This window comes from Enterobacter sp. kpr-6 (genome assembly GCF_900116015.1).
GTDB lineage: Bacteria > Pseudomonadota > Gammaproteobacteria > Enterobacterales > Enterobacteriaceae > Enterobacter_D.
In genome coordinates this window covers 171,484-402,169 of the sequence record NZ_FOYH01000003.1, presented here as the reverse complement: position 1 = coordinate 402,169, position 230,686 = coordinate 171,484, and the positions used below count along the sequence as shown (strand labels likewise).

At 55.2% G+C, this 230,686-nt stretch carries 205 protein-coding genes, 2 tRNA genes, 2 other RNA genes and 2 pseudogenes (2 of these 211 running past the window's edge); 101 read left to right on the top strand and 110 right to left on the bottom strand.

Features of this window, described 5'->3' with window-relative positions; translation table 11 throughout:
• The 3 genes in view from pgaB to pgaD are tightly spaced (each overlapping or abutting the next) and all read left to right on the top strand, a layout consistent with a single transcriptional unit that may run on beyond the window.
• Window positions 1-296: the end of a poly-beta-1,6-N-acetyl-D-glucosamine N-deacetylase PgaB gene (pgaB, locus tag BM373_RS10835; RefSeq protein WP_090461445.1), read on the top strand. Its footprint begins 1,720 nt before the window's first position; the window shows 296 of its 2,016 coding nt (coding positions 1,721-2,016); its start codon lies beyond the left edge, outside the window; its stop codon occupies window positions 294-296.
• Window positions 293-1,624 carry a poly-beta-1,6-N-acetyl-D-glucosamine synthase gene (gene pgaC / locus BM373_RS10830; protein ID WP_090461444.1) on the top strand — a complete coding sequence of 444 codons (1,332 nt, stop codon included), beginning with the start codon at window positions 293-295 and terminating at the stop codon, window positions 1,622-1,624. Before pgaB ends, pgaC begins: the two co-directional genes overlap by 4 nt.
• Window positions 1,624-2,052 (top strand): poly-beta-1,6-N-acetyl-D-glucosamine biosynthesis protein PgaD, encoded by a 429-nt coding sequence (gene pgaD / locus BM373_RS10825; protein ID WP_090461443.1) that lies wholly within the window; start codon window positions 1,624-1,626, stop codon window positions 2,050-2,052. The genes pgaC and pgaD overlap by 1 nt, the downstream gene beginning before the upstream one ends.
• Before the next feature lie 37 nt (window positions 2,053-2,089).
• On the opposite strand, the gene BM373_RS10820 is transcribed toward pgaD, so the two are convergent.
• Window positions 2,090-2,986 (bottom strand): helix-turn-helix transcriptional regulator, encoded by an 897-nt coding sequence (locus BM373_RS10820; RefSeq protein WP_177220141.1) that lies wholly within the window; start codon window positions 2,984-2,986, stop codon window positions 2,090-2,092.
• 70 nt (window positions 2,987-3,056) lie between these two features.
• Complete coding sequence (locus tag BM373_RS10815; protein ID WP_090461441.1) at window positions 3,057-4,811, bottom strand: sigma-54-dependent Fis family transcriptional regulator; 1,755 nt, start codon at window positions 4,809-4,811, stop codon at window positions 3,057-3,059.
• A gap of 271 nt (window positions 4,812-5,082) precedes the next feature.
• Here BM373_RS10815 and BM373_RS10810 point away from each other — a divergent pair, with 271 nt between their 5' ends.
• The 4 genes and pseudogenes from BM373_RS10810 (at window position 5,083) to BM373_RS21830 (ending at window position 16,929) form a co-directional block, all read left to right on the top strand.
• A complete protein-coding gene (locus BM373_RS10810) occupies window positions 5,083-6,603 on the top strand; it encodes an acetaldehyde dehydrogenase ExaC (protein WP_090461440.1) in 1,521 nt (506 codons plus the stop codon).
• Window positions 6,604-6,875: 272 nt separating this feature from the next.
• On the top strand, window positions 6,876-7,697 hold the full coding sequence (locus BM373_RS10805) for a hypothetical protein (protein WP_090461439.1): 822 nt from the start codon (window positions 6,876-6,878) through the stop codon (window positions 7,695-7,697).
• Window positions 7,698-7,713: 16 nt separating this feature from the next.
• Window positions 7,714-9,033: pseudogene (locus tag BM373_RS21965) on the top strand (calcium-binding protein); the annotation flags it as partial.
• Between the two features lie 48 nt (window positions 9,034-9,081).
• Window positions 9,082-16,929: a calcium-binding protein gene (locus BM373_RS21830; protein ID WP_256214623.1), complete on the top strand. Its 7,848-nt coding sequence runs from the start codon at window positions 9,082-9,084 to the stop codon at window positions 16,927-16,929.
• A gap of 49 nt (window positions 16,930-16,978) precedes the next feature.
• Here BM373_RS21830 and gap read toward each other — a convergent pair whose 3' ends face one another.
• Window positions 16,979-17,989 (bottom strand): type I glyceraldehyde-3-phosphate dehydrogenase, encoded by a 1,011-nt coding sequence (gene gap / locus BM373_RS10795; RefSeq protein WP_090461437.1) that lies wholly within the window; start codon window positions 17,987-17,989, stop codon window positions 16,979-16,981.
• 78 nt (window positions 17,990-18,067) lie between these two features.
• A complete protein-coding gene (locus BM373_RS10790) occupies window positions 18,068-19,048 on the bottom strand; it encodes a GlxA family transcriptional regulator (RefSeq protein WP_090461436.1) in 981 nt (326 codons plus the stop codon).
• A 167-nt stretch (window positions 19,049-19,215) separates the two neighbouring features.
• On the opposite strand from BM373_RS10790, the gene BM373_RS10785 reads away from it, so the two are divergent.
• The 3 genes from BM373_RS10785 to BM373_RS10775 all read left to right on the top strand — a co-directional run bounded on the left by BM373_RS10785 (window position 19,216) and on the right by BM373_RS10775 (window position 23,391).
• Window positions 19,216-20,442 carry an MFS transporter gene (locus BM373_RS10785; RefSeq protein ID WP_090461435.1) on the top strand — a complete coding sequence of 409 codons (1,227 nt, stop codon included), beginning with the start codon at window positions 19,216-19,218 and terminating at the stop codon, window positions 20,440-20,442.
• 142 nt (window positions 20,443-20,584) lie between these two features.
• Window positions 20,585-21,796 (top strand): YaaW family protein, encoded by a 1,212-nt coding sequence (locus BM373_RS10780; protein WP_090461434.1) that lies wholly within the window; start codon window positions 20,585-20,587, stop codon window positions 21,794-21,796.
• 11 nt (window positions 21,797-21,807) lie between these two features.
• Window positions 21,808-23,391: an MATE family efflux transporter gene (locus BM373_RS10775; protein WP_090461433.1), complete on the top strand. Its 1,584-nt coding sequence runs from the start codon at window positions 21,808-21,810 to the stop codon at window positions 23,389-23,391.
• 169 nt (window positions 23,392-23,560) lie between these two features.
• Here the strand turns inward: BM373_RS10775 and BM373_RS10770 are convergent, their stop codons facing one another.
• The 3 genes from BM373_RS10770 to BM373_RS10760 form a co-directional block, all read right to left on the bottom strand.
• Window positions 23,561-24,064, bottom strand: a complete 504-nt coding sequence (locus tag BM373_RS10770) for a YciE/YciF ferroxidase family protein (protein WP_090461432.1) — start codon at window positions 24,062-24,064, stop codon at window positions 23,561-23,563.
• Window positions 24,065-24,168: 104 nt separating this feature from the next.
• Window positions 24,169-24,351: a con-10 family general stress protein gene (locus tag BM373_RS10765; protein ID WP_090461431.1), complete on the bottom strand. Its 183-nt coding sequence runs from the start codon at window positions 24,349-24,351 to the stop codon at window positions 24,169-24,171.
• Window positions 24,352-24,686: 335 nt separating this feature from the next.
• Window positions 24,687-25,211 carry a VOC family protein gene (locus BM373_RS10760; RefSeq protein WP_090461430.1) on the bottom strand — a complete coding sequence of 175 codons (525 nt, stop codon included), beginning with the start codon at window positions 25,209-25,211 and terminating at the stop codon, window positions 24,687-24,689.
• Window positions 25,212-25,407: 196 nt separating this feature from the next.
• Here BM373_RS10760 and BM373_RS10755 point away from each other — a divergent pair, with 196 nt between their 5' ends.
• A complete protein-coding gene (locus BM373_RS10755) occupies window positions 25,408-26,154 on the top strand; it encodes a phage antirepressor KilAC domain-containing protein (RefSeq protein WP_090461429.1) in 747 nt (248 codons plus the stop codon).
• A gap of 70 nt (window positions 26,155-26,224) precedes the next feature.
• On the opposite strand, the gene ychF is transcribed toward BM373_RS10755, so the two are convergent.
• Both ychF and pth read right to left on the bottom strand, forming a co-directional pair.
• Window positions 26,225-27,316, bottom strand: coding sequence for a redox-regulated ATPase YchF (gene ychF, locus BM373_RS10750; protein WP_090461428.1), 1,092 nt, complete (start codon window positions 27,314-27,316; stop codon window positions 26,225-26,227).
• A gap of 127 nt (window positions 27,317-27,443) precedes the next feature.
• Window positions 27,444-28,028 carry an aminoacyl-tRNA hydrolase gene (gene pth, locus BM373_RS10745; protein WP_090461427.1) on the bottom strand — a complete coding sequence of 195 codons (585 nt, stop codon included), beginning with the start codon at window positions 28,026-28,028 and terminating at the stop codon, window positions 27,444-27,446.
• A 269-nt stretch (window positions 28,029-28,297) separates the two neighbouring features.
• Here pth and ychH point away from each other — a divergent pair, with 269 nt between their 5' ends.
• Complete coding sequence (gene ychH, locus BM373_RS10740) at window positions 28,298-28,576, top strand: stress-induced protein YchH (RefSeq protein WP_090461426.1); 279 nt, start codon at window positions 28,298-28,300, stop codon at window positions 28,574-28,576.
• Window positions 28,577-28,646: 70 nt separating this feature from the next.
• On the opposite strand, the gene dauA is transcribed toward ychH, so the two are convergent.
• The 4 genes from dauA to lolB all read right to left on the bottom strand — a co-directional run bounded on the left by dauA (window position 28,647) and on the right by lolB (window position 33,011).
• On the bottom strand, window positions 28,647-30,326 hold the full coding sequence (dauA, locus tag BM373_RS10735) for a C4-dicarboxylic acid transporter DauA (RefSeq protein WP_090461425.1): 1,680 nt from the start codon (window positions 30,324-30,326) through the stop codon (window positions 28,647-28,649).
• A gap of 124 nt (window positions 30,327-30,450) precedes the next feature.
• On the bottom strand, window positions 30,451-31,398 hold the full coding sequence (prs, locus tag BM373_RS10730) for a ribose-phosphate diphosphokinase (protein WP_088218684.1): 948 nt from the start codon (window positions 31,396-31,398) through the stop codon (window positions 30,451-30,453).
• 123 nt (window positions 31,399-31,521) lie between these two features.
• Complete coding sequence (ispE, locus tag BM373_RS10720) at window positions 31,522-32,388, bottom strand: 4-(cytidine 5'-diphospho)-2-C-methyl-D-erythritol kinase (protein ID WP_177220147.1); 867 nt, start codon at window positions 32,386-32,388, stop codon at window positions 31,522-31,524.
• Window positions 32,388-33,011 (bottom strand): lipoprotein insertase outer membrane protein LolB, encoded by a 624-nt coding sequence (gene lolB / locus BM373_RS10715; protein ID WP_090461423.1) that lies wholly within the window; start codon window positions 33,009-33,011, stop codon window positions 32,388-32,390. The genes ispE and lolB overlap by 1 nt, the downstream gene beginning before the upstream one ends.
• Before the next feature lie 201 nt (window positions 33,012-33,212).
• On the opposite strand from lolB, the gene hemA reads away from it, so the two are divergent.
• The 8 genes from hemA (at window position 33,213) to BM373_RS10675 (ending at window position 39,405) form a co-directional block, all read left to right on the top strand.
• Window positions 33,213-34,469, top strand: a complete 1,257-nt coding sequence (hemA, locus tag BM373_RS10710; RefSeq protein WP_090461422.1) for a glutamyl-tRNA reductase — start codon at window positions 33,213-33,215, stop codon at window positions 34,467-34,469.
• Between the two features lie 41 nt (window positions 34,470-34,510).
• The gene (gene prfA / locus BM373_RS10705) at window positions 34,511-35,593 is read left to right on the top strand and encodes a peptide chain release factor 1 (protein ID WP_090461421.1); all 1,083 of its coding nucleotides are present in this window, start codon (window positions 34,511-34,513) and stop codon (window positions 35,591-35,593) included.
• Entirely contained in the window at window positions 35,593-36,432 is an 840-nt protein-coding gene (gene prmC, locus BM373_RS10700; RefSeq protein WP_090461420.1) for a peptide chain release factor N(5)-glutamine methyltransferase, read from the top strand. The genes prfA and prmC overlap by 1 nt, the downstream gene beginning before the upstream one ends.
• A gap of 5 nt (window positions 36,433-36,437) precedes the next feature.
• Complete coding sequence (gene sirB2, locus BM373_RS10695) at window positions 36,438-36,830, top strand: invasion regulator SirB2 (RefSeq protein ID WP_090461419.1); 393 nt, start codon at window positions 36,438-36,440, stop codon at window positions 36,828-36,830.
• A gap of 3 nt (window positions 36,831-36,833) precedes the next feature.
• A complete protein-coding gene (sirB1, locus tag BM373_RS10690) occupies window positions 36,834-37,643 on the top strand; it encodes an invasion regulator SirB1 (protein ID WP_090461418.1) in 810 nt (269 codons plus the stop codon).
• 36 nt (window positions 37,644-37,679) lie between these two features.
• Window positions 37,680-38,534 (top strand): 3-deoxy-8-phosphooctulonate synthase, encoded by an 855-nt coding sequence (gene kdsA / locus BM373_RS10685; RefSeq protein ID WP_090461417.1) that lies wholly within the window; start codon window positions 37,680-37,682, stop codon window positions 38,532-38,534.
• Window positions 38,535-38,698: 164 nt separating this feature from the next.
• Window positions 38,699-39,001, top strand: a complete 303-nt coding sequence (locus BM373_RS10680; RefSeq protein ID WP_090461416.1) for a type II toxin-antitoxin system MqsR family toxin — start codon at window positions 38,699-38,701, stop codon at window positions 38,999-39,001.
• 2 nt (window positions 39,002-39,003) lie between these two features.
• Window positions 39,004-39,405 carry a type II TA system antitoxin MqsA family protein gene (locus BM373_RS10675; protein ID WP_090461415.1) on the top strand — a complete coding sequence of 134 codons (402 nt, stop codon included), beginning with the start codon at window positions 39,004-39,006 and terminating at the stop codon, window positions 39,403-39,405.
• A gap of 35 nt (window positions 39,406-39,440) precedes the next feature.
• On the opposite strand, the gene chaA is transcribed toward BM373_RS10675, so the two are convergent.
• Window positions 39,441-40,541, bottom strand: a complete 1,101-nt coding sequence (gene chaA, locus BM373_RS10670; protein WP_090461414.1) for a sodium-potassium/proton antiporter ChaA — start codon at window positions 40,539-40,541, stop codon at window positions 39,441-39,443.
• Window positions 40,542-40,814: 273 nt separating this feature from the next.
• On the opposite strand from chaA, the gene chaB reads away from it, so the two are divergent.
• Window positions 40,815-41,045 (top strand): putative cation transport regulator ChaB, encoded by a 231-nt coding sequence (gene chaB, locus BM373_RS10665; protein ID WP_090461413.1) that lies wholly within the window; start codon window positions 40,815-40,817, stop codon window positions 41,043-41,045.
• Between the two features lie 200 nt (window positions 41,046-41,245).
• The gene (locus BM373_RS10660) at window positions 41,246-41,941 is read left to right on the top strand and encodes a gamma-glutamylcyclotransferase (protein WP_090461412.1); all 696 of its coding nucleotides are present in this window, start codon (window positions 41,246-41,248) and stop codon (window positions 41,939-41,941) included.
• A gap of 2 nt (window positions 41,942-41,943) precedes the next feature.
• Here BM373_RS10660 and BM373_RS10655 read toward each other — a convergent pair whose 3' ends face one another.
• The 3 genes from BM373_RS10655 to BM373_RS10645 form a co-directional block, all read right to left on the bottom strand.
• A complete protein-coding gene (locus tag BM373_RS10655) occupies window positions 41,944-42,189 on the bottom strand; it encodes a DUF1883 domain-containing protein (RefSeq protein ID WP_090461411.1) in 246 nt (81 codons plus the stop codon).
• 212 nt (window positions 42,190-42,401) lie between these two features.
• Window positions 42,402-44,186: a methyl-accepting chemotaxis protein gene (locus BM373_RS10650; RefSeq protein WP_090461410.1), complete on the bottom strand. Its 1,785-nt coding sequence runs from the start codon at window positions 44,184-44,186 to the stop codon at window positions 42,402-42,404.
• Window positions 44,187-44,293: 107 nt separating this feature from the next.
• Window positions 44,294-44,644 carry a DsrE/DsrF/TusD sulfur relay family protein gene (locus BM373_RS10645; protein ID WP_090461409.1) on the bottom strand — a complete coding sequence of 117 codons (351 nt, stop codon included), beginning with the start codon at window positions 44,642-44,644 and terminating at the stop codon, window positions 44,294-44,296.
• A gap of 67 nt (window positions 44,645-44,711) precedes the next feature.
• Here BM373_RS10645 and nasR point away from each other — a divergent pair.
• The 6 genes and pseudogenes from nasR (at window position 44,712) to BM373_RS10615 (ending at window position 55,820) form a co-directional block, all read left to right on the top strand.
• Window positions 44,712-45,892: pseudogene (gene nasR, locus BM373_RS10640) on the top strand (nitrate regulatory protein NasR).
• 327 nt (window positions 45,893-46,219) lie between these two features.
• A complete protein-coding gene (locus BM373_RS10635; protein ID WP_090461407.1) occupies window positions 46,220-47,479 on the top strand; it encodes a CmpA/NrtA family ABC transporter substrate-binding protein in 1,260 nt (419 codons plus the stop codon).
• Window position 47,480: 1 nt separating this feature from the next.
• Window positions 47,481-48,362 carry a nitrate ABC transporter permease gene (ntrB, locus tag BM373_RS10630; protein WP_090461406.1) on the top strand — a complete coding sequence of 294 codons (882 nt, stop codon included), beginning with the start codon at window positions 47,481-47,483 and terminating at the stop codon, window positions 48,360-48,362.
• 10 nt (window positions 48,363-48,372) lie between these two features.
• On the top strand, window positions 48,373-49,161 hold the full coding sequence (locus BM373_RS10625) for an ABC transporter ATP-binding protein (RefSeq protein ID WP_090461405.1): 789 nt from the start codon (window positions 48,373-48,375) through the stop codon (window positions 49,159-49,161).
• A 9-nt stretch (window positions 49,162-49,170) separates the two neighbouring features.
• Window positions 49,171-53,235: a nitrite reductase large subunit NirB gene (gene nirB / locus BM373_RS10620; RefSeq protein ID WP_090461404.1), complete on the top strand. Its 4,065-nt coding sequence runs from the start codon at window positions 49,171-49,173 to the stop codon at window positions 53,233-53,235.
• Window positions 53,232-55,820 (top strand): nitrate reductase, encoded by a 2,589-nt coding sequence (locus BM373_RS10615; protein ID WP_090461403.1) that lies wholly within the window; start codon window positions 53,232-53,234, stop codon window positions 55,818-55,820. The genes nirB and BM373_RS10615 overlap by 4 nt, the downstream gene beginning before the upstream one ends.
• On the opposite strand, the gene BM373_RS10610 is transcribed toward BM373_RS10615, so the two are convergent.
• Window positions 55,797-56,348 carry a YbhB/YbcL family Raf kinase inhibitor-like protein gene (locus tag BM373_RS10610; protein ID WP_090461402.1) on the bottom strand — a complete coding sequence of 184 codons (552 nt, stop codon included), beginning with the start codon at window positions 56,346-56,348 and terminating at the stop codon, window positions 55,797-55,799. The two genes, BM373_RS10615 and BM373_RS10610, sit on opposite strands and share 24 nt — an antisense overlap.
• Before the next feature lie 172 nt (window positions 56,349-56,520).
• Here BM373_RS10610 and BM373_RS10605 point away from each other — a divergent pair, with 172 nt between their 5' ends.
• Window positions 56,521-57,927 carry a YchO/YchP family invasin gene (locus tag BM373_RS10605; RefSeq protein ID WP_090461401.1) on the top strand — a complete coding sequence of 469 codons (1,407 nt, stop codon included), beginning with the start codon at window positions 56,521-56,523 and terminating at the stop codon, window positions 57,925-57,927.
• Here the strand turns inward: BM373_RS10605 and narL are convergent, their stop codons facing one another.
• Together narL and narX are read right to left on the bottom strand one after the other, a co-directional pair.
• Window positions 57,928-58,578 carry a two-component system response regulator NarL gene (gene narL, locus BM373_RS10600; RefSeq protein WP_090461400.1) on the bottom strand — a complete coding sequence of 217 codons (651 nt, stop codon included), beginning with the start codon at window positions 58,576-58,578 and terminating at the stop codon, window positions 57,928-57,930. It abuts the gene before it with no gap.
• Window positions 58,571-60,367, bottom strand: a complete 1,797-nt coding sequence (gene narX / locus BM373_RS10595; protein ID WP_090461399.1) for a nitrate/nitrite two-component system sensor histidine kinase NarX — start codon at window positions 60,365-60,367, stop codon at window positions 58,571-58,573. The genes narL and narX overlap by 8 nt, the downstream gene beginning before the upstream one ends.
• Window positions 60,368-60,675: 308 nt before the next feature.
• On the opposite strand from narX, the gene BM373_RS10590 reads away from it, so the two are divergent.
• The 5 genes from BM373_RS10590 (at window position 60,676) to narI (ending at window position 69,115) form a co-directional block, all read left to right on the top strand.
• Complete coding sequence (locus BM373_RS10590; protein ID WP_090461614.1) at window positions 60,676-62,070, top strand: NarK family nitrate/nitrite MFS transporter; 1,395 nt, start codon at window positions 60,676-60,678, stop codon at window positions 62,068-62,070.
• A 385-nt stretch (window positions 62,071-62,455) separates the two neighbouring features.
• A complete protein-coding gene (locus tag BM373_RS10585; protein ID WP_090461398.1) occupies window positions 62,456-66,199 on the top strand; it encodes a nitrate reductase subunit alpha in 3,744 nt (1,247 codons plus the stop codon).
• Window positions 66,196-67,731, top strand: a complete 1,536-nt coding sequence (gene narH / locus BM373_RS10580) for a nitrate reductase subunit beta (protein WP_090461397.1) — start codon at window positions 66,196-66,198, stop codon at window positions 67,729-67,731. The genes BM373_RS10585 and narH overlap by 4 nt, the downstream gene beginning before the upstream one ends.
• A complete protein-coding gene (gene narJ, locus BM373_RS10575; RefSeq protein WP_090461396.1) occupies window positions 67,728-68,438 on the top strand; it encodes a nitrate reductase molybdenum cofactor assembly chaperone in 711 nt (236 codons plus the stop codon). The genes narH and narJ overlap by 4 nt, the downstream gene beginning before the upstream one ends.
• A complete protein-coding gene (gene narI / locus BM373_RS10570; protein ID WP_090461395.1) occupies window positions 68,438-69,115 on the top strand; it encodes a respiratory nitrate reductase subunit gamma in 678 nt (225 codons plus the stop codon). The genes narJ and narI overlap by 1 nt, the downstream gene beginning before the upstream one ends.
• A 217-nt stretch (window positions 69,116-69,332) precedes the next feature.
• Here narI and BM373_RS10565 read toward each other — a convergent pair.
• The 6 genes from BM373_RS10565 to BM373_RS10540 all read right to left on the bottom strand — a co-directional run bounded on the left by BM373_RS10565 (window position 69,333) and on the right by BM373_RS10540 (window position 71,363).
• Window positions 69,333-69,459: non-coding RNA, RtT sRNA (locus BM373_RS10565), on the bottom strand.
• A gap of 45 nt (window positions 69,460-69,504) precedes the next feature.
• Window positions 69,505-69,631: non-coding RNA, RtT sRNA (locus BM373_RS10560), on the bottom strand.
• Between the two features lie 45 nt (window positions 69,632-69,676).
• A tRNA-Tyr gene (locus tag BM373_RS10555) sits at window positions 69,677-69,761 on the bottom strand.
• A gap of 27 nt (window positions 69,762-69,788) precedes the next feature.
• Window positions 69,789-69,873 (bottom strand) — tRNA-Tyr (locus tag BM373_RS10550).
• 140 nt (window positions 69,874-70,013) lie between these two features.
• The gene (purU, locus tag BM373_RS10545; protein WP_090461394.1) at window positions 70,014-70,856 is read right to left on the bottom strand and encodes a formyltetrahydrofolate deformylase; all 843 of its coding nucleotides are present in this window, start codon (window positions 70,854-70,856) and stop codon (window positions 70,014-70,016) included.
• Between the two features lie 48 nt (window positions 70,857-70,904).
• Entirely contained in the window at window positions 70,905-71,363 is a 459-nt protein-coding gene (locus BM373_RS10540) for a YchJ family protein (RefSeq protein WP_090461393.1), read from the bottom strand.
• 540 nt (window positions 71,364-71,903) lie between these two features.
• On the opposite strand from BM373_RS10540, the gene rssB reads away from it, so the two are divergent.
• The gene (rssB, locus tag BM373_RS10535) at window positions 71,904-72,917 is read left to right on the top strand and encodes a two-component system response regulator RssB (RefSeq protein ID WP_090461392.1); all 1,014 of its coding nucleotides are present in this window, start codon (window positions 71,904-71,906) and stop codon (window positions 72,915-72,917) included.
• 199 nt (window positions 72,918-73,116) lie between these two features.
• Window positions 73,117-74,025: a UTP--glucose-1-phosphate uridylyltransferase GalU gene (galU, locus tag BM373_RS10530; RefSeq protein ID WP_090461391.1), complete on the top strand. Its 909-nt coding sequence runs from the start codon at window positions 73,117-73,119 to the stop codon at window positions 74,023-74,025.
• 269 nt (window positions 74,026-74,294) lie between these two features.
• On the opposite strand, the gene hns is transcribed toward galU, so the two are convergent.
• Window positions 74,295-74,708 (bottom strand): histone-like nucleoid-structuring protein H-NS, encoded by a 414-nt coding sequence (gene hns, locus BM373_RS10525; protein WP_090461390.1) that lies wholly within the window; start codon window positions 74,706-74,708, stop codon window positions 74,295-74,297.
• A 547-nt stretch (window positions 74,709-75,255) separates the two neighbouring features.
• Between hns and tdk the strand changes: the two genes are divergently transcribed.
• Window positions 75,256-75,870 carry a thymidine kinase gene (tdk, locus tag BM373_RS10520; protein WP_090461389.1) on the top strand — a complete coding sequence of 205 codons (615 nt, stop codon included), beginning with the start codon at window positions 75,256-75,258 and terminating at the stop codon, window positions 75,868-75,870.
• 86 nt (window positions 75,871-75,956) lie between these two features.
• Here tdk and adhE read toward each other — a convergent pair whose 3' ends face one another.
• The gene (gene adhE, locus BM373_RS10515) at window positions 75,957-78,635 is read right to left on the bottom strand and encodes a bifunctional acetaldehyde-CoA/alcohol dehydrogenase (RefSeq protein WP_090461388.1); all 2,679 of its coding nucleotides are present in this window, start codon (window positions 78,633-78,635) and stop codon (window positions 75,957-75,959) included.
• Between the two features lie 470 nt (window positions 78,636-79,105).
• On the opposite strand from adhE, the gene BM373_RS10510 reads away from it, so the two are divergent.
• The 6 genes from BM373_RS10510 (at window position 79,106) to oppF (ending at window position 86,130) form a co-directional block, all read left to right on the top strand.
• Window positions 79,106-79,753, top strand: a complete 648-nt coding sequence (locus BM373_RS10510) for a YchE family NAAT transporter (RefSeq protein WP_090461387.1) — start codon at window positions 79,106-79,108, stop codon at window positions 79,751-79,753.
• Between the two features lie 766 nt (window positions 79,754-80,519).
• Window positions 80,520-82,154: an oligopeptide ABC transporter substrate-binding protein OppA gene (gene oppA, locus BM373_RS10505; protein WP_090461386.1), complete on the top strand. Its 1,635-nt coding sequence runs from the start codon at window positions 80,520-80,522 to the stop codon at window positions 82,152-82,154.
• 106 nt (window positions 82,155-82,260) lie between these two features.
• Window positions 82,261-83,181: an oligopeptide ABC transporter permease OppB gene (gene oppB / locus BM373_RS10500; protein WP_090461385.1), complete on the top strand. Its 921-nt coding sequence runs from the start codon at window positions 82,261-82,263 to the stop codon at window positions 83,179-83,181.
• 14 nt (window positions 83,182-83,195) lie between these two features.
• The gene (gene oppC, locus BM373_RS10495; RefSeq protein ID WP_090461384.1) at window positions 83,196-84,104 is read left to right on the top strand and encodes an oligopeptide ABC transporter permease OppC; all 909 of its coding nucleotides are present in this window, start codon (window positions 83,196-83,198) and stop codon (window positions 84,102-84,104) included.
• An 11-nt stretch (window positions 84,105-84,115) separates the two neighbouring features.
• Complete coding sequence (locus tag BM373_RS10490; RefSeq protein WP_090461383.1) at window positions 84,116-85,129, top strand: ABC transporter ATP-binding protein; 1,014 nt, start codon at window positions 84,116-84,118, stop codon at window positions 85,127-85,129.
• On the top strand, window positions 85,126-86,130 hold the full coding sequence (oppF, locus tag BM373_RS10485) for a murein tripeptide/oligopeptide ABC transporter ATP-binding protein OppF (RefSeq protein ID WP_090461382.1): 1,005 nt from the start codon (window positions 85,126-85,128) through the stop codon (window positions 86,128-86,130). Before BM373_RS10490 ends, oppF begins: the two co-directional genes overlap by 4 nt.
• A 71-nt stretch (window positions 86,131-86,201) precedes the next feature.
• On the opposite strand, the gene BM373_RS10480 is transcribed toward oppF, so the two are convergent.
• Together BM373_RS10480 and cls are read right to left on the bottom strand one after the other, a co-directional pair.
• A complete protein-coding gene (locus BM373_RS10480) occupies window positions 86,202-86,531 on the bottom strand; it encodes an HI1450 family dsDNA-mimic protein (protein WP_090461381.1) in 330 nt (109 codons plus the stop codon).
• 33 nt (window positions 86,532-86,564) lie between these two features.
• A complete protein-coding gene (gene cls, locus BM373_RS10475; protein ID WP_090461380.1) occupies window positions 86,565-88,025 on the bottom strand; it encodes a cardiolipin synthase in 1,461 nt (486 codons plus the stop codon).
• Between the two features lie 141 nt (window positions 88,026-88,166).
• Between cls and BM373_RS10470 the strand changes: the two genes are divergently transcribed.
• Window positions 88,167-88,340, top strand: coding sequence for a YciY family protein (locus BM373_RS10470; RefSeq protein ID WP_090461379.1), 174 nt, complete (start codon window positions 88,167-88,169; stop codon window positions 88,338-88,340).
• A 41-nt stretch (window positions 88,341-88,381) separates the two neighbouring features.
• On the opposite strand, the gene BM373_RS10465 is transcribed toward BM373_RS10470, so the two are convergent.
• Entirely contained in the window at window positions 88,382-88,678 is a 297-nt protein-coding gene (locus BM373_RS10465; RefSeq protein WP_090461378.1) for a YciI family protein, read from the bottom strand.
• A 221-nt stretch (window positions 88,679-88,899) separates the two neighbouring features.
• Between BM373_RS10465 and tonB the strand changes: the two genes are divergently transcribed.
• The 4 genes from tonB to arsC all read left to right on the top strand — a co-directional run bounded on the left by tonB (window position 88,900) and on the right by arsC (window position 91,933).
• Window positions 88,900-89,628 (top strand): TonB system transport protein TonB, encoded by a 729-nt coding sequence (tonB, locus tag BM373_RS10460; RefSeq protein WP_177220146.1) that lies wholly within the window; start codon window positions 88,900-88,902, stop codon window positions 89,626-89,628.
• A 203-nt stretch (window positions 89,629-89,831) separates the two neighbouring features.
• A complete protein-coding gene (locus tag BM373_RS10455) occupies window positions 89,832-90,152 on the top strand; it encodes a transcriptional regulator (protein ID WP_090461376.1) in 321 nt (106 codons plus the stop codon).
• 44 nt (window positions 90,153-90,196) lie between these two features.
• The gene (locus BM373_RS10450) at window positions 90,197-91,486 is read left to right on the top strand and encodes an arsenic transporter (RefSeq protein ID WP_090461375.1); all 1,290 of its coding nucleotides are present in this window, start codon (window positions 90,197-90,199) and stop codon (window positions 91,484-91,486) included.
• 12 nt (window positions 91,487-91,498) lie between these two features.
• On the top strand, window positions 91,499-91,933 hold the full coding sequence (gene arsC, locus BM373_RS10445) for a glutaredoxin-dependent arsenate reductase (protein WP_090461374.1): 435 nt from the start codon (window positions 91,499-91,501) through the stop codon (window positions 91,931-91,933).
• A 75-nt stretch (window positions 91,934-92,008) separates the two neighbouring features.
• Here arsC and yciA read toward each other — a convergent pair whose 3' ends face one another.
• The 5 genes from yciA to BM373_RS10420 all read right to left on the bottom strand — a co-directional run bounded on the left by yciA (window position 92,009) and on the right by BM373_RS10420 (window position 95,478).
• On the bottom strand, window positions 92,009-92,407 hold the full coding sequence (gene yciA, locus BM373_RS10440) for an acyl-CoA thioester hydrolase YciA (protein ID WP_090461373.1): 399 nt from the start codon (window positions 92,405-92,407) through the stop codon (window positions 92,009-92,011).
• A 71-nt stretch (window positions 92,408-92,478) separates the two neighbouring features.
• Window positions 92,479-93,135, bottom strand: coding sequence for a ribonuclease T (gene rnt / locus BM373_RS10435; RefSeq protein WP_090461372.1), 657 nt, complete (start codon window positions 93,133-93,135; stop codon window positions 92,479-92,481).
• Window positions 93,136-93,234: 99 nt separating this feature from the next.
• Window positions 93,235-93,642, bottom strand: coding sequence for a lactoylglutathione lyase (gloA, locus tag BM373_RS10430; RefSeq protein ID WP_090461371.1), 408 nt, complete (start codon window positions 93,640-93,642; stop codon window positions 93,235-93,237).
• An 88-nt stretch (window positions 93,643-93,730) separates the two neighbouring features.
• On the bottom strand, window positions 93,731-94,825 hold the full coding sequence (locus BM373_RS10425) for an alkene reductase (RefSeq protein ID WP_090461370.1): 1,095 nt from the start codon (window positions 94,823-94,825) through the stop codon (window positions 93,731-93,733).
• A gap of 56 nt (window positions 94,826-94,881) precedes the next feature.
• A complete protein-coding gene (locus BM373_RS10420) occupies window positions 94,882-95,478 on the bottom strand; it encodes a TetR/AcrR family transcriptional regulator (RefSeq protein ID WP_090461369.1) in 597 nt (198 codons plus the stop codon).
• A 101-nt stretch (window positions 95,479-95,579) separates the two neighbouring features.
• Here BM373_RS10420 and BM373_RS10415 point away from each other — a divergent pair, with 101 nt between their 5' ends.
• The 3 genes from BM373_RS10415 to sodC all read left to right on the top strand — a co-directional run bounded on the left by BM373_RS10415 (window position 95,580) and on the right by sodC (window position 97,366).
• A complete protein-coding gene (locus BM373_RS10415; protein WP_090461368.1) occupies window positions 95,580-95,819 on the top strand; it encodes a DUF1289 domain-containing protein in 240 nt (79 codons plus the stop codon).
• A 49-nt stretch (window positions 95,820-95,868) separates the two neighbouring features.
• Complete coding sequence (locus BM373_RS10410) at window positions 95,869-96,765, top strand: aldo/keto reductase (RefSeq protein WP_090461367.1); 897 nt, start codon at window positions 95,869-95,871, stop codon at window positions 96,763-96,765.
• A 79-nt stretch (window positions 96,766-96,844) separates the two neighbouring features.
• Window positions 96,845-97,366 (top strand): superoxide dismutase [Cu-Zn] SodC, encoded by a 522-nt coding sequence (gene sodC / locus BM373_RS10405; protein ID WP_090461366.1) that lies wholly within the window; start codon window positions 96,845-96,847, stop codon window positions 97,364-97,366.
• Here sodC and BM373_RS10400 read toward each other — a convergent pair.
• Genes BM373_RS10400 through BM373_RS10390 form a run of 3 tightly spaced genes read right to left on the bottom strand, consistent with a single transcriptional unit; the run spans window position 97,359 to window position 100,461 of the window.
• Window positions 97,359-99,362 (bottom strand): FUSC family protein, encoded by a 2,004-nt coding sequence (locus tag BM373_RS10400; RefSeq protein ID WP_090461365.1) that lies wholly within the window; start codon window positions 99,360-99,362, stop codon window positions 97,359-97,361. The two genes, sodC and BM373_RS10400, sit on opposite strands and share 8 nt — an antisense overlap.
• A 2-nt stretch (window positions 99,363-99,364) precedes the next feature.
• Entirely contained in the window at window positions 99,365-100,222 is an 858-nt protein-coding gene (locus BM373_RS10395; RefSeq protein WP_090461364.1) for an efflux RND transporter periplasmic adaptor subunit, read from the bottom strand.
• A 5-nt stretch (window positions 100,223-100,227) separates the two neighbouring features.
• A complete protein-coding gene (locus BM373_RS10390) occupies window positions 100,228-100,461 on the bottom strand; it encodes a DUF1656 domain-containing protein (RefSeq protein ID WP_090461363.1) in 234 nt (77 codons plus the stop codon).
• Window positions 100,462-100,644: 183 nt separating this feature from the next.
• On the opposite strand from BM373_RS10390, the gene slyA reads away from it, so the two are divergent.
• Window positions 100,645-101,085, top strand: a complete 441-nt coding sequence (gene slyA / locus BM373_RS10385; RefSeq protein ID WP_090461362.1) for a transcriptional regulator SlyA — start codon at window positions 100,645-100,647, stop codon at window positions 101,083-101,085.
• A gap of 89 nt (window positions 101,086-101,174) precedes the next feature.
• Here the strand turns inward: slyA and slyB are convergent, their stop codons facing one another.
• Window positions 101,175-101,642 carry an outer membrane lipoprotein SlyB gene (gene slyB, locus BM373_RS10380; RefSeq protein ID WP_090461361.1) on the bottom strand — a complete coding sequence of 156 codons (468 nt, stop codon included), beginning with the start codon at window positions 101,640-101,642 and terminating at the stop codon, window positions 101,175-101,177.
• Between the two features lie 172 nt (window positions 101,643-101,814).
• On the opposite strand from slyB, the gene anmK reads away from it, so the two are divergent.
• From anmK to tyrS, 4 genes are all read left to right on the top strand, one after another.
• Complete coding sequence (gene anmK, locus BM373_RS10375; RefSeq protein ID WP_090461360.1) at window positions 101,815-102,939, top strand: anhydro-N-acetylmuramic acid kinase; 1,125 nt, start codon at window positions 101,815-101,817, stop codon at window positions 102,937-102,939.
• Window positions 102,940-103,031: 92 nt separating this feature from the next.
• Window positions 103,032-103,355 carry a C-type lysozyme inhibitor gene (gene mliC, locus BM373_RS10370; RefSeq protein WP_090461359.1) on the top strand — a complete coding sequence of 108 codons (324 nt, stop codon included), beginning with the start codon at window positions 103,032-103,034 and terminating at the stop codon, window positions 103,353-103,355.
• 57 nt (window positions 103,356-103,412) lie between these two features.
• Window positions 103,413-104,069: a pyridoxamine 5'-phosphate oxidase gene (gene pdxH / locus BM373_RS10365; RefSeq protein ID WP_090461358.1), complete on the top strand. Its 657-nt coding sequence runs from the start codon at window positions 103,413-103,415 to the stop codon at window positions 104,067-104,069.
• Window positions 104,070-104,193: 124 nt separating this feature from the next.
• Entirely contained in the window at window positions 104,194-105,468 is a 1,275-nt protein-coding gene (gene tyrS / locus BM373_RS10360) for a tyrosine--tRNA ligase (RefSeq protein WP_090461357.1), read from the top strand.
• 86 nt (window positions 105,469-105,554) lie between these two features.
• On the opposite strand, the gene gstA is transcribed toward tyrS, so the two are convergent.
• The 11 genes from gstA to blr form a co-directional block, all read right to left on the bottom strand.
• Window positions 105,555-106,157 (bottom strand): glutathione transferase GstA, encoded by a 603-nt coding sequence (gene gstA / locus BM373_RS10355; RefSeq protein WP_090461356.1) that lies wholly within the window; start codon window positions 106,155-106,157, stop codon window positions 105,555-105,557.
• Between the two features lie 117 nt (window positions 106,158-106,274).
• Complete coding sequence (gene dtpA, locus BM373_RS10350) at window positions 106,275-107,780, bottom strand: dipeptide/tripeptide permease DtpA (RefSeq protein ID WP_090461355.1); 1,506 nt, start codon at window positions 107,778-107,780, stop codon at window positions 106,275-106,277.
• A 586-nt stretch (window positions 107,781-108,366) separates the two neighbouring features.
• Complete coding sequence (gene nth / locus BM373_RS10345) at window positions 108,367-109,002, bottom strand: endonuclease III (RefSeq protein WP_090461354.1); 636 nt, start codon at window positions 109,000-109,002, stop codon at window positions 108,367-108,369.
• Window positions 109,002-109,700, bottom strand: coding sequence for an electron transport complex subunit E (locus BM373_RS10340; protein WP_090461353.1), 699 nt, complete (start codon window positions 109,698-109,700; stop codon window positions 109,002-109,004). Before BM373_RS10340 ends, nth begins: the two co-directional genes overlap by 1 nt.
• A 2-nt stretch (window positions 109,701-109,702) precedes the next feature.
• Window positions 109,703-110,323, bottom strand: coding sequence for an electron transport complex subunit RsxG (gene rsxG, locus BM373_RS10335; RefSeq protein WP_090461352.1), 621 nt, complete (start codon window positions 110,321-110,323; stop codon window positions 109,703-109,705).
• A 9-nt stretch (window positions 110,324-110,332) separates the two neighbouring features.
• Window positions 110,333-111,385, bottom strand: coding sequence for an electron transport complex subunit RsxD (rsxD, locus tag BM373_RS10330; RefSeq protein ID WP_090461351.1), 1,053 nt, complete (start codon window positions 111,383-111,385; stop codon window positions 110,333-110,335).
• A complete protein-coding gene (rsxC, locus tag BM373_RS10325) occupies window positions 111,386-113,659 on the bottom strand; it encodes an electron transport complex subunit RsxC (RefSeq protein WP_090461350.1) in 2,274 nt (757 codons plus the stop codon).
• Complete coding sequence (gene rsxB, locus BM373_RS10320; protein ID WP_090461349.1) at window positions 113,652-114,230, bottom strand: electron transport complex subunit RsxB; 579 nt, start codon at window positions 114,228-114,230, stop codon at window positions 113,652-113,654. Before rsxB ends, rsxC begins: the two co-directional genes overlap by 8 nt.
• Window positions 114,230-114,811 (bottom strand): electron transport complex subunit RsxA, encoded by a 582-nt coding sequence (gene rsxA / locus BM373_RS10315; protein WP_090461348.1) that lies wholly within the window; start codon window positions 114,809-114,811, stop codon window positions 114,230-114,232. The genes rsxB and rsxA overlap by 1 nt, the downstream gene beginning before the upstream one ends.
• Before the next feature lie 75 nt (window positions 114,812-114,886).
• Window positions 114,887-115,327: a DUF2569 domain-containing protein gene (locus BM373_RS10310; RefSeq protein WP_090461347.1), complete on the bottom strand. Its 441-nt coding sequence runs from the start codon at window positions 115,325-115,327 to the stop codon at window positions 114,887-114,889.
• Between the two features lie 151 nt (window positions 115,328-115,478).
• Window positions 115,479-115,616: a division septum protein Blr gene (gene blr, locus BM373_RS10305; protein ID WP_090461346.1), complete on the bottom strand. Its 138-nt coding sequence runs from the start codon at window positions 115,614-115,616 to the stop codon at window positions 115,479-115,481.
• Window positions 115,617-115,844: 228 nt separating this feature from the next.
• On the opposite strand from blr, the gene BM373_RS10300 reads away from it, so the two are divergent.
• Window positions 115,845-116,885 carry an oxidoreductase gene (locus tag BM373_RS10300; RefSeq protein ID WP_090461345.1) on the top strand — a complete coding sequence of 347 codons (1,041 nt, stop codon included), beginning with the start codon at window positions 115,845-115,847 and terminating at the stop codon, window positions 116,883-116,885.
• Between the two features lie 43 nt (window positions 116,886-116,928).
• Here the strand turns inward: BM373_RS10300 and add are convergent, their stop codons facing one another.
• From add to manA, 5 genes are all read right to left on the bottom strand, one after another.
• On the bottom strand, window positions 116,929-117,933 hold the full coding sequence (gene add / locus BM373_RS10295) for an adenosine deaminase (protein ID WP_090461344.1): 1,005 nt from the start codon (window positions 117,931-117,933) through the stop codon (window positions 116,929-116,931).
• 106 nt (window positions 117,934-118,039) lie between these two features.
• Window positions 118,040-119,209 carry a MalY/PatB family protein gene (locus tag BM373_RS10290; protein WP_090461343.1) on the bottom strand — a complete coding sequence of 390 codons (1,170 nt, stop codon included), beginning with the start codon at window positions 119,207-119,209 and terminating at the stop codon, window positions 118,040-118,042.
• A 325-nt stretch (window positions 119,210-119,534) separates the two neighbouring features.
• Window positions 119,535-123,239: an NAD(P)-binding protein gene (locus tag BM373_RS10285; RefSeq protein WP_090461342.1), complete on the bottom strand. Its 3,705-nt coding sequence runs from the start codon at window positions 123,237-123,239 to the stop codon at window positions 119,535-119,537.
• 440 nt (window positions 123,240-123,679) lie between these two features.
• A complete protein-coding gene (locus BM373_RS10280; RefSeq protein WP_090461613.1) occupies window positions 123,680-125,212 on the bottom strand; it encodes a YdgA family protein in 1,533 nt (510 codons plus the stop codon).
• Window positions 125,213-125,308: 96 nt separating this feature from the next.
• Window positions 125,309-126,487: a mannose-6-phosphate isomerase gene (manA, locus tag BM373_RS10275; RefSeq protein ID WP_090461341.1), complete on the bottom strand. Its 1,179-nt coding sequence runs from the start codon at window positions 126,485-126,487 to the stop codon at window positions 125,309-125,311.
• Between the two features lie 194 nt (window positions 126,488-126,681).
• Here manA and fumA point away from each other — a divergent pair, with 194 nt between their 5' ends.
• Together fumA and fumC are read left to right on the top strand one after the other, a co-directional pair.
• Window positions 126,682-128,328: a class I fumarate hydratase FumA gene (gene fumA / locus BM373_RS10270; RefSeq protein ID WP_090461340.1), complete on the top strand. Its 1,647-nt coding sequence runs from the start codon at window positions 126,682-126,684 to the stop codon at window positions 128,326-128,328.
• Between the two features lie 131 nt (window positions 128,329-128,459).
• A complete protein-coding gene (gene fumC, locus BM373_RS10265) occupies window positions 128,460-129,863 on the top strand; it encodes a class II fumarate hydratase (RefSeq protein WP_090461339.1) in 1,404 nt (467 codons plus the stop codon).
• Here fumC and tus read toward each other — a convergent pair.
• From tus to rstA, 3 genes are all read right to left on the bottom strand, one after another.
• Window positions 129,860-130,789: a DNA replication terminus site-binding protein gene (gene tus / locus BM373_RS10260; protein WP_090461338.1), complete on the bottom strand. Its 930-nt coding sequence runs from the start codon at window positions 130,787-130,789 to the stop codon at window positions 129,860-129,862. The two genes, fumC and tus, sit on opposite strands and share 4 nt — an antisense overlap.
• Before the next feature lie 115 nt (window positions 130,790-130,904).
• On the bottom strand, window positions 130,905-132,200 hold the full coding sequence (gene rstB / locus BM373_RS10255; protein ID WP_090461337.1) for a two-component system sensor histidine kinase RstB: 1,296 nt from the start codon (window positions 132,198-132,200) through the stop codon (window positions 130,905-130,907).
• Window positions 132,197-132,922 carry a two-component system response regulator RstA gene (gene rstA, locus BM373_RS10250; RefSeq protein ID WP_090461612.1) on the bottom strand — a complete coding sequence of 242 codons (726 nt, stop codon included), beginning with the start codon at window positions 132,920-132,922 and terminating at the stop codon, window positions 132,197-132,199. The genes rstB and rstA overlap by 4 nt, the downstream gene beginning before the upstream one ends.
• A gap of 127 nt (window positions 132,923-133,049) precedes the next feature.
• Here rstA and BM373_RS10245 point away from each other — a divergent pair, with 127 nt between their 5' ends.
• Window positions 133,050-133,385: a GlpM family protein gene (locus BM373_RS10245; protein WP_090461336.1), complete on the top strand. Its 336-nt coding sequence runs from the start codon at window positions 133,050-133,052 to the stop codon at window positions 133,383-133,385.
• Here BM373_RS10245 and folM read toward each other — a convergent pair.
• The 3 genes from folM to ydgH form a co-directional block, all read right to left on the bottom strand.
• On the bottom strand, window positions 133,382-134,104 hold the full coding sequence (gene folM, locus BM373_RS10240) for a dihydromonapterin reductase (protein WP_090461335.1): 723 nt from the start codon (window positions 134,102-134,104) through the stop codon (window positions 133,382-133,384). The two genes, BM373_RS10245 and folM, sit on opposite strands and share 4 nt — an antisense overlap.
• A 38-nt stretch (window positions 134,105-134,142) precedes the next feature.
• Window positions 134,143-135,525, bottom strand: a complete 1,383-nt coding sequence (locus tag BM373_RS10235) for an amino acid permease (RefSeq protein ID WP_090461334.1) — start codon at window positions 135,523-135,525, stop codon at window positions 134,143-134,145.
• Between the two features lie 178 nt (window positions 135,526-135,703).
• On the bottom strand, window positions 135,704-136,648 hold the full coding sequence (gene ydgH / locus BM373_RS10225; protein ID WP_090461332.1) for a DUF1471 family protein YdgH: 945 nt from the start codon (window positions 136,646-136,648) through the stop codon (window positions 135,704-135,706).
• 524 nt (window positions 136,649-137,172) lie between these two features.
• Between ydgH and pntA the strand changes: the two genes are divergently transcribed.
• Complete coding sequence (pntA, locus tag BM373_RS10220) at window positions 137,173-138,702, top strand: Re/Si-specific NAD(P)(+) transhydrogenase subunit alpha (RefSeq protein ID WP_090461331.1); 1,530 nt, start codon at window positions 137,173-137,175, stop codon at window positions 138,700-138,702.
• A 10-nt stretch (window positions 138,703-138,712) separates the two neighbouring features.
• Window positions 138,713-140,101, top strand: a complete 1,389-nt coding sequence (gene pntB / locus BM373_RS10215; RefSeq protein ID WP_090461330.1) for a Re/Si-specific NAD(P)(+) transhydrogenase subunit beta — start codon at window positions 138,713-138,715, stop codon at window positions 140,099-140,101.
• Between the two features lie 55 nt (window positions 140,102-140,156).
• Here the strand turns inward: pntB and uspE are convergent, their stop codons facing one another.
• From uspE to ogt, 3 genes are all read right to left on the bottom strand, one after another.
• Window positions 140,157-141,104, bottom strand: a complete 948-nt coding sequence (gene uspE / locus BM373_RS10210) for a universal stress protein UspE (RefSeq protein ID WP_090461329.1) — start codon at window positions 141,102-141,104, stop codon at window positions 140,157-140,159.
• 144 nt (window positions 141,105-141,248) lie between these two features.
• Window positions 141,249-142,001 carry a fumarate/nitrate reduction transcriptional regulator Fnr gene (gene fnr, locus BM373_RS10205; protein WP_143102652.1) on the bottom strand — a complete coding sequence of 251 codons (753 nt, stop codon included), beginning with the start codon at window positions 141,999-142,001 and terminating at the stop codon, window positions 141,249-141,251.
• Between the two features lie 194 nt (window positions 142,002-142,195).
• Window positions 142,196-142,711, bottom strand: coding sequence for a methylated-DNA--[protein]-cysteine S-methyltransferase (gene ogt, locus BM373_RS10200; protein WP_090461327.1), 516 nt, complete (start codon window positions 142,709-142,711; stop codon window positions 142,196-142,198).
• A gap of 609 nt (window positions 142,712-143,320) precedes the next feature.
• Between ogt and smrA the strand changes: the two genes are divergently transcribed.
• On the top strand, window positions 143,321-143,884 hold the full coding sequence (gene smrA, locus BM373_RS10195; RefSeq protein WP_090461326.1) for a DNA endonuclease SmrA: 564 nt from the start codon (window positions 143,321-143,323) through the stop codon (window positions 143,882-143,884).
• A gap of 275 nt (window positions 143,885-144,159) precedes the next feature.
• Here the strand turns inward: smrA and map are convergent, their stop codons facing one another.
• Together map and BM373_RS10185 are read right to left on the bottom strand one after the other, a co-directional pair.
• Window positions 144,160-144,945 (bottom strand): type I methionyl aminopeptidase, encoded by a 786-nt coding sequence (gene map, locus BM373_RS10190; RefSeq protein WP_090461325.1) that lies wholly within the window; start codon window positions 144,943-144,945, stop codon window positions 144,160-144,162.
• Window positions 144,942-145,175, bottom strand: coding sequence for a ParD-like family protein (locus tag BM373_RS10185; protein WP_090461611.1), 234 nt, complete (start codon window positions 145,173-145,175; stop codon window positions 144,942-144,944). The genes map and BM373_RS10185 overlap by 4 nt, the downstream gene beginning before the upstream one ends.
• Window positions 145,176-145,353: 178 nt before the next feature.
• Between BM373_RS10185 and BM373_RS10180 the strand changes: the two genes are divergently transcribed.
• Window positions 145,354-145,539 (top strand): DUF1272 domain-containing protein, encoded by a 186-nt coding sequence (locus tag BM373_RS10180; RefSeq protein ID WP_090461324.1) that lies wholly within the window; start codon window positions 145,354-145,356, stop codon window positions 145,537-145,539.
• 50 nt (window positions 145,540-145,589) lie between these two features.
• Here the strand turns inward: BM373_RS10180 and BM373_RS10175 are convergent, their stop codons facing one another.
• Window positions 145,590-147,428, bottom strand: coding sequence for a glycoside hydrolase family 15 protein (locus BM373_RS10175; RefSeq protein WP_090461323.1), 1,839 nt, complete (start codon window positions 147,426-147,428; stop codon window positions 145,590-145,592).
• A gap of 45 nt (window positions 147,429-147,473) precedes the next feature.
• Window positions 147,474-148,358, bottom strand: a complete 885-nt coding sequence (locus tag BM373_RS10170) for an SDR family oxidoreductase (RefSeq protein WP_090461322.1) — start codon at window positions 148,356-148,358, stop codon at window positions 147,474-147,476.
• A 460-nt stretch (window positions 148,359-148,818) separates the two neighbouring features.
• Here BM373_RS10170 and BM373_RS10165 point away from each other — a divergent pair, with 460 nt between their 5' ends.
• From BM373_RS10165 to BM373_RS21610, 3 genes are all read left to right on the top strand, one after another.
• Complete coding sequence (locus BM373_RS10165; protein WP_090461321.1) at window positions 148,819-149,058, top strand: hypothetical protein; 240 nt, start codon at window positions 148,819-148,821, stop codon at window positions 149,056-149,058.
• Between the two features lie 201 nt (window positions 149,059-149,259).
• Window positions 149,260-149,685, top strand: a complete 426-nt coding sequence (locus tag BM373_RS10160; RefSeq protein WP_090461320.1) for a hypothetical protein — start codon at window positions 149,260-149,262, stop codon at window positions 149,683-149,685.
• A 38-nt stretch (window positions 149,686-149,723) separates the two neighbouring features.
• A complete protein-coding gene (locus BM373_RS21610; protein ID WP_177220137.1) occupies window positions 149,724-149,867 on the top strand; it encodes a hypothetical protein in 144 nt (47 codons plus the stop codon).
• Between the two features lie 42 nt (window positions 149,868-149,909).
• Here the strand turns inward: BM373_RS21610 and BM373_RS10155 are convergent, their stop codons facing one another.
• From BM373_RS10155 to BM373_RS10140, 3 genes are all read right to left on the bottom strand, one after another.
• Entirely contained in the window at window positions 149,910-150,731 is an 822-nt protein-coding gene (locus tag BM373_RS10155) for a trypsin-like serine peptidase (protein ID WP_090461319.1), read from the bottom strand.
• A 261-nt stretch (window positions 150,732-150,992) separates the two neighbouring features.
• Complete coding sequence (gene asr / locus BM373_RS10145) at window positions 150,993-151,313, bottom strand: acid resistance repetitive basic protein Asr (protein WP_090461317.1); 321 nt, start codon at window positions 151,311-151,313, stop codon at window positions 150,993-150,995.
• Between the two features lie 283 nt (window positions 151,314-151,596).
• Window positions 151,597-153,081: a carboxypeptidase M32 gene (locus BM373_RS10140; protein ID WP_090461316.1), complete on the bottom strand. Its 1,485-nt coding sequence runs from the start codon at window positions 153,079-153,081 to the stop codon at window positions 151,597-151,599.
• Window positions 153,082-153,204: 123 nt separating this feature from the next.
• Between BM373_RS10140 and BM373_RS21960 the strand changes: the two genes are divergently transcribed.
• The gene (locus tag BM373_RS21960) at window positions 153,205-153,345 is read left to right on the top strand and encodes a KPN_01571 family protein (protein ID WP_371261102.1); all 141 of its coding nucleotides are present in this window, start codon (window positions 153,205-153,207) and stop codon (window positions 153,343-153,345) included.
• Between the two features lie 45 nt (window positions 153,346-153,390).
• On the opposite strand, the gene BM373_RS10135 is transcribed toward BM373_RS21960, so the two are convergent.
• Window positions 153,391-154,650 (bottom strand): MFS transporter, encoded by a 1,260-nt coding sequence (locus BM373_RS10135; protein WP_090461315.1) that lies wholly within the window; start codon window positions 154,648-154,650, stop codon window positions 153,391-153,393.
• Between the two features lie 119 nt (window positions 154,651-154,769).
• On the opposite strand from BM373_RS10135, the gene BM373_RS10130 reads away from it, so the two are divergent.
• The 3 genes from BM373_RS10130 to bioD all read left to right on the top strand — a co-directional run bounded on the left by BM373_RS10130 (window position 154,770) and on the right by bioD (window position 157,849).
• On the top strand, window positions 154,770-155,660 hold the full coding sequence (locus BM373_RS10130) for a LysR family transcriptional regulator (protein ID WP_090461314.1): 891 nt from the start codon (window positions 154,770-154,772) through the stop codon (window positions 155,658-155,660).
• A gap of 147 nt (window positions 155,661-155,807) precedes the next feature.
• Complete coding sequence (gene mlc / locus BM373_RS10125) at window positions 155,808-157,028, top strand: sugar metabolism global transcriptional regulator Mlc (protein ID WP_090461313.1); 1,221 nt, start codon at window positions 155,808-155,810, stop codon at window positions 157,026-157,028.
• 125 nt (window positions 157,029-157,153) lie between these two features.
• Window positions 157,154-157,849: a dethiobiotin synthase gene (gene bioD / locus BM373_RS10120; protein ID WP_090461312.1), complete on the top strand. Its 696-nt coding sequence runs from the start codon at window positions 157,154-157,156 to the stop codon at window positions 157,847-157,849.
• A gap of 145 nt (window positions 157,850-157,994) precedes the next feature.
• On the opposite strand, the gene osmV is transcribed toward bioD, so the two are convergent.
• The 19 genes from osmV to atzF all read right to left on the bottom strand — a co-directional run bounded on the left by osmV (window position 157,995) and on the right by atzF (window position 179,237).
• Window positions 157,995-159,143, bottom strand: a complete 1,149-nt coding sequence (gene osmV, locus BM373_RS10115; protein ID WP_090461311.1) for an osmoprotectant ABC transporter ATP-binding protein OsmV — start codon at window positions 159,141-159,143, stop codon at window positions 157,995-157,997.
• Complete coding sequence (osmW, locus tag BM373_RS10110) at window positions 159,143-159,790, bottom strand: osmoprotectant ABC transporter permease OsmW (RefSeq protein ID WP_090461310.1); 648 nt, start codon at window positions 159,788-159,790, stop codon at window positions 159,143-159,145. The genes osmV and osmW overlap by 1 nt, the downstream gene beginning before the upstream one ends.
• A 9-nt stretch (window positions 159,791-159,799) precedes the next feature.
• Entirely contained in the window at window positions 159,800-160,702 is a 903-nt protein-coding gene (osmX, locus tag BM373_RS10105; RefSeq protein WP_090461309.1) for an osmoprotectant ABC transporter substrate-binding protein OsmX, read from the bottom strand.
• A gap of 18 nt (window positions 160,703-160,720) precedes the next feature.
• On the bottom strand, window positions 160,721-161,428 hold the full coding sequence (gene osmY / locus BM373_RS10100; RefSeq protein WP_090461308.1) for an osmoprotectant ABC transporter permease OsmY: 708 nt from the start codon (window positions 161,426-161,428) through the stop codon (window positions 160,721-160,723).
• Between the two features lie 309 nt (window positions 161,429-161,737).
• Window positions 161,738-162,349, bottom strand: a complete 612-nt coding sequence (gene dmsD / locus BM373_RS10095; RefSeq protein ID WP_090461307.1) for a Tat proofreading chaperone DmsD — start codon at window positions 162,347-162,349, stop codon at window positions 161,738-161,740.
• Between the two features lie 12 nt (window positions 162,350-162,361).
• On the bottom strand, window positions 162,362-163,219 hold the full coding sequence (locus tag BM373_RS10090; RefSeq protein WP_090461306.1) for a DmsC/YnfH family molybdoenzyme membrane anchor subunit: 858 nt from the start codon (window positions 163,217-163,219) through the stop codon (window positions 162,362-162,364).
• A gap of 1 nt (window position 163,220) precedes the next feature.
• A complete protein-coding gene (locus tag BM373_RS10085; RefSeq protein WP_090458946.1) occupies window positions 163,221-163,838 on the bottom strand; it encodes a DMSO/selenate family reductase complex B subunit in 618 nt (205 codons plus the stop codon).
• A gap of 10 nt (window positions 163,839-163,848) precedes the next feature.
• Window positions 163,849-166,287 (bottom strand): selenate/tellurate reductase subunit YnfE, encoded by a 2,439-nt coding sequence (gene ynfE, locus BM373_RS10080; protein WP_090461305.1) that lies wholly within the window; start codon window positions 166,285-166,287, stop codon window positions 163,849-163,851.
• Between the two features lie 279 nt (window positions 166,288-166,566).
• Window positions 166,567-166,866 carry a DUF1161 domain-containing protein gene (locus BM373_RS10075; protein WP_090461304.1) on the bottom strand — a complete coding sequence of 100 codons (300 nt, stop codon included), beginning with the start codon at window positions 166,864-166,866 and terminating at the stop codon, window positions 166,567-166,569.
• A 64-nt stretch (window positions 166,867-166,930) separates the two neighbouring features.
• Window positions 166,931-167,263, bottom strand: coding sequence for an endoribonuclease MazF (gene mazF / locus BM373_RS10070; protein WP_090461303.1), 333 nt, complete (start codon window positions 167,261-167,263; stop codon window positions 166,931-166,933).
• Window positions 167,263-167,508, bottom strand: a complete 246-nt coding sequence (locus tag BM373_RS10065) for an AbrB/MazE/SpoVT family DNA-binding domain-containing protein (protein ID WP_090461302.1) — start codon at window positions 167,506-167,508, stop codon at window positions 167,263-167,265. The genes mazF and BM373_RS10065 overlap by 1 nt, the downstream gene beginning before the upstream one ends.
• 87 nt (window positions 167,509-167,595) lie before the next feature.
• Window positions 167,596-168,294, bottom strand: coding sequence for an urea ABC transporter ATP-binding subunit UrtE (gene urtE / locus BM373_RS10060; protein ID WP_090461301.1), 699 nt, complete (start codon window positions 168,292-168,294; stop codon window positions 167,596-167,598).
• A 1-nt stretch (window position 168,295) separates the two neighbouring features.
• Window positions 168,296-169,087: an urea ABC transporter ATP-binding protein UrtD gene (gene urtD / locus BM373_RS10055; RefSeq protein ID WP_090461300.1), complete on the bottom strand. Its 792-nt coding sequence runs from the start codon at window positions 169,085-169,087 to the stop codon at window positions 168,296-168,298.
• A complete protein-coding gene (gene urtC, locus BM373_RS10050) occupies window positions 169,080-170,156 on the bottom strand; it encodes an urea ABC transporter permease subunit UrtC (RefSeq protein ID WP_090461299.1) in 1,077 nt (358 codons plus the stop codon). Before urtC ends, urtD begins: the two co-directional genes overlap by 8 nt.
• Entirely contained in the window at window positions 170,156-171,730 is a 1,575-nt protein-coding gene (gene urtB / locus BM373_RS10045; protein WP_090461298.1) for an urea ABC transporter permease subunit UrtB, read from the bottom strand. The genes urtC and urtB overlap by 1 nt, the downstream gene beginning before the upstream one ends.
• A 60-nt stretch (window positions 171,731-171,790) precedes the next feature.
• On the bottom strand, window positions 171,791-173,062 hold the full coding sequence (gene urtA / locus BM373_RS10040) for an urea ABC transporter substrate-binding protein (protein WP_090461297.1): 1,272 nt from the start codon (window positions 173,060-173,062) through the stop codon (window positions 171,791-171,793).
• Between the two features lie 65 nt (window positions 173,063-173,127).
• Window positions 173,128-173,817, bottom strand: coding sequence for a GntR family transcriptional regulator (locus BM373_RS10035; RefSeq protein ID WP_090461610.1), 690 nt, complete (start codon window positions 173,815-173,817; stop codon window positions 173,128-173,130).
• A 10-nt stretch (window positions 173,818-173,827) separates the two neighbouring features.
• Complete coding sequence (uca, locus tag BM373_RS10030) at window positions 173,828-177,442, bottom strand: urea carboxylase (protein ID WP_090461296.1); 3,615 nt, start codon at window positions 177,440-177,442, stop codon at window positions 173,828-173,830.
• Entirely contained in the window at window positions 177,435-179,237 is a 1,803-nt protein-coding gene (gene atzF, locus BM373_RS10025) for an allophanate hydrolase (protein WP_090461609.1), read from the bottom strand. The genes uca and atzF overlap by 8 nt, the downstream gene beginning before the upstream one ends.
• Window positions 179,238-179,498: 261 nt before the next feature.
• Between atzF and BM373_RS10020 the strand changes: the two genes are divergently transcribed.
• A complete protein-coding gene (locus tag BM373_RS10020; RefSeq protein WP_090461295.1) occupies window positions 179,499-180,209 on the top strand; it encodes a YnfC family lipoprotein in 711 nt (236 codons plus the stop codon).
• A gap of 6 nt (window positions 180,210-180,215) precedes the next feature.
• On the opposite strand, the gene BM373_RS10015 is transcribed toward BM373_RS10020, so the two are convergent.
• Window positions 180,216-180,557, bottom strand: coding sequence for a DUF1283 family protein (locus BM373_RS10015; protein WP_090461294.1), 342 nt, complete (start codon window positions 180,555-180,557; stop codon window positions 180,216-180,218).
• 116 nt (window positions 180,558-180,673) lie between these two features.
• Here BM373_RS10015 and BM373_RS10010 point away from each other — a divergent pair, with 116 nt between their 5' ends.
• From BM373_RS10010 to BM373_RS09980, 7 genes are all read left to right on the top strand, one after another.
• The gene (locus BM373_RS10010) at window positions 180,674-181,792 is read left to right on the top strand and encodes a mechanosensitive ion channel family protein (RefSeq protein WP_090461293.1); all 1,119 of its coding nucleotides are present in this window, start codon (window positions 180,674-180,676) and stop codon (window positions 181,790-181,792) included.
• A gap of 216 nt (window positions 181,793-182,008) precedes the next feature.
• Window positions 182,009-183,196 (top strand): MFS transporter, encoded by a 1,188-nt coding sequence (locus BM373_RS10005; protein WP_090461292.1) that lies wholly within the window; start codon window positions 182,009-182,011, stop codon window positions 183,194-183,196.
• 78 nt (window positions 183,197-183,274) lie between these two features.
• Entirely contained in the window at window positions 183,275-183,604 is a 330-nt protein-coding gene (locus BM373_RS10000) for a YnfA family protein (RefSeq protein ID WP_090461291.1), read from the top strand.
• A gap of 202 nt (window positions 183,605-183,806) precedes the next feature.
• Window positions 183,807-185,021 (top strand): starvation-sensing protein RspA, encoded by a 1,215-nt coding sequence (gene rspA / locus BM373_RS09995; RefSeq protein WP_090461290.1) that lies wholly within the window; start codon window positions 183,807-183,809, stop codon window positions 185,019-185,021.
• Window positions 185,022-185,071: 50 nt separating this feature from the next.
• The gene (gene uxaC, locus BM373_RS09990; RefSeq protein WP_090461289.1) at window positions 185,072-186,481 is read left to right on the top strand and encodes a glucuronate isomerase; all 1,410 of its coding nucleotides are present in this window, start codon (window positions 185,072-185,074) and stop codon (window positions 186,479-186,481) included.
• A gap of 21 nt (window positions 186,482-186,502) precedes the next feature.
• Window positions 186,503-188,047 carry an MFS transporter gene (locus tag BM373_RS09985; RefSeq protein ID WP_090461288.1) on the top strand — a complete coding sequence of 515 codons (1,545 nt, stop codon included), beginning with the start codon at window positions 186,503-186,505 and terminating at the stop codon, window positions 188,045-188,047.
• A gap of 171 nt (window positions 188,048-188,218) precedes the next feature.
• Window positions 188,219-189,682 carry a mannitol dehydrogenase family protein gene (locus BM373_RS09980; RefSeq protein ID WP_090461287.1) on the top strand — a complete coding sequence of 488 codons (1,464 nt, stop codon included), beginning with the start codon at window positions 188,219-188,221 and terminating at the stop codon, window positions 189,680-189,682.
• A gap of 506 nt (window positions 189,683-190,188) precedes the next feature.
• Here BM373_RS09980 and BM373_RS09970 read toward each other — a convergent pair.
• Together BM373_RS09970 and BM373_RS21955 are read right to left on the bottom strand one after the other, a co-directional pair.
• A complete protein-coding gene (locus BM373_RS09970; protein ID WP_090461285.1) occupies window positions 190,189-190,887 on the bottom strand; it encodes a hypothetical protein in 699 nt (232 codons plus the stop codon).
• Window positions 190,830-190,988 (bottom strand): hypothetical protein, encoded by a 159-nt coding sequence (locus BM373_RS21955; RefSeq protein WP_371261101.1) that lies wholly within the window; start codon window positions 190,986-190,988, stop codon window positions 190,830-190,832. The genes BM373_RS09970 and BM373_RS21955 overlap by 58 nt, the downstream gene beginning before the upstream one ends.
• 287 nt (window positions 190,989-191,275) lie before the next feature.
• Between BM373_RS21955 and rspA (BM373_RS09960) the strand changes: the two genes are divergently transcribed.
• Complete coding sequence (rspA, locus tag BM373_RS09960) at window positions 191,276-192,490, top strand: starvation-sensing protein RspA (RefSeq protein ID WP_090461284.1); 1,215 nt, start codon at window positions 191,276-191,278, stop codon at window positions 192,488-192,490.
• A 74-nt stretch (window positions 192,491-192,564) separates the two neighbouring features.
• Window positions 192,565-193,848 carry an MFS transporter gene (locus tag BM373_RS09955; protein WP_090461283.1) on the top strand — a complete coding sequence of 428 codons (1,284 nt, stop codon included), beginning with the start codon at window positions 192,565-192,567 and terminating at the stop codon, window positions 193,846-193,848.
• Window positions 193,849-193,900: 52 nt separating this feature from the next.
• On the opposite strand, the gene BM373_RS09950 is transcribed toward BM373_RS09955, so the two are convergent.
• On the bottom strand, window positions 193,901-194,587 hold the full coding sequence (locus BM373_RS09950; protein ID WP_090461282.1) for a GntR family transcriptional regulator: 687 nt from the start codon (window positions 194,585-194,587) through the stop codon (window positions 193,901-193,903).
• An 89-nt stretch (window positions 194,588-194,676) separates the two neighbouring features.
• Window positions 194,677-195,423, bottom strand: coding sequence for a bifunctional NADP-dependent 3-hydroxy acid dehydrogenase/3-hydroxypropionate dehydrogenase YdfG (gene ydfG / locus BM373_RS09945; protein WP_090461281.1), 747 nt, complete (start codon window positions 195,421-195,423; stop codon window positions 194,677-194,679).
• 194 nt (window positions 195,424-195,617) lie between these two features.
• On the opposite strand from ydfG, the gene dcp reads away from it, so the two are divergent.
• Window positions 195,618-197,660 carry a peptidyl-dipeptidase Dcp gene (dcp, locus tag BM373_RS09940; protein ID WP_090461280.1) on the top strand — a complete coding sequence of 681 codons (2,043 nt, stop codon included), beginning with the start codon at window positions 195,618-195,620 and terminating at the stop codon, window positions 197,658-197,660.
• 17 nt (window positions 197,661-197,677) lie between these two features.
• Here the strand turns inward: dcp and BM373_RS21605 are convergent, their stop codons facing one another.
• On the bottom strand, window positions 197,678-197,833 hold the full coding sequence (locus tag BM373_RS21605; protein WP_177220139.1) for a hypothetical protein: 156 nt from the start codon (window positions 197,831-197,833) through the stop codon (window positions 197,678-197,680).
• Window positions 197,834-198,581: 748 nt separating this feature from the next.
• Entirely contained in the window at window positions 198,582-199,589 is a 1,008-nt protein-coding gene (gene ftrA, locus BM373_RS09935) for a transcriptional regulator FtrA (RefSeq protein WP_090461279.1), read from the bottom strand.
• Window positions 199,590-199,656: 67 nt separating this feature from the next.
• On the opposite strand from ftrA, the gene BM373_RS09930 reads away from it, so the two are divergent.
• Both BM373_RS09930 and BM373_RS09925 read left to right on the top strand, forming a co-directional pair.
• Window positions 199,657-200,073 (top strand): rhodanese-like domain-containing protein, encoded by a 417-nt coding sequence (locus tag BM373_RS09930; protein WP_090461278.1) that lies wholly within the window; start codon window positions 199,657-199,659, stop codon window positions 200,071-200,073.
• Window positions 200,074-200,224: 151 nt separating this feature from the next.
• Window positions 200,225-201,325, top strand: coding sequence for a cobalamin-independent methionine synthase II family protein (locus BM373_RS09925; protein ID WP_090461277.1), 1,101 nt, complete (start codon window positions 200,225-200,227; stop codon window positions 201,323-201,325).
• Window positions 201,326-201,475: 150 nt separating this feature from the next.
• Here the strand turns inward: BM373_RS09925 and ydeE are convergent, their stop codons facing one another.
• Window positions 201,476-202,669: an efflux MFS transporter YdeE gene (gene ydeE / locus BM373_RS09920; RefSeq protein ID WP_090461276.1), complete on the bottom strand. Its 1,194-nt coding sequence runs from the start codon at window positions 202,667-202,669 to the stop codon at window positions 201,476-201,478.
• Window positions 202,670-202,859: 190 nt separating this feature from the next.
• On the opposite strand from ydeE, the gene eamA reads away from it, so the two are divergent.
• Window positions 202,860-203,756: an O-acetylserine/cysteine exporter gene (eamA, locus tag BM373_RS09915; RefSeq protein ID WP_090461275.1), complete on the top strand. Its 897-nt coding sequence runs from the start codon at window positions 202,860-202,862 to the stop codon at window positions 203,754-203,756.
• A 31-nt stretch (window positions 203,757-203,787) separates the two neighbouring features.
• Here the strand turns inward: eamA and marB are convergent, their stop codons facing one another.
• The 3 genes from marB to marR all read right to left on the bottom strand — a co-directional run bounded on the left by marB (window position 203,788) and on the right by marR (window position 204,991).
• Window positions 203,788-204,003, bottom strand: coding sequence for a multiple antibiotic resistance protein MarB (gene marB / locus BM373_RS09910; protein WP_090461274.1), 216 nt, complete (start codon window positions 204,001-204,003; stop codon window positions 203,788-203,790).
• A 159-nt stretch (window positions 204,004-204,162) separates the two neighbouring features.
• A complete protein-coding gene (gene marA, locus BM373_RS09900) occupies window positions 204,163-204,537 on the bottom strand; it encodes an MDR efflux pump AcrAB transcriptional activator MarA (RefSeq protein WP_143102644.1) in 375 nt (124 codons plus the stop codon).
• 19 nt (window positions 204,538-204,556) lie between these two features.
• The gene (marR, locus tag BM373_RS09895) at window positions 204,557-204,991 is read right to left on the bottom strand and encodes a multiple antibiotic resistance transcriptional regulator MarR (protein ID WP_090461271.1); all 435 of its coding nucleotides are present in this window, start codon (window positions 204,989-204,991) and stop codon (window positions 204,557-204,559) included.
• 228 nt (window positions 204,992-205,219) lie between these two features.
• Between marR and BM373_RS09890 the strand changes: the two genes are divergently transcribed.
• A complete protein-coding gene (locus BM373_RS09890) occupies window positions 205,220-205,891 on the top strand; it encodes a MarC family NAAT transporter (protein WP_090461270.1) in 672 nt (223 codons plus the stop codon).
• A 139-nt stretch (window positions 205,892-206,030) separates the two neighbouring features.
• On the opposite strand, the gene BM373_RS09885 is transcribed toward BM373_RS09890, so the two are convergent.
• Window positions 206,031-207,224, bottom strand: a complete 1,194-nt coding sequence (locus BM373_RS09885) for a sugar transporter (protein WP_090461269.1) — start codon at window positions 207,222-207,224, stop codon at window positions 206,031-206,033.
• A gap of 196 nt (window positions 207,225-207,420) precedes the next feature.
• Between BM373_RS09885 and BM373_RS09880 the strand changes: the two genes are divergently transcribed.
• Complete coding sequence (locus tag BM373_RS09880) at window positions 207,421-208,218, top strand: PhzF family phenazine biosynthesis protein (RefSeq protein ID WP_090461608.1); 798 nt, start codon at window positions 207,421-207,423, stop codon at window positions 208,216-208,218.
• Between the two features lie 43 nt (window positions 208,219-208,261).
• On the opposite strand, the gene BM373_RS09875 is transcribed toward BM373_RS09880, so the two are convergent.
• Both BM373_RS09875 and BM373_RS09870 read right to left on the bottom strand, forming a co-directional pair.
• Complete coding sequence (locus BM373_RS09875) at window positions 208,262-209,206, bottom strand: L-lactate dehydrogenase (RefSeq protein WP_090461268.1); 945 nt, start codon at window positions 209,204-209,206, stop codon at window positions 208,262-208,264.
• Window positions 209,207-209,295: 89 nt separating this feature from the next.
• Window positions 209,296-210,165, bottom strand: coding sequence for a putrescine utilization regulator PtrR (locus tag BM373_RS09870; protein WP_090461267.1), 870 nt, complete (start codon window positions 210,163-210,165; stop codon window positions 209,296-209,298).
• 104 nt (window positions 210,166-210,269) lie between these two features.
• On the opposite strand from BM373_RS09870, the gene sad reads away from it, so the two are divergent.
• The 9 genes from sad to BM373_RS09825 all read left to right on the top strand — a co-directional run bounded on the left by sad (window position 210,270) and on the right by BM373_RS09825 (window position 221,400).
• On the top strand, window positions 210,270-211,652 hold the full coding sequence (gene sad / locus BM373_RS09865; protein ID WP_090461266.1) for a succinate-semialdehyde dehydrogenase: 1,383 nt from the start codon (window positions 210,270-210,272) through the stop codon (window positions 211,650-211,652).
• A gap of 99 nt (window positions 211,653-211,751) precedes the next feature.
• On the top strand, window positions 211,752-213,341 hold the full coding sequence (locus tag BM373_RS09860; RefSeq protein ID WP_090461265.1) for a methyl-accepting chemotaxis protein: 1,590 nt from the start codon (window positions 211,752-211,754) through the stop codon (window positions 213,339-213,341).
• A gap of 42 nt (window positions 213,342-213,383) precedes the next feature.
• A complete protein-coding gene (gene glsB, locus BM373_RS09855; RefSeq protein WP_090461264.1) occupies window positions 213,384-214,316 on the top strand; it encodes a glutaminase B in 933 nt (310 codons plus the stop codon).
• A gap of 134 nt (window positions 214,317-214,450) precedes the next feature.
• Window positions 214,451-215,911 carry a GGDEF domain-containing protein gene (locus BM373_RS09850; RefSeq protein WP_090461263.1) on the top strand — a complete coding sequence of 487 codons (1,461 nt, stop codon included), beginning with the start codon at window positions 214,451-214,453 and terminating at the stop codon, window positions 215,909-215,911.
• Between the two features lie 145 nt (window positions 215,912-216,056).
• A complete protein-coding gene (locus BM373_RS09845) occupies window positions 216,057-217,049 on the top strand; it encodes a diguanylate cyclase (protein ID WP_090461607.1) in 993 nt (330 codons plus the stop codon).
• A gap of 53 nt (window positions 217,050-217,102) precedes the next feature.
• On the top strand, window positions 217,103-218,080 hold the full coding sequence (locus BM373_RS09840) for a sensor domain-containing diguanylate cyclase (protein ID WP_090461262.1): 978 nt from the start codon (window positions 217,103-217,105) through the stop codon (window positions 218,078-218,080).
• Between the two features lie 74 nt (window positions 218,081-218,154).
• The gene (locus tag BM373_RS09835; RefSeq protein ID WP_090461261.1) at window positions 218,155-218,682 is read left to right on the top strand and encodes a GNAT family N-acetyltransferase; all 528 of its coding nucleotides are present in this window, start codon (window positions 218,155-218,157) and stop codon (window positions 218,680-218,682) included.
• 116 nt (window positions 218,683-218,798) lie between these two features.
• Entirely contained in the window at window positions 218,799-220,250 is a 1,452-nt protein-coding gene (locus BM373_RS09830) for a tagaturonate reductase (RefSeq protein WP_090461260.1), read from the top strand.
• Between the two features lie 235 nt (window positions 220,251-220,485).
• Window positions 220,486-221,400 (top strand): bestrophin family protein, encoded by a 915-nt coding sequence (locus BM373_RS09825; protein ID WP_090461259.1) that lies wholly within the window; start codon window positions 220,486-220,488, stop codon window positions 221,398-221,400.
• Between the two features lie 184 nt (window positions 221,401-221,584).
• Here BM373_RS09825 and BM373_RS09820 read toward each other — a convergent pair whose 3' ends face one another.
• The gene (locus BM373_RS09820) at window positions 221,585-222,973 is read right to left on the bottom strand and encodes a MocR-like pyridoxine biosynthesis transcription factor PdxR (RefSeq protein ID WP_090461258.1); all 1,389 of its coding nucleotides are present in this window, start codon (window positions 222,971-222,973) and stop codon (window positions 221,585-221,587) included.
• A 91-nt stretch (window positions 222,974-223,064) separates the two neighbouring features.
• Between BM373_RS09820 and BM373_RS09815 the strand changes: the two genes are divergently transcribed.
• A complete protein-coding gene (locus BM373_RS09815) occupies window positions 223,065-223,544 on the top strand; it encodes a carboxymuconolactone decarboxylase family protein (RefSeq protein ID WP_090461257.1) in 480 nt (159 codons plus the stop codon).
• 124 nt (window positions 223,545-223,668) lie between these two features.
• Here BM373_RS09815 and BM373_RS09810 read toward each other — a convergent pair whose 3' ends face one another.
• The gene (locus tag BM373_RS09810; protein ID WP_090461606.1) at window positions 223,669-225,237 is read right to left on the bottom strand and encodes a methyl-accepting chemotaxis protein; all 1,569 of its coding nucleotides are present in this window, start codon (window positions 225,235-225,237) and stop codon (window positions 223,669-223,671) included.
• Window positions 225,238-225,609: 372 nt separating this feature from the next.
• Between BM373_RS09810 and BM373_RS09805 the strand changes: the two genes are divergently transcribed.
• From BM373_RS09805 to BM373_RS09795, 3 genes are all read left to right on the top strand, one after another.
• Window positions 225,610-227,169 (top strand): GGDEF domain-containing protein, encoded by a 1,560-nt coding sequence (locus BM373_RS09805; protein WP_256214620.1) that lies wholly within the window; start codon window positions 225,610-225,612, stop codon window positions 227,167-227,169.
• Window positions 227,170-227,503: 334 nt separating this feature from the next.
• Window positions 227,504-228,781, top strand: coding sequence for a PTS ascorbate transporter subunit IIC (locus BM373_RS09800; RefSeq protein ID WP_090461256.1), 1,278 nt, complete (start codon window positions 227,504-227,506; stop codon window positions 228,779-228,781).
• Between the two features lie 103 nt (window positions 228,782-228,884).
• Complete coding sequence (locus tag BM373_RS09795) at window positions 228,885-229,160, top strand: VF530 family protein (RefSeq protein ID WP_090461255.1); 276 nt, start codon at window positions 228,885-228,887, stop codon at window positions 229,158-229,160.
• A 44-nt stretch (window positions 229,161-229,204) separates the two neighbouring features.
• Here the strand turns inward: BM373_RS09795 and BM373_RS09790 are convergent, their stop codons facing one another.
• A complete protein-coding gene (locus BM373_RS09790; protein ID WP_090461254.1) occupies window positions 229,205-229,732 on the bottom strand; it encodes a DUF2058 domain-containing protein in 528 nt (175 codons plus the stop codon).
• A gap of 282 nt (window positions 229,733-230,014) precedes the next feature.
• Window positions 230,015-230,416 carry a RidA family protein gene (locus BM373_RS09785; protein WP_090461253.1) on the bottom strand — a complete coding sequence of 134 codons (402 nt, stop codon included), beginning with the start codon at window positions 230,414-230,416 and terminating at the stop codon, window positions 230,015-230,017.
• A 139-nt stretch (window positions 230,417-230,555) separates the two neighbouring features.
• Between BM373_RS09785 and BM373_RS09780 the strand changes: the two genes are divergently transcribed.
• On the top strand, window positions 230,556-230,686 hold the start of the coding sequence (locus BM373_RS09780) for a TetR/AcrR family transcriptional regulator (protein ID WP_090461252.1). The gene runs 472 nt beyond the window's last position; 131 of the gene's 603 nt are visible here — the first part of the coding sequence; it begins with the start codon at window positions 230,556-230,558; the stop codon falls past the right edge of the window.

Here is a 230,686-nt window from a genome sequence, read left to right as displayed (position 1 = left end):
TGATGGAAAAAGTGTCCACTGACGAAGCCAATGCCTGGCTGGATAAGCTCGTCGAAAGCGTCGCCAGACGCCCCGGTGCGCTTGAGAAAACTGTTTTTGAATTGCAGGCCCGGGACTGGCGGCAGCAGGAAGGGGACGACGAGATCAGCGGCGATCAGCTGGCTGAGTGGATGCGTCAGCTTAAGTTAAGCGGCGCAAAAAACTTCGGCTACTACCCGGATGATTTCCTCAACGATCAACCGAAGATGACGGAAGTTCGCTCTGTCTTCTCATCATACTGGTACCCACAAAAATGACCGATCGTATCGTCGCGTTCCTGATCCTTTGCCTGATGTTCAGCTTCCCGCTGGGGATGGCTGTGATTTTCACAGGCGAGGTGATCTTAAACTTCGTCTTTTTCTGGCCGCTGTTTATGGCCGCGCTGTGGATGAGCGGAGGGCTCTATTTCTGGTACTACCGCGAGCGCCGCTGGCCCTGGGGCGAAGGCACGCCTGCGCCGCAACTGGAGGGAAATCCGCTGATTTCGATTCTTGTCCCTTGCTATAACGAAGGGGTGAATGCGCGGGAAACCATCGAGGCGGCGCTGGCCCAGCGCTATGAAAATATTGAAGTTATCGCCATCAACGATGGTTCGAAAGATAACACCCAGCAAGTGCTCGACCAGTTATCAGAAGAGTACCCGCGTCTGCGCGTGATTCATCTGGCGGAGAACCAGGGTAAAGCGGTGGCGTTGCAGGCGGGTGCGGCGGCGGCGCGCAGTGATTTTCTGGTCTGTATTGATGGCGATGCGCTGCTCGACAAAGACGCTGCCGCCTATCTCGTCGCGCCGCTGTTAAATCATCCCCGCGTCGGGGCGGTCACCGGCAACCCGCGCATTCGTACCCGTTCGACGCTGATTGGCCGCGTACAGGTGGGGGAGTTCTCTTCCATCATCGGCCTTATCAAGCGCACCCAGCGCGTGTACGGCCAGGTGTTTACCGTTTCCGGGGTGATCGCCGCCTTCCGTCGTCGCGCACTGGCGGAAGTGGGCTACTGGAGCCCGGATATGATCACCGAAGACATTGATATCAGCTGGAAGCTGCAACTACGCCACTGGTCCGTTTTCTTCGAACCGCGGGCGCTGTGCTGGATCCTGATGCCTGAAACCGTAAAAGGGCTATGGAAACAGCGGCTGCGATGGGCACAGGGCGGGGCTGAAGTGTTCATCGTCAATATGCGACGCCTCTGGGCCTGGGAATATCGTCGTATGTGGCCGTTATTCTTAGAGTTTTGCTTATCAACCGTCTGGGCCTTCGCCTACGCCATCAGCGTGATCCTTTACCTGATCGGCCTTATCGTGCCTGTGCCCGATTCTTTATATATCCAGCACCTTCTGCCACCCGCTTTTACCGGGCTGATGCTCGGCGTGGTCTGTCTGCTGCAATTTATGGTCAGTCTGTTGATAGAGCGACGCTATGAAAAAGGCATTGGCGCGTCGCTGTTCTGGGTGATCTGGTTCCCGGTGGTTTACTGGATGTTAAGTCTGTTCACAACCCTCGTTGCTTTCCCGAAGGTCATGCTGCGCCGCAAGCGTAGTCGTGCCCGCTGGGTTAGCCCTGACCGTGGTATTGGGAGAATTGAGTAATGAATCAACCGTTAATTTTTACTGAACAACGCGTGTTCCCGCGCGTGATGGACGTGGTGTTGACGCTGATGGCATGGGCCGGGTTTTCATACCTGATCTATGCCGGGTTGATAACCGCGCTCTCGCACACGCCGTTTGTGGAAGATCGCCCGTTCTTTAGCACCCTGGATACGCTGTCGTTCTATCTGATGGTGGCGTTAATCAATGGCGCGGTGCTGATTGGCTGGGCGAAGTACAACCAGCTCCGTTTCCGCATCGAGCGGCGCAAACGCAAACCTGGCCTTGAAAAAGAGGAGGTTGCCGCCAGCCTGCACATCACCCCGGAGCTGGCGCTGGCGCTGAGCAAAGGGCAGGTGCTGACGCTGGCGCACTACGACACCGGGGCGATTGACCGGGTGTTAATGGCGAAACTGCTGGCTGAAGAGTAACGCTGTCACTGCCCGGCACGCACAGCGTCGCCGGGCATTAATCGGCAAGCCAGGCTTTCACTTCCTCTTCCAGTTCCGTTTGCAGCGCAGCGGGTTTGAGGATTTTGAGGTGTGGGATCCAGTACTGCACTATCGGCAGGATCTCTTTTTTATGCGACACCCTGGTCGAGAGGATCAGCCCGCCATCGGGCAACTGCTCCTGTACCACCTGATCAATCAGCAACTGGCGGCGCAAAAAGTATTCGGCAACGCTGGCGGATACCTTCAGCACTACCTCGAATTTTTCCGCTTTTCCCCAGACGCTCTCTTCTTCCTGTAACTGATTAAGTCGATCCTTATCAGGAATAAACGTTTCAAACGTACAATCGAGATCGGCAATTTTGCTCAGGGTGAAATTTTTCATTCGCCCGTCATGCATCGCCGAGAGATACCAGACGCCGTTATAGTTGATCAGTTTATAAGGCGCGGCGTGGTAATGACGCGTCTCATCATGTCGCTGATAGCTGAAATTAATCTTGCGGAACTGATCGATTGCCACCTGCAGACGGGAGAAATTCTCCGACTGATCGCCGCTGCTGAGATATTTATGCCCGTGCACCAGAAAGTTGTGCTGGCCTGTGGGTGAGGCGATGGCATTAAGCAGGGATTTATTAAACGTCGGGAACAGGCCTTTTACGCCCGCCAGTTGAGAGAAGATTTCAATGCTGTTGCTGTCAAAACGGCCTAACATCGCCGGGGCTAACCGATAGCCACCGCTGCGCTCATCCCGCTCCAGCGGCAAGTCGGTAAGCCGCTCGTCAATATCACGCCGGATAGTGCGGGGATCGACGCCATAATCTTCGGCGAGCTGATTCAGATAAAGCGTTTGTCCGTTATTTAACCGTAAAAGAATATCTGCAATGCGCGATGCCAGCAGTACATTCCGCTTACCCATGAGTGCGTCCTTATTTTTCCTTTTAATTATTAACGGCATCCTGCGTAAAACCTTAAGTGAAAAATGGACATTAGCCGGTTAACTGGCGCTTCTCCAGGCGGCGATAGAGTGTGCTGCGGGAAATGCCGAGTTTTTTCGCCGCCTCGCTCATATTTCCTTGTGCGTCGGCAATGGCAGATTCTTCACAGGCGGGAGCGGGGGCGGAATTGCGGTTCGGGCGGGTGTCGGCGGGTAAATCAAAACGGGTGATCAGCGCGCCGTCGTCTGCCAGCGCCATCACCACCCGAAGCTGGCTCATAAGCTGGCGCACATTGCCGGGCCAGGGGCGCTGCGCCAGTGCGTTTACGGCGTCGTCACTGAGCGTCAGATGGCGCGCCGATGCGCCCAGTTCATTCCACAACGTGCGAATAAAATCCGCCAGATGCGGCCAGTCGCGCAGCGGCGGAAGGTGGAAGTGAAATTCCTGAATGCGGTAGAGCAAATCTTCGCGAAACGCGCCAGCTTCAACGCGGGCGGCCAGATCCTGATGGGTGGCGCAAATCAGCGCAAAATTGACCTCCCAGGTGGTGTTCGATCCCAGCGGGGTGACTTTTTTCTCCTGTAACACGCGCAGCAGGCGGGTTTGCAGCGCGGGGGGCATGTCGCCGATCTCATCCAGGAACAGCACTCCGCCGTTGGCCTCACGCAGCTTACCGATATGCCCTTTCGGACTGGACCCGGTAAATGCGCCAGGCACGTAGCCAAACAGTTCCGATTCGATCAACTGTTCCGGCAGCGCCGCGCAGTTAATCGCCACGAACGGGCCGTTACGCCACGTGCTGCGGGCGTGCAGTTCCCGGCTCACATGCTCTTTGCCGCTGCCGGTTTCCCCGGTCACGCACAGCGCGATCCCGGCGTTAAGAATGCGCAGCGCTTTCTCTTTTTGCGGATCGTGGGGGATCGCAGGGGGAACGGCTCCCGCACGGTAGATGCGGCGGGCAGGGGCGGTCTGGCGCATCAGATAGCGGCGCTGGTTTTGCGCCAACAGCGTGTCGGCCTGCCCACGCAGGGCGATGTGCGGGAACAGGGTCGCCACAGAGGTGGCCCCAAAATGCGCCGGCGTCAGGCCGAACTCTTCCATCGCCAGCCGGTTCGCGCCAAGCAGGACGTCATCCTCGACGATAAACAACAGTTCCGGTGCGGAAGGCTCCGCGTCATGTCGCAGGCTCAACAGCCAGCGCTGGTCGCCCACGGCGCGGCTGACCCACGCGTGTTCGATTTGAATCACCGCCTGGCGGATCAGCGCGGCGGCATCGGGATGCGGGGAAGCCGCAGGGGTGGAGAGATCCAGCACCCCGGCAATCTGCCCATCCGGACGAAACACCGGCATGGCCGAGCAGGTCAGTCCGGCGTTGCGGTTAAGGTAGTGCTGGCTGCCGGCGATTTCACAGGATCGCCCGAGGGCCAGCGCCGTACCGATGGCGTTGGTGCCCCGCGCATGTTCGCCCCACAGATTGCCCGGCGAGAGCGCATAGCGCTGCGCCTTGTGCAAAAAATCGCTGTTACCGTGGGTTTCCAGCACCAGTCCCGTGGCGTCGGAGAGCACGATGATTGACGGATGGGCGTTCAGTCCGGGGGCGAGGCGTGACAGCTGCGGGGCAACAAGCTGCCCGATCCAGCTATTTTCCGCGCGGGCGTCTTTGAGCTGCGCGCGCGCAACCCACGGCTGCGAGTCATCATCGCGATGCAGGCCATAGCTCAGGCTGCGTTGCCAGGAGTCCTCCAGCAAACCGGGCCGGGGACAGGTTGACAGGGCGGGGGCTGATGACGGTACGCGTGGCGACATGTCGGACTCCTGATGTTTAGATGTTACAAATGTGTAGCATAAAGGTGTTTCACTTGTAGCGACGCGCGACACATTTCCTCGATTCCCTGCAACCATTCCTGTAACGGCGTGTGTCTTTATCCGACGTTGAGAGATTTATATCCTTGATAAGTCACAATAAATTATTTATGCGCTTTTGCGACGCGTAACTGGCATAAGACGTGCTTATAGATCCCTGTCCGCCTCAGGCGGGACACCTCCCTGTGACCCTATAAGAAAAGAGGAACATCTTATGCAATACGTTCACCCAGGCCTTAACGGATCAAAAGTCTCTTTTAAAAAGCGCTACGGCAACTTTATTGGCGGTGAGTTTGTGGATCCGGTTGACGGGCAGTGGTTTGAAAATACCAGCCCGGTGACGGGGGAGGTCATCGCTGAGTTCCCGCGCTCTAATGCGCAGGATATCGAAAAAGCGCTGGATGCGGCGCACGCGGCGGCGGAAGCCTGGGGGCAAACCAGCGCGCAGGAGCGCTCGAACGTGCTGCTGGCCATCGCCGATCGCATTAACGACAATCTCGAACTGCTGGCGCTGACCGAAACCTGGGATAACGGCAAGCCGATCCGTGAAACGCTCAACGCCGATCTGCCGCTGGCGGTGGATCACTTCCGTTATTTTGCGGGCTGTATTCGCGCCCAGGAAGGCACGGCGGCGGAGATCGACAGCACCACCGTGGCCTATCACATTTATGAACCGCTGGGCGTGGTCGGACAGATTATTCCGTGGAACTTCCCGCTGCTGATGGCCGCCTGGAAACTGGCTCCGGCGCTGGCGGCAGGCAACTGCGTGGTGCTCAAACCGGCCGAGCAGACGCCGCTTGGCATCTGCGTGCTGATGGAACTGATTGGCGATCTGCTGCCGAAAGGGGTGCTGAACGTGGTGCATGGCTACGGCACCGAAGCGGGTGAACCGCTGGCGCGCAGCAAGCGCATCGAAAAAATCGCCTTCACCGGATCAACCTCTATCGGGCGACATATTCTCTCCTGCGCGGCGGAAAATATTATCCCGAGCACGGTGGAACTGGGCGGCAAATCGCCGAATATCTATTTCGAAGATGTGATGAACGGCGACGAAGATTTTATCAATAAAGCCATCGAAGGCGTGGTGCTCGGCTTCTTTAACCAGGGCGAAGTCTGTACCTGTCCGTCGCGCGTGCTGGTGCAGGAGTCGATGTATCCGCAGTTTGTGGAGAAAGTGATCGCCAGAATGGAAACCATCCGTAAAGGCGACCCGTTTGACTCCGACACCATGATCGGCGCGCAGGCCTCCCGCGAGCAGTACGACAAAATCCTTTCTTATATTGATATTGCCCGCGAAGAGGGCGGCGAGATCATTACCGGCGGGGCGCATATCGATCATGGCGATACGCTTACCAACGGCTTCTATATTCAGCCGACGCTGATTAAGGGCAGCAACAACATGCGCTGCTTCCAGGAGGAGATTTTCGGACCGGTCATCGGCATCACTACCTTTAAAGATGAAGCCGAGGCGCTGCGCATCGCCAACGATACCGAATACGGCCTGGGGGCGGGGCTATGGACGCTGGATATTAACCGCGCGTACCGCATGGGGCGGGCGATCAAAGCCGGACGCGTCTGGACTAACTGCTACCACCTCTACCCGGCACATGCGGCATTTGGCGGCTATAAAAACTCCGGGGTCGGACGTGAAACCCACAAAATGGCGCTGAGCCAGTATCAACAGATTAAAAACCTGCTGGTGAGCTACAGCGGTAAACCGATGGGATTGTATTAGAATTGTAGTAATTCGACAGACAAACAAAACCCGGCTTTGGCCGGGTTTTTTGTTTTTAGGAGTCATTATTTAGAAACTAAAAATATACTTCAGAATGGATGCATTCGCACTATGAATTATTAATAACAAAGATAAATTATATTTACCATTACTCTGGAAATTGCTGTATTAATAGAGAGCGGTGAGTGGGTGGATCTCACAAAATATACATGTGATTTATGAAGTGCTTATATATATAAACCAACTAAATATAAGTGATATGGAGGTCTTGAATGTTATTAAGGAAGAAATTATTTCGCTCTGGACTATGCCTGGCGCTACTGCTCGCCTTTCCGGTGCAGGCGGGTAAGGTGAAATGGAAGCAGTATGAGGGGAAAGGTTACCTAGTTTGTGATGCTGTACTAAATGAGCTTAATCGCTATGACTTCACTCATGTAGTTTTTTCCCCGACAACATGTGCTAAGCAAATAATACGTCATCAATTTAAAGCGTTGAGGCAACCAGAATGGGAAAGGATAGAGGCGAGGGAATATAAACCTTTATTGCGTTATATGTTGTCCCAGAACACTTCACCACTTCCTAAAGGACAAGCTCGCAATCTCGATGATGAGGTGGAAAAATTCATTGATGAAGGAGGGTATATACAATCGTGGACAACCCCTCTTCCTGAGTGGTTGATGTCTGATATAAAGCGTTTTGGTCTGCGTCACTACGAGGTTAATAAAGGTCCTTTAATATTCGCACGGGCTGTTTCACCTAAGCTTTCGTTAAATCACAAGAAATCCAATGATTTCCTAATAAAAAACTGCAAAGGACTTCCGATAGTCCCTGATGATAAATGGGTGGGGAAAATCCATTTAGCGAATAAGCAATTAAATGGTCCGGATGAAAGGCTAGCAGTATATTTTCCAGGAGCGAATGAACAAGTGTCTTTTTCAAGATATCTAAATTCAATGATTGAGATGAAGGATGTGTATATTTATAAAAAGAAAATTTATTTTTTAGATAAAATGGGTATTTCTATTTACAATATGGATAATCTTACATCATTTGGCAAGAGTTTCTGTAGTATTTATCAGGAAGTAAAATTCTAACTCAAGGAGATAATCTATGTCCCTAAACTGGCATGATTCTGAAAATTTTGAAAGCGATCTGTATGATTTTATTTGTGCTCTTGAAGCACCACGTGAACATGATAGGCTTGAACTCTCTGCAGTAGGAGGTAATCCTACTATTGGTGTAGGATTCGATCTGACAGCCGGGGGGGAACCCGTTCAGAAAGAGGTTTTAATTGCAATGGGGTTCCTGATTAATGAGAATAATGGTGGGCCAGGCCAGAGTATAGAAAATGGGTATGCAGACGAAATTTATAATTTGATGCGCTCTCGTGTTACAAACATCGCAAGTTATAATGCTATACTTACAACAAGATATAATAATACTGACCCAGATTATGCTCTGCTCGTACCAGTAGAAAATCGGCGGACCACTTTTCATTTTGAAAGTGATGCAGAAGTTGCAGAGGTTTTTAATGTATTATGGGAAAATATCTACAAAGATCGTGTTCTCAGAAAGTTACCTGGAGAAAGGAGTGAAGGTTCATCACTGCCTAATTCAAAAGAAATGCTTGTTCTTGCCAGCCTGGCCTGGAACAATGCCAATTTAATTGGTAGTAATTTAAAAAACGCAATTGAAAATGGAAATCGCGCGGCGGCATGGTATGAAATTCGGTATGGTTCTAATAGTTCATCTCAGAGCGAGAGTATAAGAGATGGTATTGCAAAACGTCGTCTTTTTGAGTCGCAGGTCTTTGGTTTATATGACGATCCACAAAACGTTAGTGACCAGGAAGTTAAAAATATATTTAAAATGCTTCAGTCAAATCGCGAAAAAATCATGGCCTACGAGGAAAAATTTGGCCATGCGCCAAATGTAGATAATCCAGGAAATGATGAAATTACCAATGCTAATCATGATTATTCGAGCATAATAAGATATGCACAGAATGTCTCCGGGCAAGAGGTGAGCGATCTGGAAGAAATTCTCATTCCTGCGCGTGACGCTTTATTAGCATCGCCGGATATGATGGCTTATCCTGAAGTTGCTGAGTGGTTTAATGGGTCTGAATTAGTTTCAACAAATATATATATGATGCCAAATGATTCACACTCATCTTTAGAGGATATTCCCGGTGTGTTAGATAGTGGTAATTATCAAACTAATGATAGTGGGAGTGGCGTTTCAGATTTGATGATTGGCGGTAGTAAAAATGACATCATCTCAAGTTACGGTGGAAATGATGTTCTGATAGGTGGTTTAGGAGACGATACATTACTTGCTGGTGGTGGTGATGATTATGCCTATGGTGGTGAAGGAAACGATACAATATCAGGTAGTGATGGGGAAGATATTCTTTTTGGGGACAAGGGAGACGATATTCTGCTCGGCGCAGATGAGTTTTATCTGTCCGATAATAGTATGGATATTATTTATGGTGGTGAAGGATTTAATAAATATTTAGTTGACGGGTATGACAACATCATCCTTACAGGTAAAGAAGATATCAACGGCGCTGTATTTTTAACGAAGGACGATGAACAACTGGAGCTGACGGAAGCCATCCATGCTGAAGGCGACCCGGCAGGGGTATATAAAGACACCAGTGATAATGAATACGTTTTTGATGGTGACGCGCTAGTTATTAATGATGGGTTACGGATTGAAGGTTTCAAAAAATGGGCACGTACCACCACAGCCTCTGACGGCAGCACCATCTGGTCTGCGCTGGGGATCACTATATATGAGGAAAATGAGGATGACGAGGACGAGGACGACGAGGATGGCGATGGCAATGGCGATGCCGGCAGACAGGGAGATGGCAGCCCGGATAAAAAAGCGGCTGAGTCTACGCTAGGAGATCCCATAATCATCGACCTCAATGGTAACGGTGTGGAAACTCTCTCGGGAAAAGGAGTGTACTTTGACCATGGCGGGGATGGTGTTAAAGAGCGCACGGGCTGGGTGGCTGGCACGGACGGTTTTCTGGTCCGCGATCTGAATGGTGATGGCCTCATTACAACCGGCCTGGAATTATTTGGCAATAAAACTCATCTGCGCGATGGCAGTACAGCCGGTAACGGCTACCAGGCTCTTACTGAACTGGACGATAACCTCGACGGCAGCATTGACAGCCGTGACAAAGCCTGGTCCACGCTCCAAATCTGGCAGGATAAAAACAGCGACGGCAGAACAGATGCAGGCGAGCTTTATACTCTGGCTGATGCAGGTATTGCTGCCATCAGCACCCGCTTTTCGTCATCAACTTACCAGGATGAAAACGGTGAGCATCACAGGCAAACCGGAAGTGTCACGCTGACCGACGGCACAACTGTCGCCAGTGCCGACGTCTGGTTTGAGATTAATCAATCTGACCGCTCACTTATCAATGATGTTCCCCTGACGCCGGACATTATTCGTCTGCCCAATGCGCGCGGTTTTGGTGAAGTGCCGGATTTACGCCAGGCTATGGCGAACAATAAAATATTGCAGCAAAGGGTCAATGATTATCTGGCAGAAACCGACAGCAATAAAAAATATGCCTTACTCGATGAACTGATTTATCAGTGGACAGGGGTGCAGGATGTCAGTAAGGCACAACAATATAGTGTCACTCTGCAACAGGTCGCAGCACTTGAACGATTAACCGGCTCAAAATATAACAATTTCGTTTCCGGAAACCGGGTCGGCAAAATGGATTCAGTCATGCTGGCAAAAGAATATCAGCAGTTTAAGGATTACACCGAAGCCCAGTTACTGGCGCAGACCACGCTTTATGAAGAATTAAAAGAGGTGGTACTGACCGGGTTTAATTCCGGTGTGCTCGGCGTTGTGCTTAATCTGAATGCGGCTGAATCCCTTTATAATGAACTGTATCAGTCCGGGCAATATGACAGACTGCGCGAAATGAGCGCCGCACTTATTCATCTCTCCGTTTATTCAGAATACAACCGTCAGCAACTGGCAAATCTGCGGCATAATTTAATTCTTCGTGAACCAGAGATAGCTGACTATCTGGCTCTCGACCCGGACTACTCTTTTGCAGTCGATGATATTCCTCCCGAGACGGGAACATCCGAACCAGCCAGTGATGACGATATTCCTCCCGATACGGAAACATCCGAACCAGCCAGTGATGACGAGATTCTCCGTGCGGACGAATATAAAAATCTCTGGGGTGGCGCAGGCAATGATACCTATCTGGTGAATGCCGGAGAGGGACAAGTCACAATCGCCGATTATGTATTAAGGGACGAAATAAGAGAGAAATTTGCTGATACAGATAAAGAGCGCGAGCGGGCCGTGCAGGCAGGTCAGGACACGCTGCGTTTTGGTGAAGGACTGACCTCAGAGAACGCTATTTTCAGCCGTGAGAGGGATGACCTTGTTATCACCTTTAAGGACGGCAGCGACAGCGTGACGGTGGAGGATTATTTTTATTCAGAACAATACAAAATCGAGAAGATTGTTTTCGGTGATGGCGTGGTCCTGGATATGGCAGGTGTCAGCGCGCTTGTGCTGGCTGGAACGGACGCTGACCAGACGCTGACTGCGGAGATGGCAGGCAGCGAAATCCATGCCGGCGGTGGCGACGATAAAGTGACGGGATTATGGGGTGACGATTTACTTTATGGTGACAGCGGGGACGACAAACTTTTCGGTGATGCGGGTAATGACAGACTGTCAGGCGGGACCGGCGATGACGGGTTATCAGGCGGTGATGGCGATGATGTGCTCCATGGCGGAGCGGGTATCGATGAGCTTGTCGGTGGCGCGGGGGCGGATACCTTTATATTCAATGTCGGCGATGGCATTGACATCATCGGTGCCGGCGGCTCTTACGGGAGTGAAACGGCGCAGGACACACTGCGCTTCGGAGCAGGTATCCGCCCGGAGCAGTTAGTGCTCAGTCGGATGGAAGACCACCTGGTTATCCGTCTCGACGGGAGCGAAGACCTTGTCGGTGTCGTGGACTATTTCAGTCAGAATACGTACCGCCTGGCGCAAATCGTGTTCGCTGACGGTACCGTCTGGGATGCAGACACTATTGATTCCAGAATAGTCAGAACGCTGGATGAGGCGGTGACTTACACGGCCAGTGAGGAAGGCGGCGAGTTTGAGGGCGGCAACAATAACGACACCCTGACAGGGATGGCCGGGGAGGATGCTCTCCAGGGCGGGAAAGGCGACGACTGGCTGACCGGTGGTGCAGGAGAGGATTATCTTGAAGGCGGCGAGGGCAGTGACACCTATGTATTTAATGCCGGTGACGGCCAGGATTCTGTCCGTGAATTTGCTGACGGGAGCATTAACATCCTTCGGTTTGGCGAGGGGCTGCTGGCAGAAAATGCACTGGCAGAGAACGATTATGGCAGTCTGACCATCCGCTTCCGGGACAGCGATGACAGCATCACCCTGTATGATTATTTTGACAGTGAAACGCCGCCTCTCGCACAGATCATTTTTGCCGATGGCACCGTCTGGACCAGAGACGCAATCAGGGTAATGGCACTGGAAGGTACTGATGAAGCTCAGGATTTAAGCGCATTCAGTGAGGGCAGTGAAATTCATGCCGGTGGTGGCGATGACCAGGTCCAGGGTGGCGAAGGTAATGACATTCTTTATGGCGATGGCGGCGACGATGTGCTCAGTGACTACGCCGGCCGCAATATCCTGGCGGGAGGCATGGGTAATGACATTCTCCGCGGGGGCGATGATAGCGATACCTATCTGTTTAACGCCGGCAATGGTCAGGATGTTATCCGTGAATCTTTCTGGGATAACGAAAAAGCCGATATCCTGCGCTTTGGTGACGGTCTGCTGCCTGCAAATGCCCGGCTGTCGCAAAGCGGCAATGACCTGATCGTAAGCTTTGCCGGCAGCGCAGACCGGGTGACGATGGAAGAATATTTTTTCCGTGAAGAAGGACTTATTGAGCAGATAGTCTTTGCGGACGGTACGGTGTGGGATTTGTCAGACATCAAAACGATGGTGCTGGCGGGCACGGACGAAGCGCAGACCCTGACGGCGTTTGATGAGGGCAGTGAAATTCATGCCGGAGGCGGGGATGACACGCTGAAAGGGAGCTACGGCAACGACACCCTTTTCGGTGATGCCGGTGATGATGTCCTCAGTGACTACGCTGGCAGCAATATCCTGGCCGGTGGCACAGGTAATGACATCCTTAACGGTGGTTACGAAGGCGATATCTATCTGTTTAACGCGGGCGATGGTCATGACGTTATCACTGAGCGCTCTGGCAAGGACGATGACCTGCTGCGTTTTGGCGAAGGACTGCGTGCAGGGGATGCGCTGGTTGAGCGAAACGCCGATGATCTGGTCATTCGTTTTCAGGGCACTGCCGACAGCGTGACGGTCAGGGACTATTTTTCTGACAAAGGCTACCAGGTGGAACAGTTTGCCTTCTCCGATGGCACCGTCTGGGACCAGACCGGGGTGCTGCAACAGCTCATGAACCGGGCTGGCACGGATGAGGCGCAGACGATAACCGCGCACAGCGAGGGCAGTGAAATCCATGCCGCAGGTGGCGATGATTATCTGTATGGTGCAGAAGGTAACGACATTCTGTACGGCGATGCGGGTAATGACACGCTGTACGGCGGGCCGGGCAGCAATATCCTGGCAGGCGGCACCGGAAACGATCACCTTTATGGCGGTTACGAGGATGACACCTATCTGTTTAACGCCGGTGATGGTCAGGACGTTATTGATGAATATAGCTGGGGCGCCACTGAAAGTAACACTGATATCCTGCGTTTTGGTGACGGCCTGCTGGCAGACAACGCAGTTGTCGTGCGTAGCGGCAATAATCTGATGATTCGCTTTGCCGGCAGTACCGACCAGGTCACCGTGGAAAACTATTTTACAACTGAGGAAGGAATAGTTGAGCGGATTGTCTTTGCGGACGGCACGGAGTGGAATCTGTCGGCAGTAAAACAGCGGCTGCTGACGGGAACAGATGAAGCGCAAACCCTGACGGCGTTCAGCGAGGGCAGTGAAATTCATGCTGCCGGTGGCGATGACACTGTGAACGGTAATGAGGGCGATGACGCCCTGTATGGCGATGCCGGCAACGACAGGATGTCAGGTAATAAAGGCGAAGACACCCTGTATGGTGGCGCTGGCGATGACCAGCTTTTCGGCGGTGATGCCGACGATTTACTGGCAGGCGGAGAAGATAATGACACGCTTAATGGCGATAACGGCAACGATATTCTCTACGGTGACGATGGCATAGACACCCTGAACGGTGGCTCAGGCAATGACTGGCTGAGCGGAGGGGAGGGAAGTGACACCCTCGACAGTGGTTCTGGCAGCGACACGCTCACGGGCGGCACCGACAACGACACGCTGATAGGCGGGTACGGCAGCGACAGCTATCTGTTTAATGCCGGCGACGGTCAGGATACGATCACTGAGGGCTATACCAGCACCGGGGACACGGACACCCTGCGTTTCGGCGAAGGGCTGCTGGCAGAAAACGCTGTTGTGCAGCGCAGCGGGGACGATCTGGTTATCAGTTTCCGGGACAGCACGGACAGCGTGAAGGTGACGGATTACTTCTACAGCAGTAAATATCAGGTTGAGAGTATCCTCTTTGCCGATGGCACGGTGTGGGATGTCGCTGCCGTCAAACAACGGCTGATGGATAGTGCCGGCACGGACGAGGCGCAGACTATCACGGCGTTCAGCGAGGGCAGTGAAATTCACGGCAGGGGCGGCAATGACACGCTGAACGGTGGAGCGGGCAGCGATATCCTCTACGGCGATGAAGGTGATGACGTCCTCGACAGTGGTTCCGGCAGCGACACGCTTACGGGCGGCACCGGCACCGACACACTGAAAGGCGGGTACGGCAGCGACAGCTACCTGTTCAGCGCCGGCGACGGTCAGGATACGATCACTGAGGGCTATACCAGCACCGGGGACACGGACACCCTGCGTTTCAGCGAAGGGCTGCTGGCAGAAAACGCTGTTGTGCAGTGCAGCGGGGACGATCTGGTTATCAGTTTCCGGGACTCCACCGACAGTGTGAAGGTAAAGGATTATTTCTACAGCAGTACATATCAGGTGGAAAATATCCTCTTTGCCGATGGCACAGTATGGGATGTGACCACCGTCAAAAAACGGCTGATGGAGAGTGCCGGTACGGACGAGGCGCAGACTATCACGGCGTTCAGCGAGGGCAGTGAAATTCACGGCAGGGGCGGCAACGACACGCTGAACGGTGGAACGGGCAGCGATATCCTCTACGGCGATGAAGGCAATGACATTCTCGACAGTGGTTCCGGCAGCGACACGCTTACGGGCGGCACCGGCAACGACACGCTGAAGGGCTGGTACGGCAGTGACACCTACCTGTTCAGCGCCGGCGACGGCCAGGATACGATCACTGAGGGCTATACCAGTACCGGGGACACGGACACCCTGCGCTTCGGCGAAGGACTGCTGGCAGAGAATGCCGTACTGAAACGCAGCGGTAACGATCTGATGGTCAGTTTCCGGGACTCCACCGACAGTGTGAAGGTAAAGGATTATTTCTTCAGCAGTACATACCAGGTGGAAAATATCCTCTTTGCCGACGGCACGGACTGGGATGTCAGCACAGTGAAAGCGATGATCCTTACCGGCACGGAGGAGGCGCAGACGCTCACCGCCTACACCGAAGGCAGTGAAATTCATGCCGGCGGCGGCAACGACACGCTGAACGGTGGCACGGGCAGCGATGTCCTGTACGGCGATGAAGGCAATGACATTCTCGACAGTGGTACCGGCAATGATACGCTTACGGGCGGCACCGGCAACGACACGCTGAAGGGCTGGTACGGCAGCGACATCTATCAGTTCAGCGCCGGCGACGGCCAGGATACGATCACCGAAGGTTATACCAGTACCGGGGACACTGACATCCTGCGCTTCGGTGAAGGGCTGCTGGCAGAGAATGCCGTACTGAAACGCAGCGGTAACGATCTGATAGTGAGTTTCCTGGATTCCACCGACAGCGTGAAGGTAAAAGATTATTTCTTCCGCAGTACATACCAGGTGGAAAATATCACCTTCGCCGACGGCACGGTGTGGGATGTCAACGCAGTGAAAGCGATGCTCCTTACCGGCACGGAGGAGGCGCAGACGCTCACCGCCTATGACGAAGGCAGTGAAATTCATGCCGGCGGCGGCAACGACACGCTGAAGGGTGGCACGGGCAGCGATCTCCTGTACGGCGATGCAGGCGATGACGTTCTCGACAGTGGTAACGGCAGTGACACGCTCACGGGCGGTGCCGGCAACGACACGCTGAAGGGTTACTACGGCAGCGACACCTACCTGTTCAGCGCGGGCGACGGCCAGGATACGATCACTGAGGGCTATACCAGCACCGGTGACACGGACATCCTGCGCTTCGGTGAAGGGCTGCTGGCAGAGAATGCCGTGCTGAAACGCAGCGGTAACGATCTGATGGTCGGTTTCCGGGATTCCACCGACAGCGTGAAGGTAAAGGACTATTTCTACAGCAGTAAATGCCAGGTGGAAAATATCCTCTTTGCCGACGGCACGGTATGGGATGTCAGCGCAGTGAAAGCGATAGTCCTTACCGGCACGGAGGAGGCGCAGACGCTCACCGCCTATGACGAAGGCAGCGAGATTCATGCCGGCGGCGGCAACGACACGCTGAAGGGCGGCACGGGCAGCGATGTCCTGTACGGCGAGGCAGGCAATGACATTCTCGACAGTGGTATTGGTAATGACACGCTTACGGGTGGGGCCGGCAACGACACGCTGAAGGGCTGGTACGGCAGTGACACCTATCAGTTCAGCGCGGGCGACGGCCAGGATACGATCACCGAAGGCAACATCAGCACCGGTGACACGGACATCCTGCGCTTCGGTGAAGGTCTGCTGGCGGAAAATGCTGTACTGAAGCGCAGCGGTAACGATCTGATAGTCAGTTTCCGGGACAGTACCGACAGCGTGAAGGTGACGATGTACTTCTACAGCAGCATATACCAGGTGGAGCATATCACCTTTGCTGACGGCACCGACTGGGTGCCGGAAGATATCCTCAGTCACATTGAGGATGGTATTCCGCTGCCACTGGCTGCGCCTGCGGATGCACCCGTATCGCTGAACCTTCTGCGTCAGCAGATGGCGATGTTTACGGCGGGAGATGAGAGTGATAACGATGATGCGGTAGTGGTGAGTTCGCTCAGTACCAGCCGTACAACGGTACAGTCACTGGTTAACTATTAATCCGCTCTGCCCGGCGGCGCAGGTTTGCCGCCGGGCTCTATCAACATACTTACAAACCGCGCTGTGCCATCAGTCGCGTCAGGTCAACGAGGCGGTTGGAGAAGCCCCATTCGTTGTCATACCAGGCGAGGATTTTCACCAGATTGCCACCGATCACCAGCGTTGAAAGCCCGTCGATGATGGAGGATCGCGGATCGCCCTGGTAATCGCTGGAAACCAGCGGTTCGTCGCTGTAACCGAGAATGCCCTTAAGCGGCCCGCTGGCAGCGGCCTCGCGGAAAGCGGCATTCACTTCTTCTGCCGTCACGTCACGTTTAAGCGTTACCGTCAAATCCACAATCGAAACCACCGGCACCGGTACGCGCAGGGAGTACCCGGTCAGGCGACCGTCCAGTTCGGGGATCACTTTGCCGAGCGCTTTCGCCGCACCGCTGGAGTAAGGCACAATCGACAGCGCCGCCGCGCGTGCGCCGCGCAGATCTTTCTCCGGCTGGTCGTGCAGCGCCTGGCTGTTGGTGTAGGCGTGCGTGGTGTTCATCAGGCCGTGTTCAATGCCAAAAGCCTGGTGCAGCACCTGCGCCGCCGGGGCCAGACCGTTGGTGGTGCAACTGCCGTTGCTGACTACGAAGTGTTTTTGTGGATTGTAATTCTGGTCATTTACGCCGATCACAATCGTCAGATCGTCGTTTTTACCCGGCGCGGAAATAATCACCCGTTTCGCGCCGCCGTGGGTGATGTGCACTTCGGCTTTTTCACGATCGGTGAAGAAGCCGGTCGCTTCAATCACGATGTCCACATCAAGGCTACGCCACGGAATATTTGCCGGGTCGCGTTCGGAGAAGACGCGGATTGGCTTACCGTCCACATGCAGTTCGCCTTCGCCCGCTTCAACGGGAACGCGCAGCGTGCCGAGCAGGGAGTCGTGTTTCAGCAGATGGGCCAGCGTTTTGCTGTCCGTCAGATCGTTAATCGCCACAATCTGAACATCGTCGTTTCCCAGGGCTGCCCGAAGAACGTTGCGCCCAATCCTGCCAAAACCGTTAATACCGACCTTAACCATGATTTACTCCTCTTGTGCGGTGTCTGCACTCAGAGTAGGCCGACGGGCAGGTGGCGTAAACGACAAAAAGGGATCACTTTACGCCAATTTGCGACTATGAAAGCGCTCGCGATATTCGCCGGGTGTCAGTTTCAGTTGTTTCTCAAACAGGCGGCGCAGATTGATGCTGGAACCAAAGCCGGTATCCACGGCCACGCGTGACAGCGTGTCGCGGGTCTGCTCCAGACGGTGACGGGCGGCGGCAAGCCGGGCCTCCGCAACGTAACGCGCGGGCGAGGCTCCGGTTTCGCGGGTAAAGACGCGGGTGAAATTGCGTGGGCTCATTGCCACCTGTTCCGCCAGTTTTTCCACCGACAGATCGCCGGCCAGATTATCGAGGATCCAGCGTTGCAGTCCGGCCATCGGACCGCTGGTGTCGGCATTCTGAAGCTGGAAGCGGCTGAACTGCATCTGTCCACCAGGGCGGCGCAGATACATCACCATGTCCTGCGCCACATCGCGCGCGAGGGTAAAACCGTAATCTTCCTCCACCAGCGCCAGCGTCAGATCGAAGCCGGAACTGACGCCGCCGGAGGTCCAGACCGGACCATCCTGAACATACAGCGGGCCGCTTTCCACCTGCACGCGCGGGTAGCGGGTCTGCATCTCTTCCAGCAGCCGCCAGTGGGTGGTCGCCCGGCGATCGTCAAGCAGACCGGCCTTTGCCAGTAGCAGCGCGCCACCGCAAATCGATACCACCCGGCGGGCGTGCGGGGCGGCCAGCCGCAGCCAGTCCACCACGGCGTCGCCTTCTTCTTCGCTCAGACCGCGCCCGGTGATCATGATGGTATCGCGCGGCTCGCGGGGATCGAGCTGCGGCAGGCGGTAATCTGCCAGCAGGTTTAACCCCGACTGACCGTGGATCACCTGATGCAGTTGCGTGGTGGCGAGCGTAATTTGATAGCGCGGGGACGCAGCCTCATCGATGTGCAGGCGATTGGCCTGCATCAGGATATCGGCAATACCAGCGGCTTCGAACAGCATGCCGCCATCGGGGACAATAATCAGGAATGTTTTCATGTCTTAAAAAGTACACTGATTACTTTTTAAGTCAACCCGGCAGGGCGCGCCAGAACAGCATTTTTTGCGATGCCTAATCGGGCTATAGTGGACGCTTTCTTTTATGCAGCGTGCGGCCTGACCCATAATAATCCACCGCGTCCTGCAATTACCTTTTGAGACAGGCTATGGCACCGTTATTAACCCCCAACGATGGGCGCTTATTGCAGCATCGTTCGTTTGTGGCTTTCTGGCTGGCGCGTACCAGTTCGGGCTTTGGTTTCCAGATGTTGTCGATTATTGTCGGCTGGCAGATCTATTCCCAGACGCAAAGCGCCTTCTGGCTCGGCATGATTGGGCTGGTGCAGTTTGTACCGTCGCTGACGCTCGCGCTGTGGGCGGGGCATATCGCCGACCAGTTTGACCGCCGCCGGGTGGTAATGGCAGGGCAGGTTGTTGAGTGGGTGGCGATTGTGCTGCTGGCGTGGCTGACCTGGCAGGGTGACGCCCATGTGTGGGTGATCCTCGGGCTGATTTTTGTTATCTCCTGCGCCAAAACGATCGAGTCGCCGTCGATGATCTCCATGCTGCCCGCGCTGGTGCCGAAGTCCATTCTCGCCCGCGCGACGGCGGCGAATGCGGTGTCAGGGCAGGCGGCGCAGATCGTCGGTCCGGCGCTCGGGGGCTTTCTGTATGCGGCGGGGGCCGATGTGGTTTACGCTGTTACCGCCGGGCTGTATCTGGCGTCATTGATGATGGTGTTGACGCTCAAATACGAACAGGCTCCGCCGCCGCGCACGCCAGCGACCCTGGCGACGCTGTTTGCGGGTGTAGACTTTATCCGCAAACGGCCCGACGTGCTGGGCGTGATTTCCCTCGATCTGTTCGCGGTGCTGCTCGGCGGGGCCACCGCGCTGCTGCCGATCTTTGCCCACGACGTGTTGCACACTGGCCCGATGGGGCTGGGGCTATTGCGCAGCGCTCCGGCGGTTGGTGCGCTGCTGGTGGGCTTCTGGTTAAGCCGTCGCGCATTAACCCGCAACGTCGGGATGATCATGTTTATGAGCGTGGCGGGTTTTGGCGTGGCAACGCTCTGTTTTGCCTTTTCACAATGGATGTGGCTGTCGCTGCTGGCGCTGTTCGCCCTCGGCGGCTGCGATATGGTGAGCATGGTGATCCGTGGCTCGCTGGTGCAACTTGATACGCCGGATGAGATGCGTGGCCGCGTGAATGCGGTGAATTCGATTTTTATCAATACGTCCAATCAGCTCGGTGAATTTGAATCCGGGATGCTCGCCGCCTGGCTGGGCGCGGTGCCCGCCGCCGCGATTGGCGGCATCGGCACGCTGATTGTGGTGGCGCTGTGGATGCGCTGGTTCCCCGGGTTACGCCACCGCCAGCGGCTGGAGAATTAAAAACGATTCGTGACATTACCTGTCATTACCCTCAGGCATATTTCGTGCTGAGGGTAATTAAACCATCAAGAACATCGTGGTTATGCCGATATTGAATGGCTGAATAGTCTCATAAGGCAAAGAGAAGACAGGGAAATATCAGATGAGTGAATACGATACAGCGTTGTTACCGGTCCTGAAAAATGCCACCAATGCCGAACTGGCCCCGCTGGTGGAATACATTACTAAAGCGATGAATAACAGCCTCGACAGCGAGTCGCGTTATAAAACCCACTACCCTCAGCACAATCAATACGTTGACCTTATCGATCAGGAGTTGCGTGCGTTTGGCGGCAACACCTTTGTGAATCTTTTCCGTGGCGGCGGACCGGCCTGGAAAGTCGTGGTGATTGATGTCGCTGACAAGCTCGATGCGAAGTACGAGGAAAGCTGGCCAGTAGAGCGGATTGAACTGGCAGTACTTGCTGCCATTACCCGTAAAGCCTGGAAGGAAATGGATGAAGGGCAGCGTAAAGATCTTCTCACGCAGATGGATTTGACCGCGGGTACGGCAATGCTCTTCCCGGAAGAGAGTCTGATGACCCAGTTAACGTCCAGCCGCTTCTCCAGCCTGATGCTGGCATCGCTGATTGCGAACGTGTTTGCCAGTCAGATTCTGGGGAAAACCATCGCTATGACCGCCGCGTCATTTGTGGCGTCGCGTGGTGCAGCCTCGTTTATCGGTCCGGTGGGATGGGTCGTCACGGGCCTGTGGACGGCATTTGACCTCTCCGGCCCGGCGTACCGGATTACGGTGCCCGCCGTGGCGCAAGTTGCCCTGCTGCGCCAGCGTATTAATGCCTCAGCGGAAGTAGATAAAAACTGGGACGATTACCATCGCTGGCAGGATAGTAAAGACGCAGATAGCTGGGCTTCAGTGCTGTTTAAATCCGTGGGACTTTCCACCTCTGCCCGCGTCAAAAAAGAGCGAGAAGTAGCATTTGCGCAGGGGCATAGTGCGGGCTACACCCAGGCTACGGAAGATTACAGTGCCCAGGTCATGCACAAAATGAACGAATTAAATGCCTTCGAAAAACGTTGTGAAATCATGCTCGGCATAGCCTTTGCCTGCGCGCAGTCTTCGGGCGTTTCCGCGGAACAGGTACGCTGCGATATCGAAACCTGTTGTCTTGGCATGATGGGTGGGCAGCTTTCTTCGCACCTGAACAATGTCATCACCGATCTCATCAAGGCACCCCCATCGCTTGCAGAGGCTATCCAGAAGGCAGTGGCCGCAGGGATCCCGGCGGCTCAAATTGACGCGATGCTGATGGTATTGCAGGAAGCCTTTGCACAAACAGCAGCGCAGGCCTGACGGAGGAACGGATGGACAGAAAAACACTTTTATTACGCCTTTCTCAGCAGCGTCGATTGCTTGATGCTGAATCAACTCCCCCTGTGTCAGCGCAAATGCCAATGGAAAGCGACCTCTGGCGCGCGCGTGAGACAGTACAGCAACTTCAGCAGCATTGGCGTAACGAACAGACCACGCTGATGCTGACAGAGTGCCGTCAGCGTTTATTGCACAGCATTATCGGTCCCTTTGGACTGGGAAAAGTAGTGGCTGCCTGGGATAAAGTGGGTGGCAATGTGGATACCCTGCACAATGTGCGTCAAGGCGTTTACGCCACGGAAACAGAGAAAACACGTTACGACGAGCGGGGAGAGTACAACAGCGATCCTTATCATAAGCATGATAAATACAAAGCCAAAAACGCCGAGCACAGCAGAAAGAAAAAAGCGGGCGAGGGCGTTGATGCTTATACGGGTGAAGCGCTTAAGGTCAATACGGATGCTGAGCAGGATCATCTGATTTCAGCGAAGTCCATTCATAACGACCCCGCGGTGACGCTGGCAGAGGTGAAAGGCGAAGATCTGGCGAACCACGACTCCAATCTGCATCATACACACCATTCCATCAATGAATCTAAGCAGCAGAAAAGCGCGGAAGAATACATTGACTGGTTGAATAAAAATCGGGAAAAGCGCGATCAGACCATCGCCCGCCTGGAAGAAAAAGCAAAAACCGAGCCGCTGACTCAAAAAGAACAAAACGCGCTGGAGAAATGCAAACAACAGAATGCTGTCGATCAGGAAAAAATGCGCGAACTGGACGAAGCCGCGCGTGCGCAATATGAAAGCAGTCTGCGCCAGGCCTACTATGGCAGTGCGAAATTTCGCAACTACGTGCTGAAAAGCAGTGCGATAGAAGCTGGAAAAATGGGCGCACAGCAGGCAATTGGCCTGGTATTGACGGATTTTGTCGATGGCCTGTTGCTTGAGATCCACGATAGCTGGAAAAACGGCTTTACTCAGGGGGTTGATGAAGAGTCGTTCTGGGCAGCACTGAAAGTTCGTGCGGGTCGCGTGGCGCAGCGCTGTATCGATAACTGGCGTAACGTGTTACAGGCGTTTAAAGATGGGGCGATAAGCGGACTGATCAGTAATTTGCTGACCACGCTTGTGAACACCTTTTTCACCACCGCCCGTAATCTGGTGCGAATGATCCGCGAAGGCGTTTTTTCCCTGTTCAGCGCGGCAAAAACGGTACTGATGCGTCCGGCAGAGATGAGCCGCGCCGAAGCGCTGGATGCGGCGCTGAAAATCGCAGTCAGCGGAGCTTTTGTCATTGGCGGTGTGGTGCTGGAGGAATATCTCAGCAAAACGCTTGGCGCGATGCTGATTGCACTGCCTGGTGGCCTCGTCACCACGCTGGTGGCTGTACTGACCGGGTGCATAACCGGGCTTGGCACGATGCTTACCGTGTATCTGCTTGATCGGGCCGATCTGTTTGGCTTTCAGCATCAGCAGGAGGACAAGGCGGTGCTGTCAATGCTTGAGGAGCGGCGGGAGCAGGCAGAGCTACGGCTTCAGGCGTTGCTCAATACTAACGGTATGGCGACGGAGTAGCGTTGCGTCATTGTCACCCTCACCCCAGCCCTCTCCCTGAGGGAGAGGAAGCAGATTGTGCAACTGGTTTTACGCCCTATCCCTGAGGGAGAGGGGGTAGATCGTGCGGGTGTTAAGTGCGGGCGGGTTTTTCACCCTCTCCCTGTGGGAGAGGGCCGGGGTGAGGGGATTACTCGTCTTCGTCTTCCGCATCAAGATTAATCTGCGACACCGCAATATCCGTTAATTTCTGGTCAGTCTCTTTTTCTTCTTCTAATGTTTCGGCAAGCAGATCGCTGGCATCGTCATAACCCAGTTGATCGGCTAACGTACATAATGTGCCGTAGGTTGCAATTTCATAATGTTCAACTTTTTGTGCCGCTGCGATTAATGCAGCATCGCGTACGCTGCCTTTTTCCGTACACTCAATAATTTCATCGGCTTCTTTAATAAGGCCTTCCATCGCCGCACAGGTCATCGAAATTAATTCGATATCTGATTCATTTGCCACAAGCTGATCAATACGATCAATATGGCCCTGAGTTTGTTGTAAGTGTTCCTGGAATCCGGTAACAAGTTCAGGATTTTCCGCTTCGCTGGCTAAAGTAGATAAGGCTTTGGTGAGTTGTTTTTCGGCGCTGTAAACATCGGATAAAATATGGATGAATACATCTTTCAACGTTGTGAGTTGCATAATTTTACCTGTAATAGATACGCTAAGCGAGCTGTCTCCAGCTCGCTTTATCAGCTCAATTTGAACGCTTTGGCGTTACGCAAGAAAAAATCAAACGCCAGCTATCAGCTTGATTTTTTGCCGCCGCCGCTGCTTTGGCCACCTTTACGACCCGCTTCTGACGCTTTGTCTGGATCGTTTTTAAAGTTGCCGCCACCGCCGCTGCTCTGGCCACCTTTACGTCCGGCTTCTGACGCTTTTTCTCTGTCCTGTGCGAAATTACCGGAACCACCACGTTGTTCAGCCATAATTTACTCCAGTTTTATTGCGTACATTTAATTAAGAGATTTTGTGCCGTATATTCGCCTAAGCGAGATTTAACTTTAGTTATTATTGCCTGATAGTCAAATAACCGCTCTTTTACCGCTGCGTTTCATTTTTTATAATTTAATAAAATAGCGTTGCTAATGATGACGTTAGCGCCGTATAAAAATCTCTATATTTGTTACGCTTCTGTCACATTTAAATTTATTATTTAGCTAATCAGCAGGTTGGCTACAGTTATTAATTTTATTTACATGGCCGGGATTTTAATTAATTACGATGCGGTGAAACCATGGGGTACATGGTTTCACCATGCATGTTACTGCGCCGGGATCCAACGACGACGTGTTGCACCCTCGTCATAGCGAATATCGGTCGGCAGCGTGATCAGTTCGATTAACACGCCAAACGGCGTCATGGCAAACCAGGTCTGATTGCCTTTACCTTCTTCTTGCGCAAAACAGTCGTTCGGCCCTTCAAACATTTGCGCACCGTGGGCGCGTAATGTTTCACCCGCTTCGAGAATATCGTCAACGTAAAATGAAAAATGGTTAATGCCGGGCTGGCCAGGATTTGCGGGGCGATCCTGCGCCGCAGGCTGCGTCTGAAACAATTCCACATTGCAGCCGTTGGCGAGGCGCAGCATGGATAAACCGGTTAGCTTCAGTTCGGCAGGAAAGCCATTTAGCGGATGCATATTTTCACCCGGCATTGCCTGTTGAGGGTCATCGGGGGGAACCAGTCGATAGAGGACAGAAGCGCCCAGCGCACCAATAAAAAATTTTTCCGCCTGAGACAAATCAGAAACACCGATGCCAATATGTTCGATACCGCGAAAAGTCATGTCTTCTCCCTTTTTGCATTACGTGATTGATTAATACCACTATTTTAAGCCTGGCAGAAAGGTGAGCATTGTCATTGTAGATAACGCCCCGGTAATATCAGGGCTGGATAAAATAACACTGGATATAAAACCAGTTATTGTTTATTATTTCCTCAGTTTGGTGATTATTGTATCAACGATGTGAGGGGTGAACCCTATGATGATCTCTTTAAATACTCTTCAGGCGCAGGACCACGCTGTGACGATGAGCAGCCGCGAAATCGCAAAATTGATGGGCGTTGCTCACAATGAAGTTAAGCGTATGGTGAAAAGCCTGGAAACCGCCCAGCGCCTCTCCTCACCGGTAACGGGTCATCTCTATGAACGTGAAGGTGAGATGCGGGAAGAGTTTTTGCTGAATAAAAGGGACTCGCTGTTGACGGTTGCACGCATCTCGCCAGCCTATACCGCTGAAATGCTGGATCGCTGGCAGGAACGCGAGAAAGATATCAGCCTGCCTGATTTTACGAATCCGGCTGCGGCAGCACGCGCGTGGGCTGAGCAGTATGAGCGCTGCCAGCGCGCGGAGGAGCAGCTTGAACTGTTCGCGCCAAAGGCGGCTTTTTTTGACGAGTACATCCAGGTCGATGAATCGCTGGGATTCCGTCAGCTTTGCAAAATGCTCAAGGCGAAAGAACCGGAGTTCCGCCAGTTCCTGCTGGAGCGCAATATCATGCTGCGTACCAATGGCGTGATGATGCCGGCGCAGCATCATATTCAGGCGGGTTATTTTACCGTCCACGGCGGTATGGGTGAAAACAAACGGACTTACGCGCAGGCGCGTTTTACACAGAAAGGGGTGAAGTGGATTGCAGGCCTGTGGGCCGGTCATCTTTCGACGCGTCCCCCGGAGGTAAGACTGCCTGAACGCAAAGAGCTGGCCCAGGGGCCAGGCTGGTTTTAACACCCGATCGTACAAAATAAAAATCCACGCTATTGCGTGGATTTTTGTTTATGGAGACGGCTGAAAAGCATCAGACGTTGAACAGGAAGTTCATCACGTCGCCATCTTTAACGATGTACTCTTTACCTTCAGCACGCATTTTTCCGGCTTCTTTCGCGCCCTGTTCACCTTTGTAGGTGATGAAATCTTCGAAGGCGATGGTCTGAGCGCGGATAAAGCCTTTTTCGAAATCGGTGTGGATCTTACCGGCTGCCTGCGGCGCGGTGGCACCCACCGGGATCGTCCATGCGCGAACTTCTTTTACGCCAGCGGTGAAGTAAGTTTGCAGATTCAGCAGTTCGTAACCGGCGCGGATCACGCGGTTAAGACCTGGTTCTTCCAGACCCATTTCCGCCATGAATTCTTCGCGGTCAGCGTCATCGAGTTCTGCAATATCAGCTTCAACGGCGGCGCAAACCGCAACCACTACAGAACCTTCTTTCGCTGCGATTTCACGCACTTTATCCAGGTACGGGTTGTTTTCGAAACCATCTTCATTGACGTTAGCGATGTACATGGTCGGCTTCAGCGTCAGGAAGCTCAGGTAACGGATGGCGGCTTTGTCTTCGTCGGTCAGATTCAGCGAGCGCAGCATCCCGGCTTCAGCCAGATGCGGCAGGCATTTTTCCAGAGCTACCTGCTCAGCTTTAGCGTCTTTATCGCCGCCTTTGGCTTTCTTCTGCACGCGATGCAGCGCACGTTCGCAGGTATCAAGGTCAGACAGGGCGAGTTCAGTATTGATCACGTCAATATCGTCTGCCGGATCAACCTTGTTGTTCACGTGAATAATATTGTCGTTTTCAAAGCAGCGAACCACGTGGCCAATGGCTTCAGTTTCACGGATGTTGGTCAGGAACTGGTTACCCAGGCCTTCACCTTTGGACGCACCTTTTACCAGACCGGCAATGTCCACGAATTCCATGGTGGTCGGCAGAATACGCTGCGGCTTAACGATTTCAGCCAGTTGATCCAAACGCGGGTCAGGCATTGGCACCACGCCGGTATTCGGCTCGATAGTACAGAATGGGAAGTTAGCCGCTTCGATGCCCGCTTTGGTAAGCGCATTGAACAGGGTGGATTTACCGACGTTCGGCAAGCCGACGATACCGCATTTGAATCCCATGGTTTAAATCACCTTAATGTCTTGATATTCAATCCGTTAGGTATAACAGATTGTAGAAAAGTAAATAACTTAGCCTATTATACACGTAACCGTTGCTGCGCGCGGCAAAAAAGCCTGCGCATGGCGGTTACTGTGCTTTAAAGGCGTGTAAACGGTTAGTGGCTTTGGTCAGACCGTCCTGCAACCAGATCTCTGTACAGCGCGCCGCTTCGTCTACCGCATCGTCTATCAGCTTCTGTTCTGAGACGGGCGGTTTACCCAGCACAAAACCGACAACTTTGTTTTTGTCGCCCGGATGACCAATTCCTACCCGTAAGCGATGAAAGTTAGGGTTATTGCCCAGCTTGCTGATGATATCTTTCAGCCCATTATGGCCGCCGTGGCCGCCGCCAAGTTTAAATTTGGCCACGCCAGGCGGCAAATCCAGCTCATCGTGCGCAACCAGAATCTCGTCCGGATTGATGCGATAAAACGTCGCCATCGCCGCGACCGCTTTGCCGCTTAAGTTCATAAACGTGGTCGGCACCAGCAGACGCACATCGGCACCGGCAAGGTTGATGCGTGAGGTAAAGCCAAAGAATTTAGGCTCTTCACGCAGAGGCGCACGCAGGCGTTCTGCCAGCAAGTCCACATACCAGGCCCCGGCATTGTGGCGGGTGGCGGCATATTCAGCACCTGGGTTGGCAAGACCGACAATGAGTTTAATCGTCACAGCTAATTTCCTGAAGGGATTACATTCTGGGGCGTAGTTTACGTGGTGTGAGTGAGATTGACAAAATTCTGCGAGCGAACCTGAAAAGCGAAATGATTTACTCATTGAACTATTAGAAACTCATGCACTTCAAATGTTTATATGTAAAGTTGTGTTTACCGGATGTTGGTAATTGTGATCGCGCCCGCAACCGGTAAAAGGTTAGCCGCCTATAATTTACCCAATCAGATGAGGGTTTTCTCACATAACCAGATTTCCGGAGGTGCTGTATGAAACGTAGAAACGCTTCATTACTCGGTAATGTGCTGATGGGGTTAGGATTGATGGTCATGGTGGTCGGCGTCGGCTACTCCATTTTGAATCAGCTTCCGCAGTTAAATCTGCCACAATATTTCGCTCACGGTGCTATTTTAAGCATCTTCGTTGGCGCTATCTTCTGGCTGGCCGGGGCGCGTATCGGCGGACATGAGCAGGTGTGTGATAAATACTGGTGGGTGCGCCACTACGACAAACGCTGCCGCCGCGATCAAAATCACCGCCATAGTTAACAGCGAACAAAGAAAACGGCTCTTATGAAAGAGCCGTTTTTTATTGCGCGTTGCAGGTTTAACGCCGCACTCAGATATCTGCCAGCGCCGCGTTTCTGTCCGGGTAGAACGCCAGTCGTCCCGGAATCGGCTGTATACGCGCGCGTGCCATGGTGCGCAGTGGCTGAAATTCCAGATTGCTCACCCGCAGTTCGCAACCTTCCGGCAGACGTTTTACGAAGCGTTGAAACGCATCCAGCCCGCCGGCATCCAGCACCGGCACGGCATCGCATTTCAGTACCACGATACGTTTACCGGCGATGCGGGATTCCAGGTCAGTGAACAGCCCATCAGCGGCAGCAAAGAACAGCGGGCCGATCACGCGTAATACCAGCACATCCGACGGCACTTCAACGTTAACCGGCGCAAGCCGCGTCATTCGCGCGATGCGCCGCATAAACAGCAGGGAAGCCAGCACAATCCCGACGCTGATGGCGATCACCATGTCAAACAGTACGGTCAGCGACATGCACATCAGCATGACGATGATGTCGTCTTTCGGACCGCTGCGCAGCAGGTTCACGACCTTGTGCGCTTCACTCATATTCCACGCCACCATCAACAACAGCGCCGCCATGGCGGACAAGGGCAGCCAGGAAAGCAGCGGGGCGAGGATCAACAGCGCCATGATGACCAGAATGGCGTGGATCACTGCCGAAACCGGCGATGTGGCCCCGGCGCGCACGTTGGCGGCTGAACGGGCAATGGCGGCGGTGGCGGTGATGCCGCCAAAAAACGGCGCAATCATGTTGCCGAGGCCCTGACCAATCAACTCACTGTTGGCTTTATGGCGCGTTCCGGTCATGCCGTCGAGAACTACCGCGCAAAGCAGGGACTCAATCGCACCGAGCATCGCCATTGAGAATGCCGCGGGCAGCAGTGCCTGGAGAGACGCCCAGCTCAGCGTAAAGCTGGAATCCGGCAGATCCCAGGGCAAAATCAACTGCGGCAAAAGCTGTGGAATACCGTTACCCTGGGTGCCATTGGCCAGCAGATAGTGAAACTGTGAACCGATGGTCGCGACGTGTCCGCCGAGCAGGTTCACTACAGCCATCACCGCGCAGCCAAGCAGCAACGCCGGGAGATGGCCGGGCAGACGGATGCCCAGACGCGGCCAGGTGATCAGCGTTCCGAGTGTGACGATGCCGATTGCCGCATCGCCGGGGTTAATCGTTGGTAGCGCCATGACCAGCGCGCCCACTTTTTGCAGGTAATGCTCCGGCACATGCGCCATCTGCAAGCCAAGAAAATCTTTGATTTGCATCGTACCGATGGTGATGCCGATCCCCGAGGTAAAGCCAAGCGTGACCGACAGCGGAATGTATTCAATCAGACGGCCAAAGCGGGCCAGCCCAAACAGCACCAAAAAGAGGCCGGACATGAGGGTCGCGACCAGCAATCCGGCCAGGCCAAACTGCTGCGAAACGGGGTAGAGGATCACCACGAAGGCGGCGGTGGGGCCGGAAACGCTAAAGCGCGATCCGCCCGAAAGCGCAATGACAATCCCGGCGACCGCCGACGTATAAAGTCCGTACTGCGGGGCAACACCGCTGCCAATAGCCAGCGCCATGGCAAGGGGGATAGCAATAATGCCGACGGTAATCCCGGCGATCAGATCGCGGGTAAAACGTGACAGGGTATATTTTTCTTTCCAGCAAGCGTCGATGAGGGCGCGAAAAGGCAAAACATCAGAAGACGTTAATTTTTTCACAATGTCATTTTCATCCGTTCGCAACCATCAATGTTATGAATGTAAAATGATGGATGCATAAATCATACAAATAAAACTTACAGACAAAAAAACCCGCCGTAGCGGGTTTTTAAGCTGTGTCCGATTAATGCTCGAACATAGCGGAGATGGATTCTTCGTTGCTGATACGACGAATCGCTTCGGCCAGCATACCTGACAACGTCAGAGTACGAACGTTCGGCAGAGATTTGATTTCATCCGTTAATGGAATGGTGTCGCATACCACCACTTCATCAATAACAGAGTGACGCAGGTTGTTGGCTGCATTGCCGGAGAAGATCGGGTGAGTCGCATAAGCAAATACGCGTTTCGCACCACGTTCTTTCAGCGCTTCAGCCGCTTTACACAGCGTACCACCGGTATCGATCATGTCGTCAACCAGCACGCAGTCGCGGCCCGCAACGTCACCAATAATGTGCATGACCTGGGAGACGTTCGCACGCGGGCGGCGTTTATCGATAATCGCCATGTCGGTGTCATTGAGCAGTTTTGCAATTGCACGAGCACGCACAACGCCGCCGATATCCGGAGAAACCACAATCGGGTTATCCAGGTTCAGTTGCAGCATGTCTTCGAGCAGGATCGGGCTACCAAATACGTTATCAACCGGCACATCAAAGAAGCCCTGGATCTGTTCAGCATGCAGGTCAACGGTCAGTACGCGGTCAACGCCCACGCTTGAGAGGAAATCAGCGACAACTTTTGCGGTGATAGGTACACGCGCGGAACGCACACGGCGATCCTGACGGGCATAGCCAAAGTAAGGAATAACGGCGGTGATACGGCCTGCGGAAGCACGGCGCAGGGCATCAACCATAACAACCAATTCCATCAGGTTGTCGTTCGTGGGGGCACAAGTGGACTGGATGATGAAAATATCACCACCGCGTACATTTTCGTTAATTTGTACGCTGACTTCGCCGTCGCTAAAGCGACCTACGGCGGCGTCGCCGAGAGAAGTGTACAGGCGGTTGGCAATACGTTGTGCTAGTTCCGGGGTGGCGTTACCAGCAAAAAGCTTCATATCAGGCACGAGAAGAACCTCAGGCATGCGTCCAGTGGTGGATAGATTTGCCGAAATGTGCGGGTCAGGCAAAACTCTATCCAGGCGGTGTATTAAAGAGCGCGATGCAACGTCTGGAACGGGGTGACGTTGTCACCGGAGCTCAGGTTGCCCAAACGTGGCCTGCTTAAGCGGCGAAAGGTTTACACCCTGCGCTACAAAACCATTAAGCCAGTCCGGGGCTTGCTCAAGCACCTGACGCGCAAAGGACTCGGTGTCAAATTCAGCAAAGACACAAGCTCCTGTGCCAGTCAGGCGCGACGGCGCGTATTCTAACAGCCAGGAAAGCGCCGCATCAACCTTACGAAAACGTTTTCTTGCGATAACCTCGCAATCATTGCTGAATTCACAATTTAGTAACGTATTTATTGACCTTTTCGGCGTGTTGCGTGGCAGCTCGGGATCGTTAAAAATCACCGGCGTCGGAATGCTTACCCCCGGATGCATGACCAGATACCACTTTTGCGGCGGATCTACCGGGGTAAGCATGTCGCCCACGCCCTCCGCAAAAGCGGCATGTCCGCGTACAAAGACCGGCACATCGGCCCCAAGACGCAGGCCGAGCGCGGCAAGTTCATCTTCCGACAGACCGCAGCCCCATAACTGATTAAGCGCAACCAGCACCGTGGCGGCATTGGACGACCCGCCGCCCAGTCCGCCGCCCATCGGCAGCCGTTTTTCAACGCACAGGTCGGCACCGCTTCCCGCCGGCAGACAGTCGCGTTCGGTAGCTGCCTGCATTAACAATCGCGCGGCGCGCACGATTAAGTTTTCCTCATCCGGCACGCCTGCCACCGGTGTCAGAAGACGGATCACGCCGTCAGTGCGCGGCTTAATGCCGATCGTGTCGCCGTAATCCAGAAACTGAAACAACGTCTGCAGATCGTGGTAGCCGTCGCTGCGCTGACCGGTGATATATAAAAACAGGTTTAATTTCGCCGGGGAGGGCCACTGGGTCATCATTTTACAATCCAGTTATCCATTTTCAGTTTGATGCGCTGCCCGTCCTGGGTCAGTTCCATATTGGATGGCATAGACGGTTTGGTTTTGTCATCGTAGCCGCCGTACACCACTTTCCAGGTTTTGCCGTTTTGCGTGTAATTAAGCTCGCTCAGGCGGTACTGGCTGTCGAGTTTGTAATCGGTGGAGTCGCCCGGCAAACCAAGGATCCACTGACGCAGGCTGTTCAGCGGGATTGGCATCCCGGTCAGCTTGCCGATCATCTCTTCGGCGTCAGTATCGGTATAGCGCTGGCCTTTATTATCCACCAGTTGAACTTCACCCGGACGCGCGTTCAGCTCAAGCTCCGTACTGCCCAGCGGATTGGTCAACAGCAGGCGGTAGTTATCCTGACCGGTCTGCTGCCAGAAATAACGGGCATAGACTTTCTGACTGTCAGAAAGATAAGCAAATGCGCCGCGCGTCTGATACTGGTTAAGATTGCGGACATCCTGCTGATGTTGACGCCACTGAGGTGAATCCGGGCTTTTTCCGGGGCCTTTCGGTGCGGTAACGGTACAGGCGGTAAGCACCAGGCTTGCGAGGGGCAGAAGGCGAAGCAGTCGGGAATCAGGTAACGTCATAGCGGTGGTAAATCCTTGAGTTACGTTGCAATGATAATGGTTAATGCTAGCGCCGCGGGCGCATAGCGTCTACGTTCAAGTTGTCTTAAATCATTAAATTACCAATTACTCCAAAAGGGGGCGTTCTCTTTTATTGACCTCGCGCATCCTGTATGATGCGCTCAGACTAACCTTATCAACGCTGGTACTACTCCCGCTGACATGACTCTTTTAGCGCTCGGCATCAACCACAAAACCGCTCCGGTAGCGTTGCGAGAACGTGTGACGTTTTCGCCAGACACGCTGGACCAGGCGCTGGAAAGCCTTCTGGCACAGCCAATGGTGCAGGGCGGAGTGGTGCTGTCTACGTGTAACCGAACCGAGCTTTATCTCAGTGTAGAAGAGCAGGACGATTTACAAGAAGCGTTGATTCGCTGGCTGTGCGATTACCATCATCTGAATGAAGAAGAGTTACGCAAGAGTCTGTACTGGCATCAGGATAACGATGCGGTCAGCCATCTCATGCGTGTCGCCAGCGGGCTGGATTCACTGGTGCTGGGCGAACCGCAAATCTTAGGTCAGGTGAAAAAAGCCTTTGCCGATTCCAGTCGCGGGCATCTCAATGCCAGCGAGCTGGAGCGCATGTTCCAGAAGTCCTTCTCCGTTGCCAAACGCGTGCGTACTGAAACCGATATCGGTGCCAGCGCCGTCTCCGTGGCCTTTGCCGCCTGTACCCTGGCGCGGCAGATTTTCGAATCCTTATCGACCGTCACGGTGCTGCTGGTCGGCGCAGGCGAGACCATCGAACTGGTGGCGCGTCATCTGCGCGAGCACAAAGTGCAGAAGATGATCATCGCCAACCGTACCCGCGAGCGTGCGCAGGTGCTGGCTGATGAAGTGGGCGCAGAGGTGATTTCACTCAGCGACATCGACGAGCGCTTAAAAGACGCCGATATCATCATCAGTTCCACCGCCAGCCCGCTGCCGATTATCGGCAAAGGCATGGTCGAGCGGGCGCTGAAAGCCCGCCGTAATCAGCCGATGCTTTTGGTGGACATCGCCGTTCCGCGCGATGTGGAGCCGGAAGTCAGCAAAGTGGCGAACGCCTATCTGTACAGCGTGGACGATTTGCAAAGCATCATTTCGCATAACCTCGCGCAGCGAAAAGCCGCCGCCGTGGAAGCCGAAACCATCGTCGTCCAGGAAACCCAGGAATTTATGGCCTGGCTGCGTGCGCAAAGCGCAAGCGCTACCATCCGGGATTATCGCAGTCAGTCTGAGCAGGTACGTGATGAACTGACCGCCAAAGCGCTCGCCGCGCTGGAAAAAGGCGGCGATGCGCAAGCCATTATGCAGGATCTGGCATGGAAGCTGACCAACCGCCTGATCCACGCACCAACCAAATCTCTCCAGCAGGCCGCCCGTGACGGGGATGACGACCGCCTGAATATTCTGCGCAACAGCCTCGGGCTGGAATAGCGCAACCAACTCTAATAACAGAACAGGGTGCATTTACGCCTATGAAGCCTTCTATCGTTGCCAAACTGGAAGCTCTGCACGAGCGCCATGAAGAAGTCCAGGCGCTGCTGGGTGATGCGGCGACTATCGCAGACCAGGATCGCTTTCGTGCCTTATCGCGCGAGTATGCGCAATTAAGCGATGTTTCACGCTGCTTTACTGACTGGCGACAGGTTCAGGAAGATATTGAAACGGCACAAATGATGCTAGACGACCCGGAAATGCGCGACATGGCGCAGGACGAGTTGAGCGAACTGAAAGAGAAAGTGGAAGAGCTTGAGCAGCAGTTGCAGGTCTTACTGCTGCCGAAAGATCCGGATGACGAGCGCAACGCGTATCTTGAAGTGCGTGCCGGGACCGGTGGTGACGAAGCCGCGCTGTTTGCCGGCGATCTTTTCCGCATGTACAGCCGCTACGCCGAAGCGCGTCGCTGGCGCGTCGAAATCATGAGCGCCAACGAAGGCGAGCATGGCGGCTATAAAGAAGTGATTGCCAAAGTCAGCGGTGAGGGCGTCTACGGACGACTGAAATTTGAATCCGGCGGCCATCGCGTGCAGCGCGTTCCGGCGACTGAATCACAGGGGCGTATTCACACCTCCGCCTGTACCGTGGCGCTGATGCCGGAGTTGCCGGAAGCGGAACTGCCGGATATTAACCCGGCGGATCTGCGCATCGACACCTTCCGCTCATCAGGTGCGGGCGGTCAGCACGTTAACACCACCGACTCGGCGATCCGTATTACCCACCTCCCGACCGGGATTGTGGTGGAGTGCCAGGACGAACGTTCCCAGCATAAAAACAAAGCCAAAGCGCTGTCAGTGCTCGGCTCGCGCATTCGCGCCGCTGAAATTGCCAAACGCCAGCAGGCGGAGGCTTCCACCCGTCGCAACCTGCTCGGTACCGGCGATCGCAGCGACCGCAACCGCACCTACAACTTCCCGCAGGGGCGTGTGACCGACCACCGCATCAACCTCACGCTCTACCGTCTGGATGAAGTGATGGAAGGTAAACTGGACATGCTGATTGAGCCGGTGGTGCAGGAGTACCAGGCCGATCAGCTTGCCGCGCTGTCCGAGCAGGACTAATGGAGTTCCGGCAATGGCTGGGGCAGGCGATCCCGGCGCTTTCGGGCAGTGAAAGCCCGCGCCGCGATGCCGAGATCCTGTTGGGCTTCGTCACGGGAAAAACGCGCAGCTTTATTCTCGCCTTTGATGAAACGCCGCTCACCCCCGCGCAGCAGGAACAGCTTGCGCAACTGCTTGCCCGCCGTGTGGCGGGTGAGCCGATTGCCCATCTGGTCGGCGTGCGCGAATTCTGGTCGCTGCCGCTGTTTGTCTCTCCTGCAACGCTAATCCCGCGCCCGGACACCGAATGCCTCGTCGAACAGGCGCTGGCCCGACTGCCCGCCGGGGCCTGCCAGATCCTCGATCTCGGCACCGGCACCGGTGCGATTGCACTGGCGCTGGCGAGCGAGCGACCAGATTGCGCGGTCACGGCGGTGGATATGATGCCGGACGCGGTCGCCCTCGCAGCGCGTAACGCTGAGCATCTGAACATCCGCAACGTCACGGTTATGCAAAGCCACTGGTTTAGCGCTTTACGCGGTCAGACATTCACCATGATTGTCAGTAATCCGCCGTATATCGACGAGCAGGACCCGCATCTCTTGCAGGGCGATGTTCGTTTTGAACCGCGCACCGCGCTGGTGGCGGCCGATCAGGGGCTGGCGGATCTGGCGCTCATTATTGATGAGGCGCGCGATTATTTGCAGCCTGGCGGTTACCTTCTGCTTGAACACGGCTGGCAGCAGGGCGCGGCTGTCCGCGCACGCTTTGCCGACGCGCACTATGTGGAGATAGAAACCTGCCGGGATTATGGCGACAATGAACGCCTGACGATTGGCCGTTTGCCTTTACAGGAGTGATAGCAATGAGTGCGTTTCGATTCCTGATTACGCTTCACCTCGCCTGCGTGGTGTCGACCATCAGTTTGTTCGTCCTGCGTTATTGGTGGAAATATACCAATAATGCTAAGTTATCAATGCGTTGGGTACGCGTCGTGCCACACGTCATTGATACGTTGCTGCTGTTAAGCGGGGCGGGGTTGATCTGGATAACGCACTATTTACCTTTTACTGTTAAAGGCGCATGGCTGACTGAGAAGCTGTTTGGCGTTATCATCTACATCGTTTTGGGTTTTATTGCGCTTGGGCGTCATCGTCCTCGCAGCCAGCAGGCCGGTTTTCTGGCCTTTCTGCTGGGGCTGGTGGTGCTGTACATCATCATTAAACTCGCCACCACAAAAATACCGTTACTGGGGTAAGTGATGAGGTCGTTGGCCGATTTCGAATTTAATAATGCACCATTGTGTGACGGGATGATCCTCGTATCGGAACTTATCCGCGACGATTTTCCTTCGCAGTATGTGTATGACGAACTGCACGCGCTGGTCGCGCTCGCCCGTGAAGAGATTAGCGAGGCGAAGCCGCAGGACTGGCAGCTTGAAAAACTTGTCGCCCTGTTTTACGGCGACTGGGGATTTACCGATACCCGTGGCGTTTACCGCCTGTCGGATGCGCTGTGGCTGGATCAGGTCCTGAAAAACCGCCAGGGCAGCGCCGCCTCGCTTGGCGCGATTTTGCTCTGGGTCGCGGAACAGCTTGATATCCCGCTTATGCCGGTGATTTTCCCCACGCAGCTCATTTTGCGCGCGGAGTGGATGGACGGCGAAATGTGGCTGATCAATCCTTTTAACGGCGACACCCTCGACGAACACACGCTGGATGTCTGGCTTAAAGGCAACATCAGCCCGATCGCTGAACTCTATAATGAAGATCTCGACGAGGCCGACAACTCAGAAGTGATCCGCAAACTGCTGGATACGTTAAAATCAGCCTTAATGGAAGAGCAGCAGATGGAGCTGGCGTTGCGCGCCAGTGAAGCGCTGTTACAGTTCAATCCTGAAGATCCCTATGAAATCCGCGACCGTGGGCTGATTTACGCGCAACTGGAATGCGATCATGTGGCGCTTAATGATTTAAATTATTTTGTAGAGCAGTGCCCGGAAGACCCTATTAGCGAAATGATCCGCGCGCAGATTAATAACATCGCGCATAAGCAGATCACGCTGCATTAATGCACTCATTCGATTCAAACCTGATAAGGCAATTCTATGAAACAAAAAGTGGTTAGCATTGGCGACATTAACGTAGCGAACGACCTGCCGTTTGTACTCTTTGGTGGTATGAACGTACTGGAATCCCGCGATCTCGCGATGCGCATTTGTGAACACTACGTGACTGTGACCCAGAAAATGGGCATTCCGTATGTGTTTAAGGCCTCTTTTGATAAAGCCAACCGCTCATCGATTCATTCCTACCGTGGCCCAGGCCTCGAAGAAGGGATGAAAATTTTCCAGGAACTGAAGCAGACGTTTGGCGTGAAAGTCATTACCGACGTGCACGAAGCAAGCCAGGCGCAGCCGGTTTCTGAAGTGGTAGACGTTATCCAGTTACCTGCCTTCCTCGCGCGTCAGACCGATCTGGTGGAAGCGATGGCGAAAACCGGCGCGGTTATCAACGTCAAAAAACCGCAGTTTGTAAGCCCGGGCCAGATGGGTAACATCGTTGATAAATTCCGTGAAGGCGGCAACGAGAAAGTGATCCTGTGCGATCGCGGCGCGAACTTCGGTTACGACAACCTGGTTGTCGATATGCTCGGTTTTAGCGTGATGAAGAAAGTTTCCGGTAACTCGCCGGTCATTTTTGACGTGACCCACGCGCTGCAATGCCGCGATCCGTTTGGCGCAGCGTCCAGTGGTCGCCGTGGTCAGGTAACGGAACTGGCCCGTGCGGGCATGGCAACCGGTCTGGCGGGTCTGTTTATTGAAGCGCACCCGGATCCAGCCAATGCCAAATGCGACGGCCCGTCCGCGCTGCCGCTGGCCAAACTTGAGCAGTTCCTGACGCAAATCAAAGCGATTGACGACCTGGTGAAAAGTTTCGACGAACTCGATACTGAAAACTAAGTCCTGTTTTGAAAGCGCCACGTTGTTTTTCACAACGTGGCGCTTTTTTGCATCTTACTCTGCGTAACCCCCCGCAAAACTTAAAACCTTTTTTCCTCACTGCTTGCCCCCGGCAACTCCCCTCATTAACCTGTTTGCATAATTTGGCTTTTAGGTTAATACTGATGACTGAGAAAGGAACGGCGCATACCCGTCTGAATGTCGTAAAAGCCTTAGTGCGTGAGGGCAAGGCTCGTACCACAGTAACAGCGTTAAACGATGCAGCGGCACTGGGATTTTGTAGCCGGAAAGAGATGTTTGACGTGGTGTTGGCGCTGGAAACAAGGGACTTTTTTAAAAGCATGACAGCCTATGATGACCACACCTGCTGGCATGAGGTTTATCGTCCTGTTTATCGCGGACAACGAATTTACATGAAGTTTATCGTTCAGGACGGCGTGCTGATCGTATCGTTTAAGGAGCTATGACCATGAAATGCCCTGTTTGCGGTGGCGCGGAACTCAAACACGAAACCCGTGATGTCGTATACGAGTATAAAGGCCGTCAAACCGTCGTGCGCGATCTCACCGGAGAGTATTGCAACGCCTGTGGTGAAATGGTGCTAGGTGATGAGGCGGGCGATAAATATATGGCGGCTATTACGGCCTTTAACCGGGCCGTTAATGCGGAATCGGTCGATCCGAAATTTATCGCCAGGGTGCGTAAGCGTTTAAAACTCGACCAGCGGCAGGCAGCGGAGATATTTGGTGGGGGAGCCAACGCGTTTAGCCGCTATGAAACAGGCCGTGTCGTGCCGCCGAAACCCCTTGTTCTGCTTTTCAAAGCCCTGGATAAATACCCGGAACTGTTTGAAGAACTGAAGAAGGCCTAATCTTCCCCTCTCCTTGCGGGAGAGGGGAGAAATCATCATGCAAATATCGTCATCAAATACGCAATAAACAGTGCTAAATGGGCAGCCCCATTGAGGACATTTGTGCGTCCGGTCGAGAATGAAAGCTGACACAGCAGCAGCGACGCCAGCATCACAATCATCTCCGGCCCGCCTAAACCAAATACCAGGTCATTACCTGTCGCCCAGGCGATCAGCGTCACCACCGGCACGGTCAGCGAGATGGTAGCCAGCACCGAGCCAAAAAACAGATTCATCGCGCGCTGAACCTGATTATTCAGTACGGCGCGCAGTGCGCCAAGTCCTTCCGGGGAGAGGATCAGCAGGGCGACCAGGAAGCCGGTAAAGGCGACAGGGGCATTCAGTTCTGTCAGCAGCGTTTCCAGCGGATTGGCGTTCACTTTGGTCACGGCAATCACCGCCACCAGATGCACGACCAGCCAGGCGGCGTGCCAGATATTGCTGTGCGCCGATGGCTTCCCGTGATGGGGATCGTCGTCGTCCGCCTCATCTTCATGCTCGTAAACGAACAGGCTCTGGTGCGTTTTAGTCTGGATCAGTAAAAAGACGCCGTACATCGCGGCAGAAATCAGCGCCACCAGCAGCGCCTGCGCGGTGGAGAAATTCGCGTCCGGCAGTGCCATCGGGAACACCAGCACAATCACCGCCAGCGGGAAAAGGGCGATCAGATACTGTTTAATGCCGAACAGATTCATATACTGCGTGGCGAATTTTTGCCCGCCGAGCAGCAGTGAAAAGCCAACCAGCCCGCCGGTGACAATCATAATGATGGAATAGAGCGTGTCGCGCATCAGCGTGGGTGCGGCATCGCCGGTCGCCATCAGCGCGGAAATCAGACTGACCTCAAGGATCACCACCGAGAGGCTTAAAATCAACGAACCATACGGCTCGCCCAGACGGTGCGCCAGCACATCGGCGTGGCGCACAACGCTAAATGCGCTGCTTAAAATCCCCACCAGCGCCAGCAGGTTGATGCCGATCACCACTGGCAGTGACTGACTGCTTCCCCAGAGCAGTAAGACTGCCAGTGCTACCAGCGGAAAAATGAGGGTCGTCTCCTTGTGGCGGGTCTTAACCGCCTCGTGCGTTGTGGCCATGTTTAAACTCCATTTTGCAGGTGCGTGTTCAGTATAGTTAAAAAATCTCAGCCACTTAAAATAGCAGACACCGGTATTTATCGTGTCAATGTTTACTTAATTTTACGGCCATCGATGAGTTTTAAGGTAAACGCGTCATATCATGAAAACTCTTCATTAAAGTTCTTAAATAACAGATAAATAGCATTATGATAAATGCAGAATAGAGCGCGGCTGGCGAGCGCGGCGATTGTCGTCCACACTTACTATTCTGCCAAAAAGAGGAGCCAACCGATGCCTTATAAAGCCAGAACCGATTTACCTGACAATGTACAGAACGTGCTGCCCGCCCACGCGCAGGACATCTACAAAGAGGCGTTTAACAGCGCATGGGATCAGTACAAAGATAAAGACGACCGGAAAGGCGATGCCAGCCGGGAAGAGACGGCGCATAAAGTCGCCTGGGCCGCCGTCAAGCATGATTACGAAAAGGGCGACGACGATAAATGGCACAAAAAGAAATAACACGCTGAAACAGCAAAAAATTGTACATCTTTTCCCCGTCTGGCCGATAAAAAGCTAAGCGGGCCGCACCGATGTTGACTTGCAAGCGGCCCGCGAATTGCATATCGTCTTACGCTGTTGCTTTCTTATAAGGCAGCAGAAAGCCCTGGATGGCGTCAAAAAAGTAGTTGCAGGGAAGCGGGCAGTGGCGGAGGTGTACGATGTTAACGCGTGATTTTTTAATTAAAGCAGATTGTAAAACGGCCTTTGGCGATATCGAAGAATCGCTGTTGTGGTCAGCCGAACAGCGGTCAGCGTCCCTTGCGGCCACGCTTGCCTGTCGGCCCGATGACGGGGCGGTATGGATCTTTGGCTACGGGTCACTGATGTGGAACCCGGCGCTGGAATACAGCGAATCCTGCACCGGCACGCTGGTGGGCTGGCACCGGGCATTTTGCCTGCGTCTCACCGCTGGTCGCGGCAGCGCCTGCCAGCCGGGGCGTATGCTTGCACTGAAAGAGGGCGGGCGCACCACCGGCGTCGCCTATCGCATTCCTGATGAATCCCTCGAAGAAGAACTCTCGCTGCTCTGGAAGCGTGAAATGATCACCGGCTGCTATCTGCCGAGCTGGTGCAAACTGACCCTCGACGATGGCCGCACGATTAATGCGCTGGTGTTTATCATGGACCCGCGCCACGCGCTGTATGAGTCCGATACCCGCGCGCAGGTGATTGCCCCGTTGATCGCCGCCGCCAGCGGTCCGCTTGGCACTAACGCTCAGTATCTTTTTTCGCTGGAGCAGGAACTGATCAAACTCGGCATGCATGACGACTGCCTGGTCGATCTGGTGGGAAAAGTGCGGGGATTGTTAACCGGAGAAAAACCGGGCCCGGAAATGCAGCCCGGATTTGCCTGAGATCAGGCAGCCACAAAGCTGATGGAATGTTCCAGAGACTGACTGTGGCTGTCGATCAGCACATTCCAGGTGCCGCTGTAAGGCACCGTCAAATATGCGCGATCCCGGTTCTGGACGCTCAAAATATCGGTTTGCGTGTCCCGCGCGCGGCTTTTCGCGCTCATCAAATGAATATGACAATTTTCGGAACAGCGCACGACCACTGTATCCCCACCAAATAACGTCAAACTTGCTTTAACCAGCGCCATTTTTAACCCCGTCAAAAAATAATAACGCGCTCCCTGCGGAAATTCCCACGCGTGATGTTGTTCACAATTCACTCGTGGCATAACACCAAATGGGGAGGGCGGGGATGCTGATTTTGATCAAAAAATGGCGTAACGATTAAACAAAAGTGACAAAATTCGAAAAAAATGAAAAGCGGCGCGTGAAAGCATTAAAAACACGCACCGCGCTGCGATTAAATACGGAAATGTCCGGCAGTTTCAGCCAGCTCTGCCGCCTGCGACTGAAGCGCGTCAGCGGCAGCGGCAGACTGTACCACCAGTTCGGCGTTCTGCTGCACCATACGGTCGAGATCAATCACCGCGTGGTTAATCTCCTGAATCCCCTTCATCTGCTCGCTGGTCGCCACGGTAATCTCCCGCATGATCACCGACACGCTGTCGATGCTGGAGACGATATCGCCCATGCTTTCACCCGCCAGACGCACATAGCGCGAGCCGGTTGAGACGCTCTCAGTGGTCGATTCAATCAGCGTTTTGATCTCTTTCGCCGCCTGCGCGCTGCGGCTTGCCAGCGTACGCACTTCTCCGGCCACCACCGCAAAACCGCGACCCTGCTCACCGGCGCGCGCGGCTTCCACCGCGGCGTTCAGTGCCAGGATATTGGTCTGGAAGGCGATGCCGTCGATCACGCTGGTGATATCGCCAATTTTAGCCGACGCCTCTTCAATGGATTGCATGGTGGTGATCGCCTGTCTCACCACGCTGCCGCCGCGTGACGCCGCTTCCGAGGCCACGTGCGCCTGGGTATTCGCCTGGGCTGCGGAATCGGTAGACTGGCCCACCGAGGCGGTGATCTGTTCCACGGCGCTGGCGGTTTCACGCAGGCTGGATGCGGCCTGTTCGGTGCGCCCGGAGAGATCCTGGTTGCCCGCCGCAATTTCCTGCGCAGCGTATTTCACCGAGGTACTGGAATCGCGCAGTTTAACCATCACCACCGACAGCTTATCGCTGAAGGCGTTAAACGCATGGGCGATTTCGGCCACCTCGTCATTGCCGTTTTCCGGCAACCGCTGGGAGAGATCGTCCGTGCCATTGCTGATCGCGTGCATCGCATCACGAATGGTCATCAGGCGTTTGAGCAGGGTTGCGACCAGCCAGTGCATCACCGCGCCGCCAATCAGCACCAGCACAACCAGCGACAGCGCCGAGGCTTTAAGCTGAGCGATAAGCCCGGTAGTGGCATCATGGGTATCCAGCGCCACCACCAGCAGCCAGTTTGTGCCGCTGATTTTTTTCGCCAGCAACTCTTTGGTGGCACCCATGTAGGTCCCTTCAACCACATTGCCCGCCTGCAAGCCGGCAAACGACGTCTCAGCAATCGCCTCAGAGAAAGGCTTGAGGGTGAGTTTTTCGTTGCTGGCGGCGATCACCGTACCGTCGCTGTCCAGCAGCAGGCCGCTACTGGCGGGCGTTGGCTGAATGCCGCGCACGTTGGCAACCACGCTGTCCATGGTCACATCGCCCGCGACCACGGCGGTCAGGGTGCCGTTCTCTTTAACCGGTACGGCGAAGGTCACCACCAGTTTGCCGGTTCCGGCATCGACATACGGCGCGGTTACTACCGGCGCATCGGCTTTCAGTACCTGCTGATACCACGGGCGGACAGTCGGATCGTAATCCGCAGGCACCCCGGTCGGATCGGAGAATTTCGCCGTCTTGCTGGCATAGCCCACATACACATTGGTGAAACCGCCTGCGTGTGCGATTTGCGTAAAGACCGGAACCGGATCGTCAGTCAGCGCCACGCTTTGCAGCGAGGTCACCATCATCATCTTGCTGTTCACCCAGTCGGCAATCGCCACACCGTGGCTGTTACTGGTGCTGGTTAAAATATCCTGGCGGTTTTTCTGATTATCCTGGCGTGCGACCTGGTAGTTGATCACGGTGTTAAGAAGTAAAGCGACGGCAAGGCAGCCGGCTGTCGCCACAATAATGCGAGCGCGAATGGATCTGAACATGATGTTGTACCTGCTGTGTTGTTATGAAACAGCTATCGGCAACACAGCAGGCAAACTTGATGGTTTAACAACTGCTATAAGAAAAATATATTAACAGCGAGAAATTATTAGAAAGTGAGCACTTTGTCCGCCGCCAGCGTCCACTGCGCCAGCTCTACCAGCGTACCGATCGCCACACCGTCGATCAGCGGCAGATCGGTGATGCCACGGCCATCGGTGCAGGTTTTGCACAGTTTAACCGGAACATCCTGAGCGGTGAGGATCTCCAGCATCTGCTGAATGTTATAGCCCTCGGCGGGTTTCTGCCCACGCAGTCCGGCGGTGACCGCATCGGACATTAAAAACAGACGCAGGGTGATGGACGGGTCCTGTTCACGCAGGGCAATGGCCAGACGCAGGCTGTTAAACAGGGATTCACTGCCGTATGCCGCCCCGTTGGCGACGATCACGATTTGCATTCTTCACTCCTTCGACAAGGCATGATTATTGCTTTGTTCACCCAGGATTTTAACCGGGAGAACAAGCATGACCACAAATGCTGGCGGCAGTAACAGCGCCATCGACTGGTTTCGTTACGCGCGCCAGATCCAGAAACAACAACTCCGCCAGTTAGCGCAGTCGGGTGAGCTGGCAAGCAGGATCTGCCATCTGGTGCACATGCTACAGTGCGAACGCGGCGCTTCCAACATCTGGCTCTGTTCAGAAGGGCGATTATATGACGCGGAGTGTCGTGCCAGCCGGGCGCTGGTGGATGAACACATTGCCGCGTTTTTATCGCTGCTTGATAAGGAACGGCTGACCAGCAGCGCCCTGTGCCAGCGCATCGCGGCGGCGCTCCGGGATCTGGAGCTACTGCCCGCGCTCCGGGAGGACGTGCGGGAAAAACGCCTCGATGCCGCCGCTGTCATGGAACAGTTCAGCCAGACCATCCGGCACCTGTTAAGCATCGTGCCGCAGCTTAACGACAACATCGACGACCCGCGCATCGTGCGCCACGTTGTCGCGCTCTACAGCGTGATGCAGGGTAAAGAGCTGGTAGGGCAGGAGCGGGCGACGGGCGCGCTGGGCTTTACCCTGGGGCATTTCAGTGACGCCCTGCGTCAGCGGCTGGTGGATCGCATCGACGGCCAGCAACCCTGTTTTGATACCTTTCTTTCCCTCGCAGGCGAGGAGATGGCGCAGGTTTTTCATACCCGCTGCGGGGCGACGCTTGAAATCGAGCAACTGCGACGGCTGGCCTGCACCCGGCAGCCGCCTGCGGATCGCGGCGAAAGCGCATTGCACTGGTTTGTGCTGCACACCCAGCGGCTCGAACACCTCCGCGCGCTGGAGGAGGCGTTAATCGAGGCCCTGATGCGCGCGGTGGAGGCGTTACTGGCTGATGATAATGACCCTGCCACCTGGCAGGAACCCGCAGAGGACGCGCTGGCGCTGCGCCCCGACAACCCGCTGTTACCGCTGGTCCGCCAGCAGGCGCGCGAACTGGAACAACTCACCGCACAACTGGCGTCGCTGAAGACCACCCTGGAGGAGCGCAAGGTGATCGACCACGCCAAAAGCGTGCTGATGAATCATCAGAATATGAGCGAAGAGCAGGCCTGGCAGTGCCTGCGCAAAATGGCGATGGACAAAAATCAGCGCATGGTGGAGATCGCCCAGGCGCTGCTGACGGTGAAAAATCTCTGGCAGTAACCCCTAGGGAGTAGTTGCACGGTTTATGGGCATTTGCTGCACATGGGCAGTGCGTACCCCTCACCCCGGCCCTCTCCCCTGGGGAGAGGGAGAAGGGCGGGTTCGTGCGCGTTCTGTCCCCTCTCCCACGGGGAGAGAGCAGTTCGCGGACTGGTTTTCCCCCTCTCCCTAAGGGAGAGGGCCGGGGTGAGGGGAAATCCCCCAAACCTGGCACTCCCCTTGCATTACCTCAACACAACATAGCGAGTCCGCACGCCAATGGCGGTGTGTGAACTCAAAGGATAAAGGCGTCCTGCGGTGCGAAAGCACTGCCGGGCGCTTTTTTTTATTCAGGAGTGGTGATGGCTGACTCAAACGTATCTTTAACCCGCCGACGCTTATTACAGGCCACTGCCGTGATGGGCGGGGCGATGCTGCTGCCGGGCGTGATGCAGGCGGCGTGGGCGGCGGGCTCCGACAAACCAGAGCTTTCCACCGTGCGCGTCGGTTTTATTCCACTCACCGACTGTGCGCCGCTGGTGATCGCCGCCCTCAAGGGCTTCGATAAAAAGCACGGCATCACCCTTGTGCCGACCAAAGAGGCGAGCTGGGCGGCGGTGCGCGACAAACTCACCTCCGGTGAACTCGACGCCGCACACGTGCTGTATGGCCTGCTCTACGGGCTGGAAATGGGCATCGGCCCCAAACCGCAGGCGATGGCGAATCTGATGACGCTCAATCAGAACGGCCAGGCGATCACCCTTGCCGCGGAACTCCAGGAGAAGGGCATCCGTGACGCAGCCGATCTGCAAAAACTGATCGCCGCAAGCGCCCCAGGCAGCTACACCTTCGCCCACACGTTCCCCACCGGCACCCACGCCATGTGGCTCTATTACTGGCTGGCGAGCGCGGGCATCAACCCGTTTGACGATATCCGCACCGTGGTGGTGCCGCCGCCGCAGATGGTGATGAACATGCGCATCGGCAATATGGTCGGCTTCTGCGTCGGTGAGCCGTGGAACACCCGCGCTATTAACGACCGCATCGGTTTTACCGCCGCCACCTCTCAGCAGATCTGGCCCGATCACCCGGAAAAAATCCTCGGCACCCGCCGGGCGTGGGTGGAACAGAACCCGCATACCGCCAGGGCGCTGGTCGCGGCGGTGCTGGAAGCCAGCCGCTGGATCGACGCCTCCCCTGAAAACAGGCGCGAAACCGCGCAGATCCTCGCCCGTCGCGCCTGGCTTAACACCAAAGAGCAGTACCTCACCGGACGGATGCTCGGCGAGTACGACAACGGCGCGGGCAAACGCTGGCAGGACGCCCATGCCATCCGTTTCTTCAACGAGGGTCAGGTGAACTATCCGTGGCACTCCGACGGCATGTGGTTTTTAACCCAGTTCCGCCGCTGGGGATTGCTGAAAACCGCGCCCGATTACGCCGCTGTTGCCGCGCGCATTAACCGCACCGATGTCTTTCGCGATGCCGCAACCCAGGTCGGCAATATTTCGCTGCCGACCGACACGCTTCGCACCAGCACCTTAATGGACGGTTCCGTCTGGACGGGACGCGATCCGGAAAGCTACGCCAGCAGTTTCGCCATTCAACGCAAAGGGGCATGACATGACGCTCGCACAGAAAAAACCATCAATTCAGACCGAAACGCCGCAGGGCGAAGTGATTGTGCTGCCGCCGGTGCAGGTTCGCCGCCGCACGCCGCGCATGACCCGCCAGATCCACGCGATCGTGCAGCGGGTGATCCCGGCATTGCTGGGACTCGGCCTGCTGGTTGTCGCCTGGCAACTGGCGGCGATCAACAGCAAAGGCTTCCCGACGCCGCTCTCGACGCTGGATTCCGCCCTGACCCTGTTTGCCGATCCCTTTTATAACGATGGCCCGAACGATATGGGCATCGGCTGGAACGTGCTGGCGTCATTACAGCGCGTGGCGATTGGCTTCGGCCTCGCGGCGCTGGTCGGCATTCCGCTCGGCTTTTTAATTGGCCGCTTTGTCTTTTTCTCGCGCATGTTCACGCCGCTGATTGCGCTGCTGCGCCCGGTCAGCCCGCTGGCATGGCTGCCGATTGGCCTGCTGCTGTTTCAGAAGGCGGAACCCGCCTCAAGCTGGACCATCTTTATCTGCTCCATCTGGCCAATGGTGATCAACACCGCCGAAGGGGTGAAGCGCATCCCGGAAGATTACTTAAACGTCGCCCGCGTGCTGCAACTCTCCGAATGGACGGTGATGCGCCGCATTCTGTTCCCGGCGGTGCTGCCCGCGGTGCTCACCGGGGTGCGCCTGTCGATTGGCATTGCGTGGCTGGTGATCGTCGCGGCGGAAATGCTCACCGGCGGCGTGGGGATTGGCTTCTGGATCTGGAACGAGTGGAACAACCTCAACGTTGAAAACATTCTCATCGCCATCGTCATTATCGGCGTCGTCGGCCTGCTGCTGGAGCAGGGCCTGATGCTCATCGCCCGCCGCTTTAGCTGGCAGGATAAATAAGGAAAAGCTCATGAAACCGATTATTCAGGTCCAGGCCGTCAGTCAGCGTTTTTCCACCGCCAGCGGGGAGTTTCTCGCCCTGCAAAACGTCTCCTTTGATATCCACGAAGGGGAAACGGTGAGCCTTATCGGGCACTCCGGCTGCGGTAAATCGACTCTCTTAAACTTAATCGCCGGGATCACGCTGCCGACCGAAGGCGGTCTGCTGTGCGACAACCGCGAAATCGCCGGCCCCGGCCCGGAGCGGGCGGTGGTGTTTCAGAACCATTCGCTGCTGCCGTGGCTGACCTGCTTTGACAACGTGGCGCTGGCGGTGGATCAGGTCTTTCGCCGCACCATGAGTAAAGCCGAGCGCAAAGAGTGGATCGAACACAACCTTGACCGCGTGCAGATGGGCCACGCGATGCACAAACGCCCCGGTGAGATCTCCGGCGGCATGAAACAGCGCATCGGCATCGCCCGCGCGCTGGCGATGAAGCCGAAAGTCCTGCTGATGGACGAGCCTTTCGGCGCGCTCGATGCGCTCACCCGCGCCCATTTGCAGGACACGGTGATGCACATTCAGCAGGCACTGAACACCACCATTGTGCTGATCACCCATGACGTTGACGAGGCGGTGCTGCTCTCGGATCGGGTGATGATGATGACCAACGGCCCGGCGGCGACGGTGGGCGAAGTGCTGGCGGTCAATCTGCCGCGCCCGCGCAACCGCGTTCAGCTGGCGGAAGACAGTCGCTATCACCATCTGCGCCAGCAGATCCTGCATTTCCTCTATGAAAAGCAGCCGAAAGCGGCGTAAGGGGCGACCATGACGCGGCGACTGATCGTTATCGGCAACGGCATGGCGGCGACCCGGCTGGCACAGACTTTGAGCAGCCGGAGCCGGGGGCATTTTGCCATCACCCTGATCGGCGACGAGCCGTGTGCGGCCTATAACCGCATTCAGCTTTCGCCGGTATTAAGCGGGGAAAAATCCTTTGCCGGGACCCAACTGGTGGACGATGAGTGGTATCAGGCGCAGGGCATCACCGTGCGCAGCGGCGAGCGGGTGCTGGCGGTGGATGCGCAGGCCCGTACGCTGCAAAGCGATAACGCCACGCTGGTCTGGGATGAACTGGTGTTCGCCACCGGATCGCTGCCGTTTATCCCGCCAATCCCCGGTCACGATCTGCCGCACGTATTTGCCTTTCGCACGGTTGCCGACGTCAACGCCATGCTGGCGCTGAACGGTGCGGTGGTGGTGCTCGGCGGCGGGGTGCTGGGCGTGGAAGCCGCCGCCGCGTTTGCCCGCCGGGGTGACAACGTCACGCTGGTACACCGGGCAGATCGGTTGATGGAACAACAGCTCGACCATAAGGCCAGCGATCTGCTGGTGGCGCACTTAACCGCCCGCGGCATTCACTGCGAACTCGACAGCGGCATCACCCGGATCACGCCACAGAGCGTGACGCTGAGTGACGGACGCACAATCCCGGCGTCGCGCGTGGTCATCGCCACCGGCGTCAAACCCAACATCGCGCTGGCGCAGGCGAGCGGCGTACCGTGCCAGCGCGGAATCCTGGTCGATCGTCAGTTGCGCACCGCCATCCCCGGCATCAGCGCCATCGGCGAGTGCTGCGAAATCGACGGACAGACGTGGGGGCTGGTCGCGCCCTGTCTGCAACAGGCCGACATGCTGGCCTCACGGCTGTGCGATGCGCCGACTGATGATTTTCACTGGCAGGAGAGCGGCACTCGTCTGAAGGTGACCGGCATCGATCTGTTCAGCTCCGGGCGCGTCAGTGCCGAATCCGGCGACGACACATGGCACACGTGGGACCCGCTGGCCGGGCATTACCGCCGCCTGCTGGTGCGCGACGGAAAACTGGCGGGCGTGCTGCTGATGGGCGACTGCCAGAGCGCGGGCGCGCTGACCGGCCTGCTTGCCACCTCCCAACCCGCCAGTCCCGACTGGCTATTCGACCGTTTCACAACCCAGCCCCAGGCTGAAGGACAACAGACAATGACAAAACCTACGCTGGTAGTGGCAGGACACGGCATGGTCGGCCACCATTTTTTAGAGCAGTGTGTCAGCCGGGGTCTGCACCTGGCGTATCAGATTGTGGTGCTGTGCGAGGAGCGCTACGCCGCCTACGATCGCGTGCACTTATCCGAATATTTCTCCGGGCGCAGCGCCGAATCGCTCTCCATGGTCGAAGAGGATTTCTTTGCACGCCACAACATCGAACTGCGGCTTTCCTGCCGGGTGGCGGAGATTGACCGTGACAGCCGCGTGGTGCGCGACAGCGCCGGGCATGAGACCCATTTCGACAAGCTGATCCTGGCGACCGGCTCGTACCCCTTTGTGCCGCCGGTGCCGGGGCACGATCTGCCCGGCTGTTTTGTCTACCGCACCCTCGACGATCTGGACCGCATTCGCGCCCATGCCACCACCGCGACGCGCGGGGTGGTGATCGGCGGCGGCCTGTTGGGGCTTGAGGCGGCGAACGCGCTGAAACAGCTTGGACTCGACACCCACGTGGTGGAATTTGCCCCCAGCCTGATGGCGGTACAGCTTGATGAAGGCGGCGCGGCGATGCTGCGGAAAAAAATCACCGCCCTCGGCGTCGGCGTGCACACGTCAAAATCCACCACCGCGATTGTGGAAACGGACAGCGGCCTGGCGCTGAACTTTGCCGACGGCGGGTGTCTTGAAACCGATATGGTGGTCTTCTCGGCAGGCATTCGCCCACAGGATGCGCTGGCACGCAGCTGCGGACTGACGCTCGGCGAGCGCGGCGGCGTGTGCATTGACGATCGCTGCCAGACCAGCGACGCGGATATTTTCGCTATCGGCGAATGCGCCCTGTGGGATAACAAAATCTTTGGCCTGGTCGCGCCGGGCTACCAGATGGCGCGCGTGGTGGCAGCGGGACTGGCGGGCGAGATCGCGCAGTTCAGCGGCGCAGACATGAGCACCAAACTCAAGCTGCTCGGCGTCGATGTGGCGTCGTTTGGCGATGCCCACGGACGCACGCCGGACGCCCAGAGCTACCAGTGGACGGACGGGCCAAACCAGACCTATAAAAAAATCGTCGTCAGCCACGACGGGAAAAAACTGCTCGGCGGCGTGCTGGTGGGCGATGCCAGCGAATACACCACGCTGTTGCAGATGATGCTTAACGACATGGCGCTGCCAGCCCAGCCGGAAAGCCTGATCCTGCCGACGCTGGCGGGCGCACCCGCCAAAGGCCTCGGCGTGGCGGCGCTGCCGGACAGCGCGCAGATCTGCTCGTGTCACAACGTCAGCAAAGCGGATATCTGCAACGCGGTAAGTGCAGGCGCGGGCGACATGGGCGCGATCAAAAGCTGCACCAAAGCGGCGACCGGCTGCGGCGGCTGTAGCGCGCTGGTCAAACAGGTGATGGAGTTCCAGCTTGCCGCCCAGGGCGTCGAGGTCAAAAAAGACATCTGCGAACACTTCCCGTACTCGCGCCAGGAGATCTACCACCTGGTGCGCGTCAACCACATTCACACCTTTGACCAGCTGATTTCGCGCTACGGTCGCGGCCACGGCTGTGAGATCTGCAAACCGCTGGTGGGCTCGGTGCTGGCGTCGTGCTGGAACGACTATCTGCGTAAGCCCGCGCACATGCCGCTTCAGGATACTAACGACCGCTTTTTCGCCAACATTCAGAAAGACGGCACCTATTCGGTGGTGCCGCGAATGCCCGCCGGGGAAGTCACGGCGGACGGCCTGATCGCCATCGGGCAGATCGCCAAACGCTATCAGCTTTACAGCAAAGTGACCGGCGGGCAGCGCATCGATCTGTTCGGCGCGCACCTTGACGATCTGCCCGCCATCTGGCGCGAACTGGCGGGGGCCGGATTTGAAACCGGCCACGCCTACGGCAAATCGCTGCGCACGGTGAAATCCTGCGTGGGCTCCACATGGTGCCGTTACGGGGTGCTGGATTCCACCGGGCTGGCGGTGACGCTGGAGCACCGCTACAAAGGGCTGCGCGCGCCGCACAAAATCAAAATGGCAGTGTCCGGCTGCACCCGCGAATGCGCCGAAGCCCAGAGTAAAGACATCGGGGTTATCGCCACTGAAAACGGCTGGAATTTGTACGTCTGCGGCAACGGCGGCATGAAGCCGCGCCACGCGGATCTCTTTGCCAGCGATCTCGACGAAGCCACGCTCCTGCGCACGGTCGATCGGCTGCTGATGTTCTACATCCGTACCGCCGACCGCCTGCAACGCACCAGCGTCTGGATGGATAACCTCGAAGGCGGGCTCGATTACCTGCGCGACGTGATCCTCAACGATTCACTGGGGATTGGCGCGGAACTGGAGCTGGAAATGGCGCGGATCATCGACACATATCAATGCGAGTGGCAGACCACGCTTAACGATCCGCAGCAACTGGCACAGTTTAAAACCTTTGTTAACAGCGATGCGCCGGACGAAGCCGTGCAGCGCCAGATGCTGCGCGGGCAGCCGCAGCTTACCCGTCCGGTTCTTGTGGACGCGCCGCCTTCCGCTAAGCCCTGGCAGGCGATTTGTGCCATTGATGAGATCCCGGAGCAGGCGGGAATTGGCGCACGCATCGGCGAGCGGCAGATCGCGCTGTTCCGCTTCGGGCAAACCATTTATGCGCTGGATAATCTCGAACCGGGCAGCGAGGCTAACGTGCTGTCGCGCGGTCTGCTGGGGGATGCGGGCGGCGAGCCGATTGTCATTTCACCGCTGTATAAACACCGTATCCGTCTGCGCGATGGTCGCCAGTCCGATAACGGTGAACCGCTGGTGCGCGCGTGGCCGGTGAAAATCGAAGGCGGAAAAGTGTGGGTCGGCAACCAGGCGCTATTGATGCGTGCGGTGGCCTCATGAACGAAACCCGCACTACCTGCCCCTACTGTGGCGTCGGCTGCGGAGTGATCGCCCGCGTGGAGCAGGGCGCGGTCAGCGTGCGCGGCGACGAATCACATCCGGCGAATTTTGGGCGGCTGTGCGTGAAAGGCGCGGCGCTGGGGGACACCACGGGGCTGGCGGGCCGCCTGTTGCATCCGGTGCTCGACGGCGAACGCGCAGGCTGGGACGACGCCCTGAACGCCGCCGGGGATCGCCTGCGGGCGATCATTGAAGAATTTGGCCCGCAGGCGGTGGCTTTTTACGCCTCCGGGCAGTTGCTGACTGAGGATTACTACGCCGCCAACAAACTGATGAAGGGCTTTATCGGCGCGGGCAATATCGACACCAACTCCCGGCTCTGTATGTCCTCGGCAGTGACGGGTTACAAACGCGCGTTCGGCGCAGACGTGGTGCCGTGCAGCTATCAGGATGTGGAAAGCAGCGATCTGGTGGTGCTGGTGGGATCGAATGCGGCCTGGGCGCATCCGGTGCTTTATCAGCGTCTCGCCCAGGCTAAGCGCGAACGGCCTGAGATGAAAATCGTGGTCATCGATCCGCGTAAAACCGCCACCTGCGACATTGCGGATCTGCATCTGCCGCTCGCTCCGGGCAGCGATGCCGGGCTGTTTGTTGGCCTGCTAAACGCGATTATGGCCCACGGCGGTGACGCATCCGCCTTTGATGAGGCTGACGCTGCCTGCACCATTGCCGCGGCATGGAGCGTGGATCGGGTGGCGCAATTTTGCGATCTTCCCGTGGCAGCGGTGACGGCCTTTTTTGAGGCCTTTATTCACGCGCCGCGCGCCGTCACGCTCTACACCATGGGCATTAACCAGTCGTCGAGCGGTAGCGACAAATGCAACGCCATCATTAACGTGCATTTAGCCAGCGGCAAATTTAACCGCGCGGGCTGCGGGCCGTTTTCGCTGACCGGTCAGCCAAATGCCATGGGCGGGCGCGAAGTGGGCGGGCTGGCGACGCAACTGGCGGCGCATATGAATTTTGTCCCGCAGGATCTGGCCCGCCTGGCGCGGTTCTGGGGAACCGAGCGGCTGGCGCAAACGCCGGGGCTGATGGCGGTGGACCTGTTTGACGCCATCGGGCGCGGCGAGGTGAAAGCGGTGTGGATCATGGGCACCAACCCGGCGGTGTCGCTGCCCGACAGCCACGCCGTCTGCCAGGCGCTGGCGCGCTGCCCGCTGGTGATTGTCTCCGACGTGGTCGCGCAAACGGACACCAGCCGCTACGCGCATATTCAGTTTCCGGCCCAGGCGTGGGGCGAGAAAAACGGCACCGTGACCAACTCCGAGCGGCGCATCTCCCGCCAGCGCGCGTTTCTGCCCGCGCCTGGTGAGGCAAAGCCTGACTGGTGGATTGTGGCGCAGGTGGCGCAGCGGCTCGGCTACGGGCAGGCGTTTGCCTGGCAACATGCTCACGACGTTTTCAGCGAGCATGCCGCGCTGTCAGGCTTTGAGAATCACGGCAGCCGGGCGTTTGATATCAGCGACCTGGCAAATCTCAGCCTTAACGACTGGGATAAACTGGAGCCAGTGCAGTGGCAGCCCGCAGGGGAACTTGCGCGCGGCTGGCGCGAAAACGGGCGGCTGCGGATGGTGGCGGTAACGCCGCAGCCTGCGCGTGCACAGCCCGACGCGCTTTATCCTTTGATCTTAAACAGCGGGCGCATCCGCGATCAGTGGCACACCATGACCCGCACCGGCACGGTGGCAAAACTGATGCAGCATATTGCTGAACCGACAGTGGACATCGCCCCGGTGGACGCCGCGCGTCTGGCGATCCGCCACGGAGAGTTAACCCGCATCAGTTCACCGCGCGGGGTGATGGTGGCGCGGGCGGTGGTCAGCGAGCGGCAGCGGGAGGGATCGCTTTTCGCCCCGATGCACTGGAACGGGGTTTTTGCGCGCCAGGGGAAAATCAACGCGCTGGTCGCGCCGATCTGCTGCCCGGATTCCGGTCAGCCGGAGAGTAAACAGACGGCGGTGCGCCTCAGCGCCTGGCATCCGACGTGGCAGGGGGAACTCTTTTTCCGTGACAACGTCACGCTGCCGCCAGAAATTCACTGGCTGCGCAAGGCGGGCGCGGTGAACCATTTCACGCTGGCGGGAGAGACGTTGTTGCAGGCGTGGCTGATGGCGTGGTGTCAGCAACATCACTGGCAGGTGCAGATAGCCCGGGGCGCAGAAAACCTGAATGTACTTGCCTGGCAGGAGGGCAAACTGATGCTCGCCTTCTGGAGTGCGAAGCGTTTACCGGAGATAGACAGCGCATGGGTTGACGCGGCGTTCGTCCGGGCACCGGAAACGCCGTTTGCCCGTCACGCGCTGTTAAGTGGTATGCCTGCGGGCGAGCAAAAAGCGCCGGGGCGCACGGTATGTAGCTGCTTTAGCGTCGGGGAATACGCCATTAACGCGGCCATTGCCAGCGGTTGCGACAGCGCCGCCGCCCTGGGTAAGGCGCTGCGCTGCGGCACTAACTGTGGCTCGTGCATCCCGGAACTTAATGCGCTGCTGGCGAAGGCGTTACTGCCCGAAGCGGCCGATTAATCCGGCGGCGGCGAGCGCTTTGCCTTTCAGTTTCGCCATAAGCTCATCGCGGGTCAGCCCCTCGGGTAAATCCGGGGCGACATCGGTGGCGATAAGCGTAAAGACATAATGGTGCGCGCCGCTGCCGGGTGGTGGGCAGGGGCCGTACCAGGCGGTGGTGCCGGGGGTATTTTTACCGCCGGTGAAGTTTTTCCCGTCGCGCAGATCGTTTGCGGCAATCCCGGTGGCGGACGGCGAAATGTTATAGGCCACCAGATGCGTCACCCCCAGGCCTTTTGCGCCTTCAGGATCGTGCATAATCAGGACAAAACTTTTGGTATTTACCGGGGGATTACTCCAGATCAGCGCCGGAGAGGTATTTTCACCGGTGCAGTTGGGGTTATTTTTCGCGTTTCCGGCGAATTTCTTTTCCATCAGCGCATTGTCGGCAAAAGCCGGGGATTGCAGCATAAAGAGTTCGCTGGCGCTGACTGATGCGCCATAAAACATCAGTGAACTCCATAAAGCCCATTTCAGCGTTTTGTTCATCAGGCCGTCTCATTGCGGGGGGATACAGTAACTGTAGTTGCGGCGAAGCGGGAAGGGTTAAGGATTTTCCTGGAATTAGGCCTCAGGGCTGAATATAGGGCTGAAAATCGTTAGGATGACCCTTTGCCACCGCTCAACAATTCAGGCAGGTGAGACGTCGCCAACGATATTGATGCGTAACGCACTCCGTTTTTTACATCCTTTCTCGTTACTCTTGCTGCTGGCAGGAGGCGTTCACGGTGCCCCGCAAAGCTTCATGCAGCAGGCGCAAAACCCCTTTGATAATGATGCCGACGGCCTGCCCGATCTGGGACTCGCGCCAGTGGGCAACAGCGGCGAAAAGCATCTGGCGGAAATGGCGAAAGCCTTCGGTGAGGCCAGCCAGACCGACAACGGCCTGAGCGCCGGGCAGCAGGCGCGGGCGTTTGCGCTCGGCAAGATCCGCGATGCGGTCAGCGGCGAGGTGAACGAGCAGGTGGAGTCCTGGCTTTCACCCTGGGGTAACGCCAGCATTAATCTTCAGGCTAATGATGAGGGGCAGTTAACCGGCAGCGAAGGGCGCTGGTTTGTGCCCTTGCAGGACAATAATCGCTATTTAAGCTGGACCCAGTTGGGTCTCACTCAGCAGGATGACGGGCTGGTGAGTAACGCCGGTATCGGCCAGCGCTGGATGACCGGCGACTGGCTGCTCGGCTATAACACCTTCTGGGACAATCAGCTTGAGAGCCATTTGCAGCGTGCCGGGCTGGGTGCCGAGGCGTGGGGTGAATATCTGCGGCTCTCCGCTAACTACTATCAGCCGCTTTCCGGCTGGAACGACGAGGGCGCAACGCTGCAACAGCGGATGGCGCGGGGCTACGATATTACCGCCCAGGCGCGGCTGCCGTTTTATCAGCACATCAATACCAGCGTCAGCGTGGAGCAATATTTCGGTGAGCGGGTGGACCTGTTCGACTCCGGCACCGGCTACCACAATCCGATGGCGGTCAGCGTCGGATTAAATTACACCCCGGTGCCGCTGGTGACCGTTACCGCGCAGCACCGTCAGGGGGAGAGCGGCGAAAGCCAGAACGATCTGGGGCTGAAGCTCAATTATCGTTTTGGCGTGCCGCTGAAAAAACAGCTCGCGGCCAGCGAAGTGGCGCAGGTCAGTTCGCTGCGCGGCAGCCGCTACGACAGCCCGACGCGCAATAATCTTCCGGTTGTCGAGTACCGCCAGCGTAAAACCCTGTCCGTGTTCCTCGCCACGCCGCCCTGGGATCTCAAACCGGGTGAAACCGTGGCGCTGAAATTACAGGTGAAAAGTACCCACGGCGTGCGTGAGCTGGTGTGGCAGGGGGATACCCAGGCGCTGAGTCTGACGCCGCCGGTGAACGGGCAGGACCCGGATGGCTGGAGCATTATCATGCCTGCGTGGGATGCCAGCCCGGGGGCTACCAACACATGGCACTTGTCGGTAACGGTGGAAGATCAGAAGGGGCAGCGCGTCTCATCCAATGAGATCACGCTGGTGCTGGCAGAGCCGCTGCAAAATGTGCCGCAGGGCGATCCGAACTGGGATCTTCTGCCTGGCGGTTAATCAGAAAATACGTTCCTGATGCACCCAGACCGCCGCTTCGACGCGCGATTTGAGCTTCATCTTTTTCAGCATGTGCTTCACGTGGACTTTCACCGTGCTTTCGGTGATATCCAGGCGACGGGCGATCATTTTGTTCGGCAGGCCCTGGGCGATCAGTTTCAGAATATCGCGCTCGCGCGGGGTAAGCTGAGTGACGTCGCGGTCTGAACTGGCACGGTTGGCGCGCAGGCTGGCGGCGAGCACCGGGGTCAGCGCTTCGCTGAGCACCATTTCTCCGGCGGCAGCCTGTTGCAGGGCTTTGAGCAGATCTTCCGGTTCCATATCTTTCAACAGATAGCCGTCCGCGCCGCGTTTAAGGGCGGTCACCACGTCCTCTTCATGATTCGACACGCTGAACACCACGATGCGCCCGGAAAGCGTTTTTTCCCGCAGCTTGTCCAGCGTTTCCAGGCCGTTCATGCCGGGCATATTGAGATCCAGCAAAATCAAATCGGGATCGAGTGACTCCGCAAGGGTGATCCCCTGCTCGCCGTTGCTGGCTTCACCGACAACGGCAATGTCGGCTGCCATGCTGATAAGCTGTTTAACGCCGGTGCGCAGCATCGGATGATCGTCAATCAGTAAGATAGTGGCCGGTTCCTGATTATTCATGGTTATCTCCTTGTACAGAGGAAAGCAGCTTTTCGGGTATAAAGGTGACTACCACTTCGGTGCCGGCAGGCTCGCGCCGCCGCACCTGACAATCACCGCGCAGGCTGTGGGCGCGGTCTCGCATGATAATCAAGCCATAATGATTTAAACGCTCGGCATTTTCCGGTACGCCGCAGCCGTTATCGGTCACGCACAGTTTAACCTGCGGCCCCTGCTGGCTGACCGTTACTGTAACCTCGCTGGCACCGGAGTGCTTTAACGCATTACTGAGCGCTTCGCGGGCGATCTGTAACAGGTGGATTGCCTGGTGCGACGGTACATGGCGGGGCGGGAGCTGGTAATCCAGCTTCACCGGGAAGCCAAAATGGGCGCTGTACTCAAGGCAACTGGCTTCCAGCGCGGGGCGCAGGCCAGGTTCGTTCAATTGTAAGCGGAATGTCGTTAATAATTCACGCAATTGCGCCCACGAGGTGTTCAGTTCATTGCGGATCTGCCCCAGAAGTTGCTGACTGGCGGCAGGCAGGCTGTCGCCCTGCATTTGCAGACAGCTTATCTGCATCTTCATACAGGAGAGGGACTGGGCGATAGAATCGTGCAGTTCGCGGGCGATGGTGGCGCGCTCCTCCATGACCATCAACTGCTGCTGGCGTTCCTGCTGGCGATCGAGCGCGAGGGTCGCGGTCAGTTGCTCAACCAGCGTATCCACAAGCTGCTGCTGATCGTGGCTGAGATGGCGACCGGAGGGCAGTTTGGCGAGCAATAAGCCGTACTGGGTATGGGTATCTGCCAGCCGCCATTTCAGGGTGGTGCCGCCAGGCGCGCTCTCAACAGCGCCCCGTGGACAAAGATGGCAGCCAATCTCATCGCAACTGATGTCCGACTGACAGGTGAATTCCTGATGGTTGGCTTCATCTTCCATGTCATAAATACGCAGTTCAATATCGTGAAGCAGCGTCAGATTTTGCAGACCGTTCAGCACAGGCGAGAGGCGCTCACACATTGGGAACTGTGAATGCAGACGGCGATTGGCCTGCCAGAGAAACGAGAGAATTTGATTTTTTTGCTCAAGCCCGGCGGTTTTTTCCTGTACCCGCTGCTCAAGAATGGCATAGCTTCCGGCCAGTTCTGCCGACATGTTGTTAAGCGCCATGCCGAGGGTCGCCATCTCATTACGGCCACTTATGTGCGCCCGCTGGGTGAAATCCCGGTGGCTGACCGCCCGCGCCATACCCAGCAGTTGCCGCCACGGATAGAGCAGCCGCGCGCGCAGCCAGATCACCGTAAACAGCAACAGTAATCCCATAAATACCGCCATCGCGTGCTGCATGTAGACCACGCGCTCAATGCGCTGCTCGGTGCTGTGATCGAAGGCGCTGACCAGCCGATCGATGCGGTTAACAAAGGCGGTGATTTCACCCGATACATCCTGCGGGTTGCGGGCATTTTTTAAAGCCGGTTCGACGTCGCTGTGCCAGTAATTTTGCAGCGCGAGAAGCTGTGCCTGTTGATCGTCATGCTGCGCGGCGAGGGCCAGTTCGGGGCTGAAGGCGGTTTTTGTCATTTCGTCGAGCAGCGGGCGGTCCTGCTCATCAAGGGGGATCGCTGCTAACAAGCGAAAACTCTGCATTCGCAAAGAGCCCGCTTTGTTGATCGCGTGCGCGCTGCCCTGAACGCCCTGTACCAGCCAGCCCGAAATCGCCATGCCCGTAATGCCAATCGCGGTCGAGAGCAGAACGATCAGCACCAGTTGGTTAACAAGGGTAAGCGGTGAGAAAAGGCGTTTTAGCATTGACGGCATGGCTCCAGGCCCGGTCACGTAACGGGAGATGCGGTATTCTCAACCATCGCCTGGAGTATACCCATACCCCATAGGGGTTACTCCTTTATTGTCGTCCTGGGATCGTCTTAAAACAAGCGGCCAGGGGAAACCTTCAGCATCGTGAAAAACCACACCTTTTTTAGCGGTTTTGACTGCTCATAAAGGAGTACACCGCTTTTTTGCGCAAAATGAAGCCGACTTTTCCTTTGATTTATATCAACTTAAGCGCGGCTGCAGGCCCTAATGTGGCAGGCGTCAATCGATTATCAGAGGTGTCTATGAGTCACTCTTCCGTTCCTGAAGGAACTACCGGAACCGTCATTACTGACTGGCGACCGGAAGATCCTGCTTTCTGGCAACAGCGTGGACAACGCGTGGCGAGCCGCAATTTGTGGATCTCCGTTCCCTGTCTGTTACTGGCGTTTTGCGTGTGGATGTTGTTTAGTGCCGTGGCGGTCAACCTGAATAAGGTGGGCTTTAATTTCACGACCGATCAACTGTTTATGTTAACGGCGTTGCCGTCTGTGTCCGGCGCGCTGCTGCGTGTGCCTTATGCGTTTATGGTGCCGATTTTTGGCGGTCGCCGCTGGACGGCGTTCAGTACCGGCATCATGATCGTGCCCTGCGTCTGGTTGGGTTTTGCGGTGCAGGATACCACCACGCCGTTTAGCACCTTTATTTTGATCTCGCTGCTGTGCGGCCTTGCCGGGGCGAACTTCGCTTCCAGCATGGCGAACATCAGCTTCTTCTTTCCGAAGCAGAAGCAGGGCGGTGCGCTGGGTATTAACGGCGGTATGGGGAACCTCGGCGTCAGCGTGATGCAGTTGCTCGCGCCGATGGCGATTACGTTTTCCATGTTTGCCATGTTTGGCGCAACGGGTGTTGAACAGCCGGATGGGTCGATGCTGTATCTGGAAAACGCCGCCTGGGTGTGGGTGCCGTTTCTGATTGTCTTCACCCTTGCCGCCTGGTTTGGCATGAATGAACTGGCGACCTCGAAAGCCTCGCTGCGCGCGCAGCTTCCGGTACTGAAACGGGCGCACCTGTGGATCCTCGGCTTTTTGTATCTGGCGACGTTCGGCTCGTTTATCGGCTTTTCTGCCGGATTTGCCATGCTGTCCAAAACCCAGTTCCCGGATGTAAACGTGCTGCACTATGCGTTCTTTGGCCCGCTGGTGGGCGCGCTGGCGCGTTCCGCAGGCGGCGCACTCTCTGACCGCCTGGGTGGGATCCGCGTGACGCTGGTGAACTTCGTGTTTATGGCAATTTTCAGCGCACTGCTGTTCCTGACCTTGCCGTCAGGCGGTAGCGCGGGGAATTTCTACGCCTTCTTTGCGGTCTTCTTAATGCTCTTTTTGACCGCCGGGTTGGGTAGCGGATCGAGCTTCCAGATGATCTCCATTATTTTCCGCAAGATGACGATGGAAAAAGTGAAAGCGCAGGGCGGTACGGAAGATCAGGCGCTGCGTGAAGCGGCCACCGATACGGCAGCAGCGCTGGGCTTTATTTCGGCGATTGGTGCGGTCGGCGGGTTCTTTATCCCGAAAGCCTTCGGTACTTCGCTGGCGCTGACCGGATCGCCTGCGGGCGCAATGAAAGTCTTTTTAGTGTTCTACATCGCCTGCGTGGTTATTACGTGGGCGGTTTATGGCCGGAATTCTAATAAAAAGTAAGTAAAAGTTGATTATCCTTGCGCGGTGCAAACCGCGCTTTTTTTATGTCTGCCGTAGTTACAACATACTCAGAGATTTATCCGTTTCAGCACGGTGAAAACATTGAGCCGGGTCACAGCAGGAAAACATCTACTCCTTAATACCCCGCCTTGTGAAATATCAGCATACCTTTCAGGGTTGTTTGAGAAAATCCTTTATAAATCAGACAAATAAAAAACAGAACTTTATGCCTCTTTGGGGGTAGAGCTATTAACCCCGTCCTTTTCTAAGCCTGTGTGCCTTGATCGTCATCAATTCCCACGCCCTTTCATAGCGTTAACGTCGCCGCAAATGCAGCAATGTCGATTTACCAGAGAGCCAACAGGCTCCTAACAGGAGAAACCCGATGAGTAAATTCCTGGACCGGTTTCGCTACTTCAAACAGAAGGGCGAAACCTTTGCCGATGGGCATGGCCAGATTCATGAATCAAACCGGGACTGGGAGGACGGATACCGTAACCGCTGGTCGCACGATAAAGTCGTGCGCTCCACGCACGGTGTGAACTGCACCGGGTCTTGCAGCTGGAAGATTTTCGTCAAGAATGGCCTGGTCACCTGGGAAACCCAGCAGACTGACTATCCGCGTACCCGTCCGGATATGCCGAACCACGAACCGCGTGGCTGCCCGCGTGGTGCCAGCTACTCCTGGTACCTTTACAGCGCCAACCGCCTGAAATACCCGCTGATGCGTAAACGCCTGATGAAAATGTGGCGCGAAGCGAAAGTTCAGCACAGCGATCCGGTGACCGCATGGGCTTCCATTATTGAAGACGCCGATAAAGCCAAAAGCTTTAAGCAGGCGCGTGGACGCGGCGGTTTTGTCCGCTCAAGCTGGCAGGAAGTGAACGAGCTGATTGCCGCGTCAAACGTCTACACCGTTAAAACCTACGGCCCGGACCGCGTGGCAGGCTTCTCGCCAATCCCGGCGATGTCGATGGTTTCTTACGCTTCCGGCGCACGCTATCTGTCGCTGATTGGCGGCACCTGCCTGAGCTTCTACGACTGGTATTGCGATTTGCCGCCTGCGTCACCGATGACCTGGGGCGAGCAAACCGACGTGCCGGAATCCGCCGACTGGTATAACTCCAGCTACATCATTGCCTGGGGTTCTAACGTTCCGCAGACCCGTACCCCGGACGCCCACTTCTTCACCGAAGTGCGTTACAAAGGCACCAAAACCGTCGCCGTGACCCCGGACTACGCTGAAATCGCCAAACTGTGCGATTTGTGGCTGGCCCCGAAACAGGGTACTGACTCCGCCATGGCGCTGGCGATGGGCCACGTGATGCTGCGCGAATTCCACCTCGATAACCCGAGCCAGTATTTCACCGACTACGTGCGTCGTTATACCGACATGCCGATGCTGGTAATGCTCGAAGAGCGCGACGGCTACTATGCCGCAGGCCGCATGCTGCGCGCCGCCGATCTGGTGGATGCACTGGGGCAGGAAAATAACCCGCAGTGGAAAACCGTGGCGATCAATGACAGCGGCGAACTGATCGCCCCGAACGGATCGATTGGCTTCCGCTGGGGCGAGAAAGGCAAATGGAACCTGGAGCAGCGTAACGGCACCACCGGTGAAGATGCACAGCTGAACCTGAGTCTGCTTGGCGGGCACGATGATATCGCTGAAGTAGGCTTCCCGTATTTTGGCGGCGAAGGCACTGAGCACTTCAATAAAGTTGAGCTGGAAAACATTCTCCTGCACAAACTGCCGGTGAAACGCCTGCAACTGGCAGATGGTTCCACCGCGCTGGTGACCACCGTTTATGACCTGACCCTGGCCAACTACGGTCTGGATCGCGGCCTGGGCGATGCCAACTGTGCCACCCATTACGACGACATCAAAGCGTACACCCCGGCCTGGGCCGAGCAGATCACCGGCGTACCGCGCGCGCACATTATCCGTACTGCCCGCGAATTTGCCGATAACGCTGATAAAACCCATGGCCGTTCGATGATCATCGTCGGTGCCGGTCTGAACCACTGGTATCACATGGACATGAACTACCGTGGTCTGATCAATATGCTGATTTTCTGCGGCTGCGTTGGTCAGAGCGGCGGCGGCTGGGCGCACTATGTCGGCCAGGAAAAACTGCGTCCGCAGACCGGCTGGACCCCGCTGGCGTTTGCCCTTGACTGGCAGCGTCCGCCGCGTCACATGAACAGCACCTCGTACTTCTATAACCACTCCAGCCAGTGGCGCTATGAGTCGCTGACCGCGCAGGAACTGCTCTCGCCGCTGGCGGATAAATCCCGCTATTCCGGCAACCTGATTGACTTCAACGTGCGCGCTGAGCGTATGGGCTGGCTGCCGTCTGCGCCGCAACTGGGTACCAACCCGCTGCGTATTGCTGCCGATGCGCAAAAAGCCGGCATGAGCGCGGTGGATTACACCGTGAAAGCGCTGAAAGAAGGGAAAATCCGTTTCGCGGCAGAGCAGCCGGAAAACGGTAAAAACCATCCGCGCAACCTGTTCGTCTGGCGTTCAAACCTGCTCGGCTCCTCCGGTAAAGGGCATGAGTACATGCTCAAATATCTGCTCGGCACCGAGAACGGCATTCAGGGCAAAGACCTGGGCAAACAGGGTGCCGTGAAGCCGGAAGAAGTGGAGTGGGTCGATAACGGTCTGGATGGCAAACTGGATCTGGTGGTGACGCTCGATTTCCGTCTGTCGAGCACCTGCCTGTACTCCGATATCGTGCTGCCAACGGCGACCTGGTATGAGAAAGACGACATGAATACCTCGGACATGCATCCGTTTATTCATCCGCTTTCCGCCGCTGTCGATCCGGCGTGGGAATCCAAAAGCGACTGGGAAATCTATAAAGGCATCGCGAAGAAATTCTCCGAAGTCTGCGTGGGTCATCTGGGCGTGGAAACCGACGTGGTGACGCTGCCAATCCAGCATGACTCCGCCGCTGAACTGGCGCAGCCGTTCGACGTGAAAGACTGGAAAAAAGGCGAGTGCGACCTGATCCCTGGCAAAACCGCACCGCACATTATTCCGGTCGAGCGCGACTACCCGGCGACTTACGAGCGCTTTACCTCTATCGGCCCGCTGATGGAGAAAATCGGCAACGGCGGTAAAGGCATCGCGTGGAACACCCAGAGCGAAATGGATCTGCTGCGTAAGCTCAACTACGTGAAGCAGGACGGCCCGGCGAAAGGCCAGCCGATGCTTAACACGGCAATTGATGCCGCAGAGATGATCCTGACGTTAGCGCCGGAAACCAACGGCAAAGTGGCGGTGAAAGCCTGGGCCGCGCTCAGTGAATTTACCGGCCGAGACCACACGCACCTGGCGACCAATAAAGAAGAGGAAAAAATCCGCTTCCGCGATATCCAGGCGCAGCCGCGCAAAATTATTTCCAGCCCGACCTGGTCTGGCCTGGAAGATGAGCATGTCTCTTATAACGCCGGTTACACCAACGTGCATGAGCTGATCCCATGGCGCACGCTGTCAGGCCGTCAGCAGCTTTATCAGGATCACCAGTGGATGCGCGATTTTGGCGAGAGCCTGCTGGTGTACCGTCCGCCGATCGACACCCGTTCGATCAAAGCGGTCATGGGCGAGAAGTCCAACGGCAACCCGGAGAAAGCGCTCAACTTCCTGACGCCGCACCAGAAATGGGGCATTCACTCCACCTACAGCGATAACCTGCTGATGCTGACCCTGTCACGCGGCGGCCCGATTGTCTGGATGAGTGAAGCGGATGCGAAAGATCTCGGCATTGAAGATAACGACTGGATCGAAGTCTTTAACAGCAACGGTGCCCTGACCGCGCGTGCGGTGGTCAGCCAGCGCGTTCCGGCGGGGATGACCATGATGTACCACGCGCAGGAACGTATTGTGAACCTGCCGGGCTCAGAAATTACCGGTCAGCGCGGCGGGATCCATAACTCGGTCACCCGTATCAGCCCGAAACCGACCCATATGATTGGCGGCTATGCGCAGCTGGCGTACGGCTTTAACTACTACGGCACGGTGGGATCTAACCGCGATGAATTCGTGGTGGTGCGTAAGATGAAAAACATTTACTGGCTGGATGGCGAAGGCAATGACCAGGTACAGGAGAGCGTAAAATGAAAATTCGTTCACAAGTCGGCATGGTGCTGAATCTCGACAAGTGCATCGGCTGCCACACCTGTTCCGTCACCTGTAAAAACGTCTGGACCAGCCGTGAAGGGATGGAGTACGCGTGGTTTAACAACGTGGAAACCAAACCGGGCTTAGGCTATCCGAACGACTGGGAAAACCAGGACAAATGGAAAGGCGGCTGGATCCGTAAGATCAACGGTAAACTGCAACCGCGCATGGGTAACCGTGCGCTGCTGTTAGGCAAAATTTTCGCCAACCCGCATCTGCCGGGCATTGATGATTATTACGAGCCGTTTGACTACGACTATCAGAATCTGCATACCGCGCCGGAAAGCAAACACCAGCCGATCGCCCGTCCGCGTTCGCTGATTAGCGGTCAGCGGATGGACAAGATCACCGCCGGACCGAACTGGGAAGAGATTTTAGGCGGGGAGTTTGAAAAACGCGCCAAAGATCAGAACTTCGCAAATATGCAGAAGGCGATGTACGGCCAGTTCGAAAACACCTTCATGATGTACCTGCCGCGTCTGTGCGAGCACTGCCTGAATCCGGCATGCGTGGCGACCTGTCCGAGCGGCGCGATTTACAAGCGTGAAGAAGACGGCATTGTGCTGATCGACCAGGACAAATGCCGTGGCTGGCGCATGTGCGTTACCGGCTGCCCGTACAAAAAAATCTACTTCAACTGGAAGAGCGGTAAATCTGAGAAGTGCATTTTCTGCTACCCGCGCATCGAAGCGGGGATGCCGACTGTGTGCTCCGAAACCTGCGTGGGCCGTATCCGTTATCTCGGCGTGCTGCTGTATGACGCAGATGCGATTGAGAACGCGGCGAGCACCGAGCACGAGAAAGATCTCTACCAGCGTCAGCTTGATGTGTTCCTCGATCCAAACGATCCGAAGGTCATTGAACAGGCGCTGAAAGACGGTGTACCTCAAAGCGTGATCGACGCGGCGCAACAGTCGCCGGTCTACAAAATGGCGATGGACTGGAAGCTGGCGCTGCCGCTGCATCCGGAATACCGCACGCTGCCGATGGTCTGGTACGTGCCGCCGTTGTCACCGATTCAGTCTGCCGCCGACGCGGGCGAACTGGGCAGCAACGGCATTCTGCCGGATGTTGACAGCCTGCGTATCCCGGTTCAGTACCTGGCGAACCTGCTCACCGCAGGGGATACCGCACCGGTACTGCTGGCGCTGAAACGTATGCTGGCGATGCGCCACTTCAAACGTGCTGAAACCGTAGACGGCGTGCTGGATACCCGTGCGCTGGAAGAAGTGGGTCTGAGCGAAGCGCAGGCGCAGGAGATGTATCGCTATCTGGCGATCGCCAACTACGAAGACCGCTTTGTGATCCCAAGCAGCCACCGTGAACTGGCGCGCGACGCCTTCCCGGAAAAAAGCGGCTGTGGTTTCAGCTTTGGCGATGGTTGCCACGGTTCGGACTCGTCTTTCAACCTGTTCAACAGCCGTCGCATTGATGCCATCGACGTGACCAGTAAAACGGAGCCGCATGCATGATTGAGCTAATCGTCATTTCGCGTCTGCTTGAGTACCCGGATGCTGCCTTATGGCAGCACTGTCAGGAACTCTCTGATGAGCTGGCTGGATCGGCCACGCTGGCGCAGGCCGATGCGCAGGCGCTGAACGAGTTTATTGACGCGCTGACCGGGCAGGAATTGCTCGATGCGCAGGCCAGCTACAGCGAACTGTTTGACCGGGGCCGCGCCACCTCACTGCTGCTGTTTGAGCACGTGCACGGTGAGTCCCGCGATCGCGGGCAGGCGATGGTGGATTTGATGGCGCAGTATGAGCGCCATGGCTTGCATCTCGACAGCCGCGAGCTGCCGGATCATCTGCCGCTCTATCTGGAGTATCTGGCGCAGTTGCCTGCCGACGAAGCGCTGGGAGGATTGCAGGATGTCGCGCCGATCCTGGCGCTGCTCAGTGCACGTCTGCAACAGCGTGAAAGCCGGTACGCGGTGCTGTTCGGCGTGCTGCTGAATCTGGCGAATACCACCATCGACAGCGAAAAAGTGGCGGAGAAAATTGCCAGCGAAGCCCGCGATGACACGCCGCAGGCGTTAGATGCGGTGTGGGAAGAGGAGCAGGTGAAATTCTTTGCTGAGCAGAGCTGCGGCGAATCGGACATCTCTGCGCACCAGCGCCGCTTTGCCGGGGCGGTTGCCCCGCAATATCTGAATATCTCTAACGGGGGACAGCAATAATGCAATTCCTGAATATGTTCTTCTTTGACATCTACCCGTACGTGGCTGGCACCGTGTTTCTGGTCGGGAGCTGGCTGCGCTATGACTACGGGCAGTATAGCTGGCGCGCAGGCTCCAGCCAGATGCTGGATCGCAAGGGGATGAACCTGGCGTCTAACCTGTTCCATATCGGTATCCTGGGGATTTTTGCCGGGCACTTACTGGGGATGCTGACGCCGCACTGGATGTATGAATCCTTCCTGCCGATCGATGTGAAGCAGAAAATGGCGATGTTTGCAGGCGGTGCCTGCGGCGTGATGACGCTGGTGGGCGGTTTGCTGCTGCTTAAACGTCGTCTGTTCAGTCCGCGTATCAGAGCGACCACCACCGGGGCGGATATTCTGATCCTCACCCTGCTGATGGTGCAGTGTGCGCTGGGCCTGCTGACAATCCCGTTCTCCGCGCAGCATATGGATGGCAGCGAGATGATGAAGCTGGTGGGCTGGGCGCAGTCTGTGGTGACGTTCCATGGCGGCGCATCGACGCACCTCGACGGCGTGGCGTTTATTTTCCGTGTGCACCTTGTGCTTGGGATGACGCTGTTCGTGCTGTTCCCGTTCTCGCCCCTGGTGCATATCTGGAGCGCGCCGGTGGAGTATTTGACGCGTAAGTACCAGGTGGTACGCGCCCGCCGCTGAGTTTTCCCCTCACCCCAACCCTCTCCCCTCGGGAGAGGGAGCAAACCCCGCACCGACTCCGGCTCCGCCTTTTCCCTCTCCCTCAGGGAGAGGTACAAGTCCAACTCCGGCTCCGCCTTTTTCCCTCTCCCTCAGGGAGAGGGTCAGGGTGAGGGTGTCTCCAGATAGCATTCATCCCGCCACAATATTCACCGTATGGAGTTAATGAAGCATTGTGCTGAACTGGGGGAAGGATTACTCGGCTGCGCCTCGCCCTTCGGGTCGTTGCCTGCGGCAACGCTTTCTCGCTATGCTCGAATCGAACCTTAGTCGAAGCTTCTCATCCTTCCCCGTACGGAGAATTATGAAGCAGAGGCGTTGTCGCTGAATTGGGATGATCTAAAGAGAGATGGTGGTGGGGGAAGGATTACTCGGCTGCGCCTCGCCCTTCGGGTCGTTGCCTGCGGCAACGCTTTCTCGCTATGCTCGAATCGAACCTTAGTCGAAGCTTCTCATCCTTCCCCGTACGGAGAATTATGAAGTAGAGGTGTTGTCGTTGAATTGGGGTGATCTAAAGAGAGATGGTGGTGGGGGAAGGATTCGAACCTTCGAAGTCGATGACGGCAGATTTACAGTCTGCTCCCTTTGGCCGCTCGGGAACCCCACCAGGGGTAATTCATATTGTCTGAAGAGATGGTGGTGGGGGAAGGATTCGAACCTTCGAAGTCGATGACGGCAGATTTACAGTCTGCTCCCTTTGGCCGCTCGGGAACCCCACCACGGGGTAATGCTTATACTGGCCTGCTTCCGGCTGGGAAGCGGGGCGCATCATATCAAATGACGCGCCCGTGTAAAGTATTCCTTTGATAAAACGAATTGTTTGCCTGAATTTTATGCGTAACGCAGCAAAGCTAAACAATTAAAGAATAATGGTGCGGTTACCGTAAACAAAGACACGTTGCGCCAGCACCTGGTAAAGCGCGCGGCTTAATACATTCTTTTCCACATCGCGTCCGGCACGCATCATATCTTCAGCGGTATACGTGTGATCGACATGAATAACGTCCTGCATGATGATCGGGCCTTCATCCAGGTTATCGTTCACGTAGTGCGCGGTGGCACCAATAATCTTCACGCCGCGCTCGTAAGCCTGGTGGTAAGGGCGCGCGCCAATAAAGGCTGGCAGGAATGAATGGTGGATATTGATAATTTTGTTCGGGAAGCGGGAAACAAATTCCGGCGTTAACACGCGCATATATTTTGCCAGCACAACATAATCCGGCTGGTGCGCTTCAATGGCCTGCGCCATCAATTCATCATGCTCTGCGCGCGTGTGACCTTCGTGACTGACCAGCTCGAACGGAATATCAAAACGCTCCACCAGTGTGCGCAGGGTGTCGTGATTACCAATGACCGCCGCAATATCGACATCCAGCCCACCGTAATTGGCTTTCATTAATAGATCGCCCAGGCAATGCGCTTCTTTAGTGACCAGAATAACGACGCGACGACGGCCTGCGGGGGTTAATTCGCGGATGGAACCTTCCGGCAACGCGCTATCCAGATCGGCGAGCAGAGTGGCATCGTTGAAAATACCTTCAAGCTCGGTGCGCATAAAGAAGCGACCGGTACGGTGATCGACAAATTCATTGTTCTGCACAATGTTCAGTTCGTGCTTGTAACAAATATTGGTGATGCGCGCGATGAGGCCTTTCTGATCGGGACAAATGGTGCGCAGTACTTTTCGTTGTAGTGAATGCATTGCCGGGGAAATCCTGTTGAGGTGTTTGCTGTTAAGGTGACGCTGGGTTTATTGCCCGCAACACTTTTTAAATTTTTTACCCGATCCGCAAGGACAGGGGTCGTTACGACCAAACTGCGGACGCGTACCGTCAATATAATACCATTGGCCGTTTTCTTTCAAAAAACGCGACCGCTCAATAATAGCGCCGGGTTTGCCTTGCTCATTAAACCGCGCGACAAAGCTGACATAACCTTCGTTATCGTTGCTGCCACTGGCTGTGTCGAAAATGGTCAGGCCCAGCCATTCGGTCTGCGCAAAGCCATTTTCGATATCCTGACGGAACGCTGACGCCTCGCAGGAGGGGTGCCAGGTTTTAATCAGATAGTCTGCCTGTTTAAGGACAAAGGCGCAGTAACGGGAACGCATGAGTTGCGAGGGTTCAGGCGCAACCTGTTCACCAGAAAGATAACGTTGGCAACATACGCTATACTCCTGTGCGCTACCACAGGGACAAGATTGAGACAAAATTGATATCCTGCAAAATGACGGCGCAACCGCGCCTGGGTGGCACTATGTTAACTGAGCGATAGCATTGTTGCTATGCCTGGGCATCGGGGATGTAAAACAAACAGAATGTGTAACGCAACGTACAGGCTGATAAAAGGCATAATTAACGCCCGGTACGGGTCAGACAGTGATCTGTTAAGCAATTTATGGCATAACTGTATTTACCGCTGCGGTTTGCTTACCGAAGCGGCGCAACATTACATCGCATTCCTCGCAAAAACGCTCCGGCGCGGGCTCACGCGCCACTGTATAGCAGTAAACGCAGCGGGAACCCTCATAACTGTTCGATGCCTACAGCTTTTAATCGATTTTAGAAGAGGCTGGGGCCAGGTGTTATGTCGTTGCAATCAATGACTAAGCACGTGACAGACACAACGGCGACAAAATAAGCAGACGCACCATTAAGCAGTAACTTTTTCTATGACTTCAGCAAAATCTGACAGGCGCTGGGCGCAATAGCATGCCACTATTGAACTATCGCAAGGCAGGGGAGAGAACATGACGCAGCCATTAGCCGGAAAACACATTTTGATCGTAGAGGACGAGCCCGTTTTCCGATCGCTGCTGGATTCCTGGCTATCTTCTTTGGGAGCAACCACCTCACTGGCCATTGACGGCGTTGATGCGCTTGAGATTATGTCTTCTGTGACCGCTGATTTAATGATTTGCGATCTCGCGATGCCGCGGATGAATGGCCTTAAACTGGTTGAGCATTTACGCAATAAAGGCGATCAAATCCCCATTCTGGTTATTTCGGCAACAGAAAATATGGCCGATATCGCCCGTGCGCTACGTCTGGGCGTTCAGGACGTATTACTTAAACCGGTCAAAGATTTTAATCGTCTTCGTGAGACGGTATTTGCCTGCCTGTATCCCAATATGTTTAATTCGCGCGTTGAAGAAGAGGAACGACTTTTCCAGGACTGGGATGCGCTGGTTAGCGATCCGCGGGCGGCAGCAAAATTATTGCAAGAGCTCCAGCCACCTGTGCAGCAAGTTTTATCTCATTGCCGGGTTAATTATCGCCAGCTGGTTTCCGCAGATAAGCCCGGACTCGTGCTCGATATTGCACCATTATCAGATAATGACCTCGCATTTTATTGCCTTGATGTAACCCGTGCCGGTGATAACGGTGTGTTAGCCGCATTATTATTGCGGGCATTGTTTAATGGGTTATTACAGGAGCAGCTTTCGCAACAGCGTCAGCGTCTGCCAGAACTGGGCAGCCTGTTAAAACAGGTCAATCAACTGCTGCGTCAGGCTAATTTACCAGGACAATTTCCTCTGCTGGTCGGTTATTACCATAGCGAGCTTAAAAATTTGATCCTGGTTTCTGCAGGACTTAACGCAACGCTAAATACGGATGAGCACCAAATTCAGATCAACAGCGGGGTGCCGCTGGGGACATTAGGAAATGCTTATCTGAATCAAATAAGCCAGCACTGCGAGGCCTGGCAATGTCAGGTATGGGGTTCCGGTGGGCGTTTAAGATTAATGTTGTCTGCGGAATGAGCAAACGCAGGGTGGAACGCATTTAGCTTTACCCCTGCAACACCCCTGGTGGTAGTATCTGAGCAGTTTTCTAGTCATTTTCTTAATTAAGCATGATGACGTTCATTTCAGACCAGACCCACGGTTGGGTACTGATATACTTAAAAACGTTATTCATTTATGTACATGTTCTAAGTGTGAACAGTCCAGGAGATTTTCAATGGCTGCCCTAAATTCGAAAGTTACAAAAGCAGTTATCCCGGTTGCGGGATTAGGAACCAGGATGTTGCCAGCCACTAAGGCAATCCCTAAAGAGATGCTGCCACTGGTTGACAAACCATTAATTCAATATGTGGTGAATGAATGTATCGCAGCGGGAATTACAGAAATTGTTCTGGTGACGCATTCATCTAAGAATTCCATTGAGAACCACTTCGATACCAGTTTTGAACTCGAAGCGATGCTGGAAAAACGCGTTAAGCGCCAGTTGCTCGAAGAAGTTCAGTCTATCTGTCCGCCGCACGTGACCATCATGCAGGTGCGTCAGGGGCTGGCAAAGGGTCTGGGTCACGCAGTGCTGTGTGCTCACCCGGTGGTTGGAGATGAGCCGGTAGCGGTTATCCTGCCAGACGTTATTCTGGACGAATTTGAATCCGATCTCTCGCAGGATAACCTTGCAGAGATGATTCAGCGCTTTGATGAGACGGGCTGCAGCCAGATCATGGTTGAGCCGGTTGAAGACGTTACCGCTTATGGCGTAGTTGACTGCAAAGGCGCAACCCTGAATCCAGGTGAAAGCGTACCGATGGTCGGGGTGGTTGAGAAGCCGAAAGCGAATGTCGCGCCTTCTAACCTCGCGGTAGTTGGCCGTTATGTGCTGAGCGCGGAAATCTGGCCACTGCTGGCAAAAACGCCTCCGGGAGCAGGTGATGAAATTCAGCTCACCGATGGCATTGATATGCTGATCGAAAAAGAAACCGTCGAAGCTTATCATATGAAAGGCAAAAGCCATGACTGTGGTAATAAGCTTGGATATATGCAGGCTTTTGTTGAATACGGTATTCGCCACAAGACGCTGGGCGAAGAATTTAAAACCTGGCTTGAAGATGTAATGGGACTTAAGAAGTAAGTCACATTCCCGACTCGTCTGGTGCAAGCCGGAGATAACTGCTAAGAAGCAGATTATCTCCGGCTTTTTTATTGCTACTTGTTTCTTTTTGCAGTTATTTGCGTGATCGGCATCGATTTCTGCCAGCCGTAAAATAAAGGCTGTATTGAATAAAAATTTACCCTGGTGCCTGGTTTTTCAACAGTAATGTTCAGGAAGGGTAATGAAAGACTGAGGTAACACCAAAAAAAATCCCGCCAGCGGCGGGATTTTGGAAGAGGGGCTGAAGATTAATCCTTGATCAGGAAATCGTCCAGTTGCTTGCCCTGATCGTCCATGGCTTTCTTAATAACAGCCGGAGTACGACCCTGGCCGGTCCAGGTTTTAGTTTCGCCGTTTTCGTCGACGTAGCTATATTTAGCCGGACGTGCAGCGCGTTTAGCTTTAGTTCCTACTTTCGCTGCTGCCATGCTGTTCAGCAGTTCATTAGGATCAATACCGTCAGCAATCAGCATTTCACGATATTGCTGCAGTTTACGCGTGCGCTCTTCGATTTCAGCTGCCTGAGCATTTTCTTCTTCACGACGCTCATTAACGACGACTTCTAATTTTTCCAGCATTTCTTCAAGCGTTTCCAGGGTGCATTCTCTTGCCTGCGCACGAAGAGTACGGATGTTGTTCAGAATTTTAAGTGCTTCGCTCATTTTAGTAATCTCAAACTTATATTGGGGTGGTTTGTTGAGCTAATAATAGAGCGTTAAATTGTGATGTGCAATAGCTGAGAATGTAAGGAATTCAAAATTGCCTGTTATTTTCGATGGCAATTAATAACGCTATCCTAAATTTTCGCTTAAAAATGCGCGGCTGAAAGCTGTACTAACAGGGTAAAACATGTGCCTGCTGGCAAAGTGGATAAGCCATTTTTTGATTAACCAACAAAACGTTAAAGTCGCTCTGGATAAATATCAACCTTTCCTATTAGTCAGCCTTGTTACAGATAAGCTCAAATCATTAATACTTTCTTAATCTGATGCAGGATGCAGACATCATAAAAAAGCAATAAGCGGGGAACTGCGCGCTTAATAGCGCTGTTTCTTTGGCAGCAACAATCAGACTTATCGTCAGTATCTATAATCAGCGACGGTTAAAGTGCGTAGAAATCACGTTTATGAGACGTAGCGGCGGTGCCCTCACAAAATATGGTACAATCGGGCATTGCAATAATACACTTTGATTGGGGTTTTGCGGCCAATGGCACAGCTTTATTTCTACTACTCAGCAATGAATGCAGGTAAATCTACCGCCTTGTTACAGTCTTCCTACAATTACCAGGAAAGAGGGATGCGCTCGGTGGTTTATACCGCAGAAATTGACGATCGCTTCGGTTCTGGCAAGGTCAGCTCCCGTATCGGCCTGTCGTCGCCTGCTAAGTTATTTAATCAGCAGTCTGCCCTGTTTGACGAGATAAGCGCGGAGCATAGCCGACAGCCGGTTCATTGCGTGCTGGTCGATGAGTGCCAGTTTTTAACCCGCGAGCAGGTTCATGCCTTATCTGAAGTTGTCGATCAACTGGATATCCCGGTGCTGTGTTACGGGCTGCGTACTGATTTTCGCGGCGAGCTGTTTACCGGCAGCGAATATTTGCTGGCGTGGGCGGATAAGCTTGTCGAATTAAAAACTATCTGCTTTTGTGGGCGTAAAGCCAGTATGGTTTTAAGACTGGATGAAAGTGGGCGACCTTTTGATGAAGGTGAGCAGGTAGTCATTGGTGGCAACGAGCGATATGTGTCGGTATGCCGCAAGCATTACAAAGAAGCGCTCGCTGAAGGCTCTCTGACGGAGATTCAAAAGCGGGTGCGGGGGTAGGCTTAACTTAACCTTAAGTCCTCTCAGAATGCGTTTGAAGCAATAAAAAAACCCGCCAACTGGCGGGTTTTTATTAATGCGGATAATTAAGCCGTTTTCTTCGCTTTCTTATCAGCTTTTACCGGAGCAATTTCAACGTTGGCTGATGCAGCATCGCCTTCTTTGAACTCACGACCGTAGTAAGTATCCAGCAGAATCTGTTTCAGTTCGGAGATCAGCGGGTAACGCGGGTTAGCGCCAGTACACTGGTCATCGAATGCATCTTCAGACAGTTTGTCCACATGAGCCAGGAAGTCAGCTTCCTGAACGCCTGCTTCACGGATTGATTTCGGAATACCCAGCTCAGCTTTGATGGAATCCAGCCATGCCAGCAGTTTCTCGATCTTCGCAGCAGTGCGGTCGCCCGGTGCGCTCAGACCCAGGTGGTCGGCGATTTCAGCATAACGACGACGCGCTTGCGGGCGATCGTACTGGCTGAATGCTGTCTGCTTGGTCGGGTTGTCATTCGCGTTATAGCGGATAACGTTGGAAATCAACAGGGCGTTTGCCAGACCGTGTGGAATGTGGAACTGAGAACCCAGTTTGTGCGCCATAGAGTGGCACACGCCCAGGAAGGCGTTCGCAAACGCGATACCAGCAATGGTAGCCGCGTTATGTACACGCTCACGAGCAACCGGGTTTTTCGCGCCTTCGTTATAAGACGTTGGCAGGTTTTCTTTCAGCAGTTTCAGTGCCTGCAGAGCCTGACCGTCAGAGAATTCGCTCGCCAGTACAGAAACGTAAGCTTCCAGTGCGTGAGTAACCGCATCCAGACCACCGAAGGCACACAGTGACTTAGGCATATCCATCACCAGGTTGGCATCAACAATCGCCATATCCGGGGTCAGAGCGTAGTCTGCCAGCGGGTATTTCTGACCAGTTGCATCGTCGGTTACAACTGCAAACGGCGTTACTTCAGAACCGGTACCGGAAGTGGTGGTGACGGCGATCATTTTCGCTTTCACACCCATTTTCGGGAACTTGTAGATACGTTTACGGATGTCCATAAAGCGCAGCGCCAGTTCTTCAAAGTGAGTTTCCGGATGTTCGTACATCACCCACATGATTTTCGCAGCATCCATCGGGGAACCACCACCCAGCGCGATGATCACGTCTGGTTTGAAGGAGTTCGCCAGTTCTGCACCTTTACGCACAACGGAGAGTGTCGGGTCAGCTTCAACTTCAAAGAAGACTTCTGTTTCAACGCCGGCCGCTTTCAGTACAGAGGTGATCTGATCCGCGTAACCGTTATTGAACAGGAAGCGGTCAGTTACGATCATGGCGCGTTTGTGGCCATCAGTAATCACTTCGTCCAGCGCGATTGGCAGAGAGCCACGGCGGAAGTAGATAGATTTCGGAAGTTTATGCCACAACATGTTTTCAGCTCGCTTAGCAACGGTTTTCTTGTTGATCAGGTGCTTAGGCCCAACGTTTTCAGAGATGGAGTTACCACCCCATGAACCGCAGCCCAGTGTCAGAGACGGTGCGAGTTTGAAGTTGTACAGGTCACCGATACCACCCTGAGAAGCCGGGGTATTGATCAGAATACGTGCAGTCTTCATTTTGTCGCCGAAGAACTTAACGCGCTCTGGTTGGTTATCCTGGTCGGTGTAAAGGCAAGAGGTGTGGCCGATGCCGCCCATCTCAACCAGTTTTTCTGCTTTGACCACGGCGTCTTCGAAGTCTTTCGCGCGGTACATCGCAAGCGTCGGGGACAGTTTTTCGTGTGCAAACGGTTCGCTGTCATCAACAACGGTGACTTCACCGATGAGGATTTTGGTGTTTGCCGGCACGGTAAAGCCCGCCAGTTCAGCAATTTTGGTTGCAGGCTGGCCTACGATTGCAGCATTCAGTGCACCGTTTTTCAGAATGATATTCTGCACGGCTTTCAGTTCTTCGCCCTGCAGCATGTAGCCGCCATGGCTGGCAAAACGTTCGCGGACAGCATCGTATGCGGAATCAACCACAATGACAGACTGCTCGGACGCACAGATGACGCCATTATCGAAGGTTTTGGACATCAGGATTGAAGCAACAACGCGTTTGATGTCAGCAGTTTCGTCAACCACAACCGGGGTGTTACCTGCGCCTACACCGATAGCAGGTTTACCGGAGCTGTATGCAGCTTTAACCATGCCCGGACCACCGGTCGCCAGGATCATGTTGATATCCGGGTGATGCATCAGTGCGTTAGACAGTTCAACAGAAGGCTGATCGATCCAACCAATCAGATCTTTCGGTGCGCCCGCAGCGATTGCTGCTTGCAGAACAATATCTGCCGCTTTGTTGGTGGCATCTTTTGCACGTGGGTGCGGAGAGAAGATGATCCCATTACGGGTTTTCAGACTGATGAGAGATTTAAAGATTGCGGTTGAGGTCGGGTTAGTGGTGGGGACGATACCGCAGATAATACCGATAGGTTCGGCAATAGTGATGGTACCAAAAGTGTCGTCTTCAGACAGCACACCGCAGGTTTTCTCATCTTTATAGGCGTTGTAGATATATTCAGAAGCGAAGTGGTTCTTGATCACTTTATCTTCAATGATACCCATTCCAGATTCGGCAACGGCCAGTTTGGCAAGAGGAATACGAGCATCAGCGGCAGCCAGAGCGGCGGCACGGAAGATCTTATCGACTTGTTCTTGAGTAAAGTTGGCATATTCACGCTGGGCTTTTTTAACGCGTTCTACGAGTGCGTTAAGTTCAGCGACATTAGTAACGGCCATAATGCTCTCCTGATAATGTTAAACTCTTTTAGTAAATCAGTTGCTCGAAAAGACAGTATAGTCAACACCGACACGCACTTCATTGCTATTTAAATACAACAACTTAGCGAATCTTAATCACCCCTGATTTACTAAAAGAGCCTCACCTCAAGCATCTACTGTATATAACGCTATACTCCCTGGCGGCGTAAGTAAGGTTACTCACTTCTGAGTAGCGAATTCGTGATCTAAATCAAAAATTCACTAAGCTGACACCTTTCAGCAAGGGGTTTCTGACCAATTACATCAAATGTTAATAATTTACAGTATTTATTAAAGTGTGATTATCATAGTTCCTACAGGAAAATAACAGTCTCTAATAATAGCGAATTTACGGATATTTCTGGTGAACTATGCTGTCAATCGGCGTATCTTCAGCGCGGTTTTAATAATGATTTTTGTGCCTTTACTGCAATTGTGCGGAGCCTGACGTGATTCAGACGTTATTTGACTTTCCAACCTACTCAAAGTTTTTTATTGGCCTCTTTGCGTTGGTGAACCCGGTGGGCATTATTCCGGTATTCATCAGCATGACCAGCTACCAGACTGCGGCCGCGAGGAATAAAACCAACCTGACAGCCAACCTGTCAGTGGCCATTATTTTGCTTACGTCTCTCTTTTTAGGTAACGGTATCCTTGGTCTGTTTGGGATTTCCATCGACTCCTTCCGCATTGCAGGCGGGATCCTGGTTGTCACCATCGCGATGTCGATGATTAGCGGCAAGCTGGGGGAAGATAAACAGAACAAACAGGAAAAGTCAGAGACGGCGATCCGGGAGAGTATTGGCGTTGTGCCGCTGGCGCTCCCACTCATGGCGGGGCCCGGGGCGATAAGTTCAACGATTGTCTGGGGCACGCGCTATCACAGCTGGACGCATCTTATCTGTTTTTCTATTGCGATTGCTTTGTTTGCCATCTGCTGCTGGGGCGTATTCCGCCTTGCACCATGGCTTGTGCGCCTTTTAGGGCAGACAGGGATCAACGTGATTACCCGTATCATGGGTCTTTTGCTGATGGCACTGGGCATTGAATTTATTGTGACCGGTCTGAAATCAATTTTTCCAGGGCTACTGGCATAATCAACTTTCATTCGAAAATGGAGCTTATTAGCTCCGTTTTCTCATTAATATTAGTAAATCATATAACTAAAGTTGAAAAAATACTCAAATATAATATATTCCGCCTGTCTGCAATAATTCTTTATTATCATCCAGTTACCTATTCCCCCTCCCTTCATCTGTACATTATTGACGCACTTACACTGTTATTTCGCTCACACGATACTCTTGGGCTTGCTGTAAGATAATTGAAATGATATTAGTAATTTCAGCATTCGGGCAGAGGAATGTGCTAAATAGTCGTCAATTGTTACTTTTTTGTGTAAAAAACAGACAAAAACATTCAGATACGTCGTTGTTTGTCTGTCAGACGTACAATTCCTTGAGTTACAACGGGTTATTTTTAATTTCCCACTTTCATTGCCGTATGCGACGCGTTAAATCTTGCGCTAAAAGAGAATTGGTTAACAAATTTGCAAATTGTATTGGCACCAGGTAATCGCTTTTGATACTTTCCGCCCTTATATTTCGCACGTGAATAAGTACAGATGGGAATCATTTTCAACCTGAAGCTCATCGTCAGTGAACAAACGCGTCTCATCACAGGGGAGGCGCGCAATAATCGACAAAAGGTTGCCAGACGAGCAATCCGTAATAATAAAGTCGGTGATAGCAAGAAAAAACGCCTGACAGTAGCAAAAGCTCCTGCGCTGTACAGGAACCCATAAATGGGTAGGAAACGGGCTGTTTAACAGCCGGTAATTATAATGATCGGAGTCTCAACACAATGTCCATCATCACGAAAAAAAGTTTAGTAGCGGCAGGGATTTTAACTGCGCTGATCGCAGGGAATGTCGCCATGGCGGCAGACGTTCCGGCCGGTGTGCAACTGGCAGAGAAGCAAACGTTAGTCCGTAATAATGGCGCAGAACCGCAATCTCTCGATCCGAATAAAATCGAAGGCGTACCGGAATCCAACGTCAGCCGCGACCTGTTCGAAGGTCTGTTGATTACTTCTCCGGTTGACGGTCACCCGATTCCGGGCGTAGCCGAAAAGTGGGAAAACAAAGATTTTAAAGTCTGGACATTCCATCTGCGTAAAGATGCAAAATGGTCCAACGGCGAACCGGTTACCGCACAGGATTTCGTCTATAGCTGGCAGCGTCTGGTCGATCCGGCTACCGCTTCACCTTATGCAAGCTATCCGCAGTACGGCCACATCGTAAACGTTGATGCCATCATTGACGGTAAAATGAAACCCAGCGAACTCGGCGTAAAAGCCATTGATGATAAAACGCTGGAAGTAACCCTGAGCGAACCCGTTCCTTATTTCTACAAATTGCTGGTTAACCCGGCCATGTCACCGGTAAATAAAACCGCCATCGAAAAATTCGGCGAAAAATGGACCCAACCGGCCAATATCGTCAGCAACGGCGCATTCAAATTACAGGATTGGGTTGTTAACGAACGTATCGTAATGGTGCGTAACACCAATTACTGGAACAATGCCAAAACCGTTCTCAACCAGATCACTTTCCTGCCAATCTCCTCTGAAGTCACTGACGTGAACCGCTACCGCAGCGGTGAGATTGACATGACTTATAACAACCTGCCGATCGAACTGTTCCAGAAACTGAAAAAAGAGATCCCGCAGGAAGTGCACGTCGATCCGTATCTGTGCACCTATTATTATGAAATCAACAACCAGAAAGCCCCGTTCACCGATGCGCGCGTACGTACCGCACTGAAACTGGGTCTGGATCGCGACATCATTACCAACAAAGTGAAAGCGCAGGGCGATCTGCCAGCATATGGTTACACCCCGCCGTATACCGATGGCGCGACGTTGACCAAGCCGGAATGGTTTGGCTGGACGCAGGAAAAACGTAACGAAGAAGCGAAAAAACTGCTTGCTGAAGCCGGTTATACCAAAGAAAAACCGCTGACCTTCAACCTGCTCTATAACACCTCCGATCTGCACAAAAAACTGGCTATCGCTGCCTCTTCTATCTGGGCGAAAAACCTCGGTGTTAACGTGAAGCTGGTGAACCAGGAGTGGAAAACCTTCCTCGATACCCGTCATCAGGGTAACTTCGACGTTGCGCGTGCGGGCTGGTGTGCGGATTACAACGAACCGACCTCCTTCCTGAACACCATGCTTTCTGGCAGCTCCATGAACACCGCGCATTATAAGAGCCCGGCGTTCGACAGCATCATGGCGGAAGCCGTGAAAGCTGGCGATGAAGCACAGCGTTCCGCGCTGTACGACAAAGCAGAGCAGCAGTTAGGTAAAGATTCTGCGATCGTTCCGGTTTATTACTACGTGAACGCCAGACTGGTGAAACCCTGGGTTGGCGGTTATTCCGGTAAAGACCCGATGGATAACGTTTACGCGAAAGATCTCTACGTTATCAAACATTAATGGCAATACATGGGGCAGGGCGTGACCGCATAAAATCGCGGGGCCGCCTTGCCCCATCGTGTCTTATTTCATCGCATGCCAAGGCACAGGCCAGAAGGTACGGGCAATGTTAAAATTTATTCTACGTCGTTGTCTGGAAGCAATTCCGACACTCTTTATTCTAATTACAATCTCCTTCTTCATGATGCGTCTCGCGCCGGGAAGTCCTTTTACCAGCGAGCGCGCGCTGCCGCCGGAAGTCATGGCGAACATTGAAGCGAAGTATCATTTAAACGATCCGATCCTCACTCAGTATTTCAGCTATCTGAAACAACTGGCGCATGGCGATTTTGGGCCGTCATTCAAATACAAAGATTATTCCGTTAACGATCTGGTCGCTGGCAGTTTCCCTGTTTCCGCAAAATTAGGCGCTGCTGCATTTATTCTGGCGGTGGTCTTCGGCGTGGCCGCAGGGGTCATCGCCGCGTTAAAACAGAATACCAGGTGGGATTATACGGTCATGGGTTTTGCGATGACCGGGGTGGTTATACCCAGTTTTGTCGTCGCGCCCTTACTGGTGCTCATTTTTGCGATAACCCTGAAATGGTTACCGGCCGGGGGATGGAACGGCGGGGCACCTAAATTTATGATCCTGCCAATGGTGGCCCTGTCCCTGGCCTATATCGCCAGCATTGCGCGTATCACCCGTGGATCGATGATTGAAGTGCTGCACTCCAACTTTATCCGCACCGCCCGCGCAAAAGGCCTGCCGATGCGCCGCATCATTTTCCGTCACGCTCTGAAACCAGCGCTGCTGCCCGTACTCTCGTACATGGGCCCGGCGTTTGTCGGCATCATTACCGGCTCAATGGTTATCGAAACCATTTACGGTCTGCCAGGCATTGGCCAGCTGTTTGTTAACGGCGCGCTGAACCGTGATTACTCACTGGTGCTGAGCCTGACGATTCTGGTGGGTACGCTAACTATTCTGTTTAACGCGATTGTTGACGTGCTGTACGCCGTTATCGATCCGAAAATCCGTTATTAACACTGGAGTACGCCATGATGTTAAGTAAGAAAAACAGCGAGGCGCTGGAAAACTTCAGTGAAAAACTGGAAGTCGAAGGGCGTAGCCTTTGGCAGGATGCCCGCCGCCGTTTTATGCATAACCGCGCCGCGGTTACCAGCCTGATTGTTCTGGTCATTATTGCGCTGTTTGTGGCGCTGGCACCGTCGCTGTCGCAGTTCACCTACTTCGATACCGACTGGGGCATGATGTCCAGCGCGCCAGATATGGAGTCCGGGCACTATTTTGGTACCGATTCTTCCGGGCGTGATTTGCTGGTGCGCGTGGCGATCGGCGGACGTATCTCGCTGATGGTCGGCATCGCCGCCGCGCTGGTAGCCGTTGTCGTAGGCACATTGTACGGTTCGCTGTCCGGCTATCTGGGCGGCAAAGTCGATTCCCTGATGATGCGTCTTCTGGAAATCCTCAACTCCTTCCCGTTCATGTTCTTCGTGATCCTGCTGGTAACCTTCTTCGGGCAAAATATTTTCCTGATTTTCGTCGCCATCGGCATGGTGTCGTGGCTGGACATGGCGCGTATCGTGCGTGGTCAGACCCTGAGTTTGAAACGTAAAGAGTTCATCGAAGCCGCTCAGGTGGGTGGGGTATCGACGTTTAATATCGTTGTGCGCCATATCGTGCCGAACGTACTGGGCGTGGTGGTGGTATACGCCTCACTGCTGGTGCCGAGCATGATCCTGTTTGAATCCTTCTTAAGTTTCCTTGGTCTTGGCACCCAGGAGCCGCTCAGTAGCTGGGGCGCATTACTTAGTGATGGCGCAAACTCAATGGAAGTCTCGCCGTGGCTGTTGCTGTTCCCGGCTGTCTTCCTGGTAGTGACCCTGTTTTGTTTCAACTTTATCGGCGATGGCCTGCGTGATGCCCTCGACCCGAAAGATCGTTAAGGAGTGCTGGTATGAGCATGATTGAAACTTCATCGACGTCTCAGGCGCAGCAAACTTCAGACATCCTGCTGGATGTTAAAGATCTGCGGGTGACGTTTAAAACCCCGGACGGTGATGTTACGGCGGTTAACGACCTCAACTTTAATCTGCGGGCAGGCGAAACCCTGGGCATCGTCGGTGAATCCGGTTCCGGTAAATCACAAACGGCCTTCGCGTTGATGGGCCTGCTGGCGTCAAACGGCGTCATTGGCGGCTCGGCTAAGTTCAATGGCCGCGAAATCCTGAACCTGCCGGAGCAGCAGCTTAACAAACTGCGCGCCGAGCAGATTTCGATGATTTTCCAGGATCCGATGACCTCCCTGAACCCGTACATGCGGGTGGGCGAGCAACTGATGGAAGTGCTGATGCTGCATAAGAGCATGAGCAAAGCCGAAGCGTTCGAAGAGTCGGTCAAAATGCTGGACGCGGTCAAAATGCCGGAAGCGCGTAAGCGTATGCGCATGTACCCGCACGAGTTCTCCGGCGGGATGCGTCAGCGCGTAATGATCGCTATGGCTCTGCTGTGTCGGCCTAAACTTCTTATCGCCGACGAACCGACCACGGCGCTTGACGTTACCGTGCAGGCGCAAATCATGACCCTGCTCAACGAGCTGAAAAGCGAGTTTAATACCGCCATCATTATGATTACCCACGATCTCGGCGTTGTTGCCGGGATCTGCGATAAAGTGCTGGTGATGTATGCCGGTCGTACGATGGAATACGGCGCGGCGCGCGATGTGTTCTATCACGCTGCGCATCCGTATTCGATTGGTCTGCTCAATGCCGTGCCGCGTCTGAACGCCGAAGGTGAAGCGTTACTGACCATTCCAGGCAATCCGCCAAACCTGCTGCGTCTGCCGAAAGGTTGCCCGTTCCAGCCACGTTGCCCGCATGCGATGGAAATCTGCAACAGCGCGCCGCCGCTGGTGGAATTCGCCCCAGGCCGCCTGCGCGCCTGCTTTAAGCCGGTGGAGGAGCTGGTATGAATGCCCTGACTGAAGACAGAAAAGTCCTGCTCGAAATCGCTGACTTAAAAGTGCACTTTGATATCAAAGATGGCAAACAGTGGTTCTGGCAGCCGTCCAAAACCTTAAAAGCCGTCGATGGTGTGACGCTGCGTCTGTATGAAGGTGAAACGCTGGGCGTGGTAGGCGAATCCGGTTGCGGTAAATCGACTTTTGCCCGCGCCATCATTGGCCTGGTGAAAGCAACAGACGGCAAAGTGGCGTGGCTGGGCAAAGATCTGCTCGGCATGAAACAGGACGAATGGCGCGACGTGCGCAGCGATATCCAGATGATTTTCCAGGATCCGTTGGCCTCGCTGAACCCGCGCATGACCATCGGTGAAATCATCGCCGAACCGCTGCGTACCTATCATCCAAAAATGCCGCGTCAGGAAGTGCGTGACAAGGTAAAAGCGATGATGATGAAAGTGGGCTTGCTGCCCAACCTCATCAACCGTTACCCGCATGAATTTTCCGGCGGCCAATGTCAGCGTATCGGGATTGCGCGTGCGCTGATCCTTGAGCCAAAGCTGATTATTTGTGATGAACCGGTGTCGGCGCTGGACGTTTCTATTCAGGCCCAGGTGGTTAACCTGCTGCAAAAATTGCAGCGTGAAATGGGCCTGTCGCTGATCTTTATCGCGCACGATCTGGCGGTGGTCAAACACATCTCCGACCGCGTGCTGGTGATGTATTTAGGTCATGCGGTGGAGCTGGGCACGTACGATCAGGTGTACCACAACCCGCTGCACCCTTATACCAAAGCGCTGATGTCTGCGGTGCCGGTGCCTGACCCGGATCTGGAGAAGAATAAGCAGATCCAGTTGCTGGAAGGGGAGTTGCCATCGCCGATTAACCCGCCGTCAGGCTGCGTGTTCCGCACCCGCTGCCCGATTGCCGGACCGGAATGCGCCAAAACGCGTCCGGTGCTGGAAGGCAGTTTCCAGCATGCGGTTTCCTGCCTGAAAGTAGATCCGCTGTAAAAGCGTACGCCACCGGGTAACGGTAATAAAAAAGGGCTGACATCGTCAGCCCTTTTCACATCTTAACGCGCTTATTCGCGCCAGATGATGTGGCACAGCTTGTGGTCTTTGTCGCGACACAGCAGCACGCGGGCAAAGATATCATTGATTTCGCCGCCGTCGGTGTCGGCAAGACCAATCACCACTTCGGCAAAGAAATCCGGGTTCAGGTCATAATCAACATGATCCTGCCAGTCTTCCGCTGGATCGAACAGCTCGGCACCACCACGCTCTTCAAATTGCAGATTGAAAAGAATCACATCGGCAGGATCGAGGTTATCGACCGCCAGTTCGAGAAAAATATCGTAAGCCTGCTCAAGCGTTTCGTCTTCAGTCAGACGGTTGTTCAGATCCATTTCCATGATGACTACCTGTTTAATCTCAATGGGCACGTTTTACAGCAACGGACTAAAGAAGTAAAACAGTCGCTCGGTGATCCGTTGCCAGAGCGGTCGTTTTACCCACAGCCGGACGTCAAGAAGACGGGAACGGGAAATATAATCATCCTGCACCGCCGCCAAATCGCCGCCGAAACCGGCGTCATCAATCACCAGCGTTATTTCAAAATTCAGCCACAGACTGCGCATATCTAAATTGACGGTGCCGACAAGGCTGAGTTCTCCGTCCACCAGAACGCTCTTGGTATGCAGCAACCCGCCTTCAAACTGATAAATTTTCACCCCGGCGGCTAACAGTTCGGAGAAAAAGGCGCGGCTGGCCCAGCCCACTAACAGCGAATCATTCCTGCGCGGTAAAATAATGCTCACGTCCACGCCGCGCTGTGCAGCGGTGCAAATCGCATGCAGCAGATCGTCGCTGGGCACAAAGTAGGGCGTGGTCATGATCAGATATTCACGCGAAGAATAAACGGCGGTCAGGAGTGCCTGGTGGATCAAATCTTCCGGAAAGCCAGGCCCGGACGCGATGGTATGAATGGTGTGCCCGCTTGCCTGCTCAAACGGCATGATATTGGCATCCGGTGCCGGAGGAAGAATGCGCTTACCCGTTTCGATTTCCCAGTCGCAGGAATAAACAATCCCCATGGCGGTGGAAACCGGGCCTTCCATGCGCGCCATCAAATCCACCCATTGCCCGACGCCTGCGTCCTGTTTAAAGAAGCGCGGATCGACCATGTTCATACTGCCGGTGTAAGCGATGTAGTTGTCGATCAGCACCATTTTGCGGTGCTGGCGGAGATCCATGCGGCGCAGGAAAACACGCATCAGGTTTACTTTTAACGCCTCAACCACTTCGATACCGGCGTTGCGCATCATTGCAACCCAGGGGCTGCGGAAGAAAGTTACGCTGCCTGCAGAATCGAGCATCAGACGGCAATGCACACCCCGGCGCGCTGCCGCCATTAATGATTCCGCCACCTGATCGGCCATCCCGCCCGGATGCCAGATGTAAAACACCATCTCAATATTATGCCGGGCAAGCTGGATATCGCGGATCAGCGCCTGCATAACATCATCAGAAGTAGTCAGAAGCTGAAGCTGATTTCCTTTGACGCCGGCAATACCCTGGCGGCGTTCACAGAGTTTGAACAGCGAGGCGGCAACCGGGCTATTTTCGACGGCAAAGATATGTTTGCAGGCTTTTAAATCGTTCAGCCATTTGGCGGTAGAAGGCCACATTGCGCGCGCGCGTTCGGCGCGTCGTTTGCCTAAATGAAGTTCACCGAAGGATAAATAGGCAATGATCCCCACCAGCGGCAGGATATAAATAATCAGAAGCCAGGCCATGGCGGAAGTGACCGCACGCCGCTTCATCAGGATGCGCAAAGTCACACCCGCAATCACCAGCCAGTATCCTAAAATGACCAGCCAACTCACTACCGTGTAGAAGGTTGTCATAAAAAAAGTCCTTTTGAATGCTTAATCTAAAGAGTGTACGCATAAGCATTCATCTGGCAAATAAAAACGGCGGTGAAAAGCGCTGGTATGCCGCGGTCCAGGGTCTATAATGCACGCTTCTTTATTGAAAGAGTTGTTACCATGAAGCGTAGTAGAACGGAAGTGGGGCGCTGGCGCATGGTCCGCCAGGCAAGCCGCCGTAAAGCGCGCTGGCTGGAAGGTCAGTCACGTCGAAATATGCGCATCCACTCCATCAGAAAGTGCGTCCTCAACCATCAACGTAATTCGTTGCTGTTTGCAATACGCGACATCTGATCCCTCAGGGCACCGTTACGGTGCCCCTTGCTTTTATAGCCTTAAAATACTTTTTTAAACGGCTTCACGACGACATTCTGGTAAACACCTGCGGCGACATAAGGGTCTGCCTCTGCCCAGGCTTTTGCCGCCTCCAGCGATTCAAATTCTGCGATCACCGTCGAACCGGTAAAACCCGCTGCACCCGGATCGTTACTGTCAACCGCGGGCATTGGACCTGCCGTCAGCAAACGGCCTTCATCACGCAGCAGTTGTAAGCGGGCCAGATGTGCCGGGCGCACGGACTGGCGTTTCTCAAGCGAATCAGCAATATCTTCAGCGTAAATCACATACAGCACGGGCGAGCTCCTCTGGAATAAAGTCGGCAATTACGTTAAGTGAAAGTATTCACTACTGCAACGCAAAGTTAGCCATGCTGTTAACAACCTTGATTTAAACGGGGGATCGCGGTCCTTTATGCAGACAAAATTGCTGCGAGGTGTGATGCGTTGTTGAATATGATTGCTATTTGCATTTAAAATCGTGGTCTGGTTTTTCAACTGATACGATTATGACTGCAATGACCTTTGATTCACCTCGTCGCTTTCCATGGCCAACCTTGTTGTCCGTTGGCGTCCACGGAGCCGTCGTGGCGGTTGTGCTCTATACATCCGTACATCAGGTTATTGAACTGCCTGCCCCTGCGCAGCCTATTTCCGTGACAATGGTAACGCCAGCAGAACTGGAGCCGCCGCAGGTGGTACAGCCTCCGCCGGAGCCAGTCGTTGAAACGGAACCCGAGCCGGAGCCCGAACCCATTCCTGAGCCGCCTAAAGAAGCTCCGGTGGTGATTGAAAAGCCGAAGCCTAAGCCGAAACCCAAGCCAAAGCCGAAGCCGAAAGCTGAGAAGAAGGTTGAGCAGCCGAAGCGTGAAGAGCGCCCGCTTGTGCCGCGTCAGACCGCGCCGGTTGAAAATCTGGCCCCGCGTCCGGTAAATAATCCCGCGCCTGCCAGCACCCGTCCCGCGGTAACAGCACCGTCAGGGCCGCGTGCGGTCAGCCGCAGCCAGCCGACTTATCCGACACGAGCGCAGGCATTACGCATTGAAGGTCGCGTACGCGTGAAGTTTGATGTGACCCCCGATGGCCGTCTTGACAATATCCAGGTGCTCTCCGCGCAACCTGCCAATATGTTTGAACGTGAAGTGAAAACAGCGTTGCGTAAATGGCGCTACGAGCCGGGCAAACCGGGCAGCGGAATCGTCGTAAATATCGTCTTTAAAATCAATGGCGGCGCGTCGGTGGAATAAACCGGTTTGCGTAACAAATAGCTCCAGCCCATCACGTAGCGGGGCTCTCCTCCGGAGAGTCCCGTGTCAAAACGAAAGTCTGCTTTAGAATCCCTCCCTCTCTGCAAACAACCCTTTCCTGTTTCCTCTCAGGCGATCTGCTGATTTCAAATTAAAAACATATGCTTTACCATATATGTTTTCAAAAGGGATGAGCGGCAAAAATGCTAAAACCTGTTCAGCTTTTCAAAATCCTGTCGGATGAAACGCGGCTTGCCATCGTCATGCTGCTCCGGGAAGTCGGGGAACTGTGCGTCTGCGACATCTGTGCAGCGACCTCGGAGTCACAACCTAAAATCTCGCGCCATATGGCTATTCTTCGCGAGGCTGAGCTGGTTCTGGACCGCCGGGAAGGGAAATGGGTTCACTATCGACTGTCACCTCATATCCCCGCATGGGCCGCTGAAACCATCACGGCGTCCTGGCTGTGTCTGCGGGAAGACGTCCGTGAATGGCTGGCAAAACCGGCCTGTGCCGGCTGCTAAAATACTTACTCATATACCTGAAAACATATATAACGGAGCCTGAAATGCTTTTAGCAGGGAGTCTGTTTTTCCTGACGCTGGTGCTGGTCATCTGGCAACCCAGAGGTCTCAGTATCGGCTGGAGCGCGGGTATCGGGGCGGCGCTGGCGCTTGCCACCGGTGTCATTCATATTGATGACATTCCCGTAGTCTGGAACATCGTCTGGAATGCAACGGCGGCCTTCATCGCCGTGATCATTATCAGCCTGTTGCTCGATGAGTCCGGTTTCTTTGAATGGGCCGCGCTGCATGTCGCTCGCTGGGGTAACGGACGCGGGCGCTTACTTTTCACCTGGATTGTGTTGCTTGGCGCAGCCGTCGCCGCGTTATTTGCCAACGACGGCGCGGCGCTGATCCTGACGCCGATTGTGATTGCGATGCTGCTCGCGTTGGGGTTCAGTAAAGGCACCACGCTTGCCTTTGTGATGGCGGCGGGATTTATCGCCGATACCGCCAGCCTGCCTCTCATCGTCTCGAACCTGGTGAATATTGTCTCGGCGGACTTTTTTGATCTGGGCTTTACGCAGTACGCCTCTGTCATGATCCCCGTCGATGTGGCGGCCATTGCGGCCACGCTGGTGATGCTGCATCTCTTCTTTCGCCGGGATATCCCGGCAACCTATGACGTTTCGCTGCTGAAATCGCCCGCCAGCGCGATAAAAGATCCGGCGACGTTCAGAGCGGGCTGGGTTGTCCTGCTGCTTCTGCTCGTTGGTTTCTTCGTGCTGGAGCCACTGGGGATCCCCGTTAGCGCTATAGCGGCCGTTGGCGCGGCACTGCTCTTTGTGGTGGCGAAAAGAGGCCACGCCATAAATACCGGGAAAGTGCTGCGCGGCGCGCCCTGGCAGATTGTGGTTTTCTCGCTGGGCATGTACCTGGTGGTTTATGGCCTGCGCAATGCCGGACTGACGGAATATCTGTCGGGCGTACTCAATCTGCTGGCAGAGAAGGGACTATGGGCTGCCACATTCGGCACGGGTTTCCTGACGGCTTTTCTCTCATCGGTGATGAACAATATGCCGACGGTGCTGATTGGCGCGCTGTCGATTGACGGGAGTACAGCGACCGGCGTGGTTAAAGAAGCGATGATTTATGCCAATGTGATCGGCTGCGATTTAGGTCCGAAAATCACGCCAATTGGCAGCCTGGCAACCCTGCTGTGGCTGCATGTGCTTTCGCAAAAAAACATGACCATCACCTGGGGATATTACTTCCGCACCGGCGTTATCATGACGTTACCCGTGCTGTTTGTCACTCTGGCCGCGCTGGCGTGGCGGCTCTCTGTCACTTTGTAATGAGATATTGATATGAGCAACATTACCATCTACCACAACCCGGCTTGCGGCACTTCCCGTAATACCCTGGAGATGATCCGTAATAGCGGAAACGAACCGACCATTATTTATTATCTTGATACGCCCCCGTCGCGGGACGAATTGCTCACGCTGATTGCCGATATGGGTATTTCAGTGCGGGCGTTACTGCGAAAGAACGTTGAACCTTACGAGCAGCTTGGTCTGGCGGAAGATAAATTTACGGACGATCAGCTAATAGAATTTATGCTGCAGCATCCCATTCTTATTAATCGCCCCATTGTCGTGACACCCATTGGCACCCGTTTGTGCCGTCCTTCTGAAGTGGTGCTGGATATTATTCCTGAACCTCAGAAAGGGGCGTTCACAAAAGAAGATGGCGAAAAGATTGTTAATGATGCCGGCAAGCGGATGAATCAGGAAAAATAGCGGGATAAACGATTTAGCGGCGTCTGAAATAAAAAAGAGTCCATATTGTTATGGACTCTTTTTCTTAAGGCTTTTTTATGACTGAGCGGGCAGGGCGCGCGGCGCTCCGGCACTGTCGACGGCCACGTAAATAAACAACGCTTCGGTGGCCTTATAACGCTGGCCAATAGGCTCAGAGGAAACTTTTTTCACCCACACTTCAATATTGATCGTCACTGACGTGTTGCCCCGTTTCACGCAGCGGGCATAGCAGCAGACCACATCACCCACGGCGACCGGACGTAAAAAAGTCATGCCGTCCACCCGCACGGTGACCACGCGACCATGGGCAATTTCTTTTGCCATGATTGCGCCGCCGATGTCCATCTGCGACATCAGCCAGCCGCCAAAAATATCCCCGTTGGCATTGGTATCCGCGGGCATCGCGAGCGTGCGTAAAACCAGCTCACCCTGCGGGGCGTCTTGAGTTGTCATTATTGTTCCGATTACAAAAAAGAGATTCAGAGCCTGGATGCTACTATGAATATGCGTGTTTTAACACACGCTTAACCTTCAGAAGCGTCGTTCAGCGGTGCCAGCGGCCAGCCGCCCAGTCGCTTCCAGCGGTTGACGATTTCACAGAATAACAGCGCTGTCTGTTCGGTGTCATAAAGTGCCGAGTGCGCCTGGCTACTGTCAAAATCGAGACCGGCCGCAGCACAGGCTTTGGAAAGCACCGTTTGTCCCAGTGAGAGGCCGCTCAGGGAGGCGGTATCGAAAGTCACAAACGGGTGGAATGGATTACGTTTCAGCGCAGCGCGGTTTGCCGCTGCCATCATAAAACCATGGTCGAACGTCGCATTGTGCGCCACCATGATCGCGCGGTTACAGCCGCTGTCTTTGATGCCTTTACGCACCATTTTAAAAATAGCGTGCAGCGCATCGTATTCACTGACCGCACCACGCAGCGGATCGGCTGGATTGATGCCGTTAAACGCCAGCGCTTCCGGCTGTAAATTTGCGCCTTCGAAAGGCTCAACGTGGAAATGCAACGTACTGTCTGGCATCAGCCAGCCCTGATCGTCCATCTTTAAGGTGATGGCGGCGACTTCCAGTAGCGCATCAGTTTTGGCGTTAAACCCTGCGGTTTCAACATCAATGACGACGGGGTAAAAACCACGAAAACGGTCGCACAGACCAGTAAGTTGGGCGTTATCGGACATCAGGATCTCTTAAGGCAGAAAAATGCAGCGCGCATTATGGCAAATTTTACTGGAGGATTATACCGCGCGGAAAAAGCGGGCGATGAACGCCCGCAGGGATCAGTTACCCAGGCCGTGACCGGCATCTTTGGCTTCGATCAGTTCGATTTTGTAGCCGTCCGGATCTTCCACAAACGCGATAACAGTGGTGCCGCCTTTTACCGGGCCCGCTTCGCGCGTTACGTTGCCGCCATTCTGACGAATGCGCTCGCACGCTTGCGCGGCGTTATCCACTTCCAGTGCAATATGACCATACGCGGTACCCAGTTCGTAGCTATCCACGCCCCAGTTGTAGGTCAGTTCAATAACCGCTTCATCGCTTTCCGGGCCGTAGCCAACAAAGGCGAGAGAGTATTTGTATTCAGGGTTTTCACTGGTACGCAGCAGCGTCATGCCCAGCACGTTGGTATAAAACTCGATGGAGCGTTGCAGGTCGCCAACACGCAGCATGGTGTGAAGTAAGCGCATAATATCCTCTTAATCAGTTGAATTGCGTTCCGGTCATCGTTCTATTTTTTAGTATAGCGGCTGATCCTTGCCGCTATCAATCAACGGATTACAGCGTGGGGTAGTCGGTATATCCTTCTGCGCCGCCGCCGTAGAAGCTTTCCGGGCGCTGTGGGTTCAGTTCAGCTTTACGCTCAAGACGTGCCACCAGATCCGGGTTCGCAATGTAATCACGACCAAAGGCCACAGCATCAATCAGCCCTTTGGCGATCAGATCTTCCGCTTTTTCTGGCGTATAGGCACCGGCACCCACGATCGGACCATGGAAGCGTGCGCGCACTTTTTCACGGAAAGCCTCGCTGTAAGGCTTGCCGCCCGCCCAGTCCGGCTCGGACATATGCAGGTAAGCAATGCCGCGTTTCGCCAGCTCTTCAATCAGATACAGTGCGTCGGCTTCTTCATTCGGACCGTTATCGGTGTTCTGGAAGGTGCCAATCGGCGATACGCGGATACCGATGCGATCGGCACTCCACTCTTTGCTCACTGCATCCACCACTTCGAGTACCAGACGGGCGCGGTTTTCCACGCTGCCGCCGTACTGGTCAGTACGATGGTTGGACGAAGGGGACAGGAACTGGTGCAGCAGATAACCGTGCGCGGAGTGCAGCTCAACCAGATCGAAACCGGCTTCGCGGGCGTTTGCTACCGCCTGGCGGAAATCGTCTACGATCCCTGGGATCTCTTCAGTCGTCAGCGCGCGCGGAACAGAGGTTTCTTCGCGGATAGCGTTGCCATTTTCATCACGCAGTGAGGTGCGGGTTCCGGCAGCGAGGGCAGATGGCGCAACCGGCGCTTGTCCGCCAGGCTGTAAGCTGTGGTGTGAAATGCGACCGGTATGCCACAACTGAACGGCGATATGCCCGTTTTCAGCGTGCACGCCGTCGGTGATTTTTTTCCATGCGGCGATTTGCTCAGGGCTGTGCAGACCCGGCGCGCCGGCATAACCTTTCGCCTGGGCGGAAATCTGCGTTGCTTCGCTGATGATAAGCCCGGCGGTGGCGCGTTGACGGTAGTACTCGCCCATCAGCGGAGTAGGAATATCGCCTGGCTCAATGCTGCGCAGACGCGTCAGCGGGGCCATCAGTACGCGGTTTGGCGCGGTAATCGCACCCAGTTTTAACGGAGTAAATAACTTGCCTGACATAACGTCTCCTGAATAGACCGGTCAACTAGTAATAATTCAAATAAAAACGCCTGCTGTTATTCAGGCGTGGTGAAGACTGACTGCACGTAAGCCAGCGCGCTTTCGAGGGGCAGCGCACTGCGGGAAATCTTGGCCTGTAAATTGGCCCCCAGCCAGAGTGCATACAGCACCTGAGCCTGGGTCAGCGCGTCGCTTTTAAACGCGATACTTTTCTCCAGACGCGCATTTTCCAGCGCCTGAGCAAGCAGGGCGATAACCTGCCCAGCCCCTTTGTCCATGGCTGTGCGCATATCTTCGGAGAGATCGCACACTTCGGCGGACAATTTTACCGTCAGACAGCCACTGATAATCCCGTTCTGGCAAAACTGGGTCAGCGTTTGCTGATAATAAGCCAGAATACGATCGCGATAATTCCCGTCACCATGGGCGAAATGATCCGCCAGACGCAGATGGTATGCGGCATAGTGGCGTTCCAGCAGGGCGACACCAAAGGCTTCTTTGGAGCGAAAATAGTGGTAAAACGAGCCCTTCGGCACTTCTGCCGTTTTTAATAGCTCGCTTAATCCCATGCCGGTAAAACCACGGTGCATACAGAGCCGCTCGCCAGTGGCCAGCAGATGTTCGCGGGTATCGTGTTCAGTGTGTTTGTTCATGCCACTACCATAATAGACCATTCGGTCTAATGCAAGTGGGTTTGCGAATTACGGGCAATCCGTCTTCACTATAAGAAACCTTCAACCCGAGGAGGCGGGGCGTGCCAGAGCAATTAGAGTTTTTCCCTATCCTGAGTCCGTGCCGGGGCATTTGTCAGGTAGACGAGCGCGGTTTCTGCCGGGGATGTATGCGCAGCCGCGACGAACGTTTCGGCTGGCAAACCATGAGCGATACCCAAAAGCAGGAGGTGTTGCGCCTGTGTCGCCAGCGCTGGCTGCGTAAATTACGCGCAAACAAACAGGACGCACCAGACGAACCGCAACAACCTTCACTGTTTTAAATTCGTAAATGCGTATACTCACTGCATATTTATTACAGAGGAAGCGGTTATGGTTTCGCGTATTACACTTGCACCCCAGGGCCCGGAGTTTTCACGTTTTGTGATGGGATACTGGCGTTTGATGGACTGGAATATGTCCTCCCGTGAGTTGGTCAGCTTTATTGAAGCGCATCTGGATCTCGGCGTGACCACGGTTGACCATGCAGATATCTACGGCGGTTATCAGTGTGAAGCCGCCTTTGGCGAAGCCTTAAAGCTGGCCCCGCATTTGCGCTCGCGGATGGAAATTGTGTCGAAATGCGGCATTGCGACCACCGCGCGGGCAGAAAATGCCCTCGGTCATTACATCACTGACAAAAGCCACATTATCGCCAGCGCCGAACAGTCGCTGACCAATCTGGCTGTTGATCATCTTGATTTGCTGCTGATCCACCGTCCCGATCCGTTGATGGATGCCGACGAAGTCGCCGAGGCATTTTTACAACTGCACCAGAGCGGGAAGGTACGTCATTTTGGCGTTTCCAACTTCACCCCGGCGCAATTTTCCCTGCTGCAATCCCGCCTGCCGTTTACCCTTGCCACCAACCAGGTTGAACTTTCACCGGTTCATCAGCCGCTGTTGCTGGATGGTACGCTCGATCAACTGCAACAGCTTCGCATACGTCCGATGGCATGGTCATGTCTCGGTGGCGGTCGGCTGTTCAATGACGCGGCCTTCCAGCCGCTGCGCCTTGAACTGACAGACATAGCGAATGAACTGAATGCGCAAAGCATTGAGCAGGTGGTATACGCCTGGGTGATGCGTCTGCCTTCACAGCCGCTGCCGATCATTGGTTCCGGTAAAATTGAGCGCGTGCGTGCGGCAATTGAGGCCGAAGAGCTGACTCTGACCCGCCAGCAGTGGTTCCGTATCCGCAAAGCCGCGCTAGGTTATGACGTGCCTTAATGCCAGATTTGCCTGATTTTCGGTGAAATTTTTTACCCTGGTTTAAACTTTAAGGGTAAAGATCACAACCGGAGTCATTATGAAGCGTTTAAGTCTGGCAATGTTGACACTGCTTGCCTGTGCGGGTGCACAGGCGGCCAGTGAAGAAGTTGAGATGAACCTCGTTACCTCCGGGGGGATTGGTCAGTCCATCGGGACGGTTAAAATTAGCGAAACCGATAAAGGACTGGAATTTTCCCCCGATCTTAAAGCCCTGCCGCCTGGCGAGCACGGTTTCCATATCCATGCCAAAGGCTCCTGCGAACCTGCGATGAAAGACGGTAAACCTGCTGCCGCTGAAGCGGCGGGTGGTCATCTGGACCCGCACAATACCGGGAAGCATGAAGGGCCGGAAGGTGCCGGGCATATGGGCGATTTGCCGGTGCTGGTGGTCAATAATGACGGCAAAGCCACCGATTCCGTGGTCGCACCGCGATTGAAAAAACTTGATGAGGTGAAGGATAAAGCCCTGATGATCCATGTCGGTGGCGATAATATGTCCGATTCGCCAAAACCTCTGGGTGGTGGCGGTGAACGCTACGCCTGTGGCGTCATTAAGTAGGTTTTACTTCCGCAGCGGGAGCCAGTTCGAGCTGTTGCAGGGCGCACCAGAGTCGCCAGACAATCGCCGCCAGCTCCCGCGCTGCGGGTTGATGATGCACCGCCAGCGCATCACAAATGTGCTGCAATTCTTCGAGCGTGGCGCTCAGCCGCTGATGCTGGACGCCGCGCTCGCTCATCACATTTCGCAATAAGCCAATACAGCGATCGCGAACCTGCGCCAGCGGATCGGCACGCGTTTCCCACTCGCGCAACTGCCACACCACATGCGAACAGTTCAGTAATACCACGCCCCAGCGCAGCAGCCAGCGGCGGGAGGTGGCGTCTTTGCTGTGGCTAAGCTGGCTCACATGATGATAAACCAGCGACTCAAATTCATTTTCACTACGCGCCGGATGAGCTCTGAGCTGATCGATAAAGCGGCGCCGCAACGCGCGGATGTGGCGATGGCTTTTTCGCGCATCCGAGCCAGGGCGCAGCACCGCAAAAGCCAGCCAGGTCAGCGCCACGCCTATGAGTTTCGCCAGGTTGTCATTTAAAAAATCAGCAAAATCATAAACGGGCGGATTGGTGATCGCGATAAACGAACCCATAAACACGATCAACTGCCCCCACAGCCCGGCAAGTCTGGGCATTTGCAGTTTTAATAGCTGCAGGGTGGTCAGCAAGGGGAAGAGGAAAAGTAAAAACTGCCACAGTTCAGAAATCTGCACCATCAGGCCAAACTTGACCGCAAAGCTGAATAAAGAGAGCAGCCCCAGAGTACGCATCAGCAGTGAAAGCGAGTTGAACGGCGAGGCCGACACAGAGTAGAGAACGCTCGCGATTGCCGCCATTGTCAGCGCCGCCGGGCCCGCATCCCACTGGCTGCTGATGCACCATGCGCCGAGCAGGATCAGCGTGGAAAAGGTGCGTAATCCGGCCCACAGCGCTTCGGCATTATCCGTATGCCGGGCGAGCGCAGGAGCGTGCGGTATGGGCCAGCTTGCGCTAAAAGAGGCGGCTTCCAGCCGGGCGATCCAGCGACTCCCCGCCACATGCAGCCGACAGAAATAGACTAAGCGCTGCCAGAATGCCTGGTGACGGTAATCCTCATCGCTCGGGGGTGCCAGCGGCGCAATAATTCGCGCCACGGTGTAAAAATCGATCTTCGGCTGCGCAACGGCAGAAAACAGGGTTTCCATGACCTGCCGGGTCTGGGGCGGCGCATCGGGCCAGTTGAGGGTTAACCGCCGCAGGCCTGAGAGCACGCTGATCATACGCAACTGCTGGTGGAGCAAATAATTGAGCAGGGCATTTTGCTGCCGGAATCGATAATGGCTCCAGAACGCCTGGATGCGCAGCAGATTCAACGTCAGAATTTGACCGATCACATTTTCATGCGCCGTGCGAATGGCATCGTTGGTTTCCGGCTCCAGTAGCAGGGTGGCGTGCTCCAGCAGGCGGGCATGCATATTCTTAAGCGCGGTGAGAAGTGCCGTACCGTCGGAGGTACTGGGAAGGATCATCATCATCGTGCCGCCGCAGAGTATCCCGACGATAACTTCACATACCCGCGACTGCGCCATCTCCCAAAGCTGCGTGGTTTCGCTGATATTGACCACCGGAAAAGCGATGATGGCGGCGGTGTAACCGGCAAGCTGGAAGGCATAGGCCACATTATTACTAAAGTGCGCACAGGCCCAGGTGCAGATCCCAAGCCATGCCGAAAGGCAAAACAGCATCAGCCAGGGATCGCCCAGCGTGTGCCCGGCAATAATTAACGCTGCGCAGGCCCCCAGTAAACTCCCGGCGATACGTCCGAGGCTTTTACTGATGACGCCGCCTACCGTCGGGAAACTGACTACCGCTGCGGAGGTCATCGCCCAGTAAGGTTCATCAAAATTAAGGCAATAGGCGATGCTCAACGCCAGACACATGGCGATGCCGTTGCGTAAGGCGTAGCGCCACTGAGGGCGGGTGGCTTTCACCCACGGCAGGGCGCGAAGAAAGCGCATGGCTAGCGACCTATCGCCACGGTACAGGTGGTGCCGGACACCAGGGTGATATTCGCAGGTAACGGATCGAGGGCGATACGCACCGGAACACGCTGCGCCAGCCGTACCCAGGGAACATTGGGCTTGATGTCCGCCACCAGCGTACTGGTTTCTTCCACGCTCTGATCAAATATCGCGCGACCAATGCCGGATACGTGACCCCGTAACTTTGCATCGTTGCTGTAAAGCGTGACCTGAGCGGGCATACCTTCAGCAATATGGCGCAGTTTGGTTTCTTCGAAATAGCCGATCACGTAAAAAGAATGGCTGTCCACCAGCGCAAATACGGGCTCTCCGGCGGTGGCGTAATTGCCCGCGCGGGCGGTCAGATTGGTGACCCACCCGTCTACCGGGGCGATGACCGTGGTCTGCGTTAATTGCCACTGTGCCTGTTTAAGCGTGGCTTCTGCGACTGCGACATCGGCCTGGGAGGCTTTGACGTTGATGTTGGCGGTATCCAGATCTTCTGCCGAAATATAATTATGCGGCAAATGCTGACGCCGGTTAGCTTCGTTTTTCGCCTTTGCCAGTGCCGCCTGCGCCCTGGCAAGTTGCGCTTCGGCATTGAGGATAGCGATGCGGGAAGGGGTTTCATCAAGGCGGAATAATTCATCCCCTTTATGAACAAACTGGTTATCGGAAATGTTAAGCCGGGTAATGGTACCGGACACCTGCGGGGTGATGCTGACCTGTTCGGCACGGACTTTCCCGTCCCGCGTCCACGGTGACTGCATATAGACATTCCAGACCCAGAGTCCGGCCATTATCGCAACGGCCAGTACCAGTAACGTCGAAAAATATTTAAGCGTTTTAAGTCTCATGATGATCACATCGTAAGCAGAGCCAGCGCCAGACTGACGCAGATAACAAACAGGGAGAGATCCATCAGCAAGGGATGCCAGATATCGCCTGCATAAATCCAGCCGCGCAGCAGGCGGTGGGTGATAAGCCAGATCACAAAACCCAGCCCGACGGCATAAAAAAGGGGAGGAAAGTAAACCGATGCGCCGACTATCAGATCCTGGAGAGGCAGACCGGGCATATTAGACATAAACTTCACGGCAAGGGATCCTCAGAGGAATGTACCGCATTGACAAAAATTTAACACGCCCAGCGGAGACAGAAATCTGTAAAAACAAAGACATGGTGAATTGCACATCTGTAATACATTTGTTTTAGCAATATAAATGCTGCACACTATTCTAAAATCAGTATAATAACTTAGCAAGCTAATTATAAGGAGATGAAATTGGAATCGCCATTAGGTTCTGATCTGGCACGATTGGTGCGCATCTGGCGTGCATTAATTGACCATCGCCTGAAACCTCTGGAATTAACGCAGACTCACTGGGTAACGCTGCACAATATCCATCAGTTACCTCCCGAGCAGTCGCAAATTCAACTGGCAAAAGCGATCGGCATTGAGCAGCCTTCGCTGGTGCGTACGCTGGATCAACTCGAAGACAAAGGGCTCATATCCCGGCAGACCTGCGCGAGCGATCGCCGTGCAAAACGTATTAAGCTGACTGATAAAGCCACACCCATTATTGATGAGATGGAAACGGTGATCAGGAAAACACGGGGTGAGATCCTTTCCGGGATTTCTGATGAGGAATTAACGCTGTTAATTAAACTTGTCGCCCGCATTGAGCAAAATATTATTGAACTGCAGTCGCGTGATTAACGCTGCCATAGCCTTGCGAAAGCAGGGCTTTTTTATGTAGCAAAGAAAGGTAAGGGCGCAATCAGATTGCCTGATCGCACCCTTATATTTTAACGCGGAGAAACGGTGACCTGACTGCCGTTGCTGGCAAGAACGACGCGCTGACCAGCCGCAAAACGGGTATTACCCTGTTTTTGCACAACCATGATGGTATTGCCATCGTCCTTACGAATTTCCAGTTCCACGCCCTGGGATTTGTTCATCGCCCCCTGCACGCCCTGGCCCGCTACACCACCAGCGACTGCGCCCGCAGCCGTCGCCAGCGAACGACCCGTACCGCCACCAACGGTATTACCAAGGAAGCCGCCCAGCACCGCGCCGCCCAAAGCACCGATCACGTTTGAGTCATCGCCTCCCTGGATTTTCACCGGGCGAACGTTCACCACGGTGCCATAGGTGACATTTTGTACCTGCTTGGCTTCTGATGCGGTATAGACGTCCCCGGAAAGGCTGTCATCGTTAACGCAACCTGCAAGAGTGAAACCAATCAGCGAAACGGCCAAAGTTCGTAAAATCATCTATGAATCTCCTGTTCACCAATAAACGCTCAGTCGAGCATCCGTATGACTAAATTATATGGCATTTCACCCCATTGGGTCATATCTTCTGCCGTAACGAAACGAAAATAGTACTATGTGGCAGTATAACCCTCGTTAAACGAGCTTTTACACGCACGCAAAAGGAAGTCGCATGAAATCGGGTCGCTATATTGGTGTTATGTCCGGTACCAGCCTTGACGGGGTGGATGTTGTTCTCGCCGCGATTGATGAACGGATGGTGGCGCAGCAGGCAAGCCTGACCTATCCCATTCCCGTCCCACTTAAACAGGCGATTTTAAATATCTGCCAGGGTCAGCAACTGACCCTGTCGCAACTGGGGCAACTGGATACGCAGCTTGGCAAACTGTTTGCTGAGGCGGTGCAGGCGTTAATGACCCAGCAACTTTTGCGCCCGGAAGATATTGTGGCGATCGGCTGTCACGGTCAGACGGTGTGGCATGAACCCGGCGGTGATGCTCCCCACACCCTGCAAATTGGTGACAACAATCAGATCGTTGCCCTGACGGGCGTGACGGTGGTGGGTGATTTTCGCCGTCGCGATATGGCCCTTGGCGGGCAGGGCGCGCCGCTGGTGCCTGCGTTCCATCATGCATTACTGGCGCATCCGACCGAACGCCGGATGATTCTGAACATCGGCGGGATCGCCAACCTCTCATTATTATTCCCCGGCAAGCCTATTCGGGGATATGACACCGGGCCAGGGAATATGCTGATGGACGCCTGGATCTGGCGGCAAAAAGGTAAACCCTATGATAAAGATGCGCAGTGGGCGAGCAGCGGTAAGGTGATCCTGCCGCTGCTGCAGGCGATGCGCAGCGATCCCTATTTCGCTTCACCTGCACCGAAAAGCACCGGGCGTGAATACTTTAATTACAGCTGGCTTGAACGTCATCTGGCGCATTTTCCCGGTCTGACGGGCGCTGATGTGCAGGCGACGCTGACTGAGCTGACGGCGGTAACCATTGCCGAACAGGTCTTGCTCTCCGGTGGCGGCGAACGCCTGCTGGTGTGTGGTGGCGGATGCCGTAATCCGTTACTGATGTCGCGCCTCGCCGGATTACTGCCGGGGATTGAAGTTTCTACCACCGATGAAGCCGGGATCAGCGGCGATGACATGGAAGCGCTGGCCTTTGCCTGGCTTGCATGGCGAACCATCGCCGGATTGCCCGGCAATTTGCCGTCCGTAACGGGGGCATCTTCCGCCAGCGTACTTGGGGCCATTTTCCCGGCCAATCCCCGGCATAATCAGAGTTAACTGAAATCCTTAACCCGTTATGTCCCGGTAGACTTACCGCGTAAGTGGGGGCGTCCAGCCCTCTGAGTGCGGCAAGTCTTTAGGATGGGCTAATGAAAAAATGGTTAATAACGCTGGTGCCAGTCATGCTGGCGGGATGCAGTACCTATAATCAATTTGTTGAGCGTATGCACACCGACACCCTGCAATATCAGTGCGACGATAAACCGCTGACGGTGAATTTGAATAACGAGCGTCAGCAGGTCAGCTTTGTTTATGATGACAAAGTGCTGCATCTGGACCAGGGATTGTCCGCCTCAGGCGCACGCTATACCGACGGTATTTACGTTTTCTGGTCCAAAGGTGACAGCGCGACGGTCTATCACCGCGATCGCGTGGTACTGGATAACTGCCAGTTGCAAAATCCGCAGCGTTGAGATTTTTATAAGGGCGGCGCACAATAGCGCCACCTGATTAAAAACGTAGCGAACGCCATGTCAGACAACGAAAACCTGCATCAAATCGCGCACCTGCGCCGTGAATACACCAAAGGCGGCCTGCGCCGGAACGATTTACCCGCCGAACCTTTAGCCTTATTTGAACGCTGGCTTGGGCAAGCCTGTGAAGCCAGACTCGCCGATCCCACCGCGATGGTGGTCGCCACCGTAGACGAACAGGGCCAGCCTTATCAGCGTATCGTCCTGCTCAAACACTACGATGAAAAAGGGCTGGTGTTTTACACCAACCTCGGTAGCCGCAAGGCGCATCACATCGAAAACAACCCGCGCGTGAGCCTGCTTTTCCCCTGGCATACGCTGGAGCGGCAGGTGATGGTCACCGGCAAAGCCGAGCGGCTCTCAACGCTTGAAGTGGTGAAGTATTTTCACAGCCGCCCGCGCGACAGTCAGATTGGCGCATGGGTTTCCCAACAGTCCAGCCGCATTTCTGCGCGCGGGATCCTCGAAAGCAAGTTCCTTGAACTCAAGCAAAAGTTCCAGCAGGGCGAGGTTCCGTTGCCGAGTTTCTGGGGCGGTTTCCGCATCAGCATCGAGCAGATGGAGTTCTGGCAGGGCGGTGAACACCGACTGCATGACCGTTTTTTATATCAACGTGATAACAACGCGTGGAAAATTGACCGTCTCGCTCCGTAATCATTAAAAATGTTGTGAACAGCGCTGGTGCTACTGATTCCGGCGCTTTATTCTATGTGACTTTCGTAACTGGCGAAAAGTCGTGTACCGACAGAGGTGCAGTCGTTTATACATGGAGAATTTGATGGCAAGCAGTAACTTGATTAAACAATTGCAAGAGCGGGGCTTAGTGGCCCAGGTGACGGATGAGAACGCGTTAGCAGAACGACTGGCGCAAGGGCCAATCGCTCTCTATTGCGGCTTCGATCCCACCGCTGACAGCTTGCATTTGGGGCATCTCGTTCCATTGTTATGCCTGAAACGCTTCCAGCAGGCTGGTCACAAACCAGTGGCGCTGGTAGGTGGTGCGACGGGGCTGATTGGCGACCCGAGCTTTAAAGCCGCCGAGCGTAAACTGAATACCGAAGATACTGTGCAGGAGTGGGTGGATAAAATCCGCAAACAGGTGGCACCGTTCCTCGATTTCGACTGTGGCGACAATTCCGCCATTGCGGCAAACAACTACGACTGGTTCGGCGGCATGAACGTGCTGACCTTCCTGCGCGACATCGGTAAGCACTTCTCTGTTAACCAGATGATTAACAAAGAAGCGGTGAAGCAGCGTCTGAATCGTGACGATCAGGGCATCTCTTTTACCGAGTTTTCCTACAACCTGTTGCAGGGTTATGACTTCGCCTGCCTGAACAAACTGCACGGCGTGGCGCTGCAAATCGGCGGTTCCGACCAGTGGGGTAACATCACCTCCGGTATCGATTTGACCCGTCGCCTGCACCAGAATCAGGTCTTCGGTCTGACCGTTCCCCTGATCACCAAAGCGGACGGCACCAAATTTGGTAAAACCGAAGGCGGCGCGGTGTGGCTGGATCCGAAGAAAACCAGCCCGTATAAATTCTACCAGTTCTGGATCAACACCGCAGACGCTGACGTTTATCGCTTCCTGAAGTTCTTCACCTTTATGGACATCGCGGAGATCAACGCGCTGGAAGAAGAAGACAAGAACAGCGGTAAAGCCCCGCGCGCGCAGTACGTGCTGGCTGAGCAGGTAACGCGTCTGGTTCACGGCGAAGAGGGCCTTATCGCCGCGAAACGTATTACCGAGAGCCTGTTTAATGGCACCCTGAACGATCTCAGCGAAGCCGATTTTGAACAGCTGGCGCAGGATGGCGTGCCGATGGTGGAAATGGAACAGGGCGCGGATCTGATGCAGGCGCTGGTGGATTCTGAGCTGCAACCGTCCCGCGGTCAGGCACGTAAAACCATTGCCTCGAATGCGGTCACTATTAATGGTGAGAAGCAGGCGGACCCGGAATATTTCTTTAAGGACAGCGACCGACTGTTTGGACGCTATACGCTGCTGCGTCGCGGTAAGAAAAACTACTGCCTGATCTGCTGGAAATAATCAGGTTCTTGCTTGCCCGGCAAACGCGGTTTCGCCGGGCAAGGTAAGCCAACGTCAAAGGGAGTGAGAAATCACTCCCTTTTTTATTACAGCCCTTCTGCGGCCAGCGCCGCCGCTACTGCCGGACGTGCGCTCACGCGTGCCATGTACGGCTCGATGTTCGCCAGTTCACTCATCTCCAGTTTCACCGCCCGCGCCCAGCGCAGCACGTTATAGAGATAGGCATCGGCGATGGTGAAGTGCTCGCCCGCAATCCAGCTTTTACCGTTCAGCGCGTCGTTCACGAAGTGCAGTTTCTTCTCAAGCGTTGCGCGTACAACCGGCTTGTACTCTTCCGGCGTATCCGGGCGGAACAGCGGGGTAAAGCCTTTGTGCAGTTCAGTGGCGATAAAGTTCAGCCACTCCAGGGTCTTGTAACGCGCCAGATCGCCGGTCGGTGCCAGCAACTGGCTTTCAGGGGCACTGTCGGCCAGATATTGCATGATGACGACGGCTTCGGTAACCAGAGTTCCTTCGTCCAGCAGCAGCGCCGGGATCTGGCCTTTCGGGTTAATCGCAAAATAATCGCTGTCATCAGCCAGGCGTTTTTTTATTAAATCCACGCTTTCCAGCGTAAAGTCTTTCCCGGTTTCACGCAGAATGATGTGCGGGGCGAGGGAACAGGCTCCCTGCTTATAAAACAATTTCATGAGTCACTCCTGGTTGCTTAAGAATCAACATTGTGCGGAAAGGATTGTACGCGAAGGCATAAAAAAAAGCCGCTGGCATTAACCAGCGGCTTTCTTAAATTGCGTTTCCCGTAGCAATCAGGCTGTTGCCGTTTCCTGGGCGTTATCTTCTTTGCTGTCGTTTTGAGCCATACGATTCAGCTTAGGAGCCATCAGGATCATGATGGCAGCAATCACCGCCGTCGCAATACCGATTTTCAGGAATACGCTGCCATAAACGTTCAGGGACATCAGCGGATCGGAGACGCCTTCCGGGATAGCCATCTGGTTTGCCACATAACCGGCGATCAGGTTGGCACCGGCAGTGGTCAGGAACCAGCTACCCATGATGAAGCCCATCAGACGCTGCGGAACAAGCTGCGCAACCATTGCCAGACCCAGACCGGAGATCATCAGTTCACCGATACTCTGGAACGCGTAGCTCATGATCAGCCAGTTTACGGAGACGATACCGGCGTCGCTGGCGAATTTCGCACCCAGCGGCAGGATCAGGAACGCAGCGGAGCAGAGGACCATACCAATCGCAAATTTATGCGGCATCGGCAGGTTGTCACCCATCTTGTTGTAGATGGCTGCAAGAATCGGGCTACCGATAATGATCCAGAACGGGTTCAGCGCCTGGAACTGCTCCGGCTCGAACGCGATGCCCAGAATGCTGTGCTCAACGTTACGAATAGCGAAGAAGTTCAGTGAGGTCGGCATCTGGCTGTAGAGTACAAAGAACACGATAGCCTGCAGCATCAGGATGAACGCCACGATCATCTTACGACGTGCTGCGCCCTGCATCGCGAAGGTCTCTTTGGCAAAGATGCAGACGATACCCAGAGCGACCACGCCCAGAACCATACGGGCAACGCCCTGGTTGTGCAGCAGCCAGGTGGCGATGGTCACCAGTACCACAACACCAACGATGGTAAGCAGCAAGCTGCCGATGCGCACAGGTTCGAAGTCAGGTTTCGAACCGTATTGTTTCACCCAGCGCTGGCAGAATGCGAAGTTCACCACGGTGATCAGCATACCCACAACGCTCAGCGCAAACGCCACGCTCCAGCCGTACTTCGCAGCCAGCCACGGAGTCGCCAGCATAGAGAAGAACGAACCGATGTTTACGGCCATGTAGTACATGGTGAATGCACCGTCCAGACGCGGATCGTTTTTGGCATAGCAGGTAGAGAGCAGTGAAGACGGGTTGGCTTTAAACAAGCCGTTACCCACGGCAATGGTCGCCATACCCATATACACGACCGCCGCATCATGGCCTGACCAGGCCACTAAGGCATAGCCGATAGCCAGCACGATGGCACCGAGCATAATGACGCGTTTGGTGCCGAGCACTTTATCGCCGAGCCAGCCGCCGATGGCCACCAGCCCGTAAACGAGGGCGCTGAATGAGGAGAACAGTGTAATAGAGTCCGATTCGGACATACCCAGTTGTTTCACCAGGTAAACGGCCATAATGCCTTGCAGGCCGTAGAAGCCGAAACGTTCCCATAATTCGATGGAGAAGATCAGATAGAACGCTTTCGGTTGTTTAAAAGCGTTAAGACTAACGCTTTCTGCTGGTTTCTTGTTTGCAGTCGACACATATACCTCTTATTTTTCATCCCATACTAACGGGGGTGTTCAGTGCCCGATGTCCAGAGATCATCAAGCTTATAGTTATAGTGGGAGGGGAAACGGCGGGTAATGTTGCTTATCCTGAGGCCTGAGGCAAGGCTTTTGTAATAGTCTGTTACATATAACTTTGACAACATAATACACGTGACAACGAATTGTTATTCAGCGTTAAATTTTACCGTTTGCTTTATAGTGGTTTATTTCACTACATCTGGGCCGCTAAAATGGGTATAAGGCCAGATGTTCTGCTATTTGCCGGAAAAAGCAGTTCGATTAGCCAGTATCTTAAACATTACTGGTTTAATCTTTTGCTCATTGAAATGTCCCCGTTGTCTGTGCAATCACTTAGCGCTAATTTCAGCACGAAAATTTAACAATGGCTTATCAAATCGATTGTCAGCAAAACGTATAGAAATTTTTTCTAATAAAAAAACGATTTATCTGTTTGAGTTGGAATAAGCGAACGATTATCGCGATCAAAGTCGGTCAGCAAAGCGGGATGTTATGCAAAGGGGAAAGAAAACGAGGGTGAGCATACTCACCCTGTTCAGGATCAGGCGTAGACTTTTTCTTTGAATTCGCAGAGATCTTCGATCAGACACGAGCCGCAGCGCGGCTTTCGGGCGATACAGGTGTAACGGCCATGCAGAATAAACCAGTGGTGGCAATCCACTTTAAATTCGGCAGGCACCACGCTCAGCAGTTTTTCCTCCACCTGCTCCACGTTTTTCCCCGGCGCAAACTGGGTGCGATTGCAGACGCGAAAAATATGCGTATCAACCGCAATGGTCGGCCAGCCAAACGCCGTATTCAGCACCACATTTGCCGTTTTACGGCCGACGCCGGGCAGGGCTTCCAGCGCTGCGCGATCTTCCGGCACCTCGCCGCCATGCAGTTCAATCAGCATCCGGCAGGTTTTGATGACATTTTCCGCTTTGCTGTTAAACAGGCCGATGGTTTTGATGTACGACTTTACGCCGTCGACACCCAGCTCCAGCATCGCCTGCGGAGTATTAGCGACCGGGTAGAGCTTTGCGGTCGCTTTATTGACGCTGACGTCGGTGGCCTGCGCGGAAAGCAGGACCGCAATCAGCAGCTCAAATGGCGAGTTAAAATTTAACTCCGTCGTCGGGTGCGGATCGTTTTCCCGCAGCCGGGTCAGAATTTCCAGTCGTTTGAGTTTGTTCATTACGCTTTCCCTGGCGTCGCCTGCGGTACCGTTTCGTCAGCAGCGATAGCGGCAGCGCGGCGTTTTTTACTGCGTTCATCAATCAGATATTTAATCGCCAGCATCATGCCGAGGCCGATAAACGCGCCGGGCGGCAGCATGGCCAGCAGGAACGGGGAGTCGGTATGGAAGACTTCAATACGCAGCGCTTTGGCCCAGCCGCCCAGCAGTCCGTCAGCCCCATCAAACAGCGTGCCGTTACCCAAGATTTCACGCATTGAACCGAGGACAAACATCGCGCCTGTCGCGCCCATACCGATGGCAAAGCCGTCCAGCGCCGACAGCGCCGGGCCTTTTTTAGCGGCAAACGCCTCGGCACGACCGACCACGATGCAGTTCGTCACGATCAGCGGAATAAAAATACCCAGCGACTGATACAGCCCGAATGCGTAGGCGTTGATCAGCATCTGCACCACGCTCACCACCGAGGCGATGATCATCACATAGATGGGAATACGGATCTCCGCAGGCGTCCAGCGACGCAGCAGAGAAATGGAGAGGTTGGTAAGCGTCAGGACCAGCGTGGTAGCCAGCCCGAGACCCAGCGCGTTGGTCGCGGTAGAAGTCACCGCCAGCAGCGGACACATTCCCAGCAACTGAACCAGCGCGGAGTTATTCTTCCACAATCCCTGAACAATAACGTCTTTGACTTCACTCATAGTTATTCTCCACAGGTCGGCAAATGGGAAAGCTGCGCAGGCAGCGACGGGGCATACAGCCCGGCACGTTTCACCGCATTCACCACCGCGCGCGGCGTAATGGTCGCGCCGGTGAACTGATCAAAATCGCCGCCGTCTTTCTTCACTGCCCAGTGGGCATCAGACGCATCGGTGATGGATTTACCGCTAAACGCCAGGATCCAGTCAGAGATCCGCAGTTCGATTTTATCGCCAAGACCTGGCGTTTCGTGATGTTCAGTGACGCGCGTGCCGGTGACGGTGCCGTTGAAATCCGCGCCCACCAGCAACTGGATCGCGCCGGAGTAGCCATCGGGCGCGGTAGTTTCGATAACGGCGGCAACCGGTTTATCGGCTTTCCGCGCAATATAGACGCGGTGCGGGCCTTTACCGAGCGCAGGCTCATTGACCACGTAACAGCTCTCGTTCAGATCATTATCGTAAAGAGAGGGCGGAACCACCTGGTCAAAGAGTGTCTTTTGTTGCAGGGCCGCCTGACCATCGATGGTCGATTTCGTGAGCTGATTTACCGCAGCGGTCAGCCCCGTACAGCAGGCGGCGAAAATGGCCAGCGTCACACCGTGTTTTTGCATCGTTTTTATCATGGTGCGTCCTTAGCGGTGACCGTAAACGCGCGGGCGCGTGTAGTAATCAATTAACGGCACGGTGATATTCGCCAGCAGGACCGCAAAAGCCACGCCGTCCGGGTAACCGCCAAAACTGCGGATCAGCCACACCAGCAACCCGGCGAGTGCGCCAAAAATCAGACGGCCTTTGTTAGTCGTCGAGGCGGTCACCGGGTCGGTCAGAATAAAGAACGCGCCCAGCATGGTTGCGCCTGAGAGCAAATGCAGTTGTGGTGAGGCGAGCGACTCTGGCGATGCCAGCCAGCCAATCGTGGAGCAGACCGCCAGGGTGACAATAAAGCTCAGCGGAATATGCCAGCGGATAGCTTTCTTCCATAGCAGGAACAGCCCGCCTGCCAGATAAGCGATGTTCACCCACTGCCAGCCCGCACCCGCCAGCATGCCGCAGAAAATCGGGTAGGTGAGGATCTCATCGACGTTATGCCCGGCGTGCAGCGACGTTTTAAAGGTATCCAGCGGCGTGGCCTGGCTGATACCGTCAACGCCCAGCCGCAGCGCGGTCATATCTTCACCGTTCACCGTATGCCCGCTGAAAATCACCTGGACGGCATCCATAAAGCCAGGAACCGTGGCGGCGATGTCATGCGGCGGCAGCCAGCTGGTCATCTGTACCGGGAAGGAGATCAGCAGCACCACATAGCCAATCATTGCCGGGTTAAACGGGTTATGCCCGAGGCCACCGTAAAGCTGTTTAGCGATAATCACCGCAAACACCGTACCCAGTACCACCATCCACCAGGGCGCGAAAGAGGGAATACTGATGGCGAGCAGCAGGCCGGTCAGCAACGCGGAGTTATCCGCGAGGATCGCCGCGACCTTTTGCTTACGCAGTTTAAGCACCAGCGCTTCAGCCGCCAGCGCGCTGACGATAGCCAGCAAAATTTGCAGCAGTGTACCCCAGCCGAAAAACCAGCTCTGTACGGCGATACCCGGCACAGCGGCCAGCACCACCAGCATCATAATGCGCGATGTCTGGCGCTGGTTATGGGTATAAGGAGAGCTTGCGATTCGAAAAACCATTTAATCCTCGTTAACAGCCTGTTGTGCGGCTTTCTTAGCCTGAACCCTGGCAATCGCCGCAGCGACGGCAGCTTTGCGGGGATCATCATTGGCAGCGGGAGCGTGCGCCGCTTGCTGTGCTTGTGCTGCTTGTACTTTACGTGCTTTCGCCCTGGCAATCGCCGCTTCAACCGCCGCTTTACGCGGAGCGATTTCTGCGGGAGCCGGTTCTGCTTCAGCCGGAGCCGGTTCAGGGGCGGCGTCAGCCTGCGCCTGTGCTTTACGCGCTTTGGCGCGGGCGATAGCCGCTTCAACGGCCGCTTTGCGTGGATCGACCGCTTCAGCCGGAGCCGGTTCCGGGGCGGCGTCAGCCTGCGCTTGTGCTTTACGTGCTTTGGCGCGGGCAATGGCCGCTTCGACCGCCGCTTTGCGTGGATCGACCGCTTCTGCCGGAGCCGGTTCAGGGGCGGCGTCAGCCTGCGCCTGTGCTTTACGTGCTTTGGCGCGGGCGATAGCCGCTTCGACCGCCGCTTTACGCGGATCGACCGCTTCTGCCGGAGCCGGTTCAGGTGTGACACCAGCCTGCGCTTTACGCGCTTTGGCGCGGGCAATCGCCGCTTCAACGGCCGCTTTACGCGGATCGACCACTTCTGCCGTTTCCATTTGCGCTTTTTCTGCCCGTGCAGCACGGGCCTGCGCTTTACGCACTTCGCGGGCGGCAATCACCTCGCTGTTATCCGGGGTCGCGCCAGCTTTAATGATTACCGGCTCAGCACTGGCCTGCTGTTTTTCCCGCACACGGGCCAGGGCCGCGTTAATGGCGTCCTGATCTTTCGCTGCCGGTTGCACCGCAGACTGTTTATGCCGCGCCATACGCGCCGCTTTTTCGCGCTCAAGACGGGCCTGACGCGCTTCAAAACGCTCTTTTGCTTCTGCCGCGCGTTTCTCTTCCTGGGCGATGGCGTAGATTTCTGCTTTTTCCTGACGGAAGTACTGCACCAGCGGAATGTTGCTCGGGCAAACCCACGCGCACGCGCCGCATTCGATGCAGTCAGAAAGATTGTGCGCGGTGGCTTTGTCGTGCTGCTGGCCTTTACTGAACCAGTAAAGCTGTTGCGGCAGCAGATCGGCAGGACAGGCATCGGCACAGGCGCTACAGCGGATACAGCCTTTTTCTTCCTGCTCATCGCCCATTTCTGTGGCAGACGGGGCCAGCAGGCAGTTGGTGATTTTCACCACAGGCACATCCAGCCACGGCAGGGTAAAGCCCATCAGCGGGCCGCCCATAATCACCAGTTGTTCACCTGACGGGCAAAAACCTGCTGCGTCGAGTAAATGACGCACTGGTGTGCCGAGCCGCGCCCAGACATTACCCGGACGTGTCACCGCTTCGCCGGTAACGGTCACCACGCGCTCGGTCAGCGGTTCCCCGTCAATGACAGCGCGTTTTACCGCGTAGGCGGTGCCGACGTTCTGCATCAGCACGCCGATATCCGACGAGCGTCCGCCATGCGGCACCTGTTTACCGGTCAAAATTTGCGTAAGCTGTTTTGCGCCACCGGACGGGTATTTGGTGGGGATCACCCGCAGCGTAATGTCATGGGCATCCGCCAGCACCGCACGCAGCATCGAAATGGCCTGCGGTTTGTTGTCTTCAATGCCGATCAGCACCTGACGCGGCTGGAGGATATGCGCCAGGATGCGAATGCCTTCCACAATCTGCGCCGCGCAATCCTGCATCAGCCGGTCGTCGGCGGTGATATAGGGTTCGCACTCTGCGGCATTAATGATTAGCGTCTCGATTTTATCGCCGCCGCCCAGAAGTTTATTTCCGGTAGGGAAGCCCGCGCCGCCAAGCCCGGCGACGCCAAACTGGTGAATGCGGGTAATCAGCTCTTCGCGGCTGCGGGCGCGGAAATCGCTCCAGCCATCGCGCTCAGTCCAGCGATCGTCGCCGTCAGCGTCAATGATCACCGACAGCTCCGCCAGCGCGGACGGGTGCGCGGTGGAGTGGGGGGCAATCGCCACTACCGTGCCGGAGGTTGGCGCATGAACCGGCAGCATCCGCCCGCGTCCACGGGTCAGCGGCTGGCCGCGCAACACGCGGTCACCCACGCTGACGCACAGCTCGCCCTCAGCACCAATATGCTGTTTTAAAGGAATGACGAAGCGCCCGGCCAGCGGAAGCTGACGCAGCGGCGTACCGTTTGACTGGGTTTTCATCTCCGGCGGATGGATGCCGCCGTTGAAATCCCAGATTTTGTCTTTGCGGAAAGCAGAAAATAACTTAAGCATGTTGCTCTACAGGAATAATGCGAACCGGGATGGTGTTCAGATCCCATTTCCAGCTGTCGGTCGTGGTCGCGACAGGGCGAAGTTCAATGCAGCGCGTCGGGCAGGGATCGACGCACAGGTTACAGCCCGTGCACAGATCGCTCATGACGGTATGCATCGCGCGGGTTGCGCCGACAATAGCGTCTACCGGACAGGCCTGAATACATTTGGTGCAGCCGATACAGTTGGCTTCATCAATAATGGCCAGCATGCGTACCGGCTCAAGCTCGGTCGCGTCGCCGTCGATGGGTTGCGGGTCCACGTTCAGCAGGGTGGCGATTTTCAGCATCACCGCTTCGCCGCCTGGCGCACAGCGGTTGATGTTCTCGCCTTGCAGACCGACCGCTTCGGCATAAGGGCGGCAGCCAGGGTAGCCGCACTGGCCGCACTGACTTTGGGGTAACAGTTCGTCGATGCGCTCAACGACCGGATCGTCCTCAACCGCGAAGCGGCGTGAGGCATAACCGAGAATAACGCCAAAGATAAGCCCGAGAACGCTCAGGGCCACAATGGCTATCCAGATAGCATTCATTACAACTTCACCAGACCGCTAAAGCCCATAAAGGCCAGAGACATTAAACCGGCGGTGACCAGCGCAATCGCATTACCGCGAAACGGCGCGGGGACATCCGCCACTACCAGACGCTCACGGATGGCGGCAAACAGCACCATCACCAGCGAAAAGCCGACCGCTGCCGCAAAACCGTACAGAGCAGACTGCAAAAAGTTATGCCCCAGGTTAATGTTCAGCAGCGCAACGCCTAATACCGCGCAGTTGGTGGTGATCAGCGGCAGGAAGATCCCCAGCAGGCGATAAAGCGCCGGGCTGGTTTTACGCACCACCATTTCAGTAAATTGCACCACCACGGCGATGATCAAAATAAACGCCAGGGTGCGCAGGTAAATCAGATCCAGTGGAATCAGTATCCAGTTGTCTATCAGCCATGCGCAGACGGACGCCATCGTCATCACAAAGGTGGTCGCCAGACCCATCCCCATGGCGGATTCCAGTTTTTTGGACACGCCCATAAACGGGCACAGTCCCAGGAACTTCACCAGGACAAAGTTATTGACCAGGACGGTTCCGACAAAAAGCAGCAGATAATCAGTCATTATTCGGCCTGAAAGAAAAATGCCGCCTATTATCGGTCAAACCGGGTAAGGCGACAACAGAGAAACACCAGGGTTTTACGGGTTAACGAACGTGTTTTTCACACGTGTCGACCGCTTGAAATAAGGCACAATCAGCGCCGCGGCAAGTAGCGGAAACAGTAGCTGACGTAAAGCGAGTTCATCGTTAACCGGTGAAAAGGCAAAGCCCTTGATCGCCAGTAAAACGGAAATAAGCAGCCAGATAATATAGTGCTTAGGCACTTTGCGGCGGCGCTTAAAGAAAGCTATGGTCAGCCACAGCGTGTAGTACCACATGCCGATCGCAAAGGCGAGGGTGGCATACCACATCACCGCTTGCAGTGTTCCGAGCGCGGCGACAGTGGCAAAGGTCTGCGGGGCCATCAGCGCCTGGGTATATAAAAGCAGGGCAAGAGTGGTACTTAACAGCGCCACCAGCAGCCACGCCAGCGGGCCAAGTAACCAGCCTCCAATGCGTACTTCAGACGTTGTGGACATGAATACTCTCCCCGCTTCATATTGATAATGCTTATTTTGCTGGGCGACGAGTATAAAGCATTACGCGGGGATTGCTACTGGCGGGAGGGCGCAGAATTTATCGGATTGTGTCATTGGACAATGCCCCGGACTGCGCAGGGACCACAGAACCTTATTTAGCTTGCGAGAGCGTCACCGGCTCTGGCGGCTGATAGTTATCGATGTGGCTGGCAAAACCTAACAGGATGGCGCTGACGCCCAGCACAATCCACCCTGCTAGTTCTATGATTCTATTGACAATTCCAGTCATAATTCACAATTCTCCTTTTTTTATGAAACCGAATAGTAACGGGCGCGCTTTTAGGCATCAAGTGTCTGACAGATTTTTAACGGTAATCAGAAAATTCTGTATCGCGAGGCCGCGTGTCGGTTTGCTTTAAGGTAACGACAGTGTTACTCCGGCAACATATTATTAATCTATTGTGACGCTTTCGCAGATGGTGTGAAATACGATTGTCCAATGACGAGAGGCAAAGAGATGAGTGACAATATCCGTGTCGGATTAATTGGTTATGGCTACGCCAGCAAGACCTTCCACGCACCGCTGATTGATGGCACGTCGGGAATGGAACTGGCGGCTATTTCCAGCAGTGATGAAGCAAAAGTACGGGCCGACTGGCCGAACGTGCCCGTGGTCTCTGAACCTAAACATCTGTTTAATGATCCCAGCATCGACCTGATTGTGATCCCAACCCCGAACGATACCCATTTCCCGCTGGCTAAAGCCGCGCTGGAAGCGGGTAAGCATGTCGTCGTTGATAAACCTTTTACTGTGACACTGTCACAGGCGCGCGAACTTGACGCCCTGGCGAAAAGCCTCGGACGCCTGCTGTCGGTGTTCCACAACCGCCGTTGGGACAGCGATTTTCTGACGGTAAAAGCGCTCATCAATGATGGTGCGCTTGGCGAAGTCGCCTTTTTTGAATCGCATTTCGATCGCTATCGCCCGCAGGTGCGTAATCGCTGGCGTGAGCAGGCCGGTCCTGGCAGCGGTATCTGGTACGATCTGGCCCCACATCTTCTCGATCAGGCGGTCAATCTGTTCGGTCTGCCGGTCAGTATGACCGTCGATCTGGCGCAAATTCGTCCGGGCGCACAGGCGACCGACTATTTTCATGCCGTGCTGACCTATCCGCAGCGGCGTGTGGTCCTGCACGGTACGCTGCTGGCGGCAGCGGAATCCGCGCGCTATATCGTCCACGGTACCCGTGGCAGCTACGTGAAATACGGTCTGGATCCGCAGGAAGAGCGGCTGAAGAACGGCGAGCGTTTGCCGCAGGAAGACTGGGGTTATGACATGCGCGACGGCGTGCTGACCCGTGCAGAAGGTGAAGAGCGTGTGGAAGAGACCTGGCTGACGGTGCCGGGGAACTATCCGGCCTATTACGCCGGGATCCGCGATGCACTTAACGGCAAAGGGGAGAACCCGGTGCCCGCGAGCCAGGCGATTCAGATTATGGAGCTTATCGAGTTAGGCATTGAGTCAGCAAAACATCGCTCAACGCTCTCCTTAACCTGATGTCATGCGGTCTGCCTGCAACGCCGGGCAGACCGCTTTTCGCTTAGCCGTTAGCGGCGACTTTCTCGCGCAGAACCTGTTTTTCCTCTTTGCTTAAAAACGCAATCTCCAGACCGTTGATTTGTGCCTGGCGGATCTGCTCACGGCTCAGCCCGGCCTGCGGTGCGGCAACATTATATTCATTGATGATATCCACGCCCTGAACCGCCGGATCGTCGGTATTGAGGGTGGCCAGCACGCCATGTTCCAGGAACGTTTTCAGCGGATGCGCTGCCAGTGACGGTACGGTGCTGGTCTGAATATTGGAGGTCAGGCAGGATTCGATGCCGATGCGCTGATCGCGCAGGAAATCCATCAGCGCACGATCTTCAATGGCTTTCACGCCGTGCCCGATACGCTCCGCGCCCAGTTCACGAATCGCCTGCCAGATGCTCTCCGGGCCTGCCGCTTCGCCGGCATGAACGGTGATATGCCAGCCCGCATCACGCGCGCGGTTGAAGTGTGAGAGGAACAGACTGCCGGGGAAGCCGAGTTCATCGCCCGCCAGATCCAGCGCGGTAATGCTGTCGCGGTGCGCCAGCAGTGCTTCCAGCTCTTCCAGACAGGCGGCCTCACCAAAGGTGCGGCTCATGATGCCAATCAGACGCGCCTCAACATTAAACGCCTCGCTGCCCTGACGTACCCCCTCAATCACTGCTTCCACCACACCTGCAACCGGCAACTGGTGCGTCATCGCCATATAACCCGGCGAGAAGCGCAGTTCAACGTAGTGCAGCCCATTGCGCGCCGCATCTTCCATGTTTTCAAAGGCGACCTGACGGCAGGCATCGAGGGAGGCCAGTACCTTCACGCCCCAGTCAAGCTTCGATAAAAAGCTCACCAGATCCGGTTCGTTAGCGGTGACCTGAACGTGCGGGCGCAGTGCTTCAAGGGTTTGGGCGGGCAGGGTAAGGTTAAACTGACGTCCTAAATCAAGGATCGTTTGAGCGCGGATGTTGCCATCCAGATGGCGGTGTAAATCAGTTAACGGCAGGTCAGGATTAATCATGGGTGCACTCATTTTACAAGTTTTTAAAAAGTGCAGAGGATTATAAAAATAAAACGGGGTAAAAAGCTATGTTGCGCAAGCAATTTGTTTTTTGCGCAACATAATATCAGGCCAGCTTTTGCAGCGCGGCGATCAGTCGGGTGACGCCCTGTTCCAGCTTCACGCGCGGGCAGCCCGCATTCAGACGGATAAAACCATGGCCTTCTGAACCGTAAGTCGTGCCGGGCATGATCGCGACCTTCTGCTCGTTAATCAGCACGTTTTGTAACTGTGCATCATCAATATTCAGCGCCTGCAGATCGATCCAGGCGAGATAGGTTGACTCCGGCGGCTGCCAGTTCAGCACCGGGAAAGCGGTATTTAACGCGCTGGCGATATAGTTCAGGTTTCCGGCTAAATAGTCGCGTAGCGCGTCAAGCCAGGGCGCGCCTTGCCGGTAGGCGGCAATATGGGCGACCAGCGCCAGCACCGCCGGGGAGGAAAGCCCGTCGCGACCCTTCAGGGCGCTTAAATAACGTGACCGTGTCACTTCATCGGGAATAATCCCGTAAGCTCCGGTAAGTGCGGGAATGTTGAAACTTTTAGAAGCCGAGGTAAACAGCGCCCAGGGGCCGCAAGCGACCTCGCTCCACGGCGTGTGGCGATGCTCGCCCCAGGTCATATCCATATGAATTTCATCGCTGATGACCTTCACGCCATGGCGTTCACACAGCGCCGCCATGGTGCGTAATTCTTCGCGCGTCCAGACTTTGCCGGTCGGGTTTTGCGGGCTGCACAGCAACAGGATTTTGTTTTCCGGTCGGGCAAGTGCCGCCTCCAGCATGGCCATATCGCAAAACCAGCCGTTGTCGTACTGCATGGACACGGGCACCACGCGCCGTTCGTTGCCCTCAATGGCTTTATAAAAGGCGTCATACGCCGGGGTATGCACCACCACGCCGTCACCCGGTGCTGACCACATGCGGATAAGCTCCGCGATCATGTAGATCACTGACGGCCCATACACCACCGATTCCGCGCTGGTCTGCGCGTCAAAACGGCTGGAAAACCAGTGGCGCACCGCGCCGGTAAAGTCTTCGTGATTCCAGCGGCTGTAGCCGAGCACGCCGTGGGCAAGCCGTTGTGCGAGCGCCTCCTGCACGCAGGGTGCAGTGGCAAAATCCATATCCGAAATCGTAAACGGTAGCAGATCCGGCTGACCAAAACGGTCAGCCACGTAATCCCACTGCGTGCACCAGGTGCCGTGACGATCCACGACGGTTGAAAAATCAAACATGTGAAGATCCTTTTATGCCTGAACGGTGTTCATGAGCGAAACCCTCTCATCTTTCACCGACTGAACCTATGGGCCAATGACAACCTGAAGATTATGCTGATTAAGCTGTATCACGCCAATCGCGCACAGCGTAATTTTTGAGGCGGGTTTCGCAATTAAAAGCGTAGCGGTGAGTTCTGCCGCGAAAAGATAAATTGTCTGGCAAAAATTTAGCGCTATTTTGTGCGCAGCTAGCGCAGCTAGCGCAGCGGTGTTCAGGTAAAAAGCCGGTCGTAAGCCTCTCACCCCGGCATGAAAACACCGGGATAAGAGGCCAGCGTACCAGTTACGCCCCCGTTTCCCGCAGGGCGGTGTTGTTTTTCACCACTTCCGCCGCGCGTTTCCCGGCAATGAAGGCGTGATCGGAGTTGTAGTATTCCCACTCGCTGTAACGTCCTGCGAGCACGATGTCCTGTGAAATCAGCCACTGGCGCACGGTGTCGACATTCTTCGCGCGCTGGTGGTCGTAAACCACATAGGCATAAGGAATATCTAACTGGTTGGCGGTTAAGATCTCGTCCTCGGCGGTGAAAATACCAGCGGCGATGCACTCTGCGATGCAGCGGTCGATCAGCGGCTGGCCGTCTACGGGTAGCGGTTTATGCGCCGAATAGGTGATCTCGCAGGTCAGGCCGCAGCCACCCGGCGGATTACAGTGCGGACTGGTGTTCCCCTGCACAAAAATGCGGTGGAAGATGGTGTTCCCGGCAAAGTAAATCCAGTGCTTGTCGGTGAGATCGGCGCGGTTAATGCCCAGATTCACGCAGCGCACAGAGACGTGTTTCAGTCCGCGCGCGGCGGCCACCACCTCGGCGGGCACATCATCGCCCATGATGCGGATCAGCTCCGGCAGCGGCATGGTGCTGATCATCTGCTGATAGCGGAACTGCCTGCCGTCTTTCAGCACCGCGATATGCTGGTGCGCAAAGACGCGGACAATCTCAGCGCTGGTTTCCAGCGTGCCTTTAATGTGCGGCAAAAAGCCCGACATCAGCGCCTGGAAACCGCCTTTCAGCGGATAGCCAAAGCGCGCGTTCGGTCCCATCGGTTTGCCGACCGGCTCAATTGCGCCTTCAATAATCTGCGCCAGATCCGGCAGCGGCACGCGTCCCCCCAGCCAGGAGATTTCCATTTCGGCCAGCGGCACTGTCCACAGCTTTTGGTTATAGGGAATGGCAAAATGCGCGGCGATCCCTTCGCCCCAGGTCTGGTAGATAAAGGCTTCGAAATTTTCCGGCTGCTGGGTTGGGTCGTTATCGTACCTGGCTTTGATCGCGCCCAGGATGCAGTCTTTAATCACCCCGGTCGGCAGGCCGTACAGCGCCCCCTGGAAGGGGTAGCGGGTGTAAACACCATCGGTGTAAATCCACGCCTCGCGCGCCTGCCAGTGAATATTATCGCCGAGCAGCATCTCATAGAGTTCAAGCACGTAAGGATCATTCGAGAACATAATGTGCCCGGCGTAATCGAAGGTGAAACCCTGATCTTCAATTGAGCGGCACCAGCCGCCGACGCTGGCGTTACGCTCAAGCAGCACCGCATCGCTGCCATAGTGGTAAGCCGCGCTGAGTCCGGTCGGGCCACCACCGAGGATCAGGCAGGGAGTAAAGTGGGCGCTCTCCGGATCGGGCGGCATCAGCCGCAGGGCCGTGCTTTGCACCACGGCCAGTGGATCGACCGTCTCCTCAGGGGCAACGGCGACCTGTTGCAGGGCCACTTTGGTAAGCTGTTTCTCTATCAGCCGGTGCATGGCGCTCGCGGTTTTATCCCATGAGGTAGCATCGACAATCGCTTTCATCTCACTTTGCATCGTCTGCAACCCTTGCGGCGTAAGGGTCAGCATTTTCTCACAGGCGCGAATAAAACTCGCCGTATCGCGGCCAATCGCCACCACGTGCGAATAGGGTTCCACCACATCCGCAATCGCCGTGCTGACGACAGGAAGCTGCGCCGCCATGTACTCCAGCACTTTGGTCGGACTGATAAACCGCGTTGACGCATTGAGCGCAAAAGGCATCAGGCAGACGTCCCATCCGGCCAGAAACTGCGGCAGCGCCTGATAAGGCTGCATACCGTAATAATGAATGTTGGCCCGCTGCGGCAGCAATTTAGGATCGATTTTCACCACCGGCCCGACCATCACCAGTTGCCATTCCGGATGCGCATCGGCCATCGCCGCCAGTAAATCGAGATCCATTCGCTCGTCGATCACGCCGTAGTAGCCGAGACGGGGATGCGGCAGGTCGTGCTGTAGGGGATGAAAATTGGCGCGATCCAGCGCCTGACCAAAGTGGACCGCATCCACGCTGCTGGCAAAACAGTGCACATTGTCATGTCGCCCGGCTTTGGCCGCATACAGGCTGGGGCCGCCGGTAAAGACCAGATCGGCGCGGGCGAGGAGGGCGGATTCACGTTGCAATAGCTGACGTGGCGCATGTTCGAAGGCCGCCAGCTCATCCATACAGTCATAGATCACCAGCGACGGATTAAACACCGCCAGCAGCGGCAGCGCCATCGGGGTATAAAACCAGACAATCGGCGCGTCGTCCTCGTCCACGATCTCCGCCAGCAGCGGCTGGAGATGGGCGATTTGACTGTCGTGGAAGCCCGCCGCCTGTGAAGGCGTATGCGGTTTAATCACCGTGACGTTGGGCGCGGGATGGCTGATCACCAGACCCGCGGGGTCGGGTGAATAAATCGGTTCTTCAATAAAAAAGATAGGGTAGTCCTGCGCCAGACGGGTCAGGAGGTGCTGCGGGCGCTGAAAGACAAAGTCCCAGCGCAGATGGCTGAAAACATAAAGTTTTTTCATAGTATAGGTACTTTTCTCTGCGTCATTAAAAACGTCTGAATGTGACTGAAAACGATCCAGTCTCTGCTGCGCCTGCAACAGCGCGACGGCATAGGCGGGGTCCAGTTTGCGGGCCAGTGGATCCGCTCCTGCGGGGTCTTGCTCCCAGAGTCCGCTGCGGTGCCAGCGGTCTAATGCTTCCCAGTCGGGTCGATCGATAATCGGGTAGAGGCAGATACCGAGCAGATCAACGCCCGCGAGTTGGGCGTGCGCCACCTCAGCGGTAATGTGGTTTATCCAGGCCCCGCGCCCGCTCCCGACATGGCTGGTTTCGGCCAGCAGGATCGGGCGATGGTAACGCTCATACAGTGACGCCAGCATCTGATGTAGGGGCTGACGGCGGGGATCGCCCAGATGCCAGTAAAGCCGGGCGTTAGTGCCGCTTTCCCATTGATTGTCGTGGTAATAATTTGCGCCAATGAGATCCAGATAGCGCGGATGCCCGCCCAGTTCCGGCGCGAGTCGCCCGGCGAGCATATCCCAGGCCTGATACTGCGCGTTGTAATGGCCCGCCGTGGCTTCACGCGCGGCCGGGCTGTCGTCGGGGGAGGACAGATAAATAATCGGATCGCAGTGCAAAATACGCGCGCGGCTATCCTCAGCCCAGATGGCATCGCAGGCGGCGAGGGTGGCGCGAACCCACTGGCGTTTACAGGCTTCACCCAGATGTTCGCCCGGTGTCGCTGAACAGGGGAAAAAGCCCACCGACAGCGCCCAACTGGTAAATGAAATTTCATTTACCGGAGAATAAACCGGACTCTCTTTATACCAGGGCGCAAGAAAGCGAGCCAGGGCTGCGCAAAATCTGGCGAATCGGGGAATAAAATCGGGTGCAAAAATATCGGTATCGTCAGGCCAGCCGTAATGACAAAGTGTCCAGCAAATTTGAATATCATTTTCCTTCGCAGCAATCATTTTATCTGCTACGGATGAGAAATCATATTTCCCGTCTTTTTCAACCAGACGCCAGCCCACGCTTTCACGTACCGTTGAAATAGCGAATTGCTTTAAGGCTTTATAATCATCCCGTGCCTTTTGATTATGGCCGGTAATGTCATTCATTGAGAGTAAGTGACCAGCCCGGTTACGGTGGTCAGCGCCTTCGTAACCGGCCTGCCAGAAGCTGTTAAACACCGCCATCCACGCTCCTTAAGCCGCCGGGCAGTCTCCCGGAGGCATAAACAACACAAACCAGTAATGAGTCAATTACGGAGGCTTTAGCCCATGCTGTAAAATGAGTAAATAAATCTCAGGACAAAAATATGGCGATATTACTATGTCAATAAAAGTAAACTTATTAATTTTCGTTAAGTATAGTGGGCGGGATAACTTTTACCAGTGGGGCAACCGTGCTATTCACGCTATTAAGCTAACACTTACGTGTAATGGGAAATAGATTTTCTCGAAGTGACTGTATTCTAATAATAAGCACATAAAGTGCGATTCATAAAAATAATACCGTTAGGTTTAAAATAAAAAGTCAATCACCTGAATTAATGAGATCTTTTAAAAAAATGATTTTATAAAATGAATAACGCAGCGGGAGAAAAAAAGCCCCTCATGATGAGGGGCTTAGGCGATTACTGCTGCGGTACCGCTGCCGGCGGCGCGGTTTGCGGAACCGGTGCCGGGGTCGGGATACCGAGATCCGGCATACCAAACATGCCGACAAACTCTTCCAGCGTCATTTTTTGCCCGTTCAGAGTGACCTGACCATTGGCGTATTGCAGGCTGGTGGCAATCACGTTGTTATCCAGCGTAGTGATACGGAACATCTGGCCCATGGCCGCCATGCCTTTCACCTGCTGATTGGCCAGCTTCGCCGCATCCGCTTCCTGATAGCCTTCGAGCTTCGCCACCTGCGTCATCAGTTCCGTCGCCATATCGACCGGGATCGTCAGTTTGCTGTCGATGGACTTGATGCTGCGATCCACTTCCTGCGACAGGGTCTGCGCTTCACCGGTGGCCGTAGCCGGATCTTTTAAGAATAGCGACATGTTAAACGCCGATTCGCCTTTGCTGTTTTTCCAGCTCAGCGGCGCAATGGTGATCACCGGCTCGCCTTTCAGCAACAGCGGCAGGGAAGAGAAGAACGCTTCGGTCGCGCCTTGCTGATACAGCTCCGGGTTCTTCATCACTTCAGGCTGCGCCATCAGCGCTTTGGTCTTCTCGCTGTACTGCTGGCTGAACTGGTGCCAGGCCTGGCCGTCAATCTGACCGACTTTCAGCGTCAGCTTCCCGCTGCCCATGTGCTGATTCTGGATTTTCAGGCTGTCCAGGGTGTAATCGATCTGGCTGTTAACGGTTTTATTGTCTGGGGCTACGTCAGTTTTCGCCGTCAGATTCATCCCTTCCAGCACCGCGATCTCTTTGCTTTCAATGGCGATAGCCAGTTTATCCAGAGACGCTTTCTGGCTGCCGATGCGCTCGTTAAAGCTGGCGCGCTTGCTGGAACCTTCGCTTTTGAGGTTATTAAAGGTCAGTTGCACGCGTTGACCGTATTCGTTAACCGCGTCGATCAGGCCGCTCTGCGCTTCACCGCTAAGAGAGACTTCGTTGCCGTCTTTGTCTGCGCTCAGCACAAATTCGCCGCCGCTGAAGGCCACTTTTTCGCCCTCGTTGTCATAGTTGAGGGGGTTTAAAGAGATGCTGGATTGCGTATCGCCGCCGTAACCAATACGGGAGTTAATCTCCACCGGCGTTTCGCCTTTCGCCATATCGAACAGCGGTTTAGAGACATCGTTATTGACCACGGTGGTCTTCACGGAAGCCATCGCCGGAACGAGGTTGAAAGTTTTAAGCTGTGCAAACGGGAAGGGGCCGTGATCGACCGTCTCGTTTAAGACCACGCTCTGGCCCGGTTTCAGCCAGACATTTTCCGCGCTGGTGGGTTTAACAACCAGTTGCAGGTGGCTTTTAAAAATGCCGCGCAGGTAATTTTGATAAGCCAGCTCCACGCCCGCTTCCGGCGCAGAGTTCTTAAGTTCGACGTTAGCCTGTTTCACCATGTCGGCAAGACGGCCTTCGAGCTGTTTCCCGGTGTACCAGGCGGCACCCGTCCAGACTACGCCCAGAGCAACAATGACTCCTGCAGCGACCAGCGTTTTTTTCATCATGATTATCCCTAAAATAAAACCAGGCGGGAAATGCCGCCTGGACGATCGTAAAGTCTTGCTAAGATTAGCAATACCATCAGGTTACGTCAGTAGTTAGCCGATCTTATTATAGACTCTTGCCAGCCGACCCACGCCGCTAATCTGCACCGGAGATTCACCTGCACTGATAAACGCCGATTCACCCGGTTTAAGCACCAGGCGCTCGTCGCCTTTGCTTAACAGCGCTTCACCTTCGACGCAGAACAGAATGGCGGCGCTCTGCTGTGCCAGATCGCTTTCCGTCACCGACAGGTCGTGCAGCGAGAAGGCAAAATCATCGACCGGGATCGGGAAGTCCAGCGCGTTGCCCCGTTTGACCGGTTGAGTGAGTAATTCATCCGCCGGTTTCGGCGTGAATTTGACGTTGGCGACCAGTTCAGGAATATCGATGTATTTAGGCGTCAGCCCGGCGCGCAGCACGTTGTCGGAGTTGGCCATCACTTCCAGCGCCACACCCTTGAGATAGGCGTGGGGCGTTTCCGCAAACAGGAACATCGCTTCGCCTGGATTCAGTTTCACCACGTTAAGCAGCAGCGGGGAGAAAAGACCGCTGTCGTCCGGGTAAAATTCGGCAATCACGCGAATGGTTTCCCACGGTTCGCCCTGCTGTTTCGCCAGCGCCGCCTTCAGCACCGCCAGCGCATGGGATTTTTCGTCACCCTGCATATTGAGCAGGCTGGCAAACAGTTCGCTCAGACGCTCCGCACCCGGCTGTTCTAAAAAGTGTGCAATCGCCTGATGCGCACCCGCGACCGGTTGCAGCAGCGACACGATATCGGTGAATTCACGGAAGGCGTTCATCGCCAGGAAGGGCGTCAGCGCGAACACCAGTTCAGGCTTATGGTTGGGATCTTTATAGTTACGTTCGGCGGCATCAAGCGGAATGCCCGCCGCATTTTCTTTAGCAAAGCCGAGTTCAGAAGCCTGTTTATTCGGATGCACCTGAATCGACAGCGGCTGATCCGCGCACAGCACTTTAAACAGGAACGGCAGTTCGCCAAAACGCTCTGCCACCGCCGCGCCTAAAAGCGCAGTTTTATCCTCGTCGATGACCTCGCGCAGCACCCGGAGCTGACCCGCAGCATCCTGGACTTTTGAGCTGCTCTTCGGGTGCGCGCCCATCCACAATTCCGCCATCGGCAGGTTATCGGGGTTAGCCACACCATAGAGATCCGTTAACGCAGTTTTACTTCCCCAGGCATAGTTCTGCACTGAGTTGATGAGTTTTTGCATTATCAAGCCCTGTATTTTCAATAAAGTCTGGCGGTATTAAACCAACAAACTGCACGGAAGTAACCTGCGCAATTAAAAAGTCGTACTAGTCTCAGTTTTTGTTAAAAAATTGTGTAGGATAAGGCCACTACTTATAAAACAGGGCAATGGACTGTTGCCCGGACGCAACTTTCTGAGCAGTGAGTGAGAGCGCTATGTCGAACAAACCTTTCCAGTACCAGGATCCCTTCCCGCTTAATAAAGACCAGACCGAATACTACCTCCTGAGCCGCGATCATGTTTCCGTCAGCGAATTTGAGGGTCAGAGCATCCTCAAAGTCGATCCGCAGGCGCTGACGCTGCTGGCACAACACGCATTCCATGACGCTTCCTTTATGCTGCGCCCGGCGCACCAGCAACAGGTGGCGGATATTCTGGCTGACCCGGAGGCCAGCGAGAACGACAAATATGTTGCCCTGCAATTCCTGCGCAATTCCGAAATCGCCGCGAAGGGGATTTTACCGACCTGCCAGGATACCGGCACCGCCATCATCATGGGCAAGAAAGGCCAGCGCGTCTGGACCGGCGGCGGCGATGAAGCCGCGCTCGCCAGAGGCGTCTATAACACCTATATCGAAGATAACCTGCGCTATTCGCAAAACGCGGCACTGGATATGTATAAAGAAGTGAATACCGGCACCAACCTGCCGGCGCAAATCGACCTTTACAGCGTGGATGGCGACGAATACAAATTCCTGTGCATCGCCAAAGGCGGCGGTTCGGCGAACAAAACCTATCTCTATCAGGAAACCAAAGCGCTGCTGACGCCGGGGCGTCTGAAGGATTATCTGGTCGATAAAATGCGTACCCTGGGAACGGCGGCCTGTCCGCCTTACCACATCGCGTTTGTGATCGGCGGGACGTCTGCGGAAGCGACGCTGAAAACCGTAAAACTGGCTTCAACTAAATACTATGACGAGCTGCCCACCGTCGGGAACGAGCACGGCCAGGCGTTCCGCGATATCCAGCTTGAAGAAGAACTGCTGCGTGCCGCTCAGGATCTGGGCCTGGGCGCGCAGTTTGGCGGCAAATATTTCGCCCACGACATTCGCGTGGTGCGTCTGCCTCGTCACGGCGCGTCCTGCCCGGTGGGGATGGGCGTCTCGTGCTCGGCTGACCGCAACATCAAAGCCAAAATCAACCGTGACGGCGTGTGGATTGAGAAGCTGGAAAACAATCCAGGGAAATACATTCCGCCCGCGCTGCGCCAGGCCGGAGAAGGGGAAGCCGTGAAGGTTAACCTCGATCGCCCGATGGCGGAGATTTTGCAGCAGCTTTCGCAGTACCCGGTCTCCACGCGCCTGTCGCTCTCCGGGACCATTATCGTGGCGCGCGACATCGCCCATGCCAAACTGAAAGAGCGCATGGACAGCGGCGAAGGTTTGCCGCAGTACGTGAAGGATCATCCGATCTATTACGCAGGCCCCGCCAAAACGCCGGAAGGGTACGCCTCCGGTTCGCTCGGCCCGACCACCGCCGGGCGCATGGATTCCTACGTCGATCAGCTACAGTCGCAGGGCGGCAGTATGATCATGCTGGCGAAGGGCAACCGCAGCAAACAGGTCACTGACGCCTGCCATAAACACGGCGGCTTCTATTTAGGCAGCATCGGCGGCCCGGCAGCGGTACTGGCGCAAAGCAGCATCAAGAGCCTGGAGTGCGTGGAATACCCGGAACTGGGCATGGAAGCGATCTGGAAAATCGAAGTGGAAGATTTCCCGGCCTTTATTCTGGTGGACGACAAAGGTAACGACTTCTTCTCACAGATCCAGTCCTCCGCCTGCGCGCGCTGCGTCAAATAATCTTAAGCCGCCCTTCGGGGCGGTTTTTTTGCATCAATTTCTTATAACCCCAAAACATCGTTAATACTTAACACTGCGTTTGCAGGTGAGCACTGTCGACATCTTTGGTACACCCACTTCAAGGAGAAAGTATGACTTCGCATCGCAGTGAGAAAGACTCGATGGGCGCAATCGACGTCCCGGCAGATAAACTCTGGGGCGCGCAAACGCAGCGCTCGCTGGAGCATTTCCGCATCTCAACCGAAAAAATGCCGCTCTCGCTTATCCGGGCGCTGGCGTTAACCAAGCGCGCGGCCGCAAAAGTGAATCAGGATTTGGATCTGCTCTCCGCTGAAAAAGCGCAGGCAATCATCGCGGCGGCAGATGAAGTGCTGGCGGGCAAGCACCCGGACGAGTTCCCGCTGGCGGTCTGGCAGACCGGTTCGGGCACCCAGAGCAACATGAACATGAACGAAGTGCTGGCCAATCGTGCTAGTGAGTTGCTCGGCGGCGAACGGGGCATGGCGCGTAAAGTGCACCCCAACGACGACGTGAACAAAAGCCAGAGCTCCAATGACGTCTTCCCGACCGCCATGCACGTGGCGGCGATCATGGCAGTGGAAGAGCATCTGATCCCCGAACTGAACGAGCTGAAAACCACGCTGCGGGAAAAATCCCGCGCCTTTGCGGACATCGTCAAAATTGGTCGCACCCATTTGCAGGACGCCACGCCGCTGACGCTGGGGCAGGAGATCTCCGGCTGGGTGGCGATGCTGGAACATAACGTTAAGCACATCGAGCAGAGTCTGCCGCATCTGTGCGAGCTGGCGCTGGGCGGAACGGCGGTGGGGACCGGGCTGAACACCCATCCTGAATATGCGCATCGCGTGGCGGCGGAACTGGCGCAGATCACCGGGCAGCCGTTTGTCACCGCCCCCAATAAATTCGAAGCGCTCGCCACCTGTGATGCGCTGGTGCATACCCACGGGGCCCTGAAAGGACTGGCGGCGTCGCTGATGAAAATCGCCAACGACGTGCGCTGGCTGGCATCCGGCCCGCGCTGTGGGATCGGGGAAATCGCGATCCCTGAAAATGAGCCGGGCAGTTCCATCATGCCGGGCAAAGTGAACCCGACGCAGTGTGAAGCGATGACCATGCTCTGCTGTCAGGTGATGGGCAATGATGTGGCGATCAATATGGGCGGCGCGTCCGGTAACTTCGAACTGAACGTCTACCGTCCGATGGTGATCCATAACTTCCTGCAATCAGTGCGACTGCTGGCGGACGGGATGGAGAGCTTCAACGAGCATTGCGCGACGGGCATTGAGCCAAATCGTGAGCGCATCGATCAGCTACTGAACGAGTCGCTGATGCTGGTGACGGCGCTCAATACCCATATTGGTTACGACAAAGCGGCGGAGATTGCCAAAAAAGCGCATAAAGAAGGGCTGACGCTGAAAGCCTCAGCCCTGGCGCTGGGTTATCTCACCGACGAGGAGTTTGACCGCTGGGTGCGCCCGGAAACCATGGTCGGCAGCATGACCACCGAGCGCTAATCCGCCAGATACAGGTGCAGTCGCGGGATCATCAGGGTCAGCGGCTGCGCCTGCGGTTTATAACGATGCTGGATATTCTCCGCATCGTAATTCAGTAACTCACCAATATCCGGCACGTTTGCGCCGTGCCCGGCAGAAATCAGCGCCACCAGCGGCCCAGGACAGGCGTGCTGCACCTGTTTCTGGGAGCCGGAATACCACACGCGGGCAATCGGCTGGACCTTCACCGGGCGTTTAATCTTCAGCCGCGCCTTTTGCGGCAGGGCGGCAATATCGTTGTATTCCTGAGTTACGCGGGCGTGCCACTGCTCGCGCGTCCAGGGCGCGACCGAACGGGGCGATTTCAGGCTTTTTTCCAGTTGCGCCAGCACCTCGTCGCGGGTCAGATTTTTGATGATATGTTTATTCGCCCAACCGAAGCGCAGCGTGGCCGGGTTGCGAAGGGTGGTGATTGTGCGGTAGGCGTTAAGCGTGATCAACCCCGGCAGATGGCGGTGCACCCACTCAAAACGGGCGGCAGAGGGCAGGCCAGACTCGACCGTGATAATGCGCTCGAAGGTTGTTTTCAGCGTATTGATGGTGTTAATCCGCGATTCCAGCGCTTCACGAATCTCATCCGTGACCTCAAGGCAAATCACGCCGGGCAAACGCACCGCCGCTTTGCTGCTGCGGTTTTCCGACTGCTGCTGGATAAAAAGATGGGTGAAGTGGCGAAGTGCCCGTTCTGCCGCCTGCTTGCCGATGTGCTGCTTCACCTCAATAAGCGTTAACTCATCGTGCTCGCGGCCTTTCGGCACTTCGGGGAGTTCGAACACGCGCCCGGCCAGCAGACGGCAGGCGGTTACTTCCTCTTTCAGCGCGGCCAGTTCGTGCTCAAGCTGGCGAAACGTGGTGGTGAAGCGTTCAATAAGATCATAACTGGCCATTAGCGCCTCCATAGTTACAACATACTCAAGGTATAACACAGGTGACGCACGCAGGCCAGGTCGACAGGGTCAGCTTTGCAGGCCCGGTGAGCGCCAGGCCACCGGGCAAGCCAGTTCACACCGGGGCAGGGAGTTGCTGCACTACCGGCCAGCGGAAGCAAAACTGCGCGCCACCTGTCCGGCTGGCGTCGCAGCTTACTTCGCCACCCATCGCCAGCGCGATAGAGTGCACAATCGCCAGCCCCAGACCGCAGCCGCCGGTGGCACGGTCACGGCTGGGATCGAGACGAACAAAAGGTTCAAACACCCGCACGCGTTCTTCCGGCGCGATGCCTGGCCCGTCATCTTCCACCATAAGCAGGGCGTCTGCGCCTTCGCGTTTCAGCGTCACCGCAACCTGATTCTCGCTGTAGCGCAGCGCATTGTTCACCAGGTTATCCAGCACCCGCTCCATCAGGCGGATATCCAGTGCGCCATATTCGGCACCGTCATCGGCGTTCAATACGATCTGGCGCTGTGGGTTGAGCGCACGCACATCCGCCATCAGTCCTGCCAGCCATGCCGGGAGATCGGGCAGTGTCAGCCGTAATTCATTTTGCGGGCGGTCGAGGCGGGCGTAAGTCAGCAGTTCTTCAATCAGCCCTTCCAGTTGGCCGATATCACGATTGAGCATCTGCCGTTCGCTGTCAGCGAGGTTATCGCTCATCTCCAGCCGATAGCGTAATCGCACCAGCGGGGTACGCAGTTCATGGGCTATTCCGTCGATCAGCTGCTTTTTACTGGCAATCAGCGTGTTGATATTGTCGGCCATCTGGTTAAACGCCACGCCGAGGCGCTCAAAACTGGAACCGCTGTCAAAATGAATGCGCTCGGTAAGATGCCCGTCGCCAAAACGCAGCGCGGCGGATTCAATTCTCAGCATCTCCTGCCAGTGCGGGCGCATCCAGATAAATACCGGGAAGGCGAGGGAAATGGCGATAAACACCAGCAGCATAATGTCCAGAATGCGCATTTCATGCAGATAAAACAGATAGGGCACCGGACCAACCGCCAGCACATAGTTGCTGCGCGGAATACGCTGGATAAAGGTGTATTCCTCATCCAGGGCCACGATGTCGCCTTTGCGCAGCCGTTCGGCGGTGGAGGCATCAAGGTCGAATTTATTCAGCGGCTCAATACGCATATCAAATGACAGATTCAAATCCATCTCTTTGAGCGTCTTGCTCCACTTATGGGGCGGGATCTCGCGCAGCTCGCTGCGAATTAAATACAGCGAGCTTTTCATCAGGTCGTCAAGCGACTGGCGGCCCGCGCGCTCTGCGGTGAATTTATAGACCAGCCCGACCAGCATGGTCATCACCAGAAAACAGACAAACAGCAGCAAATAGAACTGGACGAACAGCTTTTTCATAATGACACCGGCGATTCCCACGCGTGGGGCGCGAACAAATAGCCTTTATTACGCACGGTCTTAATGCGGTAAGGTTCGGTGGCATTATCCAGCAGTTTTTTGCGCAGCCGGGAAATGGCCACGTCCACGCTGCGATCCAGACCGTCGTAGCTCACGCCGCGTAAATTTTTCAGCAGCGCATCCCGATCCATAATCTGCCCCGCATGGGTCGCCAGCTCCCAAAGCAAATCAAAATCAGCGGTGGAGAGGGTGATCTCCGTCTGGGCCAGCATTACCTGACGATTCACCGGATCGATAGAAAGCGTGCCGAAGCGCAGGGTGTTGTGTGGGGTTAGCGGAGTATTCTGGAGCGTCGTACTTCCGGCGCGCTGGCGCAAATGCAGTCGCAGGCGGGCAAGCAGCACGGCGGGCGGGGTGGTTTTAAGGATGTAATCGCTGGCCCCCATTTCCAGGGACAGGATATGGTTCATGTCGCTGTCAAGCGAGGTCAGCAGCACAATAGGGCCCTGAAATTGCCCGCGCAGATCGCGGCATAGTGTCATGCCGTCTTTGCCGGGCAGCATGATATCCAGTAGCACCAGTTCCGGGTTTTCGCGCAAAATGACGTCCTGCGCGCAGTCGCCGCGTGGCTCAACAATCACCTCAATATCGTGTTTACCAAGGTATTTTGCGATCAGCTCGCCGACGTCCGGGTCGTCTTCAACATAAACGATCTTATTCATATAACTTATGCAGTAGCCAAAAGCGCCAACATACACCGCCTGACGGCAACCTTCCATTAATCTTTCATAAACGACAGCGCTTCCGTTATGCTGCGCATTATTGTTGAGGAAGTGTTAAGGCATATTCATGGGACTGGTGTTTAAAGCGGCGCTGGGTGCGCTGGTGGTGGTATTGATTGCGCTGTTATCACGAACAAAAAATTACTATATCGCCGGGCTGATCCCGTTATTTCCGACCTTTGCGCTGCTTGCGCATTACATCGTCGCCACAGAGCGCGGGATGGACGCGCTGCGCACCACCATCGTGTTTGGCATGTGGTCGATCATTCCCTACTTTCTTTATTTGCTTTCGCTGTGGTATTTCACCGGCTTTTTGAAATTACCTTTGGCGCTGGGCGGGGCGGTGGTGTGCTGGAGCCTCAGCGCCTGGGTAATAATTTACTGCTGGAGCCGCTGGCATTAACGCAGCGGACGCCCGCCATCAACGGCGTAGCTGCGGCCTGTCACGTAGCAACTGGTGAGCAGATAATCGACCAGATCGATCATCTCTTTTTCACCCGGCGCGATTTTCATCAGCGATTTATTCAGCGCCTTGTGGCGATACTCAGCGTCATCTTCTTCGTTAAATAAAATCATCGACGGGGCAATGGCATTGACTTTTACCTCCGGGGCCAGTTTGCGGGCAAAGGAGCGCGTCATATTATCCAGCGCCGCTTTACTCGCCGCGTAAGCGATATGTTTATCGCTGCCGCGTTCCACCACGTAATCCGTAAAATGAATAATGTCGGCGGCGGCATGGCCCTGACCACGCAATAAACTTTCCAGCGCGTGATTAAGCAGGTAGGGGGCGTGAACGTGTACCTGCAACATGATCCTCAGCATCTCCGGGAGCGAAGATCCAGGCTTTTCCGCCATCCAGCTACTGGCGTTATGAATAATGCCGCGCAGCCCTTTGGTGCGGGATTTCACCTCATCGGCAAACGCTAAAATACCTTCGTCGGTGCTGAAATCCGCCTGAATGCAGACGCCGCCGGCCGCTTCTAATCCGTCAATTGCCGGGTAACGGGTGCGGTAGCTAACCAGGACCGGCTGGTGCTGATTAATAAAATGATGAGCGAGCGCGAGGCCGATGCGTCGGCCTCCGCCAGTGATCAGAATAGGGTGGTGCTGGGTATTATCCATCGTTATCTCCTTAAGCCTTCAGGCGATGGGGAACATCGTTACCCCACCAACATCCACATTGCCGGAATTGCGGCGACAAGCAGACAAACAATTAACAACTTTTCATTAAAGCGCAGCAGCGTATTGTCCTGATGCGTGCGGCGTGCGTACATAAAGACCAGCAGGCCAGGCGCATACAGCACCACCGACAGCAGTAAATGCATGGGGCCGGAAGCGTAGAGCAGCCACAGACCATACAGACAGGCACCGATGCCGACTGCCCGGTGTAAAGGACGAGAGGCAATCTTCACAAGATAGGCACCGACGAGGAAATAGGGTACCAGAATCATCTCTGAAGCGATGGTTAACAGCGTATTGTAATCTGAACCTGTGAGCCAGATCAGCACCAGACAGACCTGCACGCTGGCATTGGTCAGCCACAGCGAAGCCGATGGCGCGCTGTTTTTGTTCTGTCGGGAAAAGATCCGCGGGAAGGCTTTGTAATTCGCCGCCAGCAGCGGCACTTCCGCCGCCATAATCGTCCAGCTCAGATAGGCCCCGCAGACCGAGACAATCAGCCCGGCGGCGATAATCACTTCACCCCATGAACCCATCATCTGCACCATCAGGCCCGCCATTGACGGGTTGCGCATTTGCGCCAGTTCAGGACGGGAGACAACGCCCAGCGACAGCAGGGTGACCAGCAGATAGACCGTCAGCGCGGCCATGACAGCCAGCAGCGTTGCCCGGCCGACATCGTGCTTGTTACGTGCGCGGGCAGACACCACCACCGCGCCTTCCACGCCGATAAATACCCACAGGGTAATGAGCATGGTGTTTTTCACCTGCTCCCAGACGGGAACGCCTAAATCAAGGCCGGTGAAATCGAGGCTGAATTTATCGAGATTAAAGGCCAGCGCAGCAAGGGCGATAAACAGACCCAGCGGCACCAGTTTTGCCAGCGTCGCGACAAGGTTAATGCTCGCCGCCGTCTGTACGCCGCGTAATACCAGGGCGTGAACGATCCACAGCAGGCAGGAGGCTCCGACGATAGATTGCCAGGTATTGCCATCACCAAACAGGCGCAGTTCAGGGGTGTCGGTAAAGAAACTTAACGCTGCAAAGACGATAACCAGATAAGAGACGTTGGCGATAACCGCGCAAAGCCAGTAGCCCCACGCCGAGCAGAAGCCGATCAGCTCACCAAACCCTTCGCGGGCATAGGTGAAGATCCCGCCGTCTAAATCCGGGCGCAGACGTGTGAGCAAGAGCATGGCGAAGGCGAGCAATAAAATCCCGGCCCCGGTGATCGCCCAGCCAATTAATAATGCGGCGGGGCTGGCGACTTCGGCCATATTCTGCGGCAGGCTGAATACGCCCGCACCCAACATTGAACTCAAAACGAGCGCAGTTAATGCGCTTAGGCCAAGTTTCTTTTCCATTGGCATCCTGTTATGAAATCGATCAATCCAGAATAATTATTTCGCCTGAGCGCATAAAAATGGTGGATCACACTGAGGCGCGGGATTTTACGGAGTGAAGGAAGCGCATGCAATGATGTATGGCATAAAAGAACAAAAAAATAAAAAAGGCGGCTGATGCCGCCCTGAAAGGAGCTGATTACTTGTACAAATCGGCGCTGATGGTGATGTTGCCACCGCGTTCCTGCCACTGGCGGGTAACGTGGTAGTACTTCGCGCCTTTTTTGGCAGCACGCTTCGCAACCTGATAGGAGATCTCCGTCATGTTGCCGTAGTTGCCGGTGAACTTCACGCTGTCGAAAGGAACCATCTGCGCAGCGGTGATTTTATTCACTTCTTCTACTTTCGTCCCGTCCGGCAGCGTGACAGTGTAACGACCACCTTTTGATGACTGGGTTTCAAAGAAACGGCCTACGGAGGCGCTTGGTGCGGAGCTGGTCGCCACGCCTGGGATTTCAACTTTCTTCGCTTCTTCACCGCCTTTGGCGATCAGCGCGCGGCCCGCTTCGGAGTCAGCTGGCACCGCATCCGGGCTTTGCAGCACGCGTTTTTTCGCATCAGCTTTATAGACGTAAGCGGTGATGATCTGGTTGCCGCCGCCGTTAGCATCAACCTGGCGCACAATATAGAAAGCGTCAGCGTTTTTAGCTTTGGCTTCTTTGGTGATGGCGCTGTTTGCTTCCGGCTGGCTGCGGTAGAAACCACGCACGGTCACGGTATCAAACGGCTCAAGTTCAACGGCCTGGCTTTTGGTCAGTTCTTTGACGCCGTTAATCACACGATTGGTTGGTGCATCGGCTTTCGGCGCATCGGATTTATACAGGTCGGCCACAACGCGGGAGTTGCCGCTGTTGCCGTGGTCGGCGGTATCCACCACGTAAAATGCATCGGCACCGGCTTTATCGGCACGGGATGAAACGGCGTTCACGACATCGCTAATAGCATTAAAGCGACCCGTGAGCGTAATACGTTCAAAGGGTTTTACCGCTGCCGCTTGCTCCGGCGTCAATTCTGTCGCTGCATTTACAGACAGAGCAGTCGCAGAAAGGAGTGCTGACGCCAGGAGGGTGTTCTTAAGCTTCATAAAAATAATCCTTCGCCTTGCGCAAACCAGATACTGGTAATGAGGTTGACTAAATCGCTGCTGATTATTGCATTTAAACGTTGTAACTGTCTGCGTCATTTTTTGCTCACTGTGCTACCGGTAGTGAAAGGTACGATAACAAAGGGTGATATGTTGAAAAAACAGACGCTTGACCCGCTAAACCGATAAACGTTATGACTTTTATAAGTTAATTGCTTGTTAAATTAATGATCTCATCAGGCGCTATATCATGTTTTGACTCCGGGCTGCGGCGGAATATCGGGTGTCTGCCAGGATTTAAGGCAAATATCACTATTAGCGCGTGCGGTTACTTAATTTTCCGCAATTAAATCAGAAATACTGATTTGCCACGGTAGATCACAGGCGTAATTTTCAGTAGGTTATAGAAAGTTTGTTACTGTTTTATTTTTCCAGCGTTTACAGTGCGCGGCCTTAATGAGTGGCGCACAGAAGCATTGGGGAAACTGACAAACCATCATCTAAAACCGATGGAAGGGAAAACTATGCGTATTGGTATACCAAAAGAACGGTTGGCCAATGAAACCCGCGTTGCTGCCACGCCGAAAACGGTTGAGCAACTGCTGAAATTGGGTTTCACCGTCGCCGTTGAGAGCGGCGCAGGCAAGCTGGCAAGTTTCGATGACGAGGCGTTTACCCATGCTGGCGCAGACGTCGTCACCGGGAATGACGTCTGGCAATCTGACGTGATCCTCAAGGTGAATGCACCGGATGACGACGAAATCGCGTTATTAAATCCAGGGACCACATTAATCAGCTTTATCTGGCCCGCGCAGAATGCAGCGCTGCTGGAGAAACTGGCGGCGCGCAATGTCACCATTATGGCGATGGACTCCGTACCGCGTATTTCGCGTGCGCAGTCGCTGGACGCCTTAAGCTCAATGGCTAACATCGCCGGTTATCGCGCTATCGTTGAAGCCGCTCATGAATTTGGTCGCTTCTTTACCGGGCAAATCACCGCCGCCGGTAAAGTGCCACCGGCGAAAGTGATGGTGATTGGCGCAGGTGTCGCCGGGCTTGCTGCCATCGGCGCGGCAAACAGCCTCGGGGCGATTGTCCGTGCTTTCGACACCCGCCCGGAAGTCAAAGAACAAGTGCAAAGTATGGGCGCTGAATTCCTCGAACTCGATTTTGAAGAGGAAGCGGGCAGCGGCGATGGCTATGCCAAAGTGATGTCACCGGCCTTTATCAAAGCCGAAATGGAACTCTTCGCCGCGCAGGCAAAAGAGGTCGATATCATCGTCACAACGGCGCTAATCCCCGGCAAACCAGCGCCAACACTGATTACCCGCGAAATGGTCGATTCCATGCAGCCGGGCAGTGTGATTGTCGATCTGGCCGCACAAAACGGCGGCAACTGTGAATACACCGTCGCCAATGAAGTAGTGACCACCCCGAACGGCGTGAAAGTGATCGGCTACACCGATTTACCGGGCCGCCTGCCAACGCAGTCCTCGCAGCTTTATGGCACCAACCTCGTCAATCTGCTCAAACTTCTGTGCAAAGAGAAAGATGGCAATGTGGTGGTGGATTTTGACGATGTCGTGGTGCGCGGTGTTACCGTGATCCGTGACGGCGAAGTCACCTGGCCGGCTCCGCCGATTCAGGTTTCCGCTCAGCCTCAGGCGGCTGCGAAAGCGGCCCCGGAGCCTGTCGAACCGGCAGCCCCGGCTTCTCCATGGCGTAAATACGCGCTAATGGCACTGGCCATTATCCTCTTCGGCTGGCTGGCAGATGTGGCACCGAAAGAGTTCCTCGGCCACTTTACCGTTTTCGCGCTCGCCTGTGTGGTGGGCTACTACGTGGTCTGGAATGTGTCGCACGCGCTGCATACCCCGCTGATGTCCGTTACCAACGCGATTTCAGGGATCATCGTGGTCGGCGCGTTACTGCAAATTGGGCACGGCGGTTGGGTCAGTTTCCTGAGCTTCATTGCGGTACTGATCGCCAGTATTAATATTTTTGGTGGTTTCACCGTCACTCAGCGCATGCTGAAAATGTTCCGGAAGAACTAAGGGGTAACATATGTCTGGAGGATTAGTTACAGCTGCATACATTGTTGCCGCGATCCTGTTTATTTTCAGTCTGGCCGGGTTGTCAAAACATGAAACCTCGCAGATGGGTAACCGCTTCGGCGTCGCGGGTATGGCGATTGCGTTAATCGCGACCATCTTCGGGCCGGATACCGGCAACGTGGTGTGGATCATTGTCGCCATGGTGATTGGTGGCGCGATTGGTATTCACCTGGCGAAAAAGGTCGAGATGACTGAAATGCCGGAGCTGGTGGCAATTCTGCACAGCTTCGTCGGTCTGGCGGCGGTGCTGGTGGGCTTCAACAGCTATCTGCATCACGATGTGGGCATGGAACCGGTGCTGGTGAATATTCACCTGACGGAAGTGTTCCTTGGGATCTTTATCGGTGCCGTGACCTTTACCGGGTCGGTTGTAGCCTTCGGTAAACTGCGCGGTAAGATCTCGTCTAAACCGCTGATGCTGCCGAATCGCCATAAAATGAACCTGGCGGCGCTGGTGGTTTCTTTCCTGCTGCTGTTGATGTTTGTGCGTACCGAAAGCGTGGGCGTTCAGGTACTGGCGCTGCTGGTGATGACCGTTATCGCGCTGGCCTTCGGCTGGCATCTGGTGGCCTCTATCGGCGGTGCAGATATGCCGGTGGTGGTGTCGATGCTGAACTCCTATTCCGGTTGGGCAGCGGCGGCGGCGGGCTTTATGCTCAGCAACGACCTGCTGATCGTCACCGGTGCGCTGGTGGGCTCGAGCGGTGCGATCCTCTCTTACATCATGTGTAAGGCGATGAACCGCTCCTTTTTCAGCGTGATTGCTGGCGGCTTTGGTACTGACGGCTCCTCCACGGGCAGCGATGAAGAAGTGGGCGAGCACCGTGAAATCAGCGCTGAAGAGACTGCCGATATGCTGAAAAATTCGCACTCGGTCATTATCACCCCAGGCTATGGGATGGCGGTGGCACAGGCGCAGTATCCGGTAGCGGATATCACGGAGAAGCTGCGCGCGCGTGGCATCAAAGTGCGCTTTGGTATCCACCCTGTTGCCGGGCGTTTGCCGGGTCACATGAACGTACTGCTGGCGGAAGCGAAAGTGCCGTACGACATCGTGCTGGAAATGGATGAGATCAATGACGATTTCAGCGACACCGACACGGTGCTGGTCATCGGTGCGAACGACACCGTTAACCCGGCGGCGCTCGACGATCCGAAGAGTCCGATTGCCGGTATGCCAGTGCTGGAAGTGTGGAAAGCGCAGAACGTGATTGTCTTCAAACGTTCCATGAATACCGGCTATGCCGGGGTGCAGAACCCGCTGTTCTTTAAAGAGAACACCCATATGCTGTTTGGTGATGCCAAAGCCAGCGTGGATGCGATTCTGAAAGCACTGTAAGCGTGATGTGAAATGAAAAAGCCGCTCAGAGAGCGGCTTTTTTTATGGACGGCGGTTAATCATCTTCGTCGTCGAGTTCAACGGGTGTCTGAAACTGATCGGGTTTGAGCACCAGCAAATCGCAGCGCAAATGGTCGATAACCTGTTCTGCGGTATTACCGAGGAACGCGGCGGAGATGCCCGTGCGTCCAACGGTGCCTAATACCACAACCCCTGCCTGTAAATGCTCGGCGAGGTCGGGGATCACCTCTTCAGGCAGACCTTTCTCGACGTGAGTGCGTTTTTCATCGATGCCATATTTCTGGCGCAGCGTCTTCATGGCGAGTAGGTGCTGGCCGCGAATCGCGTCGTTATAAACGCTCGGGTCAAACTCCGGCAGTTCAATCGCAATGTTAATCGGCGTCACCGGATACGCGCCGACCAGATGCACTTCAGTGTGGTTAACCTGTTCAGCAAGATGAATGGTTTCTTTGACCAGCTTGTCATTGAGCGCATTGTGATACGGCTCTTCGCTCGCAAGATTCACCGCCACCAGCGCTTTGCCGCCTTCCGGCCACGGCTGGTCTTTTACCATCCACACCGGGCAGGGACACTTACGCAGCAGATGCCAGTCGGTCGGCGTGAAAATCACAGATTCCAGCTTGTCGTGCTGGTGGGTCATCTTCAGCACTAAATCGTGCTTGTCGGCTAAAACTTCCTGGATGATGGCTTCGAAAGGACGGTTGTGCCAGACCACTTTGATGTCGATGGGCACACCTGAATCGATGTAGAACTGTGCCTGCTCGCGGATCCATGCGCTCCGTTGGCTGATTACGCCCTGACGCATCGCTGTACGCTCGTCCGGGGAGAGAAGGGTAGTCATCTCATAAGAAAAATCATAGATCGGCAGAAAGGCTTTGATTCGGCCACCAATCCGTTGATGCAAATAAACAGCGCGTCGCAAGGCGGGTTGATCGTCCTGATTAGGATCGATAGCGACCAGCATATTTTGATATTTGGCCATACAGGGTCTCCTTACATCTGTCACCACAGTCTGTAACTAAAAGATAACCCATATGCGAAGAATGAAACAGGGGAGAACCTCTGCCAGATCAACAAATCAGAAAAATTTGTCGTCCGGCAAAGGTCTTAAAACAGGAGGGAATAATCAGGCAACGTTGCGGGAGTGCCCGGCCAGCACCGACAACGCATCACCATTTTCGATAGTGATATATTTGCCTTTCACCGCCAGCATACCGCTTTTCTGGAAACGACCGAGCAGACGGCTGATCGTCTCAACAGTCAGACCAAGATAGTTACCGATGTCGCCGCGCGTCATGGTTAAACGGAACTCACGCGGAGAGAAACCACGCTGAGCAAAACGACGCGACAGGTTATAAATAAACGCCGCCAGACGCTCTTCCGCGTTTTTCTTCGACAGCAGCAGGATCATGTCCTGGTCGCCTTTGATCTCGCCGCTCATCAGACGCATCATTTGCTGGCGCAGATTAGGCATTTTGCCAGAGAGATCGTCGAGAGTTTCAAACGGGATTTCGCAGACCATGGATGTTTCAAGCGCCTGTGCGAAGCTCGGGTGATGGCCCGTGCCGATAGCGTCGAAACCGACCAGATCGCCGGCCAGATGGAAACCGGTAATTTGCTCGTCACCCTGTTCAGTGATGGTGTAGCTTTTGATAGTGCCTGAACGGATAGCGTAGAGCGATTTCAGCTCATCCCCCGCTTTAAACAGCGTCTGACCTTTCTGAATCGGCTTTTTACGCTCGATGATGTTATCAAGCTGATCAAGCTCATGCTCATTCAGGGTAAACGGGATGCAAAGCTGGCTGATACTGCAATCCTGGCAGTGGATAGCGCAACCGCCAGATTGAATGCGTCGTATAATTCGCTTTTCCGGGATCATAGGTTCACTCAGGCCATAATTGATATTGGTCAATTTTAACATCTTTTTGCTTAACGTGTAAGCCTGCCATAGACCCAAACCGGGATTATTGGAAACTTCGGGCACAGAGATTTTCTAACTTATTGATATTCCACAATGACAATGCGGATTTTTAGGCTAATCGTTACTGGAAACGCACAAAAGGGCCTGTTTTCTCACAATAAAAAATAGCCTTCGTGACGCAGCAACCACTCTTTACGGGCGACGCCGCCCGCGTAACCGGTGAGCAAACCGTTGCTGCCGATCACCCGATGGCACGGCACCACGATACTCACCGGATTGGATCCGTTGGCCGCCCCGACAGCCCGCGCGGCACCCGCGCGATTGAGCGCTCCGGCAAGCTGGCCATAAAACATCACCTGACCACAGGGAATGCTACGCAACATTTTCCATACTTCGCGCTGGAAAGGCGTACCGGCAGTCTCCGTGGGTAAATCCTCAATCACGCCCAGATCGCCATCGAAATAATCGCGCAGTTTTTGACTCAATCCGCCCGGATTAGTGGCGCTGATGCGCTGGTAACCCGTCGTGCGGTAATGGATCGCCAGAAGCTGCTCCATGCGGTCGCTGTGTTCTTCCCATTCTACGGCGCGCAGGCGGTATTGCTCATCGCAGAGCACCCACAGTGGGCCAAGAGGGGTGGTGATTTTATCTTCGAGGAGAGTCAGCATGGGTGTCCTTTTACGTGCTTTCACGTGAGTCGCGGTGTGCCGCTAATTTATCACGCTAATCCTTTATGCTCTATACCCCGAAATGGAGTAATAAACGGAGAATATAACAATTTAAAACGGAAGAAATAATGAGATTAAAATAGCGTAAAATCGCCATCGAAACGTTTGTCTGGGAAATTAAATGGAAGGGTATTGATTAAAAGCGGGAGTATAATGTGCGGGCTAATCAAAAAAACAGAGCCTGCCGACATCCGCCAGGCTCCAGAGTACACACAGCAGTGCATCCTTACTTATTCCCACAATGGTCGTCCCTGAGGGGGTTAATTAAGTTATAGCAGCTAATTTATATAATTCCAACAAAATGAACAGTTGTTTTAATAAGATTTTTCTTAGCTGGAAAAATATATTATACGTTTTCAGGGTTATTTAAGCCGGAGTTAACGCGCCTCACAAATATACTTAAATATTTATGTGGTTAATTTGTGATCAAAATTATAACGTCACTAAAACGTTTCTAACGCCTTAAGGATTGACCCAAAGCCCATTGAGACTCCTCTCGCAGGTGGTTATAGTTAACCTCACGCTGTCAGATATCGCCGGAGAATTGACATGAACCTTGACGACAAATCACTTTTCCTTGACGCCATGGAGGATGTCCAGCCCCTGAAACGCTGCACCGAGGTCCACTGGCAGCCCGCCCGCCAGAAGCGTGCACCGCAGCGCCCGGACTTACTGCAACTGGATAATTTCCTGACAACAGGTTTTCTCGACGTCGTCCCGCTTACCACGCCCCTTGATTTTAAACGTGAAGGTCTGCAAAGCGGCGTGACTGACAAACTCCGGCTTGGAAAGTACAGCCAGCAGGCGAGCCTGAATCTGCTCCGCCAGCCTATTGAACAGTGCCGCCAGATGCTGTTTACCTTCATGCATCAGGCGGTTAAGGATAATCTGCGTAATGTGCTCATTATTCATGGCAAAGGGCGGGATGATAATGCCCATGCCAATATCGTGCGCAGTTATCTTGCCCGCTGGCTCACTGAATTTGAGGATGTCCAGGCATTTTGTACTGCGCTGCCGCATCATGGGGGCAGCGGGGCTTGTTATGTGGCATTACGCAAATCCGCGCAGGCAAAAATGGACAACTGGGAACGCCACGCTAAACGCAGTCGTTAATTAAATGCGCGTTAAGAGAATATATTTTGCAAATAATTGCGCAGACAGCCGGTAAATGTACCGGCTGTTTTGCTATTAATGTGCGCGCCGTCCGTAGCAGGATCGAAAATTTCCCCCGCCAGGCTTGCTGGATATTTATTTGTATGGGTCATTTTGAAAATGCAAGGCGGCGGAATTAAATTAATCTGACTTGCTGCCTTAATCACAGTTTCGGCATTTTATAAAAGTCGCGAGAACACCCCTTTATATAAAGAGGTGTAGAGGATATAGATTGCTCAGATAGCCGGATATTCCCCGGTGCCTTCAGGCCATGGCGTCAGCAGGTCAAAGCCATCTTCCGTTACCGCAACGGTGTGTTCAAACTGCGCGGAGAGAGAACGATCTTTGGTCACCACCGTCCAGCCATCTGACAGCACGCTGGTGGCTGCTTTACCGGCATTAATCATCGGCTCGATAGTAAAAATCATCCCCGGTTTCAGCACCAGCCCGGTGCCGGGTTTACCGTAATGCAGAATTTGCGGGTCCGCATGGTAAGTCTGCCCGACGCCGTGCCCGCAATATTCGCGCACCACGGAGAATCCCGCGTCTTCGGCCACCTGCTGGATCGCCGCGCCGATGTCGCCGAGTGTCGCGCCAGGACGCACCGCATTGATGCCTGCCACCATCGACTGATAGGTAATATCCACCAGTCTTTTTGCCCGGATGGTCGGCTCGCCGACAAAATACATCCGGCTGGTGTCGCCGTACCAGCCATCTTTAATAATGGCGACGTCGATGTTGATGATATCGCCGTTTTTCAGCCGCTTATCAGCCGGAATACCGTGGCATACCACATGATTCACCGACGTGCAGACGGTGCGGGTATAGCCCTGATAACCGATATTCGCCGGGATCACCTTCAGTTCATTGACAATAAAATCGTGGCACAGCTTATCGAGTTCGTCGGTGGTCACGCCCGCCTTAACGTGGGGTTTGATCATCTCCAGCACGCGGGCTGCCGTCTGGCCTGCCGCGCGCGCCAGCTCGATTTCTTCCTGAGAGTGCAGCTTAATATCGCTCATTCTGTCAGTTCCTCTTTTTGACGGGCGAGTTTATCTATTTCAGCGCCGCCGGCAGACTCGGTCTGGATCAGCAGACGCATTAAATCCTGATGCGTTAAGTGGGGGTAAACCTCGGCCAGCATGCCGATTTTCAGCCAGTGCTCAGCCTGCGAGTTAATTGAGCGGCTCATGGCATTGCTGGCAAGACGCAAATTCTCATGCATCAGGTCGGATATTTTTACGATGCCCATATTGTTACCGTGAATATTGATGATACGAAACATATATGAAATGTATAATAGCATGGCAATCGTGCACACCGAAAGAGGGGAGTAAAAAAGGCTGAAAGTGACGCACTGTTGGCGTTAAACGGTCTTACAGGTGTCAGCGGGTTCCGGTATTCTCAGGAAAACGACACAGGAGATGAGTATGCTGGAGATGAAAACGACATGTGAGCGCTGCCATCAGGCGCTTCCACACGATGCGCACGCGATGATTTGTTCATATGAATGCACATTTTGCCCGCCCTGCGCGGAACAGTCGCTCCACGGCAAATGCCCCAACTGTAACGGTGAGCTGGTGAAAAGACCGACGCGAATGAAAAAAGAGGCCTGATGCGAGCGTCCGGCGGGGCAGGCTTAACCGGCCTGCGCCGCCGGGGGATATTACCTGTGCCAGGGCGTATCGCCTTTTTCCCGGTTACGCGACAGCGCATCGGCGGCACAAATTAACGACAGATGGCTTAACCCTTGCGGTACATTCCCGCGCCATTCGCCGGTTCTGACATCAAACATTTCATTGAACGTCTCGACATTACCCTTATCGCACAGGCATTCGAGGATCTGATCCATATAGGCGGTGGCTTTTTCCTGCTCACCCAGCCGCGCCCAGGCTTCCACCAGCCAGAAAGCACAGGCCACAAAAGTGCTCTCCTCATGCTCCACGTCGCTGTAGCGATAGAGCATCGGCGTCCCGTGACCTAATTCTTCGACCAGCATTTCGTAGGTGGAGATCATCCGCTGCGGATCGACTTTCATACCGTAATACCACACCAGACCCAGCGACGCGTCGAGCCTGTCCGTACCGGCATAGAAGCTGTACGCCTGTTTTTTTTCCGACCAGCAGTGGCTTTCGATCCAGTCGCGAATGCGATCTTTTTCGCGGCTCCAGCGCTCAACCCAGGTGGTTTCGATATGCCCGTCTTTCGCCAGTTTTTCGGCGATATCCAGCGTGATCCAGCAGGCCATTTTGGAATGGGTGTAATGCTCGCGTTCAGGAAGTTCCCAGATGCCGGAGTCATCCTGACGCCAGGAGTCGGCGCACTCATTAGCCAGCCTCGCCAGCAGGCGCGAGGTAGTGAGATCGAGAACGTGTCCGGCGTGAACAAAGAGCAGGGCGGTGTCGAGCATATCGCCAAACATACTGAGCTGTTGCTGGCTTTGCGCGTTGTTGCCGATGCGCACCGGTTTGGAGCCTTTATAGCCTTCCAGCGGCAGATAGGTTTCATCCGGCACCACTTCGCCGTCGAGGGTATAGCAGGCCCGCAGTTTTCCCTGATGGCGCACAATGGTATGTGTCAGCCAGGAAAACGCCGCTTTACACTCCTCCAGCGCGCCGATAAAAGCAAAAGCACGAATAATCAGGCAGGCGTCGCGGATCCAGGCATAGCGGTAATCATAATTTTTCTCGCCGCCAATGCCTTCCGGCAGCGAGGTGGTCGGTGCCGCCGCCAGCGCCCCGGTCGGGGAGTAGAGCAAAAATTTGAGTGCCAGCGCGGAGCGTTTAACGTGCTCAGGGAACAGCCCGTCGTAGCTCAGATCCTGGGTCCACATCTCCCACATCTGATGACTGATCTCAATGCGCTCATCGATTTTCTCAATCGGCGGCACGGCCAACGGTTCTTTATCGCTCACCAGCAGGGCGATCATGCTGCGCGACCCGGCATGAACGGTAAACGAGGCTTCAATCACATCGTCATCGGAGCGGGTAAAATCGATGTCTTCCGTGGTGTGCAGCATCGCCATCAAATCGCCGATATGAATGACCTTGCCAATGCGTGAATCGGCCAGCCACGGAGAGCGGGTGCAGGCGGCAGAGCCGGGCATAAAGGTCATTTTCAGTTTGACCTCGCCTTCCAGCCCCTCAACGCGACGGGCCAGCTCGCACCAGGGCAGACGCCCGGCGTGGTTGCTGTTCAGGGACTCGGTGAATCTGACTTTGCCGGACGCCGTTTCATAACAGGTTTCCAGCACATTGCTGTTATCGCGGTACTTGCGGTGGACGCAGTAGTCGCCCTCCGGTTCAATCTGAAAATAGCCCCCGGCTTTGGCATCGAGAATGCGATCGAACAGTGGCGGGGAATCCATATTTGGGGCACACCACCAGTCGATCGCGCCATCCGGCGCAATCAGCGCAACGGAACGTCCATCACCAATAGCGGCGTAATCCCCCAAACCGGCGTAGCCATCAATGCGCGCATGTCGGGGAAAAGACTGGTTTTTCATGGGAAAGTCCTGGAAATAAAAGGGCAGGACGGGCCTGCCACAGTGTTACAACGTGCCGGTACCGCCGTCAGAGCACCAGACCTGGCCTGACGCAAACGAGCTTTCATCGGACGCAAACAGCACATACAGAGGGGCAATTTCGACCGGCTGACCCGGACGGCCCAGCGGAGCAGATTCACCAAACGCTTTCACTTTTTCCTGCGGCTGACCACCGCTTGCCTGCAATGGCGTCCAGTACGGACCCGGTGCCACGGCATTTACGCGGATACCTTTTTTACCCAGCTGCTTCGCCAGCGATTTGGTAAAGGCCACGTTACAGGCTTTAGTCTGCGCATAGTCGAGCAGGATGTCGCTCGGCTGATAAGCCTGCACCGATGTGGTGTTAATAATCACCGCCCCTTCCTTTAAGTGTGGCACAGCGGCTTTAGTGATCCAGAACGGCGCATAAACGTTGGTTTTGAAGGTGTCATCAAACGCTTCCGTCGTCAGATCTTCAATGGATTCGCAGAACTGCTGACGCCCGGCGTTGTTGACCAGAATATCCAGCCCGCCCAGCGCATTCATCGCGTCCACCACCAGTTGCTGACAGAAGGTTTCGGAACGTACATCGCCCGGCAGCGCAACGGCGTTACGGCCTTCGGCTTTAATAAGTGCGATTACCGCCTCGGCGTCCGATTCTTCCTGTGGCAGGAAGTTAATCGCCACGTCTGCGCCTTCACGCGCATAGGCAATCGCCACCGCGCGGCCAATACCCGAATCGCCGCCGGTAATCAGTGCTTTTTTACCCGCCAGACGACCTGAACCCACATAACGGGTTTCACCATGATCGGGAATTGGCTTCATTTCAGAAGCAAGACCAGGTGCCTGTTGCGGCTGCTCCGGGAACGGAGGGGTCGGAAAGTGAGGAAGTTTTTGCTCAGGGTTCGTCATAATATCCGTCTCGGTTAGTTAACACGTATTAACCGTAGACACGAAATCACGGCTGTGCGAAATTTTTTAAAATGGCAATTTATATTTAAAAAACTTTACGGCGAAAGTTGAAACACGACGAATTACTCTGCTAAGCACATTGCAGTAAAGGTGTCATTTTGAATGATATGTATAAATATTGTTCTGTTTAGGTTACGGCATACCACTTTTTTAACGCCCGGAAACGTTTCGCTGGCGAATTAATTAGGAATATTCCTTGAATGAGATCTTTCTTATAAAAATAGCTTGAGTGTCAATCCCCTTACGTTAAACTGAATTTCCTGACACTGGTTTTTGATTCAGCGTTTACGTTTTTTTGATATCACGTAAATGCGATGGCGTTGCGACTGGATTTTTGTTTGATGTACGCATAATTTTGAACATGACTGCATGTAAACATTGAATTATAAGGAGATTTAGGATGAGCAATGAGCCCGTGTTTCCTGCATTTCCCGTCGTCGGCTGGCAGGTCGGTCCGGTGGAAAATCATAATAACGTCGTGGTCAAGTTTGGTTACAGCACGTCTTCCCATGCACCCGGTGCAAGTACGTTTGACTCGCAGTTTTTCAGCCTGTCACCAGAGATGGTTCGCAGCCTGATTTATGATTTGCAGCGCAGCCTGCGCGAATGTGAAATGCCTGTTGAAGATAAGGTGGCCTAGACCGCGCCACCTTGCCCCGCAGCAGTTAGCGATAACGCTCTGCTGCGGAACATTTCCTGCTTTAATCCCCTTTCTGCGCGGCCTGGGCCGTTGTTAACGTTCACTATTTGCCTGTTCAGTGGAATCTGAAATCCCCCCAAATTAACGCTGTTTACGCTATAAATAAATTAGCAAGCGATGCGCGGTAATACAGGGGAGTTTATGAATTTTGTCTACTTCAAGGTTGAATATCCACGTAACGAAGGAAGTCTTAGCTCGCCGCTATATTTAAATGATGTCGTACTTTTGCGCGACGGTGATATTGTCGCCGAGCTTGGGGATTTAAAAATCACCCACCTTCCGTATTGTATTTACCGCTCCGTTCCGACGGGGTTTCGTAAAATTGAATACCGACTGCAAACACATAGCGTCCGACGAATTACGCTTTCCTGTGGTTATTTGAAAAGTGGAGAATATATCGTTAATACACCACAGGGTGAAGAGGTCTTAATCTGGAATGCACTGAGCGGTTTATGGACGCGTCACGGTGACGATAAGATGCGCATTGACGGCTATAAGTTTGTAGAAAATCACTACACTATAATTCGTCCGCATCGTCGTCGTTCCGAATCCCTTAATGCAGGGTGAGTACTAATTTGCGAGTAATAAACTGAGGAGAATGCCTGATGGATATGCTGAATACACGACAATTCCTGTTCGCACAGGAAGAACCTAAGCCGGTAAAAGATAACCCGGCGAAACAGGGCGAAATTCCGCGCAAACCGGATGACAGCCAGGACGACCGCAAAGATCCTTTCAAAGCGAGTTAATCGCCAGCGGCTGCCTGCAAAGGTGGGCAGCCGCGCCTGCTGTTATTTCTTCACCAGCGCTTCGAGCTTATCGCGAAAACCCGTTACCGCTATGGCACGGTTATCCGCACGCCAGCGATCTTTCGCCGCCGGTGCGGAGCTTTGTACCGCGATGAGCTGCCAGCCTTTATCTGTGTGCAACATTAACGGCGACCCGCTGTCGCCGGGCAGGGTATCACACTGGTGAGACAGTACCGTATCCTGCGCCCAGCCTGTCACGATACAGTCATGATGGCTGTATAAGGCATCAAGATGATCCTGCGAATAGCCGGACTGCGTCACTTTGCGCTCGCTTGCTTTCAGCGCAGCGGTCAGGGCATCGCGATCGCCATCAAACAGTGGCAGGGGGGTGATCCCGGACGGCGGGTAACGCAACACAATCAGCCCAAAATCCCACGGCGCGGCGGCAGGGGGCACAATCCACCCTTCGCCATCGGGCTTCAGGCGGCGACCCAGCGAGGGTTCCACCCGGCCTTCAATACCGTGAATTTCATAGCGCCAGATGCCTTTTTGCGCCACAAAGCGCAGCGCGATGGCCTTATCCGGCTTGCCGCGCGGCGGAGTCAACAGACAGTGACCGGCAGTAAGGGCGAGATGTGGAGAGATGAGGGTGGCGGTGCACAGGTTACCGCTGGCGGTTTCCAGTTGCCCGATAGCGTCCCACGGCGCAAGCGTTGGGGTGCTGACACGCGTGCGGTCGTCATGACCAAAAAAAAGCGTCTTTATTTCCTGGGCGTCAGTGGTGTCTTCATCGCCGTCATCTGCATGTCCGTACAAAGAAAACAAACACAACGATCCCAGTATTATTATGGCGGTTTTACGCATAGCACTCTCTGGCAGGGAATTATGATTATTTGAACGTGAAGCCCTGGAATTACGTCTAACTATAGTCGGGGTCAGCAGAAAGTGGGAATAAAATCAGCGTACTACATTCAGGAAAAATAAAAACGGATGGCAACCAGCGCGCACAAAATAAGCGTAATCAGAATTAGCTCAAAACGGTAACGCCGCAGCATACGCCCTCCGGATAAAAAACGGCGCTTAGCCCTGAGGTAAGCGCCGGGTCAGAAACGTGCCGGGTGGATCTTAAGCGGCAGGTTGTGCAGCCGGTTTAGCGGCTTCATGTTTTACATGTTTTTTGTGTTTCTTGGCAGCCTGCGCTTTCTGCTCAACGGCAGGTTTTGCTGCGGCGGCTTTTTTGTGGTGCTTTTTCGCAGCCTGCGCTTTCTGTTCAACGGCTTTCTTGTGTTTTTTGTGCTTAGCCGGAGCGACTTTGGTGGCCGCCGGAGCAGAAGCCTGTGCAGTGGTCGCAGCCGGTGCAGCGGTAGTGGTAACCGCGTCAGCAGCAAACGCAGCAGAAGAGAGACCCATAGCAGCGGCAACAACCAGAGCTAATACTTTTTTCATTCTGATATCCTCGAATTGGTTTTTCATTCAACCCCACTGCGGGGCCGTTGAATGCACTATATCGTGCGCCATCCGGGGCTTCCGTGAGTGATTGGTATCGGCGTGTAACGGTTTGTACAAACGAGGATTTACCCCTCACCCCAACCCTCTCCCACAGGGAGAGGGAGCCGTCTCGTGCCCGCTTTTCCCCCTCACCACAGCGTAGAGAGCCGGGGTGAGGGGATTTTGACTTTCTCCCTCTCCCTTAGGGAGAGGGTCGGGGTGAGGGGTTTGCGGGCTAAACTTATAAATATCTCGCCGTCAAATGCGCCCTGAAATACTTGCTGTCCAGCCCCTCACCAGTCGCACTTTCAATCAACTGTGCGGTGGTAAACCGGCTGCCGTGCTGCCAGATATTCTGGCGCAGCCAGTCGAACAGGGCGCTGAAATCACCCTGGGCAATGGCGTTATCCAGATCCGGCAGGGCAGTACGCGCCGCATGGAACAACTGCGCAGCGTACATCGCGCCCAGCGTGTAGGACGGGAAATAGCCGAAGCCGCCGTCCGTCCAGTGAATATCCTGCATACAGCCGTTGCGGTAGTTACCCTCCGTCGACAGCCCCAGCCAGCTCTGCATTTTTTCATTCCACAGCGCCGGAATATCGTCCACCTCAATCTCACCGTTAATCAGCGCGCGCTCGATTTCGTAGCGCAGCACCACGTGCGCCGGGTAGCTGACTTCATCGGCATCGACGCGGATAAAGCCCGGCTTCACGCGCTGGTTCCAGGCAATAAAGTTCTCTTCGCTAAATGCAGGCTGATCGCCAAAGCGCGCCACTACCGACGGCAGCAAGCGTTTTAAGAATGCGTTACTGCGCCCAAGCTGCATTTCGAAAAACAGGCTTTGAGATTCATGAATGGCGGTGGAGCGCGCCAGCGCGATGGGCTGACCCAGCCAGTTGCGCGGCAGATTTTGCTCATAGCGCGCATGGCCGGTTTCATGCACCACACCAAACAGCGCGCTTAACAGCTCCTGCTCGTCGTAGCGGGTAGTAATGCGCACGTCTTCCGGCACACCGCCACAGAACGGATGCGCGCTGACGTCGAGTCGGCCCGCGTTAAAATCAAAGCCCAGTTGCGCCATGGTTTCCAGCCCCAGCTCGCGCTGAGTTGCAATCGGGAACGGCCCGGTCGGGGCAATCAGCGGCGTGCGCGTCTGCTTCTCCACGACCTGCTGGAGCAGATCGGGCAGCCACGATTTCAGATCGGCAAACAGCACATCAAGCTGCGCGCTGGTCATGTCCGGCTCAAAAATATCGAGCAGTGCATCGTAAGGCGTGCAGCCTTTGGCCTCGGCGCGCAGTTTTGCTTCTTCGCGGCTGACTTTCACCACCTCTTTGAGATTGGCCGAAAAGCCAGCCCAGTCGTTTGCCGGGCGCTGCGTGCGCCAGGCGTGTTCGCACTTACTACCCGCCAGCGATTTGGCTTCCACCAGCGACTCCGGCAGAAGCGCCGCCTGCTGATAGTGGCGGGTCATTTCACGCAGATTGGCCTGCTCAACATCATTCAACGCTTCCTGTTCTGCACCCGCGATCCACTGCGCGACCTGCTTATCCGTCAGGATCTGGTGCTGAAGCACGCTCAGTTCGGCCAGCGCTTCGCCACGGGCCGCGCTCCCGCCGGGGGGCATCATCGCAAAAGCGTCCCAGCTGGCGATAGAGGATAGGTGGGAGAAGCGGGAGAGACGTGTGAATATGCGGGTGAGTTGCTGATAGTTTTTGTTTTCCATACTGCCTCGTGTCATCCGGGGAACGCAGCGTAACGACGCTGATTGAAGAAATATTGAACGCTTAAGTTGATTGCCATCAATCATTTGTCGTATTTTCATTCATGCGACTAATACTATGGCATAATGCATAAAGTTCATATTACGCAACAACATAAGATAACTTTCACTATGAATCCATTTATCTGGGTGATATTTGCACTGATGGCACTGGATGCAGTCCGTGAGATAATGGGCGCATCATCGCTGACAGGCTTGTTTTCGTAACACGATCCCATTAAACAAAAACCCCGCCAGCTGGCGGGGTTTTTGTTAGCGCAAGCGATGATGTAAACAGCGCCCGACAAGCAGCGCAGCGAGCAACATAAGCGCAATAAACCCGCTCACGCCATTCCAGCCATACTGATGCCAGAACACGCCCCCCAGCGTACCCGCGAAACTCGATCCCAGATAATAGCTAAAAAGATAAAGCGACGAGGCCTGGCCTTTGGCGCGGCGAGCGCGGGGACCAATCCAGCTACTGGCGACCGAGTGCGCGGCAAAGAACCCGGCAGAGAACAGCAGCATGCCCGCGAAGATCACCGCCAGGGGCGAGAGCAGCGTCAGCAGCAGGCCCGCCAGCATGATGCCGGTCGACACCATCATCACCGGCCCGCGCCCGAACCGTGCGGTCATCGCGCCCGCTTTCGGTGAACTCCAGGTACCGGTCAGGTAAGCCACCGACAGCAGGCCAACCACCGCCTGGCTCAGATGCCACGGCGACAGCATCAGGCGGTAGCCGATGTAATTAAACAGCGTCACAAACGCGCCCATCAGCAGGAACCCTTCGGCAAAGAGCAGCGGCAGTCCCCGGTCGCGCCAGTGCAGGCGGAAGTTGATCATCAGCGATTTCGGGCGCAGCGACGACGGGCGAAAATGGCGCGACGCGGGCAGGATCTTCCAGAACATCAGCGCTGCGGCCAGCGCAAAACAGCCGATCACCGCCAGCGCAATGCGCCAGTTGAAAAAGTCGGTAAACACGCCGCTGAGCAGGCGACCGCTCATCCCGCCAATAGAGTTCCCGCTGATGTAGAGTCCCATCGAGAAGGCCACAAAACTGGGGTGGATCTCTTCACTCAGATAAGTCATGCCGACCGCCGCCACGCCGCTCAGCGACAGGCCAATCAGTGCGCGCATGATCAGAATCCCGTGCCAGCTTGTCATCACCGTGGAGAGCAAGGTGCAGCAGGCGGCGAGCAGCAGCGCAGTAACCATCACCGGTTTGCGGCCTATGGCGTCCGACAGCGGGCCGGTAAACAGCAGGCCGATGGCGAGCATCCCGGTGGAGATAGAGAGCGAAATACTGCTACTGGCGGGTGAGACGCCAAACTCCTGAGAAAGTACGGGCAGGATCGGCTGGACGCAGTAGAGCAGGGCGAAGGTCGCAAGGCCTGCGGAAAAAAGTGCCAGCGTTACACGCATAAACTGGGGCGTACCGCGTTTTATATAGCTGTTCGAACGGGTCGGATGGGGAAGGGGTTGCACCTCGGCATCGTCGGTCAGGGCGATGTCAGCGACGGTTGTACGGCTCACGGGAAATCCTTTGTTTAATTCTCCGTCATTCAGGCGACGGATATGACCTCAGGATCAGGGTAGGAAAATGTAAATAATCTGTCTAATATATTAATAATCTTAAATGATACATAAAACATATGAATATTGAACTGCGTCACCTGCGCTACTTTATCGCCGTCGCTGAAGAGCTGCATTTTGGTCACGCTGCCGCTCGCCTGAATATCTCGCAGCCACCGCTAAGCCAGCAGATCCAGATTCTGGAGCAGCAGGTGGGCGCGCGCCTGTTGGCCCGCACGAACCGCAGCGTAACGCTTACGCCCGCAGGCGCTCAGTTTCTGGCGGATTGTCGGCAGATACTGATCCAGGTTGAAGAGGCCGCCGCCCGCGCCGCCCGGTTGCATCAGGGCGAGACGGGGGAGTTGCGCATCGGCTTTACCTCCTCCGCGCCCTTTATTAAAGCGGTATCCGACACGCTCTCGGCGTTTCGCCGCCGCTACCCGGACGTGCATCTGCAAACCCGCGAGATCAATACCCGCGAGCAGATCGCCCCGCTGCATGAAGGCAGTCTCGATCTGGGGCTGATGCGCAATACGCAGTTGCCCGACACCCTGGGCTGGGAAGTCATTTTGCGCGAGCCGTTGCTGGCGATGATCCCCCGCGATCACCCGCTGGCCGCGCTGCCCTGCGTAACGCTTGAGATGCTGGCGCGCGAGCCGTTTGTCTTTTTCGATCCCCACGTCGGCACCGGCTTGTATGACGATATCCTGGGGCTGATGCGGCGCTACGATCTGAAGCCAGCCATTGCCCAGGAAGTGGGTGAGGCGATGACCATTATCGGGCTGGTGGCGGCCGGGCTTGGCGTTTCGATTCTTCCCGCCTCATTTCGTCGTGTACAGCTTGAAGAAATGCGCTGGCTGCCGATTGCCCAGCCGGATGCCATTTCGGAAATGTGGCTGGTCTGGTCGAAGCATCATGAACAGGGAAGTGCCGCGATGCGTTTTAAGCAGCAGCTGCTCGCCACGCGATAAGCGTAAAACTTAATCAACATATTGACTGTGGATATGGAAAAAATGTGCGGCAAATCACAAGGCTAATCAAAAATTTGACGCCCACATTGAAGTCCTTCACCATAGCCTGCAGTTTATTTCGAAGCGCGAAAATAAAGGGAGTGAGAGGTGGTTGCTGATAGTCAGCCAGGACATATTGATCAGATCAAGCAAACGAACGCGGGCGCAGTCTATCGCCTGATTGATCAGCTTGGCCCGGTTTCACGCATCGATCTTTCCCGACTGGCGCAGCTTGCGCCTGCGAGTATCACCAAAATCGTGCGCGAAATGCTCGAAGCACATCTGGTGCAGGAAACCGAAATTCAGGAACCGGGCAGCCGTGGCCGCCCTGCGGTGGGGCTGGTGGTCGAAACCGAAGCCTGGCACTACCTGTCGCTGCGCATCAGCCGGGGAGAAATCCACCTCGCGCTGCGCGACCTCAGCAGCAAGCTGGTGGTGAAAGAGCAGCAGGCGCTCCCTCTTGAATCTGACCAGCCGTTTATTGCCCGCGTCATTACCCATATCGATCAGTTCTTTATTCGTCATCAGCAGAAGCTGGAGCGGTTGACCGCTATCGCCATTACCCTGCCGGGCATTATCGATACCGAAAACGGTATCGTGCACCGGATGCCGTTTTATGAAGATGTGAAAGACATGGCGCTGGGCGAGGCGCTGGAAACCCATACTGGCGTGCCGGTGTATATCCAGCATGACATCAGCGCGTGGACCATGGCCGAAGCGCTGTTTGGCGCATCACGCGGCGCGCGCGACGTGATACAGGTGGTGATTGACCACAACGTGGGCGCAGGGGTGATCACCGATGGCCGCCTGCTGCATGCGGGCAGCAGCAGTCTGGTGGAAATCGGCCATACCCAGGTCGATCCTTACGGCAAGCTCTGTTACTGCGGTAACCACGGTTGCCTGGAAACCATCGCCAGCGTGGAGAGCGTGCTGGAACTGGCGCAGCAGCGCATGAGCCAGTCGATGAGCTCCCGCCTGCACGGTCAACCGCTGACGGTGCAATCTTTGTGCCAGGCCGCCCAGGAAGGCGATTTACTGGCAAAAGACATTATCACCGGCGTCGGCACGAACGTCGGACGCATCCTCGCCATCATGGTGAATCTGTTCAATCCGCAAAAAATTCTAATCGGTTCACCGCTGAGCAAAGCCGCCGATATCCTTTTCCCTGCCATCAGCGACTGCATCCGCCAGCAATCTTTACCGGCTTACAGTCGGCATATTGTGGTGGAGAGCACGCAGTTTTCGAATCAGGGCACAATGGCGGGCGCGGCGCTGGTGAAGGACGCGATGTATAACGGCTCTTTGCTCATCCGTCTGTTGCAGGGTTAACAAATTCGCACTGTTGGACAAAAAATTGCGCTACCTCAAGCCCGGCCTGTAAGACTTAACATAGACTTCCCCCACTGAATTATTAACCAGGTTTATATTTCCGAAGCATAACGGTGGAGTAGGTGATGCTTAAGCGTTTCTTTATTACAGGTACGGATACCGCTGTTGGCAAAACAGTGGTGTCGCGCGCATTGCTTCAGGCGCTGGCCGCCAGTGGCAGGAGCGTGGCAGGTTACAAGCCAGTTGCCAAAGGGAGCAAAGAGACGCCGGAAGGATTGCGCAACAAAGATGCGCTGGTATTGCAAAGCGTCTCCAGCATTGAGCTGTCCTATCAGGCGGTCAATCCCATTGCATTAAGTGAAGACGAGAGCAGCGTGGCCCACAGTTGCCCGATCAGCTACAGCCTGCTGTCCAACGGCCTTGCGCATTTGTGCGAGCGCGTGGATCAGGTGGTGGTGGAAGGCACCGGCGGATGGCGCAGTCTGATGAACGATCTGCGTCCGCTCTCTGAGTGGGTGGTGCAGGAACAACTGCCGGTGGTGATGGTAGTAGGGATTCAGGAAGGGTGTATCAACCACGCGCTGTTAACCGCACAAGCCATCGCTAACGATGGTTTACCGCTGATCGGCTGGGTGGCAAATCGCATCAATCCGGGGCTGGCGCATTATGCAGAGATTATTAATGTGTTAAGCCGCAAACTTCCTGGCCCGTTGATAGGTGAACTGCCGTATTTACCGCGCGCGGAGCAGCGGGATCTGGCGCAGTACATTGATGTGACGATGTTGACGCGCTCGCTGGCGGCGGATCGGGTGCTGGCCTGAAGGTTCACCCTCACCCCGGCCCTCTCCCTCAGGGAGAGGGGGAAAGGCGGGCTCACGCTCGCATTCAAAGGGAGAGGAGAAAATCCAGTTTGTACGCGATCTGTTCCCTCTCCCTGAGGGAGAGGGTTAGGGTGAGGGTCAAACCTCACTCCATCGCCATAATATTCAGCGCCCGGCGGGTTCTGCCGGAGCTTAAATAATCCGCAATATAATCCTGCGAAATCTCACCGCTGTACCGGCCTTCCTCATCGACAATCGGCATCCAGCTGGTATTACTTTCATAGAGTTTCGACAGCACCACGCGCAGGTTATCTTCCGCCTTACCGGTCACCCGGAACGGGTGCAGCATATCGGCGCACGCGCCCGTGGCGTTACGCGCTTCACGGCGTTTCACAAAGCCGAGCGGTTTGCCGTCGTCATCCACCACCGTAATCGCGCGAATATCGTTATCGTCCATAATGGCGAACGCCTCCGGCAGCGGGGTGGCTTTACGCACCGTCAGCGTCGGCTGCTGATCGGTCACATCACCCGCTGACACCAGCAGCAGGCGTTTCAGCGTGCGGTCCTGGCCCACAAACGATCCCACAAACTCATTCGCCGGTTTCGCCAGCAGTTCGTCGGGGCTGGCGCACTGCACAATGCGCCCCTGGCGGAAGACCGCAATGCGATCGCCAAGTTTTAGCGCCTCATCAATATCGTGGCTGACCAGCATCACCGTCTTCTTCAGCTTGCGCTGCATCTCCAGGAACTGCGTCTGGATCACTTCACGGTTAATCGGGTCAACCGCGCCGAAAGGTTCATCCATCAGCAGTACCGGCGGATCCGCTGCCAGCGCGCGAATCACCCCGATACGCTGTTGCTGGCCGCCGGACATCTCGCGCGGGTAGCGGTTAAGGAATTTTTTCGGGTCCATCGCCACCATATCCATCAATTCTTCCGCACGGCTTTTATAGCGGGCTTTGTCCCAGCCGAGCATCCGTGGCACCACGGTGATGTTCTCTTCAATCGTCATATTGGGGAACAGACCGATTTGCTGGATCACGTAGCCAATGTTACGGCGTAACGTCACGGTATCCATTCCGCTGGTGTCTTCGCCGTTAATGAAAATCTTGCCGTCGCTGGGTGCAATCAGGCGGTTGACCATTTTCAGCGTAGTGGTTTTCCCGCAGCCGGACGGCCCGAGCAGCACGCACATTTCGCCTTCCGGCACGTTCAGGTTAACGTTATCGACCGCCTTGAAGGTCTGGCCATTTTTCTGTGTGAACGCTTTGGTCAGGTTTTCTAGTTTTATCATTATCGTATTCCTTTCGGTGTCAGCACGGTCTGCAGACGATGCAGCAGCCAGTCAAGCACAATAGCCAGTAAACAAATCAACAGGGCACCGGCAATCAACATGCGGATATCACTCCCGCCAATGCCGTTGAGCAACAGCAGGCCAAGACCACCCGCGCCGATGACCGCCGCGATTGCCATCACGCCGATGTTCATCACCACGGCGGTACGGATGCCGCCAAAAATCACCGGCAGCGCCATCGGGATTTCCACCCAGCGCAGCCGTTGCCAGAAGGTCATGCCGATCCCGCGTCCGGCTTCACGCAGGCCGGGAGGCAGGCTGTCGAGGGCGGTGTGGGTGTTACGCACAATCGGCAGCAGCGAGTACAGAAACACCGCCGTAATGGCAGGCAGCGCGCCAATACCCTGACCGATCAGCGAAAACAGCGGGATCATCAGGCCAAACAGCGCGATTGACGGGATGGTCAGCATAATGGTGGCGATGCCCAGCACCGGTGTCGCCAGCCATTTAACGCGCACAATCATGATCCCGAGCGGCACGCCGATCACAATCGCCAGCCCGACCGCCAGCAGAACCAGCCACAGGTGTTGCAGGGTGAGGCTCATCAGATAGCCCCCGTTGTCCATCATGTAATGAATCGTATCCATGGGCGCTCCTTACAGCAGGCCTTTTTCGCGCAGGAAGTCGCGGGCGACCTGCTGCGGCGACTGGTGATCGATATCCACCTTCGCGTTAAGCGTGGTAATGGCGTCGTTATCCAGTTGAGCGGAGAGGGTGTTCATCGCCTCTTCCAGACCTGGATTGGCCTCCAGCGCCTCTTTGCGCACCACCGGCGTCACCGCGTAGCTGGGGAAAAAGCCCTTATCATCTTCCAGCACTTTCAGATCGAACCCTTTCACGCGACCGTCGGTGGAGTAGACCAGCCCGGCGTCAACGAAGCCGTCGCGGGTGGCGTTATAGACGAGGCCGGGGTCCATCTGGCGGATTTGCGGGCGGTCGAGTTCCATGTTGTAGGCTTTCCGCAACGGTTTCATCCCGTCGCTACGCCCGGAAAACTCCAGATCCAGCCCCAGACGCCAGTTGTTGTCCGGGTCGGTTTTACGGATATGCTCAATGCGCGCCACCATGTCCGACACGGTGCGGATATTCTCCGCCTCCGCACGTTTGCGCTGCATCGCAAAGGCATAGGTATTGTTCATATCGGCGGGTTTCAGCCACACCAGACCGAGCTTCGCATCCAGCCGCTTCACCGTCTCGTACGACTCTTCCGGCGACATGCGTTTATTAATTTTGTTGTAGATAATCAGTGAGGTCCCGGTGTACTCCCAGGTCATATCAATCTGTTTGTTGACCATCGCATTACGGGAAATCACCGCCGCGATATTGGTTCGCGGCTCAACCTCAAAACCTTTCTTACGCAGATACTGCACCGTCATGGCTGACAAAATATGCTGTTCGGTAAAGCCTTTGGTGGCGAAGACTAGCGGCGCGGCATACGCCTGGCCTGCCAGTAAGGTGGCGGTGACAACGACCGCCGCGAGTTTACATAACCCTTTCATTATCGATTCCTTTTCTTATCAGGCGGTGTGCGGACTCAGCACCCGTCCGAGGGCGGCAAGTAACGTATCCAGAATCAGCGCAAACAGCGCTGTCGCCGTCGCACCCAGAATCAGCGTCGGGAAATCATTGAGATAAATGCCGGGGAAAATCAGTTCGCCGTAGCTACTGGCACCAATCAGGAACGCCAGCGGCGCGGTACCCACGTTGATCGCCGTGGCGATGCGGATGCCGGAGAGCATCACCGGCCACGCGTTAGGCAGTTCCACCTGGCGCAGACGCTGCCATTTGGTCATGCCGATGCCGTTTGCCGCTTCCAGCAGTGCAGGCGAGAGCGAACAGAGGCCCGCGTAGGTGTTACGCACAATCGGCAGCAGCGAGGCGAGGAACAGCGCGATAATTGCCGGTACATCGCCAATGCCGAAAATCACCATTGCCAGCGCCAGCACTGCCAGCGGCGGCAACGTGTTTCCGACGTTAAAGATCTGCATCACGTATTCCGCCACGCCGCGAAGCGCCGGACGGCTGAGCGCGATCCCACTGGGGATCCCAACGAGCAGGGCGAAAAACATCGAGCTAAATACCAGCATCATGTGCTGTTGACCGAGATAGATCAGGTCGACCTGGCGCGCTTTTATCGTCTCAGGGCCAATACCCCAGGCGAGTAAAGCGAGTACCGTAACGAGCGCACTGATAAATAACAGTGCGCGGATAAGGGGGGATGTCATGCTGTGTGTCTCCCTGGATGCATGTGTTATTGCAACAAAACGTTGCGTGTTGTTATGCCATGTAGCGGCAGGGTCACTGAGCTATAGCAAGGGCCCGGCAAGGATTCCACAAACGCCACGGGTTTTTACCCGCGCGCGTTATCAGATAATCGCCATGATGCCTTGGGCCGTAACGCCTGATGCAGGAAGCCGGGAATAGTCTTAAAAACGCTGACGTAAAGTGACGTTGTCACAGTTTAAGATAAGGATTTCTGAGGGATTTATGTAAAAACGCCGCACAGGTGTGGCTGTGCGGCGGGAGGCTGGAGATTATTTAAACAGCGGTTTTTCGGCCACCGGGATCAGCAGTATGCTTTGCCACCGAGCCAGAGTCAGGCGGGTTAATTCACCCAGCGCGCGGTAAAACGGATGCCCGGCGTTTTCGTTAAACACTGTTAAGAAGCGTCCTGCCCACGGCAGCAGATGCCAGGCCAGCAGTTGCTCGCACTCCCGATAACGCGACTGCTCCATCAGCCAGGCGGTTAACATCAGCAGCGTGCCGAAATGATCTTCCGGTTCGTTCTGCCCGGTTTCAAACACAATGCTGTTCTCCCGCATCCACTGGCGCAGGGCGAGGGTTGAATCGCCAAACAGCACGCTTTCCCGATCCAGCCAGACCGAACCCCAGGGCGGTGCAGGCAGCGCCCACGGGCCGATAAACAGCCGCTGCCAGGCGTCTGAGAGCGGCTCATCGCTGCCGTCTGCGAATGCCTCCGCCAGCGGTTGCAGCACCTCCGGTGCCAGCGGCCACTGCATCTGCCAGTCCGGAGTTTGCAGTGCGGCGACCAGCGGGGCAGCCTGTTCACTCTGCGGCGGATAGTAAAACAGCGCGCCCAGCACGCGGGCGGTTACGGCAAACGTGTCACGTTGTTCATCATTCATCTTACTCACTCCTTAACCTGCCACGGCCACGCCAACCGTCATATGTAAACCGTAGAACAGACCCCGGCCCACGATCTCACCCGCCAGCACCAGCAGCAGTCCCAGCGCCAGGCTAAAGGTATGAGGCTGACGACGGCGCAGCAGCGGGTAAACCCAGAACGCCAGCCCGACCACCAGCAGCACAATGCGCCAGGTTTGCATGGCGGCGTAATCCGGGATCAGCGCGCTTGCCTGCGTCACGGAACTGGCGACCGACGCCAGGCTGACGCTTTGCTGCACGATCACCACAACCGTCGCCAGCAGCGCCAGACCGCTGATGGTGGCAAATGTCGCGCCGTTAAACGGCGTGCGGGACAGGCGCAAAAGCAGAGCACCAAGCAGCGGCCCGCCGATCAGCAGGGTCAAAAAGAACGCGGCGGTGGTGTAGCCGTTATGCCAGGTCGGTACCGTCTCAATCTGATAGACCCGGCTCATGGCGTAAACAAACACCACGCCCAGCACCATGCTCGCGATAAGCCAGATCCTGCCGAGGGTTTCCGGCATTTTGCCGAGCACGGCGAGCAGCCACCAGAAGCCGCCAACGGCGAAAAACAGCGAACCGGCGGCGATCTCATTGCTGAGTGCCGAACTGCCGATGCGGTTGAGCGAGTTAAAGGCGCGCAGTGGCGAGCCCAGGTGCATCATCGACGCGGCAAAGCCGATGCCCATCAGCACCCACAGAAAAAACATACTGCGGATAATCCGGGTGCGATCTGCCGTCTTGCCGGACGCTGCCATCCAGCCGAGACCGGTGACGATAAGACCGCCCGCTACACACTGACCGAGCACGGTAAAAAGCACCAGCGGCCATTCATGCCATCCGTTTCCCATCTCACACCTCCTGCGGGTTAGCCAGATAGCCGGTTTTGTCCCCGGTAGGGCGGCTGTTGGCGTTGGGTTTAATCACCAGGTTGGGCTTCGTGAAGCGCCCGGCGGGCAGCGGCGCGACCGCATCCAGCGTGCCGTATTTTTGACGCAGTTCGTCAATCGGGGCGAAATCCAGCGCACGTAGCGGGCAGGACTCGACGCAGATCGGCTTTTTGCCGTCCATCACCCGCGAATGGCAGCCGTCGCATTTGGTCATATGGCCTTTGGCGGCGTTGTACTGCGGTGCGCCATACGGACAGGCCATATGGCAGTAGCGGCAGCCGATACACACGTCTTCATTGACCACCACAAATCCGTCCTCGCGCTTGTGCATCGCCCCGCTCGGGCAGACTTTGGTGCAGGCCGGATCTTCGCAGTGGTTGCAGGCAATCGACAGATAGGAGGCAAACACGTTCTGGTGCCAGACGCCGTTGTCCTCCTGCCAGTCGCCGCCCGCATATTCATAAATGCGGCGGAAACTGACGTCGGGGGTCAAATCTTTGTAATCCTTGCACGCCAGCTCGCAGGTTTTGCACCCGGTGCAGCGGCTGGAATCGACGTAAAAACCATACTGAACAGTCATCGGTTACTCCTTAAACCTTCTCAATTTGCACAAGGTTGGTGTGCTGCGGATTGCCCTTCGCCAGCGGAGAAGGCCGGTGCGTGGTCAGGGTATTCACGCACGCGCCATGATCGACGCGATCGCCGGTCATGTCGGCGTTGTGCCATGCACCCTGGCCCATCGCACTCACTCCCGGCATGATGCGCGGGGTGACTTTGGCGGCAATGCGCACCTCGCCGCGCCCGTTGAACACACGCACCATATCGCCGTTGGCGATACCACGTTTTTGCGCGTCAATCGGGTTCAGCCACACTTCCTGGCGGCAGGCGGCTTTCAGCACGTCGATGTTGTCGTAGGTCGAGTGGGTTCGCGCCTTGTAATGGAAACCAAAGAGTTGCAGCGGGAACTGCTTGCGGTCGGCGGAATCCCAGCCTTCAAAGGTGGAGGCATAGACCGGCAGGGGGCTTATCACTTCATCCTTCGCCAGCTCCCAGTTCGCGGCAATCTCCGCCAGTTTGCTGGAGTAGATCTCGATCTTGCCGGACGGCGTTTTCAGCGGATTAGCCTCCGGGTCATCGCGGAATTTTTTATAGGCCACAAAGTGTCCGTTCGGATCTTTGCGTTTATAGATGCCCATTTTTTTCAGCTCATCATAGGAGGGCAGCAGCGGATCTTTGGCGAGCATTTTGGCGTACAGATATTTCAGCCACTCTTCCTGGGTACGTCCCTCGGTAAAGCGCTGGTGGAGATCGGGGCTCAGGCGCTTCGCCACTTCACTCAAGATCCAGTAAATCGGTTTGCGCTCAAATTTCGGGCTGGTTGCGGGCTGGATGAAAATCAGATAACCCATATTCCCGGCGTAATCGTTGGGAATAATATCTTCCTGCTCAAGGGTCATTAGATCCGGCAGCAGAATATCGGCGTATTTCGCCGAGGAGGTCATAAAGTTTTCAATCACCACGATCATTTCGCATTTAGATTCGTCCTGCAAAATGTCGTGGGTTTTATTGATATCGGAATGCTGATTGGTAATGGCGTTCCCGGCGTAGTTCCAGATGAATTTAATCGGCACGTCGAGTTTATCTTTGCCGCGCACGCCGTCGCGGGTGGCGGTCATCTCTTCCCCGCGCGCAATCGCATCCGTCCAGCTAAAGCAGGAGATCTGCGTTTTCACCGGGTTTTCCGGCACCGGCATCCGTTCAATGGTGAGGGTGTAGGTGGATTCACGCGCGCCGCTGTTGCCGCCATTGATGCCGACGTTGCCGGTCAGGATCGGCAGCATGGCGATGGCGCGGGAAGTCAGTTCGCCGTTCGCCTGACGCTGCGGTCCCCAGCCCTGGCAGATATACGCCGGTTTCGCGCGGCCAATTTCGCGCGCCAGTTGCACAATTTTTTCAGCCGGAATACCGGTGATTTGCGCGGCCCACTGCGGCGTTTTGGCGATACCGTCATCGCCCTGACCTAAAATATAAGCTTTGTAATGGCTGTTGGCGGGTGCGCCCGCAGGCAGGGTTTTTTCATCGTAGCCGACGCAGTATTTATCGAGGAACGGCTGATCGACCATATTTTCGCTAATCAATACCCAGGCCAGACCTGCCACCAGCGCGGCGTCGGTGCCAGGGCGAATCGGCACCCACTCATCTTCACGCCCGGCGGCGGTGTCGGTATAGCGGGGATCGATCACGATCATCCGCGCATTCGAACGCTCGCGGGCCTGCTCAAGGAACCAGGTGATGCCGCCGCCGCTCATGCGGGTTTCCGCCGGGTTATTGCCAAACATCACGACGAGCTGGCTGTTTTCGATATCCGACGTGCTGTTGCCTTCGTTGCTGCCGTAGGTGTACGGCATGGCGCAGGCGATTTGCGCGGTGCTGTAGGTGCCATATTGACCGAGAAAGCCGCCGTAGAGACTCATCAGGCGGGCGACCAGTGAAGCGGAAGGCGAGGAGCGGGTAATATTGCCACCGACAATGCCGGAGGAATAATTAATATAAACCGCTTCGTTACCGTATTTTTCCACGACGCCTTTGAGATTTTGCGCAATCGTATTTAATGCTTCGTCCCAGCTAATGCGTTCAAATTTTCCTTCGCCGCGTTTACCGACGCGTTTCATCGGATAATTCAGACGGTCGGGATGATTAATACGCCGCCGCATGGATCGCCCGCGTAAACAGGCGCGTACCTGGTGATTACCATAAATATCGTCGCCGGTATTATCGGTTTCGACCCAATAAACTTCGTCATCGCGCACATGAAGGCGGAGTGCACAGCGGCTGCCGCAGTTTACCGAGCACGCCCCCCAGACTGTTTTATCGGCGGTGGGCTGCATCGCCTGTTGCACGGCGGCCGCCGCACTGCGTAACCCAAAAGGTAAAGAAACGCCCCCGGCGACCAGCGCAAGGCTGCCGAGCGCGGTGGATTTAACGAGGGTGCGTCGGCTAATACCGCCGGTGTGATTAACATCGGACATCGCTCACTCCATTTTTATAATGAAAGTTACTCTCAGCTGTAATTAATATGAGGCTAAGCAATAGCGATGGTACTTATAAGGGAGTAGAAAGGTCTTATCTGAGGTCAATTTTACGGGGATTGGCAAAAATTCCCCTCACCCCGGCCCTCTCCCCACGGGAGAGGGGGAAAAGCCAGGTCCGCGCTCGATTTATTCCCTCTCCCTGAGGGAGAGGGTTAGGGTGAGGGTGAAAGATCGGTTCCCTCTCCCTCAGGGAGAGGGCCAGGGTGAGGGTGTAACTTACTGCGGTTCAGTCCGCGCACCGTCCTGCATCGCGCCACTGCCCGCGCTATTACCACTACTGGTGCGGGTATAAAGGATCTTCCAGGTATCATTCGCACAATGCCCGACCACCTGGGCATCCGGCTTATCCGTCTGATCCGCAGGCACGATATCCAGCACAAAACCGGACTCCGGCACGCCGTTGTTCACAATCCGCTGCGAAATATCGTTTTTAACATTCTCACAGGATTCCGGGGCCGCAAACACGGGCGCTGCCGCCAGCAATAATCCTGCGCATAACCAACGTGAAGGTCTCATCATCAACTCCTTAGGGTGAGCAATAGCTAAAGTTTAGCAGCTCTGAAGTTAACAAGGCCTGTGGTCAGCCAATCAGCGCTTTCGCTTTAGCGCGAATATCAGCCAGCTCTGCCGCATTCACACTGCCTTTTTTCGTGACTTTACGGGCGCGCCAGTCAACACAGGTGATTTGATCGGCGAGTGCCACGCTGTCCCGGCTGCCTGATAATGCAACTTCAAAAGGATAATCTTTGGCTTTGGTGGTGCAGGGAACACAGAGTAGCAGCCCTACTTTATTGTTATAAGCGAACGGGCTGAGCACAACGGCGGGGCGGTTACCTCCCTGTTCATGCCCTGACACCGGATCGAAATCGATCCAGATAATATCGCCGGAATCCGGTACAAAACGTGACACCATCAGAGCAGCTCCTTGCCGACAGGCCCGCCAAAATCCGCTTTCTCATGCACGTTTTCCGGGGTAATTCCGGCCAGCAGCGCGTCCAGTGAATAGGCTTTTGTTTTGACCGGAATGAGAATGATCCGTCCGTCTTCAACGGCAATATCTACCGTATCATCAACGTTTAGCGACGCCGCTTCCATGATGGCGACCGGTAGACGAACAGAAGGGCTATTGCCCCACTTTTTAACCACGACTCTTGGCATTGTGATGCTCCTTTTGTATCAACAATGAAGATACGTTACTGACTCGGTCAGACCGTGTCAACGTTGTTGATACATTGCCAGCATCACTCAAATCGCCACCAGGTGCCGAACCCCCTCGGCTTCCATATTCTCGCCGTCGCCGCTTTGCACAATCGCGCCGCGCGACATCACCAGGTAGCGGTCGGCCAGTTCTGCGGCGAAATCATAAAACTGTTCCACCAGCAGAATCGCCATATCGCCGCGCGCGGCCAGGGTCTTGATCACCACGCCAATCTCTTTAATCACCGACGGCTGAATGCCTTCGGTGGGTTCATCAAGGACCAGCAGTTGCGGGCGGCAGGCCAGCGCCCGACCTATTGCCAGTTGCTGTTGCTGACCGCCGGAGAGATCGCCGCCGCGCCGGTAGCGCATCGCATGCAGCACCGGGAACAGCTCGAAAATCTCATCCGGCACCTGTTTTGCCTGCGCGCCGGAAAAACGAGACAGCCCCATCAGCAGATTTTCTTCCACCGTCAGACGCGGGAAAATCTCGCGTCCCTGCGGTACGTACGCCATCCCCGCGCGCACCCGCTGATGCGGTTTGTGTTGATTAATGGTTTTCCCCTGCCAGTGAATTTCACCGGATTTTGCCGGGATCAGCCCCATCAGGCATTTCAGCAGGGTGGTTTTGCCCACGCCGTTGCGTCCGAGCAGGCAGGTGACTTCGCCGGGCTTTGCCTCAAACGACAGGCCGCGCAGAATGTGGCTGCCGCCGTAAAACTGATTCAGATTGGTAACCTGTAACATATTAACGCCCCAGATAAACGTCGATGACCTGTTCATTATTCTGCACGTCGCGCAGGGTGCCTTCCGCCAGCACCTGGCCCTGATGCAGCACCGTCACGTGATCGGCGATGGTTTCAACAAAGCCCATATCATGCTCCACCACCATCAGCGAGTGCTTGCCCGCAAGCGTACGGAACAGCTCCGCAATGTAGTCGGTTTCGGCATCGGTCAGCCCGGCGGCGGGTTCATCCAGCAGCAGTAAATGTGGCTCCTGCACCAGCAGCATGCCGATCTCCAGAAACTGTTTCTGCCCGTGCGACAGCAGCCCCGCCGGGCGATGGGCCAGCGCCCGGAGACGCAGCAGTTCCAGCACTTCGTCGATGCGGTCGCGCTGCTCGCCGTTAAGCGAGGCGCGCAGGCAGGCCCAGACGGATTTGTCAGTCTTCAGCGCGATCTCCAGATTTTCAAACACGCTCAGTGCCTCAAAAATGGTCGGCTTCTGGAACTTGCGCCCGATGCCCGCGCGGGCAATCTCCACCGGAGAAAGGGTGGTTAAATCCACCGTCTGATCGTAAAACACTTTGCCGCTGGTGGGCCGGGTTTTGCCGGTGATCACATCCATCAGGGTGGTTTTCCCCGCCCCGTTGGGGCCGATCACGCAGCGCAGTTCGCCGACGCCAATCGACAGGGTCAGATCCGTTAGTGCGCGGAACTTATCGAACGTCACATTGATCTTGTCGAGTTGCAGCACCGGATCGGTGGTCTGACGGTAGCGATCCTGCGGCTGCGGTTGGGTAAAAAGGGTATCAGTCATGCTTCCTCCGCCGGATCAGGCCGATGACGCCACGGGGTAAAAACAGGGTGACGAGAATAAACATCAACCCGAGAAAGAACAGCCAGTACTCCGGGAAAGCGACGGTGAAAAAGCTCTTTGCGCCGTTGACGATCCCCGCGCCCAGCAGCGGGCCGATCAGCGTTCCGCGCCCGCCCAGCGCCACCCAGATCGCCGCTTCAATCGAGTTGGTGGGCGACATTTCGCTGGGGTTGATAATGCCGACCTGCGGCACATACAGCGCCCCCGCCAGCCCGCACAGTACGGCGGAGAGCGTCCAGACGAACAGCTTAAAACCCTTCGGATCGTAGCCGCAGAACATCAGGCGGTTTTCCGCATCGCGCACCGCCGTCAGCACCCGGCCAAACTTGCTGCGGGCGAGCAGGGTGCCGATAAACAGCGTCGCCGCCAGCAGCAAAACGGTGGCGATAAACAGCCCGATGCGCGTGCCGGTGGCAGCAACCGGGAAGCCGAGCAGAGTGGTGAAGCCGGTAAAACCATTGTTGCCGCCAAAGCCGGTTTCATTGCGGAAAAACAGCAGCATTCCGGCGTAGGTCAGCGCCTGGGTCATGATCGAGAAATAGACATCTTTGATCCGCGAGCGAAAGGCGAAGTAGCCAAACACCAGCGCCAGCAGGCCGGGCACGAGGATCACCAGGCACAGCGCCCAGGCAAAATACTGCGTTCCCGCCCAGAACCACGGCATCTCGGTCCAGGAGAGAAACGACATAAACGCGGGCAGCCCTTCGCCCGACGCCTGGCGCATCAGGTACATGCCCATTGCGTAGCCGCCGAGGGCGAAAAACAGCCCGTGTCCGAGCGACAGCAATCCGGCATAGCCCCACACCAGATCCAGCGCCACCGCGACAATGGCGTAACACAGCACTTTACCCACCAGTGTTAAGGTGTAAGTGGAAATGGCGAGTGGATTCTCCTGCGGCAGCAGCGCTAAAAACGGCAGCGCCACCAGCAGCAGGAGGGTAAACAGCACGACGGCGCGCGTCAGCCGGGGCGCGCGTTGCGCCAGGGTCAGCGTTATCGGTTGGCTCATCAGTCAATCACCCGTCCTTTAAAGGCGAACAGCCCCTGGGGGCGTTTCTGGATAAAGAGAACGATCATCACCAGGATGGCGATTTTGCCGAGCACCGCGCCGATTTGCGGTTCCAGCAGCTTGTTGAAAATCCCCAGTCCAAAGGCGGCAACCACGGTGCCCGCCAGTTGCCCGACGCCGCCGAGCACTACCACCAGGAATGAATCGATGATGTAGCCCTGGCCGAGTTCGGGACCGACGTTGCCAAGCTGCGACAGCGCCACGCCGCCCAGTCCGGCGATGCCGGAACCCAGGCCAAACGCCAGCATATCCACGCGCCCGGTCGGTACGCCGCAGCAGTCAGCCATCCGGCGATTCTGCGTCACCGCACGCACGTTCATCCCCAGGCGGGTTTTGTTGAGCAAAAGCCAGGTCAGCACCAGCACGCCGACAACAAATACAATCACCGCGAGACGGTTATACGGCAGGATCAGATTCGGCAGCACCTGCCAGCCGCCGGAGAGCCACGCGGGATTGGCGACCTCCAGGTTTTGCGCGCCAAACAGCATCCGCACAAGCTGGATCAGCATCAGGCTGATCCCCCAGGTGGCGAGCAGGGTTTCCAGCGGGCGGCCATACAGATGGCGGATCACGGTGCGCTCAAGCGCCATCCCCACGGCAGCGGTCAGGAAAAACGCCACCGGTAGCGCGACCAGCGGATAAAACGCCAGCCACTGCGGGGCGAACTGGGCAAAGCCCTGTTGCGTCAGCCAGGTGGCGTACGCGCCGAGCATTAACATCTCGCCGTGCGCCATATTGATCACCCCGAGCAGGCCGTAGGTGATCGCCAGCCCCAGCGCGGCGAGCAGTAAAATCGATCCTAACGACAGCCCGCTGAACGCCTGGCCGAGCCAGTCGCCCCAGCGCAGACGCTGCTGGATTTCTTTCAGGCTGGCGCTCGCGGCGGCGCGCACAAGAGCGTCTGGTTCATTTTGCGGCTGAGTCAGCCGTTGCAGGCTGGCCTGCGCCTGGGCGCTGCTGCTTTCACCTAACAGTTTCACCGCCTGCACGCGCACCTGCGGATTGCTGTCCGCCAGTTGCAGCCGGGCGAGGGCGAGGGTCAGCGCCGCTTTAACGTCGGCGTTTTGTTCCTCCGCCAAACGCCGGGTCAGGAGCGGACGCTGATCCGGCGAGGCATCATTTTGCAGCATCACCGCCGCCTGCAAACGCAGGGCGTCGTCGTGGCTGATCAGCTGGTGGCTGGCAAGGGTGGCGGCCACCAGTACGCGCAGGCGGTTATTCATAAAGACTTTTCGCGTGCTGCCCGCAGGCGCGGCGCTGCCTTCCAGCGGGGTCAGTTCGCCGTTGCGTTCGTTAAAGAGCTGGCCGCTTTTATCCACCACCAGCGTTTCGGCGCGTAAAGCCTGCAACAGCGGCAGACGCGATTCATCGGGACTTGCCGACCAGCGTTGTAAGAGTTGCGCCTGTTGGGTGCGGCTGGCGCTGCCGTATTCGGCAGCAGGACCGGCGTGTGCCGGGTTTAACGCCAGCAGGCAGCAGGCGAGAAACAAGCCAAAAACCGTTGTTATTTTCATCGTCGCTCGTTGGGTCGGAGTCAAAAACGTGCCCGGCAGACGCGCCGCCGGGCGTGAGGATTACTGACCTGACGATTTCACCGGGGTATCCGGCTTTTTGTCATTGCCCGCAATAAACGGACTCCACGGCTGAGCGCGAACCGGCTGTTCGGTCTGCCAGACCACGTTGAACTGGCCGTTATCTTCGATCTCGCCAATCATCACCGGTTTGTGCAGATGGTGGTTGGTGTTATCCATGGTGAGCGTAAAGCCGTCCGGGGCCTTAAAGGTCTGCCCGGCCATCGCCGCGCGCACTTTTTCCACATCGGTGGTGCCCGCTTTTTCCACCGCCTGCGCCCACATGTGCAGGCCGACGTACGTGGCTTCCATCGGATCGTTGGTCACCACGGTATCGGCGTTCGGCAGGTTGTGCGCTTTGGCCCAGGCTTTGTAATCAGCGACGAATTTGGCGTTGACCGGGTTATCCACCGACTCAAAGTAGTTCCACGCCGCGAGATGGCCGACCAGCGGTTTGGTGTCGATGCCGCGCAGTTCCTCTTCACCCACGGAGAAGGCCACCACCGGCACATCGGTGGCTTTAATGCTCTGGTTCGCCAGCTCTTTATAGAACGGCACGTTGGAGTCGCCGTTGATGGTCGAGACCACCGCCGTTTTGCCGCCCGCCGAGAATTTCTTGATGTTGGCAACGATGGTCTGGTAATCGCTGTGACCGAACGGGGTGTAAACCTCTTCGATGTCTTTATCCGCCACGCCTTTGCTGTGCAGGAAGGCGCGAAGGATCTTGTTGGTGGTGCGCGGGTAGACGTAGTCGGTACCGAGCAGGAAGAAGCGTTTGGCGCTGCCGCCGTCTTCGCTCATCAGGTATTCCACTGCCGGGATCGCCTGCTGGTTCGGTGCCGCACCGGTGTAAAAGACGTTCGGCGACATCTCTTCGCCTTCATACTGCACCGGGTAGAACAGCAGGCCGTTCAGTTCTTCAAACACCGGCAGGACCGATTTGCGCGACACCGACGTCCAGCAACCGAACACGGCAGCAACTTTATCCTGGGTTAACAGCTGGCGGGCTTTTTCCGCAAACAGCGGCCAGTTGGACGCCGGATCGACTACCACCGGCTCCAGCTTTTTACCCAGCACGCCGCCTTTGGCGTTGATCTCATCGATGGTCATCAGCGCCACGTTTTTCAGCGGCGTTTCAGAGATCGCCATGGTGCCGGAGAGCGAGTGCATAATGCCGACTTTAATGGTGTCAGCCGCGTAAGCGCCGAAAGAAATCCCCATGCTGAGCATCGTCGCGGAAAGCGCAAAAACCTTAAGTAAAGAACGTCTTTTCATCATCAACCCTTCTGTATTTTTTAAATTTGAGCGTTCAGACGCCACCGCGCGGGCGGCGAGTGTGACTACGATGAACCCGGTGGTAACCGTGACTGCTGAAGCCGGTGTAACGTGATTTTTCTGACCACTGCTTTACTGCGTGAAATGTGTCCGGTCAGGATGCGCTGCGCCTCCTCTGTTTGCTGTTCTAAAATCGCCTGCAAAATGCGGGCGTGTTCGTCATAAGTCGCCGCCACCCGATCCTCGCGGGTAAAATCGAGGTGGCGGATAATGCGCATTTTCTCGGTCAGTTCGACGTGCACCCGCGCCATTTCGCTGTTGCCCGCCGCCGCGACCAGTTGAGAGTGAAACCCTTCATCTTCCCGCGATACCGCCATGCCATCGTCGAGGCGCGGGGCGTCGATCCAGAAGGCGACAAGCGCGGCGAGATGCGCAGCACAGGCGGCGGGCGGCATTGTGCACAGCCGTTTTACCGCCTCGCGCTCCAGCACAATGCGGAAGTCGTAAAGCTCCTCGAAGTAGTTGAAGTCAAACGGCCTGACCTGCCAGCCGCTGCGCGACCACACCTCGACATAGCCCTCGTGCGCCAGCCAGTGCAGCGCCTGACGCACCGGCGTGCGGCTGGCAGACATCCGTTCCGCCACTTCGGACTCGCTGAACCGGTCGCCCGGCATCAGCCGGAAGGTGAAAATATCGTTTTTCACCGCCCGGTAAATGCGCTCGGCTAACCCTTCAGGCCGCTTTCCGGCAGGCATCACCACGCGATCACTCCAGCCACAGCAGGGCATCGCCCGGACTGACGGGGCGGCCCGGCGTGCAGCCGATGCGTTTCACGCGACCGCCTTGCGGGGCGTGGATCGACAATTCCATTTTCATCGCCTCGACGATCACCAGCGGCTGCCCGGCGGTGACTTCATCGCCCGGTGCGACCAGTACTTTCCAGATGTTGCCGTTCATGTCGGCGTTGACCGCCAGCAGTCCCTCATCGGGAATGGAGACCTCTTGCTCGATGATTTCCACCGCTTCCGGCTGTTCATCGCGCTGCCACAGCTCCACTTCGGTGGCAAAGGCGCGGGCCTGGCGGGTGCGGAAGTCGGCGATATCTGCCGCGTTGTTTTCCAGAAAACCCAGATGCGCGGCGTAATCAAAGAATGTCTCTTCGATGCGGATCGCCGCCCGGCCTTCACGGAAATCGTCGCGCAGCCGATCCAGTTCCTCTTCGCTGACCGGGTAGAAACGCACCTGATCGAAGAAGCGCAGCAGCCAGGGTTCATCCTGCTCAAACTGGCTGTTTTTAAGGAATTTGTTCCAGATGGGTAGCGTGCGCCCGACCAGTTGATAGCCGCCCGGTGAGTCCATGCCGTAGATGCACATATACATGCCGCCAATACCGACGGTGCCTTCGGCGGTGTAGGTGCGCGCCGGACTGTATTTTGAACTGAGCAGGCGGTGGCGCGGATCGATCGGCACCGCACAGGGCGCGCCAAGGTAAACGTCGCCGAGGCCGAGGATCAAATAGCTGGCGTCAAAAATCGTGTCGCGCACCGTTTCCCGGGTTGGCAGACCATTAATGCGCTGAATGAAATCGACGTTGTTCGGCAACCACGGTGCAGTGGCGCGCACCGTGTCCTGGTAACGGCTGACCGCGCCGAGCGTGGCGCTGTCTTCAAAGGCCATCGGCAGCCAGACAATGCGCGACGGCACTTTCATCTGGCTGACATCCCCCGGCAGGCCTTCGAGATCCAGCAGGATCGCCACCAGCGCCGACTGGCTCAGGGCCTGGCTGTCGTAGCGGATTTGCAGCGAGCGCACGCCGGGAGAAAGCTCTTTGATCCCCGGATGGGCGAGGCTGCGCAGGCGCTCCATCATCAGACTGACGCGCAGACGCAGCGCCAGATCCAGCACGTTGTCGCCGTACTCAATCAGAATGTAATTGTCACCCGCCTGGCGGTAACAGAGCGCAGGCGCGGTGGCGCTGGCCGGACGCGAAACCAGCACTGCGGCGGAGACACCGTCGACGGCCTCAAGGGACGGCGCAGCAAATGCAGGCGGCGCGACGGGTTGCAGCGTCTCCACAATCTGGTTCTGCACGGTTTCCAGCGCCACGGCTTCGTCCACGCTGATGGGGTAAAAGCGCAGGCTGTCGCCCGGTTTGACCTGGCCCACTTTCCATAATTCGGCTTTGGCAATGGTCACCGGGCAGACAAACCCGCCGAGGCTTGGGCCGTCGCGGGTGAGGATCACCGGGAAGTCGCCGGTAAAGTTGACCGCACCAATGGCGTATTCGCAGTCGTGAACGTTTGACGGGTGCAGGCCCGCTTCGCCACCGTCCGGGCGGGTCCAGCCCGGCTTCGGCCCGGTCAGACGCACGCCGAGGCGGTTGGAGTTGTAATGCACCTGCCAGTCGCTTTCGAAGAACTCGTCAATTGATTCCGGGGTGAAAAAGTCCGGCGCGCCGTGCGGTCCGTACAGCACGCCGATACGCCACTGCTGCGGGTAATCAGGGATCAGTTCAGCGGCGAGCGCCTGCGGTTCGCTCACGGGCGCGGGGGTGGTGCAGGCCGCCAGTTCCGGCTGCGAGATCGGCAGCAGATCGGCGACTTTTAAGGTGCGTCCGGCGTGACCGCCAAACTGCCCGAGGGCGAAGGTGGAACGGCTGCCAAGATACTGCGGCACGTCGATGCCGTTGCGTACCGCCAGATAGGTGCGGCAGCCTGCCACGGTGCGCCCGAGCGTCAGGATCTGCCCGGCGCGGATGGCCACCGGCTGCCAGTAGGCCACTGGTTCACCGTCAAGCTCTGGCTGGCAGTCGGCTCCGGTGAGGGCGATCAGCGTATCGTAGTGAAACTGCAACGTCGGCCCTTGCAGGGTGAACTCCAGCGCGGCGGCATCCGGGTGGTTACCCGCGATACGGTTCGCCAGCCGGAAGGCAAAATCGTCCATCGGGCCGGAAGGCGGCACGCCGATATCCCAGTAGCCGAGGCGACCCGGATAATCCTGCACGCTGCTCCAGGTGCCGGGTTGCAGCACCTCAATGGCGCGGGTGGCAGGCGTGAAACTGTCCAGCATTCGCGTCCAGGCGTTGCCCGTGCGGAATTCTGTGCTGGCGCAGATCTGACGCAGATAATCCAGATTGGTGGCGATGCCGTGCAATTGCGTGGCGTTGAGCGCTTCGCGCAGTTTCACCAGTGCTTCGTCGCGGGTGGGGGCGTGGACGATAAGTTTGGCGATCATTGGATCGTAAAACGCCGATACCTCGCTGCCGGTGGTGACGCCGCTGTCCACCCGCACGTTCTCCGGGAAGACCACGCTGGTCAGCACACCGGGACTCGGCTGGAAGTTTTTTAGCGGGTTTTCCGCGTACAGGCGCACTTCCATCGCTGCGCCCTGCGGCGCGTTGCGCAGTTGCGCCCAGTCGATCGCGTCGCCTGCGGCCACGCGCAGCATACACTCCACCAGATCCAGCCCGGTGACGCACTCGGTGACCGGGTGCTCCACCTGTAAACGGGTATTCACTTCAAGAAAATAGAAGGCGTCGAGGGCGGTGTCGTAGATGTACTCCACGGTGCCCGCGCTGCGGTAGTTCACCAGCTTGCCGAGCGCTTCGGCAGAGGCGAGCAGCGCCTGGCGGTTGGCCTCAGAGATACCCGGCGCGGGCGTTTCTTCCACCACTTTCTGATTGCGACGTTGTAAAGAGCAGTCGCGCTCGCCGAGCGCCACCACGTTGCCGTTGCCGTCGCCAAAAATCTGCACTTCGATATGGCGGGCGCGATCCACGCAGCGTTCGATAAACACACCCGCGTCGCTGAAAAACTGCTCCCCGAGGCGGCGTACGCTCTCCCACGCCTGGCTTAACGCCTCGCGATCGCCGCAGCGCGTGAGGCCGATGCCACCGCCGCCCGCGGTGCTTTTTAACATCACCGGATAACCGATGTCGTCCGCCGCGCGCAGGGCGTCGTCCAGCGAGTCAAGCAGGCCGGTGCCGGGCGTCATCGGTACGCCAGCCGCCGCCGCCAGTTCGCGCGCCCGGTGTTTCAGGCCAAATTCACCAATCTGCTGTGCGGTCGGGCCGACAAAGACAATCCCGGCCTCTTCGCAGGCGGCGGCGAAGGTCAGGCTTTCAGAAAGGAATCCGTAACCCGGCCAGATCGCCTGGGCACCGCTTTGCCGTGCCGCATCCAGAATGGCGTCGATGCGCAGATAGCTGTCGCTGGCTTTCTCGCCGCCGAGCGGCAGGGTGATATCCGCCGCTTTGACATGTTCGGCATTTTTATCCGCATCGGAATAGACCGCGACGCTGGTGATGCCGAGGCGTTTTAAGGTGCGAATGGCGCGGCAGGCAATTTCCCCGCGGTTGGCGATCAAAACGGTGTTAAACATGGCTGTTCTCCTTGCGGGCGAGCCAGTTGCGCCAGCCGCCGAAATCGGTAATGTCCTGCGCGTCAGCAAGGGCGAAACCCTCGCAAATAAAGCCTTTCACCCGGCGGCCATCTGCCAGTTCCAGCGACCCGATGCCAAGCGGCGGCGGGATCTCTGCGACAAATTCACCAAAGCGGGCCAGTGGGATATCCCACAGTTCCACCTGAATGGCGCGGCCCTCGCTGGCGCGTGCCAGCCCCGGTTTGGCGGGCTGGGTGTTTGCCAGCGCGTACAGGCGATAGACCGGCGCGGTGGTGGTGGCTTCCACAAACACAGCCTGACGGGTGATTAACTGATGGTTGAGCGGCATCCCGCGAAGGTGCGCCCCGACCACCGCCACCCGCACGTGCTCAAAAGAGACCGGCAGCGCGGCAGGTTCTTCAGGCAGCGGGAAACCGGGTGCGCCGGGCGGCTGTGCCTGCTGTTGTTGCCAGCCCAGGCCGAAGGTCGCCAGCGCCCGGTCATGCCAGGCGGGAGCAAGCAGGGTGATCCCGGCGGGTAAACCGTCGGCACGAAACGGGGCGGGCAGCGCCAGCGCGCTCAGATCGGCGAGGTTGGTAAAGTTGGTGTAGGTGCCGAACTGCGAGTTGTAGCGGATCGGCTCCTCGCGCATTTCATCAAGGGTGTGAATGGTGGGCGAGGTCGGCACCACCAGCGCATCCACGCCCGCAAGCGCAGTCTGAATGCGGCGGGCGTGTTCCGCGCGCAGGTACTCCGCGTTGTAGGCGTCAACGGCGCTAAACTTTTCGCCGCCGGAGACAATCTGCCAGACAGTCGGGTCCATTTTTTCAGGATGGCTGAGCATCCCGCCCACGGCTGCGGTGCGTTCTGCCACCCACGGTCCCTGGTAGAGTTGCTCCGCAAGCTGGCGAAACGGGGTGAAATCAATGGGCTGAAGGCGAACGCCGCAGGCGCGCAGGGCATTGAGGGCCTTTTCCCAGGCTGCCTGTGCGGTGTCATCGCCAAAAAATTCGCAGCGATCGGGCACGGCAAACAGCGGTTCGGCAGGGAGTGCAGCGGGGGCGGTGGCCGGGTTGTGACGTGAGTAAGCGTCGGCGGCGTCATACCCGCCACAGAGGGTGGCGACAAGCCAGGCGTCTTCCACCGTTAACGCAAACACCGACACGGTATCGTTGAGGCGGCAGGCGGGCACCACGCCGTGCGCGGAGAACCAGCCTTTGGTGGGCTTCAGGCCGACGATGTTATTAAAGCCCGCGGGAACGCGACCGGACCCGGCGGTGTCGGTGCCGAGCGAAAAAGGCACCAGCCCGCGCGCCACCACCGAGGCCGAGCCGGAACTGGAGCCGCCGCTGACGTAATCACTGTTAAAAGTGTTCACCACTGCGCCATAAGGCGAGCGGGTGCCGACCAGTCCGGTGGCGAACTGATCGAGGTTGGTTTTGCCAATCACAATCGCGCCGGCGGCTTTCAGGCGGGCGACGATGGTGGCGTCGGTTTGGGCGTTAAAGGAAAAATCCGGGCAGGCGGCGGTGGTCGGGAAGCCCGCGACATCAATATTGTCCTTCACCGCAAACGGGATACCGAACAACGGCAGCGCGGCGGGGTCCTGCTGATAGCGCGGTAACAGTTCAGCAAACTGCCGGTGGATCTCAACCGGCGTGGCACGCGCGATCCAGGCGTTGTCCTCTTCCGGCAGCGCCGCCAGATGCGCGATCAGAAAAGCGGGAATGTTATCGATATGCTGCTGGATCTGCTGCTGCCACGCGCTGAGCGTCTGGCCTGTCATGATTGTCATTTTTGCCATCCCAACTGGTATACAAGATGGAATGCATGGAGCAAAAGCCGTGCCAAATGCAAAAGCGACGGTTTAACGGGGCTGGCGGGGAATGTGCGGTTGAGCCTGCACCGGTAATGCACAATGTTGAACAAAAACAGTGCGTTAGATATAAGGCTTTTCTATGAGTCAGCCTGCGGTGCTCACATTTTGTTATGTGTACGGTAACTGACTGAGTTTGCTACTATAAAAGCAGTGAATCCTTAGTCTTTGGTGAATTGAGTGAAAAAATGGTTACTCCTGACCGCGCTGGCGGCGACGCTGGCTGGCTGTGATGACGGAAAAGAGCCGGTGGCCTTTACCCCGGAAATGGCGAGCTTTTCTAATGAGTTTGACTTCGATCCGCTGCGCGGTCCGGTGAAAGATTTCAGTCAGACGCTGCTCAATGACAAAGGTGAGGTGGCAAAACGGGTTGCCGCGACGCTGTCGGAAGAAGGGTGTTTTGATTCGCTGGAGCTGCACGATATCGAAAACAATACCGGCCTTGCGCTGGTGCTGGATGCAAATTTCTATCTCGATGCGCAAACCCGTGAGAAGCGGCTGCTTTTGCAGGGCAAATGTCAGCTTGCAGAGTTCCCGTCGGCGGGCGTGAAATGGGAAACGGATGACAAAGGCTTTGTGGTGGCGGCGCGCGGTAAGGATCTGGAGGTGAACTATCGCTATGATGCGCAGGGTTATCCGCTGGGAAAATCCTCTACCAGCAAAGCGATGCATTTGTCGGTAGAGGCGAAGCCCTCAGCGGATGAGCGTAAAAAACTCGACTATACGGCCATCAGCCAGTTGAATGAAAAACCGCTCGGCAACGTTAAACAAACCTGCGATTACGATAAGCATGACAACCCGGTGAGTTGCGATCTGCTGATCGTTGATAAAAGCGTCACACCTGCCGTCGAGCGTAAATTTACTATCAAAAATACGATCGACTATTACTGATACGGCTTACGGTGTGACAGCACGCCCGGTGCGGCGATCCAGGCAGCGCAGGGTGTTGCTTTCCCAGTAGGCGTTTACGTTCGCGCTTTGCTGGCATTTATCGCGCAGATCGAAGGCGGCGTCGTCTTTATCCCACTCTTTTTCCACGCGCGCGTTCACTTTATTACGCAGCGAGCGGGTGGAATCCCACTGCTCTTTATCCATCGCTGCGTTCTGGCGGCTTTGCGCGGTGTCGCCGGATTCAATGATCAGTTTGCTGGTGTTAGCGGAAGCAGTACCAGCAAACGCAAAAGTGCTCAGTGCAAGCAGCGCCGTCAGGCACAGGCGTTTGCTAAAGGTGATGTTCATAGCGAGTTCCTTTGTGGGTCTTACAGAGACGTAATCTGCTTATTCTACACTATCCCGGCGGGCAGTTAAGATCCGGCGTCTATACTCTACGAAAATGTATGAGTAATGGAGGTTAGATGGATTTTTTGATTCGAACGAATATTGTCACCCTGTTAATGTCAGCGACGTTCTGGATTAATCTGGCGATAGTATTTTTTGTCACGCTTATAACTTACTGGTTAGTAAAAAGATTACTGGCATTTGTCTATAAGAAAATTCAAAGCTGGAACGAGCGGCAGGAAAATGACGGCTACCTGCGGTTTATTCTCTTTGACATGCTGAAGAAGACCAGCAGCCCGCTTATTTTCTTTGCGGCATTCCTGTTTAGTCTGCGCTTTGTCGGATTGCCTGAGCGGTTATTTTCAGCCATTTCACACGCCTGGTTTCTGGTCGTCTCCATTCAAATGGCCATCTGGCTGGATCAGGCGATACGGTCATGGATGCATCATTTACTTTATGCGCCAGGCACTAATAAAAATCCGGTAACGCTGGTTATCCTCAGTATTATGCTCAGGGCGCTGGTGTGGGCGATGATGTTTCTGTCGATCCTCGCGAATATGGGCGTTGATATTACCGCGCTGGTTGCAAGCCTTGGCGTTGGCGGGATTGCGATAGCGCTGGCCGTGCAGACCGTCCTCAGCGACATATTTGCCTCACTGTCAATCGGCATCGATAAGCCGTTTGAAATAGGGGATTTCGTGGTATTTAACGATGTTGCCGGTACCATCGAACATATTGGCCTGAAAACCACCCGTATTCGCAGTCTCAGCGGCGAACAGATCGTCTGCGCGAACGCCAATTTGTTGCAACAAACGATTCATAATTATAAGCGTATGCAGACACGCCGTATTGTGTTTACCTTTGGCGTAGCCACAACAACGGAGCCTGAAAAACTGCGCTTAATTGGCCCGATGGTTAAAGATGTGATTGTTGAGGTGGGTGAGACAAAATTCGACCGCGCGCATTTACTCGCCTTTAATCAGGATCGTCTGACCTTTGAGGTGGTGCATATTGTCAATTCCGCTGACTACAATAAATATATGGATATTCAGCAGGAAATTAATATCCGCATTATTGAGCAGCTTAAAGAGAATGATATAGAGCTGGCGCTGCCGAGTCTGGTGGTCAGATCGCCTCTCAAAGTTGAGGGGACAACCGATCCGTTCCAGCGTAAGGAAGCCCTGCACGAGGTGTAAGGGTCATGCAGGCAGTCCTGACAATCAGGCTGCCTGCGGTTATTTACCGCGATTAAGTTCATTCTTAATCCACCTGTACTTTTTTGCTTTTCATAGGACCGCCCTTATAAACCAGCGAGATAGTTTTTCTTTCTTGTGTGGCAATATCTTCTCATTCGCTAAAGCCCGTTTGCAGTGGCATTCTGTCTGTTCAGAATGGATCAGGATATTTAACCGATGACCGCAGAACACACCCTGCCCGTTGCAGAACAAAATAATAATATTATTCGCCTGTCGGCGGCTCAGGCGCTTGCGGGCGCGAACTCAGTGGTCTTCTACGCGACCGGGGCTATAGTTGGCAACGCCATCGCGCCCAGCAGTTCGCTGGCAACATTGCCCCTCACCACGTTTGTGCTCGGTATGGCGGCCTGCATCCTGCCGTTGGGTTCGCTGGCGAGGAAAAAAGGACGTAAAGCTGCATTTATGGTCGGGACGGGGGCCGGGATCATTACCGGCCTGACGGCGGCGCTGGCCGTGGTTATTGGCTCATTTATGCTGTTTTGCATCGCCGCGTTTCTGGGCGGGGCCTATGCCGCCGTAGCGCTCAGTTTTCGTTTTGCCGCCACGGATGGCGTCACGCCGGAACGACGCGCCCGCGCGCTGTCGCTGGTGATGGGCGGCGGGGTACTCGCAGGCGTCATCGGCCCGATGCTGGTGACAGGAACGATGAATCTCTGGCCGCCTCACACCTTCGCTTTTACCTTTATCGCCCAGGCCCTCGTGGCGGTGATTTCCGGTTTTATCCTGCTCGGCGTGACGCCTGCGGAACCTGTTGCCGCCATCAAAGCGGCGGGGCGTCCTCTGCGCGAGATTGTGCGCCAGCCGGGATTTGCCAGAACGGTATTCAGCGGCGCAGTAACCTATATGATCATGAATTTCCTGATGACCGCCGCACCCCTTTCGATGCACATGCACGGCCTTTCCCAGCAGGCATCCAACCTTGGCATTCAGTGGCACGTTATTGCCATGTACGGGCCGGGCTTTTTTACCGGCAGGCTGATTAACCGCTTTGGTGCCATGCGGATAGCGGCAACGGGCTTACTGATCACGGCGGGATCGGTGTTTGTCGGTCTGAGCGGGACGGACATCTTCCATTACTGGCTATCCCTGATTTTGCTGGGGCTGGGCTGGAACTTTGGTTTTACCGGCGCGTCGGCAAAAATTATTGACTACCACCGACCGGAGGAAAAAACGCAGGTCCAGTCCCTGAACGATTTTGTGGTGTTTGGTGTGATGATCGTGGGATCGTTTTCTTCCGGTGCGCTGCTCAATCTTTATGGCTGGAATGCCGTGTTATGGGGCTCGCTGGTGCCGGTGGGACTTGCGTTGTTGAGCATTATTCAGGCGTCGTTCGTAAGACGTTAACCCACGGGCGGCCTTACAGCCTGATTTTACGCTGTTATGATAGGCCCCCTGTTAAACGAACCGGCATCACGTAACTCCATGCTAAAAACTTCGTTACTTTTTTTCATCACCGCGCTGTGTGAAATCATCGGCTGTTTTCTTCCATGGCTGTGGCTTAAGCGGGGGGCGAGCGCGTTTTTGCTGATCCCGGCGGGTATTGCGCTCTGTTTGTTTGTCTGGCTGCTGACGCTACATCCGGCGGCGAGCGGGCGGGTCTATGCCGCTTACGGTGGCGTGTATGTGTGCACCGCGCTGATCTGGCTGCGGGTGGTGGATGGCGTCAGGCTCAGTCTGTACGACTGGCTTGGCGCGGCGGTCGCCCTGTGCGGAATGCTGATCATTGTTGCCGGGTGGGGACGCACCAGCTAATTTTGCCGTTTTTCTTCTTTACTTCATCTCCCGTATGCGCCTGATTTAAGGGCGCATTGCTGCATTTTCCCTGTCAGACCTTCATTTTCTGATCACCTGTTTTTTGTGAGCCATCACCAAATTTTTGATCTCTATACTTGTATGGTAGTAGCTCAGGGGGTTAAATTTCCGGCATCCAATGAAAGATGTAAAGGATCACCTAATGAAGATTGTCAGTGCAGAAGTATTTGTGACCTGTCCGGGGCGTAATTTCGTCACCCTGAAAATCACCACCGAAGACGGGATCACCGGGCTGGGTGACGCCACCCTCAACGGGCGTGAGTTGTCCGTCGCCTCCTATTTAAAAGATCATCTCTGCCCGCAGCTGGTAGGGCGCGACGCGCACCGCATCGAGGACATCTGGCAGTTCTTCTACAAGGGCGCGTACTGGCGTCGCGGCCCGGTGACCATGTCGGCGATTTCCGCTGTGGACATGGCTCTGTGGGACATTAAAGCCAAAGCCGCCAACATGCCGCTGTATCAGTTACTTGGCGGCGCGTCCCGCGAGGGCGTGATGGTTTACTGCCACACCACCGGGCGCACCATTGACGACGTACTGGAAGATTACGCCCGCCATAAAGAGATGGGCTTTAAAGCGATCCGCGTACAGTGCGGCGTGCCGGGCATGGAAACCACCTACGGCATGTCCAAAGGCAAGGGCCTGGCCTATGAGCCGGCGACCAAAGGCCAGTGGCCGGAAGAGCAGCTCTGGTCCACGGAAAAATACCTCGATTTCACGCCGAAACTGTTCGACGCCGTGCGCGAGAAATTCGGTTTTAACGAGCACCTGCTGCACGACATGCACCACCGCCTGACGCCGATTGAAGCCGCGCGCTTCGGGAAAAGCATCGAGGATTACCGTCTGTTCTGGATGGAAGATCCGACGCCTGCTGAAAACCAGGAGTGCTTCCGCCTGATCCGTCAGCACACCGTCACGCCAATTGCGGTGGGCGAAGTCTTCAACAGCATCTGGGACTGCAAACAGCTGATTGAAGAGCAGTTAATCGACTATATCCGCACCACGATTACCCACGCGGGTGGGATCACCGGGATGCGCCGCATCGCGGATTTTGCCTCGCTGTATCAGGTGCGCACCGGCTCACACGGTCCGTCTGACCTGTCGCCGATCTGCCACGCTGCGGCGCTGCACTTTGATCTGTGGGTGCCGAATTTCGGCGTGCAGGAATATATGGGCTATTCCGAACAGATGCTGGAGGTCTTCCCGCACAACTGGACGTTTGATAACGGCTATATGCATCCGGGCAACAGGCCGGGGCTGGGCATTGAGTTTGACGAAAAACTGGCGGCGAAATACCCCTACGATCCGGCGTATTTACCGGTCGCGCGACTGGAAGATGGCACGCTTTGGAACTGGTGACATGTCGGGCGTTTATCGCCCGGCTATATTAAAAAGTCTGGAGTATTATCATGAGCTTTATAAATGACCGGTTTATGATAAACAACACCGCAGGTGCAGAGCTTTATCGCGATGTTGCAAAATCATTGCCCATTATTGATTACCACTGCCATCTTTCTGCTCAGGAAATAGCGGAAAACAACAAGTTTAATGATATTACGGAATTATGGCTGTCAGGCGACCACTATAAATGGCGGGCAATGCGTGCCAATGGTATTGACGAGCGTTTTATTACCGGTGACGCCTTGCCGGAAGAAAAATTCAAAGCGTGGGCAGAAACGGTAGAAGCCAGTTTTGGTAATCCGTTGTATCACTGGACTCACCTTGAATTGCACCATTATTTTGACTGCGATGATCTGCTCGACAGTAAAAATTGGCATGAGATTATGCTGCACTGTAATCGTTTATTACAGCAAGACGATTTCAGACCGCGCGCATTAATCGAGCGTTCAAAGGTAGAGGTTATTTGTACCACTGATTCGCCGCTGGACAGTCTGGAATACCATCTGCGTTTGCAGCAGGACGAGAGTTTTAAAACAAAAGTTCTGCCCACGTTTCGCCCGGATGAATTTTTTGAGAAACAGCCGCATGCGTTCAGTCATTTTATTGATGAATTAGCGGCATTAACACACTCGACTATTTCTTCATTCGCGGCATTCACCGACGCCGTTGCGCAGCGAATTGACTGGTTCCATGAAGCGGGTTGTCGCATCTCCGATCATGGCCCGGTAGAAATTCACTATTTATACGGTGATGAAGAAGAAGTGGAGGCGATATTTTCTGCCAAACGTCAGGGAGAGAATATTAGCGAGCGCGATCGTATTGTTCTCGATAGCGCCATTTTTGTTATGCTGGCAAAAGCCTATAAAGCCCGCCAGTGGGCGATGCAAATCCATTTCGGTGCCATTCGCAGTAATAACAGCAATATGCTGGATGCGCTGGGCATTAATACCGGCTTTGATTCCATTACCGACCAGTCGCATCTGGCCGCGAACCTGAATCAATTGCTGGATGCCATGGCGAAGGGTAATGCGCTGCCGAAAACCATTTTGTATAACCTTAATGCCAGCTACAACGATGTAGTGGCAACCACTATTGCAAACTTCCAGTCTGCGCAGGATGGCGTGAAATCACCCATTCAGTTCGGTTCCGGCTGGTGGTTTAACGATACCCGTCGTGGCATGGAAAGCCAGCTCAACAGTCTTGCGGATCAGGGTTTACTGATGAATTTTATCGGGATGCTCACTGATTCACGCAGTCTGGTTTCCTATACCCGCCATGATTATTTCCGCCGTATTTTGTGTAATCTGATTGGTGGCTGGGTTGAGCGCGGTGAAGTTCCTAATAATAAAGAAATCCTGCACCGAATGATAAGAAACATTTGTCATGATAATGCGGAAAAATACTTCGATTTCAAATAATCCTCTCTGAGAGAATAGAACATGACTCGTGCCAATAAAAAAATAACCATACCGGTAAGTATCGGTTATGGTATCACCGATATTATGGGCGGTGGAGCATTTACGGTAATAGGTGCCTGGTTATTATTTTTCTATACCACGTTCGTCGGTCTGTCGCCGGTCGAAGCCGCCTCAATTGTTGCCATTGCCCGTATTGTCGATGCCATCGTCAGTCTTTTTATGGGGAGTTTTACCGACCATTTTTACAAACGTTATTTAGGTAAGAAATTTGGCCGTCGGCGCTTCTTTTTGCTGATAGGCGCGCCGTTAATGCTGGTTTATTCACTGCTGTGGGTAAACGGCATGACCTTTGGATTCTACCTGGCGGTATATCTGGCCTTTGAGATTATTGCCGCGATGGTACTTATTCCATGGGAAACGCTGCCGTCAGAAATGACCAAGGATTTTAACTCACGGACTAAATTATCCACTTGCCGGATGTTCTTCTCCGCCTCCGGTACGTTCCTGGCGACTTTTATTCCAGGGCTGTTAATTAAGTATTATGGTGAGCACGATCCAAATGCCTATCTTATTAACGGCATCGTCTTCGCTATTCTCTTTATGGTGTGTGTATTTATCTCCTGGAAAGTGACCTGGGAGCGTGAAATGACCCCTGAGATGTTAGCCGAACTGGAGCGTGGTAATCAGCCGACTACCTTTGGTGAAAAAATGGTGGCGCTGGGTGGTCTGTTCAAAGATTACGCCTCGACGCTGAAAGTGCGTGCATTCCGTAAACATCTGGCCATTTATCTGTTCTCGTTCACGGCGAAAGATGTTTATAACACCGTGTTCGTATTCTTCTGCGTTTATTGCCTGAATGTCTCTTCAGCACTCGCCGGGACCTTACTGTCGATGAGTATTGTCGGCCTGCCGGTCACGTTAATTGCGGGTATGGCGATCATTAAATATGGCCCGTCGCGCTTATATGTTTTTGCCTACACCCTGATGATGCTGTGCCTTGCCGGACTGTTTATGGTTTACCAGTTCCCTGGCGACAACAAAATTACTCTGCTGGTGATTCTGGCGGCGGTATACCAGGTCGGGCGTTGCGTGCTGGAATTTACCCCGTGGAACGTGTTCCCGTTCATTCCGGATATTGACGAGATGATCACCCGTCAGCGTCGTGAAGGTTTGTTCGCTGCGGTGATGACGTTTTCCCGCAAAACCACCGTCGCCATTGCCACCTTTATCGTGGGTGTGTTGCTCCAGGCGGGCGGTTTCGTGAAAGGCAGCCAGGTGCAGCCGGTAGAAGCAGTGAACATGATCGCCATGCTGTTGTTTATCGGGACCGTGGGCTTACTGCTCATCGCCTTGTGGCAGGCATTGACATTCCGCTTAAACAAACGCACGCACAAAATTTTTGTTGATGAAGTTGAGCGCCTGAAAGCGAATGGCTCGAAGCGCGATGTGACGCCTGAAACACGCGAAATCGTGGAAGATCTTACCGGTCACTCCTACGACACACTCTGGTGTGACGAAAGCGGGAAGGCGGTTAACGCCTCAGCATCTGCCCGTTCAATCAGTTAAGGCCTTCGTGATAGTCCTGGTTGACCACCTTAACGGGAAATTGCCAGGGCTATCACATAACTTAGTAATCATGTCATACCAACTGGTGAAAGGTTAATACAAATCAAAGCATCTTCGCCGTCTGACTCTATTCTGGCGAAACGATGAATCACCAATACAGTGGATTTTAAAATGGAAAACAGACTATTAACGGCAAACGCCACGCTTCCGGGCTATGACCGCAACGCGCTGCTGCCGAAGATCGTGCATCTGGGTTTTGGCGCATTCCACCGCGCGCATCAGGGCGTTTACACCGATATTCTGGCCAGCGAGCACCACAGCGACTGGGGTTATTGCGAAGTAAACCTGATTGGCGGTGAGCAGCAAATCGCCGATTTGAAGGCGCAGGATAATCTGTACACCGTGGCTGAAATGTCTGCCGACGCATGGACATCCCGCGTGGTGGGCGTGGTGAAACGCGCGCTGCATGCTCAGGTGGACGGGCTTGAAGCGGTGCTCGCCGCCATGTGTGAACCGCAGGTGGCGATTGTTTCCCTGACCATTACCGAGAAGGGCTATTGCCACTCTCCGGCGACCGGGCAACTGATGCTCGATCATCCGTTTATCGTTGCTGATTTACAAAACCCACAGCAGCCGAAATCTGCACCGGGCGTTATCGTTGAAGCGCTGGCGCGTCGTAAAGCGGCCGGTCTGCCGGCGTTCACCGTGATGTCCTGCGACAACATGCCGGAAAACGGCCATGTCATGCGTAACGTGGTCTGCGCATATGCCCGTGCGGTGGATACCGATCTGGCCGCGTGGATTGAAGCCAGTGTCACGTTCCCGTCAACCATGGTTGACCGCATCGTGCCTGCGGTGACTGCCGAGACGCTGGATAAAATCGAGCAACTGACCGGCGTGCGCGATCCGGCAGGCGTGGCCTGTGAGCCGTTCCGCCAGTGGGTGATCGAAGATAACTTTGTCGCCGGGCGTCCGGCGTGGGAAAAAGCGGGCGCAGAGCTGGTGGCCGACGTGTTGCCGTTTGAAGAGATGAAGCTGCGTATGCTGAACGGCAGCCATTCGTTCCTCGCGTACCTCGGTTATCTGGCCGGTTATCAGCACATCAACGAATGCATGGATGATGAGAATTATCGCCGTGCCGCCCACGCGCTGATGCTCAGGGAACAGGCCCCGACGCTGAAAGTGCAGGGCGTCGATCTGGCGCATTACGCCGATATGCTGATCGCCCGCTACAGCAACACCGCGCTGCGTCACCGCACCTGGCAAATCGCGATGGACGGCAGCCAGAAATTACCTCAGCGTATGCTGGATTCTGTGCGCTGGCATCTGGTTCATCAGAGCGATTTCAGCCTGCTGGCGCTCGGTGTGGCTGGGTGGATGCGCTACGTTAGCGGCGTGGACGAGCAGGGGCAGGTGATTGAAGTGTGCGATCCACTGCTTGCCGTGATCCAGCAGGCGGTCAACACCAGCGAAGATGGCGACGCGCGCGTGAAAGCGTTGCTTGGCATTGAAGCGATTTTCGGCAAAGAACTGCCGCATGACGTGACCTTTGTTAACCAGGTAAACCATGCATACCAGTTGCTGCGCACCCAGGGCGCAAAAGCCACGGTCGCGGAATACGCTGCGAAGCTGTAATACGTTTTAAACCTCATAAAGCCGCCTGCGGGCGGCTTTTTTGTGCCCGGAGAATCGCATTATTCCGCGGTTTTCCGGCAAATTCTGCCTTCCCGGTGTTCTGCGCCGGAACCAACGAAATTTCCGACCCGTTGTTTTGTAAGTCTCCGCTTGCCTGGATCCACACCATGGAAGAAAGATGTTAACGCGATTGAGTCCAGGCGCAGTGGCATTATGCAGTTGTCGACTACCAAAACCTTTCTCATTTTCAAGCCATAAATGTGCAGAAGCAGACATGTAATTGCCTTACCAGTAAATATTAAATCCTGGAATTTCTATTTTTCACCATTTCACATAACGACCAAAAATAATCATTACGATTATGAAGAAAACACCGATTGGCCAGACTGGACTTCCGGGGAAAAAATGAGACTGGACCAGGGCAAACACGATGGTTAGCATTGTTGGGCCGTAGCCCGAAAAGAAGAACCGCCCCTGCCACCGTAAAAAACGTTTGATATACGTCATCATGACTGTTGAATCATCCCTGTGATGATGCCCACAAGATCATTATCTGATGCCCATTGCGCTTCGATAGCGCCTGCCTGTTGTAATACAGGCTCAATGAGGAAGTAGAGCATTTCCAGCCGTTGCGCATAAAGCGCAAAATAATAGGCGGGATAATGAATATGCAGTCGATTGGCACTGTCTGCAGCTTTCTGAATAACTCCATAAACGCCGACAGCTACAATACCACGAGAAGTCCATGCTCCTGCAAGAGTGCTTATTTCAAGGCTGAGGTTTAACCCAATGCGAACGCTGCTGGCGACCGCTAACGTAAATCCGGCACTGGTGAGCGCACTGGCAGCGATATGGACATTCTCGGCCATCAGGCACTGTTTGATGCGTTTTATCTGCTCAGATGTTTTGAATTTGAAAATTTCTTCGAAGTAGATCCGAAGCATGTCATAGACCACATCACCGTGGCGTAATACTTTATAAATGGCATCCCTGAAACGGATATCTTCAGTCTTTTGTTGTTGGCAAACATCGTTATATTCATCGGTGAAACAGGAGGTGTAATACAGTAGACGGGTCGCTCCCTTCCCTAACGTATCAATTTGATTTGTGAACTGCTGACCGACGGCAGAAACCGCATGGTCAAGCTTTAGTGCAAGAATCTTATTGGCCTGTAAATAACCGATGATTTCATTGTTGCCGTACATAACGGCTCCTTGCTTAGTTTAATTAGATCCCAATCTTCATTTTTTCCACGAGAAAGCGTCCGGTAAACAGTTCGTCGAGAGACAGAGAATAATTTTGCCAAAACGTTGATAGCGTACCCGCCACTTTCATGTATACGGCAGATCTATTCTGCTGTTTTTCTAACAATTTCGGCTGCTTCCCTCGCAGTTTCCTTTTTGACCTGGCGGCCATCCCTTTGCATTGAATATTATCATCAGATACATGCCACATCTCTTTGAGATAGGGTGTAAGGCTAACCTAACGCAAATTAATGTGATTAATCACTGATTTTCATCTATCAATACTTGTATGGTAGTAGTGCTGGCGTTTAAATTTCCCGCTTCTACCACGCAAATGTAAGGAAACATGATGAAGATTGTCAGTGCTGAAGTATTTGTGACCTGTCCGGGGCGTAATTTCGTCACCATGAAAATTACCACCGAAGACGGGATCACCGGGCTGGGTGACGCCACCCTCAACGGGCGCGAGCTGTCTGTCGCCTCCTATTTAAAAGATCATCTCTGCCCGCAGCTGGTGGGGCGAGACGCGCACCGCATCGAGGACATCTGGCAGTTCTTCTACAAGGGCGCGTACTGGCGTCGCGGCCCGGTCACCATGTCGGCGATTTCCGCTGTGGATATGGCGCTGTGGGATATCAAGGCGAAAGCGGCAAACATGCCGCTGTATCAGTTACTTGGCGGTGCGTCCCGCGAGGGCGTGATGGTGTACTGCCACACCACCGGCCGCACCATTGACGACGTACTGGAAGATTACGCCCGCCATAAAGAGATGGGCTTTAAAGCGATCCGCGTGCAGTGCGGCGTGCCGGGCATGGAAACCACCTACGGTATGTCCAAAGGTAAGGGCCTGGCTTACGAACCGGCGACCAAAGGCCAGTGGCCGGAAGAGCAGCTCTGGTCCACCGAAAAATACCTCGACTTCACGCCGAAACTGTTCGACGCCGTGCGTGAAAAATTCGGCTTTAACGAGCACCTGCTGCACGACATGCACCACCGCCTGACGCCGATTGAAGCCGCGCGCTTCGGGAAAAGCATTGAGGATTACCGTCTGTTCTGGATGGAAGATCCGACGCCTGCCGAAAACCAGGAGTGCTTCCGCCTGATCCGTCAGCACACCGTCACGCCGATTGCGGTGGGTGAAGTGTTCAACAGCATCTGGGACTGCAAGCAGCTGATCGAAGAGCAGTTAATCGACTATATCCGCACCACCATCACCCATGCGGGGGGTATCACCGGGATGCGCCGCATTGCGGATTTTGCCTCGCTGTATCAGGTGCGCACCGGCTCTCACGGTCCGTCTGACCTGTCGCCGATCTGCCACGCGGCCGCGCTGCACTTTGACCTGTGGGTGCCGAACTTCGGCGTGCAGGAATACATGGGCTACTCCGAACAGATGCTGGAAGTGTTCCCGCACAACTGGACGTTTGATAACGGCTATATGCATCCGGGCAACAAGCCGGGACTGGGCATTGAGTTTGACGAAAAACTGGCGGCGAAATACCCCTACGATCCGGCGTATTTACCGGTCGCACGACTGGAAGATGGCACGCTCTGGAACTGGTAAGCACAGGGTGTCCTGTCTTTATCGGCTTATCAATACTGCGTTAATAAACAACGACAATCATGAAGGAACCTGGAATGGACGTTGAAATAAAAGGCAATCAGGTCACGGTAAAACCGTCGCGCATCGGGCGAATCCAGACGGTCACACTGGTGCTGTTATTTATTGCGGGGATTGTGAATTTTCTCGACCGCTCATCCTTAAGCGTGGCGGGCGAAGCGATTCGTGGAGAACTGGGGCTGTCGGCGACCGAATTCGGCGTGCTGCTTTCCGCATTCTCACTCTCTTACGGGTTTGCGCAGCTTCCCTCCGGCATATTACTCGATCGCTTCGGGCCGCGAATTGTGCTCGGTGCCGGGCTTATCTTCTGGTCACTGATGCAGGCGATGACCGGGCTTATTCATTCGTTTAGTCACTTTATCCTGCTGCGAATCGGCCTGGGTATCGGTGAAGCGCCCTTCATGCCCGCGGGCGTCAAGTCGATAACCGACTGGTACGTGCAAAAAGAGCGCGGGACAGCACTGGGGATTTTTAACTCTTCCACCGTACTGGGCCAGGCCATTGCGCCGCCTGCGCTGGTGATGATGCAAATCGCCTGGGGCTGGCGGATCATGTTTGTGGTGATAGGGCTGGCGGGGATCCTGGTGGGGGTGTGCTGGTACGCGTGGTACCGCAACCGGGCGCAGTTTGCGTTAACCGACGAGGAGAGGGCGTATCTTGCGGCACCTGTCACGCCGCGGCCTAAACTGACGTTTGGTGAATGGGCCGCGCTGTTCAGACATCGCACCACCTGGGGGATGATCCTCGGCTTTTCGGGCGTCAACTACACGGGCTGGCTCTATATCGCCTGGCTGCCGGGCTATTTACAGGCAGAGCAGGGCTTTAGTCTCGCCAAAACCGGCTGGGTTGCCGCTATCCCGTTTCTCGCCGCCGCGGTGGGGATGTGGACCAACGGGGTGATTGTCGACAGGTTGGCCAAAAAGGGCTATGACCTGGCGAAAACGCGCAAAACCTGCATTGTAACGGGGCTTGTACTCTCGGCGCTGGGCACGCTGCTGGTGGTGCAATCGACCACCCCGACCCAGGCGGTAGCCTTTATTTCCATGGCACTGTTCTGCGTACATTTTGCGGGCACGTCTGCGTGGGGATTGATTCAGGTAATGGTGGCGGAGTCGAAAGTTGCGTCGGTGGCGGGGATCCAGAATTTCGGCAGCTTTGTGTTTGCTTCCTTCGCACCCATCGTTACCGGCTGGGTGGTGGACACCACGCACTCCTTTAACCTGGCGCTGGTGATTGCAGCCTGCGTGACCTTTACCGGCGCGCTGTGCTACTTCTTTATTGTCAAAAACCGTATTGAGTGATGATGTGAAGCCCGGTCGCTGATCCGATCGGGCTTTTTTATCGGTCAGCGGATCACTCTTCCGTAAACCACTCGCGGTTTTCCTGGCGGATAAGCTGCACGGATTCACCAATCTCCTGCAAATGCATGGTCATGGCACGATCAACGCTATCGGCGTCGCGGTTTTCCAGCGCGCTGAAAATATCCATATGCTGACGAAGCAGTTTTTCCGGCGGCGAGACGTGATCCAGACTCATGTAGCGCACGCGGTCGATAGTCGCTTTGATGTTTTCGATGGTGTCCCACGCCAGCTGGCAATCGGCAATCTGCGCCAGCTTCTGATGAAATTCATCATCTAACTGGAAAAAATCATTGAGCTGTTTGCGATCGATGGCAATGCGCTGTTGATGCAGGTTTTGCTCAAGCTGCCAGATCTGGCTGTCATCGATCATGGCGGCGGCTCGGCGGGCGACGGCGCACTCAATGGCCTGACGCACGAAACAGCCGTTGCGCACCTGCAACATGGAAATTTTATTCACATAGCTGCCGCGCTGGGGACGGATCTGAATCAGCCCGTTTTCAGCCAGTTTGATAAAGGCCTCGCGTACCGGCTGACGCGACACATCGAAACGCACTGACACCTCTTTTTCCGAAAGCGGCGTACCTGGCGGGATCAGGCAATGCACGATATCCCGACGAAGAATGCGGTAAATTTGCTGGTTGACGGGCTGTGTGGGATTGAGTTGCGTTTCGGCGGCCATTCGTTCTTACTTTTTAGACGGTTAACGCGTCTACCATACCATCTATTTGCTGCGCATCACAGACCCGGCCCGCAGGCCGGGTGGGGAATTTAACCGCGATGAACGCTAAGCCCGGCAAAACTCTGGCTGACAGGCATCATTTCCAGGGTATTGATGTTGACGTGCTTCGGCAGCGTTGCCACCCACCAAACCGCTTCGGTAACGTCTTCCGGCGTCAGGGCCGTGGTATTCTCGTAGGTTTTCCCGGCTTTATCGTCATCGCCTTTGAAACGCACGTTGGAGAATTCAGTGCCACCGACCAGGCCCGGTTCGATATTGGTCACGCGCACCGCGGTGCCGTGCAGATCGGTACGCAGGTTCAGGCTGAACTGCTGCACAAACGCTTTGGTCGCGCCGTACACGTTGCCGCCCGCGTAAGGCCAGCTTCCCGCCGTCGAACCGATGTTAATGATATGGCCGCGGTTACGCTCAACCATGCCCGGCAGCACCGCGCGGGTCATGTAAATCAGCCCTTTGTTATTGGTGTCGATCATCGTTTCCCAGTCGTCGAGATTCGCTCGCTGAGCTGGTTCCAGACCCAGCGCCAGACCGGCGTTGTTCACCAGAATGTCAATCTCACGCCATTCCGCAGGCAAGCTGGCCAGCGCTTCTTCGATAGCGGCGCGATTACGCACATCCAGTTGCAGAGTCAGCACGCTGTCTCCCAGATCGTCTTTCAGCGCATCCAGGCGCTCCTTGCGACGCCCGGTGGCGATCACTTTATGTCCATTTTCCACAAAGCGGCGCGTGATGCCTTCGCCAAAACCCGCCGTTGCCCCGGTCACTAAAATAATCATCTGTCTGTTCCTTAAAGCTTTTTGTGTGGTCATAGCATAGTATGCGTTGCGGCTTCAGGGCAACGCATACTGCACGAACATTAAGTGTGGCAAAGAATGGCGCAGTGGGTGAGGGAATTGCGGGTGCGGAAAGCATTGCGTCAGGCCGCGCCACTGCCTACTGTAACCAGGATACCCGTTTTCAGGAGTGAAACATGTCGATTGATAATCCTCTTTTTGAGCAGAGCACTCTGCCTTATCTGGCACCTCGCTTTGATACCCTGCACGACAGCCACTACCGGCCTGCGTTTGATGAAGCCGTGCGGCAAAAGCGGGCGGACATTACGGCGATTGCCAGCCAGTCCGCCGCGCCGGATTTTAGCAATACCATTGAAGCGCTGGAGCTCTCCGGGCAGATGTTGTCGCGCGTCACCAGCGTCTTTTTCGCCATGACCTCCGCGCATACCAATGATTATCTGCAATCGCTGGATGAAGCCTTCTCCACCGAGCTGGCTGAACTGGCGAATGATATTTACCTCAATGATGCGCTGTTTGCGCGCATTGACGCGGTATGGGCCAGCCGTGAGGCGGCGGGGCTGGATGAAGAATCTCTCCGCCTGCTTGAGGTGATCCACCAGCGCTTTATTCTGGCGGGCGCAAAACTCCCGGCGGCAGATAAAGAGGCTTTAAAAGCGCTGAATACCGAAGCGGCGGCCCTCTCCAGTCAGTTTTATCAGCGCCTGTTGAGCGCCGGAAAAGCCAGTAGCCTGATTGTTAACGACGTCAGCCAGCTTGATGGCCTCAGTGACGCAGAGATCGCCCAGGCGCGGGCGGCGGCAGAGGAGAGAGGCGTTGAAGGGTGGCTGATCCCGCTGCTTAACACCACGCAGCAGCCGCTGCTGGCGTCGCTTCACAACCGCGACACGCGGGAGCGCCTGTTTACCGCCAGCGTGTTGCGCACCAGCCACGGTGATGAACACGACACCCGCGCGCTTGTCCTGCGTCTGAGCCAGATCCGCGCTCGTCAGGCGAAGCTGCTCGGCTTTGCCGATTATGCGTCGTGGAAGATCGCAGACCAGATGGCGCACACGCCACAGGCGGCATTATCCTTTATGCGCGGTATTGTTCCCGCCGCCCGTGAGCGCGTGACTAACGAATTAAAGGCGATTCAGCAGGTCATTGATGAGCAGGCGGGAGGATTTACCGCAAAAGCCTGGGACTGGGCCTATTATGCCGAACAGGTGCGCCGGGCAAATTACGCTATTGATGAGCATCAGCTAAAACCTTTTTTCGCGCTCAATACCGTATTAACCGAAGGGGTATTCTGGACGGCGAGCCAGCTTTTTGGCCTGCGCTTTATTGAGCGCTTCGATATTCCGGTTTATCACCCGGATGTTCGCGTCTGGGAAATATTCGACGCCGACGGCACGGGGATGGCGTTATTTTATGGCGACTTCTTTGCCCGCGATTCAAAAAGCGGCGGAGCATGGATGGGTAATTTTGTTGAGCAGTCCACCCTGCAAAATACCCGTCCGGTTATTTATAACGTCTGTAATTATCAAAAGCCCGTGGCCGGTCAGCCCGCGTTAATTTCCTGGGATGATGTCATCACCCTGTTCCATGAATTTGGCCACACGCTGCACGGACTGTTTGCCGCCCAGCGCTACGCCACACTTTCAGGAACCAATACGCCGCGCGACTTTGTTGAATTCCCGTCGCAAATCAATGAGCACTGGGCGAGTCATCCTGAGGTCTTTACACGTTTTGCCCGCCATTATCAGACGGGCGAAGCAATGCCCGACGCGCTGCGTGAAAAAATGTTCAGCGCGGCGCTGTTTAATAAAGGCTTTGAGATGACGGAATTACTGAGCGCAGCATTGCTGGATATGAACTGGCATGCGCTGGATGCTGATGCGGATATTTCTGACGTTGATGCCTTTGAAATGCTGGCCTTAGAGCAGGAAAATCTTAACCTGGATGCCGTGCCGCCACGCTATCGCAGCAGTTATTTCGCGCATATTTTTGGTGGGGGTTATGCCGCAGGTTATTACGCCTATCTGTGGACGCAAATGCTCGCTGACGACGGCTACCAGTGGTTTGTGGAGCAGGGTGGATTAACGGCGGAAAACGGCAGGCGTTTTCGTGATGCGATCCTTTCACGGGGCAACAGTACAGATCTCAAAGCGCTTTATCAGGCGTGGCGCGGGCACGATCCACGCATTGAACCGATGCTGAAAAACCGGGGATTAAGTCAGTAAATTCGGGCGGGCTTTCGTTATAGCGAAAGCCCGATAACCGCATTGACGACTGAGGAAGCCATAAATACCCCACCGACAATAAGGAAAGGTAATTTTCGCTGGCGAATCGCTAAAATTAACATGACTAACGCCACAAGAAAAAAGGGGATCGCGATATAAGAGAAGGTTGACATAAATAATCCTTATTTATAGTGGGAGCAGGTGTTTATAGCGGATGCCAGCACCAGATTTCACACAATACATACCATGCAATGATGCAGAGCAGAACGATTATTGTCAGAAACTTCATTGACCATCCTTTGTCTGAAGTGATAATTGCGGTCTGAAATTATTATGCTGCGTCGTATTAAGATTTTATCACGACTGAAGAAAAAGTTCTTATATATTCCGTCACGGCATATACGCCGTGCACAAAATAGTTTACTGGATTGAGTTGATTCTTAAGCGAGGGGTTGGAAGCCTTTGCATATTGCAAAGGCTTAGTATGATATTCATTACGTGTTTATCCGGGAGGGAATTGGCATTTTCGGTATGCACGCCTCAACCGTCAACCGTGTTCCACAGGTCGCGCATAATGCGCCATGTGGATGATTCTTAGCGGGGTTATAGTGTGAAAACCAAAACGTCTTCCCTTTGCAGACAGGGCAGAGAAACCTGATATTAGAGATAATGGCTCCAGCCAGTGAGGTGGAAGAACTACCCTAACATATCGGTATGACGCTAAAGGATATATCGTCTTCTGCCAACTGCTTACCCCCTCCGCTGCCGTATAAGTTCAGCTCGTTTAGCCTTTATTGAGACAGGCTCTGATAAGTTAATTGTGATCCGTAGCTCCCGGCCACGCTGTCCGGGAGTTGCGTACAGAGCAAAAATGAATCTATCCATGCAAGCATTTGCCGCCAGCCCCCGCTGGCGGTTTTTTTATGCCTGTCGTTCAGCGGTAAAACAGCGTTTGCGGTACGCCATGGGCGTTTCGCTGAATTGCTGGCGAAAATGATGGCGCAACGAGGACGCGCTGCCAAAGCCGGTCTGCCCGGCAATGGTTTCAATGTGTAGTGTGGAGTGGGCAAGAAAGTCTTTGGCGCGTAAGAGGCGTTCACTGAGGATCCAGCGCGCAGGCGTGGTGCCGGTGGCTTCCTCAAAGCGGCGTAAAAACGTGCGGGGGCTCATGCCAGCTTTGGCGGCGAGCAGGGCGACCGTGTGATTGCCGCTGAGATTAAGGTGCAGGAAATCAAACACCTGCCCAAGCTGTTTGCTTTCACGCGGACGAGCCACCGGCCGCGCCAGATGCTGGGTTTGCGAGCCGTCACGATGGGGCTGCACCACCAGCCGCCGCGCCACCTTATTAGCCACTTCCGTACCGTAATCCTGCTGCACCACGTGCAGGCAGAGATCGATACCCGCCGCGCTGCCTGCGGAAGTTAAAATCGTCCCTTCATCATAATAAAGCGCGTCTTCCAGCACGGTGATGGCCGGGAAACGCTCGCGCAGTACCGGCGTATAGCGCCAGTGTGTCGTCGCCCGGCGGCCATTGAGCAACCCCGATGCGGCCAGCACAAATACCCCCGAACAGATCGACATCACCCGGCAGCCGCGCGCATGTGCCGCCGCCAGCGCCTGGCATAACGCCTCCGGCACCGAGGTATCCACGCCACGCCAGCCGGGAATAATAATGATGTCGGCGCTGTTGAGCAGATCCAGACCGCCATCGGTCATGATGCGGATCCCGCCCGTCGCGCGTAATTCTCCCTCATCCACCGCCGCCACCGCGAAGCGATACCAGCGCTCGCCCAGTTCGGGGCGCGGCAGGCCGAAAATCTCCACGGCGACGCCAAACTCAAAGGTGCATAAACCGTCGTAAGCGAGCGCAACGACCAGCGGTTGAGGGGAAGGGTGCGACATTGTCATTATCCTGGCGTTTTCTGGCAGACCGGCGGGCGGTGGCGCGGGAATTGATTCGTTAACATAGTGTTATCACAAACGAAGAGGAAGCACCATGAGCGTTGTTACTGAGATCCCGGCTGCCGCCGCTGAAGAAGCCCTGAACCATTTTTCCCGCAAACTCCGTCTTGAAACCGACTGCGCCGATGTGCATTACGCCATGACCCGCGAGGAGCAGGATTTTGTGTTACTGCACGTGGTCGGCAGCGAGGCGGCATTTTCCCGTCGTCATGTGCCGGGTGCCGTGCACCTGCGTCACGCGCAAATCACGGAAGCGCGAATGCAGGAATGGCCCGCTGACACGCTGTTTGTGGTCTATTGCGCCGGGCCGCACTGTAATGGAGCCGACCGCGCGGCGGTGAAGCTCGCGCAACTGGGACGCGCGGTAAAAATCATGCCCGGCGGCATTACCGGCTGGGAAGATGAGGGTTATGAATTTGCTACTAGTGAGGCCGAATCGCCTTCTGCATGAATAATTTTCACGTAAGGTGAATTTTTCTCTATTGCCAAAGCCCGGCAGGTATGACATCTTTTTTAGACATTTAGCCATCCAGAAGGCTAAAAATTCAAATGATGAACTATCACGCCGGGTGATTACCTTTCCCGGCGGCAAGGAGAGAACCATGCAGCAGCACGCCCCGTACCGCGCCGATGTCGTCGGCAGTTTCTTACGCCCGGATGCCATTAAGCAGGCTCGTATCCAGTTCGCCCGCGGCGAAATTGATGCCAAAGCGCTGCGTGCGGTCGAGGATGACGCGATCCGTCATGTCGTGGAGCAGCAGTGTGCCTGCGGCCTGCATGTGGTTACCGACGGTGAGTTCCGCCGCGCCTGGTGGCACTTTGATTTCTTTGACGGCTTAGAGGGCGTGGAGCGCTACGACTCCGACAAAGGCATCCAGTTTAACGGCGTGCAGACCAAAGCTCACGGCGTGCGCGTCACCGGCAAACTGGGTTTCGGCAACCATCCGATGTTAGAAGATTTCCGTTTCCTGCAAAGCATCAGCGGCGATGCCCAGCCGAAAATGACCATTCCCAGCCCGAGCGTGCTGCACTTCCGTGGCGGGCGTAAAGATATTGATGCCACCGTGTACCCGGATCTGGATGTCTATTTTGACGATCTGGCGATCACCTGGCGCGACGCGATCCGCGCATTTTATGATGCGGGCTGCCGTTACCTGCAACTTGACGATACCGTCTGGGCCTATCTGTGCTCTGACGACCAGCGACGCCAGATTATTGAGCGCGGCGACAACCCGGACGAACTGGCCCGCATTTATGCCCGCGTAATTAACAAAGCGCTGGAAGGCAAACCCGACGATCTGACCATCGGGCTGCACGTCTGCCGCGGGAATTTCCGCTCAACCTGGATTTCTGAAGGCGGCTACGAGCCGGTGGCCGAGGTGCTGTTCGGCACGGTCAATGTGGATGCGTTCTTCCTGGAGTATGACAACGACCGCTCCGGCGACTTTGCGCCACTGCGCTTTGTGCGTCCGGGCAAACAGCAGGTGGTGCTGGGACTGATCACCACCAAAAACGGCGAACTGGAAAACCCGGAAGGGATCAAAGCCCGCCTGCAGGAAGCCGCGAAGTATGTGGATCTGAGCCAGATTTGCCTGAGCCCGCAGTGCGGATTTGCGTCTACGGAAGAGGGCAATGCGCTGAGCGAGGCCGAGCAGTGGGAGAAAGTGCGCCTGGTGACGGCGATTGCGGAACAGGTGTGGTAACACCCTCACCCCGGCCCTCTCCCTGAGGGAGAGGGAGAAAGACCCAGTCCGTGCTCGTTCCTGGGGAGAGGGGGAAGGCCCGGTCCGCGCTCGATCAGTTCCCTCTCCCTAAGGGAGAGGGTTAGGGTGAGGGTGCCCATAAAAACCCCCTCACACCGCCGCCCCCGTCACCTCACAGCGGGGCTTCACCTGCATCCCGCGCAGCATAAACAGCCACGCCAGCACAATAATCGCCATCATAATTACAAACAGCGTCCAGCCGGGGAGCGTGGTCAGGATAATCCCGGTGGCGAGTGGGTTCATCGCGGCACCGAGCCAGCCGAGCGCCTGTGCGGAGAAGTAGCTCGCTTTCATGCCCGGCGGGGCGATGTTGTCGATCAGCATGTATTCGCCTGGCGCATAAATGATTTCCCCCACAGTAAAGACCGCAGAAGAAAGGCCCCACAGCCAGAGGTTATCGCCGGAGAACATAAAACCCGCCAGGCCAATCACGAAACAGACGGTTCCCACGGCCATCATGGGGCGAATATTGGCGGCGCACAATTTGCGGCCGACCAGATATTGCAGGCTGACGACCATCGCGGCGTTAACCGACAGCACCACGGCAACGACCTTTTCGGCAAAGCCATTGCTGGCAACGGTCATCGCGTACTGGGAAAGACATGAGGCAAAGGATCCGGCGACAAACGAGGCCAGAAACCCGGAGAGCGTAAACCAGCACAGCGCCCGGTCGCGTAAAAGCAGTGACGGTCGCCAGGCCACCACCTCTTCCTGAGTCACGCTGCTATTCACGCGCTGCACATAAAGCTGAATAAACACCAGCGGGAAGGCGGCGCAGACGGCGGCGAGCCAGAACGGGAGATTGACGCTGTACATCACCAGCAGGGTGCCGAGCGGCGGGCCAATCGTCCAGCCGACGTTCAGGATGCTGTAGTTAATAGAGAAAATTTTGGCCTTCGCCGACGGGGAAAGCGTGTCGGAAAAGTAGGCTTTCAGCACCGTTGAGAAGACCGAGTAGGCACAGTTGATCAGCGCAAACAGGATCACCACAAGCACGGCTGTGTGACTTAACGGAATGGCGCTAAACCCGCCGATGAAGACGGCGATCGCCAGCAGCATATAGCGTTTCTTATCGAATTTATCGGCCAGAATGCCAAAGCCGAGACTGAAAAAAACGCCGATGGTCAGCGCCAGGGTCATGGCATAACCGACCTCATCCACCGCCATGCCGTACTGGCGATTGAGGTAAATCGTCATAAAGGGCAGCGTTGCGCCGCGACCGATGGTTAACAGGAGCGAGGAGGCTAAAAGTGCAAGGGTGGAACGCGTTTGTGCTGTGATCATTTTCTGCCCGACAGTGCGTGTTATCGTTTTTTGTGATGTCTATCAGCAATAACATGCAAAAAGGGGCCTGTATAGACAGCGAGGTGTCCGTAAATGCCAAAACTGACCTACCCAAATTAATGATCTGTCTCTGTACGTTTTTTTACGTTAACGTAACTTGTTTACAAAAATTTAATCTTTCGAGGCGATGATGACGCGTAAAGATGGGCTGCTGGCGATGCTGGTTGTAGTGGTTTGGGGACTCAATTTTGTGGTGATAAAACTTGGCCTGCACAATATGCCGCCGCTGATGCTGGCGGGATTACGTTTTGTGCTGGTGGCGTTCCCGGCCATTCTGGTGGTCGCGCGACCCAAAATCCCAATGCGCCTGCTGCTGGGTTATGGTCTGACCATCAGTTTTGGCCAGTTTGCCTTTCTGTTTTGCGCGATTAACTTTGGTATGCCCGCAGGTCTGGCGTCACTGGTGCTTCAGGCGCAGGCATTCTTTACCATCATTCTCGGGGCGGTGATGTTTGGCGAGCGTTTGCAGGGCAAGCAGCTTATCGGGATCACGCTGGCCGTGTTCGGGGTGCTGGTACTGGCTGAATCCAGCCTCAATGGTCAGCACGTCGCGCTGCTCGGCTTTTTACTCACGCTGGCCGCGGCCTTTAGCTGGGCCTGCGGCAATATCTTCAACAAAAAAATTATGCAGCTGCCAGTGCGCCCGTCGGTGATGTCGCTGGTGGTGTGGAGTGCGCTGATCCCCATTGTGCCGTTTATGCTGGCGTCGCTGATCCTCGATGGCCCGGCGGTCATGCTGCAAAGCCTGGTCGGTATCGACCTGGTCACCGTGTTTTCGCTGCTGTATCTGGCGTTCGTCGCCACTATCGTGGGCTACGGCATCTGGGGAACGCTGCTCGGGCGCTATGAAACCTGGCGCGTGGCTCCGCTGTCATTGCTGGTGCCGGTGGTGGGAATGGGAAGTGCGGCGCTGTTGCTCGGTGAAACGCTGACTCTGGTACAACTGGTCGGCGCGGCGATGATCATGGCCGGGCTCTATATCAACGTGTTTGGTTTGCGTCTGCGCCGGGCGGTACCGGCAAGATAAAAAAAGCCCCGCGTCTGCGGGGCTAAGCAAATTAGCCGTGCTGATTGTAATAGGGCACGCCTAATTCGTCGGATTTGTCACTCCCTGACCCCATGTGATTGAAGTCGAAAGGCGACTGGTCATGGGCGGAAGGCATAATCATCGCGTCACGGCTACTTCCTGCGGCGGGATGACCGGTTTGCTCCGCAAAACTCTGGCCGGAGACCAGCACCAGAAGGGTGAGGGCGGCGGAGGCTGTAAGTTTCATAGATTCCTCAATACGTCTTTCCCCGTCATACTTCAGTTTGCAGATGCGTTGGCTGCTTTCGCTCACCCCTGTCACTTACTATTGTAAGCTCCCGGGGACTCACTCAGTTGCCGCCTTCCTGCAACCTGAATTATTTAGGGGATCAAGCGGTAATGTTAATTAGTGGTTCAGGGGCAGCAGATACCGGGTTTCACCGTGCATATTGGTGATGCGGTATTTATGTGGCGGCACGTCAAAGTAGTTCTTGAACGTGCGGGTCAGCGTCTGCTGGGATTCAAATCCATAGCGTTCTGCGAGATACAGGATCGGCTCATTGCTGTGCTTGAGCTTCTGCGCAATCTCGGTCAGTTTGCGACTGCGAATGTACTGGCCTAATGAATGGCCCGTCTCTTTTTTAAACATCCGTTGCAGGTGCCACTTCGAATAACCTGAGCGCTCGGAGACCTTTTCCAGCGACAGCGGTGATTCCAGGTTATCTTCAATCCAGTTCAAAATGCTATGAATAGTGATGGTGTCATTATTGCGTCTGGACATCGTCTTACCTCTTCTTCGTTTACGGCAGCACTTTTTTGAGTAAATACTCAAGAGATGCCACTTCGTCTGCCGTTAAGTTTTTTGTTAGTTCCTGGTGCAGGTCTTGTCCTACTAATTGATGGCCGCGCTCGCACAGCGCCGCGCCGTCTTCTGTCAACTGGATCAGCACGCCGCGCTTGTCGTGTGGATTAGGACGGCGTTCGATCCAGCCTTTGCATACCAGTCTGTCCAGCATGCGGGTCAGGGCCCCCAGATCGACCGACAGCACTTTTTTCAGCTCCACCGGCGTAATGCACTGCGCGCAACGGATAGAGCAGATCACCTTAAACTGCGTCGCGGTGATATCCAGCGGCGAAAGGTAATCGTTAAGCAGGCGATCTTTTTTCTGGTTAACCATATGAATAAGACGGCCAAGCGGGATGATTTCGTTAAACAAGTCATCTGTGCTTTTCATGATGGTTGCCCCGGCAAGTAGTTAGTCACGGCAGATATTATTGCCGGGGCAAGTATAAGTCAACTGAATGAATCGCCGAATGCCACGATTTGCTAAAACGGTTCACCTGTTGGTCAGTGGCGATAAATAAACCCTGTAATTTCCGTGCGTTATCAGGGCGTGTGTATGAGGTCTCTGAATACGGATATACTTGACCGATCGTTAATTGAGCACAGGAGTGTCATTCCCATGATGGATTTATTCAGAGCGATAGGCTTAGGGCTGGTGGTTTTACTCCCGCTGGCGAACCCGTTAACCACCGTCGCGCTGTTCCTTGCGCTGGCGGGCAATATGAACCGGGCGCAGCGCAACCGACAGGCGCTGATGGCCTCATTTTATGTGTTCGTCATCATGATGGTGGCGTACTACGCCGGGCAACTGGTGATGAATACCTTCGGGATTTCTATTCCCGGTCTGCGTATTGCGGGTGGGCTGATCGTGGCGTTTATTGGTTTCCGGATGCTGTTCCCGCCGCAAAAACCGCATGAAGCACCGGAGGTGAAGTCGAAAACCGAAGAGCTGGAAGATGAGCCTGACGCCAATATCGCGTTTGTGCCGCTGGCGATGCCGAGCACGGCCGGGCCGGGGACGATTGCGATGATCATCAGTTCCGCGTCCACAATCCGCCACAGCACTGAGTTCCCCGGCTGGGTGATCCTGATTGCACCAGTACTGATTTTTGCAGCGGTGTCGGTGATTTTGTGGGTCAGCCTGCGCAGTTCCGGGGCCATTATGCGGCTGGTGGGCAAGGGCGGTATCGAGGCGATCTCACGACTGATGGGATTTCTGCTGGTGTGTATGGGGGTGCAGTTTATTATTAACGGGGTTCTGGAGATTATTCATACGTACCCCGCCCCCTGACATCCTGAGTGCGGGTTTGTCTTTCACCCTCTCCCTGAGGGAGAGGGGACAGATTGTGCACGGACCCGCCTTTCTCCCTCTCCCTAAGGGAGAGGGCCGGGGTGAGGGTGTTGTTTTCCCTTCAGGTGAGGGTGGAACCTCACGCAGAAGTCTGTTCTTCCAGCACCGTTGGCCAGCGGCGGAAAATCACCACTGACCACACCAGCGCCACCAGCGCCGGTATCGCGCCCACATAGCCGATATGACTCATCGACAGATGCAGGCTCACCTGGTTGCCCACCAGTGCGCCCGCGCCGATCCCAAGATTGAAAATCCCTGAGAACAGCGACATCGCCACGTCGGTGGCGTCCGGGGCCAGCGACAGCACCTTCACCTGCATCCCGAGGCCGATAATCATGATCGCCACGCCCCAGAAAACGCTCATCACCGCCAGTTGCGTTTCGCTGTGAGAGAGAGGCAGCATCAGGACCAGGCACACGGCGAGCAGCGCAATCGCGCCGCTGACCAGCGTAGACGCGTGAACGTTACCCAGTTTGCCAAACAGCAGGCTGCCAATAATGCCCGCGCCGCCCAAAATCAGCAGCAACACCGTGGCGAAGCCCGCGCTGAACCCGGCAACGTTCTGCACAAACGGCTCGATGTAGCTGTAAGCGGTGTAATGCGCGGTGACCACCACCACGGTGAGCACATAAATGCACATCAGCGCCGGACGGCGGAACAGCACCGGCAGACTTTTCAGCGAACCGGAATGCTCGCTTGGCAGTTTCGGCAGCAGTTTCATCAGGCACAGCAGGGTAACCAGTGCGCCAAAACCGATAATAAAGAAAGTGGTGCGCCAGCCAAAATATTGCCCGACGATGCGGCCAATCGGCAGACCTAACACCATCGCCAGCGCCGTGCCGGTTGCCAGCAGGCTTAATGCCTGGGCGCGTTTGCCCGCCGGGGCTAAACGGATGGCGAGTGAAGCGGTGATCGACCAGAAAATCGCGTGCGCAAAAGCAATCCCGATACGGCTGACGATCAGCACGGTGAAGTTCCACGCCAGGAAAGAGAGCACGTGGCTGGCAATAAACAGCACGAACAGGGCGATCAGCAGTTTGCGGCGCTCGACCTGGCTGGTGAGCAGCATAAACGGCAGCGACAGCAGCGCCACGACCCACGCATAGATGGTCAGCATAATGCCCACCTGCGCGGTTTCCATGTCAAAACTTTGGGCGATATCCGAGAGCAGACCCACCGGCACAAATTCGGTGGTATTAAAAATAAAGGCTGCAATGGCGAGCGTGACCACCCGTAGCCACGCCACTTTGCGTGAAGCTGTGTTCGTTGTCATAAAAGTATCTGGATTGTCGGAAAGGTGAGACGGGAATGGTAGTCCCTTTACTGGTTAACAGACAACCATTTTGTGACGTGGCTCTCATTTTGATTCTGCCGCTCAGGGAGGCGAAACGCTTGTTTTTGATAATTTTACTGCGCGTTTTCTTCTGTTATGTCATGGTGAATGCCGGGTTAATTTTTAGGGGATGAAAATGCAGGAAATTGATTTTTACATGGTGGATGCGTTCAGTGACCGGACGTTTGGCGGCAACGCGGCGGCGGTCTGCCCACTGGTGCAATGGCTGCCGGATGAAACCTTACTGAAAATGGCGCAACAGCATAATCAGTCCGAAACCGCGTTTTTTGTGCGTCAGGATGATGGTTTCGAACTGCGCTGGTTTACCACGCAGCACGAAATCAACCTCTGCGGGCACGCCACGCTTGCTGCCGCGCACGTCATTTTTGAATATCTCGATTACCCGTATACCGAAATCAACTTTTCCACCCGTTTTGTCGGCCCGTTGACCGTGTCACGTAATGGCGACTGGCTGACGCTCGACTTCCCGGCGTGGAGCACCGAACCGGTAAGCGAACCCCCGGCGCTGCTTTTCCGGACGCTCGGCATCGATCAGGCGATTGAGGTCCGGGCGGCGCGGGATTATATGGTGGTGCTGCAAAGCCAGCAGCAGGTTGAAGCCGTGCAGCCGGATATCCCGGCGATGACCGCGCTGGGCAAAATGGTGTGCATTACCGCCCGCGGCGATCAACACGATTTTGTCAGCCGCTTTTTCTGCCCCGGCGAAGCGGTGGCGGAAGATCCGGTCACCGGCTCGACGCATACCATGCTTATCCCTTACTGGGGCGAGAAGCTCGGTAAAACCCATATGCAGGCGCGGCAGGTTTCTGCCCGTGGCGGGGAGTTACGCTGCGAATGGCGCGGTGACCGGGTGTTGATAGGCGGCCAGGCGACCACCTATCTGATCGGCAAAGTCCTGTTAAACGGACTCTGAGTGTGACAGTGTCACGCCGGTTAACAGTTTAACCGGCGCACTGTTACGGCAGGCGGGCGATATTACTGGCGATCACCTGCGCCGAGTGGCGAAAACGCGCCAGTTCATCGTCTGCCAGTTGCAGTTCGATGATTTGCTGAACGCCGCTTTGCGCCAGCACCGCAGGCACGCCTATCGCCACATTGTTTACGCCATACTCGCCATCCAGAATGCAGGAGATCGCCAGCGCCCGGTGGCTGCCGGTAAAGATGTTGCGGCAGATCTCGGCAATGGTTCCGGCGATGCCATATTCGGTACAGCCTTTGCGGGCATAGATCTCAAACCCCTGACGGCGTACTTTCTCTGCCAGCGTGTCGCAGTCCAGTATTTCACCCGTTTTGCGCCGATACACCTCGGCAATCGGCGAGCCATAAACCGATGAGTGCGACCACACCGGAAACTGGGTGTCGCCGTGCTCGCCAAGGATAAAAGCGTCAATGCTTTGCGCGCCAATATCCAGCGCCTGTGCCAGCGTGCGCCGCAGGCGGGTGGTATCGAGCCACACCCCGGTGCCGATCACCTGATTGCGCGGCAGCCCGGAGAGTGTCCACACCTGCCAGGTAATGATGTCGCAGGGATTAGTGGCGACGAGGAAAATGCCGTTAAAACCGTTCGCCATCATCTCCGGCACGATGTGTTTAACGATTTTCGCGGTGCTGGTTAATTCATCGAGCCGGGTCTGGCCCGGTTGCAGCGCGCCGCCGGAGACGGTGATCACCGCGATATCCACATCGGCACAGTCGCGGGCTTCGCGGGTGGAGATGGTCATCATGCCGGGCATGTAAGCGGCGGCATCGGCTAAATCCTGGGCATGGCCTTCCACGCGGTCGCGGTTCAGATCCACCAGAATCAGCTCTTCACAAATATTCTGATTAAGCAGCGCATAGGCGGCAGACGCACCGACATTGCCGGTGCCAATAATCATGACCTTACGGGCTTTGGTGTTCATTCGTTTTCCGTTATCAGGTTGTCGTGACCGGATAAAAGTAATCCCGCTCCGCGCCATTAGCAACGCCCGATAAAGGGTATAAGTTAATCCTATGAGTGCCCGGTGCGCTCGTTAAGCAATTCGATAAACGCCTCAAGATGGCGACTCTTCGCCCCACGCCGCCACACCAGCCAGGTGGTTAGCCAGCGCCACTCTTCCGCCAGCGGCCAGGCGCTGACCTGATGATGTCCGGGCATACTTTCCAGCATACTGCGCGGCATCAGCGCCAGCCCCGCACCGGCAATCACACACGCCAGCATTCCGTGGTAGGACTCCATCTCATGAATTTTGCCCGGCGTGGCGCGATCCGCCTGAAACCAGCTTTCGAAATGGCGGCGATAAGAGCAGTTGGCGCGAAAGGCATAAATGTTCGCGCCGTTAACCTGCGAGGCGCGGGTGACCGGATCGTGACCGCCGGGCGCGACCAGCATCATCTCCTCCTGGTAAACCGGGATCCCCTCAAGATCGGGGTGCATTAGCGGGCCATCGACAAACGCGGCGCTGAGTTTGCCGTCGAGCACGCCTTCAATCATGGTGCCCGACGGACCTGTCGCCAGATCGAACTGAATGCGCGGATAGCGCTTATTGTAGTGGGCCAGCGTCACCGGAATACGCACGGCGGCGGTGCTCTCAAGCGAGCCGAGGGAGAACAATCCCTGCGGTTCATCGCCCGCCACCACATTGCGCGCCTCATCCACCAGAGCGAGGATCTGCTGGCTGTAATCTAAAAAGCGGTGTCCGGCAGGCGACAGGCGCAGACGCTGATTTTCCCGGATGAACAAATCCACGCCGAGATCGGCCTCAAGCTGACGGATGCGGGTGGTCAGATTCGACGGCACGCGATGCACCTGTGCCGCCGCCTGGGTAATGCTGCCGGTACGCGCCACGGCGTTAAACATCTCAAGCTGGGTCAAATCCATACTATTCTCGATTGGTGAACGGTCTGGTCAATATTATTCAGTTTTCAGAAATAACAGAGTCGGCGAGGATAGCGCAAGGCCCGATTCCACTGAGAGAGAAAATAATGACACTTGCCACTCACGCCTTTTCCGTTAACCCTGCGACCGGGGAAACCCTCGCGGCCCATCCGTTTGCCAGCACGCCTGAGGTTGACGCCGCGCTGGCACGCGCCCGGCGTGGATTCACGCACTGGCGCACCGTGGACGTTGAACAGCGCGCACAGGTGCTGCGTAACGTTGGCGCGGTACTGCGTCAGCAGAGTGAAAAGATGGCGCAACGCATTTGCCAGGAGATGGGTAAGCCGATTATGCAGGCCCGCGCTGAAGTGACGAAATCTGCCGATCTCTGCGACTGGTATGCCGAACACGGTCCGGCGATGCTGGCCCCGGAGCCGACGCAGGTGGCCGGGAATAAAGCCATCATTGCCTGGCGTCCCCTTGGCCCGGTGCTGGCGGTGATGCCGTGGAACTTCCCGGTCTGGCAGGTGCTGCGCGGCGCGGTGCCGATCCTGCTCGCCGGGAACAGCTATCTGCTCAAGCACGCGCCGAATGTCCTCGGTTGTGCGCAGCTGCTGGGGGAGATTTTTGAGCAGGCGGGCGTCCCGGAGGGCGTATTTGGCTGGGTGAATGCCACCAATGAAGGCGTAAGCCGGGCGATTAACGATCCGCGCATTGCCGCCGTGACGGTAACCGGCAGCGTGCGGGCCGGGGCGGCGATTGGGGCGCAGGCGGGCGCGGCGCTGAAAAAATGCGTGCTGGAGCTGGGCGGGTCCGATCCCTTTATTGTGCTTAACGATGCGGATCTCGATCTGGCGGTGCAAGCCGCCGTCGCCGGACGCTACCAGAACACCGGGCAGGTCTGCGCCGCCGCGAAGCGGTTTATCGTCGAAGCGGGTGTGGCCGATGCTTTTACTGAAAAGTTTGTCGCCGCTGCCGCCGCGCTGAAACAGGGCGCGCCGGAGAACGAAGACACTTATCTTGGGCCGATGGCGCGTTTCGATCTGCGCGATGAACTGCATCAGCAGGTGCTGGCTTCGCTGAGTGAAGGGGCAACGTTATTGCTCGGCGGGGAGAAGATCGCCGGGGCAGGGAATTACTATCCGGCGACCGTGCTCGGTAACGTCACGCCTGAGATGACCGCGTTTCGCCAGGAGCTGTTTGGCCCGGTGGCGGCGATCAGCGTGGCCGAGGATGCGGAACACGCGATCCGGCTTGCCAATGACAGCGAATTTGGCCTGAGCGCCACGCTGTTTACCGCCAGTGAAGCGCTGGCCGACGATTTTGCCGCGCGTCTGGAGTGCGGCGGGGTGTTTATCAACGGGTACAGCGCCAGCGATGCGCGGGTGGCGTTTGGCGGCGTGAAGAAAAGCGGCTTTGGCCGGGAGTTGTCGCACTTCGGTTTGCATGAGTTCTGCAATGCGCAGACGGTGTGGAAGGATCGCGTATAACACCAGCGTTGCCCGGTGGCGCAGCGCTGCCGGGCTGTCATGGTGCTGTCATTTTACTTTTGTAGACTCGCGCTCAGTGTGCGTTTACAGAAGAATATCATGAACTTAAATCAAATTTTGCGGCGATATTTTCGCCGTTTTACCCCTTCGCAGTTTGGCTTGCTGGCCGGGATCTTTTGCATCATCGGCCTTTTCTCCGCTCTCCAGCTTTCGTCGTCCGTCGTGCTCTCCCGCTCGTTACGCGACGCGCAGCATAATGAACAAATGAATCAGCAGGCGCGCCAGCAGCAGGTAAAAGTGGATGAAGCCCGCATTGCGCTGCTTGCGGCAAGCGATCTGCTCAACCGCGCGGGCGTCTACCTGATGCAGGATCAGGCCACCGGCTCCGAGGGAAGCTGGCACAGCCTGATGGATGAAGCACAGCAGGCGCTTGTCATCTCGAACAAAGCCTGGACGCAGTGGCTGGCGTTGAATCCGCCGAAAGATGAGGGCCTCGTTAACAGCTATCAGCTTTTCTTTGGCGCGATCAAAGAGCAGGCCGACGGGCTGACCAGCACCCAGTCCATTGATGCTTTCTTTGCGGTACCGGCGCAGGCGTTTCAGGCGGATTTCAATGACAACTTCGCCCGCTACCAGAAACTGAGCGAGATGCGCGCGGAACAAGGTCGCCAGGCGCTGATGGGCAGTCTCACCGGCTTGCAGGATGTCTATCTGTTTGCGCCCGCCGTTCTGTTGCTGATTGCGGTCGCCGTCTGGTTTAGCGTCTCCCGCTGGGTGATTGTCCCGCTGCGCCGTCTGATTGCGCACATCAATTTGCTGGCGGCAGGGGATCTCTCCACGCCGCTGCCGCAGGTGAAGTGCTTTAACCGCGAGATCGCCCAGCTCAGCCACAGCGTCGGCACCATGCAGACGGGGCTGTCGCAACTGGTGGAGCAGGTGAATGACGCCACCGCCTCAATGGTCAGTAACATTAGTCATCTGGCGGAGGGGAATCAGAAGCTGTATCAGCAGTCGGCACGGCAGGCAAAAGAGCTGAATGACGTGACGGCGCACATTGCCGAACTGGAATCGCACGTGGAGGGCAATACCGGCTATGCGCTGCTCGCCAGCCAGCGGGCAGATGAAGCGCAGCAGGTGGCCGCCGGGGGCGATCGTATGATGGATACGGTGAATGCTTCGATGCGGGCGATTGTGGAGCGCTCGTCTGAGATGCGCGGGATTGTGTCGATGATCGACGGCGTGGCGTTCCAGACCAATATTCTGGCGCTGAACGCGGCGATTGAGGCGGCCCATGCCGGGAATCACGGCCGAGGTTTTGCGGTGGTCGCCAAGGAAGTGGGATTACTGGCGCGCAAGAGCAGCCATTCTACCCAGACGATCCAGCAGTTGATTCAGCATTCGTTAGCGGGCATTGAAGAGGGATCGCAGGCGGTGACCCGTCTGGAAGATAACCTGCAACAGGTTACCGGGCTGGTGGGACATCTAAGCCAGTTGCTCACCGATATCTCCACCGCGACGCGCAGCCAGGGGGAGAACATCCATAAGATGACCCGTCAGCTTCATGGCCTGAACCAGGTCTCGCGGCGCACCGATGAACTGGTGCATACGGCGGCGGCGGCCTCCAGTCAGTTGCATGATGATTCACACCAGTTGATGCAGGCGGTCGCACGTTTTCGCCTTCCGGCCTGACGCTCTGATATACTCGCAGGCCATTTTAGCCGGTGAGTAAGGATGAACAGGGCAATGGTCATCAGTAATGAGGCGCTCGACGCGATTCTGGCGCAGGTCAGACCGCTGATCGGGCGCGGTAAGGTGGCGGATTATATTCCTGCGCTGGCCTCGGTAGACGGGCGCAAACTGGGCATTGCGATCAGCACCGTTGACGGGCAGCACTTTCAGGCGGGCGATGCCAGCGAGCGCTTCTCGATTCAGTCCATCTCCAAAGTGCTGAGTCTGGTGGTGGCGATGAACCATTATCAGGAAGAGGAGATCTGGCAGCGCGTCGGTAAAGATCCCTCCGGTCATCCCTTTAATTCCCTGCTTCAGCTTGAAATCGAGCAGGGCAAGCCGCGTAATCCTTTCATTAATGCCGGTGCGCTGGTGGTTTGCGATATGCTGCAAAGCCGCCTCAGCGCCCCGCGCCAGCGTATGCTGGAGATTGTGCGCACGCTCAGCGGCGTGCCGGATCTGGCCTATGACACCACCGTTGCCCGCTCGGAGTTTGAACATGCGGCGCGCAACGCAGCCATTGCCTGGCTGATGAAATCCTTCGGCAATTTCCATAATGACGTCACCACCGTGCTGCAAAACTATTTTCACTATTGCGCGCTGAAGATGAGCTGTGTGGAACTGGCGAAGACGTTTCTGTTTCTTGCCTGTCAGGGGCGTGCGCCACATCTGACGCAGGACACCGTTACGCCGTTGCAGGCCCGGCAGGTCAATGCGCTGATGGCCACCAGCGGGATGTATCAGAGTGCGGGGGAGTTCGCCTGGCGGGTGGGACTCCCGGCGAAATCGGGCGTCGGCGGGGGGATTGTCGCCATCGTTCCTCATGAGATGACCATTGCGGTATGGAGCCCTGAGCTTGATGAGGCCGGAAATTCACTGGCGGGGATTGCCGCGCTGGAGGCCCTGACCTCACAACTGGGGCGCTCGGTTTATTGATAAGTGATATTATTCTTCTGCTCAATGAATGAGAGCCTGTAACGCTTTCTGCCTGTCTCATCCATGTTAAGCTTGAGACCTAACGCTATCCTGCTGTCATAATTGCCGTGCGCAATTATCTGGAACAACATTTAATGCGCTCACTGTTGATGACTCCTTTTCGTCTGTTTCGCGAAGATAAGCCGCTACGCAATACGGTGATTCTTTTTGTTCTGACCACGCTGTTTTATGCCATGGGTGCCACGCTGCGCCTGGTGGAAGAGTTGTCGCTGTTCTGGCCGCTAAATGCGGTCATGGCCGGGGTTTTTGCCCGCCATACTTTCCTGAACCGACTCAATAATTACGTGGTCTGCTACGTGGCGATGGTGCTCTATGACGGGCTTACCACCAACTGGGGCACCGCGTCCTTCATCATCAATTTTTCCAATATCGTGTTTATCCTTACGTTTGCCTTGCTGGTGCAGCGGGATAAGCGCCGGCCCAAACGGGCGACAGCGCTGGCGAATACCCTGAAAATGTTCAACTACTGTCTGCTGGCGTCGGTGCTGTGCGCCTGCTTTGGCGCGGTCGGCTCCTCCGGTATTGACAGTCAGACCTTCTGGCCGCTGTTTGCCGACTGGTTTAGCGAGCAATTCTCCACCGGTGTGCTGGTGCTTCCCTGTATGCTGGCGCTCTCCTGGCCTGGCGTGACCAAACCGTTTCACGTTCAGCATCTGCTGCCGGTGGTGGCACTGGCGTTCTCGGTGGGAATATCGGTCCTGATCGGCGGCGTGGGAAGTCTGGCGTTTCCGCTGCCGGCGCTGATCTGGTGTGCGGTCCGTTACTCGCTGCTGATGACGGCGTTACTGACGCTGGTGACCGGGGCTGCGGAAATCATGCTGATGGCCAATTCGATCATTAACATCGCGGTGGGCTCTCATCTGCAAACGCCGGATATGTTCTCCGCCCGGCTCGGCATCGCGACGATGGCGATCTGCCCGATTATGGTTTCCGTGAGCGTGAGTTCCATTAACGCGCTGATGCGCCAGGTGTCGCTGCGCGCTGATTTCGATTTTCTTACCCAGGTCTATTCCCGCTCCGGTCTGTATGAAGCGCTGCGCAAGCTGGAAGAGGCGCGTATGCCGCGTAATCACCTGACGGTGATGCTGCTGGATATCGATTACTTCAAAAGCATCAATGATAACTACGGCCACGAGTGCGGCGATAAAGTGCTGACCTCGTTTGCGCGTAAAGTTCAGCAGGTGGTGGGCGAGCAGGGGAAAGTCGCACGGATGGGCGGCGAGGAGTTTGCGGTGCTGGCTATGACCCAGGATGCAACGGCGGCGATGGCGCTGGCCGAGAATATCCGTCTTGCCATTGAGCAGCATCGCTTTCGCTGGCGCTCACAAACGCTCTCAATTACCGTCAGCATTGGCCTGAGTAACGGCATGGCAGACTCCTGGCAACTGACGGAAACCTTCAACAGCCTGCTCAATGAAGCCGATAAATCTCTCTACCGTTCCAAGAAAGGCGGGCGCAATCGTACCAGTGCGCAGGAACCTTCCTCTGAGAGTGAATCTGCCGCTGATTCATTACCCGGATCTGTCGCGAACTAATTGAAGTAGCTTATGAAATCGCTTGCTACCTATTTTTAACGTCAATACTATGGTGGAGTATACGCAGCGGAAATAGTGTGGCATGAGCGGATCTGACAGCTTCAACAAAAATGAACGGATCACCGGTAAACGATTTGTCAGACGCATGTATCTCATGCGTATTCTTGGCACCTTCCTCTGTTTTTTCCCGATTCTCTCCGTGCTGGTGGAGCACCAGCAGCCGCTCTGGATGATGATCTTACTGGCCATTAATGCCTTTATCTGGCCGACCGTTGCGTTTATCCGCGCCTCCCATTCCGTTACCCCGCTGACCTGTGAACATCATCATCTGGTGATCGATGCGGCGGCCGGGGGATTCTGGATCGCGATGATGGCGGTGAACCCGCTGCCGTCGGTAGTGATCGCCACCATTTTGCTCTCTGACCGTCTGGCGGCGGGCGGCGTTGAACTGATGCGCAAAGCGGCGGCGGTGATGGTGGCGGCGTTTACCGTGACCTGGCTGACGCAGGGGATGGCGTTTATCCCGGAGGTCTCTTCCCGCACGCTTTATGCCACGCTGCCGCTGATTGCCATTTACCTTATCGCCCTGAGCGTGCTGACCGATAACATCGCCCGCAAGCTGCGGATTAAAAGCCGCGAGCTGGAACGCATCGCGATGATGGATCCGTTGCTGGATATCGCCAATCGCCGTCTGCTGGAAAAGCGCATTCTGTTTGAGCTGGAAAAACTGAATCACACCTCCCGGCATTCGGCGCTTATGTTTATCGATATTGATAACTTCAAAGATGTTAACGATCGCTTCGGGCATAAAGTGGGCGATACGCTGCTGGTGACGGTCTCCAAAATCCTTCATGTGGCGACGCGGAAAACCGATACCCCGGCACGACTCGGCGGCGATGAGTTTGTGATCCTGCTGCCGGATACCTCTCTTGCTGAGGCCCATGCGGTGGCGATCCGCATTATGGATGCGGCGGCGGTCATGACCGTGGCACCCGATCGCGCATTTCGCTGCACCTTAAGCATCGGTATTGCCAGCGCCGCGCCAGGTATGGCCGATATGAGCGACTGGCTGAAAGCGGCTGACGATGCGCTTTACCGGGCGAAACGCGAAGGCAAGAATCAAATCTACGCCCACTGACAAACGTGCCGGATGCGCTACGCTTTATTTATGCTTAGCGAGAAAGGGACGTTATGAAGACACCTGATATTCCTGCCAATGAGCCACAGCGCCTGGCGTCACTGTACGAATCCGGTTTGCTGGACACCGGTGCCCAGGAGCGCTTCGACCGCCTGACGCGGCTGGCAAAGCGCATGTTCGGGGTGCCGATTGCGCTGGTCAGTCTGGTGGATGCTAACCGGCTTCATTTCAAATCCTGCGACGGTCTTGAACCCGGTCCCGTTGACCGCGACATTTCTTTCTGCGGCCACGCGATTCTTCGTGATACGCCGCTGGTGGTTAACGACGCCGAAAAAGATCCCACTTTCAGTGATAACCCGCTGGTGGTCGGCGAACCCTATCTGCGTTTTTATGCCGGGTATCCGCTGCGCTTACCGGATGGAGCAAGCGTCGGTTCCTTTTGTCTTATCGATCGCCAGCCGAGGGCGTTCAGTGAGTCGGAAACGGCGGTGCTGAAGGATTTCGCCGCGATTGTGGAAGATGAGTTTGCGGTGATCAGTTCCACCACCACAGATGAACTCACCGGGCTGTTTAACCGCCGGGGATTTCATAATCTGGGCAAATTTGCCATTACCGCGGCCCGCAGACGCGCCGAACCGCTGACGCTGGCGTGGCTCGATCTCGACCGTTTCAAGCAAATCAACGACACCTGGGGCCATGAAGAGGGTGACCACGCGCTCAGGGCGCTGGCGGATTTGCTGCGCGCGACCTTCCGGGAAGCGGATCTGCTGGTCCGTTACGGCGGCGATGAGTTTGCCGTTCTCTTCTCCGATACCGACGAGAAGGGGGCCTGGGTTGCCATGGACCATCTGGCTGACCAGGCAAAAGCGTGGAACAAGACTTCGCAAAAGCCGTGGAAGCTGGCGTTCTCCTGGGGAGTGAGCGAATACAATCACGACAATGGTGATGATATAAAAAGCTGGATGAAAACAGCGGATGAACGCATGTACACCATGAAAGCGAACCGCGCAAAAGAGCGTTTTGAAGAATAAGTAAAGGCTATGGATCAGCCCGTTGCGTTACAAATTTGTTATCAGCATAGTGGTCATTTTTAAAAGGAGGAAAAATGACTGCTCTCATCTCTTGTCGGCCCATCGGCTGTGACGAAATTATCCTGCGGACTGAAGAACTCTGCGACGTGCTTGAAGACTGCGTGCAGGGAGGCGCGTCGGTCAGTTTTATGCTGCCGTTAGCTCACGTTACCGCCAGCGATTTCTGGCACAACGTGGCGCAAAGCGTCGCGCGCGAGGAGCGCGTTGTGCTTATCGCCGAAAACGACCAGCAGCGCATCGTTGGCACCGTACAAATCATTCTCGACCAGCCGGAAAACCAACCGCACCGGGCTGATGTCGCTAAACTTTTGGTTCACCAATCTGCGCGTCGGCAGGGCATTGCCCGCCAGCTAATGACACAACTCGACACGGTCGCCCGCGAAAATGGCAAAGATTTGCTGGTTCTTGATACGGCTACCGGCAGCGAAGCGGAATTATTTTACCTGCGTTGCGGCTGGATGCGGGTCGGGGAGATCCCGCGCTACGCGTTGAATCCAGACGGAACTGTGACGGGTACGACAATTTTTTACAAGTCTTTATAATTCGCATCAATAAGACACGTCATTTTGATCAAAACAGGGTTTCATGGTCGTAAAGTCTGGTAAGTTATCACACCAATCTCATCAGGTTGTATGACTAATCAAAAAAGGAACCCATTGTGAAAACGATAAACCGTCGCGATTTTCCAGGCGCTCAGTACCCGGAACGTATTATTCAGTTCGGCGAAGGGAACTTCCTGCGCGCATTTGTCGACTGGCAAATTGACCTCCTGAATGAACACACCGACCTCGACGCCGGTGTGGTTATTGTTCGTCCGATTCAAAGCGATTTCCCGCCGTCTTTAAGCACCCAGGACGGGCTGTATACCACAATTATTCGTGGCCTGAATGAAGAGGGCGAAGCGGTCAGCGATGCACGTCTGATCCGCTCGGTTAACCGTGAAATCAGTGTCTACGCCAACTATGATGAGTTCCTGAAACTGGCCCACAATCCTGATATCCGCTTTGTGTTCTCCAACACCACCGAAGCGGGCATCAGCTACCATGCGGGCGACAAATTTGAAGATGCGCCGGCGGTAAGCTATCCGGCTAAACTGACCCGTCTGCTGTTTGAGCGATTCACCCAATTCAACGGTGCGGCAGACAAAGGCTGGGTGATCATTCCTTGCGAACTGATTGACTACAACGGCGATGCGCTGCGTGAACTGGTGCTGCGTTACGCGCAGGAGTGGGCACTGCCTGCGGAATTTGTGCAGTGGCTCGATAGCGCCAACGCCTTCTGCTCAACGCTGGTTGACCGCATCGTGACCGGTTATCCGCGTGATGAAGTGGCCGCCCTTGAAGCTGAGCTGGGCTATCAGGATGGTTTCCTGGATACCGCAGAGCATTTCTACCTGTTCGTGATCCAGGGGCCGAAATCACTGGCGTCTGAACTGCGTCTGGATAAATACCCGCTGAACGTGCTGATTGTTGATGACATCAAACCGTACAAAGAGCGCAAAGTGGCGATCCTCAACGGTGCACACACCGCGCTGGTTCCGGTTGCCTGGCAGGCAGGTCTGGATACCGTCGGCGAAGCTATGAACGACAGCGAAATCTGCGCGTTCGTTGAAAAAGCCATTTATGAAGAGATTATCCCGGTGCTGGATCTGCCGCGCGATGAACTGGAATCCTTCGCCAGCGCGGTAACAGGGCGCTTCCGCAACCCGTACATCAAGCACCAGTTGCTCTCTATCGCGCTGAACGGGATGACCAAATTCCGCACCCGTATTCTGCCGCAGTTGCTGAAAGGGCAGCAGGCCAATGGTAAATTACCGGCGCGTCTGACCTTTGCACTGGCCGCTCTGATTGCGTTTTATCGCGGCGAGCGCAACGGGGAAGCGTATCCGGTGCAGGATGATGCGCACTGGATCGAACGTTTCCAGCAGCTCTGGAGCCAGCATCGTGACCGCCAGCTTAGCACCAGCGAACTGGTGAGAGCCGTTCTCTCCGTGAGCGATCACTGGGAGCAGGACCTGACCCAGGTTGCCGGTCTGGTTGAACAGGTTTCCCTCGATCTCGATGCCATTCTGTTGCAGGGCATGCGCAACGCTGTAAAACCTCTTTGCTGATTTAACTCGCTTTCCCCCCTCTCCCTTAGGGAGAGGGCCGGGGTGAGGGTTTTAAAAAAAAACATCTTCTATAGTTACAACATTCTTTACTTTTTTTTAAAACCGCATAACTCAAGCACTTCAGTTCCCCCTGGTCATTCAGAGATAAATTCCCGTCACAAATATTTAGCAAACTTGCAACCGTGACAGCGATCACGTTTAATGTGGCCGTTTTCCTCTTACTCAAGTTTTCACTATGATCGTTCGTCCACATCAGCACTGGCTTGCGCGGATTTTTGTCTGGCACGGCTCGGTGCTGGAGAAAATCTTCTCCCGACTGCTGCTCAATTTACTGCTGTCGGTGGCGGTTATCCTGATGCTGCCGTGGTACACCTCGTTAGGCTTCAAGCTGACGGTTGCGCCATTCAGTATTCTTGGGATTGCCATCGCCATATTCCTGGGCTTTCGCAATAACGCCTGTTATGCCCGTTACACCGAAGCGCGGTTGTTGTGGGGACAACTGATGATCGCCTCGCGCTCGCTGCTGCGCGAAGTGAAAACCACGCTGCCAGATAACGCCACGCGGCATACGTTTGTGCGTCTGCAAATTGCGTTTGCGCACAGTCTGCGCATGACATTGCGACGTAAACCGCAGGCCGAAACGCTGGCGCGTTATCTTGATCCGCATTCACTGACGCGCGTGCTCAATGCGCATTCCCCGGCGAATTACATCCTGCTGTTAATGGGAGAGTGGCTGGCAAAGCGGCGGGAAGAAGGGGCACTGTCGGACATTTTATTCCACAGCTTCAATAACCGCTTAAATGACATTTCTGCGGTACTGGCGGGCTGCGAACGCATTGCCAACACGCCGCTGCCGTTCGCCTATTCGCTGATCCTGCACCGCACGGTTTACCTGTTTTGCATCATGCTGCCGTTTGCGCTGGTCGTCGATTTACATTACATGACGCCTTTCGTCTCAGTGCTCATATCCTATACTTTTATTGCACTGGATGTGCTGGCTGAGGAGCTTGAGGATCCCTTTGGTGAAGAGGATAACGATCTGCCGCTGGACGCGCTGTGTAATACGCTCGAAATCGATTTGTTGCAGATGAACGATGAAGACACTCTGCCCGCCAAAATGCAGCCGGACAAGTACTACCAGCTAACGTAACGGAGTTCAGGCTCTGTTATCTGGCTGAAACGCACCGCCAGGAGGGGATAGTAATGGAAAGAATGGTTCAGATGATTGTGTTGCTGGTCGCCTGTGTTGCGCTATTCGCCACCGCATACGATCTCTCTTTTGTCACCGAACTGCCGTAATAAAAGAGAGAGGCCGGGGGCGGCTGCCCCTGGTTTCATGCCAGTAACGCCTGGGTTTCCTGTTGCGGGCGCTGCAAAAGCGCCACCGCGTCTTCCGTTGAACGAATATTGGTATAGCCAATAATCAGACCGTAACGTTTTGGGCTGAGGCTGTACCAGTCCGACAGCGGGCTGACCCGCAAATGATGACGTTGCCAGATTTCCGCCAGCTCGCGATCCTGCGTTCCCTTAATCAAAAACGCCACGATGTGCATTCCGCCATCATGCATCTCACTATGAAAGTCGTGCGGATAAACCTGACTGAGTGCATCGAGCATCATTTGCCGACGCGCCTGATACAGGGCGCGCATTTTCTTTAAATGCCGGTAAAAATGGCCCTCCGCGAGAAACGCCGTGAGGATCTTTTGCGTCATGACCGGCTGCCCGTTTTCGGTGATTTCACCGGTTTCTTTGAAGGCGGAAAGGGTGCTTTTGGGCATCACGATATAACTGATGCGCAGCGCGGGCATGATGGTTTTACTGAAGGTGCCGGTGTAGATCACCCGGTCGTGCGCATCCAGGCTTTTCAGCGCCGGAAGCACTTTGCGGGTGTAGTGAAACTCGCCGTCATAATCATCTTCGATGATCCAGCCGTCCGTTTCTCGCGCCCATTCCAGTAACTGATGTTTGCGGGGCAGGGAGAGCGTCACCGCGAGCGGGCTGTGATGTGACGGTGTCACAATTACAAAGCGGGCATCGCGGTGATAGCGCAAAAAATAGTCCACATCCATCCCGCGTTCGTCCACCGGAACATAGTGCAGTTGATCGACACTGCGCCTGAGCAGCGTTTTGCCAAAGTAATAGCCCGGATCTTCAAACACCACTTTGTCCGTCCGGGCGGCGAGCGTTTCCAGAATTAACGTCAGCGTATTCCGGTAGCCGCTGGTAATAAAAATCTGCTCTGCGGTGCAGTTAAGACCACGGGAAATATTCACATAACTGGCGATAGCTTCCCGCAGTGGGGCGTATCCCATGACCGGCGGATTCACCATATCGCCAGGGCGCATCGAGCGTACCGATTTTCCGGCCAGCAGCAGCCATTTTTTATAGGGGAAGGCGTCCAGTGACGGGATGCCGAGCCGCAGTTCGCCTGATTTATCTCGAATATCGACCAGCGCTCCGAGCGTGGCATCGCCGGGTTCGATGGGGTCAGCCGGGCGGTGTTTAATCAGCAAATCGGGATTAACCCGCGTGCCTTGCGCGCCCTGGCTGACCAGATACCCTTCGCCGGTGAGAATGGCATACGCGGCCTCGACGGTTTTGCGCGCGACGCCAAGCTCCAGCGCCAGCACGCGAATGGCAGGCACCTTATCGCCGGGCTTTAAAATCCCCGCCTGAATGTTCTGACGATAACGTTCATATATGGCTTTATATCCCGGCCTCATGTCCTACCTCGTTTGTCCCGTTTTGGCTCTTTTTACTGCGCCAATATTATCTAACATAGCGCAGGTCAAAACCATAAACGAGGATTATGAAATGAGCACTCGCGTAAACCATTTTCAAACCGTTCCGGCCCTGATCACGCTGCTTAGTGAAGTCAGCATGGCCTCTCACAAATCGTCTCTGGATGCGGCCATCAAAAACCTGGTGGAAATTCGCGCCTCGCAACTTAACGGCTGTGCGTTTTGCCTTGATATGCACGTCAAGCAGGCCAAACTGCGCGGCGAACGGGAGCTGCGTTTGTATCATCTGCCGATCTGGCGGGAATCGCCGGAATTCAGCGCCAAAGAAAAAGCGGCGCTGGCGTTAACCGAGGCATTAACGGTGCTTAAAGGAGAGGGCGTCAGTGATGCGTTGTACCGCGCCACGCAGGAACACTTCAGCGACGTGGAGATTTCCGAACTGGCTTTTGCTATTGCGACCATCAATGCCTGGAACCGCCTGCAAATTCTCTCGCAGGTGCTGCCGGGTTCGCAGGACAAAGCCTGGGGGCTGGATCGCGCGAATCTGAATTAACGGGAGCAGGTTACCCCTCACCCCAGCCCTCTCCCAAAGGGAGAGGGAGAAGGGCAAGTCCGGGGCGATGGGTGGTTTTCTCCCTCTCCCACGGGGAGAGGGTCGGGGTGAGGGGGAAATGAAATTACTGCGTCTGAAGCCGGAAGAAACGCACCGAATCGCGCAACTGCTCACTCTGCTCGGTCATGGAATGGGCGGCCACCGCGGCCTGTTCCACCAGCGCGGCGTTTTGCTGGGTGACCTGATCCATCTGATCAATCGCCACGCTGATTTCCCTAATCCCCTGGTGCTGCTCATGGGACGCCGAAGAAATCTCCGCTACAATGCTGGTCACTTTATTCACCGCACTGACGATATCTTCCATCGCGCGGCTGGCGGTATCGGCATAGCGTGAGCCTTCGGTGATTTTGTCCACCGTGCCGTCGATCAGCGTTTTGATCTCTTTCGCCGCTTCGCTACTTTTCTGCGCCAGATTGCGCACTTCACCGGCCACGACCGCAAAGCCTTTGCCTTGCTCACCGGCGCGGGCTGCTTCCACCGCGGCGTTCAGCGCCAGGATGTTGGTCTGGAAGGCGATGCCTTCAATCACCGAAATGATATCGACGATTTTCTGCGAGCTGTCGGAAATCTGGTGCATACGTTGCAGCATGTCGTGGACTTCTTTGCCGCCTTTTACTGCCGTCTGAGAGGTCTGACGCGCCAGTTCGCTGGCTTTATGCGCGTTCTCAGCGTTACTTTTCACGTTCTCGGTGATCTGCTGCATATTGGCTGAGGTCTGCACCAGCGACGCGGCCTGCTCTTCAGTACGCTGCGAAAGATCGCTATTCCCCATCGCAATTTCACTGGCGGCGTGAGAAATGGATTCGCTGCCGGTGATAATACCGTGAATAATTTCCGCCAGTCGGCCGTTCATAAATTTAATGGTCGCCAGCAAACTTTTTTCATCGTCGGCTTTCAGCGTAATGGCGGTATCCAGTTTCCCGGCAGCAATTTGCTCCATAATATTGACCGCGTAACCAGGTTCGCCACCCAACTGGCGGGACAGGTTGCGTGAAATATAAGCGGCAATAAAGCCGGTGGCGATAAGTGCCAGCAGCAGTAATCCGCATAACATATACAGGGCCTGAGAATATCCTTGTTCGGCGCTTTCACCCGCGCGATCGCCAATCGCAATTTCCATATCCACCAGCGTGGCTAAATCTTTCATTAATTGTGTACGGTATTTCGCCGACACCGCACCGCTTATTTTTGCCGCTTCTTCCAGTTGCTCGGCATTTACGGTTTCGATGACTTTGGCATTGACGTCCACAAAGTGCTGGAAGTTCTCAACGACCTGGCTGAAGAGAGCGCGCATATCCTGCGGCAGGCCCGCCAGTTGCTGCCCGTAGCGGTGTTGCGCTTTCAGGAAAATGTCCTGATTTTGCAGCAGTTCAACGCGGTGTTTTTCGCGCTCGGCAGGCGTTGTGGAATTAATATACTGAATTTGCTGTAAGCGCATTTCTGATAATACGCCGCGCATTTCAAGAGAGGAGCGCACCCCAGGCAAACGATTTTCCCGATATTTTTCGATGTGCTGATTGCTGCTATGCAGTTGATAAATGGCTACACCGCCAAGCAGTAACATCATTACGATAAGAACAGAAAATCCCGTTAATAATTTGGTCAGGACAGTAGACTGCGAATATTTTTTCATGGCATTAACTTTTCTAATAAAAGGTAAGGTTATTAACGGCATAAAATGAGAAAGGTTGATTAAATTAGTTGATCCTTATCACATAGTTCAGCATTATTTTTTCGCTGTGAATTATCCGTGCAAAAGGTTTTGAAACAATGTTTTGGATGTGTTTTCGCAGTGTAACAAATTTGACATAAAGCGCGGTTTAGAATTTACCTAATCTCATTCCCGATAAAAGTCAGGTTTGTCAGTCAGTAAAGCCACAGGCTTCCAGTGGTGTTACAGACGTGTGAAAAAAGCAGAGAAAGGGCCGATTAACCAGGCATATTCTGTTAAAGATTCTCAACATTATGTGCTTAACTGAAGGAAAGGATGATTGGAGAATAGCCTGTGAATGTTGGTAAACACATCTCCGGGGCGCTGGCGTTAAACTCTTCCCTCGGACGGAGTATCGCGCTCTTTATGGGCGGTTTACTCATTGCGGGTATTGCTACCAGTTCATGGACGCTGAACCGTTCATGGGAACGCGCCGTCGAAGATACGGAACGCAGCGCGATTAACCTGTCGATTTCGCAGGCTCGTCAGGCAGAAGATACCTTTCTTCAGGCGGAGCTGGCGCTGCGTGATATCCGCCGCAACATTCCACAGAAGGGCCTTGATTCAATCAATACCCCCCAGTTTAACCGTTTTTTGGGTGAAATCAGGGAGCGCCTGCCGCAGCTTCACGGCCTGTTTGTCTATGATGCGCAAGGTTTTATGCGCGTGACATCGTTTGGCAAATTACCCGCCATTACCTATAACGCCGATCGCGAATATTTTATTTATCACCGCGCGAACGGGCACGGCAGCATACATATCGGGCATGTGATCCGCAGCCGGACCACGGGCGATATGATTATTCCCGTCTCGCTGCGCCTGAATGATTCGTATGGCGGTTTTGCCGGCGTGGTGCTGGCGACCATCAAAGTGGATTATTTCCGGCATTTTTATCATTACTTTGAGCTTGGCGATCGCGATCTGCTGGCAATTATGAATACCGACGGTACGGTGCTTTTTGCCCGTCCCTTTGATGACAACGTCATTAACCGCAATCTGTCGTCCAGCCCGCTGTTTACGCGCGAACTTACCCATCACGATCGCGGCAATGCCACCTGGCTTTCCGCTATCGATCGCGTAGAGCGCATTTTTGGCTTTGTCCGTCTCGAACGTTACCCCCTGGTGGTCGCCGCAGGGTATGACAAACCGGCACTCTGGAAGCGCTGGCTTAAAGACAGCCTGCCTGACATCGTCCTTAACGGGATGCTGCTGTTGGGAACGCTCATTATGGGAGCGCTGATCTTCCGCCAGGTGCGGATGAACGTCCGTGACCAGACAGAACTGACGATGTTGCGGGATGAGCTGACCAGCATCAACCATACGTTGCAGACAATGGCGCTGGCTGACGGACTGACCGGGCTTGCGAACCGTCGCCAGTTCGATCTCTTTCTTTCTCAGTCATTAAAGGTATCCGCCGCCACGCAGCGTCCGGTGTCACTGATTATGCTTGATATCGATTATTTCAAACGCTTCAACGATCATTATGGCCACGTCGCCGGAGATAACTGTCTGCGACAGGTTGGGGAGATTCTGATGCGGCTGAATTTGCGCTCAACCGATCTTATTGCGCGCTACGGTGGGGAAGAGTTTGCCATCGTGCTGCCCGATACCGAACTGCGTGAAGCCTTTATGCTGGCGCAAAATGCAGTGGATGCCGTGCGCTATGCGCGTATCCCTCATGCGCATTCCCTGCTGGAACGGAAAACAGTCACCATCAGCGCGGGCTGTTTTAGTTTTACCGGCACCGGAAGCGATGATGATGCCCGCATGATCAAAGAGGGCGCTGATTCCGCACTGTATGCCGCGAAGATGAAAGGGCGCGATCGTGCAATCGTGGTCACGCCTGTAGGCTAATTCTTATTAGCCTGTTTCGCTCTGACTGGCTTACCTTTTAAGTAATAGAAAAATGAGCGGCATTATCTGGTTTAAACGCAGCCATGTCATGCCGCTTTTTTATTTTTATTGAAACCAGAACTGCAGTCACAATGCATTAACAAACATTGTGTAATTGCACTAACAATTAATCATTTTTGGTTTTGAAACAATATTTCTATTTTAAAAATATACTATTTCAATTGTGATCTTCGTAGCAGAATCCGGCCGATTAGCGGTGCTAGTATCTCCCCCCGGTTTATCACCACAAACCATACTTAAAATGTAATCAGCAATACCTGACTGGGATAAAATAATGGATATACTATTAGGGCTTGTTAAAACGCCTGCGGTTATCATAGCAATTGTTGCATTTTTAGGGTTGTTATTTCAAAAAGCGTCTATTTCCCGGTTAATTACCGGCACGTTTTTATCATTCATCGGTTTTACGATGATCAAAGTCGGCGGCAGCATTTTAATGAAAGTGCTGACGGCGTTTAGCTCACTGTTTTCTAAAGCCTTTAATATCGTGGGCGTGGTGCCCAGCAATGAAGCTATTATGGCTGCGACCATTGATAAACTGGGGTCGATTGCGGCACTTATCCTGCTGTTTTCAATGATTTTAAATATTTTGCTTGCCCGTTTTACGCGTTGTAAATACATCTATTTGTCGCTGCACCTGGTGCTGTTTATGGCCTTCGCCATTACTGCGGTCCTGATGCAGTTTGGCTTCAGTCATACCATGATGATCATCATTGCATCCGGGCTGATTGGCACCTACATGGCGGTCTCTCCATTCGTACTGAGCCGCTTTAGCCGTGAAATCATCGGCTCAAATGAATACGCTATTTCTCATGCGGCTATTTCCTCTTATGTGATTGGTTCTTATATGGGGAAATGGTTCGGCAATAAAAGCGTTGATACTGAACACTTAAATATCAGTAACAAATTCGATTTTATTCGTGAGCCAAATATCGCCACGCTGTTGACTATGCTGGTTCTGCTGCTCATTTCCTGCATCTTCGCCACCCAGCCGCAAATCAAAGATGCGATGACAATGGTTTACGGCGCAGGGGCCGGAGATAAAAACGTTGTTATTTTTATCCTTGAGCAATCAGCGACTTTTGCCTGTGGTCTTTATCTGGCAAAAGCGGGCGTGAATTTATTTACCGCGGAAATCGTTCCGGCATTTAAAGGCTTTGCCCGCGTGTTTGCGCCAGGCGCTGTCCCGGCGGTAGACGTGATGGTGCTGTTTACCAAAGCGCCGAACGCCACTTTGATTGGTTTTTTGATCAGCTTCTCGGTTGAATTGCTGTGTATCTTCCTGTTCCCGTTCCTCGGCCTGCCGATTATCGTACCCGGAATTATGGCGAGCTTTATTACCGGCGGCGCGGCGGCAATTTTTGGTAACGCCACCGGCGGTTTCCGTGGGGCGGTGATTGCGAGCAGTATTAACGGCTTATTGTTATGCGTGCTGCCTGCGTTGACGCTGCCGATTTTCTCGCAGCTTGGTGCGCAGGGCGTGACATTCGCCGATCCGGATTTCACTTTACCGTCGCTGATACTCGATTATCTGCTGCGTTTGTTTAGCTAAGAAAAAGCCCGGCTAAGCCGGGCTTAATTTATTTCCGTCAGCCGTTGCAATACCTGAAGCCGGACAGTATGGTGAGCAAAATTTTACTTTTACCGGACTCACCATGGCTGAACATCATTCCAACGATCCTTTACACGGCGTCACGCTCGAAGCGTTACTGACTGACTTAGTTGCGCGCTTTGGCTGGGATGAACTGGCGGCAAGAATTAATATCAACTGCTTTAAAAAAGATCCGAGTATTAAATCCAGCCTGAAATTTTTGCGCCGCACGCCGTGGGCACGAAAAGAGGTGGAGGATTTGTATATCGCTTCTTTAAATGAAGTGCCTTCAGTTCAGTCTCAGGCTCCGTCAGATGATCCCTGGGGTAAATGGAAATAGGCTTTATCCCCGGCGAAAGCCGGGGAGGGCAGAGTGACGGCTATTTACCACATCAGGTCATCAGGAACCACGAAGTCAGCATATGGATCTTCTTCATCCTGCGCTTCCTGGCTCAGTTCGCTGCTTAATACGATATAGCTGGCGTCGCGTTGAGCGATCTTATTCGCAACTACTGCGGGGATAATCGCATATTCATCTTCGCCGTTTTTCGCGGAAGCCAGACGCGCAATAGCGAGACGACCGCTGATCAACTGTGCCTGAGTCGTTTTATCGACGTAGATTTTCTTAACGACATTGTTGACGGGGAAATGATAACCGACGTCGCCCTTAGAAATGACGATTCGGTTCATTTCGATGAGCTGCTTAATCTGCGCTTTGTATTCTTTGGCGAGTGCCGCTTGCTTTTGCTGCTCGCTCAACGCTTTGTCGCGTTCGAGTTGTGCCTTTTTGTTCAGCTCCACAGCTTCTTTGGCCTCGCGCGTCAGGGCGCTGGATTTTTTAGCTTTCGCCAGCTTTTTGCTGTTTATCAGGCCAGCTTTATGAAGCTGTTCTTTTAGTGTCAGGTTTGCCATGGTTTCTCTAAGACCAGTGAAGTGGAATGCGTGATTATAACCATAATGCCTGAATAAGGGAGACAAAAACCACGCTGGCATTTGCACGGGCCAAAGGCAATCTCATGGGAAATGACGGGAATTGGTATCACCTGATGTTAGTGCGCATAATGTATATTATGTTAAATGCCATTTAATCAGTACTCACAGCGTCTCCCTCATAACGTTCTTACCACACACCTGCTCTTCTCTTTGCCCGGCGTGATTTTTGCCGGGCGGTTTCACGTCATCAAACTTGCGTCGTTATCCCTGCTTTTCCGGAATGCGTGCAATGACCTTAATTTCAAAATCAAATCCCGCAAGCCAGGTCACGCCCACTGCCGTCCAGTTTGGATATGGAGGCTGCGGAAAAATAGCTTCCTTCACCTGCATGATGGTCGAAAACTGATTTTCAGGATCGGTGTGAAAAGTCGTGACATCAATCAGATCGGCAAAAGTACACCCTGCTGCGGCGAGCGTCGCTTTCAGATTATCAAAGGCAAGCTGTACCTGTGCTGCAAAATCGGGTTCAGGTGTTCCATCGGCGCGGCTGCCTACCTGTCCTGACACAAACAGCAAATCGCCAGAACGGATCGCGGCGGAATATCCATGGGCTTCATACAGCGCGTGGCGGTTAGCGGGGAAAACGGGGCTCGGCTGGTTCATAAGGTATCCTGTGTATTGAGATGCGATGTGGATGCGCGGCAACGGCAAATGATTTAATATACGCCGCGTATATCAAATTAATCACACATACACTGCGTATGTCAAATCACATACATCGCGTATGTGACCAGGAGATCGAATGACTGCTAAACGCCGCGTCGAGACAATGGAAGAAAACCGCGCAAAACTGATCGCGTCGGCCCGCAAAGCCTTCGCTGAAAAAGGGTTTGCGGCGGCATCCATGGATGATTTAACCGCCAGTGTGGGCCT

Bases quoted from the DNA above. Each gene is read 5' to 3' on its own strand.
- pgaC (WP_090461444.1), top strand. From the start codon at position 293: ATGACCGATCGTATCGTCGCGTTCCTGATCCTTTGCCTGATGTTCAGC.
- pgaD (WP_090461443.1), top strand. From the start codon at position 1,624: ATGAATCAACCGTTAATTTTTACTGAACAACGCGTGTTCCCGCGCGTG.
- BM373_RS10820 (WP_177220141.1), bottom strand. From the start codon at position 2,986: ATGGGTAAGCGGAATGTACTGCTGGCATCGCGCATTGCAGATATTCTT.
- BM373_RS10815 (WP_090461441.1), bottom strand. From the start codon at position 4,811: ATGTCGCCACGCGTACCGTCATCAGCCCCCGCCCTGTCAACCTGTCCC.
- BM373_RS10810 (WP_090461440.1), top strand. From the start codon at position 5,083: ATGCAATACGTTCACCCAGGCCTTAACGGATCAAAAGTCTCTTTTAAA.
- BM373_RS10805 (WP_090461439.1), top strand. From the start codon at position 6,876: ATGTTATTAAGGAAGAAATTATTTCGCTCTGGACTATGCCTGGCGCTA.
- BM373_RS21830 (WP_256214623.1), top strand. From the start codon at position 9,082: ATGGATATTATTTATGGTGGTGAAGGATTTAATAAATATTTAGTTGAC.
- gap (WP_090461437.1), bottom strand. From the start codon at position 17,989: ATGGTTAAGGTCGGTATTAACGGTTTTGGCAGGATTGGGCGCAACGTT.
- BM373_RS10790 (WP_090461436.1), bottom strand. From the start codon at position 19,048: ATGAAAACATTCCTGATTATTGTCCCCGATGGCGGCATGCTGTTCGAA.
- BM373_RS10785 (WP_090461435.1), top strand. From the start codon at position 19,216: ATGGCACCGTTATTAACCCCCAACGATGGGCGCTTATTGCAGCATCGT.
- BM373_RS10780 (WP_090461434.1), top strand. From the start codon at position 20,585: ATGAGTGAATACGATACAGCGTTGTTACCGGTCCTGAAAAATGCCACC.
- BM373_RS10775 (WP_090461433.1), top strand. From the start codon at position 21,808: ATGGACAGAAAAACACTTTTATTACGCCTTTCTCAGCAGCGTCGATTG.
- BM373_RS10770 (WP_090461432.1), bottom strand. From the start codon at position 24,064: ATGCAACTCACAACGTTGAAAGATGTATTCATCCATATTTTATCCGAT.
- BM373_RS10765 (WP_090461431.1), bottom strand. From the start codon at position 24,351: ATGGCTGAACAACGTGGTGGTTCCGGTAATTTCGCACAGGACAGAGAA.
- BM373_RS10760 (WP_090461430.1), bottom strand. From the start codon at position 25,211: ATGACTTTTCGCGGTATCGAACATATTGGCATCGGTGTTTCTGATTTG.
- BM373_RS10755 (WP_090461429.1), top strand. From the start codon at position 25,408: ATGATGATCTCTTTAAATACTCTTCAGGCGCAGGACCACGCTGTGACG.
- ychF (WP_090461428.1), bottom strand. From the start codon at position 27,316: ATGGGATTCAAATGCGGTATCGTCGGCTTGCCGAACGTCGGTAAATCC.
- ychH (WP_090461426.1), top strand. From the start codon at position 28,298: ATGAAACGTAGAAACGCTTCATTACTCGGTAATGTGCTGATGGGGTTA.
- ispE (WP_177220147.1), bottom strand. From the start codon at position 32,388: ATGACCCAGTGGCCCTCCCCGGCGAAATTAAACCTGTTTTTATATATC.
- lolB (WP_090461423.1), bottom strand. From the start codon at position 33,011: ATGACGTTACCTGATTCCCGACTGCTTCGCCTTCTGCCCCTCGCAAGC.
- hemA (WP_090461422.1), top strand. From the start codon at position 33,213: ATGACTCTTTTAGCGCTCGGCATCAACCACAAAACCGCTCCGGTAGCG.
- prfA (WP_090461421.1), top strand. From the start codon at position 34,511: ATGAAGCCTTCTATCGTTGCCAAACTGGAAGCTCTGCACGAGCGCCAT.
- prmC (WP_090461420.1), top strand. From the start codon at position 35,593: ATGGAGTTCCGGCAATGGCTGGGGCAGGCGATCCCGGCGCTTTCGGGC.
- sirB2 (WP_090461419.1), top strand. From the start codon at position 36,438: ATGAGTGCGTTTCGATTCCTGATTACGCTTCACCTCGCCTGCGTGGTG.
- sirB1 (WP_090461418.1), top strand. From the start codon at position 36,834: ATGAGGTCGTTGGCCGATTTCGAATTTAATAATGCACCATTGTGTGAC.
- kdsA (WP_090461417.1), top strand. From the start codon at position 37,680: ATGAAACAAAAAGTGGTTAGCATTGGCGACATTAACGTAGCGAACGAC.
- BM373_RS10680 (WP_090461416.1), top strand. From the start codon at position 38,699: ATGACTGAGAAAGGAACGGCGCATACCCGTCTGAATGTCGTAAAAGCC.
- BM373_RS10675 (WP_090461415.1), top strand. From the start codon at position 39,004: ATGAAATGCCCTGTTTGCGGTGGCGCGGAACTCAAACACGAAACCCGT.
- chaA (WP_090461414.1), bottom strand. From the start codon at position 40,541: ATGGCCACAACGCACGAGGCGGTTAAGACCCGCCACAAGGAGACGACC.
- chaB (WP_090461413.1), top strand. From the start codon at position 40,815: ATGCCTTATAAAGCCAGAACCGATTTACCTGACAATGTACAGAACGTG.
- BM373_RS10660 (WP_090461412.1), top strand. From the start codon at position 41,246: ATGTTAACGCGTGATTTTTTAATTAAAGCAGATTGTAAAACGGCCTTT.
- BM373_RS10655 (WP_090461411.1), bottom strand. From the start codon at position 42,189: ATGGCGCTGGTTAAAGCAAGTTTGACGTTATTTGGTGGGGATACAGTG.
- BM373_RS10650 (WP_090461410.1), bottom strand. From the start codon at position 44,186: ATGTTCAGATCCATTCGCGCTCGCATTATTGTGGCGACAGCCGGCTGC.
- BM373_RS10645 (WP_090461409.1), bottom strand. From the start codon at position 44,644: ATGCAAATCGTGATCGTCGCCAACGGGGCGGCATACGGCAGTGAATCC.
- BM373_RS10635 (WP_090461407.1), top strand. From the start codon at position 46,220: ATGGCTGACTCAAACGTATCTTTAACCCGCCGACGCTTATTACAGGCC.
- ntrB (WP_090461406.1), top strand. From the start codon at position 47,481: ATGACGCTCGCACAGAAAAAACCATCAATTCAGACCGAAACGCCGCAG.
- BM373_RS10625 (WP_090461405.1), top strand. From the start codon at position 48,373: ATGAAACCGATTATTCAGGTCCAGGCCGTCAGTCAGCGTTTTTCCACC.
- nirB (WP_090461404.1), top strand. From the start codon at position 49,171: ATGACGCGGCGACTGATCGTTATCGGCAACGGCATGGCGGCGACCCGG.
- BM373_RS10615 (WP_090461403.1), top strand. From the start codon at position 53,232: ATGAACGAAACCCGCACTACCTGCCCCTACTGTGGCGTCGGCTGCGGA.
- BM373_RS10610 (WP_090461402.1), bottom strand. From the start codon at position 56,348: ATGAACAAAACGCTGAAATGGGCTTTATGGAGTTCACTGATGTTTTAT.
- BM373_RS10605 (WP_090461401.1), top strand. From the start codon at position 56,521: ATGCGTAACGCACTCCGTTTTTTACATCCTTTCTCGTTACTCTTGCTG.
- narL (WP_090461400.1), bottom strand. From the start codon at position 58,578: ATGAATAATCAGGAACCGGCCACTATCTTACTGATTGACGATCATCCG.
- narX (WP_090461399.1), bottom strand. From the start codon at position 60,367: ATGCTAAAACGCCTTTTCTCACCGCTTACCCTTGTTAACCAACTGGTG.
- BM373_RS10590 (WP_090461614.1), top strand. From the start codon at position 60,676: ATGAGTCACTCTTCCGTTCCTGAAGGAACTACCGGAACCGTCATTACT.
- BM373_RS10585 (WP_090461398.1), top strand. From the start codon at position 62,456: ATGAGTAAATTCCTGGACCGGTTTCGCTACTTCAAACAGAAGGGCGAA.
- narH (WP_090461397.1), top strand. From the start codon at position 66,196: ATGAAAATTCGTTCACAAGTCGGCATGGTGCTGAATCTCGACAAGTGC.
- narJ (WP_090461396.1), top strand. From the start codon at position 67,728: ATGATTGAGCTAATCGTCATTTCGCGTCTGCTTGAGTACCCGGATGCT.
- narI (WP_090461395.1), top strand. From the start codon at position 68,438: ATGCAATTCCTGAATATGTTCTTCTTTGACATCTACCCGTACGTGGCT.
- purU (WP_090461394.1), bottom strand. From the start codon at position 70,856: ATGCATTCACTACAACGAAAAGTACTGCGCACCATTTGTCCCGATCAG.
- rssB (WP_090461392.1), top strand. From the start codon at position 71,904: ATGACGCAGCCATTAGCCGGAAAACACATTTTGATCGTAGAGGACGAG.
- galU (WP_090461391.1), top strand. From the start codon at position 73,117: ATGGCTGCCCTAAATTCGAAAGTTACAAAAGCAGTTATCCCGGTTGCG.
- hns (WP_090461390.1), bottom strand. From the start codon at position 74,708: ATGAGCGAAGCACTTAAAATTCTGAACAACATCCGTACTCTTCGTGCG.
- tdk (WP_090461389.1), top strand. From the start codon at position 75,256: ATGGCACAGCTTTATTTCTACTACTCAGCAATGAATGCAGGTAAATCT.
- adhE (WP_090461388.1), bottom strand. From the start codon at position 78,635: ATGGCCGTTACTAATGTCGCTGAACTTAACGCACTCGTAGAACGCGTT.
- oppA (WP_090461386.1), top strand. From the start codon at position 80,520: ATGTCCATCATCACGAAAAAAAGTTTAGTAGCGGCAGGGATTTTAACT.
- oppB (WP_090461385.1), top strand. From the start codon at position 82,261: ATGTTAAAATTTATTCTACGTCGTTGTCTGGAAGCAATTCCGACACTC.
- oppC (WP_090461384.1), top strand. From the start codon at position 83,196: ATGATGTTAAGTAAGAAAAACAGCGAGGCGCTGGAAAACTTCAGTGAA.
- BM373_RS10490 (WP_090461383.1), top strand. From the start codon at position 84,116: ATGAGCATGATTGAAACTTCATCGACGTCTCAGGCGCAGCAAACTTCA.
- oppF (WP_090461382.1), top strand. From the start codon at position 85,126: ATGAATGCCCTGACTGAAGACAGAAAAGTCCTGCTCGAAATCGCTGAC.
- BM373_RS10480 (WP_090461381.1), bottom strand. From the start codon at position 86,531: ATGGAAATGGATCTGAACAACCGTCTGACTGAAGACGAAACGCTTGAG.
- cls (WP_090461380.1), bottom strand. From the start codon at position 88,025: ATGACAACCTTCTACACGGTAGTGAGTTGGCTGGTCATTTTAGGATAC.
- BM373_RS10470 (WP_090461379.1), top strand. From the start codon at position 88,167: ATGAAGCGTAGTAGAACGGAAGTGGGGCGCTGGCGCATGGTCCGCCAG.
- tonB (WP_177220146.1), top strand. From the start codon at position 88,900: ATGACCTTTGATTCACCTCGTCGCTTTCCATGGCCAACCTTGTTGTCC.
- BM373_RS10455 (WP_090461376.1), top strand. From the start codon at position 89,832: ATGCTAAAACCTGTTCAGCTTTTCAAAATCCTGTCGGATGAAACGCGG.
- BM373_RS10450 (WP_090461375.1), top strand. From the start codon at position 90,197: ATGCTTTTAGCAGGGAGTCTGTTTTTCCTGACGCTGGTGCTGGTCATC.
- arsC (WP_090461374.1), top strand. From the start codon at position 91,499: ATGAGCAACATTACCATCTACCACAACCCGGCTTGCGGCACTTCCCGT.
- yciA (WP_090461373.1), bottom strand. From the start codon at position 92,407: ATGACAACTCAAGACGCCCCGCAGGGTGAGCTGGTTTTACGCACGCTC.
- rnt (WP_090461372.1), bottom strand. From the start codon at position 93,135: ATGTCCGATAACGCCCAACTTACTGGTCTGTGCGACCGTTTTCGTGGT.
- gloA (WP_090461371.1), bottom strand. From the start codon at position 93,642: ATGCGCTTACTTCACACCATGCTGCGTGTTGGCGACCTGCAACGCTCC.
- BM373_RS10425 (WP_090461370.1), bottom strand. From the start codon at position 94,825: ATGTCAGGCAAGTTATTTACTCCGTTAAAACTGGGTGCGATTACCGCG.
- BM373_RS10420 (WP_090461369.1), bottom strand. From the start codon at position 95,478: ATGAACAAACACACTGAACACGATACCCGCGAACATCTGCTGGCCACT.
- BM373_RS10410 (WP_090461367.1), top strand. From the start codon at position 95,869: ATGGTTTCGCGTATTACACTTGCACCCCAGGGCCCGGAGTTTTCACGT.
- sodC (WP_090461366.1), top strand. From the start codon at position 96,845: ATGAAGCGTTTAAGTCTGGCAATGTTGACACTGCTTGCCTGTGCGGGT.
- BM373_RS10400 (WP_090461365.1), bottom strand. From the start codon at position 99,362: ATGCGCTTTCTTCGCGCCCTGCCGTGGGTGAAAGCCACCCGCCCTCAG.
- BM373_RS10395 (WP_090461364.1), bottom strand. From the start codon at position 100,222: ATGAGACTTAAAACGCTTAAATATTTTTCGACGTTACTGGTACTGGCC.
- slyA (WP_090461362.1), top strand. From the start codon at position 100,645: ATGAAATTGGAATCGCCATTAGGTTCTGATCTGGCACGATTGGTGCGC.
- slyB (WP_090461361.1), bottom strand. From the start codon at position 101,642: ATGATTTTACGAACTTTGGCCGTTTCGCTGATTGGTTTCACTCTTGCA.
- anmK (WP_090461360.1), top strand. From the start codon at position 101,815: ATGAAATCGGGTCGCTATATTGGTGTTATGTCCGGTACCAGCCTTGAC.
- mliC (WP_090461359.1), top strand. From the start codon at position 103,032: ATGAAAAAATGGTTAATAACGCTGGTGCCAGTCATGCTGGCGGGATGC.
- pdxH (WP_090461358.1), top strand. From the start codon at position 103,413: ATGTCAGACAACGAAAACCTGCATCAAATCGCGCACCTGCGCCGTGAA.
- tyrS (WP_090461357.1), top strand. From the start codon at position 104,194: ATGGCAAGCAGTAACTTGATTAAACAATTGCAAGAGCGGGGCTTAGTG.
- gstA (WP_090461356.1), bottom strand. From the start codon at position 106,157: ATGAAATTGTTTTATAAGCAGGGAGCCTGTTCCCTCGCCCCGCACATC.
- nth (WP_090461354.1), bottom strand. From the start codon at position 109,002: ATGAACAAACTCAAACGACTGGAAATTCTGACCCGGCTGCGGGAAAAC.
- BM373_RS10340 (WP_090461353.1), bottom strand. From the start codon at position 109,700: ATGAGTGAAGTCAAAGACGTTATTGTTCAGGGATTGTGGAAGAATAAC.
- rsxG (WP_090461352.1), bottom strand. From the start codon at position 110,323: ATGATAAAAACGATGCAAAAACACGGTGTGACGCTGGCCATTTTCGCC.
- rsxD (WP_090461351.1), bottom strand. From the start codon at position 111,385: ATGGTTTTTCGAATCGCAAGCTCTCCTTATACCCATAACCAGCGCCAG.
- rsxC (WP_090461350.1), bottom strand. From the start codon at position 113,659: ATGCTTAAGTTATTTTCTGCTTTCCGCAAAGACAAAATCTGGGATTTC.
- rsxB (WP_090461349.1), bottom strand. From the start codon at position 114,230: ATGAATGCTATCTGGATAGCCATTGTGGCCCTGAGCGTTCTCGGGCTT.
- rsxA (WP_090461348.1), bottom strand. From the start codon at position 114,811: ATGACTGATTATCTGCTGCTTTTTGTCGGAACCGTCCTGGTCAATAAC.
- BM373_RS10310 (WP_090461347.1), bottom strand. From the start codon at position 115,327: ATGTCCACAACGTCTGAAGTACGCATTGGAGGCTGGTTACTTGGCCCG.
- blr (WP_090461346.1), bottom strand. From the start codon at position 115,616: ATGACTGGAATTGTCAATAGAATCATAGAACTAGCAGGGTGGATTGTG.
- BM373_RS10300 (WP_090461345.1), top strand. From the start codon at position 115,845: ATGAGTGACAATATCCGTGTCGGATTAATTGGTTATGGCTACGCCAGC.
- add (WP_090461344.1), bottom strand. From the start codon at position 117,933: ATGATTAATCCTGACCTGCCGTTAACTGATTTACACCGCCATCTGGAT.
- BM373_RS10290 (WP_090461343.1), bottom strand. From the start codon at position 119,209: ATGTTTGATTTTTCAACCGTCGTGGATCGTCACGGCACCTGGTGCACG.
- BM373_RS10285 (WP_090461342.1), bottom strand. From the start codon at position 123,239: ATGGCGGTGTTTAACAGCTTCTGGCAGGCCGGTTACGAAGGCGCTGAC.
- BM373_RS10280 (WP_090461613.1), bottom strand. From the start codon at position 125,212: ATGAAAAAAACGCTGGTCGCTGCAGGAGTCATTGTTGCTCTGGGCGTA.
- manA (WP_090461341.1), bottom strand. From the start codon at position 126,487: ATGCAAAAACTCATCAACTCAGTGCAGAACTATGCCTGGGGAAGTAAA.
- fumA (WP_090461340.1), top strand. From the start codon at position 126,682: ATGTCGAACAAACCTTTCCAGTACCAGGATCCCTTCCCGCTTAATAAA.
- fumC (WP_090461339.1), top strand. From the start codon at position 128,460: ATGACTTCGCATCGCAGTGAGAAAGACTCGATGGGCGCAATCGACGTC.
- tus (WP_090461338.1), bottom strand. From the start codon at position 130,789: ATGGCCAGTTATGATCTTATTGAACGCTTCACCACCACGTTTCGCCAG.
- rstB (WP_090461337.1), bottom strand. From the start codon at position 132,200: ATGAAAAAGCTGTTCGTCCAGTTCTATTTGCTGCTGTTTGTCTGTTTT.
- rstA (WP_090461612.1), bottom strand. From the start codon at position 132,922: ATGAATAAGATCGTTTATGTTGAAGACGACCCGGACGTCGGCGAGCTG.
- BM373_RS10245 (WP_090461336.1), top strand. From the start codon at position 133,050: ATGGGACTGGTGTTTAAAGCGGCGCTGGGTGCGCTGGTGGTGGTATTG.
- folM (WP_090461335.1), bottom strand. From the start codon at position 134,104: ATGGATAATACCCAGCACCACCCTATTCTGATCACTGGCGGAGGCCGA.
- BM373_RS10235 (WP_090461334.1), bottom strand. From the start codon at position 135,525: ATGGAAAAGAAACTTGGCCTAAGCGCATTAACTGCGCTCGTTTTGAGT.
- ydgH (WP_090461332.1), bottom strand. From the start codon at position 136,648: ATGAAGCTTAAGAACACCCTCCTGGCGTCAGCACTCCTTTCTGCGACT.
- pntA (WP_090461331.1), top strand. From the start codon at position 137,173: ATGCGTATTGGTATACCAAAAGAACGGTTGGCCAATGAAACCCGCGTT.
- pntB (WP_090461330.1), top strand. From the start codon at position 138,713: ATGTCTGGAGGATTAGTTACAGCTGCATACATTGTTGCCGCGATCCTG.
- uspE (WP_090461329.1), bottom strand. From the start codon at position 141,104: ATGGCCAAATATCAAAATATGCTGGTCGCTATCGATCCTAATCAGGAC.
- fnr (WP_143102652.1), bottom strand. From the start codon at position 142,001: ATGATCCCGGAAAAGCGAATTATACGACGCATTCAATCTGGCGGTTGC.
- ogt (WP_090461327.1), bottom strand. From the start codon at position 142,711: ATGCTGACTCTCCTCGAAGATAAAATCACCACCCCTCTTGGCCCACTG.
- smrA (WP_090461326.1), top strand. From the start codon at position 143,321: ATGAACCTTGACGACAAATCACTTTTCCTTGACGCCATGGAGGATGTC.
- map (WP_090461325.1), bottom strand. From the start codon at position 144,945: ATGAGCGATATTAAGCTGCACTCTCAGGAAGAAATCGAGCTGGCGCGC.
- BM373_RS10185 (WP_090461611.1), bottom strand. From the start codon at position 145,175: ATGGGCATCGTAAAAATATCCGACCTGATGCATGAGAATTTGCGTCTT.
- BM373_RS10180 (WP_090461324.1), top strand. From the start codon at position 145,354: ATGCTGGAGATGAAAACGACATGTGAGCGCTGCCATCAGGCGCTTCCA.
- BM373_RS10175 (WP_090461323.1), bottom strand. From the start codon at position 147,428: ATGAAAAACCAGTCTTTTCCCCGACATGCGCGCATTGATGGCTACGCC.
- BM373_RS10170 (WP_090461322.1), bottom strand. From the start codon at position 148,358: ATGACGAACCCTGAGCAAAAACTTCCTCACTTTCCGACCCCTCCGTTC.
- BM373_RS10165 (WP_090461321.1), top strand. From the start codon at position 148,819: ATGAGCAATGAGCCCGTGTTTCCTGCATTTCCCGTCGTCGGCTGGCAG.
- BM373_RS10160 (WP_090461320.1), top strand. From the start codon at position 149,260: ATGAATTTTGTCTACTTCAAGGTTGAATATCCACGTAACGAAGGAAGT.
- BM373_RS21610 (WP_177220137.1), top strand. From the start codon at position 149,724: ATGGATATGCTGAATACACGACAATTCCTGTTCGCACAGGAAGAACCT.
- BM373_RS10155 (WP_090461319.1), bottom strand. From the start codon at position 150,731: ATGCGTAAAACCGCCATAATAATACTGGGATCGTTGTGTTTGTTTTCT.
- asr (WP_090461317.1), bottom strand. From the start codon at position 151,313: ATGAAAAAAGTATTAGCTCTGGTTGTTGCCGCTGCTATGGGTCTCTCT.
- BM373_RS10140 (WP_090461316.1), bottom strand. From the start codon at position 153,081: ATGGAAAACAAAAACTATCAGCAACTCACCCGCATATTCACACGTCTC.
- BM373_RS21960 (WP_371261102.1), top strand. From the start codon at position 153,205: ATGCATAAAGTTCATATTACGCAACAACATAAGATAACTTTCACTATG.
- BM373_RS10130 (WP_090461314.1), top strand. From the start codon at position 154,770: ATGAATATTGAACTGCGTCACCTGCGCTACTTTATCGCCGTCGCTGAA.
- bioD (WP_090461312.1), top strand. From the start codon at position 157,154: ATGCTTAAGCGTTTCTTTATTACAGGTACGGATACCGCTGTTGGCAAA.
- osmV (WP_090461311.1), bottom strand. From the start codon at position 159,143: ATGATAAAACTAGAAAACCTGACCAAAGCGTTCACACAGAAAAATGGC.
- osmW (WP_090461310.1), bottom strand. From the start codon at position 159,790: ATGGATACGATTCATTACATGATGGACAACGGGGGCTATCTGATGAGC.
- osmX (WP_090461309.1), bottom strand. From the start codon at position 160,702: ATGAAAGGGTTATGTAAACTCGCGGCGGTCGTTGTCACCGCCACCTTA.
- osmY (WP_090461308.1), bottom strand. From the start codon at position 161,428: ATGACATCCCCCCTTATCCGCGCACTGTTATTTATCAGTGCGCTCGTT.
- dmsD (WP_090461307.1), bottom strand. From the start codon at position 162,349: ATGAATGATGAACAACGTGACACGTTTGCCGTAACCGCCCGCGTGCTG.
- BM373_RS10090 (WP_090461306.1), bottom strand. From the start codon at position 163,219: ATGGGAAACGGATGGCATGAATGGCCGCTGGTGCTTTTTACCGTGCTC.
- BM373_RS10085 (WP_090458946.1), bottom strand. From the start codon at position 163,838: ATGACTGTTCAGTATGGTTTTTACGTCGATTCCAGCCGCTGCACCGGG.
- ynfE (WP_090461305.1), bottom strand. From the start codon at position 166,287: ATGTCCGATGTTAATCACACCGGCGGTATTAGCCGACGCACCCTCGTT.
- BM373_RS10075 (WP_090461304.1), bottom strand. From the start codon at position 166,866: ATGAGACCTTCACGTTGGTTATGCGCAGGATTATTGCTGGCGGCAGCG.
- mazF (WP_090461303.1), bottom strand. From the start codon at position 167,263: ATGGTGTCACGTTTTGTACCGGATTCCGGCGATATTATCTGGATCGAT.
- BM373_RS10065 (WP_090461302.1), bottom strand. From the start codon at position 167,508: ATGCCAAGAGTCGTGGTTAAAAAGTGGGGCAATAGCCCTTCTGTTCGT.
- urtE (WP_090461301.1), bottom strand. From the start codon at position 168,294: ATGTTACAGGTTACCAATCTGAATCAGTTTTACGGCGGCAGCCACATT.
- urtD (WP_090461300.1), bottom strand. From the start codon at position 169,087: ATGACTGATACCCTTTTTACCCAACCGCAGCCGCAGGATCGCTACCGT.
- urtC (WP_090461299.1), bottom strand. From the start codon at position 170,156: ATGAGCCAACCGATAACGCTGACCCTGGCGCAACGCGCGCCCCGGCTG.
- urtB (WP_090461298.1), bottom strand. From the start codon at position 171,730: ATGAAAATAACAACGGTTTTTGGCTTGTTTCTCGCCTGCTGCCTGCTG.
- urtA (WP_090461297.1), bottom strand. From the start codon at position 173,062: ATGAAAAGACGTTCTTTACTTAAGGTTTTTGCGCTTTCCGCGACGATG.
- BM373_RS10035 (WP_090461610.1), bottom strand. From the start codon at position 173,817: ATGCCTGCCGGAAAGCGGCCTGAAGGGTTAGCCGAGCGCATTTACCGG.
- uca (WP_090461296.1), bottom strand. From the start codon at position 177,442: ATGTTTAACACCGTTTTGATCGCCAACCGCGGGGAAATTGCCTGCCGC.
- atzF (WP_090461609.1), bottom strand. From the start codon at position 179,237: ATGACAATCATGACAGGCCAGACGCTCAGCGCGTGGCAGCAGCAGATC.
- BM373_RS10015 (WP_090461294.1), bottom strand. From the start codon at position 180,557: ATGAACATCACCTTTAGCAAACGCCTGTGCCTGACGGCGCTGCTTGCA.
- BM373_RS10010 (WP_090461293.1), top strand. From the start codon at position 180,674: ATGGATTTTTTGATTCGAACGAATATTGTCACCCTGTTAATGTCAGCG.
- BM373_RS10005 (WP_090461292.1), top strand. From the start codon at position 182,009: ATGACCGCAGAACACACCCTGCCCGTTGCAGAACAAAATAATAATATT.
- BM373_RS10000 (WP_090461291.1), top strand. From the start codon at position 183,275: ATGCTAAAAACTTCGTTACTTTTTTTCATCACCGCGCTGTGTGAAATC.
- rspA (WP_090461290.1), top strand. From the start codon at position 183,807: ATGAAGATTGTCAGTGCAGAAGTATTTGTGACCTGTCCGGGGCGTAAT.
- uxaC (WP_090461289.1), top strand. From the start codon at position 185,072: ATGAGCTTTATAAATGACCGGTTTATGATAAACAACACCGCAGGTGCA.
- BM373_RS09985 (WP_090461288.1), top strand. From the start codon at position 186,503: ATGACTCGTGCCAATAAAAAAATAACCATACCGGTAAGTATCGGTTAT.
- BM373_RS09980 (WP_090461287.1), top strand. From the start codon at position 188,219: ATGGAAAACAGACTATTAACGGCAAACGCCACGCTTCCGGGCTATGAC.
- BM373_RS09970 (WP_090461285.1), bottom strand. From the start codon at position 190,887: ATGTACGGCAACAATGAAATCATCGGTTATTTACAGGCCAATAAGATT.
- rspA (WP_090461284.1), top strand. From the start codon at position 191,276: ATGAAGATTGTCAGTGCTGAAGTATTTGTGACCTGTCCGGGGCGTAAT.
- BM373_RS09955 (WP_090461283.1), top strand. From the start codon at position 192,565: ATGGACGTTGAAATAAAAGGCAATCAGGTCACGGTAAAACCGTCGCGC.
- BM373_RS09950 (WP_090461282.1), bottom strand. From the start codon at position 194,587: ATGGCCGCCGAAACGCAACTCAATCCCACACAGCCCGTCAACCAGCAA.
- ydfG (WP_090461281.1), bottom strand. From the start codon at position 195,423: ATGATTATTTTAGTGACCGGGGCAACGGCGGGTTTTGGCGAAGGCATC.
- dcp (WP_090461280.1), top strand. From the start codon at position 195,618: ATGTCGATTGATAATCCTCTTTTTGAGCAGAGCACTCTGCCTTATCTG.
- BM373_RS21605 (WP_177220139.1), bottom strand. From the start codon at position 197,833: ATGTCAACCTTCTCTTATATCGCGATCCCCTTTTTTCTTGTGGCGTTA.
- BM373_RS09930 (WP_090461278.1), top strand. From the start codon at position 199,657: ATGAGCGTTGTTACTGAGATCCCGGCTGCCGCCGCTGAAGAAGCCCTG.
- BM373_RS09925 (WP_090461277.1), top strand. From the start codon at position 200,225: ATGCAGCAGCACGCCCCGTACCGCGCCGATGTCGTCGGCAGTTTCTTA.
- ydeE (WP_090461276.1), bottom strand. From the start codon at position 202,669: ATGATCACAGCACAAACGCGTTCCACCCTTGCACTTTTAGCCTCCTCG.
- eamA (WP_090461275.1), top strand. From the start codon at position 202,860: ATGACGCGTAAAGATGGGCTGCTGGCGATGCTGGTTGTAGTGGTTTGG.
- marB (WP_090461274.1), bottom strand. From the start codon at position 204,003: ATGAAACTTACAGCCTCCGCCGCCCTCACCCTTCTGGTGCTGGTCTCC.
- marA (WP_143102644.1), bottom strand. From the start codon at position 204,537: ATGTCCAGACGCAATAATGACACCATCACTATTCATAGCATTTTGAAC.
- marR (WP_090461271.1), bottom strand. From the start codon at position 204,991: ATGAAAAGCACAGATGACTTGTTTAACGAAATCATCCCGCTTGGCCGT.
- BM373_RS09890 (WP_090461270.1), top strand. From the start codon at position 205,220: ATGATGGATTTATTCAGAGCGATAGGCTTAGGGCTGGTGGTTTTACTC.
- BM373_RS09885 (WP_090461269.1), bottom strand. From the start codon at position 207,224: ATGACAACGAACACAGCTTCACGCAAAGTGGCGTGGCTACGGGTGGTC.
- BM373_RS09880 (WP_090461608.1), top strand. From the start codon at position 207,421: ATGCAGGAAATTGATTTTTACATGGTGGATGCGTTCAGTGACCGGACG.
- BM373_RS09875 (WP_090461268.1), bottom strand. From the start codon at position 209,206: ATGAACACCAAAGCCCGTAAGGTCATGATTATTGGCACCGGCAATGTC.
- BM373_RS09870 (WP_090461267.1), bottom strand. From the start codon at position 210,165: ATGGATTTGACCCAGCTTGAGATGTTTAACGCCGTGGCGCGTACCGGC.
- sad (WP_090461266.1), top strand. From the start codon at position 210,270: ATGACACTTGCCACTCACGCCTTTTCCGTTAACCCTGCGACCGGGGAA.
- BM373_RS09860 (WP_090461265.1), top strand. From the start codon at position 211,752: ATGAACTTAAATCAAATTTTGCGGCGATATTTTCGCCGTTTTACCCCT.
- glsB (WP_090461264.1), top strand. From the start codon at position 213,384: ATGAACAGGGCAATGGTCATCAGTAATGAGGCGCTCGACGCGATTCTG.
- BM373_RS09850 (WP_090461263.1), top strand. From the start codon at position 214,451: ATGCGCTCACTGTTGATGACTCCTTTTCGTCTGTTTCGCGAAGATAAG.
- BM373_RS09845 (WP_090461607.1), top strand. From the start codon at position 216,057: ATGTATCTCATGCGTATTCTTGGCACCTTCCTCTGTTTTTTCCCGATT.
- BM373_RS09840 (WP_090461262.1), top strand. From the start codon at position 217,103: ATGAAGACACCTGATATTCCTGCCAATGAGCCACAGCGCCTGGCGTCA.
- BM373_RS09835 (WP_090461261.1), top strand. From the start codon at position 218,155: ATGACTGCTCTCATCTCTTGTCGGCCCATCGGCTGTGACGAAATTATC.
- BM373_RS09825 (WP_090461259.1), top strand. From the start codon at position 220,486: ATGATCGTTCGTCCACATCAGCACTGGCTTGCGCGGATTTTTGTCTGG.
- BM373_RS09820 (WP_090461258.1), bottom strand. From the start codon at position 222,973: ATGAGGCCGGGATATAAAGCCATATATGAACGTTATCGTCAGAACATT.
- BM373_RS09815 (WP_090461257.1), top strand. From the start codon at position 223,065: ATGAGCACTCGCGTAAACCATTTTCAAACCGTTCCGGCCCTGATCACG.
- BM373_RS09810 (WP_090461606.1), bottom strand. From the start codon at position 225,237: ATGAAAAAATATTCGCAGTCTACTGTCCTGACCAAATTATTAACGGGA.
- BM373_RS09800 (WP_090461256.1), top strand. From the start codon at position 227,504: ATGGATATACTATTAGGGCTTGTTAAAACGCCTGCGGTTATCATAGCA.
- BM373_RS09795 (WP_090461255.1), top strand. From the start codon at position 228,885: ATGGCTGAACATCATTCCAACGATCCTTTACACGGCGTCACGCTCGAA.
- BM373_RS09790 (WP_090461254.1), bottom strand. From the start codon at position 229,732: ATGGCAAACCTGACACTAAAAGAACAGCTTCATAAAGCTGGCCTGATA.
- BM373_RS09785 (WP_090461253.1), bottom strand. From the start codon at position 230,416: ATGAACCAGCCGAGCCCCGTTTTCCCCGCTAACCGCCACGCGCTGTAT.